This window comes from Klebsiella sp. 141161 (assembly GCF_050600815.1).
GTDB classification, from domain to species: Bacteria; Pseudomonadota; Gammaproteobacteria; order Enterobacterales; family Enterobacteriaceae; genus Klebsiella; species Klebsiella aerogenes.
Window position 1 is genome coordinate 1 of sequence record NZ_JAQIRN010000003.1, and the last position, 230,686, is coordinate 230,686.

General features: G+C 54.1%; 218 protein-coding genes, 3 tRNA genes, 1 other RNA gene and 1 pseudogene (1 of these 223 cut by a window edge). 128 read left to right on the forward strand and 95 right to left on the reverse strand.

What is annotated here, in order from left to right:
- The first annotated feature begins 11 nt into the window (after positions 1-11).
- A tRNA-Asp gene (locus PGR79_RS08320) sits at positions 12-88 on the forward strand.
- A 167-nt stretch (positions 89-255) separates the two neighbouring features.
- A complete protein-coding gene (dkgB, locus tag PGR79_RS08325) occupies positions 256-1,059 on the forward strand; it encodes a 2,5-didehydrogluconate reductase DkgB (RefSeq protein WP_049061038.1) in 804 nt (267 codons plus the stop codon).
- A 48-nt stretch (positions 1,060-1,107) separates the two neighbouring features.
- Here dkgB and yafC read toward each other — a convergent pair whose 3' ends face one another.
- The gene (yafC, locus tag PGR79_RS08330) at positions 1,108-2,010 is read right to left on the reverse strand and encodes a DNA-binding transcriptional regulator YafC (protein ID WP_123273271.1); all 903 of its coding nucleotides are present in this window, start codon (positions 2,008-2,010) and stop codon (positions 1,108-1,110) included.
- A 104-nt stretch (positions 2,011-2,114) separates the two neighbouring features.
- Between yafC and PGR79_RS08335 the strand changes: the two genes are divergently transcribed.
- From PGR79_RS08335 to PGR79_RS08345, 3 genes are all read left to right on the forward strand, one after another.
- Positions 2,115-3,305, forward strand: a complete 1,191-nt coding sequence (locus tag PGR79_RS08335; protein ID WP_430915541.1) for an MFS transporter — start codon at positions 2,115-2,117, stop codon at positions 3,303-3,305.
- A 103-nt stretch (positions 3,306-3,408) separates the two neighbouring features.
- Positions 3,409-4,206 carry an endonuclease/exonuclease/phosphatase family protein gene (locus tag PGR79_RS08340; RefSeq protein ID WP_430921720.1) on the forward strand — a complete coding sequence of 266 codons (798 nt, stop codon included), beginning with the start codon at positions 3,409-3,411 and terminating at the stop codon, positions 4,204-4,206.
- Positions 4,207-4,292: 86 nt separating this feature from the next.
- Positions 4,293-5,063, forward strand: coding sequence for a class I SAM-dependent methyltransferase (locus PGR79_RS08345; RefSeq protein WP_430921432.1), 771 nt, complete (start codon positions 4,293-4,295; stop codon positions 5,061-5,063).
- Between the two features lie 54 nt (positions 5,064-5,117).
- Here PGR79_RS08345 and mltD read toward each other — a convergent pair whose 3' ends face one another.
- Positions 5,118-6,485, reverse strand: coding sequence for a murein transglycosylase D (gene mltD, locus PGR79_RS08350; RefSeq protein ID WP_087859100.1), 1,368 nt, complete (start codon positions 6,483-6,485; stop codon positions 5,118-5,120).
- 71 nt (positions 6,486-6,556) lie between these two features.
- Complete coding sequence (gloB, locus tag PGR79_RS08355) at positions 6,557-7,312, reverse strand: hydroxyacylglutathione hydrolase (RefSeq protein WP_430919352.1); 756 nt, start codon at positions 7,310-7,312, stop codon at positions 6,557-6,559.
- Positions 7,313-7,345: 33 nt separating this feature from the next.
- Between gloB and PGR79_RS08360 the strand changes: the two genes are divergently transcribed.
- A complete protein-coding gene (locus PGR79_RS08360) occupies positions 7,346-8,068 on the forward strand; it encodes a class I SAM-dependent methyltransferase (protein ID WP_047047163.1) in 723 nt (240 codons plus the stop codon).
- Here the strand turns inward: PGR79_RS08360 and rnhA are convergent.
- Complete coding sequence (gene rnhA / locus PGR79_RS08365; protein WP_015368126.1) at positions 8,065-8,532, reverse strand: ribonuclease HI; 468 nt, start codon at positions 8,530-8,532, stop codon at positions 8,065-8,067. The genes PGR79_RS08360 and rnhA overlap by 4 nt on opposite strands.
- Positions 8,533-8,596: 64 nt before the next feature.
- Here rnhA and dnaQ point away from each other — a divergent pair, with 64 nt between their 5' ends.
- Positions 8,597-9,328, forward strand: coding sequence for a DNA polymerase III subunit epsilon (gene dnaQ / locus PGR79_RS08370; RefSeq protein WP_015368125.1), 732 nt, complete (start codon positions 8,597-8,599; stop codon positions 9,326-9,328).
- Positions 9,329-9,461: 133 nt separating this feature from the next.
- Positions 9,462-9,538: transfer RNA gene (locus tag PGR79_RS08375), tRNA-Asp, on the forward strand.
- Positions 9,539-9,598: 60 nt separating this feature from the next.
- On the opposite strand, the gene PGR79_RS08380 is transcribed toward PGR79_RS08375, so the two are convergent.
- The gene (locus tag PGR79_RS08380) at positions 9,599-10,480 is read right to left on the reverse strand and encodes a LysR family transcriptional regulator (RefSeq protein ID WP_430921722.1); all 882 of its coding nucleotides are present in this window, start codon (positions 10,478-10,480) and stop codon (positions 9,599-9,601) included.
- Positions 10,481-10,583: 103 nt separating this feature from the next.
- On the opposite strand from PGR79_RS08380, the gene eamB reads away from it, so the two are divergent.
- Complete coding sequence (gene eamB / locus PGR79_RS08385) at positions 10,584-11,174, forward strand: cysteine/O-acetylserine transporter (protein ID WP_430921434.1); 591 nt, start codon at positions 10,584-10,586, stop codon at positions 11,172-11,174.
- 30 nt (positions 11,175-11,204) lie between these two features.
- Here the strand turns inward: eamB and PGR79_RS08390 are convergent, their stop codons facing one another.
- The gene (locus tag PGR79_RS08390) at positions 11,205-11,975 is read right to left on the reverse strand and encodes an amidohydrolase (RefSeq protein ID WP_430915545.1); all 771 of its coding nucleotides are present in this window, start codon (positions 11,973-11,975) and stop codon (positions 11,205-11,207) included.
- Positions 11,976-12,144: 169 nt separating this feature from the next.
- The gene (gene fadE / locus PGR79_RS08395) at positions 12,145-14,589 is read right to left on the reverse strand and encodes an acyl-CoA dehydrogenase FadE (RefSeq protein ID WP_047047387.1); all 2,445 of its coding nucleotides are present in this window, start codon (positions 14,587-14,589) and stop codon (positions 12,145-12,147) included.
- A gap of 240 nt (positions 14,590-14,829) precedes the next feature.
- Between fadE and lpcA the strand changes: the two genes are divergently transcribed.
- A complete protein-coding gene (lpcA, locus tag PGR79_RS08400; RefSeq protein ID WP_004099149.1) occupies positions 14,830-15,411 on the forward strand; it encodes a D-sedoheptulose 7-phosphate isomerase in 582 nt (193 codons plus the stop codon).
- A 96-nt stretch (positions 15,412-15,507) separates the two neighbouring features.
- Positions 15,508-16,275: a class II glutamine amidotransferase gene (locus PGR79_RS08405; RefSeq protein ID WP_015368120.1), complete on the forward strand. Its 768-nt coding sequence runs from the start codon at positions 15,508-15,510 to the stop codon at positions 16,273-16,275.
- Here PGR79_RS08405 and dpaA read toward each other — a convergent pair.
- Positions 16,246-16,986: a peptidoglycan meso-diaminopimelic acid protein amidase gene (gene dpaA / locus PGR79_RS08410; RefSeq protein ID WP_113374924.1), complete on the reverse strand. Its 741-nt coding sequence runs from the start codon at positions 16,984-16,986 to the stop codon at positions 16,246-16,248. The two genes, PGR79_RS08405 and dpaA, sit on opposite strands and share 30 nt — an antisense overlap.
- A gap of 409 nt (positions 16,987-17,395) precedes the next feature.
- Between dpaA and PGR79_RS08415 the strand changes: the two genes are divergently transcribed.
- From PGR79_RS08415 to nqrM, 7 genes are read left to right on the forward strand one after another with little or no spacing between them, the layout of a single operon-like run.
- Positions 17,396-18,742: a Na(+)-translocating NADH-quinone reductase subunit A gene (locus PGR79_RS08415; RefSeq protein WP_213794308.1), complete on the forward strand. Its 1,347-nt coding sequence runs from the start codon at positions 17,396-17,398 to the stop codon at positions 18,740-18,742.
- Positions 18,743-18,745: 3 nt separating this feature from the next.
- Entirely contained in the window at positions 18,746-19,984 is a 1,239-nt protein-coding gene (locus tag PGR79_RS08420; RefSeq protein WP_430921437.1) for an NADH:ubiquinone reductase (Na(+)-transporting) subunit B, read from the forward strand.
- On the forward strand, positions 19,977-20,771 hold the full coding sequence (locus PGR79_RS08425) for a Na(+)-translocating NADH-quinone reductase subunit C (protein ID WP_430921439.1): 795 nt from the start codon (positions 19,977-19,979) through the stop codon (positions 20,769-20,771). The genes PGR79_RS08420 and PGR79_RS08425 overlap by 8 nt, the downstream gene beginning before the upstream one ends.
- A complete protein-coding gene (locus PGR79_RS08430) occupies positions 20,764-21,402 on the forward strand; it encodes an NADH:ubiquinone reductase (Na(+)-transporting) subunit D (protein WP_430921441.1) in 639 nt (212 codons plus the stop codon). Before PGR79_RS08425 ends, PGR79_RS08430 begins: the two co-directional genes overlap by 8 nt.
- 6 nt (positions 21,403-21,408) lie before the next feature.
- Complete coding sequence (gene nqrE, locus PGR79_RS08435) at positions 21,409-22,005, forward strand: NADH:ubiquinone reductase (Na(+)-transporting) subunit E (RefSeq protein ID WP_015368115.1); 597 nt, start codon at positions 21,409-21,411, stop codon at positions 22,003-22,005.
- 12 nt (positions 22,006-22,017) lie between these two features.
- The gene (gene nqrF, locus PGR79_RS08440) at positions 22,018-23,241 is read left to right on the forward strand and encodes an NADH:ubiquinone reductase (Na(+)-transporting) subunit F (RefSeq protein WP_087859105.1); all 1,224 of its coding nucleotides are present in this window, start codon (positions 22,018-22,020) and stop codon (positions 23,239-23,241) included.
- A 2-nt stretch (positions 23,242-23,243) separates the two neighbouring features.
- Positions 23,244-23,459: a (Na+)-NQR maturation NqrM gene (gene nqrM / locus PGR79_RS08445; protein WP_015368113.1), complete on the forward strand. Its 216-nt coding sequence runs from the start codon at positions 23,244-23,246 to the stop codon at positions 23,457-23,459.
- A gap of 55 nt (positions 23,460-23,514) precedes the next feature.
- Here nqrM and PGR79_RS08450 read toward each other — a convergent pair whose 3' ends face one another.
- Positions 23,515-24,375, reverse strand: a complete 861-nt coding sequence (locus tag PGR79_RS08450) for a glycerophosphodiester phosphodiesterase family protein (RefSeq protein ID WP_308958711.1) — start codon at positions 24,373-24,375, stop codon at positions 23,515-23,517.
- Positions 24,376-24,534: 159 nt separating this feature from the next.
- Between PGR79_RS08450 and dinB the strand changes: the two genes are divergently transcribed.
- On the forward strand, positions 24,535-25,590 hold the full coding sequence (dinB, locus tag PGR79_RS08455) for a DNA polymerase IV (protein WP_113374927.1): 1,056 nt from the start codon (positions 24,535-24,537) through the stop codon (positions 25,588-25,590).
- 2 nt (positions 25,591-25,592) lie between these two features.
- A complete protein-coding gene (locus PGR79_RS08460; RefSeq protein ID WP_430921444.1) occupies positions 25,593-26,054 on the forward strand; it encodes a GNAT family N-acetyltransferase in 462 nt (153 codons plus the stop codon).
- 248 nt (positions 26,055-26,302) lie between these two features.
- On the opposite strand, the gene pepD is transcribed toward PGR79_RS08460, so the two are convergent.
- On the reverse strand, positions 26,303-27,760 hold the full coding sequence (pepD, locus tag PGR79_RS08465) for a cytosol nonspecific dipeptidase (RefSeq protein WP_113374929.1): 1,458 nt from the start codon (positions 27,758-27,760) through the stop codon (positions 26,303-26,305).
- A gap of 257 nt (positions 27,761-28,017) precedes the next feature.
- On the opposite strand from pepD, the gene gpt reads away from it, so the two are divergent.
- The 4 genes from gpt (at position 28,018) to PGR79_RS08485 (ending at position 32,958) form a co-directional block, all read left to right on the forward strand.
- Positions 28,018-28,476, forward strand: a complete 459-nt coding sequence (gene gpt / locus PGR79_RS08470) for a xanthine phosphoribosyltransferase (RefSeq protein ID WP_002889733.1) — start codon at positions 28,018-28,020, stop codon at positions 28,474-28,476.
- A 107-nt stretch (positions 28,477-28,583) separates the two neighbouring features.
- On the forward strand, positions 28,584-29,828 hold the full coding sequence (gene frsA, locus PGR79_RS08475; protein WP_113374930.1) for an esterase FrsA: 1,245 nt from the start codon (positions 28,584-28,586) through the stop codon (positions 29,826-29,828).
- Positions 29,829-29,885: 57 nt separating this feature from the next.
- Positions 29,886-30,284: a sigma factor-binding protein Crl gene (gene crl / locus PGR79_RS08480; RefSeq protein WP_015368042.1), complete on the forward strand. Its 399-nt coding sequence runs from the start codon at positions 29,886-29,888 to the stop codon at positions 30,282-30,284.
- Positions 30,285-30,693: 409 nt separating this feature from the next.
- Positions 30,694-32,958, forward strand: a complete 2,265-nt coding sequence (locus PGR79_RS08485; RefSeq protein ID WP_113374931.1) for an FdhF/YdeP family oxidoreductase — start codon at positions 30,694-30,696, stop codon at positions 32,956-32,958.
- A 45-nt stretch (positions 32,959-33,003) separates the two neighbouring features.
- On the opposite strand, the gene PGR79_RS08490 is transcribed toward PGR79_RS08485, so the two are convergent.
- From PGR79_RS08490 to PGR79_RS08565, 16 genes are all read right to left on the reverse strand, one after another.
- Positions 33,004-33,507, reverse strand: a complete 504-nt coding sequence (locus tag PGR79_RS08490) for a serine acetyltransferase (RefSeq protein WP_113374932.1) — start codon at positions 33,505-33,507, stop codon at positions 33,004-33,006.
- An 11-nt stretch (positions 33,508-33,518) separates the two neighbouring features.
- Entirely contained in the window at positions 33,519-34,934 is a 1,416-nt protein-coding gene (locus PGR79_RS08495; protein ID WP_113374933.1) for a DUF4832 domain-containing protein, read from the reverse strand.
- 7 nt (positions 34,935-34,941) lie between these two features.
- Positions 34,942-35,355 carry a hypothetical protein gene (locus tag PGR79_RS08500; protein ID WP_015704480.1) on the reverse strand — a complete coding sequence of 138 codons (414 nt, stop codon included), beginning with the start codon at positions 35,353-35,355 and terminating at the stop codon, positions 34,942-34,944.
- Positions 35,356-35,366: 11 nt separating this feature from the next.
- Positions 35,367-36,467, reverse strand: a complete 1,101-nt coding sequence (locus PGR79_RS08505; protein ID WP_113374934.1) for a glycosyltransferase family 4 protein — start codon at positions 36,465-36,467, stop codon at positions 35,367-35,369.
- A complete protein-coding gene (locus PGR79_RS08510) occupies positions 36,464-37,678 on the reverse strand; it encodes a glycosyltransferase family 4 protein (RefSeq protein ID WP_113374935.1) in 1,215 nt (404 codons plus the stop codon). The genes PGR79_RS08505 and PGR79_RS08510 overlap by 4 nt, the downstream gene beginning before the upstream one ends.
- Entirely contained in the window at positions 37,659-38,684 is a 1,026-nt protein-coding gene (locus PGR79_RS08515; protein WP_430921447.1) for a glycosyltransferase, read from the reverse strand. The genes PGR79_RS08510 and PGR79_RS08515 overlap by 20 nt, the downstream gene beginning before the upstream one ends.
- Positions 38,677-40,059 (reverse strand): capsular biosynthesis protein, encoded by a 1,383-nt coding sequence (locus PGR79_RS08520; RefSeq protein ID WP_430921449.1) that lies wholly within the window; start codon positions 40,057-40,059, stop codon positions 38,677-38,679. The genes PGR79_RS08515 and PGR79_RS08520 overlap by 8 nt, the downstream gene beginning before the upstream one ends.
- A complete protein-coding gene (locus tag PGR79_RS08525) occupies positions 40,050-41,267 on the reverse strand; it encodes a lipopolysaccharide biosynthesis protein (protein ID WP_430921451.1) in 1,218 nt (405 codons plus the stop codon). The genes PGR79_RS08520 and PGR79_RS08525 overlap by 10 nt, the downstream gene beginning before the upstream one ends.
- A 5-nt stretch (positions 41,268-41,272) precedes the next feature.
- A complete protein-coding gene (locus PGR79_RS08530; RefSeq protein WP_430921453.1) occupies positions 41,273-43,360 on the reverse strand; it encodes a GumC family protein in 2,088 nt (695 codons plus the stop codon).
- 1 nt (position 43,361) lies between these two features.
- Positions 43,362-43,916, reverse strand: a complete 555-nt coding sequence (locus PGR79_RS08535) for a polysaccharide biosynthesis/export family protein (protein ID WP_015368052.1) — start codon at positions 43,914-43,916, stop codon at positions 43,362-43,364.
- Positions 43,913-45,199: an outer membrane beta-barrel protein gene (locus PGR79_RS08540; RefSeq protein ID WP_430921455.1), complete on the reverse strand. Its 1,287-nt coding sequence runs from the start codon at positions 45,197-45,199 to the stop codon at positions 43,913-43,915. Before PGR79_RS08540 ends, PGR79_RS08535 begins: the two co-directional genes overlap by 4 nt.
- A complete protein-coding gene (locus tag PGR79_RS08545; RefSeq protein WP_087859120.1) occupies positions 45,189-46,592 on the reverse strand; it encodes an undecaprenyl-phosphate glucose phosphotransferase in 1,404 nt (467 codons plus the stop codon). Before PGR79_RS08545 ends, PGR79_RS08540 begins: the two co-directional genes overlap by 11 nt.
- 371 nt (positions 46,593-46,963) lie before the next feature.
- Entirely contained in the window at positions 46,964-47,176 is a 213-nt protein-coding gene (locus PGR79_RS08550) for a DUF1471 domain-containing protein (protein ID WP_087859121.1), read from the reverse strand.
- Positions 47,177-47,333: 157 nt separating this feature from the next.
- A complete protein-coding gene (locus tag PGR79_RS08555; protein ID WP_430921457.1) occupies positions 47,334-47,750 on the reverse strand; it encodes an SRPBCC family protein in 417 nt (138 codons plus the stop codon).
- A gap of 32 nt (positions 47,751-47,782) precedes the next feature.
- Entirely contained in the window at positions 47,783-48,580 is a 798-nt protein-coding gene (locus tag PGR79_RS08560) for an SDR family NAD(P)-dependent oxidoreductase (protein WP_045391099.1), read from the reverse strand.
- Between the two features lie 44 nt (positions 48,581-48,624).
- Positions 48,625-49,635 (reverse strand): aldo/keto reductase, encoded by a 1,011-nt coding sequence (locus PGR79_RS08565; RefSeq protein ID WP_430921459.1) that lies wholly within the window; start codon positions 49,633-49,635, stop codon positions 48,625-48,627.
- Positions 49,636-49,784: 149 nt separating this feature from the next.
- Between PGR79_RS08565 and PGR79_RS08570 the strand changes: the two genes are divergently transcribed.
- Both PGR79_RS08570 and PGR79_RS08575 read left to right on the forward strand, forming a co-directional pair.
- Positions 49,785-50,678 carry a LysR substrate-binding domain-containing protein gene (locus PGR79_RS08570; RefSeq protein ID WP_015368059.1) on the forward strand — a complete coding sequence of 298 codons (894 nt, stop codon included), beginning with the start codon at positions 49,785-49,787 and terminating at the stop codon, positions 50,676-50,678.
- A gap of 108 nt (positions 50,679-50,786) precedes the next feature.
- Positions 50,787-51,155: a hypothetical protein gene (locus PGR79_RS08575; protein ID WP_228302482.1), complete on the forward strand. Its 369-nt coding sequence runs from the start codon at positions 50,787-50,789 to the stop codon at positions 51,153-51,155.
- Between the two features lies 1 nt (position 51,156).
- On the opposite strand, the gene csiR is transcribed toward PGR79_RS08575, so the two are convergent.
- The 12 genes from csiR to ampR form a co-directional block, all read right to left on the reverse strand.
- The gene (gene csiR / locus PGR79_RS08580; protein WP_087859126.1) at positions 51,157-51,849 is read right to left on the reverse strand and encodes a DNA-binding transcriptional regulator CsiR; all 693 of its coding nucleotides are present in this window, start codon (positions 51,847-51,849) and stop codon (positions 51,157-51,159) included.
- 45 nt (positions 51,850-51,894) lie between these two features.
- The gene (gene gabP / locus PGR79_RS08585) at positions 51,895-53,295 is read right to left on the reverse strand and encodes a GABA permease (RefSeq protein ID WP_015704496.1); all 1,401 of its coding nucleotides are present in this window, start codon (positions 53,293-53,295) and stop codon (positions 51,895-51,897) included.
- Positions 53,296-53,408: 113 nt separating this feature from the next.
- Positions 53,409-54,692 (reverse strand): 4-aminobutyrate--2-oxoglutarate transaminase, encoded by a 1,284-nt coding sequence (gabT, locus tag PGR79_RS08590; protein WP_430921461.1) that lies wholly within the window; start codon positions 54,690-54,692, stop codon positions 53,409-53,411.
- A gap of 14 nt (positions 54,693-54,706) precedes the next feature.
- Complete coding sequence (gabD, locus tag PGR79_RS08595; RefSeq protein WP_113374944.1) at positions 54,707-56,155, reverse strand: NADP-dependent succinate-semialdehyde dehydrogenase; 1,449 nt, start codon at positions 56,153-56,155, stop codon at positions 54,707-54,709.
- Positions 56,156-56,177: 22 nt separating this feature from the next.
- The gene (gene lhgO, locus PGR79_RS08600; RefSeq protein ID WP_015704497.1) at positions 56,178-57,446 is read right to left on the reverse strand and encodes an L-2-hydroxyglutarate oxidase; all 1,269 of its coding nucleotides are present in this window, start codon (positions 57,444-57,446) and stop codon (positions 56,178-56,180) included.
- Between the two features lie 27 nt (positions 57,447-57,473).
- A complete protein-coding gene (gene glaH, locus PGR79_RS08605) occupies positions 57,474-58,451 on the reverse strand; it encodes a glutarate dioxygenase GlaH (protein WP_213794293.1) in 978 nt (325 codons plus the stop codon).
- Positions 58,452-58,712: 261 nt separating this feature from the next.
- Positions 58,713-59,417 (reverse strand): EAL domain-containing protein, encoded by a 705-nt coding sequence (locus tag PGR79_RS08610; RefSeq protein WP_045391073.1) that lies wholly within the window; start codon positions 59,415-59,417, stop codon positions 58,713-58,715.
- 9 nt (positions 59,418-59,426) lie between these two features.
- A complete protein-coding gene (locus tag PGR79_RS08615; RefSeq protein ID WP_113374947.1) occupies positions 59,427-60,467 on the reverse strand; it encodes a fimbrial protein in 1,041 nt (346 codons plus the stop codon).
- Between the two features lie 19 nt (positions 60,468-60,486).
- Positions 60,487-63,012 carry a fimbria/pilus outer membrane usher protein gene (locus PGR79_RS08620; protein ID WP_087859130.1) on the reverse strand — a complete coding sequence of 842 codons (2,526 nt, stop codon included), beginning with the start codon at positions 63,010-63,012 and terminating at the stop codon, positions 60,487-60,489.
- A gap of 90 nt (positions 63,013-63,102) precedes the next feature.
- Positions 63,103-63,786, reverse strand: coding sequence for a fimbrial biogenesis chaperone (locus PGR79_RS08625; protein ID WP_045391067.1), 684 nt, complete (start codon positions 63,784-63,786; stop codon positions 63,103-63,105).
- Positions 63,787-63,855: 69 nt separating this feature from the next.
- On the reverse strand, positions 63,856-64,383 hold the full coding sequence (locus tag PGR79_RS08630) for a fimbrial protein (RefSeq protein ID WP_087859131.1): 528 nt from the start codon (positions 64,381-64,383) through the stop codon (positions 63,856-63,858).
- 445 nt (positions 64,384-64,828) lie between these two features.
- Complete coding sequence (gene ampR / locus PGR79_RS08635; protein ID WP_430921463.1) at positions 64,829-65,719, reverse strand: LysR family transcriptional regulator AmpR; 891 nt, start codon at positions 65,717-65,719, stop codon at positions 64,829-64,831.
- 142 nt (positions 65,720-65,861) lie between these two features.
- On the opposite strand from ampR, the gene ampC reads away from it, so the two are divergent.
- The 8 genes from ampC to PGR79_RS08675 all read left to right on the forward strand — a co-directional run bounded on the left by ampC (position 65,862) and on the right by PGR79_RS08675 (position 75,985).
- A complete protein-coding gene (gene ampC / locus PGR79_RS08640; protein WP_430921465.1) occupies positions 65,862-67,007 on the forward strand; it encodes a CMY2-MIR-ACT-EC family cephalosporin-hydrolyzing class C beta-lactamase in 1,146 nt (381 codons plus the stop codon).
- A 686-nt stretch (positions 67,008-67,693) separates the two neighbouring features.
- A complete protein-coding gene (locus PGR79_RS08645; protein ID WP_430921467.1) occupies positions 67,694-68,320 on the forward strand; it encodes a helix-turn-helix domain-containing protein in 627 nt (208 codons plus the stop codon).
- A 352-nt stretch (positions 68,321-68,672) separates the two neighbouring features.
- On the forward strand, positions 68,673-69,374 hold the full coding sequence (gene tssL, locus PGR79_RS08650) for a type VI secretion system protein TssL, short form (protein WP_430921470.1): 702 nt from the start codon (positions 68,673-68,675) through the stop codon (positions 69,372-69,374).
- 27 nt (positions 69,375-69,401) lie between these two features.
- Positions 69,402-71,786: a type VI secretion system Vgr family protein gene (locus tag PGR79_RS08655; protein ID WP_430921472.1), complete on the forward strand. Its 2,385-nt coding sequence runs from the start codon at positions 69,402-69,404 to the stop codon at positions 71,784-71,786.
- A gap of 9 nt (positions 71,787-71,795) precedes the next feature.
- The gene (locus PGR79_RS08660) at positions 71,796-72,572 is read left to right on the forward strand and encodes a DUF4123 domain-containing protein (RefSeq protein ID WP_316425244.1); all 777 of its coding nucleotides are present in this window, start codon (positions 71,796-71,798) and stop codon (positions 72,570-72,572) included.
- Between the two features lie 160 nt (positions 72,573-72,732).
- Entirely contained in the window at positions 72,733-73,239 is a 507-nt protein-coding gene (locus PGR79_RS08665) for a DUF3304 domain-containing protein (protein WP_430921474.1), read from the forward strand.
- Complete coding sequence (locus PGR79_RS08670; RefSeq protein ID WP_430921476.1) at positions 73,227-75,563, forward strand: T6SS phospholipase effector Tle1-like catalytic domain-containing protein; 2,337 nt, start codon at positions 73,227-73,229, stop codon at positions 75,561-75,563. Before PGR79_RS08665 ends, PGR79_RS08670 begins: the two co-directional genes overlap by 13 nt.
- A 26-nt stretch (positions 75,564-75,589) precedes the next feature.
- Entirely contained in the window at positions 75,590-75,985 is a 396-nt protein-coding gene (locus PGR79_RS08675; protein WP_430921478.1) for a type VI secretion system baseplate subunit TssG, read from the forward strand.
- A gap of 205 nt (positions 75,986-76,190) precedes the next feature.
- Here the strand turns inward: PGR79_RS08675 and PGR79_RS08680 are convergent.
- Both PGR79_RS08680 and PGR79_RS08685 read right to left on the reverse strand, forming a co-directional pair.
- A tRNA-Thr gene (locus tag PGR79_RS08680) sits at positions 76,191-76,266 on the reverse strand.
- A 114-nt stretch (positions 76,267-76,380) separates the two neighbouring features.
- Positions 76,381-76,455: pseudogene (locus tag PGR79_RS08685) on the reverse strand (hypothetical protein); the annotation flags it as partial.
- 193 nt (positions 76,456-76,648) lie between these two features.
- Here PGR79_RS08685 and PGR79_RS08690 point away from each other — a divergent pair.
- On the forward strand, positions 76,649-77,755 hold the full coding sequence (locus PGR79_RS08690; RefSeq protein ID WP_430921724.1) for a DUF6708 domain-containing protein: 1,107 nt from the start codon (positions 76,649-76,651) through the stop codon (positions 77,753-77,755).
- 103 nt (positions 77,756-77,858) lie between these two features.
- On the opposite strand, the gene proA is transcribed toward PGR79_RS08690, so the two are convergent.
- Together proA and proB are read right to left on the reverse strand one after the other, a co-directional pair.
- The gene (gene proA / locus PGR79_RS08695) at positions 77,859-79,112 is read right to left on the reverse strand and encodes a glutamate-5-semialdehyde dehydrogenase (protein ID WP_430921480.1); all 1,254 of its coding nucleotides are present in this window, start codon (positions 79,110-79,112) and stop codon (positions 77,859-77,861) included.
- Between the two features lie 10 nt (positions 79,113-79,122).
- On the reverse strand, positions 79,123-80,226 hold the full coding sequence (gene proB, locus PGR79_RS08700; protein WP_015368077.1) for a glutamate 5-kinase: 1,104 nt from the start codon (positions 80,224-80,226) through the stop codon (positions 79,123-79,125).
- Between the two features lie 289 nt (positions 80,227-80,515).
- Here proB and phoE point away from each other — a divergent pair, with 289 nt between their 5' ends.
- A complete protein-coding gene (gene phoE, locus PGR79_RS08705) occupies positions 80,516-81,568 on the forward strand; it encodes a phosphoporin PhoE (protein ID WP_015368078.1) in 1,053 nt (350 codons plus the stop codon).
- Between the two features lie 64 nt (positions 81,569-81,632).
- Here the strand turns inward: phoE and PGR79_RS08710 are convergent, their stop codons facing one another.
- Complete coding sequence (locus PGR79_RS08710) at positions 81,633-82,199, reverse strand: C40 family peptidase (protein ID WP_082208594.1); 567 nt, start codon at positions 82,197-82,199, stop codon at positions 81,633-81,635.
- Between the two features lie 226 nt (positions 82,200-82,425).
- A complete protein-coding gene (locus tag PGR79_RS08715; RefSeq protein ID WP_213317707.1) occupies positions 82,426-83,223 on the reverse strand; it encodes an AraC family transcriptional regulator in 798 nt (265 codons plus the stop codon).
- A gap of 101 nt (positions 83,224-83,324) precedes the next feature.
- Here PGR79_RS08715 and PGR79_RS08720 point away from each other — a divergent pair, with 101 nt between their 5' ends.
- The gene (locus PGR79_RS08720; protein ID WP_045361725.1) at positions 83,325-84,122 is read left to right on the forward strand and encodes a sulfite exporter TauE/SafE family protein; all 798 of its coding nucleotides are present in this window, start codon (positions 83,325-83,327) and stop codon (positions 84,120-84,122) included.
- Between the two features lie 80 nt (positions 84,123-84,202).
- Positions 84,203-84,868, forward strand: a complete 666-nt coding sequence (locus tag PGR79_RS08725) for an HAD family hydrolase (RefSeq protein ID WP_213317706.1) — start codon at positions 84,203-84,205, stop codon at positions 84,866-84,868.
- 57 nt (positions 84,869-84,925) lie between these two features.
- Here the strand turns inward: PGR79_RS08725 and phnE (PGR79_RS08730) are convergent, their stop codons facing one another.
- The 4 genes from phnE (PGR79_RS08730) to phnC form a co-directional block, all read right to left on the reverse strand.
- Positions 84,926-85,810, reverse strand: a complete 885-nt coding sequence (phnE, locus tag PGR79_RS08730; protein WP_213317705.1) for a phosphonate ABC transporter, permease protein PhnE — start codon at positions 85,808-85,810, stop codon at positions 84,926-84,928.
- Positions 85,807-86,679, reverse strand: coding sequence for a phosphonate ABC transporter, permease protein PhnE (gene phnE / locus PGR79_RS08735; RefSeq protein ID WP_046884032.1), 873 nt, complete (start codon positions 86,677-86,679; stop codon positions 85,807-85,809). The genes phnE (PGR79_RS08730) and phnE (PGR79_RS08735) overlap by 4 nt, the downstream gene beginning before the upstream one ends.
- Before the next feature lie 69 nt (positions 86,680-86,748).
- A complete protein-coding gene (gene phnD / locus PGR79_RS08740; protein ID WP_087859189.1) occupies positions 86,749-87,690 on the reverse strand; it encodes a phosphonate ABC transporter substrate-binding protein in 942 nt (313 codons plus the stop codon).
- A gap of 31 nt (positions 87,691-87,721) precedes the next feature.
- Positions 87,722-88,564 (reverse strand): phosphonate ABC transporter ATP-binding protein, encoded by an 843-nt coding sequence (gene phnC, locus PGR79_RS08745; protein WP_430921483.1) that lies wholly within the window; start codon positions 88,562-88,564, stop codon positions 87,722-87,724.
- A gap of 803 nt (positions 88,565-89,367) precedes the next feature.
- Between phnC and ecpR the strand changes: the two genes are divergently transcribed.
- Genes ecpR through PGR79_RS08775 form a run of 6 tightly spaced genes read left to right on the forward strand, consistent with a single transcriptional unit; the run spans position 89,368 to position 96,135 of the window.
- A complete protein-coding gene (ecpR, locus tag PGR79_RS08750; protein WP_047063962.1) occupies positions 89,368-89,910 on the forward strand; it encodes an ECP biosynthesis operon DNA-binding transcriptional regulator EcpR in 543 nt (180 codons plus the stop codon).
- Between the two features lie 60 nt (positions 89,911-89,970).
- A complete protein-coding gene (gene ecpA, locus PGR79_RS08755) occupies positions 89,971-90,558 on the forward strand; it encodes a common pilus major fimbrillin subunit EcpA (RefSeq protein ID WP_015704519.1) in 588 nt (195 codons plus the stop codon).
- Positions 90,559-90,615: 57 nt separating this feature from the next.
- A complete protein-coding gene (locus PGR79_RS08760; protein ID WP_316425263.1) occupies positions 90,616-91,284 on the forward strand; it encodes a hypothetical protein in 669 nt (222 codons plus the stop codon).
- A gap of 25 nt (positions 91,285-91,309) precedes the next feature.
- A complete protein-coding gene (locus tag PGR79_RS08765) occupies positions 91,310-93,835 on the forward strand; it encodes a CS1-pili formation C-terminal domain-containing protein (RefSeq protein WP_430921485.1) in 2,526 nt (841 codons plus the stop codon).
- A gap of 43 nt (positions 93,836-93,878) precedes the next feature.
- Positions 93,879-95,471 carry a fimbrial adhesin EcpD gene (gene ecpD / locus PGR79_RS08770; RefSeq protein WP_430917253.1) on the forward strand — a complete coding sequence of 531 codons (1,593 nt, stop codon included), beginning with the start codon at positions 93,879-93,881 and terminating at the stop codon, positions 95,469-95,471.
- Positions 95,440-96,135, forward strand: a complete 696-nt coding sequence (locus PGR79_RS08775; RefSeq protein WP_087859193.1) for a fimbria/pilus periplasmic chaperone — start codon at positions 95,440-95,442, stop codon at positions 96,133-96,135. The genes ecpD and PGR79_RS08775 overlap by 32 nt, the downstream gene beginning before the upstream one ends.
- A 17-nt stretch (positions 96,136-96,152) precedes the next feature.
- Here the strand turns inward: PGR79_RS08775 and PGR79_RS08780 are convergent, their stop codons facing one another.
- Together PGR79_RS08780 and PGR79_RS08785 are read right to left on the reverse strand one after the other, a co-directional pair.
- The gene (locus PGR79_RS08780; protein ID WP_308958681.1) at positions 96,153-97,334 is read right to left on the reverse strand and encodes an amidohydrolase; all 1,182 of its coding nucleotides are present in this window, start codon (positions 97,332-97,334) and stop codon (positions 96,153-96,155) included.
- A gap of 11 nt (positions 97,335-97,345) precedes the next feature.
- The gene (locus PGR79_RS08785) at positions 97,346-98,539 is read right to left on the reverse strand and encodes an MFS transporter (RefSeq protein ID WP_113373712.1); all 1,194 of its coding nucleotides are present in this window, start codon (positions 98,537-98,539) and stop codon (positions 97,346-97,348) included.
- Between the two features lie 134 nt (positions 98,540-98,673).
- On the opposite strand from PGR79_RS08785, the gene PGR79_RS08790 reads away from it, so the two are divergent.
- Positions 98,674-99,582, forward strand: coding sequence for a LysR substrate-binding domain-containing protein (locus tag PGR79_RS08790; RefSeq protein WP_213794280.1), 909 nt, complete (start codon positions 98,674-98,676; stop codon positions 99,580-99,582).
- On the opposite strand, the gene PGR79_RS08795 is transcribed toward PGR79_RS08790, so the two are convergent.
- From PGR79_RS08795 to PGR79_RS08810, 4 genes are read right to left on the reverse strand one after another with little or no spacing between them, the layout of a single operon-like run.
- On the reverse strand, positions 99,542-100,246 hold the full coding sequence (locus PGR79_RS08795) for an amino acid ABC transporter permease (RefSeq protein WP_213794279.1): 705 nt from the start codon (positions 100,244-100,246) through the stop codon (positions 99,542-99,544). The genes PGR79_RS08790 and PGR79_RS08795 overlap by 41 nt on opposite strands.
- Positions 100,236-100,988, reverse strand: coding sequence for an amino acid ABC transporter permease (locus PGR79_RS08800; RefSeq protein ID WP_316425269.1), 753 nt, complete (start codon positions 100,986-100,988; stop codon positions 100,236-100,238). The genes PGR79_RS08795 and PGR79_RS08800 overlap by 11 nt, the downstream gene beginning before the upstream one ends.
- On the reverse strand, positions 100,985-101,803 hold the full coding sequence (locus tag PGR79_RS08805) for an amino acid ABC transporter ATP-binding protein (RefSeq protein ID WP_015368099.1): 819 nt from the start codon (positions 101,801-101,803) through the stop codon (positions 100,985-100,987). The genes PGR79_RS08800 and PGR79_RS08805 overlap by 4 nt, the downstream gene beginning before the upstream one ends.
- A gap of 5 nt (positions 101,804-101,808) precedes the next feature.
- On the reverse strand, positions 101,809-102,618 hold the full coding sequence (locus PGR79_RS08810) for an ABC transporter substrate-binding protein (protein ID WP_372585012.1): 810 nt from the start codon (positions 102,616-102,618) through the stop codon (positions 101,809-101,811).
- 280 nt (positions 102,619-102,898) lie between these two features.
- Here PGR79_RS08810 and PGR79_RS08815 point away from each other — a divergent pair, with 280 nt between their 5' ends.
- From PGR79_RS08815 to tauD, 7 genes are all read left to right on the forward strand, one after another.
- Positions 102,899-103,075, forward strand: coding sequence for a hypothetical protein (locus tag PGR79_RS08815; RefSeq protein WP_015368101.1), 177 nt, complete (start codon positions 102,899-102,901; stop codon positions 103,073-103,075).
- Between the two features lie 230 nt (positions 103,076-103,305).
- Positions 103,306-104,715 carry an S-methylmethionine permease gene (gene mmuP, locus PGR79_RS08820; protein ID WP_213317079.1) on the forward strand — a complete coding sequence of 470 codons (1,410 nt, stop codon included), beginning with the start codon at positions 103,306-103,308 and terminating at the stop codon, positions 104,713-104,715.
- Positions 104,702-105,634, forward strand: coding sequence for a homocysteine S-methyltransferase (gene mmuM, locus PGR79_RS08825; protein ID WP_430921489.1), 933 nt, complete (start codon positions 104,702-104,704; stop codon positions 105,632-105,634). The genes mmuP and mmuM overlap by 14 nt, the downstream gene beginning before the upstream one ends.
- A 221-nt stretch (positions 105,635-105,855) precedes the next feature.
- Positions 105,856-106,818 carry a taurine ABC transporter substrate-binding protein gene (gene tauA / locus PGR79_RS08830; protein WP_047042419.1) on the forward strand — a complete coding sequence of 321 codons (963 nt, stop codon included), beginning with the start codon at positions 105,856-105,858 and terminating at the stop codon, positions 106,816-106,818.
- 12 nt (positions 106,819-106,830) lie between these two features.
- Positions 106,831-107,598, forward strand: a complete 768-nt coding sequence (tauB, locus tag PGR79_RS08835) for a taurine ABC transporter ATP-binding subunit (RefSeq protein ID WP_015368106.1) — start codon at positions 106,831-106,833, stop codon at positions 107,596-107,598.
- The gene (gene tauC, locus PGR79_RS08840; RefSeq protein WP_430916962.1) at positions 107,595-108,422 is read left to right on the forward strand and encodes a taurine ABC transporter permease TauC; all 828 of its coding nucleotides are present in this window, start codon (positions 107,595-107,597) and stop codon (positions 108,420-108,422) included. The genes tauB and tauC overlap by 4 nt, the downstream gene beginning before the upstream one ends.
- Positions 108,419-109,270: a taurine dioxygenase gene (tauD, locus tag PGR79_RS08845; protein WP_015704533.1), complete on the forward strand. Its 852-nt coding sequence runs from the start codon at positions 108,419-108,421 to the stop codon at positions 109,268-109,270. The genes tauC and tauD overlap by 4 nt, the downstream gene beginning before the upstream one ends.
- A 4-nt stretch (positions 109,271-109,274) precedes the next feature.
- On the opposite strand, the gene PGR79_RS08850 is transcribed toward tauD, so the two are convergent.
- From PGR79_RS08850 to ampH, 3 genes are all read right to left on the reverse strand, one after another.
- Positions 109,275-110,975, reverse strand: a complete 1,701-nt coding sequence (locus PGR79_RS08850) for a lysophospholipid acyltransferase family protein (protein WP_430921491.1) — start codon at positions 110,973-110,975, stop codon at positions 109,275-109,277.
- A 628-nt stretch (positions 110,976-111,603) separates the two neighbouring features.
- Positions 111,604-112,578, reverse strand: a complete 975-nt coding sequence (hemB, locus tag PGR79_RS08855) for a porphobilinogen synthase (RefSeq protein WP_015704537.1) — start codon at positions 112,576-112,578, stop codon at positions 111,604-111,606.
- 107 nt (positions 112,579-112,685) lie between these two features.
- Entirely contained in the window at positions 112,686-113,846 is a 1,161-nt protein-coding gene (ampH, locus tag PGR79_RS08860; RefSeq protein WP_020079517.1) for a D-alanyl-D-alanine-carboxypeptidase/endopeptidase AmpH, read from the reverse strand.
- A 221-nt stretch (positions 113,847-114,067) separates the two neighbouring features.
- Between ampH and PGR79_RS08865 the strand changes: the two genes are divergently transcribed.
- From PGR79_RS08865 to PGR79_RS08875, 3 genes are all read left to right on the forward strand, one after another.
- Positions 114,068-114,580: an isochorismatase family protein gene (locus PGR79_RS08865; protein ID WP_183269041.1), complete on the forward strand. Its 513-nt coding sequence runs from the start codon at positions 114,068-114,070 to the stop codon at positions 114,578-114,580.
- Positions 114,581-114,696: 116 nt separating this feature from the next.
- Positions 114,697-115,917 carry a peptide antibiotic transporter SbmA gene (gene sbmA, locus PGR79_RS08870; RefSeq protein ID WP_046884025.1) on the forward strand — a complete coding sequence of 407 codons (1,221 nt, stop codon included), beginning with the start codon at positions 114,697-114,699 and terminating at the stop codon, positions 115,915-115,917.
- Positions 115,918-115,935: 18 nt separating this feature from the next.
- Entirely contained in the window at positions 115,936-117,039 is a 1,104-nt protein-coding gene (locus tag PGR79_RS08875) for a DUF1615 domain-containing protein (RefSeq protein ID WP_271031988.1), read from the forward strand.
- On the opposite strand, the gene PGR79_RS08880 is transcribed toward PGR79_RS08875, so the two are convergent.
- On the reverse strand, positions 117,036-117,341 hold the full coding sequence (locus tag PGR79_RS08880; protein ID WP_015704540.1) for a DUF2755 family protein: 306 nt from the start codon (positions 117,339-117,341) through the stop codon (positions 117,036-117,038). The genes PGR79_RS08875 and PGR79_RS08880 overlap by 4 nt on opposite strands.
- Before the next feature lie 244 nt (positions 117,342-117,585).
- On the opposite strand from PGR79_RS08880, the gene PGR79_RS08885 reads away from it, so the two are divergent.
- Positions 117,586-117,789 carry a DUF2754 family protein gene (locus PGR79_RS08885; RefSeq protein ID WP_015368030.1) on the forward strand — a complete coding sequence of 68 codons (204 nt, stop codon included), beginning with the start codon at positions 117,586-117,588 and terminating at the stop codon, positions 117,787-117,789.
- 512 nt (positions 117,790-118,301) lie between these two features.
- Here PGR79_RS08885 and ddlA read toward each other — a convergent pair.
- Positions 118,302-119,399: a D-alanine--D-alanine ligase gene (gene ddlA / locus PGR79_RS08890; RefSeq protein ID WP_113373721.1), complete on the reverse strand. Its 1,098-nt coding sequence runs from the start codon at positions 119,397-119,399 to the stop codon at positions 118,302-118,304.
- Positions 119,400-119,701: 302 nt separating this feature from the next.
- Here ddlA and PGR79_RS08895 point away from each other — a divergent pair, with 302 nt between their 5' ends.
- The 4 genes from PGR79_RS08895 to PGR79_RS08910 all read left to right on the forward strand — a co-directional run bounded on the left by PGR79_RS08895 (position 119,702) and on the right by PGR79_RS08910 (position 123,391).
- The gene (locus PGR79_RS08895) at positions 119,702-120,901 is read left to right on the forward strand and encodes a multidrug efflux MFS transporter (protein ID WP_087860419.1); all 1,200 of its coding nucleotides are present in this window, start codon (positions 119,702-119,704) and stop codon (positions 120,899-120,901) included.
- Positions 120,902-121,211: 310 nt separating this feature from the next.
- Positions 121,212-121,472, forward strand: a complete 261-nt coding sequence (iraP, locus tag PGR79_RS08900; protein ID WP_015368026.1) for an anti-adapter protein IraP — start codon at positions 121,212-121,214, stop codon at positions 121,470-121,472.
- Between the two features lie 100 nt (positions 121,473-121,572).
- Entirely contained in the window at positions 121,573-122,988 is a 1,416-nt protein-coding gene (gene phoA, locus PGR79_RS08905; protein WP_087860418.1) for an alkaline phosphatase, read from the forward strand.
- Positions 122,989-123,079: 91 nt separating this feature from the next.
- Entirely contained in the window at positions 123,080-123,391 is a 312-nt protein-coding gene (locus tag PGR79_RS08910; RefSeq protein ID WP_045390969.1) for a PsiF family protein, read from the forward strand.
- A gap of 46 nt (positions 123,392-123,437) precedes the next feature.
- Here the strand turns inward: PGR79_RS08910 and proC are convergent, their stop codons facing one another.
- The gene (proC, locus tag PGR79_RS08915; protein ID WP_015368023.1) at positions 123,438-124,247 is read right to left on the reverse strand and encodes a pyrroline-5-carboxylate reductase; all 810 of its coding nucleotides are present in this window, start codon (positions 124,245-124,247) and stop codon (positions 123,438-123,440) included.
- Positions 124,248-124,362: 115 nt separating this feature from the next.
- Here proC and PGR79_RS08920 point away from each other — a divergent pair, with 115 nt between their 5' ends.
- Complete coding sequence (locus tag PGR79_RS08920; protein ID WP_015368022.1) at positions 124,363-124,821, forward strand: YaiI/YqxD family protein; 459 nt, start codon at positions 124,363-124,365, stop codon at positions 124,819-124,821.
- Here PGR79_RS08920 and PGR79_RS08925 read toward each other — a convergent pair.
- A complete protein-coding gene (locus PGR79_RS08925) occupies positions 124,818-125,525 on the reverse strand; it encodes a DUF2076 domain-containing protein (protein WP_047078667.1) in 708 nt (235 codons plus the stop codon). The genes PGR79_RS08920 and PGR79_RS08925 overlap by 4 nt on opposite strands.
- A gap of 334 nt (positions 125,526-125,859) precedes the next feature.
- On the opposite strand from PGR79_RS08925, the gene aroL reads away from it, so the two are divergent.
- The 4 genes from aroL to ppnP all read left to right on the forward strand — a co-directional run bounded on the left by aroL (position 125,860) and on the right by ppnP (position 127,948).
- Complete coding sequence (aroL, locus tag PGR79_RS08930) at positions 125,860-126,384, forward strand: shikimate kinase AroL (protein WP_032707531.1); 525 nt, start codon at positions 125,860-125,862, stop codon at positions 126,382-126,384.
- A 71-nt stretch (positions 126,385-126,455) separates the two neighbouring features.
- A complete protein-coding gene (locus tag PGR79_RS08935) occupies positions 126,456-126,647 on the forward strand; it encodes a YaiA family protein (RefSeq protein ID WP_015368019.1) in 192 nt (63 codons plus the stop codon).
- A 251-nt stretch (positions 126,648-126,898) separates the two neighbouring features.
- Positions 126,899-127,576 (forward strand): AroM family protein, encoded by a 678-nt coding sequence (locus PGR79_RS08940; RefSeq protein ID WP_015704547.1) that lies wholly within the window; start codon positions 126,899-126,901, stop codon positions 127,574-127,576.
- An 87-nt stretch (positions 127,577-127,663) separates the two neighbouring features.
- On the forward strand, positions 127,664-127,948 hold the full coding sequence (ppnP, locus tag PGR79_RS08945) for a pyrimidine/purine nucleoside phosphorylase (protein ID WP_015368017.1): 285 nt from the start codon (positions 127,664-127,666) through the stop codon (positions 127,946-127,948).
- Positions 127,949-128,002: 54 nt separating this feature from the next.
- Here ppnP and rdgC read toward each other — a convergent pair whose 3' ends face one another.
- Positions 128,003-128,914, reverse strand: coding sequence for a recombination-associated protein RdgC (gene rdgC, locus PGR79_RS08950; protein ID WP_047050739.1), 912 nt, complete (start codon positions 128,912-128,914; stop codon positions 128,003-128,005).
- Between the two features lie 91 nt (positions 128,915-129,005).
- Between rdgC and mak the strand changes: the two genes are divergently transcribed.
- Entirely contained in the window at positions 129,006-129,911 is a 906-nt protein-coding gene (mak, locus tag PGR79_RS08955) for a fructokinase (RefSeq protein WP_430921494.1), read from the forward strand.
- 36 nt (positions 129,912-129,947) lie between these two features.
- Here mak and sbcC read toward each other — a convergent pair whose 3' ends face one another.
- Positions 129,948-133,082: an exonuclease subunit SbcC gene (gene sbcC, locus PGR79_RS08960; protein WP_113373724.1), complete on the reverse strand. Its 3,135-nt coding sequence runs from the start codon at positions 133,080-133,082 to the stop codon at positions 129,948-129,950.
- Positions 133,079-134,281: an exonuclease subunit SbcD gene (gene sbcD / locus PGR79_RS08965; RefSeq protein WP_113373725.1), complete on the reverse strand. Its 1,203-nt coding sequence runs from the start codon at positions 134,279-134,281 to the stop codon at positions 133,079-133,081. The genes sbcC and sbcD overlap by 4 nt, the downstream gene beginning before the upstream one ends.
- A gap of 219 nt (positions 134,282-134,500) precedes the next feature.
- On the opposite strand from sbcD, the gene phoB reads away from it, so the two are divergent.
- From phoB to malZ, 5 genes are all read left to right on the forward strand, one after another.
- Positions 134,501-135,190, forward strand: a complete 690-nt coding sequence (gene phoB, locus PGR79_RS08970; protein ID WP_004099401.1) for a phosphate response regulator transcription factor PhoB — start codon at positions 134,501-134,503, stop codon at positions 135,188-135,190.
- A gap of 21 nt (positions 135,191-135,211) precedes the next feature.
- On the forward strand, positions 135,212-136,507 hold the full coding sequence (gene phoR / locus PGR79_RS08975) for a phosphate regulon sensor histidine kinase PhoR (protein ID WP_113373726.1): 1,296 nt from the start codon (positions 135,212-135,214) through the stop codon (positions 136,505-136,507).
- Positions 136,508-136,920: 413 nt separating this feature from the next.
- Positions 136,921-138,240, forward strand: a complete 1,320-nt coding sequence (brnQ, locus tag PGR79_RS08980) for a branched-chain amino acid transporter carrier protein BrnQ (protein WP_015368011.1) — start codon at positions 136,921-136,923, stop codon at positions 138,238-138,240.
- A gap of 123 nt (positions 138,241-138,363) precedes the next feature.
- Positions 138,364-139,737 carry a proline-specific permease ProY gene (gene proY / locus PGR79_RS08985; RefSeq protein ID WP_015368010.1) on the forward strand — a complete coding sequence of 458 codons (1,374 nt, stop codon included), beginning with the start codon at positions 138,364-138,366 and terminating at the stop codon, positions 139,735-139,737.
- A gap of 146 nt (positions 139,738-139,883) precedes the next feature.
- The gene (gene malZ / locus PGR79_RS08990; protein WP_162750173.1) at positions 139,884-141,701 is read left to right on the forward strand and encodes a maltodextrin glucosidase; all 1,818 of its coding nucleotides are present in this window, start codon (positions 139,884-139,886) and stop codon (positions 141,699-141,701) included.
- Here malZ and PGR79_RS08995 read toward each other — a convergent pair.
- Positions 141,698-142,600 (reverse strand): LysR family transcriptional regulator, encoded by a 903-nt coding sequence (locus tag PGR79_RS08995; RefSeq protein WP_047740004.1) that lies wholly within the window; start codon positions 142,598-142,600, stop codon positions 141,698-141,700. The two genes, malZ and PGR79_RS08995, sit on opposite strands and share 4 nt — an antisense overlap.
- Before the next feature lie 277 nt (positions 142,601-142,877).
- Between PGR79_RS08995 and PGR79_RS09000 the strand changes: the two genes are divergently transcribed.
- The 3 genes from PGR79_RS09000 (at position 142,878) to PGR79_RS09010 (ending at position 146,143) form a co-directional block, all read left to right on the forward strand.
- Entirely contained in the window at positions 142,878-143,519 is a 642-nt protein-coding gene (locus PGR79_RS09000; RefSeq protein WP_020079504.1) for a hydrolase, read from the forward strand.
- A gap of 184 nt (positions 143,520-143,703) precedes the next feature.
- Complete coding sequence (locus PGR79_RS09005; protein WP_087860410.1) at positions 143,704-144,249, forward strand: antibiotic biosynthesis monooxygenase; 546 nt, start codon at positions 143,704-143,706, stop codon at positions 144,247-144,249.
- A 25-nt stretch (positions 144,250-144,274) separates the two neighbouring features.
- On the forward strand, positions 144,275-146,143 hold the full coding sequence (locus PGR79_RS09010; protein ID WP_047740003.1) for an amidohydrolase: 1,869 nt from the start codon (positions 144,275-144,277) through the stop codon (positions 146,141-146,143).
- Between the two features lie 102 nt (positions 146,144-146,245).
- On the opposite strand, the gene PGR79_RS09015 is transcribed toward PGR79_RS09010, so the two are convergent.
- Together PGR79_RS09015 and acpH are read right to left on the reverse strand one after the other, a co-directional pair.
- Complete coding sequence (locus tag PGR79_RS09015) at positions 146,246-146,848, reverse strand: peroxiredoxin (RefSeq protein WP_015368004.1); 603 nt, start codon at positions 146,846-146,848, stop codon at positions 146,246-146,248.
- 169 nt (positions 146,849-147,017) lie between these two features.
- Positions 147,018-147,599: an ACP phosphodiesterase gene (gene acpH, locus PGR79_RS09020; protein WP_213317092.1), complete on the reverse strand. Its 582-nt coding sequence runs from the start codon at positions 147,597-147,599 to the stop codon at positions 147,018-147,020.
- Positions 147,600-147,749: 150 nt separating this feature from the next.
- Here acpH and queA point away from each other — a divergent pair, with 150 nt between their 5' ends.
- From queA to PGR79_RS09055, 7 genes are all read left to right on the forward strand, one after another.
- The gene (gene queA, locus PGR79_RS09025) at positions 147,750-148,814 is read left to right on the forward strand and encodes a tRNA preQ1(34) S-adenosylmethionine ribosyltransferase-isomerase QueA (protein WP_015368002.1); all 1,065 of its coding nucleotides are present in this window, start codon (positions 147,750-147,752) and stop codon (positions 148,812-148,814) included.
- Positions 148,815-148,922: 108 nt separating this feature from the next.
- Positions 148,923-150,050: a tRNA guanosine(34) transglycosylase Tgt gene (gene tgt, locus PGR79_RS09030; RefSeq protein WP_015368001.1), complete on the forward strand. Its 1,128-nt coding sequence runs from the start codon at positions 148,923-148,925 to the stop codon at positions 150,048-150,050.
- A 22-nt stretch (positions 150,051-150,072) separates the two neighbouring features.
- Positions 150,073-150,405: a preprotein translocase subunit YajC gene (gene yajC, locus PGR79_RS09035; RefSeq protein WP_087860408.1), complete on the forward strand. Its 333-nt coding sequence runs from the start codon at positions 150,073-150,075 to the stop codon at positions 150,403-150,405.
- Positions 150,406-150,431: 26 nt separating this feature from the next.
- Complete coding sequence (gene secD, locus PGR79_RS09040) at positions 150,432-152,279, forward strand: protein translocase subunit SecD (protein WP_015704558.1); 1,848 nt, start codon at positions 150,432-150,434, stop codon at positions 152,277-152,279.
- Between the two features lie 10 nt (positions 152,280-152,289).
- Complete coding sequence (gene secF / locus PGR79_RS09045) at positions 152,290-153,261, forward strand: protein translocase subunit SecF (protein ID WP_015367999.1); 972 nt, start codon at positions 152,290-152,292, stop codon at positions 153,259-153,261.
- Positions 153,262-153,833: 572 nt separating this feature from the next.
- On the forward strand, positions 153,834-154,199 hold the full coding sequence (locus tag PGR79_RS09050) for a VOC family protein (protein ID WP_015704559.1): 366 nt from the start codon (positions 153,834-153,836) through the stop codon (positions 154,197-154,199).
- A gap of 24 nt (positions 154,200-154,223) precedes the next feature.
- Positions 154,224-154,913: a helix-turn-helix transcriptional regulator gene (locus tag PGR79_RS09055; protein ID WP_430921498.1), complete on the forward strand. Its 690-nt coding sequence runs from the start codon at positions 154,224-154,226 to the stop codon at positions 154,911-154,913.
- A gap of 56 nt (positions 154,914-154,969) precedes the next feature.
- Here PGR79_RS09055 and PGR79_RS09060 read toward each other — a convergent pair whose 3' ends face one another.
- Both PGR79_RS09060 and PGR79_RS09065 read right to left on the reverse strand, forming a co-directional pair.
- The gene (locus tag PGR79_RS09060; protein WP_015367996.1) at positions 154,970-155,854 is read right to left on the reverse strand and encodes a nucleoside-specific channel-forming protein Tsx; all 885 of its coding nucleotides are present in this window, start codon (positions 155,852-155,854) and stop codon (positions 154,970-154,972) included.
- A 301-nt stretch (positions 155,855-156,155) separates the two neighbouring features.
- The gene (locus PGR79_RS09065) at positions 156,156-156,695 is read right to left on the reverse strand and encodes a DUF3251 domain-containing protein (protein WP_430921500.1); all 540 of its coding nucleotides are present in this window, start codon (positions 156,693-156,695) and stop codon (positions 156,156-156,158) included.
- A gap of 147 nt (positions 156,696-156,842) precedes the next feature.
- Here PGR79_RS09065 and nrdR point away from each other — a divergent pair, with 147 nt between their 5' ends.
- The 6 genes from nrdR (at position 156,843) to pgpA (ending at position 160,940) form a co-directional block, all read left to right on the forward strand.
- Positions 156,843-157,292 carry a transcriptional regulator NrdR gene (nrdR, locus tag PGR79_RS09070; RefSeq protein WP_002890417.1) on the forward strand — a complete coding sequence of 150 codons (450 nt, stop codon included), beginning with the start codon at positions 156,843-156,845 and terminating at the stop codon, positions 157,290-157,292.
- Positions 157,293-157,295: 3 nt separating this feature from the next.
- A complete protein-coding gene (gene ribD, locus PGR79_RS09075) occupies positions 157,296-158,399 on the forward strand; it encodes a bifunctional diaminohydroxyphosphoribosylaminopyrimidine deaminase/5-amino-6-(5-phosphoribosylamino)uracil reductase RibD (RefSeq protein ID WP_087860404.1) in 1,104 nt (367 codons plus the stop codon).
- An 86-nt stretch (positions 158,400-158,485) separates the two neighbouring features.
- A complete protein-coding gene (gene ribH / locus PGR79_RS09080; RefSeq protein WP_001021161.1) occupies positions 158,486-158,956 on the forward strand; it encodes a 6,7-dimethyl-8-ribityllumazine synthase in 471 nt (156 codons plus the stop codon).
- Between the two features lie 20 nt (positions 158,957-158,976).
- Positions 158,977-159,396 (forward strand): transcription antitermination factor NusB, encoded by a 420-nt coding sequence (gene nusB, locus PGR79_RS09085; protein ID WP_015367993.1) that lies wholly within the window; start codon positions 158,977-158,979, stop codon positions 159,394-159,396.
- 73 nt (positions 159,397-159,469) lie between these two features.
- Positions 159,470-160,447, forward strand: a complete 978-nt coding sequence (gene thiL / locus PGR79_RS09090; RefSeq protein WP_113373730.1) for a thiamine-phosphate kinase — start codon at positions 159,470-159,472, stop codon at positions 160,445-160,447.
- The gene (gene pgpA / locus PGR79_RS09095) at positions 160,428-160,940 is read left to right on the forward strand and encodes a phosphatidylglycerophosphatase A (protein ID WP_259678433.1); all 513 of its coding nucleotides are present in this window, start codon (positions 160,428-160,430) and stop codon (positions 160,938-160,940) included. Before thiL ends, pgpA begins: the two co-directional genes overlap by 20 nt.
- A 38-nt stretch (positions 160,941-160,978) precedes the next feature.
- Here the strand turns inward: pgpA and PGR79_RS09100 are convergent, their stop codons facing one another.
- The 4 genes from PGR79_RS09100 to xseB are packed head-to-tail and all read right to left on the reverse strand — an operon-like array spanning position 160,979 to position 165,036.
- Positions 160,979-161,953, reverse strand: a complete 975-nt coding sequence (locus PGR79_RS09100; RefSeq protein ID WP_430921502.1) for an aldo/keto reductase — start codon at positions 161,951-161,953, stop codon at positions 160,979-160,981.
- A gap of 59 nt (positions 161,954-162,012) precedes the next feature.
- Entirely contained in the window at positions 162,013-163,875 is a 1,863-nt protein-coding gene (gene dxs / locus PGR79_RS09105) for a 1-deoxy-D-xylulose-5-phosphate synthase (RefSeq protein ID WP_087860400.1), read from the reverse strand.
- An 18-nt stretch (positions 163,876-163,893) separates the two neighbouring features.
- Positions 163,894-164,793 (reverse strand): (2E,6E)-farnesyl diphosphate synthase, encoded by a 900-nt coding sequence (gene ispA / locus PGR79_RS09110; protein ID WP_087860399.1) that lies wholly within the window; start codon positions 164,791-164,793, stop codon positions 163,894-163,896.
- Positions 164,794-165,036 (reverse strand): exodeoxyribonuclease VII small subunit, encoded by a 243-nt coding sequence (gene xseB, locus PGR79_RS09115; RefSeq protein ID WP_015367987.1) that lies wholly within the window; start codon positions 165,034-165,036, stop codon positions 164,794-164,796.
- Positions 165,037-165,270: 234 nt separating this feature from the next.
- Between xseB and thiI the strand changes: the two genes are divergently transcribed.
- Positions 165,271-166,719: a tRNA uracil 4-sulfurtransferase ThiI gene (gene thiI / locus PGR79_RS09120; RefSeq protein WP_087860398.1), complete on the forward strand. Its 1,449-nt coding sequence runs from the start codon at positions 165,271-165,273 to the stop codon at positions 166,717-166,719.
- A gap of 57 nt (positions 166,720-166,776) precedes the next feature.
- Here thiI and PGR79_RS09125 read toward each other — a convergent pair whose 3' ends face one another.
- The 3 genes from PGR79_RS09125 to panE are packed head-to-tail and all read right to left on the reverse strand — an operon-like array spanning position 166,777 to position 168,771.
- Positions 166,777-167,253, reverse strand: a complete 477-nt coding sequence (locus tag PGR79_RS09125) for an SRPBCC family protein (RefSeq protein WP_430921504.1) — start codon at positions 167,251-167,253, stop codon at positions 166,777-166,779.
- Positions 167,254-167,303: 50 nt separating this feature from the next.
- On the reverse strand, positions 167,304-167,897 hold the full coding sequence (gene yajL / locus PGR79_RS09130) for a protein deglycase YajL (RefSeq protein ID WP_087860396.1): 594 nt from the start codon (positions 167,895-167,897) through the stop codon (positions 167,304-167,306).
- Entirely contained in the window at positions 167,860-168,771 is a 912-nt protein-coding gene (gene panE, locus PGR79_RS09135; RefSeq protein WP_430921506.1) for a 2-dehydropantoate 2-reductase, read from the reverse strand. Before panE ends, yajL begins: the two co-directional genes overlap by 38 nt.
- Positions 168,772-168,909: 138 nt before the next feature.
- Here panE and PGR79_RS09140 point away from each other — a divergent pair, with 138 nt between their 5' ends.
- The 18 genes from PGR79_RS09140 (at position 168,910) to PGR79_RS09225 (ending at position 189,331) form a co-directional block, all read left to right on the forward strand.
- Positions 168,910-169,401, forward strand: a complete 492-nt coding sequence (locus PGR79_RS09140) for a YajQ family cyclic di-GMP-binding protein (RefSeq protein ID WP_113373736.1) — start codon at positions 168,910-168,912, stop codon at positions 169,399-169,401.
- A gap of 745 nt (positions 169,402-170,146) precedes the next feature.
- Positions 170,147-172,807, forward strand: a complete 2,661-nt coding sequence (locus PGR79_RS09145; RefSeq protein WP_430921726.1) for a filamentous hemagglutinin N-terminal domain-containing protein — start codon at positions 170,147-170,149, stop codon at positions 172,805-172,807.
- Positions 172,808-172,865: 58 nt separating this feature from the next.
- Positions 172,866-174,512, forward strand: coding sequence for a ShlB/FhaC/HecB family hemolysin secretion/activation protein (locus tag PGR79_RS09150; RefSeq protein WP_430921509.1), 1,647 nt, complete (start codon positions 172,866-172,868; stop codon positions 174,510-174,512).
- An 18-nt stretch (positions 174,513-174,530) separates the two neighbouring features.
- On the forward strand, positions 174,531-174,899 hold the full coding sequence (gene acpS / locus PGR79_RS09155) for a holo-ACP synthase (RefSeq protein ID WP_087860391.1): 369 nt from the start codon (positions 174,531-174,533) through the stop codon (positions 174,897-174,899).
- 19 nt (positions 174,900-174,918) lie between these two features.
- Positions 174,919-175,674 carry an SDR family oxidoreductase gene (locus PGR79_RS09160; RefSeq protein ID WP_113373739.1) on the forward strand — a complete coding sequence of 252 codons (756 nt, stop codon included), beginning with the start codon at positions 174,919-174,921 and terminating at the stop codon, positions 175,672-175,674.
- A 3-nt stretch (positions 175,675-175,677) separates the two neighbouring features.
- Positions 175,678-176,226 carry a 3-hydroxyacyl-ACP dehydratase FabZ family protein gene (locus PGR79_RS09165; RefSeq protein ID WP_113373740.1) on the forward strand — a complete coding sequence of 183 codons (549 nt, stop codon included), beginning with the start codon at positions 175,678-175,680 and terminating at the stop codon, positions 176,224-176,226.
- A gap of 19 nt (positions 176,227-176,245) precedes the next feature.
- Entirely contained in the window at positions 176,246-176,527 is a 282-nt protein-coding gene (locus tag PGR79_RS09170) for an acyl carrier protein (protein ID WP_087860388.1), read from the forward strand.
- Between the two features lie 29 nt (positions 176,528-176,556).
- Positions 176,557-177,726 (forward strand): aminomethyltransferase family protein, encoded by a 1,170-nt coding sequence (locus tag PGR79_RS09175; RefSeq protein ID WP_113373741.1) that lies wholly within the window; start codon positions 176,557-176,559, stop codon positions 177,724-177,726.
- Between the two features lie 71 nt (positions 177,727-177,797).
- On the forward strand, positions 177,798-180,356 hold the full coding sequence (locus tag PGR79_RS09180) for a beta-ketoacyl-[acyl-carrier-protein] synthase family protein (RefSeq protein WP_113373742.1): 2,559 nt from the start codon (positions 177,798-177,800) through the stop codon (positions 180,354-180,356).
- A 4-nt stretch (positions 180,357-180,360) separates the two neighbouring features.
- Positions 180,361-181,581: a beta-ketoacyl-[acyl-carrier-protein] synthase family protein gene (locus PGR79_RS09185; RefSeq protein WP_113373743.1), complete on the forward strand. Its 1,221-nt coding sequence runs from the start codon at positions 180,361-180,363 to the stop codon at positions 181,579-181,581.
- Position 181,582: 1 nt separating this feature from the next.
- Complete coding sequence (locus PGR79_RS09190) at positions 181,583-182,545, forward strand: ATP-binding protein (protein ID WP_430921512.1); 963 nt, start codon at positions 181,583-181,585, stop codon at positions 182,543-182,545.
- 11 nt (positions 182,546-182,556) lie between these two features.
- The gene (locus PGR79_RS09195; RefSeq protein ID WP_087860385.1) at positions 182,557-183,273 is read left to right on the forward strand and encodes an ABC transporter ATP-binding protein; all 717 of its coding nucleotides are present in this window, start codon (positions 182,557-182,559) and stop codon (positions 183,271-183,273) included.
- Entirely contained in the window at positions 183,248-183,898 is a 651-nt protein-coding gene (locus PGR79_RS09200) for a hypothetical protein (protein ID WP_430921514.1), read from the forward strand. Before PGR79_RS09195 ends, PGR79_RS09200 begins: the two co-directional genes overlap by 26 nt.
- Positions 183,899-185,209: an ABC transporter permease gene (locus PGR79_RS09205; protein ID WP_113373744.1), complete on the forward strand. Its 1,311-nt coding sequence runs from the start codon at positions 183,899-183,901 to the stop codon at positions 185,207-185,209. It abuts the gene before it with no gap.
- Positions 185,210-185,217: 8 nt separating this feature from the next.
- Positions 185,218-186,006, forward strand: coding sequence for an outer membrane lipoprotein-sorting protein (locus tag PGR79_RS09210; protein ID WP_087860383.1), 789 nt, complete (start codon positions 185,218-185,220; stop codon positions 186,004-186,006).
- Positions 186,003-187,391, forward strand: a complete 1,389-nt coding sequence (locus tag PGR79_RS09215) for a hypothetical protein (RefSeq protein WP_430921516.1) — start codon at positions 186,003-186,005, stop codon at positions 187,389-187,391. Before PGR79_RS09210 ends, PGR79_RS09215 begins: the two co-directional genes overlap by 4 nt.
- A gap of 13 nt (positions 187,392-187,404) precedes the next feature.
- A complete protein-coding gene (locus tag PGR79_RS09220; protein WP_113373745.1) occupies positions 187,405-188,334 on the forward strand; it encodes an ACP S-malonyltransferase in 930 nt (309 codons plus the stop codon).
- A gap of 130 nt (positions 188,335-188,464) precedes the next feature.
- Positions 188,465-189,331 carry a hypothetical protein gene (locus PGR79_RS09225; protein WP_271032053.1) on the forward strand — a complete coding sequence of 289 codons (867 nt, stop codon included), beginning with the start codon at positions 188,465-188,467 and terminating at the stop codon, positions 189,329-189,331.
- 46 nt (positions 189,332-189,377) lie between these two features.
- Here the strand turns inward: PGR79_RS09225 and PGR79_RS09230 are convergent, their stop codons facing one another.
- From PGR79_RS09230 to PGR79_RS09275, 10 genes are all read right to left on the reverse strand, one after another.
- Entirely contained in the window at positions 189,378-189,704 is a 327-nt protein-coding gene (locus tag PGR79_RS09230) for a hypothetical protein (protein WP_087860380.1), read from the reverse strand.
- A 263-nt stretch (positions 189,705-189,967) separates the two neighbouring features.
- Positions 189,968-191,335: an MFS transporter gene (locus PGR79_RS09235; RefSeq protein ID WP_087860379.1), complete on the reverse strand. Its 1,368-nt coding sequence runs from the start codon at positions 191,333-191,335 to the stop codon at positions 189,968-189,970.
- Positions 191,336-191,536: 201 nt separating this feature from the next.
- Entirely contained in the window at positions 191,537-191,869 is a 333-nt protein-coding gene (locus PGR79_RS09240) for a hypothetical protein (protein ID WP_047739997.1), read from the reverse strand.
- Between the two features lie 260 nt (positions 191,870-192,129).
- Positions 192,130-193,017 carry a heme o synthase gene (gene cyoE, locus PGR79_RS09245; RefSeq protein WP_015367961.1) on the reverse strand — a complete coding sequence of 296 codons (888 nt, stop codon included), beginning with the start codon at positions 193,015-193,017 and terminating at the stop codon, positions 192,130-192,132.
- A gap of 11 nt (positions 193,018-193,028) precedes the next feature.
- Positions 193,029-193,358 carry a cytochrome o ubiquinol oxidase subunit IV gene (locus PGR79_RS09250; RefSeq protein WP_015704585.1) on the reverse strand — a complete coding sequence of 110 codons (330 nt, stop codon included), beginning with the start codon at positions 193,356-193,358 and terminating at the stop codon, positions 193,029-193,031.
- On the reverse strand, positions 193,358-193,969 hold the full coding sequence (locus tag PGR79_RS09255; protein ID WP_087860378.1) for a cytochrome o ubiquinol oxidase subunit III: 612 nt from the start codon (positions 193,967-193,969) through the stop codon (positions 193,358-193,360). Before PGR79_RS09255 ends, PGR79_RS09250 begins: the two co-directional genes overlap by 1 nt.
- The gene (gene cyoB, locus PGR79_RS09260) at positions 193,959-195,950 is read right to left on the reverse strand and encodes a cytochrome o ubiquinol oxidase subunit I (RefSeq protein WP_015704587.1); all 1,992 of its coding nucleotides are present in this window, start codon (positions 195,948-195,950) and stop codon (positions 193,959-193,961) included. The genes PGR79_RS09255 and cyoB overlap by 11 nt, the downstream gene beginning before the upstream one ends.
- Positions 195,951-195,969: 19 nt before the next feature.
- On the reverse strand, positions 195,970-196,914 hold the full coding sequence (gene cyoA / locus PGR79_RS09265; RefSeq protein ID WP_015704588.1) for a cytochrome o ubiquinol oxidase subunit II: 945 nt from the start codon (positions 196,912-196,914) through the stop codon (positions 195,970-195,972).
- A gap of 480 nt (positions 196,915-197,394) precedes the next feature.
- A complete protein-coding gene (ampG, locus tag PGR79_RS09270) occupies positions 197,395-198,870 on the reverse strand; it encodes a muropeptide MFS transporter AmpG (protein ID WP_087860377.1) in 1,476 nt (491 codons plus the stop codon).
- A 43-nt stretch (positions 198,871-198,913) separates the two neighbouring features.
- Entirely contained in the window at positions 198,914-199,492 is a 579-nt protein-coding gene (locus PGR79_RS09275) for a lipoprotein (protein WP_032705501.1), read from the reverse strand.
- Positions 199,493-199,862: 370 nt separating this feature from the next.
- Here PGR79_RS09275 and bolA point away from each other — a divergent pair, with 370 nt between their 5' ends.
- From bolA to PGR79_RS09320, 9 genes are all read left to right on the forward strand, one after another.
- Positions 199,863-200,180, forward strand: coding sequence for a transcriptional regulator BolA (bolA, locus tag PGR79_RS09280; protein WP_015367954.1), 318 nt, complete (start codon positions 199,863-199,865; stop codon positions 200,178-200,180).
- Positions 200,181-200,525: 345 nt separating this feature from the next.
- Complete coding sequence (gene tig, locus PGR79_RS09285; RefSeq protein ID WP_015367952.1) at positions 200,526-201,824, forward strand: trigger factor; 1,299 nt, start codon at positions 200,526-200,528, stop codon at positions 201,822-201,824.
- A gap of 311 nt (positions 201,825-202,135) precedes the next feature.
- Positions 202,136-202,759 carry an ATP-dependent Clp endopeptidase proteolytic subunit ClpP gene (gene clpP / locus PGR79_RS09290; RefSeq protein WP_003021624.1) on the forward strand — a complete coding sequence of 208 codons (624 nt, stop codon included), beginning with the start codon at positions 202,136-202,138 and terminating at the stop codon, positions 202,757-202,759.
- A gap of 134 nt (positions 202,760-202,893) precedes the next feature.
- A complete protein-coding gene (clpX, locus tag PGR79_RS09295; RefSeq protein ID WP_015704591.1) occupies positions 202,894-204,168 on the forward strand; it encodes an ATP-dependent protease ATP-binding subunit ClpX in 1,275 nt (424 codons plus the stop codon).
- A 183-nt stretch (positions 204,169-204,351) separates the two neighbouring features.
- Positions 204,352-206,706: an endopeptidase La gene (lon, locus tag PGR79_RS09300; protein ID WP_430921519.1), complete on the forward strand. Its 2,355-nt coding sequence runs from the start codon at positions 204,352-204,354 to the stop codon at positions 206,704-206,706.
- A gap of 206 nt (positions 206,707-206,912) precedes the next feature.
- Positions 206,913-207,185, forward strand: a complete 273-nt coding sequence (gene hupB, locus PGR79_RS09305; protein WP_430921521.1) for a nucleoid-associated protein HU-beta — start codon at positions 206,913-206,915, stop codon at positions 207,183-207,185.
- A gap of 214 nt (positions 207,186-207,399) precedes the next feature.
- Positions 207,400-209,274 carry a peptidylprolyl isomerase gene (gene ppiD, locus PGR79_RS09310; protein WP_087860375.1) on the forward strand — a complete coding sequence of 625 codons (1,875 nt, stop codon included), beginning with the start codon at positions 207,400-207,402 and terminating at the stop codon, positions 209,272-209,274.
- A gap of 148 nt (positions 209,275-209,422) precedes the next feature.
- Positions 209,423-209,788 (forward strand): helix-hairpin-helix domain-containing protein, encoded by a 366-nt coding sequence (locus PGR79_RS09315; RefSeq protein ID WP_430921523.1) that lies wholly within the window; start codon positions 209,423-209,425, stop codon positions 209,786-209,788.
- 110 nt (positions 209,789-209,898) lie between these two features.
- Positions 209,899-210,300, forward strand: coding sequence for a YbgC/FadM family acyl-CoA thioesterase (locus PGR79_RS09320; protein ID WP_020079469.1), 402 nt, complete (start codon positions 209,899-209,901; stop codon positions 210,298-210,300).
- 70 nt (positions 210,301-210,370) lie between these two features.
- Here PGR79_RS09320 and queC read toward each other — a convergent pair whose 3' ends face one another.
- Positions 210,371-211,081, reverse strand: a complete 711-nt coding sequence (queC, locus tag PGR79_RS09325; protein WP_430921525.1) for a 7-cyano-7-deazaguanine synthase QueC — start codon at positions 211,079-211,081, stop codon at positions 210,371-210,373.
- A gap of 66 nt (positions 211,082-211,147) precedes the next feature.
- Positions 211,148-212,848, reverse strand: coding sequence for an SgrR family transcriptional regulator (locus PGR79_RS09330; RefSeq protein ID WP_308959033.1), 1,701 nt, complete (start codon positions 212,846-212,848; stop codon positions 211,148-211,150).
- A 107-nt stretch (positions 212,849-212,955) separates the two neighbouring features.
- Between PGR79_RS09330 and cof the strand changes: the two genes are divergently transcribed.
- Positions 212,956-213,774: an HMP-PP phosphatase gene (gene cof, locus PGR79_RS09335; RefSeq protein ID WP_213317109.1), complete on the forward strand. Its 819-nt coding sequence runs from the start codon at positions 212,956-212,958 to the stop codon at positions 213,772-213,774.
- Positions 213,775-213,818: 44 nt separating this feature from the next.
- Here the strand turns inward: cof and PGR79_RS09340 are convergent, their stop codons facing one another.
- Positions 213,819-214,871, reverse strand: coding sequence for a PLP-dependent cysteine synthase family protein (locus PGR79_RS09340; protein ID WP_316424351.1), 1,053 nt, complete (start codon positions 214,869-214,871; stop codon positions 213,819-213,821).
- 115 nt (positions 214,872-214,986) lie between these two features.
- Between PGR79_RS09340 and PGR79_RS09345 the strand changes: the two genes are divergently transcribed.
- The 5 genes from PGR79_RS09345 to amtB all read left to right on the forward strand — a co-directional run bounded on the left by PGR79_RS09345 (position 214,987) and on the right by amtB (position 220,931).
- Positions 214,987-215,445 (forward strand): Lrp/AsnC family transcriptional regulator, encoded by a 459-nt coding sequence (locus PGR79_RS09345; protein ID WP_015367940.1) that lies wholly within the window; start codon positions 214,987-214,989, stop codon positions 215,443-215,445.
- A 43-nt stretch (positions 215,446-215,488) separates the two neighbouring features.
- A complete protein-coding gene (locus PGR79_RS09350; protein WP_087860370.1) occupies positions 215,489-217,258 on the forward strand; it encodes a SmdA family multidrug ABC transporter permease/ATP-binding protein in 1,770 nt (589 codons plus the stop codon).
- Positions 217,251-219,029 (forward strand): SmdB family multidrug efflux ABC transporter permease/ATP-binding protein, encoded by a 1,779-nt coding sequence (locus PGR79_RS09355; RefSeq protein WP_348854124.1) that lies wholly within the window; start codon positions 217,251-217,253, stop codon positions 219,027-219,029. Before PGR79_RS09350 ends, PGR79_RS09355 begins: the two co-directional genes overlap by 8 nt.
- Positions 219,030-219,270: 241 nt before the next feature.
- Positions 219,271-219,609: a P-II family nitrogen regulator gene (gene glnK / locus PGR79_RS09360; protein ID WP_015367937.1), complete on the forward strand. Its 339-nt coding sequence runs from the start codon at positions 219,271-219,273 to the stop codon at positions 219,607-219,609.
- Between the two features lie 32 nt (positions 219,610-219,641).
- Positions 219,642-220,931, forward strand: a complete 1,290-nt coding sequence (amtB, locus tag PGR79_RS09365) for an ammonium transporter AmtB (RefSeq protein ID WP_020079462.1) — start codon at positions 219,642-219,644, stop codon at positions 220,929-220,931.
- A 65-nt stretch (positions 220,932-220,996) separates the two neighbouring features.
- Here the strand turns inward: amtB and PGR79_RS09370 are convergent, their stop codons facing one another.
- Complete coding sequence (locus PGR79_RS09370; RefSeq protein WP_348854125.1) at positions 220,997-222,481, reverse strand: UbiD family decarboxylase; 1,485 nt, start codon at positions 222,479-222,481, stop codon at positions 220,997-220,999.
- Positions 222,482-222,600: 119 nt separating this feature from the next.
- On the opposite strand from PGR79_RS09370, the gene PGR79_RS09375 reads away from it, so the two are divergent.
- Positions 222,601-223,491 (forward strand): LysR substrate-binding domain-containing protein, encoded by an 891-nt coding sequence (locus PGR79_RS09375; protein ID WP_113373755.1) that lies wholly within the window; start codon positions 222,601-222,603, stop codon positions 223,489-223,491.
- 34 nt (positions 223,492-223,525) lie between these two features.
- On the opposite strand, the gene tesB is transcribed toward PGR79_RS09375, so the two are convergent.
- Positions 223,526-224,389 (reverse strand): acyl-CoA thioesterase II, encoded by an 864-nt coding sequence (gene tesB / locus PGR79_RS09380; protein ID WP_087860366.1) that lies wholly within the window; start codon positions 224,387-224,389, stop codon positions 223,526-223,528.
- Between the two features lie 220 nt (positions 224,390-224,609).
- On the opposite strand from tesB, the gene PGR79_RS09385 reads away from it, so the two are divergent.
- On the forward strand, positions 224,610-225,122 hold the full coding sequence (locus PGR79_RS09385; protein WP_020079459.1) for a YbaY family lipoprotein: 513 nt from the start codon (positions 224,610-224,612) through the stop codon (positions 225,120-225,122).
- Positions 225,123-225,160: 38 nt separating this feature from the next.
- Here PGR79_RS09385 and PGR79_RS09390 read toward each other — a convergent pair whose 3' ends face one another.
- A complete protein-coding gene (locus tag PGR79_RS09390) occupies positions 225,161-225,475 on the reverse strand; it encodes an MGMT family protein (RefSeq protein WP_113373756.1) in 315 nt (104 codons plus the stop codon).
- 60 nt (positions 225,476-225,535) lie between these two features.
- Positions 225,536-225,934, reverse strand: coding sequence for a hypothetical protein (locus tag PGR79_RS09395; RefSeq protein WP_032705506.1), 399 nt, complete (start codon positions 225,932-225,934; stop codon positions 225,536-225,538).
- 254 nt (positions 225,935-226,188) lie between these two features.
- Between PGR79_RS09395 and ffs the strand changes: the two genes are divergently transcribed.
- From ffs to PGR79_RS09410, 3 genes are all read left to right on the forward strand, one after another.
- An RNA gene (gene ffs, locus PGR79_RS09400) (signal recognition particle sRNA small type) lies at positions 226,189-226,285 on the forward strand.
- 313 nt (positions 226,286-226,598) lie between these two features.
- A complete protein-coding gene (locus PGR79_RS09405; RefSeq protein ID WP_015367929.1) occupies positions 226,599-226,856 on the forward strand; it encodes a hypothetical protein in 258 nt (85 codons plus the stop codon).
- Positions 226,853-227,068: a hypothetical protein gene (locus PGR79_RS09410; RefSeq protein WP_015367928.1), complete on the forward strand. Its 216-nt coding sequence runs from the start codon at positions 226,853-226,855 to the stop codon at positions 227,066-227,068. Before PGR79_RS09405 ends, PGR79_RS09410 begins: the two co-directional genes overlap by 4 nt.
- 132 nt (positions 227,069-227,200) lie before the next feature.
- On the opposite strand, the gene PGR79_RS09415 is transcribed toward PGR79_RS09410, so the two are convergent.
- The gene (locus PGR79_RS09415) at positions 227,201-228,628 is read right to left on the reverse strand and encodes a PLP-dependent aminotransferase family protein (RefSeq protein ID WP_113373757.1); all 1,428 of its coding nucleotides are present in this window, start codon (positions 228,626-228,628) and stop codon (positions 227,201-227,203) included.
- A gap of 87 nt (positions 228,629-228,715) precedes the next feature.
- Here PGR79_RS09415 and PGR79_RS09420 point away from each other — a divergent pair, with 87 nt between their 5' ends.
- The gene (locus PGR79_RS09420; protein WP_087860363.1) at positions 228,716-229,330 is read left to right on the forward strand and encodes a YczE/YyaS/YitT family protein; all 615 of its coding nucleotides are present in this window, start codon (positions 228,716-228,718) and stop codon (positions 229,328-229,330) included.
- An 88-nt stretch (positions 229,331-229,418) separates the two neighbouring features.
- The gene (locus tag PGR79_RS09425; RefSeq protein ID WP_015367925.1) at positions 229,419-229,772 is read left to right on the forward strand and encodes a DUF1428 domain-containing protein; all 354 of its coding nucleotides are present in this window, start codon (positions 229,419-229,421) and stop codon (positions 229,770-229,772) included.
- Positions 229,773-229,812: 40 nt separating this feature from the next.
- On the opposite strand, the gene PGR79_RS09430 is transcribed toward PGR79_RS09425, so the two are convergent.
- A protein-coding gene (locus PGR79_RS09430; RefSeq protein ID WP_087860361.1) for an EAL domain-containing protein crosses the window boundary here: on the reverse strand, positions 229,813-230,686 show its 3' portion. Its footprint extends 686 nt past the window's final position; the window shows 874 of its 1,560 coding nt (coding positions 687-1,560); the start codon falls outside the window, past its right edge — the gene reads right to left on this strand; its stop codon occupies positions 229,813-229,815.

Consider the following 230,686-nt stretch of genomic DNA (forward strand, 5'->3'; position numbering starts at 1 on the left):
AAAAATTCGGTGGAGCGGTAGTTCAGTCGGTTAGAATACCTGCCTGTCACGCAGGGGGTCGCGGGTTCGAGTCCCGTCCGTTCCGCCACTTATTTGAAGCCCTGAGCATCTGCTCAGGGCTTTTTTGTTTTCTCCATTCTAATTATTGCTAAATCAGCAAAAATCCTCTGCATTTATCGATCTTTTTCCCAGCCCGATCTTCAACCATAATGGCCTCAGTTAAGCGAAATGAATAATTAACGAGGAACATCTATCATGGCAATCCCTGCATTTGGTCTTGGCACTTTCCGTCTGCAAGACGACGTAGTCATCAACTCTGTAAAAATGGCGCTGGAGCTGGGCTATCGTACTATCGATACCGCACAGATCTATGAAAACGAAGCCGCTGTTGGTCAGGCTATCGCGGAAAGCGGCGTGCCGCGTGATGAACTGTTCATCACCACCAAAATCTGGATCGAAAACCTGAGTAAAGACAAGCTGATCGCCAGCCTGAAAGAGAGTCTTCAGAAGCTGCGTACCGATTATGTTGATCTGACGCTGATTCACTGGCCGTCGCCGAACGATGCGGTTGCTGTTGAAGAGTTTATGGCTGCGCTGATGGAAGCGAAGAAACTGGGTCTGACCCGTCAGATCGGTATCTCTAACTTCACTATTCCACTGATGGAGCGTGCGATTGCCGCCGTTGGCGCTGAAAATATCGCGACCAACCAGGTTGAACTGTCTCCGTACCTGCAGAACCGTAAAGTGGTGGATTGGGCGCGTGAACACGGTATCCACATCACCTCTTATATGACTCTGGCCTACGGTAAAGCGCTGAAAGATGAAGTGATTGCCCGTATCGCGGCGAAACATAATGCGACCCCGGCACAGGTAATCCTGGCGTGGGCGATGGGCGAAGGCTATGCGGTTATTCCATCTTCCACCAAGCGTGAAAACCTGGCGAGCAACCTGAAAGCGCTGGATCTGAAGCTGGATGATGAAGATCGTAAAGCGATTGCCGCGCTGGATTGCAACGACCGACTGGTAAGCCCGGAAGGTCTGGCGCCGAAGTGGGATTAATCCACTGATTCCGGCAGACGGTTGATGCCGCTGCCGGATGATAGTTTTTTACAGCTCCTTCGGGAGCTGTTTGACATGCTCACTCAGAAAGTCAATAAATGCCCTGATACGCGTGCTGACGGCTCTATCACTGTAGTACACCGCACTGAAAGGCATCTCCACCGGCAAGCGCTTGTCGGCAAGTAGCTCCACAAACTCCCCGCTGGCAATCTCTTTATCCACCATATAATCCGATAGACAGGCAATACCATTGCCGCCAAGACAGAGCTGTTTTAGCGTTTCGCCACTGTTAGAGGTAATTTCGCAACCCACTTCCAGTAATTGTCCATCGTTGGCGGCAATAGGCCAGGTATTCAACGAGACGGGTTCGGTGAATCCCAGACAGAGATGATCCGCAAGATCTTCCGCATTTACCGGCGTGCCGTAGCGGGTGATATAATCAGGCGAAGCGATGATCTTACGGTAACTATTGAATAGCGGACGGGCGCGCAGGCTGGAATCTGTGAGGGTACCCGCGCGGATCGCAACGTCGACTTTGCGTTCGATAAGATTAATGAAGGTTTCCGAGGAGACCAGCGAGAGCGTCATTTCCGGATAACGTTCACGAAATGGTTTTACCAGCGGCATTAAAAAATGCAGCATCACCGGCGTGGCGGCATCAACGCGGAGCAATCCGCGAGGGGTGGTACGCGTCTCCAGAAGCTCATTTTCGGCAGCCGCCATTTCCTGCAACACCACCTGCATGCGGCGGAAATAACGCTCACCTTCTTCTGTCAGGCTCAGCTGGCGCGTGGTCCGGTTTAACAAACTAACGCCTAGCTTTGATTCCAGCTTTTTGACTGCCCGGCTGACGGCAGAGTTTGCCTGTCCGAGCTGCTCGGCCGCCCGGCTAAAACTGCCGCTTTCCACTACGGCGACGAAGATAGCGATCTCTTCTGACGTGGCTCTCATTGTTGCACCTATAGCAAAATTCTATTGAGATTTTGATGGTTTTTGTTATTTAAACATCCCTTCATACTACGTGTCATCTTAATCCTGATGCTACGGAGTAAATTATGCCACTGGCGCTACTTGCATTAACCATCGGTGCCTTTGCTATTGGCACTACCGAATTTGTGATCGTCGGTCTGGTACCGACCATTGCCGAACAACTGGCTATTTCGCTGCCGTCTGCGGGCCTGCTGGTTTCCATCTACGCGCTAGGCGTGGCGGTTGGCGCGCCGGTGCTGACCGCGTTAACCGGGCGCATGCCGCGTAAGCAACTCCTGCTGGCGTTAATGGTGCTTTTTACCGCCGGTAACCTGCTAGCGTGGCAGGCTCCGGGTTATGGCACTTTGATTGTGGCCCGCCTGCTGACCGGCCTGGCGCACGGCGTATTCTTTTCTATCGGCTCGACGATTGCCACCAGCCTGGTGCCAAAAGAGAAAGCCGCCTCGGCCATTGCTATCATGTTCGGTGGCCTGACGGTCGCGCTGGTAACCGGGGTGCCGTTCGGGACATTCATCGGTCAGCATTTTGGCTGGCGTGAAACGTTCCTCGCGGTATCGATTCTGGGCGTCATTGCGCTTATCAGCAGCCTGATCCTGGTACCAAATAATATTCCGGGCCGCGCCGGAGCTAGCCTGCGCGATCAGATGAAAGTTTTGACTCATCCGCGCCTGTTGATGATCTACGCGATTACCGCGCTGGGCTATGGCGGCGTGTTTACGGCGTTTACTTTCCTTGCGCCGATGATGCAGGACCTGGCTGGCTTTAGCCCGTCTGCGGTCAGTTGGATCCTGCTGGGTTACGGTATCTCTGTCGCTATCGGTAACGTGTGGGGCGGTAAGCTCGCTGATAAACATGGCGCTGTCGCCGCGTTGAAGTTTATCTTCGCTGCGTTGGTGGTACTGTTGCTGGTCTTCCAGTTCACGGCTAATCTGCACTACGCCGCTCTGGCAACGGTACTGGTGATGGGGATTTTCGCCTTCGGCAACGTTCCGGGTCTGCAGGTCTATGTGGTACAAAAGGCTGAACAGTACACGCCGGGCGCCGTTGATGTTGCTTCTGGTTTGAACATCGCTGCCTTCAATATTGGTATTGCCCTCGGTTCGGTCATTGGTGGACAGACGGTCGAGCTGTATGGTCTGGCGCAGACGCCGTGGATTGGCGCGCTGATTGTGCTGGTTGCTTTGCTACTAGTCCTACTGAGCGGTCGTTTAGATAAATCTCCACGCCGTTCGGCAGCCGTTTCTCTCGAAGGATAAGGCTTTCTCGCAAATTGCATTGAAAGTGTATGGGAAAATCCCTATAACAGAAGAACCAGCCGCAGTCGGGCTGGTTTCCTGTTATCGAGGTTGAATGCCCAAATTGCGAAAGAATACCTATGCCATGCGCTATGTCGCCGGACAACCCGCGGAGAGAATCTTGCCTCCGGGGGCGTTTGCGGGCGTCAGTCCGGTTTATCCCGCCGGCGCGCCGTTAAGCAGCGATGAGAAAATTCGCGTGCTGGTGTGGAATATCTTTAAGCAGCAGCGTGCAGAATGGCAGTCAGTGCTCAAAAATTTCGGCAAAGACGCGCATCTGGTCCTGTTGCAGGAGGCGCAAACCACCCCAGAACTGGTCAGGTTCGCGACTTCAAACTATTTGGCTGCCGATCAGGTGCCGGCGCTGGTATTGCCGCAGCATCCTTCCGGCGTGATGACGCTGGCCTCCGCTCACCCCATCTATTGCTGTCCCTTGCGCGAGCGCGAACCTATTTTACGTTTGCCTAAATCGGCGTTAGTGACCGTTTATCCGCTGCCCGATGCACGGATGTTAATGGTGGTGAATATCCATGCGGTTAATTTTAGTCTTGGCGTCGATGTCTACAGTAAACAGCTGCTGCCAATTGGCGATCAGATTGCCCATCACAGCGGGCCGGTAATCATGGCTGGTGATTTCAACGCCTGGAGCCGCCCGCGGATGAATGCGTTGTACCGCTTTGCGCGTGAGATGTCGTTACGCGAGGTTCGTTTCTCTGACGATCAGCGCCGCCGCGCGTTTGGTCGCCCGCTCGATTTTGTGTTCTACCGTGGATTAAGCGTGCACGATGCTTCCGTGCTGGTGACCCGCGCCTCCGATCACAACCCGCTACTAGTCGAATTCAGTCCCGGCAAGCCTGATTAATTAAGGTATGTCAGGCCTGCCATCGGGCAGGTCTGCGTTCAGCACGATGCTGCCCTTTATTACTCAAACCACCGAAGGACAACACAATGACAACACGCTCTCATCATGACAACGTCGAAAAGCAGTTTGGCTCACAGGCAAGCGCCTATCTGACCAGCGCCGTGCACGCCTCCGGGCGCGATCTGCAGCGTCTGGCGGAACGGCTGGCGGATTTCCCGCAGGCAACGTTGCTGGATATGGGATGCGGGGCAGGGCACGCCAGCTTTACCGCTGCCGGCCAGGTAGCGCAGGTTACCGCGTATGATTTATCGAGCCAGATGCTGGAGGTTGTCGCTCAGGCGGCAAAAGACAAAGGCTTTACCAACATTGTGACTCAGCAGGGGTATGCTGAAACGCTGCCGTTCGCCGACGCCAGTTTTGATGTGGTGATTAGCCGCTACTCCGCTCACCATTGGCATGATGTCGGCCAGGCGCTGCGTGAGGTGAAACGCGTGCTGAAGCCGGGTGGGGTGATGATCATCATGGACGTGATGTCTCCGGGGCATCCGGTGCGTGATGTCTGGCTGCAAACCGTAGAAGCGCTGCGCGACACTTCGCACGTGCGTAACTACTCCAGCGGCGAGTGGCTGGCGCTGGCCAATGACGCAGGTCTGGCGATCAATCATTTATTGACCGATCGTCTGCCGCTGGAGTTCAGCTCCTGGGTCGCGCGAATGCGCACGCCTGAAGTGCTGGTGGAGGCGATTCGCTTATATCAGCAGAGCGCATCGGCGGAGGTTAAAGCCTACTTCGAATTACAGCAGGATGGATCGTTTACCAGCGATACCATCATGTTTGAAGCGCATAAAGCAGTGTAACGCTGGCAATAAAAAAGGCACCGGGGAAGCGGTGCCTTTCTCATTATCCTGGAATCAGGATTCAGGTCTGTCGTTGTTTTTCACAAACAACGTCAGCTGATCCCCTGGCTTCAGGTTATCGGTATCGCTGTTCCAGCGCATAACGTCGCGGATATTGACGCCGTGGCGTTTTGCGATGCTCGACAGCGAGTCGCCCTTACGAACACGATAGGTGATGCTATCGCTGTTGTTCGCCAGACGTTGCGCACTGCTGCCTGCGCCGACAACCAGATTTTGCCCGACTTTAAGCCCAGAACCGCGCAGGTTGTTCCACTGCTGTAGATCCCTGGTGGTAACGCCGAGACGCGAAGCAATCCCGGAAATTGTGTCGCCAGAACGTACTTTATAGCTACGGCTGGTCAGCGGCGTATTGTCAGCAAGCTGCGTCGGCTGTACGGCGGCAATGTCGCCAGAGGCCAGAGATTCACGCAGTTGCGCTGCGTGCTTCTGAGGCACCATGACGTACTTTGGCCCGCTAGCGCCAAGCGTGGACCCCTTGACGCCGGCGTTGAAGGTTTTCAGCTTGCTAACCGGCATTCCTGCCATGTCCGCGAGCTGAGAAATCTCAACCGGGCTATCGAGGCGAACGCGCGCCAACGCCCGGCTTTCATCAGCCGTGGGCAGCTTCACGCCGTAACGCTTGCTGTTTTTGAGAATATCGCTCAAAGCCAGCATTTTTGGTACGTAGACCTTGGTTTCATGCGGCAGCGAGAGCGACCAGAAATCGGTGGGTTTACCACGCGAACGGTTCGCCTTCACGGCCTTCATCACCCGGCCTTCGCCGCTGTTATAGGCTGCGACGGTCAGTAACCAGTCGCCGTCGAACATTTTGTTCAGACGTTGCATCATGTCCAGCGCCGCGGTAGTAGACGCGACGACATCACGACGCGCATCGTAACTGCGGGTCTGTTTTAAACCATAATTGCGCCCTGTGCTCGGAATGATCTGCCAAATGCCTGCGGCATTGGCGCCAGACGTTGCGTGTGGGTCAAAAGCGCTCTCCACTATGGGTAGTAATACCAGTTCCATTGGCATGTTACGTTTCTTAACTTGCCCGGCTATCCAGTACATATACGGTTCAGCCCGTAAAGTTACATCGTGGAGATAGCTCTTATTACGTAAGTACTTCTGTTTCTGTTCGCGAATCCGGGGGTTTTCCGGAATTCCCATCTTTAGCTCGTCGCTTATGGAAGTCCACAGATCCTGGTCTTGCGCGTAGAGGGTTCCATCATCTAACCATCGCGCCTGACTTGTGAACTTGCCTGCTTCCCCTTGACCAGCTGCAGAAAGGCTCTGTGCTCGCTGCTCTACGGTGCCGTCGTGCTTCGACGCCTGGCACCCTACCAGCAGGACAGAGGCGAGTAATATCGCTCGTGCCTTCATGTGTGTGTCAATAGTTGCTTAAAAGACGAGCAAGGATAACGGTGAAGGCCGAGGATGACAAGCGTTAAATCTCAGAAGTCATCTTTCTTTGACCTTAACCATGCAAATCTCTGCGCTGAGTGTTGCAAATTTGTTTCTTTGGATATTTCTTTAATTAAATCATTGTCATCCGTACGTAAAAATAAATTTATACGGCGTTCATTTTTCAGAGTAACGGGTAGTGTCTTTTGGTTTTTTGCGCGTAACTCATTAACTTTATGGTAGTAATCCTTTATATCCATATCATCTGGCAGGATACTCAATGCAAACTTCATGTTTGCTAAAGTGTACTCATGTGCGCAACAAATTAGTGTGTCATCGGGAAGGGCGTTTATTTTCATAAATGATTGATACATTTGGTCTGCTGTACCTTCGAACAATCTGCCACAGCCTCCGGAAAACATTGTATCGCCACAAAATAGATAAGGTTCGCTGTAGAAACAGATATGTCCTAATGTGTGACCGGGAGTGGAGAAAATAGAAAATTCGCGGCCCAAAACAGTAATGCTATCGCCATCAGATACAATATCCGTGCTTCCCTTATCCTGGGTTTCTGCCGGCCCGTAAACCACAAGTTGCGGGAACTTTTGCCGCAGTTCTTTCACGCCGCCAACATGATCGTGGTGGTGGTGGGTTAACAAAATCGCTTCTGGCTGCCAGCCGTTTTCTTCAATGGCCGCGAGTACCGGCGCGGCTTCGCCCGGGTCGACTATCACACAACGACGGTTATCGTCGCTAAGAACCCAGATGTAGTTGTCCTGAAATGCAGGAATACTGATAAGATTCATAAATTACCTCTCAAAGCGTTGCGGAAGGTTGCGATGAAGCCGGCAAGGATACCTCATACAATTACAGCTCCAGAGCATTGGTCCAGTATGCCGTGGGGTGAATACTATCGCGAGTCGCTGGAACGGCATATGAAACCGTGGCTGGCTAAATTATATGGCTTTCATCTACTTAAGATTGGCAATCTGAGCGCGGAAATCAATACCGAAGCCTGCGCGATCTCCCATCAGGTGAACGTTTCGCTGGGGGGAAGTCCTATCCAGGTCAAAGCCGACCCACTCTATCTTCCTTTCGCCGCCAAATCTGTGGATGCCTGTTTACTGGCGCATACTTTGCCATGGTGCAGCGATCCGCACCGGCTGTTGCGGGAAGCTGACCGCGTACTGATTGACGATGGCTGGATGATTTTGACCGCCTTTAATCCGATGAGCCTCGTCGGATTGCGCAAGGTGACGCCGATTCTGCGAAAAACTATCCCCTATAACAGCCGCATGTTTACCATGACGCGACAGCTTGACTGGCTGGCGCTGCTCAATTTTGAGGTGCTGCACTACGGTCGCTATCAGGTGCTGCCCTGGTCGAAGCAGGGGGGAAAAATGTTAAGTACTCATCTGCCGGCTTTGGGGTGTTTGCAGATGATCGTCGCGCGGAAAAGAACCATTCCGCTGACGCTAAATCCGATGAAGTCCGGGAAGGCGAAGACGCAGCTGCGTCCGGCCGTTGGCGCCACCAGGCAGTGGCGCGACGGGGGAAATTAGCTTTCCGGCTGGTAGCCGACGTCGTCCAGCGTGGGGTTAGACGCCGCAGCGCGCGCGAGTTCGTCACAGCGTTCGTTTTCCGGGTGCCCGGCATGGCCTTTGACCCATTCCCACTTAATTTGATGCTGGCCGAGAGCGGCATCAAGACGTTTCCACAGATCGACATTTTTAACCGGCTTTTTGTCCGCGGTTTTCCAGCCGCGTTTTTTCCAGTTATGGATCCACTGGGTTATCCCCTGGCGGACGTACTGGCTATCGGTGCTTAGCACCACTTCGCAATGCTCTTTAAGCGCTTCGAGAGCGACGATGGCAGCCATCAGTTCCATGCGGTTGTTAGTCGTCAGGCGGTAGCCCGCGCTGTAGGTTTTTTCATGCTGGCGATAGCGCATAATAGCGCCGTAGCCGCCAGGCCCTGGATTCCCCAGGCAAGAACCATCGGTGAAAATTTCTACCTGTTTGAGCATCTCTGGTAGACTTCCTGTAATTGAAATCGATATGTAAACGACAAGTCTGACATAAATGACCGCTATGAGCACTGCAATTACACGACAGATTGTTCTCGATACCGAAACCACCGGTATGAACCAGATCGGCGCCCACTATGAAGGGCATAAGATCATCGAGATCGGCGCCGTAGAGGTGATCAACCGTCGCCTCACCGGTAATAACTTCCATGTTTACCTGAAGCCCGACCGGCTGGTGGACCCTGAAGCCTTCGGCGTTCACGGTATTGCCGATGAATTCCTCATGGATAAGCCGACATTTGCCGACGTTGCCGATGAGTTCATGGAGTATATCCGCGGCGCGGAGCTGGTCATCCATAACGCATCGTTCGATATCGGCTTTATGGATTATGAATTCAAAAAGCTGAACCGCGGCATTGAGAAAACGGAGACCTTTTGTAAGGTCACCGATAGCCTGGCGCTGGCACGTAAGATGTTCCCCGGCAAGCGTAACAGCCTCGATGCGCTCTGTTCACGTTATGAGATAGACAACAGCAAGCGTACGCTGCATGGGGCGTTGCTCGATGCCCAGATACTGGCCGACGTCTATCTGATGATGACCGGCGGGCAGACCAGCATGGCGTTTTCGATGGAAGGGGAAGGCCAACAGCAGGCCGGCGATATTGGAATACAGCGCGTTGTCCGCGCCGCCAGTAAATTACGCGTGGTTTATGCCTCTGACAGCGAGCTGGCGGACCATGAATCGCGTCTCGATCTGGTGCAGAAGAAGGGCGGAAGCTGCCTGTGGCGCGCCTGATTAGCGGCAATATGCGCTAAAAATAGGCGGGCGGGCTAATTTTGCAGCAAACGATTCAAAAGTGAAGAAAAAGCGTTGACGACGATGTAGGGAAAACGTAATATTCGCCTCGTTCCCAACGGAACAACAACGCGGAGCGGTAGTTCAGTCGGTTAGAATACCTGCCTGTCACGCAGGGGGTCGCGGGTTCGAGTCCCGTCCGTTCCGCCACTATTCAGAAGGCCTGAATCAGCAATGATTCAGGCCTTCGTCGTTTGGGGGAATTATCATTTAATCCGCCCCTAACGCCTCCTCAACACACTGCATAAATACCCGCATTGCCGGGCTGACCACTTTACCGGCGTGATGGGCGCATATCGCGTTAATAGTGAGTGGAATATCGCTGAACGGGAGTTCAACCAGCGTTCCGCACTTAAGCTCTTCCTCAACGGCGAAACGCGGCAGATAGCTGACGCCAAGATTGCTCGCCACGCACTGCTTAATACTTTCGATACTCCAGAGCTCAATGGTATTTTCCAGGGTAATGGCGCGCTGGCGCAGCGTGCTTTCAAAAATCTGCCGAAATACGCACTGTGGCTCATTGATAACAAAACTCAGCGGAATATGTTGCCCGCAGCGGGTAAAATCGACCGCCGGATGCTGCGGCGAGGCGACCAGCGTCAGCGACTGCTGGCCAAAGCTTTTCATGGTTAACGCGTCATCGTTGCCAACCCGATAAAATACGCCTAAATCGGCGCTATCGTTGAGTAGCGCATCGCGGATGACATAACAGTTGAGCGACTGCAGCGATAAGCGTACCTGCGGGGCCCGTTGTTTAAAGCGCTGTAGCACCTGTGGCATTTTATAGGCCAGCAGGGTTTCCCCACAGGCAACGCGCAGCTCGCCAGCCGGTTCGCCATCCTCGCGAGCCGCCTCACGAATGGTTTCCATCACCCTCGCCAGTTCATGAACGTGCGGCAATACCTTTTTACCGGATTCGGTCAGACACATGCGGCGACCAATTTTTTCAAACAGCTGAACGGCAAGCTCTTGCTCAAGCTGTTGAATATGAAAGGTCACCGTGGATTGTGTACAGCATAGCTTTTGCGCCGCGCGTAAAAACGAGCCTTCTTCCACTACCGTCTTGAGAGTAATAAAACGCCGCAGATCCATTTCGCCACCAACTATCGAAAACATCGAATTCAGAATCAAAAAACATTCATTTTTTTAAATGAATGGCATCGGGTACTGTCTGCCAAAACGAAGGAGAAGACAAGTGACCCCAGCTTTGATTAGTGCTTTTTTGACTTATACCCTGATAACCGCGCTGACTCCCGGCCCCAATAATATTCTTGCCCTCAGCAGCGTCACCTCCCATGGCTTACGCCGCAGTCTGCGGGTGCTGGCGGGGATGAGCATTGGTTTTATTATCACTATGCTGATTTGCGCGGCTTTAACCTTTTCGCTGGTGGAACTCGACTCGCGATTTACCCGGATATTGGGATGGATTGGCGCGGCGTATATCCTGTGGCTGGCCTGGCAGATAGCCAAAAGCAAACCGGGGGCAGGCGCGCTGAGTACAGAGCCGGTGGGTTTCTGGGCGAGCCTGGGCCTGCAATTCGTCAACGTAAAAATTATTCTGTATGGCATCACCGCGCTCTCTACCTTTGTCCTGCCCGTTACCCGCGAGCCGGTTTGGCTCATCGGCGTGAGTCTGCTGCTGGCGGCGATTGGCGTGCTGGGAAATCTGTGCTGGGCGCTGGCGGGGCATCTCTTTCAGCGCCTGTTTTTGCTGTACGGGCGCCAACTAAACTGGGTGTTGGCAGCGTTATTGGTCTACTGCGCTCTGCGGATCGTGGTGGAATAAAAAGGGAGCGCGGCGGCTCCCGAAAGGTGATTAGCCGATCGTGAAGGGATCGGCATCCTGCCAGGCCGGAAATTTCTCGCGATACTCCTGCAGCGCGGCCAACGACAGATCGGCATCGAGCCGCGTCGCCTGATGCGGTTCGGCGGTGGCGATAATCTCTCCCTGCGGGCTAATGATACGGCTATCGCCCCGATAGTGGTGGCCGTTGCCATCGGTGCCGACGCGGTTGCAGCCGGCGACGTAGGCCTGGTTTTCAATGGCTCTGGCGACCAGCAGCGATTGCCAGTGTAGCGAACGCGGGGCAGGCCAGTTAGCAACATACAGCGCCAGGTCGTAATCGTTGTGGTTACGCGACCATACCGGGAAGCGCAGGTCATAGCACACCAGCGGCAGAATCCGCCAGCCGCGCCATTCAAAGACCACTCGTTCGGTTCCTGCCTCATAATGGTGATGTTCATCCGCCATGCGGAACAGGTGACGCTTATCGTAAAAATGCGTTTTACCGCCGGGCTCTACCAGCAGAAAGCGGTTCACCGGGCCGCGGTCGGTCTGCAATGCCGCGCTACCGGCAATCAGCGCGTTGGTCTGCTCCGCTTTCGCCTGCATCCACTCAACGACCTCTTCCTGCGGCATCGACTGCTTCGCCGCTTCCATGGCAAAACCAGTAGTAAACATCTCAGGCAGTACAATGATGTCGCGCCCGCTCACTTCTTCCAGCTGACGATCGAAATGGCGCAGGTTGGCGGGACCATCCATCCACACCAGCGGTTGCTGCAACAGCGTAATTTTCAAGCCAGGCACAGTGGTGAACTCCATTATAAAGAGGGCGTTTAGATAATTTTAATACCATATCAGCAGCGGGAGGCGGCATGGAATATTTTGTTAAAAAAATGCTACTTTGGCGGGGGAGTAACAAAAGAAAAGGCGGGGAAATTCCCCGCCTTCGTCGTGATGTGCAGTATTGCTTTTATTATGCCGCTTCAATCTTGCGGATTTTTTCCGGCAGCTTTACCGGTTTGGTCGCCAGTTCATCCGCCGCGAAATCATCAACGTTAATACTGCGCAGACGGCTGGTTTCTGCACGGGTCAGGATTGCGGCTTCCTCCTGATTAATTAACCCTTTGGCCAGCGCATTAGTGGCCAGCTCATCCAGGCGGGTGAACGGCAGATTTTTACCCAGCTCTTTGCAGATGCGTTGGTGGATTGGATCCGCCGCCATCACATCCAGCAGCGCCTCTTCCAGCAGGCCAACCGGGTTATGTTCGCTTGGCGTCAGGTACTGACCGCGACCGATACGAGAGCGGGTCGCGCTCGGAACCTGCAGGATTTTCGCCACTTTATGATCCAGCTTATCGGACGGCGCATCGTAGTGACGGCCGGTCGGGAAGATGGCGAGACGCAGCGCGCCTGCGACAAAGCGGTTCGGGAAGTTCTTCAGCAGGTCATCGATAGCCTGCTCCGCCTGATACAGCGCATCCTGCACGCCCCAATGGACCAGCGGCAGATCCGCTTCATTACGGCCTTCATCGTCATAACGTTTCAGCACCGCCGATGCCAGATAAAGCTGGCTCAGCACGTCGCCGAGACGCGCGGAGATACGTTCGCGACGCTTCAGGCTGCCGCCCAGCACCGCCATTGATACATCCGACAGCAGGGCCAGGTTGGCGCTCAGGCGGTTCATGTGCTGATAGTAGCGGCGCGTGGTGTCACGGGTCGGCGCGCTGCTGGTGCGGCCGCGAGTCAGGCCCAGCCAGAAGCTGCGTACTTTGTTGCTACCAACGTGGCCGATATGTTTAAACAGCAGCTTGTCGAAGGCGTTAACGTCATTGTTCTGCGCGGCGGCCATCTCATCCAGTACATACGGATGGCAGCGAATCGCCCCCTGACCAAAGATCATCATGCTGCGGGTGAGGATATTCGCCCCTTCAACGGTAATGGCGATCGGCGCGCCCTGATAAGCGCGGGCAAGGAAGTTGCCTTCGCCCAGCATGATGCCTTTACCGCCGGTAATATCCATAGCGTCAATGATTGAACGCTGGCCGCGGTGTGTACAATGATATTTAACGATTGCCGACAGCACCGCCGGTTTCTCGCCAAGCATAATCCCGTAGGTAATCAGCGAAGCGGCGGCGTCCATTACGTAGGCGTTACCTGCGATACGCGCCAGCGGCTCTTCGATCCCTTCCATTTTACCAATCGAGATTTTGAACTGACGGCGAATGTGGGCGTAGGCGCCCGTCGCCATGGCGACGGATTTCAGGCCGCCGGTGGCGTTGGACGGCAGAGTAATGCCGCGACCCACGGACAGGCACTCAACCAGCATACGCCAGCCCTGGCCGGCCATGCTCGGGCCGCCGATGATGTAATCGATCGGTACGAAAATATCTTTACCGCGAGTAGGGCCGTTCTGGAATGGCACGTTCAACGGGAAGTGACGACGGCCAATTTCCACGCCCGGCGTTGAGGTAGGGATCAACGCGCAGGTGATACCGAGCTCTTCCTCGCCGCCCAGCAGACGGTCCGGGTCAGAGAGTTTGAAAGCCAGGCCCAGCACGGTGGCGATCGGCGCGAGGGTGATATAGCGCTTGTTCCAGGTCAGGCGCATACCCAGCACCTGCTGACCCTGCCAGTCGCCCATACAGACTACGCCGGTATCCGGGATCGCGCCGGCGTCGGAGCCCGCTTCCGGGCTGGTCAACGCGAAGCATGGGATCTCCTGACCACGCGCCAGGCGCGGCAGGTAGTGATTTTTCTGCTCTTCGGTACCGTAATGTTGCAGCAGTTCGCCCGGCCCTAAGGAGTTAGGCACGCCGACGGTGATCGCCAGGATCCCGGAAACGCCGGACAGCTTTTGCAGCACGCGAGACTGGGCATAGGCGGAAAACTCCAGCCCGCCGTACTCTTTCTTAATGATCATCGCGAAGAAGCGATGCTCTTTCAGGTACGCCCACAGCTCCGGCGGCAGATCCGCCATCTCATGGGTAATTTCGAAGTCGTTCGCCATGCGGCAGGCTTCTTCTACCGGGCCGTCGATGAAAGCCTGCTCTTCGGCGGTGAGGCGCGGCTGCGGATAGTTATGCAGCTTGTGCCAGTCCGGGTTGCCGCGGAACAGATCGCCTTCCCACCAGGTGGTGCCGGCATCGATGGCTTCTTTTTCCGTACGCGACATCGGCGGCATTACTTTACGGAAAGCGCGGAATGCCGGGGCGGAGAAAAGGGATTTACGCATCGGCGCAAAGTTGAACGGCAGCAGGATAATCGCCAGCGGCAGCAGCAGCCAGATATTCCACAGCCCCGCCACGCTGAGCGCCGCGGTCCAGGCGAGCAAAATCACGCTGCTGAGAAGCAGGCTGACTCGGTGATAGAAGAGCACGCCGAGTAACACTACGGTTGCAACAATACTCAAAATCATCATAGAGAAATGCTCCCTTATCTTGTAGGAGGTCTGACCACTTGTGATGTATTGGTTGTAGTGGATGTAATTTGTTTTAGCAATGTGTTTACAAAATAATTACAACCTTGCTCACATTGTTGGCTGGAAAAGCGGCACGTAAAATCAAAAGGACGGGGGATAACGTCGCCTGCTGCTTCTCGCTTCGGCGGCTATCCGGTACACTGCCAGGGTTATTCCAACCAATACTGAAGGATTATCCTCATGTACCAGGATCTTATTCGTAACGAACTGAACGAAGCCGCGGAAACGCTGGCCAACTTTCTGCAGGACGAGGCCAACATTCATGCTATCCAACGCGCGGCGGTACTGCTGGCGGATAGCTTCAAAGCTGGCGGTAAAGTGCTTTCCTGCGGCAACGGCGGTTCTCATTGCGATGCGATGCATTTTGCGGAAGAGCTGACCGGGCGTTATCGCGAAAACCGCCCTGGTTATCCGGCGATCGCTATCTCTGATGTCAGCCATCTGTCCTGCGTGAGTAATGATTTTGGCTATGAATACGTCTTCTCCCGCTACGTTGAATCGGTTGGCCGCGCAGGCGATGTTCTGCTGGGGATCTCCACTTCCGGCAACTCCGGCAACGTGATCAAAGCGATTGAAGCCGCTCGTGCGCAGGGAATGAAAGTGATCACCCTGACCGGTAAAGACGGCGGCAAAATGGCGGGTTCCGCCGATGTTGAAATCCGCGTACCGCATTTCGGTTACGCCGATCGCATTCAGGAGATTCACATTAAGGTGATTCATATTCTGATTATGTTGATCGAAAAAGAGATGGTTAAAGCTTAACTTGCCATGATGACGGCGCCGTGGCTTCCATGTTGAGGAGCCGCGGCGACAAGGCTTTAGCGGCAGGATATTTTGTGCAGTGGTATGAGGTGATCTATGTGCGAATTGCTCGGGATGAGCGCCAATGTGCCGACCGATATCTGTTTTAGCTTCTCCGGGCTGGTTCAGCGCGGGGGCGGCACCGGGCCGCATAAAGACGGCTGGGGCATTACCTTTTACGAAGGGAAAGGGTGTCGCACATTTAAAGATCCGCAGCCGAGCTTTCAGTCGCCGATAGCCAAACTGGTACAGGATTATCCCATCAAATCCTGTTCCGTCATCGCCCATATCCGTCAGGCTAACCGCGGCGAGGTGGCGCTGGAAAACACCCATCCGTTTACTCGCGAGCTGTGGGGGCGCCACTGGACCTACGCCCATAACGGCCAGCTCAAAGGTTATAAATCGCTGAAGACGGGGAATTTCCGCCCGGTGGGCGAGACCGACAGCGAAACGGCTTTCTGCTGGCTGTTGCACCGTTTAACCGAGCGCTATCCGCGCACGCCGGGCAATATGGTCGGCGTGTTTAAATACATCGCGACGCTGGCGGGCGAAATGCGTGAGAAGGGCGTGTTTAATATGCTGTTATCGGACGGGCGCTATGTAATGGCGTACTGTTCAACCAACCTGTACTGGATCACCCGTCGGGCGCCGTTTGGCGTGGCGAAGCTGCTGGATCAGGATGTGGAAATTGATTTTCAACGTGAGACCACACCAAACGATGTGGTCTCCGTTATCGCCACTCAGCCGCTGACCGGCAATGAGGCCTGGAATAAAATCATGCCAGGCGAGTGGGCGTTATTTTGCCTCGGGGAGCGTATAGTTTGAGGCCAGCTGCGGCTGGATAACCTCGTGGCTGAGCGGCTTGCTGACGATATAGCGGCCATCCATCACCGAAACCACCGGCGGTTTGTGGGTCTGCTGGAAGTAGTCATAGCCTGGCTTCAGCTGCTTCCAGAAATCCGAATAGTACGAGAACTTATGCCGCGCCATGTTGGCGTCGGTCATCCGGAACGGATAGATGCTGACCTGCACGCTTGGCTGGCCAAATACCAGCGCGCCGGTGACAAACTGGAAGATCTCGTCAATGCCGGTGTCGGTCATCGCGTAGCAGCCGACGGAAACGCAGGCGCCGTGGATCATCAGGTATTTACCTTCATAGCCGTGCGCGCGATCGTAGGCATTCGGGAAGCCGATATTGATCGCTTTATAAAAGCGGCTGTCTGGTTTTAGCTGACTGCGCGAGACGTTATAAAATCCTTCCGGACTTTTAAAATCGCCCTGGCGTTGCTTCGGCCCGAGGCCGCCGGAGTAGTTACAGATCCGGTAGCTATCGAGAAGCTGGTAGGTTTCGCCCATTTTGACATAGAGATCGAGCATCCGCTCTTCTTTGAAGATCTCAATATAAACGGGGGAGCCCATTAACTGCTGTTTATATTCTTTGCTAACCGGCGTTGTCGGGCTGTTACTGCTGAGTAACCCAGCAAATGACACGCACGGCAACAGAAGCATCGCAATAAAGAATGCGATTTTGCGCATACTGCTTGTTCCTTGATAAAACAAAAAACCACATGCCAGGACGGCAAGAGATACCCGAAATCAGAGTTTTCTGGATTTAGAGCGCTCACATTAGCATCACGGCAGTTTTTCGCAAGCACGGTGTGGCTGCGTTTACAATTTAATGTTCCTTTATAGCGAATATTGCCGCAAAGCGCAGTGAGAACTTGGCGCAATAGCTCGCATTTTAGAAGCACTTATTGGCGCTTTTCCTACTTCTGCCACTCACAAAATGTTACACTCCCGCCGTTTATGACCAGGGTAAGAAAGGATGCTTCTCTCCCGTCTTGTGCCCCCGTGGCACCGCTATTCCTTTCTTATTCTGATATTCCATCAATAATGCTGGCCTCGGCTTGAGCCGGGGTTTAGGTTACGGATACCTGCTAACGATATGATTAAAATCACGAAAGGGCTGGATTTGCCCATAGCTGGCATGCCATTACAGCAGATCTCGTCCCGGCCTGCGGTGAAACGCGTCGCGCTGCTCGGCGAGGAGTACGTCGGCATGCGCCCCTCGATGGCGGTGAGCGAAGGCGATCGGGTGCAGAAAGGCCAGGTGCTGTTCGAAGACAAAAAGAACGCCGGGGTACGTTTTACCGCGCCAGCCAGCGGGGTAGTTAGCGCCATTCATCGCGGCGAGCGCCGGGTGCTGCAATCGGTGGTGATTGACGTCGACGGCAGTAATGATGCGGTGTCGTTTACCCGCTACGCATTAGAAGATCTTAACGATTTAGCGCGGGAAGCGGTGCAGCAACAGCTGCTGGACTCCGGGCAGTGGACGGCGTTTCGTACCCGTCCTTTCAGCAAAATTCCCGCGCCGGATAGCGTTCCGGCGGCTATTTTCGTCACCGCTATCGATACCAACCCGCTGGCGGCTGAACCGCAGCCGATTATCCTGGCCCAGCGTGAAGCCTTTGATGCCGGTCTGACGGTGCTGACGCACCTGACGGACGGTAAAGTCCACGTCTGTCAGGCCAGCGGCGGCAAGCTGGGCGGCCATCCCGCCGGGCAGGTGACATTCAACCAGTTTAGCGGCCCGCATCCGGCAGGTCTTGCCGGTACGCACATTCACTTCCTTGAGCCGGTCAGCCTGACCAAACAGGTCTGGCATCTCAACTATCAGGAGGTCATCGCCATCGGCAGACTGTTCCTCGACGGCGAGCTGTACAGCGAACGCGTCATTGCCCTTGGCGGCCCGCAGGTAAAACAGCCGCGATTGCTGCAAACCTGTCTCGGCGCCAGCCTCGATGAACTGCTGGCGGGCGAGCTGGTGGATGATGAAAACCGGGTAATTTCCGGTTCAGTCTTGAGCGGCACCCATGCCTGCGGCCCTCACGCTTTCCTCGGGCGCTACCATTTGCAGGTCAGCGTGGTACGAGAAGGCCGTGAAAAAGAGCTGTTTGGCTGGGTGATGCCGGGCAAAGAGAAGTTCTCGATTACCCGTACCACCCTTGGTCATTTCTTTAAGCGCAAGCGCTTTAATTTCTCCACTGATACTAACGGCGGTGAGCGGGCGATGGTGCCGATCGGCAACTATGAGCGGGTAATGCCGCTGGATATTCTGCCGACCATATTGCTGCGCGATCTGCTCGCCGGCGATAGCGATAGCGCCCAGGCGCTGGGCTGTCTGGAGCTGGATGAAGAAGATCTGGCGCTCTGCACCTACGTTTGTCCGGGCAAATATGAATACGGCCCGGCGCTGCGCAGCGTGTTAACCCAGATTGAGCAGGAAGGATAAGAGATGGGCTTAAAGCACCTGATTGAGAAACTTGAGCCGCATTTCACCCACGGCGGCAAGTTAGCAAAATATTACCCGCTGTATGAAGCGGCGGCGACAATCTTCTACACCCCGGGTTTAGTCACCCGCGGCGCCGCGCACGTACGTGACGCCATCGACCTCAAGCGGATGATGATCCTCGTCTGGTTTGCAGTGTTCCCGGCGATGTTCTGGGGCATGTACAACGTCGGCTTGCAGACAATTCCGGCGCTGCACAAGCTATACGGCGCCGAACAGCTGCAGCAGGTGATTGCCAACAACTGGCACTATAGCGTTGCCCAATGGTTAGGGGTGAGCTTCAGCGCCGATGCCGGGTGGCTCAGCATGATGACGCTGGGGGCGGTATTTTTCCTGCCTATCTACCTGACCGTATTCATCGTTGGCGGTTTTTGGGAAGTACTGTTCGCGATTGTGCGCAAACATGAGATCAACGAAGGCTTTTTCGTTACCTCGATTCTCTTCGCGCTGATTGTGCCGCCCACGATGCCGCTATGGCAGGCGGCGCTGGGGATCTCCTTCGGCGTGGTGATTGCCAAAGAAATTTTCGGCGGCACCGGGCGCAACTTCCTCAACCCGGCGCTGGCGGGGCGCGCGTTTCTGTTCTTTGCCTACCCGGCGCAGATTTCCGGCGACCTGGTATGGACGGCGGCGGACGGTTTTTCCGGCGCGACGCCGCTCTCCCAGTGGGCCAGCGGCGGCGGTGAAGCGCTGGTTAACGTCGCCACCGGCATCCCGGTGAGCTGGATGGACGCCTTCCTTGGCAATATTCCCGGCTCGATTGGCGAAGTGTCGACGCTGATGATCCTCATCGGCAGCGCGTTCATTATCTTTGCCCGTATCGCCTCCTGGCGCATCGTCGCCGGGGTGATGGTCGGCATGATCGCCACCGCCACGCTGTTTAACTTTATCGGTTCCGATACCAACCCCATGTTCTCGATGCCGTGGTACTGGCATCTGGTGCTCGGCGGTTTCGCCTTCGGCATGATGTTTATGGCGACTGACCCGGTATCGGCTTCCTTTACCGATAAAGGTAAATGGAGCTACGGCCTGCTGATTGGCGTGATGTGCGTACTGATTCGCGTCGTCAACCCGGCCTATCCGGAAGGGATGATGTTGGCGATTCTGTTCGCCAACCTCTTTGCGCCGCTGTTCGATTACCTGGTGGTGCAGGCCAATATCAAGCGGAGGAAGTCGCGTGGCTGAGAAGAAAAGTAACGATAGCATCGGCAAAACGCTGCTGGTGGTGCTGGTGCTTTGTCTGGTGTGCTCCATTGTGGTCGCCGGTTCCGCCGTGGGCCTCAAGTCGCGTCAGCAGGAACAACGCGCGCTGGATAAACAGCGCAATATCCTGGCCGTCGCCGGCCTGATGCAGCAGGGGATGGATGCTGACGCGGTGGCGGAAACCTTCGCCGCGCGCATTACCCCGCGGCTGGTCAATCTGGCGACCGGCGAACTGCTGGATAAAGACCCGGGCAAATTTAATCAGGCTCAGGCGCTGAAAGATCCGCAGCAGAGCATCGCGCTCGACGCCAGCCAGGATCCGGCCGGGATTAAACGCCGCAGCAACCTGGCGGAAATTTACCTGGTGCGTGACGCGCAGCAGCAGATCCAGGAAGTCGTGCTGCCTATCTATGGCAATGGCCTGTGGTCAATGATGTACGCCTTCGTGGCGCTGGACGTCGATGGGCGTACGGTGAAAGGCATTACTTACTACGACCAGGGCGAAACACCGGGGCTGGGCGGCGAGGTGGAAAATCCGAACTGGCGTCAGCAGTTTGTCGGTAAGCAGGTGCTGGATGACAACGGCATGCCGTTTCTGAAGGTGGTAAAAGGCGGCGCGCGCGCAGGCGATCTCCACGCGGTTGACGGTTTATCCGGCGCCACGCTGACATCAAACGGCGTGCAGCATAGCTTTGATTTCTGGATGGGCGAACTGGGCTTTGGTCCGTTCCTGAAAAAGGTTCGTGAGGGAGAGCTGAATAATGGCTGAACAGAGCGATATGAAAGAGGTGAAGCGCGTGCTGGTGGGGCCGCTTATCGCCAATAACCCCATCGCCCTGCAGGTGCTCGGCGTCTGCTCCGCGCTGGCGGTGACTACCAAACTGGAAACCGCCTTCGTGATGACCATTGCGGTGACGCTGGTGACGGCGTTTTCCAGCATGTTTATCTCTATGATTCGCCACCATATTCCCAATAGCGTACGTATCATCGTGCAGATGGCGATCATCGCCTCGTTGGTCATCGTGGTGGATCAGCTGCTGCGGGCTTTCGCCTATGAGACCTCTAAGCAGCTGTCGGTGTTCGTCGGGCTTATCATCACGAACTGTATCGTGATGGGGCGTGCCGAAGCTTATGCCATGAAATCGCCGCCGCTGGCCAGCTTTATGGATGGTATCGGTAACGGTCTCGGTTACGGCGCGATCCTGATTGTCGTCGGCTTCCTGCGCGAGCTTATCGGCAGCGGCAAGCTGTTCGGTATCACCGTACTGGAAACGGTGCAGAACGGCGGCTGGTATCAGCCGAACGGCCTGTTCCTGCTGGCGCCGAGCGCGTTCTTCATTATCGGTTTGCTGATTTGGGCCCTGCGTAGCTGGAAGCCTGAACAGCAGGAAAAGGAGTAACCGATTATGGCTCATTACATTAGCCTGTTTGTCCGCGCGGTGTTCGTTGAGAACATGGCGCTGGCCTTTTTCCTCGGGATGTGTACCTTCCTCGCGGTGTCGAAAAAGGTTTCCACCGCGTTTGGCCTCGGCGTTGCGGTCACGGTGGTGCTGGGTCTTGCCGTACCGATCAACAATCTGGTCTATAACCTGGTGCTGCGCGACGGCGCATTGATGGAAGGCGTAGACCTCAGCTTCCTTAACTTCATCACCTTTATTGGGGTGATTGCGGCGCTGGTGCAAATACTTGAGATGATTCTCGATAAGTACTTCCCGGCACTCTATAACGCGTTAGGGATCTTCCTGCCGCTTATCGCCGTTAACTGCGCTATTTTCGGCGGCGTGTCGTTTATGGTGCAGCGCGATTACAACTTCCCGGAATCTATTGTCTACGGCTTTGGTTCCGGCATTGGCTGGATGCTGGCGATTGTCGCGATGGCGGGGATCCGCGAAAAAATGAAGTACGCCAACGTGCCCGCCGGTCTGCGCGGGTTAGGGATCACCTTTATCACCACCGGACTGATGGCGCTCGGCTTTATGTCATTCTCCGGTGTGCAGCTATAAGGGCGGAAAAGTATGGAAATTATTCTTGGCGTGGTGATGTTCACGCTGATCGTGCTGGTCCTGTCGGGGCTTATCCTGGTGGCGCGCTCGAAGCTGGTGAACGCGGGCGACGTGGTTATTGAAATCAATAACGAAGCGGATAAACAGATCCGCACCCCGGCGGGTGACAAACTGCTGAACACGCTCTCCAGCAACGGTATCTTCGTCTCTTCCGCCTGCGGCGGCGGCGGCTCCTGCGGCCAGTGCCGGGTGACCATCAAAGAAGGCGGCGGCGATATTCTGCCGACCGAGCTTTCGCATATCACCAAACGCGAAGCCAAAGAAGGGTGCCGCCTGGCCTGCCAGGTGGCGGTGAAGCAGAATATGAAAATTGAGCTGCCGGAAGAGATTTTCGGCGTGAAAAAATGGGAGTGCGAGGTTATCTCTAACGATAACAAAGCGACCTTCATTAAAGAGCTCAAATTACGGGTGCCGGATGGTGAAGCGGTGCCGTTCCGCGCCGGCGGTTATATTCAGATCGAATGCCCGTCGCATAAAGTGGCCTATGCCGACTTTGATATTCCCGATGAATATCGCTCAGACTGGGACAAGTTCAACCTGTTCCGCTATGTCTCTGAGGTGAAAGAGCCGACCCTACGCGCCTACTCGATGGCTAACTACCCGGAAGAGGAGGGCATCATTATGCTCAACGTGCGTATCGCCACGCCGCCGCCGAAGGTACCGGATGCGCCGCCGGGGATTATGTCGTCCTATATCTGGTCGCTGAAGCCTGGCGATAAGGTGACGATTTCCGGGCCGTTTGGCGAGTTCTTTGCCAAAGAGACCGACGCCGAGATGGTGTTTATCGGCGGTGGCGCGGGAATGGCGCCGATGCGTTCGCACATCTTTGACCAGCTTAAGCGCCTGCACAGCAAGCGTAAAATCAGCTTCTGGTACGGGGCGCGTTCGCTGCGTGAAATGTTCTATGACGATGAGTTTGAACAGCTGGCGCGCGAAAACCCCAATTTTACCTTCCACGTCGCGCTCTCCGATCCGCTGCCGGAAGATAACTGGACCGGGCATACGGGCTTTATCCATAATGTTCTGTATGAAAACTATCTGCGCGACCATCCGGCGCCGGAAGATTGCGAGTTCTATATGTGCGGGCCGCCGGTGATGAACGCCGCGGTGATTAAAATGCTCAAAGACCTGGGCGTTGAAGATGAGAACATCATGCTCGACGACTTTGGAGGCTGATGATGTGGACGGTATTTGTCGCGACCTTTGTGATTTTTGCGCTGGTGATCCTTGGCATGTCCCTGGGCTACCTGGTGAAGCGTAAGAGTATTCAAGGCAGCTGCGGCGGGATCTCCTCGCTGGGGCTGGAGAAAGTCTGCGACTGTCCGGAACCGTGCGACGCGCGTAAGAAACGTCTCGCCCGCGAGGCGCAGCGCCAGCAGCAGCGCATTCTCTAATGCGCCGACGGCGCTACGCTTGCGTTTTCAGGCCGCTTTCGCGGCCTTTTTTATCTTACTGCCAGCTTTTCGCCTGCGCCGGAGAGTCCACCATCACGCCGTCGGCGCCCAGCTCTTTCGCCGTACGATAATCTTCCGCGCTATTGATACCGAAGAAAATGATGTGGGCCTTACCCTGCGAGCGGAAGCAATCCATCGCCTCTTTATCCCAGGTGAGCGTCGCCGGAGAAACGCCTTCACCGAGGGTAAACTTCTCGACTACCTCCACCTTGCGCTTCAGCTCCAGCCCGTACCACTTATCGCCATCGCGCTGGCTGTCTTGCTGACACTGGTGGCTGAGCGAAACGTTTGCAAGCCTGGTTCGGGTTTCGCTGCGGCTAACAAAGCGTGGGATTGGTTGCGGCAGAGCGGCGATATAGCGGTCTTCGGTGGAATAAACCCGCACCCGCTCGAGGCTATGGGTATTTTTTAACACCTCCAGCAGGCGTTCGCCCATCACCGCCGGATCGGCATCCGGTGATTTTATATCGATGTAGAAGAAGGTCTGCGGCCACTGCTGCAGCACGCTTTGTAAGGTCGGGATCGTGGCCTGCTTGCCGCGCCACGGATGGCTGTCATCGCCCCATTTCCAGCCGGCATCGACTTTTGCCAGCTCGGCGGCGGTTAAGCTTGAGACCTTGCCCTCGGCGTTGGTCAGGGCGGAGAGATCGCTTGAGCGATAGAGCACCGGTACGCCGTCGCGGCTTAGCTGTACCGTAATCCAGATGGCCTGCGCGTGGTTTTCCAGCGCCAGCTTGATGGCCGGTAGGGTGTTTTCCGGCGCATCGCCGGTGCCGCCGCGGTGGGCAATCAGCTGCGGGTTGGCGAAAGCGCTGCCGGTTGCCAGCAGGCAGAGTACCGTGAGTATTTTCTTCATGATTGTATCTTCCTGATTCATTATTTAAATGCATGAAAATAAACGTGATTTATTTCACTTTTATGTTGTAACAGCTTTTTTGGCGGTTGAATTAAAAAAAGAATAAAATTCGCACGTAGTTTTGCTATGCTGTATGGGTATACAGTGTTGGGCAAGGCGATGCGTAAAATTATCCATGTCGATATGGACTGCTTCTTCGCAGCGGTGGAAATGCGTGACAACCCGGCGTTGCGCGATATCCCCATTGCAATCGGCGGCAGTCGGGTACAACGTGGCGTGATTAGTACCGCGAACTATCCTGCGCGTAAGTTTGGCGTGCGCAGCGCGATGCCGACGGCGACGGCGCTTAAACTGTGTCCGCACCTCACGCTGCTGCCGGGGCGCTTTGATGCCTACAAAGAAGCCTCGAACCACATCCGCGAAATTTTCTCCCGCTATACCTCGTTAATCGAGCCGCTGTCGCTGGATGAAGCCTACCTTGACGTGAGCGACAGCGTACACTGCCACGGCTCTGCCACGCTGATGGCCCAGGAGATCCGCCAGACCATCGAGCGTGAACTGAATCTCACCGCTTCAGCGGGCGTGGCGCCGGTAAAATTCCTCGCTAAAATTGCCTCAGATATGAACAAGCCGAATGGCCAGTTCGTCATTGCCCCGCATCAGGTGGCGGAATTTGTGCGGTCTCTGCCGCTGGCGAAAATCCCAGGCGTCGGGAAGGTGTCGGCGGCGAAGCTGGAAAATATGGGGCTGCGTACCTGTGGCGACGTGCAGAACAGCGATCTGGCGATGCTGCTTAAACGCTTTGGTAAGTTTGGCCGTATCCTGTGGGAGCGCAGCCACGGCATTGACGAGCGCGAAATCCATAACGATCGTCAGCGTAAATCGGTCGGCGTCGAGCGCACTCTGGCGGAAGATATTCACGAGTGGTCAGACTGCGAAGCGATTATCGAAAATCTCTATCCCGAGCTCGAACGCCGTCTGGCGAAGGTAAAACCGGATCTACTGATCGCCCGGCAAGGTATCAAACTGAAGTTTAACGATTTTCAGCTCACCACTCAGGAGCACGTCTGGCCGCGGTTAAACAAAGAGGATTTAATCGCGATCGCACGCAACGCCTGGCTTGAACGTCGGGGCAGCCGCGGCGTGCGGCTGGTGGGGTTACACGTGACGCTGCTCGACCCACAACTCGAAAGACAACTGGTACTTGGACTATAACGATGTTAACGATCAGGTCGTATCTAGAAGATGATTTTCCGGCGCTGTGCGCCATTTTTTTGCGCGCGGTTAAAGAGACCGCCAGCCGGGATTATTCTCCCGCGCAAATTGCCGCCTGGGCGCAGGTTGATGAATCCCGCTGGCGGCAGAAACTTGCTCATTCGCAAGTGCTGGTGGCGGTTATTGATAATCAGCCGGTTGGATTTATCACTGCCGTTAATGATTATATCGACCTTTTATTCGTCTCGCCGGATTATACCTGCCGGGGAATAGGCCATGCGCTCATCGGGGCGGTCTGCGCCAGCCATCCGGGAAAGGTACTGTCGGTCGATGCGAGTATAACGGCACGATCCAGTTTTCTTCGTCAGGGATTCCGTGTCGTCGCTGAGCAGCGAGTAGAATCGCGTGGAGAGTGGTTCACCAACTATCGAATGGAAAAACGCGGTTCGGGGAAGGCTGAATAGATACTGTTATCGGTTTGCGATTTCTTTAGCTTGAGAAAAGCTTTTATCTTATAAAGCTGAGAGTCTGTTGTGGTCCAGTCGCCGCCAGGAATTTTCCCGGAGGCGGCGCGTTGCGCCTTATCCGGGCTACCAAACTGCACATTACTGTAGTCGGCGTAGGTCGGGTAAGGCGTTAGCCGCCACCCGACAATACAGGTCATAACCGGGCCGGAGAGACAACCGGCGGCATGGCGCCGCCGGTGTAGGGCTTACTTAGCCGGAATCGCTTTCAGCAGTTCGGTCAGCAGCGTCCAGTACTGGCCGACGCTCTCGATATGAACCTGCTCATCCGGGGAGTGCGGGCCGGTAATGGTTGGGCCGATGGAAACCATGTCCATGTCCGGATACGGTTTTTTGAACAGACCGCATTCCAGGCCAGCGTGGATAATCTGAATGTTCGGCGTCTTGTTGAACAGACGCTGATAGGTCTCGCGCACCAGGTGCATAACCGGGGAATTGGCATCCGGCTGCCAGCCTGGGTAAGCGCCTTTGGCTTCGGTTTTCGCCCCCGCCAGTTTGCCCAGCGAATCCAGCATGCTGACGACGTAGTCTTTACCGCTGTCGATCAGCGAGCGAATCAGGCAGTGGATCTGCACGTTGTCGTCGGTCATGGTCACGACGCCGACGTTCAGCGAGGTTTCAACCACGCCTTTGGCGACGTCAGAGTTGCGGATCACGCCGTTCGGCGTCGCGTTCAGCAGGCGCACGAAACCGTCGCGGGAAGCCTGAGTCAGCGCCGCTTTATCGTTCGCGACCGCTTCCAGCAGGACGACCAGATTCTTCTCTTTGGCCGCCAGTTCGTTTTTCAGGATCTCCTGGTAAGTATTCACCAGTGCTTTCAGCGCATCCGCTTTATCCGCGGCGACGGCGACGGTCGCGAAGGCTTCACGCGGGATGGCGTTACGCAGCGTACCGCCGTTGAAATCCACCAGACGCAGATCCAGTTCATCGGCATGGCCCGCCAGGAAGCGCGCCAGCAGCTTGTTAGCGTTGCCCAGACCGACGTGGATTTCACCGCCGGAGTGGCCGCCTTTTAAGCCTTTCAGGGTCAGTTTAAAGCTCTGGAAACCGGCAGGAATCGCTTCGCGAGTCAGCGCCAGGTTAGAGGTGAAATCGATACCGCCGGCGCAACCCATGTAGATTTCGCCTTCTTCTTCCGAATCGGTATTGATCAGGATATCCGCCTGCAGCCAGTTGGCCTGCAGACCGAACGCGCCATCCATGCCGGCTTCTTCGGTCATGGTCAGCAGCACTTCCAGCGGGCCGTGGGCAACGCTATCGTCGGCCAGCACCGCTAGCGCGGAGGCCATACCGATGCCGTTATCCGCGCCCAGGGTGGTGCCGCGCGCTTTAACCCACTCGCCGTCGATATACGGCTGAATCGGGTCTTTGGTGAAGTCGTGCACGGTATCGTTATTTTTCTGCGGCACCATATCGAGGTGCGCCTGCAGAACTACCGGCTTGCGGTTTTCCATACCGGCAGTCGCGCCTTTACGAATCAGAATGTTGCCAACCTGGTCGCGTTCCGCGTGTAAGCCTTTCTCTTTTGCCCAACCCATGATGTGCTCGGCGAGCTGTTCTTCGTGATAGGACGGGTGCGGGATGGAGCAAATTTTGGCAAAAATATCCCAAAGCGGTTGCGGGGATAATTGAGACAATTCAGACACGATGAGTCTCCTTACAGTCACCTGCAAAAGTCGTTTACAGGTCGAGGGTTAGCAATAAGATTCACTACAAGCTCGGGCTTGCGCGATGTGGTTGAGAATACCACTTTCCGCGCGCTCTGCTAGTGTAAAGCACGCAAAAAGCGTTGCTGGAGGCGCTTAATACTGGTTTTTAGTGCGTCAGGTCTCTATAATCTCGCGCAACCATTTTCCCCCTCGAACAATATTTAAGCCGTTATACACAGGCTGGGACAATTCACATGAGCGAAAAATACGTCGTCACCTGGGACATGTTGCAGATTCACGCCCGCAAACTGGCAAGCCGTCTGCTGCCGGTTGAACAATGGAAAGGCATCATTGCCGTTAGCCGTGGCGGTCTGGTACCGGGAGCTTTACTGGCGCGTGAACTGGGTATTCGTCATGTTGATACCGTATGTATCTCTAGCTACGATCACGACAACCAGCGCGAACTGAAAGTACTGAAGCGCGCTGAAGGCGATGGCGAAGGTTTCATCGTTATTGATGACCTGGTCGATACCGGCGGCACCGCTGTCGCTATCCGCGAAATGTATCCTAAAGCGCACTTTGTCACCATTTTCGCCAAGCCGGCGGGCCGTCCGCTGGTTGATGATTATGTGGTTGATATCCCGCAGGATACCTGGATTGAACAGCCGTGGGATATGGGCGTCGTCTTCGTACCGCCAATCGCTGGCCGTTAATTCCCGCCAATAGTGAATAATTACCACGCCCGGTTATGCCGGGCGTGGTTTTTTTTACCCTGACGCGGGTTACAATAGCGCAAGCAGCAACATGATGGAGGCGGCACATGTCACAGGCTAACCTTAGCGAAACGTTGTTTAAACCCCGATTCAAATACCCGGAAACCTCAACGCTGGTCCGTCGGTTTTCATCCGGCCAGCATCAGGACATGCAGACCGCGTTGAGCGGTAATCACGTCGATCACTGGTATCGCTTAATCAATCGCCTGATGTGGATCTGGCGCGGCGTCTCGCCGCAAGAGATATGGGATGTCCAGGCGCGCATCGTGATGAGCGATGCCGAGCGCTCCGACCCGGAACTCTACGATACGGTGATTGGCTATCGCGGCGGCAACTGGGTGTATGAGTGGACTAAACAAGCGATGATGTGGCAGCAAAAAGCGACTCAGGAAGCCGATCCTCTGCAGAGCGGTCGCCACTGGCTGCACGCCTCCAACCTCTATAGCATCGCCGCCTACCCGCATATTAAGGGCGATGGGCTAGCCGATCAGGCGCAGACGCTGGCCAATCGGGCCTATGAAGAGGCGGCGCAACGTCTGCCGGGCGAGCTGCGTGAACTGGAGTTCGCTATCCCCGGCGGCGCGCCGGTGACGGGCTTCCTGCATATGCCGAAAGGCGAAGGCCCGTTCCCGACGGTGCTGATGTGCGGCGGTCTGGATTCGCTGCAAACCGATTATTACAGCCTGTATGAGAAGTATTTTGCCCCGCTGGGTATCGCCATGCTGACGCTGGACATGCCGTCCATCGGTTTCTCAACCAAGTGGACGCTGAGCCAGGACACCAGCATGCTGCATCAGTACGTGCTGCAGCATCTGCAGAATGTCCCCTGGGTTGACCATACCCGGGTGGCGGCATTTGGTTTCCGCTTCGGCGCCAATATTGCGGTTCGTCTGGGGTATCTGGAATCGCAGCGGCTGAAGGCGGTGGCCTGTCTGGGGCCGGTGGTGCATAACCTGCTGGTGGATCCGCAGCTGATGGCGCGGGTGCCTGAGATGTTCCTCGATGTGCTGGCATCGCGTCTTGGCATGCACGATGCTTCCGACGAAGCGCTGCGCGTCGAGCTCAACCGTTATTCATTAAAAACTCAGGGCTTGCTGGGCCGCCGTTGCCCTACGCCGATGCTCTCCGGCTACTGGAAAGACGATCCCTTTAGCCCCGAAGAGGAGTCGCGGTTAATCACCTCGTCTTCGGCGGATGGCAAGCTGCTGGAGATACCGTTTAAGCCGGTTTACCGTAATTTCGATCACGCATTGCGTCAGATTGCCCGCTGGATCAATCATAGATTTGGTTAATATATTGCTAAATTTTATTGGTTTGGTAAAACAGTTGCATCACTAAAGGAGATCGCAATGACGTTACCGAGTGGACACCTGAAAAGTAAGCTGATTAAAAAATTCACGGCGCTAGGCCCCTATATCCGTGAAGGGCAGTGTGAAGAGAACCGCTTTTTTTTCGACTGCCTGGCAGTTTGCGTCAACGTTAAACCAGCGCCGGAGAAGCGGGAATTCTGGGGCTGGTGGATGGAAATGGAAGCACAGGAATCTCGTTTCACTTATAGCTACCAGTTCGGCCTGTTTGATAAAGAGGGTGACTGGCAAGCGGTCGACATCGACGATCCTGAAGTTCGTGAAAGACTCGAAAAAACGCTGCGTGAGTTCCACGAGCGCGCTGCGGCGCTGCTGGCAACGTTCAACCTGAAGCTCGAACCGGCTGACGATTTCAGCGAACCGGTTCGCCTGCGCGCGTAATTTCTCCCCGGTGCCTGTTACCGCAGGCACCCCCCGAAAAAATCGATACCAATTGTAAATAACCGACGCACCAATCCGCCTCTCGTTATACGAGGCGGCAATATAGTAGGTAGTTAAACGAAAATATTATTTACCCCTTCCTGGGGGGCTACTGCTGTGGTTTTACGTTCTGTTTACCATGTAATGATATTTGGGTGACATATTACAGCCTGAATCAATGCTTTAGATAAATATAACTATTTGTTTGTTAATGGTTAATTCGTGTTTGATTAATGCTGGGTGCTATTCGAATTATAATTCTACTTCTTTTTTATTATTTATCCGCTTACCGTTACTCCATGGTGGGAATGAGTACATCAAAAACGCTGTGTTAATAAAGAGCGATTGAAAATAACGCTGATGTATTCTGATGACTAATAATACCCGAGGCCTGAAACAATACGCCGGAGCCGCCGGCGGTTGGGGAGCCGTTAAAGCCTGTACCGCCCACGTTTTGGGGCAAAAAACGCCGCTGCGCGATACCATCGCACTATTTAAAATGAACCAGGTTAAAGGGTTTGACTGCCCTGGCTGCGCCTGGCCGGACCCGGAACACCGCTCGCCGATGGAGCTGTGCGAAAACGGCGTCAAGGCCGTGTCGTGGGAGACAACGGCAAAGAAAGCGACGCCTGAATTCTTTGCTCATCATACGCTTGCGGATCTGTGGCAGCGCAGTGATTATGAACTAGAAAATTACGGTCGTCTCACTCATCCGATGAAGTACGACATCATCAGCGATACCTATCAACCGGTCGCCTGGGAACAGGCATTTGCCGAAATCGGCGAGATCATGCGTGGTTTTGCGCCGGACGAGATGGAGTTTTATACCTCAGGGCGCACCTCCAACGAAGCGGCGTTTCTCTATCAACTGTATGCCCGGGAATATGGCAGCAACAATTTCCCTGACTGCTCCAACATGTGCCATAGTCCCACCGGAACGGGGCTTGGCTCGTCTATTGGTATTGGTAAAGGAACCGTTGAACTTAGCGATTTTGAGGCGGCCGATCTGGTGATTTGCGTGGGTCATAACCCCGGAACGAACCATCCGCGAATGCTCTCTACGCTACGGGAAGTAGCGCAGCGCGGTGGTAAAATCATCTCGGTTAACCCGCTACGCGAGCGTGGTCTGGAACGCTTTAGTTTTCCGCAGTCGCCGTCCGATATGTTGTTAGGTCAGCATACCGACCTTTCCAGCGACTATTTCCAGATCCGCGTCGGCGGCGATGCCTGGTTCTTCCGCGGAGCAATGAAAGCGCTGTTGGCCTTAGATGCGCAGCATCCGGTCATTCATCACGACTTTATTGCCGGGCACACTTCGGGCTATCCGGCGCTGTTGGCCGATCTTGAAGCGCTATCGTGGGACGATATCGAGCGTGGAGCAGGGGTTAAACGCGAAGTGGTCGAATACTTTGCCGGGATCTACAGCCGTCATCAGCGGGTGATCATTAGCTATGGTTTGGGTATCACTCAACATCGCAACGGCACGCAGAACGTACAACAACTGGTTAATCTACTGTTGATGCGCGGTAATATGGGGCGCAAAGGCGCGGGCATCTGTCCGTTGCGCGGTCACTCCAACGTGCAGGGCGACAGAAGCGTCGGCATTAACGAAGCCCCGAGTGAAGAGTTTAATCTGCGACTGGAGAGCTACTTTGGCATCAAGGCGCCGCGCCAGCATGGCCGTTCCTCGGTCGAAAGTATCAAAGCGATTGAAGATAAACGCGCGCGCGGCCTGATCTGCATGGGCGGTAATCTGGCGGTAGCGATGCCGGATCCGCTGCGTACATTCCCGGCCATGCGCCGCCTGGAACTACAGGTCCATATCGCCACCAAGCTGAATCGCTCGCATCTGTTGGCGGGCAAAGATACCTTTTTATTCCCGGCGCTTGGCCGCAGCGAACGCGATCTGCAAATCTCGGGCGTACAGTCGATCACCGTCGAAGATTCGATGAGCATGGTACATGCCTCTAGCGGTTCGCTGAAGCCTGCTTCTCCGCATTTGCTATCCGAACCGGCCATTGTCGCCGGACTGGCCCGCGCGACGCTGCCGGATAGCCCAGTCTCCTGGGAGCGGTTGACGGGTGATTACCGTCTGATCCGTGACGCGATTGAAGCGGTGATCCCGGAATTCCATCAGTTTAATGCGCGCATTGCCGCGCCGGGCGGCTTCCGCCTTGATAACCCGGCTTCGCGTGGCGAATATCGTACCGAATCGGGTAAAGCGACGTTCCATGTCTGCAATCTGACCGCCGTTGATGATGCGCTACCGGTGGATAGTCTGGTATTGACTACCATCCGCAGCCACGATCAATACAACACCACCATCTACGGCATGGATGACCGCTATCGCGGCGTAACCGGCCGCCGCGATATTATCTTCCTCAGTGAGGAAGAAGCGCGTAAGCGTCAGTTGAGGCAGGGGGATCGGGTCAATATCATGGCACTGGATGCGCGGGGCGAACCGGACGGTGAGAAAGTGCTGTTGAATCAGACGGTGTTTATCGTACCGATGGCGGCGGCCTCGGTTGCCGCTTATCTACCGGAGGCCAATATTCTGCTGTCGTTGGATGCGGTCGATAAAGAGAGCCTGACGCCGGCTTATAAGAGCGTACCGGTACTTATTCGCCGGGTCTGAGGAATAACGGAGCCAGGCTAAGGCTGGCTATCTCCGTTGCCGGTATTACGATTTCAACACTCGAAATGGCTGGCCGACCACTACCTGACCGGCGGCCAGATCTTTCGTCACCACGGTACCCGCGCCAATTTTAACATTATCACCCAACGTCACCGGGCCGATGACCACCACGTGGGCGCCGAATTCGACGTTATTGCCAATCACCGGGCTTGCCCCTTCGCGGCCTTCGCTATCCGTCAGGCTGCCGATGGTGGCTCCCTGACGCAGGGTACAGTTTTCACCGATGACGGTGCCGCGGTTGAGGACGATGCAGTGCGGATGATACAGCTTCAGCCCGTAGCCGATCCGCGTCTGCCACGGTAGTTCGACGCAAAACAGACACTCGTTAATCAGTTTATTGAGAATAACGAATGGAATGCCGAGCAGCTTGTAAAACGGGTTGCGGCTGCGATACAGCGTCGCGAGGCGATAGAGCAGAATCGCGATTTTCGCCTTCATACTGCCGGTATGTTTGATCTCGCGGCGGACCTGACTGATGGCATTAGGCATGAATTCTCCGTTTACTTAAGGGAAAAGGTGGTCAGTTGATACCAGCCGTCGGCGGTTTTGCCTTGGTTGGCCAGCAGCAGCCGCGGCTTGCCCTGGGCATCGGTAATGGCGGTCTGCAATGCGTAATCGCCTGCGGGCAGCGAGGCGGGTAGCGTGAGAGTGACAGTGCTTTGCATATCCCCCGGCAGCCAGCGGCGCACATCATCCTGGGTTTTTAACTGGGTAACCGTGGCGCCGGCGGCGTTGACCACGCGCCATTGTACCGGGTAGAACAGGTAGGCCGGAGCGACGCCATCATTACGCCAGGTGACATTGATCGCTAACGGCTTACCAGCCTTAACCGGCGTCTCGAAGGCGAGTTTGTTAACCCGGAAACGGTAGCCGATTCGCAGTAAGGCTTTATCGACAATATCGCGGTATTCCGCCGGAATCGGTCTTGATTTCAGGTTCAGGCTGCTGGCGTGTTGCTGCAGCGCCCAGTCGAAGGTAGCCTGCACCTCTTCACGCGTGTAGTGCTGCACGCTCTGCCATTCGCTCATATAGCCGCAGATCTCAAGGCTGACGGGCGCTCGTTTCCAGCTATCGACAAACCCCGGCGCGGCGGCCTGGGCGGCGGCCAGACGCTGCGGATAATCATCGCGCATATGGCTCCACTCGCTGGAGAAGTTATGCCAGTCGCCCCAGCAGTCCGCCCGCCAGCCCGCGCCGCGGCGGCTGGCCGAGGCTAGCGAATCGCCGCCGCTAATCAGCATGATTTTCGGCGTTTTCGGGAAGCTATCGAAATGCATATCAACATAGCGATTGAGCTGCTCCGGCGTGTATTTCTCCATTAACGGCGGAATGTCGCTAAAGTTGGAGTTGTGCCATTCGCCCCAGGATCCGACCATGCCGATATCGATAAAGGCCAGTTCCGGATTGCCGTCGTAGCGCTGACCAAGGGCATTCAGCAGTTTTTGCGCATAGGCGATAAACGTTGGATCGCTGAGATCCGGCACGAAGGTTTTGCCGTCGGCGACCCACTGTCCTTTGATCCCTTTAGCGATCAGCCAGTCGGGAATTTTTGAACCCGTTTGCGGCTCGTCGAGCGCCATTACCCGCAGGCCGACGTTCATGGCTGGCTGATGGCTGGCGGCGACGCTAAAAGCGTTATCGATCGGCGCGAAATTGTAGACCCCTTCCTGTGGTTCCAGCTCGCTCCAGTAGAAGCGATCGTACTCAAAACCGGTATCGGGATACTCGGCGCGGGTCGGTTTTTCACCATAGCCATCATGAAAGCTGGCGACGCCGATGCCCGGATTGGTGAGCAGACCGTCGAATGGGGGCGGGGTGATGACCGTGGTTTGCGCGCCAACGGATGCTGACGCCAGGGTGCTGGCCAGCAGCAGGGCGCGAAACAGGGGGGCTCTACGCAGAGATGATTTCGCCATACTCAATTCACTTTGTCATGTGGTCATGAAGATTAACAAACCACGTCCAGATACCGACATGGAAATTTTTAAATACATCAATGCCTAATGCTGATTTCAGCATATAGAGCGCCAGCAGGATCGACAGCAGGGCGAATACCACGCCAAGCGTAATCAGCAGCGTCGCGAAGATGCGTCCGAACAGAGTGCTTTCGCGCGAAACTTTGCGCAGATCGCGACCAAAAAGAAACACCACAAAATAGCGACGATGCAGGAACGGAAAGCTGTGGCGAAAATCGATGCGATGGCGTGACGCCAGGTTGGCGCGTACCAGCGCCTGCTCGATTCCCCGTTTCTGCTCCGCGGTTAATGAGGTTTCCACCTCCTGGTCAAGCGCGGCATAAAAGCGCTCGACTACCAGTTCAGCTGTAGATTTCGGCACGAGTAACCTGCTTACGTTAAGCGCTGATAGACTTGCGCGGTTTGCGCGGCAATTTCCGGCCAGCGGTACTTCGGCATAAACTCGCTGTAATCCGCTTTTTCACCTGCGACCCATTGCTGCAGTTTCTGCGTCAGGGCCGGAACGTTGCCGACCGGGAAGTAGTCTGCTGGCGGTAGGCCAATTTCAAGGTTGGCCGGAATGTCGCTGACTACCACCGGCAGCGACCACGACATGGCTTCCAGCAGCGCGATCGGCAATCCCTCATGATAAGAGGGCAGCACGAATAGCCCGGCCTGCGAGAACAGCGTATGCAGCGGCGCGCCGCTGATAAAGCCGGTAAGGATAACGTTTGGCGTGGCGGTCGCCTGTTGCTTCAGACGCTCGCTATATTCATCGGCGTGGTCGGCATCGCCAATGAGCACCAGCGGTACCGAACATCCGGCGGCGGCATAGGCGGCAACGAGATCGTGCAGTCCTTTCTCTTCGACAAAACGGGCCACGGCAACGATATACTGGCCCGGTTTTAGACCGTATTTATCGAGGATCTCCGCCTGCCGATCCGCAGGAGGCAGGTCGACCTGGCGCACGCCGTTGTAGATAACATGGGCGTTATGGCGGCCATGCTTGTGCTTAATCAGATTATTGATGACCTCGGAAATGACGATCACTTCATTGGCGTATTTCACCGCCCATTTTTCGCCAAGGCGCAGCATCTCTTTGGCCATCCGACCCCATTTCTGCCGATCGTAATCCGGGCCATGATGGGTAAAGACGACGCGTTTTCCCAGCAGACGCAGCAACGGCACCACCAGGCCGGGGCCGACGGCGTGAACGTGAACCACGTTGGAGCCGTCGAATAAGGTACTGAATGCCGCCAGCGTCGAGTGAATAATAGCCTCGAATTTACGGCTTTTCGGCGCCCACAGGCTCTTGAGTTTAACGCCCTGATATTCGCTGCGTCGGTAGTTCACATAGGGCGAGCGGGCGATCACGCAAACTTCCGCGCTGCCCTGGCGATAGATTTCCGGGTATAAATTCTGGCAGTGCGTTTCCACGCCGCCCTGCACATCGGGGATCCCGCGCGTGCCTAATACCGTGACGTTGATGGTCATTTTTTCTCCCCGACAAGTTGCTGATAAAGTGCCTGCAGCACCTGCATGTGGCGGGCGAGATCGTATTTTTCTTCCAGCCGCCGGCGGGCGTTAATTCCCATACTGCGGGCCAGTTCAGGGTCCGCAGCCAGTTTGTCCATCAGTTGCGCCAGCGCATCGCTATTGCCGGGCTCAACCAGATAGCCGTCGACGCCGTCACGGATCTGTTCCGGGATACCGCCAATATTGCCGCCGATCACCGGGCGGCCAAATGCCATGGCTTCGAGCACCGACATGGAGCAGTTTTCATAATATTCAGAGGGGACGACTACCGCGCGGGCCCCGCGAATGAGGTTATTCAGCTCCTCGCCGTGTTTCATATAGCCGAGGAACTGCGGGCCGCTGAAACGCGCGCGCAGGTCTGCGCCCAATGGGCCGTCGCCGACAATCTTAAGCGGCATCGCCTCCTGCATTTTTTGCTGCGCCTGCGCCAGCGTCGGTACACCTTTTTCCCGGCTCAGGCGGCCAATATAGAGAAAATAGTCGCCTGCGGTTTCGCCGGGCACGGTGTTGTTGGCATCAATACCGTTGACGATCACTTCAATGCGGGCGTCGGGCAGCTTACGCAGCAGGGTCTGGCGCATAAACTCGCTCGGGGCGATGATACAGTCGAGCATGGCGTAATTTTGGGCGAATTTCTGCCAGTAGGCTTCCAACGATAGCAGCAGGCTTTTGAAAGTATCGCCCTGCTGGCAGCGGTGACGAAAAGCGTTGATCACCGACCCGGTGAGACACTCTTCGCAGACATGACCATCGCGCAGCATGGTGTAGGAAGGGCAGACGATTTTGTAATCGTGGGCGGTGAGTACCGTTTTGCAGCCAAAGCGTTTCGCCACGCCGATAACGGCAGGCGTAAGTTGATGATAGATATTATGAAAATGAACAATATCCGGCCGCTCGCGCAACAAAAGCGTGTTGAGCTTCGCGCAGGCCTCGGCATTATAAATAAAGTCCACCCCGGCTTTGATTTTGCTCATCAGGCCGTGACTGTCGTGATAATCGACGTTATGGACGAAAAATTCCTCCCACGGCGACGGTTTATTTTCCGCGTGCTGCATGCTGAAGTCGACCACCTGGTAGCCGGCTTGCAGCATCGCGTCGCGCTCCTGAAAATAAACGGTTTCCGCGCCGCCTTTGATAAAGAAGAATTTGTTAACGAAGAGAATTTTCATTTTCAGTATCAATATGCTGTGGATTCGAGACGGTCACCGCCGGGCGTTTCATCGGATCGCGCACTGAATTAATCACCCCGCGCAGCAGCCCCGCTGAAAATAGCGATAAGTTAATCGCGCTCTGCACGCCATCGCGCAGCGATTTATTTTTAATGGCCTTCAGAGCGATAAACGCCAGCAGCGGCAGCAGGGCGATGGCGATAACCTTGCCATTGAAGGTCAGTAGACAAATCAGTAAAACCAGCAGATAGAGGGTGAAGATCAGCTCATTACGTACAATCCGCAGCGCCGCCGGGAAATGGGCTTTACCCCAGCAGTTACGGAGCAACTCGCCCGGCGCCCACAGAAAGCCGTTCTTCCAACGGTAGGCCAGCATTTTAAAGGTTGGCATGGTGTAAGAGGCGTGGCTAAAGTAGGGGGCCGCCAGGCGATGCAGCTTGTAACCTGCTGCCTGTAAACGAATACCCAGCTCCGCTTCTTCGTAGCCGTGCAGGTTGAGGTTGGTCAGATAGCCGATTTTCTCGATCGCTTCACGGCGATACAGGCCGCCGCCGCCCAGATGATCGGTGTCGCCCTGCGGATAGATCAGGTGCAGGCGCTGCTTGCGCGATTTGAACTCATAGTTAGAGGCATCATCCATCTCGACGCTGCCGGCGACTCCCGCGTACTCCGGATGTGTCTCCAGGAATTCGACCGCGGTATCCAGAAAGCCCGGCTCCAGCTCCATATCGCCATCCAGCAGCAGCAAATAATCGCCTTCGCTATACAGCCAGCCCAGCTGGTGGCCGATACCGCAGCAGCGGTCGGCGGCGTTATCCAGACACACCACCATCGCACCTTTCGCGATAGCCAGTTCGCGGGTGTTATCCGTTGATAAGCTGTCGGCGACGATGATTTGATGCGGGTACGGTTGCAGCTGTTTGCACACGCTATCGATGGTTTTTTCGATGCCCTGCGCTTCATTCAGAGTCTTGATGCTGACGGTAATTGATGGCGTTTTATTCATAGTGGGTACCGGAGTTAAGACGGACAGCGCGGTGGATGACAATCAGCGCCCCAAGGGATAACCATAATAAAAACTGTAGCATGGGAATGATCATCAGGATCTGGCTGTAGGGCAGGCTGAGCAGACAGCCAATGACAAAAACGTAGAACGCCGGCGCCGAGCTAAGGAGTTGCAGATCCTCAAGCTTGAGATCGTGGCGCGAAAAGGTCTCTTTCGGCCGCATGGCGACCAGTATTGAGGCGATGGTGCCAATGAACAGAATGATGCCGATAATCCCCACTTCCCAAAGCAGCATGCTTAAGGCGGTGGAATCGAGGATCAGGTGATACCAGGCGCCGATATATCCCGGCGAGACGGTACTGCCGCTGTTGGTGGCGTTAAGACCGTAACCAAACAGCATGCCGCCCGGGCCGAACAGTTCGTTATGCTGCAGCCAGAAGAAGAGGGTGGTAAAACGCCCCAGTTCGCCGCTTGGCATAATGTAGTTAGTATCAAAAATATAGCCCAGTGAATCGATAAATACCGATAGCGCGCTTTTGGTCGGGTCGCCGCCGAAGGCCGAGGAATAGTTGGAGGCCAACACGGTAATAGCGACAAAAATTAATAGCGCCATGCCGGCGGCGATGATCAGCAGCGATCGCAGGCTAACTTTACTCACGCCGCTTACGTAGCCGGGCAGGATCCATAGCAGGGCCAGCAGAAACGGCGATAGCAGAATGACGAATTTTACTTCCCCCACTACGCAGAGGAAGAAACCCAGCGCGATGTGGATCACCAGCGATTTAAATGTGCAGATGCCGTGCTTAAACTCCGACACTTTCATGAGCATGATCAGCAGACTGAACATCCCCATCGCCGCGGTGTTGCCGCCGCCCATCGGGTCGCCGCCGAAAGTGCCGACCACCGAGTCCCACTTCTCATCTTCGCCGCGAAACGCCACCCGTTTAGGCACCACGAAAATCACCTGATAGATAGCGACCGGGATCTGCACATAGTAGATCCAGTAGAAAAGCCGCGTCAGACGGTACAGCTGTGATTCACTAAACATGCCCAACAGCATGCAGAACATCAGCAGCGAGAGCGCCAGCTCGTTTTTAAAGCCGACGATGGCGGTGACGATCCCTGACTGCAGTACCGTTGAGACCAGCCCGAGTACGATAAAGGTCAGATACAGCGCCAGTATTAGCTTTTCCCGCCCGGTGAGCGCCAGCGGCTGCGGGCGGCTCTGCATCAGGAGCAGCACCGCCATCACCAGCACCAGAAAAAATGGCAGCCACAGCACGGCCGCGATACCGGTGAAATACTGGACCGTACCGCAGAACACCAGCGTCATCAGGGCATAGGCTTCGAGATAGCGGCCGGTGTTTAGCTGCATATTTTCTGCTCCTGCAGCGAAAGCGTTTTCGCCCGCTGATTCATTTTGAGCAAAATGAACAAGTAACGCGCGAAGGTCAGGAACGAGAAGGCCAGCAGGGCGATTTCATAACTGACGCCAAAGTACGGCAAGGCGATGAAGGCGATGACGATAATCAGCAACTGCTCAATCTGAATACGCAAAAAGTAGCGCCGGGAGCCGAAGATCAGTTCGATCACCGTCAGCGGGCTGACCGCCAGCGCGGCGAACAGATAAGGCAGCATGTAGCGCGAGGTGGGGATCGAATTCAGCCACTCCTCGCTAAAGCCAAGGCGCATCACCAGCGGATAGAAAATCCAGATACCAAGGATGCATACCGCGGCGGCGCCCAGCAGCAGCAGGCGAACCTTTTTATATTCCGGATAGTTAAAGGTGTGGTTGCGAAAATCCATCGACCATTTAGAAAAGATGGAGTTGCGCACGGCGTTACCGATAATCATCACCGGCGACAGGCAGAAACGGCTGACTACCGAAAAGTAGCCGGCGACCAGCGGCGAGAACCAGATGTTAATCAGCATGGTCGGCAGGTTATTACTGGCCATCGCCAGCACCTCGGCGCTGCCGACGCGGCTAATATGCTGCCAGTGCTCGCGTAAAAAACGCAGATTCGTGGCAATCGAAAAGTGGCGCAGCGTTAAGCTTTTGAAGTTAAACAGGCGAATCAGGCAGGCGATCAATAGCAGCAGGATCCCGACCATCCACGCCAGATAAAACAGCGTTGGGTTGGGCATCACCAGCAGCGCAATGGCCACCACCAGCGACACCGCAATGCGCTGGAAAGTCAGGAAAGGATAGTTGCCGCCGCGCAGGGAAAGGTTTTCCGCCACCAGTACCAGCGCATAGCCAAAGGTCAGCAAATAGAGAAACGCAATGTTAAGTTCGAAGATAAGCCCGGTAATGACCGCCCAGGGGAGGGCCATCAGCAGGCTCTGCAGCAGGCAGAACACCACGTTCTGCCCAAGCTCGTGATCCTCCTGACGGGGGATTAGCAACTGCGAGGCAAAGGTACAAACCTGCGCGCCGATCAGCACATTGCTGTAGATCATCGCGTAATGGCCGACCTCCGCCATCCCGTAGCGATGAGAGATAAGCCAGACCGAAAAGGCGCCGATCAGCTGTGAAAGCACCGATGAACTGGTGATGGATGAAATACTCTTAATCAGATTCATAGGCGCTATTTCGGAGCAATGAGTTCGCGCATCTGGCGCTCAAGCAGGCGTTTACCTTCCTGCGTTTCCAGATGTTCTTCGCGCACCTGGTTGAGCACGCTTGCCACCCGGCGATTGCCCGAACTCTGCAGACGTTGTTCCGCTTTGCGGATCCGCGGAGCCAGTTCACCGGCCTTAACCACCAGCAGAGTCATATCGCTTTGTGCTGCCAGCAGCAGACTATCCTGCGCCTGGTTGAGCGCCGGAGCGTCGATGATTAGCGTATCGTAAGTCTGATGCAACGTTGTCAGCAGCGCCGGCAGGCGTTCAGAGGTGAGCAACAGCAGCGAAGAGTCGTTGAGTTTGCCGCGTGGCATAAAGTCCAGTTGATCATCCAGTTTGACGACGGACTGCTCCGGCATGCACTCGCCGTTCAGCAATTGACTAAAGCCCTGTTTATGTTGCGGAAATTTGGCCGATAATCCCTGAGTGGCCAGGTAGTCGAGGTCAATCAGCAGCGTTTTACGCGATTTGCTGGCTGAGCAAGCCAGCAGTTCGGCAATAAACGAACTGCCGGAACGGGATTGCACCGAAGTCACCAGGATGGTGGCGGGTTTATCGCGCTGATTGAGCAACGCCAGCCGTAGGCTGTGGATCATATCGGCGTAGAGCACGTTATGGAAAATCTGCTGCGCATTTTCCAGATGCGTCAGGAGCGGAAATTCGCCGCTGGCCTCGAGGGCGGTTTTCGCTTTGAGCTCGCTGAGGCTATTCACCGTTTTATCCAGCGCGGTACTGACGATCAGGTACATGATATACAGCGCCAGCGCCATCATGGTAATCATCACGATTAACAGGCCGCGCTGGGGTTTAGACGGGCGGTCCGGCGGCACGGCGGCGTCGTAAATGACTTCATCCGGTACCGAGAAGGTCTCCGACAATTTCTGCTCGTTAGCGCGCTGGTACAGCGACTTATAAAGCTCTTCGGTTTTATTCAGCGCGGTGGTCATGGTGTTGTACTGGTCGCGCTTGGCGCCGAGCGCCTGGAAATCGGCCTTCTGATCGTTGAGCATTTTTTGGTAGTGCTGCTCATCGTCGAGGGCGATTTGATACTGCTGGCGCAGGCCGTTAAACAGCTCGCCCAGTACCTGGCCGAGCTGGGCATTCACCGCCTGTAGCTGCGCCTGGGCCTGCAGATATTTCGGATGCTGCGGGCCGTAGTGTTTGGCCGCTTCGGAAAGATTGCGCCGCGTCTGGATGAGCGCAATGCGTAAATCCTGCACCTGCGGATGACCGGAGATTTCCGGCAGCGAGATAATCTGTTCTACCGGTTTACCCTGCTGGCGACGGACCTTGTCCCATACCGTCTGCGCTTTCAGGCGGCGCTGGGTGGCGTCGGCCAGATGGTTAATCACAATCCCCAGCCGCTCGGTCTCATAACCATCCATGCTGCGGAAGGTTAGTAATCCGTTCTGCTTGAGGAAGTTATCGATGTCTGCCTTCTGCTGATCCATTTTGGTTTTCAGGTCGTCCATCATTTTTTCGTTCCAGCCCTGCGCCTGAAGCAAGGTATTTTGCTTCTGCTGCAGGCTGTAATCGATGAATGCCTGGGCGACGCCGTTGGCGATATCGGCGGCTTTCTGCGGTGATTTCGCTTCCATCGACACGGCAACCAGTTGGGTGGTGCGCACGCCGGAAATGGTCAGGCTTTTTTGCAGCGCCTGAATAGCATTATTAATACGCGCGGTTTCGTCGAGATTATCGCCGCCGTTAAATTCGCTATCCTGCTCCAGCTTTAATTTGCGCACCGCGGCATCGAGCACCACTCGTGACCCCATTAACGCGTACTTGGTCTCGTAGTAATCGCTGCGCGTGGAATCGTAGTTTTCCAGTCGCGGCAGAGGAGAGACGTCCTGCGACTGCGCTTTGAACAGTACGGTAGCGGTCGCCGTGTAGCTGGAAGACATAAAGCGCGTCAGAATAAATGACGCCACGGCGGCGACAATTACCACCGCCAGGCACCAGATAAGCTTGTGCTTAATTTTGTTGAAATAAGGCGTGAAGTCGATAAAGCCTTCTTTCTTTTTCGCGTTTTCGACCAGTGAAATTGCCATATCAGAAGAAACTCATGCCAATAATGATGGTATCTCCTGCCTGCACGGAGGAGTCGGCGGCGACATTTTCCAGCAGCCTTCCGCCGCGGGCCTGTCGAATTTGAATATCATGACGATCGGCGCGGTCGGTGAAACCGCCGGCCAGGGCGATGGCTTTTTCCGCCGTTAAACCCGGCTCCCAGGCATAACCATCCGGTTTTTTCACTTCGCCGAGCAGATAAACTTTGCGGTATTCGGCGATGCTCACCGTGACCATCGGCGCCTGTAGGTAGTTACCGCGCAGTTTATCGGCGATTTCATTACTCACCTGTTCAGGCGTTTTGCCTTTTAACAGCAGCGATCCGATATAGGGGTAATCAATGCTGCCGCTATTATCGATTTTTACCCGCATCGTCAGATCCTGCTCCCCGGAGACCGCAATATTGACTTCATCGCCCTGGTCCAAAAGGTAGACGGCGTCCGGCGGCGTTTTAATGGTCTGCGGCGGCGTCGAACAGCCCGCCAGCAGTAGCGCCAGCAGCGGAAGCATCACCAGTGTCCTGTTTAAAAAGGTCATAGTTGTACCTGCGTCATAAAAATAATGGCCGAATCGTCGTAGCCCAGGGTGCGGTCAACCGCATGCGAGTAGTCCGGGCCAATATAAAAAGTGTCCGTATCTTTATTTGAGTGCATGGTGTTCCATTGCAGCTTCAGCTTAAAGTTAACCGATGGTCGGAAATCATAGTTAAAGGTCAGCGACAGCAGATTAGACTTATCTTTGCGCTTATTACTCTGATGCTTATAGTCTTCAGTGATATATGAATAATCGACCAGAGTTGAGAAACGATCCACCAGCCAGTGATGTTCATAGCCGACGCCGAAATTTGACACCAGGATATAGCCGCCGGAGTCGGTGGGGTCCTTGATGCGCTGGGAACTGTGTAGGTTAACTTTCATTTGCTCCAGCGGTTTCCAGTCGGCGTTGATATCCCAGTTCAAGCCGTTAAAACCCTGTGAGTCCGGGTTATGGATAAAGTCTTTGTAGAGCCAGGCGACGTTACCGTTAATCTCCGTTTTACCCGACAGGCGATTCTTCATGCCGAACAGCAGGTAATACTCATTGCTGTCTTTTAACGGGTTCAGCTCGTAGCGGCGCTGGTTGGTGATAAAGCTATAGCGATAGCGCAGCGTTTTAGCTTTCTGGTCGAACAGTTCGGCCACCAGGCTGTTTTCATGCCACTCCTGATCGTGCATGTAATAGTTAAAGTCATCGCTGGCGTCTTTGATGCTGTCGAGGTCGCGAAAACGCAACTGTTTATGCAGTAGCGCGACTTCAACTTTACCGCGACCTTCCGGCGCGCCGTAGCTGTAACGAAGCTCGCTATTAAAGAAGCGGGTGCCGATCGGTTTGTTGATGCCAAACTCTTTAAACTGCTCGGGCAAAAAGCCTTCGGTGGTGTCGCGGCCGCGCTCTTCATGACCCAGCGTCTCATCGAGATCCAATGACAGCCCGTGCATGCTGCCAAATCGCCATTTGCCGTTAAACATAAAAAAATGGTTATTGCGATTATCCGCGCTATCGTTGCCATAGTTGCGGTAATCGCCGGAATACATCAACAGGTAGCGGTTTTCATAACGTTCGCCGATGGCTTTGACGATAGGTTTAATATTCTGGTAGCTGGAACCGATTTTATTTTGGTCGTAGCGCTGCCAGGTCACGTTGTCATCGTAACCGATGTCATAACCCAACTGGCTCTCGAAATCGATGCCGGCAACCCCGGTATGCGGTTTTGCCTGCAGGTCGGCGTGTGCGTAAGGCACAGACAGCAAACCGGCCAGAACGGCGAACCTAGAACGCATTTTTGCCAACAAAGCCCCGGAAGAAAGTCAAAAAGACGATTTTGAGATCGAGGAACAGCGACCAGGACTGGATGTAGGCCAGGTCGTACTGAATTCGCTTCTCCATTTTGTCCAGCGTATCGGTCTCGCCGCGGAAGCCGTTAATCTGCGCAAGCCCCGTGATCCCTGGTTTAACCTTATGGCGAATCATGTAGTTCTCCACCAGTACGCGATACTGCTCGTTATGCGCCACCGCGTGCGGGCGCGGACCGACGATCGACATCCGCCCCTGTAGCACGTTGAAAAACTGCGGCAGTTCATCCAGTGAGGTTTTACGCAAAAAAGCGCCGAATTTGGTGATGCGCGGATCGTTGCGGGTCGCCTGAGTGACCACGGCGCTATTTTCCATGACCCGCATGGTCCTGAATTTCCATACTTCTATTTGCTTGCCGTTGAGGCCATAACGATTCTGTTTAAATAAAATCGGCCCCGGCGAGGTGAGCTTGATACCAATCGCCACGAACAGCATCGCCGGCAGGCTAATTAAGGTAAAGAAAGAGCCGAGAATGATATCTTCAATACGCTTGATGATCGCCCCTTCGCCATCAAAAGGCGAAGTGAAGATACTGATAGTCTGCAGATTGCCGAACATGCGCAGCTGGGAAATATGCGAGCTGTAAGAGAATAGATCCGGTACCAGGAATACATCGACGGTTGTGTCAGAGAATTCATTAAGAAACTGCTTAATACGCTGCTGCGCAACCATGGGGAGCGCGATGTAAATTTCATCAACGCCGCCTGTTTTCGCCAGAGCCAGCAGATCGCGCGAGTTGCCTTTTCTTTCAATACTCATCAGTCGGCTATCGCGCTGGTTGTTGCGATCTTCAAAATAGCTGATGATGATGCCGCGCTGTGAGTACTCTTTTTGTAAAGCCTGCTCGATGGCCAGGCCCGCAGGCGTAATACCAAGAATCGCCACCCGTAACACCGAGTTAAACAGATAATGCGCGGTGATTGCCCGCACCACAAAGACAATTAAAAATATAAATATCGAACACTTAGCCAAACTGACGGCCAGCGGGATAAAATTAACTACAGATTGTGCGTTAATTAACCACTCGGCAACGACAAAAAATAAAAATGAAACAATACTACTTAGGCATACGCTTAATATAAGTGCGGCTGATTTTGTGAAATAGTGGCCTTTAAATTGTCCGGAATACAGTTGGAAATACTCATTAATTCTTATGAATACTAATGAATAGATAATGCCAACGAGCGCGGAAGCGGTAGAGGGTTCAGTGTAAAAATATTTTAAATAGATAAAAATCAAAATGTTGACGGTGAGGAAATCCAGTAGTTTTATCAACTTGCTATAACGGGAGTGATAAATTTTTATATTGTTATCTGCCATTTTTTGCTCGTTTAAAATGAGTTATTTAAACATCGTTATGCTATTTTTTTAAACTAACTGGAAAGCCTGATAATCATTCACATTTGCAATAAATGGTTATCAATCATCATTGTAGACTATGAGTTGGGTAGTGTCGACAAATCTCAGTTTAAAAATAAAACTGTTTTTTAATGTTCTTTATGCGAGTTATTTAAGCGGGAAAGAGGGGGATTAATACCGAAGTATTAATTGTTGTTGAGCGTAAACGTAGAGTGGAATTCAGGGTGAAGGACTAATTGCAGGTGAAACAACCGGAGTCTGGAGAGTGAGAATTCTTAGCCCCCGGCCAACTCAAGATGCTGAGTTGCCGGGGCTCTGAAGAGTACCCGACTTTACTTGTACAGCTCGGCGCTCATCGTCACCTTATTCCCCATATGGGCGCTGGTGATTTTATAATCACTCGCATTCAGTTCTTTCGCTTTTTTTGCAATCACCGCTTCAGCGGAGTCAAGCGTATTACCGGTCGCAGTGACGCTATGCGCGGAAGCGGTAAAGGCAAAAAGTGAAAGTGCGGCTGCGGAAAAAATAGTCGATACGGTTTTCATGTTCATAATCCTGGTAAGTTGTTTCGTTAACGTCGCCCGTTGCAACGTGATGGCGTAAAGGATATGCCCCGCCCGTTGTCTGAAAAAGACGGCAACGGGCAATAGACTTTTCTTCTTTTGTTCATAAAAGGAATGGCCTGGCCATTCCTGGCAACAATCAGGCGCTAAAGTTATTTTTCAATGCCTGCAGGCCGTCGCGATAGATACCGCTGAACAGCGCTTCGGCATCCGCGTCGCTGACGTTAACCGGCGTGAAGCTGCCGGACCACTCGACGCGGGTGATATTGCTATCGGCAGTGGCCACTACCGCGATCGTGGAGAGGTAATCCACAACCGGGAACGGCGCCTGGATTATCGAGTAGCTATAGCTGCGCTGGCGGTTATCAAACGCCTCCAGACGTTCAATGACCGTGCCGCCATCGGAAGTGGTCAGCGTACGCACGCGTCCTCCTTCGCTCACTACGCTTTTCGGGATGAACGGCAGCCAGTCGGGCAGCGAGTCAAAGCCGCCCATCAGTTGCCAGACCTGGTCGACAGAAGCCGGGATTTCGATAGATACAGTAGTACTAGCCATTTTATTTCTCTCTTTATGTCAGATAATTAGAATTACATTGCCAGGGTGTCGACGACGCCGCCATCGACGCGTAGCGCAGCGCCGGTAGTGGCCGACGAAAGCGGCGAGGCGAGATACACCGCCAGGTTCGCCACTTCGTCGACGTCCGCCGCCCGCTGGATAATCGAGCTTGGGCGCGCGGTCTTCACAAATTCATCAGCCTGTTCACGCGGGCTGCGGCCAGACTGCGCGGCGGCCTCCGCCAGCATCTCCTGCAAACCTTCGGTGAAGGTGGGGCCGGGCAGAATGGCGTTAACGGTGACGCCGGTACCGGCCAGACGTTTCGCCAGCCCGTGGGAGACCGCGAGATTGGCGCTTTTGGTCACGCCGTAGTTGATCATGTCGGCAGGAATCGCGACGCCGGATTCCGAGGAGACGAAAATAATGCGTCCCCAGCCGTTGTCGATCATCCCCCGGGCGTAGTGGCGCGACAGCCGCACGCCGGAAAGCACGTTGACGTTATAAAAGTGCATCCACTCGCTATCCGGTACGCTAAAGAAATCTTTATCGTTAAAGATGCCGAGGTTGTTAACCACCACATCAGCATGCGGCTCGGCGGCGAGCAGCGCGCTGACGCCTTCTTCAGTGCTGAGGTCGGCGACCACCCCGCGCAGCTGCGCATCCGGGAGTTCGGCATTAATCGCCGCCATGGCGGTATCAACACCGCGCCGTTGACGGCCGACGATGACCACGGTCGCGCCCGCCTGAGCAAGGCCTTTAGCGATGCCAAGCCCGATGCCGGAAGTGGAGCCGCTCACCACGGCGACTTTATGAGTTAGATCCAGTTTCATGGTGTCTCTCTTGTTTTAAGAGGGGCCCTGTGGCCCCGCTAAAATTAACGAATCGGCAGCGGCGCGTTATCCGCCACCAGATTCTGGCTGCGCATCTCTTCCCAGAAAGCGGCTGGGATGGTTGATTTCAGCGCGGCCAGATCTTCCGCCATACGGCCCGGACGGCTGGAGCCTGGGATCACGGCGGCCACCGCCGGATGAGCCAGGGCAAACTGCAGCGCCGCGGCTTTCACATCCACCTGATGACGGGCGGCAATGGCCTTGATCTGCGCCACCTGCTGGTGGATCGCCGCAGAGGCTTTCTGGTATTCGAAGTGTTCACCGCCGGCGAGAACGCCCGAGCTGTAAGGGCCGCCGACAACGATATCGACATTCTGTTCCAGCGCTTCCGGCATCAGGCGCTGCAGGGCGCGTTTGTGGTCCAGCAGCGAGTAGCGGCCAGCCAGCAGGAACGCATCCGGCTTCGGTTCGTCGAGCGCTAAGGTCAATTCACAAGGTTCGACGCGGTTCACGCCCAGCCCCCATGCCTTAATTACGCCTTCTTCACGCAGGCGGGTCAGCGCGCGGAAGGCGCCGGTACGGGCGATGTTGAACTGCTCCAGCCAGCTGTCGCCGTAGAAATCCTGCGCCGGATCGTGGATCCATACGATGTCGAGATGGTCGGTTTTCAGCCGTTTTAAACTGTCTTCAATAGAACGCAGGGTGGCGTCGGCTGAGTAATCGTTGAGGATTTTGTTTTTCAGGCCGTATTCGAAAAGACCACCTTTCTCACCGAAATCACGCGTAGCCGGGTCTTCCATTTCATCAAGCATGATGCGGCCGACTTTGCTGCTCAGAACGAACTGGTCGCGAGGGTATTGCGAGAGCGCTTCGCCCATCCGGATTTCAGAAAGACCGGACCCATACAGTGGCGCGGTATCGAAGTAACGAACGCCCAGATCCCAGGCGGCGGCGACGGTGGCGTGCGCCTCGTCTTCCGGGATGTTGCGGAACATGTTACCCAGCGGCGCGCCGCCTAAACCAATGTTGCTTGGTAGAATATGTTTGATGCTCATCTAAGATGTCCTCGATATTGGGTTCCCGTCTGGGAAGGGTTCTGTGCGGGCGATTTGTGCTGTCGCCCTGTGACGGAGATCACAATACCTTGCGGTGTTATGACTTGATAGGACATAATTCGTCTGACTTAAGTCCTTTGAGGTCTCACATGATTGATTTACGCCAGTTGAAGTACTTTGTGGTGGTAGCGGAAGAGGAGCATGTTGGCCGTGCCGCCGAACGCTTACATATTTCACAGTCGCCGCTCAGCCGCCAGATAGCCCAGCTGGAGGAGCGCCTAGGGCTGATGCTGTTTGAACGTAACCAGCAGCGTATTCGCCTGACGGCGGACGGGCAGACGTTTCTGGCCGAAACGCGCTCGTTGCTGACCCACGCCAACCGTCTCGAATCATTAGGTAAACGACTGGGGCGCGGCGAAGATGGCGGGTTGTGTATCGGTTATATCGAAAACGCCATGCACTCCGGCGTGCTTTCTACCGCGCTGCGCACCCTACGAACGTCTCGCCCGGACGTGCATATCGCGCTGTATAGCCAGCCGCCAGCCACGCAGATTGAGGGCCTGCGCCAGCGCAGTCTGGACTTCTCGCTGGTGGACATGCCGCCTTCGGCGGGCGAACAGGATCTGGAGTATACCCAGGTGCTTGATGATCGGATGCTGCTGGCTTTGCCGCAGAATCATCCGCTGGCCGCTGCGGAAAACTTGCAGCCGGCGCAGCTGGCCGATCAGCAGTGGATCGCGGTTATCCATAACGACGATGCCCATTCGCGCGATGATTTTGTCGCCGCCTGCGTGCGTGCGGGCTTTAATCCGGATATTCGTCTGGAAGCCGGAGAGCCATTAACGGCCCTGGGGCTGGTGGCTGCGGGACTGGGCGTGGCGCTGATCCAGCACAGCCTGCGGCATAACGCCCCTGAGGGGGTCGTGCTGCGGGAAATTCCGTGGATGAGCTATTCGACCCAGCTGTGGGCGGTATGGCACAAAGCTAACCAGCGCCCGCTGGTGATGCACTTTCGCGAAGTGCTACGCGGCGAGAATAATTAGGAATATTCCTGGAATAGGACGTGGCGGCACGAAAATCCGCCGCGCTCCCTGTCTGCGCAGCCAATTCATGTTACCGTCAAATATTGACCCTAAAATTATAAGACCTTCATGAAATTTTTATTATCTATCAGTTTATTAAGCTGCTTCCTTTCTCCGGCTTTCGCCGGCACAGCGGTAAAATTATCCTGCTCTTTACGCAAAAACGTGACCATCTCGCGTTTCCATTACCAGCTATCGACCATGAAGTGGGGCGACCATTTCCAGGTCGCTTCCGGCATGCGTCAGGCGCAGACCAAAAATCATATTCCCTATCGGGTAACCAGCTTTCGTAACGGCGACGATCTGGTCTTTTTCCCGGACAGTCAGGAGTACTTTTTCTTCTACTCGGGAATGGCGACGCCGGACCGCTGCGTGGTGGAGGAACACTACGAGTATCCGGTCACGCAGCTGCCGTATTATAAAAAGCCCGCCGCCTGAATCAGGTCTGCTGCGTCTGCAGTTTGCCGGCCATCGCCTGTTGGATAATCGGGATGGGGGTAAGTAAGTGCTCGCGCATGAGCGCGCTGGCTCGCTCGGCGTCGCGCGCCAGGATGGCTTCCAGCAGCGTCTGGTGCTGGACATGTTTATCTTCCAGCATTTCTACCGACAGCACGGTGGTGCGTAGCCAGATGAAGCGGTAGCGCGCCGCCAGATCGAACAGCCGTTCGCGCATCTGCAGTAAATACTGCGAACCACAGCCGGCGACAATGGCGGTATGAAACGCCTGATGGCGCTGATCCCATTCATCGAGTAAGCGCTCACTTGCTTCGCTGGATTCCAGCTTATTAAGCAGATGCGCGCGGGCCAGCAGCTCGGCTTCCCACTCATCGCCGCCGCGCTCAATGGCGAGGCGCACCAGCATGGCTTCCATATTGGCGCGGGCATCGAAGATATCGAGGAGTTCCGCCTCGGACATCGAGGCGACACGATAGCCTTTTTGGTTGACCACCGTCACCAGCCGCTCGGCCACCAGCTGCGAGAGCGCTTCCCGCAGCGGCCCGACGCCAAGCTCATAGCGCGACGTCAGCAGGCTCATACGCAGTTTTTCATCAGGCTGATAAACGCCGCGGATGATGTCGTTCTTCAACCAGCGGTATCCATCAATGGCCGTCGCTTGAGGAATGGCGGTCATAGTCTTGCTCCTGAACACATTTCCCGGCTTGCGCCGGGAACAGGGTTAACGCGTATTTTGTAGCGGCAGTTTTTGCCACAATAACAGCTTTTTCCAGCGCGACATAATCGGCACCGTGCAGATGATAGCGATCGCCAGCGCGCCGGTGGAAATGACCTCCAGCTGCTGCGCCGGACGGAACAGCATCACCACCAGTACGAAGGTGATAAAGGCGATAACCAGCCAGGTGAGCCACGGATAGAGCCACATCTTAAGGCGAATTTCACCGCCTTTCGCCAGCAGGATTTTGCGCATCCGCAACTGAGATACGGCAATGACCAGATAGACCAGCAGGGCGATGGCGCCGGAGCTATCGATGAGGAATTTAAAGACTTTCGCCGGGGCATAGTAGTTCACCACCACCGTTAAGAAGGCCGCGCCGGTGGAGAGCAGCACCGCCACATACGGCGTTTTACTGCGGTTGGTTTTGCCCATTATAGCTGGCGCATCGCCGCGGCGGCTCAGGGAATAGAGCATTCGCGAAGCGGTATACAGCGCCGAGTTCAGGCAACTGGTCACCGACAGCAGGATCACGCCGTCCATAATCAGCTTGGCGTAGGGGATATGCAGTAACTCCAGTACCGAACGGTATGAACCGACGTTCTTCAGCCCCGGCATGTTCCACGGGATCAGCGAGACGACCACGAAAATGGAGCACAGATAGAAGATAGAGATGCGCCAGATAACGGAATTTGTGGCGCGAACAATATGTTTATCCGGCGTATCCGATTCGGCGGCGGCAATGGTGACTATCTCCGCGCCCATAAATGAGAACATGGTAATGAGCATCGCGCTGAGCACCGCGCCGAAGCCGTTAGGCATAAAGCCGCCGTGATCCCACAGGCGCGAAATCCCGCTCACTTCGGCATAGGGATAGAAGCCGGTGATGGCCACCGCGCCCAGCACGATAAAGGCCAGAATGGCGATAACCTTACAGATAGCCAGCCAGAACTCGAATTCGCCGTAGTTCTTGACGCTCAGCAGATTACTGCCGGTGAGGGCGAGGGTGATGACCAGCGAGAATAGCCATACCGGTACGCCGGGGATCCATGAGTTGAGAATAATGGCGGCGATATTGGCTTCCAGGGGGATAACCAGGACCCAAAACCACCAGTACAGCCAGCCGATGGTATAACCCGCCCAGCGGCCGATCGCTTTGTCGGCGTAGGTCGAAAAGGAGCCCGTATCCGGGGTGGCGACGGCCATTTCGGCCAGCATACGCATAATCATCACCACCAATAGCCCGGCGAACAGGTAGGAGAGCAGCACCGCCGGGCCCGCTTCGGCAATGGCGACGCTGGAACCGACAAACAAACTTGCGCCGATAACGCCGGCAATAGATAACATGGTGACGTGGCGTGATTTCAGCCCGCCCCCTAAATCATGTGATTGCGACAGTTGCCCCATCATTAACCCCTTTTATTGTTTTTTGGCGCCGTTTGCCGGATGGCGGTTGCGCCCAATCCGGCCGACAGGCAACCGGACGGGGCGCGTGAGCGTCGCCATCCGGTGCAGGAGTGTTAGCCTTGTTTAGCTTCGTTAAAACAGTCGGCGATAATCTTCAGTCCCTGCGCGATCTGCGCATCTTCGATAGTCAGCGGCACCAGAATACGCAGCACGTTGTAGTACGGCCCGCAGGAGAGCAGGATCAGGCCTTTATCCCGCGCGCGGGCGACGATATCCGCCGTTAGTTTGGCGTTGGGTTTGCTGTGATCGCCCTCTTCAAAGAGTTCAATGGCGATCATCGCCCCCAGGCCGCGGACGTCGCCGATTTCGCGATGCGTTTCGGCGATATTGAGCAGGCCTTTACGCAGCTTGTCGCCGAGCTGATTGGCTTTTTCCAACAGGTTTTCCTGTTCGAAAACCTTGAGTACCGCCAGCGCGGCGGCGCAGGCAATCGGGTTGCCGGCATAGGTGCCGCCCAATCCGCCCGGTGCGATGGCGTCCATGACTTCCGCCCGTCCGGTGACGCCCGCCAGCGGGAAACCGCCGGCGATGGATTTGGCAAAGGTGGTGATATCCGGCGTCACGCCCATCTGCTCCATCGCGAACAGCGTGCCGGTACGGCCCGCGCCGCTCTGGACTTCATCGGCGATCAGCATGATGCCGTGCTCATCACACAGCGCGCGCAGGCGCTGCATAAAGGCCGGGGAGGCGGCGTAGAAACCGCCTTCGCCCTGGACGGGTTCAATGACGATAGCGGCGATATCTTCCGGCGCGGCGTCATTTTTGAAGATGCGATGGATGCTGGCGATCGCGTCATCATCGCTGATGCCGTGCAGCGCGCACGGATAGAGCGCGCGATAGACGTGGCCCGGCATTAGCCCCATGCCCGCGGAGTAAGGGTTCACTTTACCGGTTAACGACAGCGTGTAATGGGTGCGGCCATGATAGGCGCCGGTAAAGGCGATAGTGCCGCTACGCCCGGTCGCCGCGCGGGCGATTTTGACCGCGTTTTCCACCGCTTCCGAACCGGTGGTCACCAGCAGGGTTTTCTTGGCGAAATCGCCGGGCACTTTCTGGTTCATCATTTCGCACAGCTGCAGGTAGGGCTCGTAGGCCAGGACCTGGAAGCAGGTGTGGGTCAGCTTCTTCAACTGGCCTTCCACCGCGGCGATCACCTCAGGGTGCAGGTGGCCGGTGTTCAGCACCGCAATACCGCCGGCGAAATCGAGATATTCACGGCCTTCAACGTCCCATACCCGGCAGTTCTCCGCACGGTCGGCAAAGATAGGGTGAATTTGTCCGACGCCGCGCGGCACCGCGTCGCTACGGCGCTGCATTAACGCTTTATTGCTGGTCATGTCCTGCTCTCCTGTTAAAGGCCGATACACATATATTTGATTTCTAAATAATCTTCGATGCCGTACTTCGAACCTTCACGGCCCAGACCGGAGGCTTTAATGCCGCCGAACGGCGCGACTTCGTTGGAGATAATGCCGGTATTGATGCCAACGATGCCGTACTCCAGCGCTTCGCCGACGCGGAAGACGCGGCTCAGGTCGCGGGCGTAGAAATAGGCGGCGAGGCCGAATTCGGTATCGTTGGCCTGGGCAATCACATCGGCTTCATCTTTAAAGCGGAACAGCGGCGCCAGCGGGCCGAAGGTCTCTTCTTTCGCCACTTTGGCGCTGCTCGGGACGTTGACCAGAATGGTGGGCTGGAAGAAGTTGCCGCCCAGCGCGTGTGGTTTGCCGCCGGTGACGATGCGCGCGCCTTTCGCAAGGGCGTCGGCAATATGTTCTTCGACCTTAGCTACCGCTTTATCATCGATCAGCGGGCCGGTGGTGACGCCGTCCTGCAGGCCGTCGCCGATATGCAGTTTTTCCACCGCCTGCTGCAGTTTTTCAGCGAAACGGTCATAGACGCCGTCCTGCACATACAGTCGGTTGGCGCAGACGCAGGTCTGCCCGGCGTTGCGGAACTTCGACGCCAGCGCCCCTTCGACGGCTTTATCGAGGTCGGCGTCGTCAAAGACGATAAACGGCGCGTTGCCGCCGAGTTCTAACGACACTTTTTTGATGTCTTTCGCACACTGCTCCATCAGCTGGCGGCCAATTTCGGTCGAGCCGGTGAAGGAGAGCTTGCGTACCAGCGGGTTGCTGGTCAGTTCGTTGCCGACGGCCCCGGCGGAACCGGTGACCACGTTAAATACCCCGGCGGGAATACCGGCGCGATTCGCCAGTTCGGCCAGCGCCAGCGCGGAAAACGGCGTCTGGCTCGCCGGTTTCAGGACCATGGTACAGCCGGCGGCCAGCGCCGGGCCCGCTTTACGGGTGATCATCGCCGCCGGGAAGTTCCACGGGGTGATGGCGGCGGTAACGCCGATGGGCTGCTTGATGACAATCAGGCGCTTGTCGGCCTGATGACCGGGAATGGTATCGCCGTAAATGCGCTTACCTTCTTCGGCGAACCACTCAATAAAGGAGGCGGCGTAGCTGATTTCGCCTTTGGCTTCCGCCAGCGGTTTCCCCTGTTCGAGGGTCATCAGGCGGGCGAGATCGTCCTGGTTCTCCATCATCAGATCGAACCAGCGGCGCAGAAGCGTGGCGCGCTCTTTGGCGGTCAGGGCACGCCAGGCTGGCAGGGCGCGGTTGGCGGCTTCAATCGCTTCGCGGGTTTCGTCGGCGCCCATTTTCGGCACGCTACCCAGCTGCTGGCCGTTGGCGGGGTTGGTCACCGCAATCACGTCGCCGTTTTGCGCATCGCGCCACTGGCCATCAATTAGCGCCTGCTGGCGAAACAGAGTTGCATCTTTAAGTTGCATAATCGCTTCCTGTCTTAAGGGGTTAACGAGTAAAAGCGGCGTGTAGTGTCTCCACGCTACGTGCCGCACGCAGCGTGCGTCCGGGATTGCTCTGGCTTGCCAGCAGGGTTTGCACCTTGCTGACGATGTGCGCGCCGATCGGGATAGCCGACGTGGCCGCCGGCGACGGCGCGTTACAGGTGTGGATGGAACGCGCGGTAGTGACAAAGAGGAAATCGTCGATCAGCTTGCCCTGCGGCGATACCGCCTGTGCCCGCACGCCGGCAGGCCACGGGCGCAAATCGCTTAATGTCAGGCTGGGGCAGTATTTCTGCACCAGCCGCAGATAGCCGCTTCTGCACAGCGAATTCTTCATTTCGCCAAGCCCGGAGCGCAGGTTGTTTTGCAGTACCCGGCGAATGCCGGGCGAGGTCAGGATCTCAAGGGTATCGGTCAGCGAGATATCGCGCTTGCGATAGCCTTCGCGCTTCAGCGCCAGCACCGCGTTAGGGCCGACGGTAACGCTACCGTCGATCATACGGGTCAGGTGGACGCCGAGGAACGGCATCGCCGGATCGGGGATCGGATAGATCAGATGATTGACGATCTGGTTGTGCTGCGGCGCCAGTTGGAAATATTCGCCGCGGAACGGGCAGATGATAAAGCCGGGATCGACGCCGATCATTTTCACCAGCCGATCGGCCATCAGCCCGGAGCAGGTAATCAGCGTCGATGCCTCATATTCGCCGCCCTGGCGGGTGTGGACTACCACGCCGCTGGCGTGCTCTTTCAGGGCGCTGACTTCGGCGTCGTAGACGATCGTTCCACCTTTGGATTCGAAGATCTTCGCCATTGCCGCCGCTACTTCACGATAGCTGACAATGCCGCTCGAAGGAACGAAGATCCCGCCCAGTCCGCTGATGTTCGGCTCGCGTTCGCGCAGCTCGCTCGCGCTCAGCCATTCGCGTTGCAGCCCGTTAGCGGCTGTGCGATCCCACAGCGCGCGCATCCGCTCCATCTCCAGCGGCGAGGTGGCAACCAGCATCTTGCCGCAGACGTCGTAGCGAATTGCATTCTGCTCGCAAAAGGCTTTGGTGGCGCGGTTGCCGGCGAGGCAAAACTGCGCCTTAAGGCTGCCGGGGGTATAGTAAACCCCAGCGTGGATTACTCCGCTGTTGTGGCCAGTCTGATGGCAGGCCGGACCGGACTCTTTTTCCAGCAGGGCAATGCGGGCGTCCGGGTAAATCTCAATTAACTGCATGGCGGTCGACATGCCGATAATGCCGCCGCCGATAATCACGAAATCATACATCCGCTCAATTCCTTCGCCTAAGAACCCTTATTGATGAGTCTGGTAATGATTCGTGGAATACGCAAAGTAGCCGCGCTGGCGCATCAGTTCGCGACGCAGATCCGGATGCGGCGTAAAGCGGTCGCGACCGTGCAGCCAGAAAAGATTGTTTATCAACAGGAATTTACCCACCGGCACCGGTACGGAAAGAATGTTTTTACTGGTTTCCAGCGCGTCGGAAAGGCGGCTCAGCCAGGTGCCTTCTTCGAAATCTTTCGGCTGCACAAACTGGTCGATATAGCGCATTACCGGGCGACCCTGCTGGTCGACGTCGAAAACCGGATGGAAGACGTCTTTGCTGACGTTTTTGCTCGGCGGCGCGGCCCAGCGCATTGGACGGCGGGCCAGCGGATCGCGGAAGAATTCGTCGAGATGTTCCCAGTCATCGAGATGCAGCAGCAGTGAATTGCCGCCCTGCATATTCTGTTCATCGATCTTCATCATCAGCACGTAGTCGGTAATTTCTTCGACATAGGTACCGTCATTGTGCAGTTCCATCACGCGGTGCGGCTGGCGCAGGTAGCTATCTGAGTTATCGACGTTTTTCACCACGAAGCGGGCGTAATACTGGCCGCTCATGGCATCAAAGTTGGAACGGCCGATCAAATGCGCCACGGCGGTAGCCAGTTTGACCATTTCATCGGCCTGAGAGACGTTGTCAATGCCGATACCGTTGATCAGCAGAGCGCCCTCCGCGCGATTGAGCAGTGTGTTGATCAGCAGCGGCTGCAGCTGGTTGCCGCACAGATCGTCGAGGATCTTGCCGACCTGAAAGCGCAAAAAGGATTTGTATTCCAGCGCCTGCACTGGCCACTGCGCGACTTGTTGCAAAAATTGTGCGGTCGTTTCGGCGGTGAACGTTAGCTCCAGCAGACGCGGCGATTGCGCGGACGGAGCGAAGGAAAAACCGGTGTAGCTGCGGGCCAAATCATCAGCATGAGGTTTTACGGCGGTCAGTGCATTCATCAGAATCATTCCTCGGGTAGAGTCAGAGAGTCGGGGTGATGCTCATTTCGTAGCCATAAATTAAAAATATCTACATTTTTGAAAAATGCGTATGAAATAGCCATATTGTTTAATTTTTGTGATCGCCAGCAACAATAAGTTAACAATATGAAAGGCGAGGACAGACGAGGTGGGAAAAGAAAAATGCCTGAAAATTAATAAGTTGAAGATAGGACGGACAGCCCGGATAGCGGGGGAGTGGATATCCGGGGAAAAGCGGGGTTATTTTTCGACGCTGGCCACTAAGGCTTCAATGGTTTGTTCCCGCCAGAGGAGCCCCTGCAGGGCAAACCACGGCATGTTTTCCAGCCACTGAAGATGAGCTTCGGTTTCAATACCTTCGACGATCACCTGATACTGATTCGCCTGAAAATAGTGCAGGAGTGAGTCCATCAACTGCTGGCCGTTTTTCTTTTCCAGCAGGCTCCATAACAGGTTCTTGTCGGTCTTGATAAAACGAAAGGGTTGCGCCGTCAGGGCGGCGAACCCGGCGTAACCGGCGCCAAAATCATCCAGCCAGAAGGAGTATTTGTCCGTCAGGGCGTCGATGGTCGGGGTGCGTTTCACCAGCGTGTTGGAAAATTCATTAACCTCAAAATGCAGGCAGCCGATGGTTTTCACGCACTCGGCGATAAAATCATCATGCAGCATATGCAGCGTCGACTCGTCGACGTTGAGGGTAACCATGACTTCGTTGTGGCGGAACCACTGCTGATGCTGCCTGACCAGCTCAATCTGTTCGAGCAGGATGCGGGCGCGCAGTGATTCCGATGCCTCACTGAAAAACCGTTCTATTTCTTGCGGACTAGCAGGCTCGTGATGAGCAAACCGGGTCAAACATTCAACCGCAATCATTTTGCCTTCGCGGTTGAACATCGGCTGAAATACATAGCGTAACCCGGTCGGTTCGGTGTTGGTCAGCGGCATTTTGCTTCACTATTTAAAGGTAACGTCGATATTGGCCGTCGCATTAAAGGTGCCGATTTTTGGCTTAACGCTTAGCCATTTCAGGCTGGCCAGGAAGTTGCTTTCTACCACGCTGCCGTTAATCATGCCCAACTGCGTCGGGGTATTCATGGAAAGCCAGGTTGTCGGCGCATCGGCGCGCGAGAGCAGGATGCCAAAACCGCTATCGTTAGATGGCAGAATGGTATTGGTGTCCTGGGTCGGCTGCTGGGTGCTGAAGCTGGCCATTAAGGTCTGCCCCTGGCAATCCTGGCCAGCGCCGGTCAGGTCGGCACGGACGCTGAACGGAACCTGTTTCTCAATGGCGCCGACGACGGCATTGCGCGCCGGGATGCTGCCAAAGTTTACCGTTGAACCATTGTTCGCCGAGACGGTGATTTTCGGGTTGCAGGCGATAAAGCGGATGTTGCCAAGCCCGGTGACCCACGCGCGGAAGTTACTATTCGGGCGGCTGTTGAGGCCGCCAACGCCGTCAACCTGGAAGATAGCGTAGCGGTTGGTGTCGTTAATCACGCCGTTTGACGGCGGCGGATTGCCGGTGGCTTTAATATAAACCGAGTAGGTCACCGTGACGGTCTGCGGGGTTGCCGGAGACTGGCATGCACCGCCGGGACGGTTGCGGCGACAGAGTGTACCGGGACCGATATCCGTTTTCTGACCTTTTACCGGTTTAATATCGGTGCTGAGATAGGTGACGCCGACTTCCAGCGAGTTGTGGATATTCTGCATCCGGGTTTCCGGATCCCAGTACAGATACGCATTTTCGCCGTTGGGCATATGATCCGTATCGGTACAGGTGAAGGTGGAGGTAAACGTCGGCGAACGCCACAGCAGGGCGCCCGGCTTCAGGTTAGCGGTCGAAACGTTAATCTGATCGGTGAGCGCGATGGTCTGCGATACTTCGGTACCGTTCTTCTTACAGCTCAGCGCGAAGCTGCTAGTGGAGAACAGCGCGCTTGAGAGTACCAGCAGCGTCAGCCCGGTGCGGGATAAGAGGTTAAACTTCGACATAACTAATTGTCCTTTCATGTTATTTACAGGTCAGGGAGACGACCTGATAACCACCGGGTTGATCGGCTTGAATAGCAGGTAACTCTGGCACCGTCAGGCTGCAGGAGGCGTCGGCATCGTCGCCCCATTTCATCTGCAGACGGTCGCCGCTCTGAACGCCGGAAACGTACGCTTCACCGCGGGTACCGACTACGCCGACATGTTCGCCGTTCTGACCGAAGATATTGGCGCCAATCACCGGCACGCTGCCGTCCGCCAGTTTGGCGTGGATAAGCAGGCTCTGGCCGAGATGCGTTTCAAAGGTCACGCGGCCGATGGCGCGCTCGGTCGGCACGATATCTTTCGCCGCCAGCGGAATTTCCAGGCCGTTGCCGATATCCGAAGTACGCAGCGCGACGCGGTTGTGGCGATACGGCATCGCAGAAGTGAGCACCGCGTAGCCGAAGCGGTCAATCGCTACTCCAGGCTGGTTTTCCAGGCGCACGCCCTGCGCCCCTTTCGCTTTCACCACCACGAAGGTGTTCTGCAGCGGCTGCGACAGGGTGACGCCGCCAGAGTGCGCGACCACGCCGCCGGAGACGTTCAGCGAAGTCTGCTGATAGTTGTTGTTGTAGCTGTAGCCCAGATCGACGTTACCCATGCTGCCCAGATAACCCAGGTTGACCAGGCTGGTATCGCCGCCGTGCTGGGTGTGACCGCTCTGCACGAAGTAATTCATGCGGTTGTCATCAAGCAGCGTACCGCTCATCCCGGCGCTGTAGCCGCTACCGCTCTGCTTGCTGTTAGAGGCGTTAAAGTTAACCGTGCTTTCGTGGTCCGGGCCAAAGATGTTGATTGGTACCGAGACGTTCAGGTTAACGCTGTTGTCGCTATAGCCGTAGTTACTGCGGCTGTTCTGGTAAAACACGCCGACGCTGACGCGATTCCAGGTGGTGTTAAAACCGGTCTGGATGGTGCGGTCGTAAGCGGAAGTGTTCCAGTAGTTCTGACGAATAAAGGTCGCGTACAACGAAGCGCCGGCGATGTGCTGGTTGACCGTCATCTCGACGCGCTGGCGTTTGTTGTTGTACTGCTGCGAGTCGTAGTAACGACGGCGCTGGTTTTGCGTCGCCCAATCCGGTGCGCCGGTTTTATCGTCGCTCTGATCGTAATACTGGGTGTGGTAGAAACCGTTCTGCCAGTTGTTACGTTCAGCTACCGCATCGGAGAAGTCATAGAAGCCCGAAGTCGAATAACGGTAGCCGGCGATCTGTACGTCGGTACCGAGAGTGTTGAGCGATTTGGAATAGAGGAAGCGTACGCTGGCGCCGCGCTTGTTCTCGCCGGAAGCCAGATCGGTATCAGACCATGAGGCGTCAACGGAGGCCGCTCCGTACTCGCCCATGTTTTTACCCAACCCGACCACGCCGGAGCGATAGTGCTCGGCCATGATAATCCCGCCATATGGCGTATAGTCGGAGCCGGCGCCATGCGCGACGGTGCCCTGGATAAATTGCGGCTGATAATTATTGGTGCCGTCGTGGTATTTACCCGCGGTCACCTGATACTCCCAGATCCCGTCGCGCAGCATATTCGGCACGGAGGAGTAAGGCAGGGTGAAGCTATGGCGTGAGCCATCCGCCTCGATAACCGTTACGGCTAAGTCGCCGCTGAGGGTGCTTGGCGAAATATCGGTCAGCGCGAACGGTCCCGGCGGCACCACGGTGCTGTATACGGTATAGCCGTTCTGGCGCACTTCGACGCGGGCGTTGGTGTTGGCGACGCCGCGTACGACCGGCGCGTAGCCGCGACGGCTGTCCGGCAGCATTTCCGGAACGCTGGAAATCTGCGCGCCGCGGAACTGGAAGCTGTCGAACACGTTATTATTGGTGTTGCTTTGGCCAATCTGAATACGGCTGCGCCACGAGGCGATATCGGTTTCCGCCCAGGTGGAAATCGGGTTCCACTGCTCTTTTTGCCCGGTCTGTTTTGACAGGGAGGAGGTATTGCGAAAACGCCACGCGCCGACGTTAAGGCCGTTATTGAGGCTCAGGAAGTAGTAGTCGCTGTCCTGTTTGCCGCTGCCGCTGGAAAAACGGGAGTGGCTGCCGCTGAAAGCGTAGTTAACGAAACCGGCGTTAATACCGTCGTCATAGACCAGCGGCGAAATCTCGCCCTGTGGTCGCGCTTCGAGTTCAGTTTGCGGTACGGAGATGTTCAGCTCCTGCAGCGCGGCGTTCCAGCTCACGCTACTGCCTGGAATATTTTTTACCAGATCGTAGCAGGCGCTGCTGCCGGCGGTATCTGGCACCAGAACGCCGTATGAACGGTAGCTGTCGGCATCTAAACAGAAATAGCCCGGGGTGTTAGGCGTATCTTTTTTAAATTCTATTTCCCGGTGATCGACGCGATTTTTATTCAGGTAAATATCGAAGGCATATTTACCTGGTAAAATATCGTCGCCGGTAGAGAGGTTTTGCACCAGCGAGGCGTTATTCGCCCCGCGGATGAAAGAGGTATTGAATTGCTCTTCGGCATTGACAAATGGTGTCGCCAGTAATGACATTGTCGAGGCGTAAACAGCAAAGCGAACGTGCTGCGCCAGACATCCAGGGATCGTCCTTATTTTATTATGGCTAGCCATTGTATTGCTCTCTTACTGAATGCGGATATCTTTAATTTCCGTATGTCCGCCAAAATCATTGATAAAAGTGAATGACATCTGATCCGCTGCCGCCGCGCCGGCTGGCAATTTGATGTTCAGAGAGTCCATGGGGTTAACCATGTCAGCATTCACTTTCCAGGTCTTCGCGCCGCTCTTCAGCGTCAGTACGCCGAAAGTCACGTGCAGCGGACCTTTGTTAGTCACGACCAGCTCGTTACCCTGCTTGCGCCAGGTCAGGGCCTGGGCTTCCTTTTGCAAAGTGGTCTTCAGCGTGGTAGGGCGGTAGAACAGCTTCACGCGGGTGCGGATCGCAATCTGCAGTACGTTTTCTTGTTTCGCCGAAGGCGGAATTTCCTGCACGTTAATCCAGTACACGGATTCGCGGTCGGTCGGTAATCCGCTGCCGGAATAAACAAAGCGCAAAATAGCGTCTTTATTGCCCGCCAGTTTTAAAATCGGCGGAATAGCCTGCATCGGTAAATTGGTTGGCGTTGCGGTGGCGTCACCGGTATCAAGCCAGGTCTGAACCATCCATGTTTCATCGGTATCATTATGAATGGATAACGCCGCAGATTTTTCCCCGCCGTTATAAATAACCCGAGTCTGATCGACCTGAATACCCGCAAAAGTATCCAGCGAGACAAATAACAATAAAGCGGTTAATAACTTTTTCATTTCACGTTCCAAATAATGTTACCAGCCATCCATGGCCAAAACGTCTACCCTAAAACGGGATTATCCGTATTATTTGTATTCGATGGTGAAGGTGGCGTTTGCGTTAGCAGAACCAGCAGTCACATCCTTCAGGAAGGATTTGTAACGAGCTTTCAGGTTGAATACCGCAGTGCCGCTGTTGTCGTCAGACGCTGCAACGTTAACCCACGGGGAGTTGTCGTCTGCGCTCTGGTTGATTGGGACGATTTTTTCGTCGTTGGTCAGGATTTCGATACCTACGCCGCCAGCGTTATCAACGGACAGCAGGTTCGGGTTACCGGCAACGGTCGCACCGTCGAAGCGCAGGGAGTAATCACCGGCTTCACATTTTTCCAGGTTGATGGTGAACGCTTTAGAAGCGGTAACATCGCCAACAGCGTTGAACGCGGTAGTCGGGTATTTACCGATGAAAACGTCTTTGTTCTGGTCGGTAGAAGTCACAGTACAGGTTGACTGGATGATTTCACCGGTGAAGTTGACCTTGCCGTTAACTGCGTAAGCACTGGTGGCGGACGCGGACAGGATCAGTGCTACAACAGGCAGTAATTTCTTATTCATTTTAACTCCATGTACTTAAGGGGATAACCATAGTGGTAATCAAACACGGCAAGCGAATACCGTGCAGATGGGTATCCAGATAACCTATGTTGGCGTGTTGATCGCGATGAAATATACAGCAACAGTTTTCGCGTTTTGATTGCTTCGGTGACTTAATTACAGAAAATTAATAGACATAAACGATGCACTTGATCGGACTTATCTGATAACGGCAACGATAATAATTTTATGGTCAGCGGGTGGCTGGAGAGAGTTTTGCGGGGAAAGGAAATTAATTAACTTATTGTTTTTGGTTGGTTTTATTGTTTTTGTTTCTCAGGAGGTAAACGTTTATGCGCTGTGCCGGGCAAATTAAAAACGCTGATTTATCCATCGCTATGCATAATGTGTAAGCGTTATTTCCAAATGTTTCCTGTTACCTTCGGGAACGCCTACTGATGGCGGATTACTCCGCCGAATTAACCCCTTTTAAGGCCTCCGCCAGCCAGCGGGAAAAATGCAACATTGCCGGCGTTTCCGGACGCGATTGCAAACGCGTCAGCCAGTAGTTGCCGAGATCGATCTGAATCTTAAACGGCTGCACAATGCGTTTTTCTTCCAGCAGATGGCTGAACATTTTTACCGGGGCGATAGCCACGCCTAAGCCTGCCTGCGCCGCCTCCAGCATGGTCACGGATGAGTCGAAGACAATGACCCGATGAGTTGGCGAAGGCGGCAATTCTCCCGCTGCCTGCATCCACGCCGACCATTCGTCGCGGCGATAAGAGCGGAGAAGCGTGAACTGCAAAATATCCTTAGGTGTATTTAGCCGGGCAGCTAATGACGGGGCGCACAGCGCGGAGAGCGGGGCGGCGCACAGATACTGCGCGGCGGTATCATGCCAGGCGCCGCCGCCAAAACGAATCACATAATCCAGCCCCTCGGCGGCGGGATCGACGCGATTGTTATGGGTGGAGATCTGCAAATCGATATGCGGGCACTCGCGCCAGAAGGCTGGCAGCAGCGGGAACAGCACGCCCGTGGCGAAAGTGCCGACTACGCCGATCTTGAGCTTCTCCTGCGCCTGGTGACCGGTAAAACGGTCGAGCATCCCGGCAATCCTTTCAAACGACTCATTGAGTACCGGTAACAGGCCTTCTCCTTCGGTGGTGAGCTTGAGGCCGCGCGACACGCGAACGAACAGCTGACAGTTAAGATGTTCCTCCAGCGTCTTCACATGCTGGCTGATGGCGGAGTGGGTGACGTTAAGCTCAATCGCCGCGCGGGTAAAACTGAGATGCCGGGCGGCCGCTTCAAAGGCCCGTAGTGAATTGAGAGGAAGATAGCTGCGCGTCATAACATTATCCGTTAGAAAAACTAAAGCCTGCTGCTAAATTTAACAGTTTGTCAGCGCAGTGCAAAACACCGACACTGAGCGCGTCTGAAGGGCCCGGACGAGAGTGGATATTGAGCGAGAACCGATAATGGAAAAATACTTCATGATGAAAAAACCCCTTACAGGCGTACTGCTGCTGGGCGCCTCATTTTCGACGTTTGCCGCGCCGCAAACGGCGGAGCAGCTGCGCGAACTGGTCAATCAGACCATCACGCCGTTAATGAAAGAACAGGCGATACCGGGTATGGCGGTGGCGGTGATCTATCACGGCAAACCCTATTATTTCACCTGGGGCCAGGCCGATGTTGCCGGGCAGCGTCCGGTGACGCGACAGACGTTGTTTGAGCTGGGCTCTGTTAGTAAGACTTTCACCGGCGTGCTGGGTGGCGATGCGGTGGCGCGCGGCGAAATTAAGCTCAGCGATCCGGCGCAGAAGTACTGGCCGCAGCTCACCGGCAAGCAGTGGCAGGGGATTTCGCTGCTGCATCTCGCCACCTATACCGCAGGCGGTCTGCCGCTGCAGGTTCCGGACGAGGTGACGGATGAAGCGGCATTACTGCGTTACTATCAGAACTGGCAGCCGCAGTGGGCGCCGGGGAGTATGCGGCTGTACGCCAATGCCAGCATTGGCCTGTTTGGCGCGCTGGCGGTGAAACCTTCCGGTATGAGCTTTGAACAGGCGATGACTCAGCGCGTATTGCAGCCGTTAACACTGAGCCACACCTGGATTAACGTACCGCCCGCCCAGAGCAAAGATTACGCCTGGGGTTATCGCGACGGTAAAGCGGTACATGTTTCGCCGGGGCAACTGGACGCTGAGGCTTACGGCGTGAAGTCGAGCATTGAGGATATGGCGCACTGGGTGCTGGCGAATATGAACCACGAGGCGGTGCAGGATAAAAATCTGCGGCAGGGGATCCAGCTGGCGCAGTCGCGCTACTGGCGGGCTGGGGAGATGTATCAGGGGCTCGGCTGGGAGATGCTGAACTGGCCGGTGTCGGCCGAGGTGCTGATTAACGGCAGCGATAATAAGGTAGCGCTTGCCGCGACGCCGGTAACGGCAGTCAATCCGCCCGCGCCGCCGGTGAAAGCCTCCTGGGTACATAAAACCGGCTCCACCGGCGGATTCGGCAGCTACGTGGCCTTTATCCCGCAGAAGGATCTCGGTATCGTGATGCTGGCGAATAAAAGCTACCCCAACCCGGAGCGGGTGAAGGCGGCGTATCATATTCTTGAGGCGCTGCAGTAAGGACGGTGGCGCTGCGCTTAGTGGGGCCAAGGTGGCGCTAACTGGTAGATACTGTTATCGGTTTGCAACCTTTTAGCTTGAGAAAAGCGTTTATCTAGTTTCGCTCCAGAGTATCTTGCGCTCCCGGTTAATTTTTCTGCAACATGTTTTCCGTGGCGCAGGGAGCGCACAGGGGGCGGCCAGTCGCCGCCGCCCCCTGTACCCCCGGGCTCTGGCCGCCAAAATCGCCACTTCGTGGTTCCTTCGACTTATCCCTACAGGCTTCGGGTCGGGCCGAGGCAGCGTCCCTGCAAATCACGGCCCTCAGCCCGCATCCATGCGGGCTGTCCCGGCCTTCCGGTAACGTCTCAGCGATTTTGAGGCCACCAACACCGGCAGTTTCAGTCAGCATGGTGAATAAATTAAAGGCAGGCCGCGCGGACCGTAGGCCGGATAAGGCGCAGCCGCCATCCGGCGTACAGGCGGCTCCCTACCTGTGCCCATGCCCGGCGGCGCTGCTTGCGCGGGCCTACAGATTCAGTGCAATGGGTGGGCCCAGTGCCATAGGTAGCCCGGATAAGGCGCAGCGCGCCGCTATCCGGGAGAGGGCCCGCTTCATCATTGGCAAATTGCTCAATGCCGTTACTTGCGAATAGACGCAATCTGCTGAAAACTATCAGCGAGATGGTGAACCACAGGGAACGGCAATGGCTGGACGTATCGACTACCAGATTGAAAAATTTCAGTTCATCGAGCGCAACGAATCCCCGCGTATTACCCGCCAGTGGGCGGAAGTCATTGCTGAATGTCAGCAGGAAAAGGCAAACAGTGAAACGCGTTTGCGTACTGCGTTGCTGAATGTCGACTACGCCACCAGCTTCGAACTGCCGTTTCGTTTATTACTTATCCGCGCCCCGCAGCTGGTGGATCGCTTACGCCATGCGCTGTCGCTGAATCAGAAGAATGTGGTGATTAATGGTAAGAAGCGGGGCTGCGTTTACAGCCTGAAAGCCGATCTCAGCGCCGTTCCGGATGAGTTTCGTTATCGCTTTGTGAGCCGGATTATTCGCAGCGGGCCAGGGGCGGTCTCCGCCGCGTCCTATCAGCAGCTGGCAAAAGAGATAAAGGCGCCGCGCGAGCGGTTACGTTTGGCGCTGGAAAGCGGCTTGCAGGTCAATGCGCTGGATGGGCTGTTCTGGTTTGGCATCCAGCGAATCGCTGCGGATATTTCGGCGCTGCGTTCTGCGGGGATGGCGATTACGACTGCGGAAGTGGAGGTGGCGGATAGTCTGACCAGAACGACGCGAATGATTGCGGCGTATCGGGTGGAGTGATCGTTATTTTAGTCATTAGGTTAAACTCGTTTGCTAACAGATTATTTTGAGCGAGTTTTGCGTTTGACTTTTTATTAGGTTTTCTAAAATAGCCATATGGAATAGTTAGATGTTATATATAATTCTGATGAATTTGTTTAACTTTTAAATAAATTAAAGGGTTGATAATTTAATGCCCTGGTGAAATATTTTGTGTTCTTCTTTGATTTGCTGATATTCCTCGTGCAACAAGCTTTTAGAGTATAAGTTCGTTGTTTGGTTACATTTGGTAACATCCATTTTATTGCCCGCCTGATTTTGCGCCAATACCATCGCTAAACATAAGTTCCTCATTAATTATAGGCAGGGTGTCATGGCTTCTCTGGGAAAAAGAGAGAGCGGCAATCAAACAAAATCTATTACGACATCCTTTATTGATGAAATATTTCAGGATACATGGTTGCTCGCGTTGGCAATTCGTAATGTGCCTGCCGTTGTCGTTGATCAGACGCTTTATAAAACGTGCGAGAATATGATTGAGCAGGTTCAGAAAGCGTTGTTTGCAGCTGGTGCATCTGAGGGGCTTGCAAGTGAAATTAAGTTTGCTCACTGTGTTTTTCTGGATGAAGCGGTAATGACGCAGCCGGATATCGATGTTTCTCTTTGGTGGAAGAATACACCCCTTCAGGGGCGCTATCTTGGAAACTTAAATGGCGGTGAGTTCTTCTACGAACATATCAAGAACCTGCTGCACGAAGCCGTTCCCTCAGAAGCTGTTGTGGCCTGTTATCACCGAATGCTTTTGCTGGGCTATCAGGGGAAGTTTATCAGGGAAGGTGGAGAAGAAAATGAAGAACGACAATCTATGTTTAAGCAGCTGAGCGCGCTTTTGCCTGCAACAAAAGAAAAAATGAATTCTCCTGTCTTTATACGTAACTTTCGCCCGGATATTCATTTCTGGCGACGTTTCCCCTGGTTGATGAGAGGACTGGGCTTACTGCTTATTGTTGCCATTACCTGTGCAATGAGCGCCCATCTGCATTATTTGCTCGGACAATGGTTCACGCTGAGCTAATAACAATTGACCAGGGAGACGCAGGTCATGAATAAGAATAAATATATCCTCAAAGGAAACAAAATTCCGGTGTATAACCACTACCAGTTGAACATACCGGAGTTAAGCAAGCGACGCCCCGACATTCAACTGTCTGTCCTTCGCTTTAGCGGCGACGAAGCGTTAAATACCCCGTGGCGTTATTCCATTGAACTGACCTGTGAAGCCCCTGATATTCCTGCAGATGTGTTAATTAACACGACCGCAGAACTCCTTTTTTATCCTGATGGTAAACCATGGGAAGCGGTCGAACCCCGCGTCATGCGTGGTGTTATTACCGCTTTTCAGCAATGTGAACGAACTGCTGATATCACTCGTTATGTGGTTGTGCTGGAAGCCAGCCTGGCGTTATTACGTAATAGCCTGATATATGCGGTGTATCAACATAAAAGCGTCATTGGTGTCGTTGAAGATATCCTGAAGCGTTGGGGATATTCCAGCCTCGACTATCGCTATGCGCTGAAAACCCAGTATCCGGTGCGCGAATTCTATATCTCGTATGCAGAAAGCGATTTATCCTTTATTGAGCGTCATCTGGCGCATGTTGGCGTATTTTATTATTTCGTCTGGGATGAAGAGAATCATCGGGATGTGCTGGTTCTCGGAGACTACACGCATTCTTTCGCCGAAGAGAAGAATATGGCCTACCGTCATCCATCAGGGCTTTTCGATGGCGGTCTTGAATCCCTGTGGGAGATGACAATCAACCGCCGCTCGGTTGCCGGGCAGACGCGAGTGAACGATGAATATTATCGCGAAGCCCAAAGCGATCTGCAGGCGCATCTGGAAACCGATCTGGATATGCCTGCGCTCATTGGCGAAGAATACCGCTACGGCGAGAATTACAAAGAGCAGGGCAGGCAGGCAGCAGAACAGCCGGAGCAAGGCCGCTGGTTTGTTAAGCGTCGTCGTGAACGTCTGGTAACAGAACAGGTTGTCTTTGAAGGCAAATCAAACGGCATGACGATCCGTCCTGGGATGATTCTTCATCCACAGGGTAAAAGTTGGGAGGAAGCGCCGGACGGGCTATTAGTGGTATCGACCTCGTCACAGCGCGTCTCCCGCGATACCGCCTACATCATCAGCTTTACTGCCGTGCCCCATCGTCTGCACCTCTCATATCGTCCACCTTTGCTGGGCAGGCCGCACATTGCCGGTACGCTGCTCGCCAGAGTCACCAGTCCGGTTGAAAACGCGCAGTATGCTGAACTGGATGAAACCGGGCGCTACCGGGTGCGTTTCCAGTTCGATCTCAATACTACCTGGCGGTCTGGTTTTGAAAGCCTTCCGGTACGCCTTGCCAGGCCGTATGCGGGGAACGTTTACGGCTGGCATTTCCCGCTGATTGCCGGCACGGAGGTGATGATTGCCTTCACTAACGGCGATCCTGACAGGCCGTACATCCTCTGCGCTATGCATGATTCCCGACATGAAGATCACGTCAACCTCTATAACTATCAGCGTAACGTGTTAAGGACTCCTGCGAACAACAAACTGCGATTTGAGGATCGGCGCGGGGCTGAGCACGTTAAAATTTCGACAGAATATGGCGGCAAGAGCCAATTGACGCTCGGTCATATTGTTGACAGTTCGCGTAACAAACGCGGTGAGGGTTTTGAACTGCGAACCGACAGCACAGGAACTCTCCGGGCGGGTAAAGGGCTTTTCCTGACCGCAGATGCGCAGGCCACGGCAAGCGGACAGGTGCTGGAAATGTCTGCGGCAATCTGCCTGGTCAAAGGTGCGGTCAACCAGATGGCCGAGTGGCGTACCATCACCCAGTCGCATCACAACCTTCAGCCTGATACCACGCATCTGAAAAGCTATCTTGCCGCCGCCGATCAACTGAAATCTCCGGCCATGCTGCTGAGCGCCCCGCAAGGGATTGGGGTAGTTAGCCGGGAATCCGTTCTGATAAACAGCGCTCAGACGCTGCACCTGCAAAGCCAGGGGGAAGTCAATATTGCCAGCGGAGAGCGTATTTCCCTGAACGCCAGCCAGACCATTTCACTGCTCGCGCAGCAGGAAGGGCTGCGCATGGTGTCTGGCAAGGGGCCGCTGACCATCGAATCTCATGGCGATTTAATGGCGCTAACGGCCATGAAGGATGTCACCGTGCAGTCCACGCAGGGCGAGCTTCATTTCGCGGCGAAGAACGGCATTGTGCTGGGCTGCGGCGGTGGGTCGATTCGCATCTCCCCGCAGGGCTGTATCGAGATCCATACGCCGGGGACACTGAGCCTTAAAGGTCAGCACATCTGGGATGCGCCGGTGAGTGTCGGTACCCAACTGCCGGAACTCCCTAAGTCGGTATGTAAGGACTGCCTGAAGAAAGCGCAGGAAGAAGCCGTCGCATTTGCGCCGCGAGGATAAGGACATCTGATGACAACAACACCACTGATAACACCCAAAAAGCATATGCTTTGGATGCAGCAGGGTGAGTCTCTCTGTTCTGCTACCGGGCAGGACTATATTGATATTCTGATCGATCAGGCTGGAACCAACCAGCCGCTGCAAAATGCGCTACGCCAGTTATCTCCCGATCTGCGCTGGTTTGAGTTGTTCGAAGGAACCCCGGAGGGGGGAATGCTGGAATATTCGCCGGTCGTTATGCGGCTGTGTTTTGCGCTAACGAGCCACCGGATGTGGCTGGAGCAGTTACTGGAATACTTCTCTGGTACTCCGCGCCTGACGTTGCTGATATCTCCTCTGGCCTTTGATTTGCTCTGCCGCCATTTGCAGGCATTGTCGCAGGTACAGTGGGAAGAGCAGACCGGCTTACTGCGTTATTACGATAACCGCGTGTTCCCATCCTTACTTACTCACGTTCTTAACGCAGAACAACAGGCTGCATTTACGGATATCGCGCTGTTCTGGGGCTGGAGAGACCGAGACGGCGAGATCGTCTGGAAAACGGGAACATTTTCTCCTGCACGCGAACTGGCAAATAACCCTCAATTGGGGCGAGTTGGCGATGATCAGATAGATCTGATGGGCTGTATTAGTGATGCAGAAGCTTTATTGGCGAGGCGGTTATCTTCGCAAGGCGGGAAAGAGGAGCATTTTTCGTACTGCCTTTCCGTAGCTTTAAAGGCAAGCCAGCAAGGATATTTAGGTGATTTGGCATCCGATGCAGAATTAGAGGTGATAAATATATGAAGCGTTTATTACGCAGGTACCAAAAAATCGATAGAAACTGGCTTATGAATTCTTTTTCCCTGTTGGACACTATTTTTTGCAGTGATAGATGTCGTGTTGTTATCGATTGATTCGATTTGCAATGTAGGAAAACAACAAACGCTCAAGCCAGGGAGGAAGGGTGAGCAGAATAAAATGGATTATCCGGGGCATTGCTTTATTTGTGTCAGTGTTGTTATCGGGATGTTCGCACTCCCAGGCTGGCGAGTCGAGCGCAGGGAATATCGGCGGATACAACCATGTTGCCGGGCAGAACGTTAACTGGTTTTCAGTAAACGGCTACCATGCGACGCTAAATGGAAATGTGTGCTGCGTTATGATCCCGGACCAGTGGCGACCTGGGATGACTGCACATATTGAGTGGGAGGTTGATCCTAACCCAAAAGCTCATTTACCGCCTTTGGGAACAGATGCTTATAACAAGGCGTACCTACAGCATAAGGCCAAATACCTTCGCTATAGTGCTGATGTTCCCATTCCGCAATATAAGGAGAGTGCGGGCATTAACGTCCATTTTCTTCCTTGCCATCAGGTAAAAATTTATGCGGGTGTAGCCGGCTACGGTGCCTATTCCTACCCAATTAAAGAGCCGATGAATATGCAGGAGCCCGCAACATGTCAGAAATAAAAGCGTCTGCTTGGGTTCCTCCGTCATTCCCTTTGAGTGGGCGTTTACCTGGGGCGCAAAAAGACGTACTGGATAATTATCTAAAGCAGCGTAGAGAAGAAGATGAATACCTTAATGCCTTCAATGGGCAAACAGGACGGCGAAATGGGGCTGGCTTTACTTGTGCAAGAAGTCTGCATATCAGCTTCTTTTTTGATGGCACAGGTAATAACGATAATAACGATACGAATCGGGCTAACCCAACGCACCCCACTAATATAGCCAAGCTTTACCATGCAACATATGAGCGTGCTGAAAATGATGGGTATTTTAGATATTACATGTCTGGAGTGGGCACCGCCTTCCCTGAAATCGGTGAGATGGACTATAGCGATGCGGGATTGAAGTATGCTACCGGAGGTGAAAACCGGATTAACTGGGCATTGCTTCGACTCGCAGATGCGTTAATTGCAGGATTAACAAAGAACCAGCAACGTCTTGATGAATCACTGGCAAAGAGCAAGCTTGAAGGGATGGCTGCAGACTGGCCGCTAAGTGGCGAATCTAACCGCAAAGCGGCGTTTTACGAATTTCTGAATGCAGAAATGCGTGCCAAAGCCCAGGATGAAACCGCCAAACCCAAGATCCTCAAAATAAAGCTGTTTATCTATGGGTTTTCCCGCGGTGCAGCCGAAGCCCGAACTTTTGTTAACTGGCTGACCGAATTGTTTGAAACGCCGGAAGGGGCGGATAAACCTGAGCAGTCAATTCTGGGGATCCCTCTGAGCATTGAATTTTTTGGGCTCCTGGATACCGTACCTTCTGTTGGCGTAGCCCATATGGCTCCCATGTGCGACGGGCATATGGGATGGGCGGATGGCACGCAGCAGTTACCCGACGACGCACGTTTTCCTAACCTGATTAAGTGCTGCCGGCACTTTGTATCAGCCCATGAACAGCGCCTCTGTTTTCCTCTGGATTCCGTTCGCCGCCCAGAGGGTATCTATCCGCCAACCACGATGGAAGTGGTTTATCCCGGTGTGCATTCCGATATTGGCGGTGGCTACCCACCGGGCGAACAGGGAAAGGGAATGGCTGATGAAGCTGATCCCAATAACCCTGGAAAGGTTTTATCGCAGATCGTGTTGCATGATATTTATTCTGCAGCATTCAAGGCTGGAGCACCTTTAACGGTGCTGAAGGAAACAATTCCAGACTCATTGCTTCAGAAGACACCTTCACGAGTAATGGCAACTGATACCTATAAGCAATTCGCAGTAGATAAGGTACTCATCCAACGCTTCAACGCCTGGCGGCAGACCATCATTGCCGAAAAACCAGCGGATGCTAAAACCGATAGTGTCTACGGCTACCATCCGCATCGTCTCAGCCAGTCACTGGAAGATGCCGTTATCGAACAAATCGGTTGGATCACTGCCTGGCGTATTGGGCGTTATGCTTTCCGGAGCTATGCCACCCAGCCGTTTTATCTGGGGGCGCCCGAGCGTACCAAAGAGGAGCTGGAGCAAGATGAGAAAATGCGTGACGCTCGACAGAGCGAGATAGACAAAATCCGCAACGCAGCAAAACAAAACGCTAAATCAGCACCTTCTGCGTCGGCGAATCAGGCCGGCTGGCCTGCCTTTGAACCCACCATTGATAAGACGGAACTCCGCGAGGCAGCAGAAGAGTTTCGTAGCGACTACCTGGACGAATTTCGCCCGCAGAACGGGTGGGAGTTCGCTATCCACACGATCCCCAAATATGCCGTCTGGCTGATCAACACGGATGATGAGCAGGCCGAGTACGATCGGATCAAAGGCGATGGCGACCGTTTATACGGCAGATTATTTACGTCAAAACAGGGAGATGTCGTAACCGAGCCCGCGATGGCGCAGGTTGTTGCGCTGTTTGATGAGCAGATACATGATTCCCGCGCCTGGTTTATGTATTCCACTCTCGGCACTCGTGAACCCTGGGGAAGCTATTTCTTTTATCGTTCAATCTACTTTGGTCCCCAGAGCAATAAGGATCAGTATCTGCTCTCCGTCGCGGGGCAATTACTGGGGGTTGCCATTATTGCCGCTGGCGCGACCTATACCATCAAACACAAATCCCTTAAAGGCATCGGCGTTGCGGCAGGCGTTTACGGTATGGAGCGCATCATTATTAATAATGCGACAGGTAAACCGGTTCCTCTGCTTGATAACGCCGCAGAGCTCTTTAAACCCACGCGGGATCCGGGCTTGCTGGTGGCGCAGGCCAGCCGTCAGACCATCGCCACACGGCACCAAACCATGATGGCTTCGGCAATTGATATGCTCAGGCTCTCAGTACACGGGTAGAAGTCTTTCCACATCACCCGGTTGCCATGCCAGTTGATGAGCGCACACGCCTGACGCTGAAGAATCCTATGGCGCTGAGCGAGCGCCTCGTTATGGGGGATGAAGTGGAAACCCTTAACTACTGCATGCGCATTGAAATGTACACCGAGGATGCCAAAGAGGCCAAAGGCTGGTGGCCGCAAGGACAACTGCGCAAGGATGTGTTTGCGCTGCTGAAAGCATATCTGGGGTGTGACTACGATGCAGACATATATTTGACCGTTCCCACTCGCATTTTACCTCGTCCAGGGCTGGGGAAAGCGGGGCTTTTTATCGGGTACAACATCATGTCAGGCCTCAGAGATGATAACGAAGACGAGATGCCGCAGACGTTGCGCACGAAGGTGGGAAAACTGCGAGGAAAAGGTTTCGAGGAAGACTAATTGTGTTTGCGAAGCCGAGATACCGGGTTAGTGAGTGTTGACGGCACAGCTACTATAAATGTGATTATCGAGAACAAAAATACCGCAGACCCTGTCTGGCATGAGACGTGGTGGGAGTGGTTATCTGGAGAATTCTCCAGATGCCCATACGGCCTGGATCCGCATAAAAGACATAGGGTTTCATCGATGGGGATAGACGTTGAAATGGTGCCGATAATAGGAGTCGAACCTACGACCTTCGCATTACGAATGCGCTGCTCTACCAACTGAGCTATATCGGCCCTGAAAGGACGCGTTCACCTGCGTGAAGCACGGGGTAGAAGGTTAAAACTAAGTGGGTGATGCGTCAATGCCCTTTCGAATCAAACGGCTACTTTTGCATCACCCGCTTAGCGTTAAGCACGAATGGTATCGTCGCCGAAACCAATCCACTTATAGGTGGTCAGCGCTTCTAGGCCCATCGGTCCGCGGGGGAGATGGGGTCGGAACCGATAGAGGCAAAACGTCATTTCCTTATTCCAATAAATGCTATTTTTTTGTATTTTATTATTTTGTGATTTCTATTTGAATAATGTATTCACGCCATTTTTGTTTTTATTATTAATTTCATCATATTTATTCATCAGGCTGATTTGATTGGGAAGGGAGTGTCCTATAGTGTATATGATCGAATGGCAGATTTGGAGCTATGCAAAAAGCTCAATGCAGGAGAGAGTGTTGAGTGGTTCAATTTGGGAGGAACATGGTTACTCACGATTTACTAAGATTAAAGTTAGTGAATCTGTTGTCGACCATACAAAATCATGTAGCAAAAAGCCTAAACCATTAGGTCCATATTATGCTTATAATGATACATACTTAGAAATTCGTGGCGGCATGATGGAGGAAAGGCGCGGTCCTTTAAGTTTATTATCTTTGACTTTTTTATTTTCGGGTTGTGCTTCCGCTCAGTTGGCATATTTTTGTTTACAGGATGGTCAGATTCTTGCAAGTATTTTTGTAGTTTTATGTTCTTCAATTTTTTTGGCTTCTTTTTTTCTTGCCTATAAAATTGTGCGGCTTGAGATATTCACTCACCGGCATTTACGCGTTCGTTTTAATCGGATTACTCGGCAGGTTTATATTCAACGGCCTAAGTATTGTGGTGGTGTCGCCGTGTATCGCTGGGAGGATACTCAGCCAAGTGTCTCAGCAAAATCGAAAGTATTACCCGTTATGGGCTCAAGAAATCTATTGGTATGGGAACCAATTAACACTGGTTTACCCTATGTTGACTATATGGCTATTGGGAAACAGGCCACTACCGGGCAAGATATTAAGGATGAGTGGGAGTTTATTCGTCGTTATATGGAGAATGGGCCTGAAGGATTACCCAAACCTTCGATTACCTCACTGCTACCGTTACCCTGGCATGGCGTCAGCGTGCAGTTGGAGTCGATGCGGGGTTTTTTTTGGCCATTGCATGGTTTTTCCATATTAATGCTACCCCTGGCGGGACTGGCTGTGACATTGATGAGTTTACTTTATTTCCTGTCAGAGTTGTTTTGTTGGCAACCTCGCTGGCCTAAGGTGATTAGGGAAGCCGGTAAACAAGGGAAGCAAATACCTAAGCTGACAGCGCTTGATGATTTTCCAGCGGATATTCAGGAGAAATTGTTGCTCAATCGAGAGGAACTTGAATATGTTGATGACACGGCTCCGGTAGCGGTGAAAAAATCGACCAGAAGATGGTACCGTAAAAAGAAAAATATTCTCAAAGATAAAGGTTGAGTATTTTCGTATAAGCAGAGATCGGGTTCAGCATGAAACTAAGTGGGTGATGCGTCAATGCCCTTTCGAATCAAACGGCTACTTTTGCATCACCCGCTTAGCGTTAAGCACGAATGGTATCGTCGCCGAAACCAATCCACTTATAGGTAGTCAGCGCTTCAAGGCCCATCGGCCCGCGGGCGTGCAGCTTCTGGGTGCTGACCGCCACCTCCGCGCCGAGGCCGAACTGGCCGCCGTCGGTGAAGCGGGTAGAAGCGTTAACGTATACCGCCGACGAATCCACTTCATTAATAAAGCGATTCGCATGGCGCAGGGTACGCGTCAGAATGGCATCTGAATGCTGGGTACCGTGCGCGCGAATATGGGCAATCGCATCATCGAGATCGGCGACAACTTTCACGTTCAGATCCAGCGACAAATACTCGTCGTCGTACTGCTCCGCTTTCACCGGCTCCACTTTTGCCGGACCGTTCTGCAGAAGGGGCAGGGCGGCCGGGTCGGCATGCAGCGTCACGCCGCTCTCCGCCATCTGTTTGCTCAGCGCAGGCAGGAAGGTATCGGCGATATTGCGGTGTACCAGCAGCGTCTCGGCGGTATTGCAGGTGCTCGGACGTTGGGTCTTGGCGTTAACGATGATCTTCAACGCCGGTGCGATCTCTGCCGAATCGTCGACGAAAATATGACACACGCCGATACCGCCGGTGATCACCGGGATCGTGGATTGCTCGCGGCACAGCTTATGCAGGCCTGCGCCGCCGCGCGGGATCAGCATATCGATGTATTTATCCATCTTCAGCATTTCGCCGACCAGCGCGCGATCCGGGCTCTCGATTGCCTGCACCGCGGCAGCCGGCAGGCCGCACTCCTGCAGCGCCTGTTGAATCACTTTCACCGTCGCGGCGTTGGTGCGCCAGGTCTCTTTACCACCGCGCAGAATAGCCGCGTTGCCGGTCTTCAGGCACAGAGAGGCGACATCGACGGTCACGTTCGGCCGCGCTTCATAAATCACGCCGATCACTCCCAGCGGTACGCGGCGACGTTCGATACGCAGGCCGCTATCCAGCAGACCGCCGTCAATCACCTGGCCGACCGGATCCGCCAGGCTACACACCTGACGCACGTCATCGGCGATGCCGCGCAGGCGCGCTGGCGTCAACGCCAGGCGATCGAGCATCGCGTCGCTCAGGCCATTGGCGCGGGCGTCGCTGAGGTCCTCGGCGTTAGCGCGCAGGATCTCTTCGGTCTGCGCTTCCAGATAATCAGCAATCTTGTTGAGAACCTGATTTTTCTCGCGGCTGGAAAGCAGCGCGAGTTGGTAAGAGGCCGCTTTGGCCGCAATGCCCATTTGTTCCAGCATTTTCAGCTCCTTAACGGGTAATCATATCGTCGCGATGGACGGCCACCGGGCCGTATTCATAGCCGAGGATGGCATCGATTTGCTGCGAGTGCTGCCCGGCGATCAGGCGCAGGGCGTCGCTGTTATAGCGGCTTACGCCGTGAGCGATATCGCGCCCTTCGCTACTGCGGATTCGGATAACTTCGCCGCGGGAGAAATTCCCGCTGACGGTTTTGATGCCTTTTGGCAGCAATGAGCTTCCTCTTTCCAGAATAGCCTGGGTCGCCCCGGCATCGACGGTGATTTCACCGGCCGGCGGCGCGCCGAAGATCCAGCGTTTGCGGTTCTCCAGCGGTGATTCCTGAGCGTGGAAACAGGTGCCCACCGGCAGGCCTTCCATCGCGTGGCCGATAACGTCCGGGCGGTTGCCGGCGGCGATAATGGTATCGATGCCCGCGCGACAGGCGACGTCCGCAGCCTGCAGTTTGGTGCCCATGCCGCCGGTGCCGAGGCCGGAAACGCTATCGCCTGCGATGGCGCGCAGCGCGTCATCGATGCCGTAGACATCTTTAATAAGCTCGGCCTGCGGATTGCTGCGCGGGTCGGCGGTAAAGAGTCCCGGCTGATCGGTCAACAGCAGCAGTTTATCGGCGCCGGCGAGAATGGCCGCCAGGGCGGAAAGATTATCGTTGTCGCCGACTTTGATTTCAGCGGTGGCGACGGCGTCATTCTCATTAATGACCGGCACAATATTGTTATCCAGCAGCGCGCGCAGGGTATCGCGGGCGTTGAGGAACCGCTCGCGATCTTCCATATCGGCACGGGTCAGCAGCATCTGGCCGACATGAATGCCGTAAATAGAGAAAAGCTGTTCCCACAGTTGGATAAGACGGCTTTGGCCGACTGCCGCCAACAGCTGTTTTGAGGCAATGGTGGCGGGCAGTTCAGGGTAGCCGAGGTGTTCACGTCCGGCGGCGATGGCCCCGGAAGTCACAATCACAATGCGGTGCCCCATGGCATGCAGCTGCGCGCACTGGCGCACTAACTCAACGATATGGGCGCGGTTCAGGCGTCGGGATCCGCCCGTTAAAACACTGGTGCCCAGTTTTACCACCAGCGTCTGGCTATCACTCATGATTTTCTGCCGTTCAAAAGGAATATCGAGATCGAGCTGATGTTGTAACAGGAGTCAGGCCGCTTGCCAACTGCTGGCGTATTGGTCAAGCCATTTTATTGCGCGGATCGGGCATTCTGCGCAGGCAAGGTGACATATTTATGACGGAAATATTTAAACATTCTTTTTTATAAAAAGTTCCATTTCGTCATAAATATTTAACACTACAGCGTTAAAAAACCTCCAGTTTTTGACGGGGCCTTCGCCCGGAATTGATAAGCGCGTGTAAATAAATCACCAGGACCACATAATGAAAAAGCGTTCACTGGCATTAATGATGATGGGTTTTGTTGCTTCTTCGGCTTCACAGGCAGCGGAAGTATACAATAAAGACGGCAATAAACTGGACGTGTACGGCAAAGTGAAAGCCATGCACTACTTCAGCGATTATGACAGCAAGGATGGCGACCAGACCTACGTTCGCTTTGGTATCAAAGGCGAAACGCAGATCAACGATCAACTGACCGGTTATGGCCGCTGGGAATCCGAATTCTCCGGCAATAAAACTGAAAGCGATTCTTCGCAGAAAACCCGTCTGGCGTTTGCCGGCGTGAAGTTAAAAGAGTTTGGATCATTTGACTATGGTCGTAACCTCGGCGCGCTGTACGACGTTGAAGCCTGGACCGATATGTTCCCGGAGTTCGGCGGCGACTCTTCCGCGCAGACCGATAACTTCATGACCAAACGCGCCAGCGGCCTGGCGACCTACCGCAACACCGATTTCTTCGGCCTGGTGGATGGTCTGAATATGACCCTGCAATATCAGGGCAAAAACGAAGGCCGTGAAGCGAAAAAACAGAATGGCGACGGCTTCGGCACCTCTTTAAGCTATGATTTCGGCGGCAGTGATTTCGCCGTCAGCGCGGCTTATACCAGTTCTGACCGTACCAACGATCAGAACCTGCTGGCGCGCGGCCAGGGCTCCAAAGCGGAAGCCTGGGCTACCGGCCTGAAGTACGACGCCAACAATATCTACCTGGCGACAATGTACTCTGAGACCCGCAAAATGACCCCGATCAGCGGTGGTTTTGCGAATAAAGCGCAGAACTTTGAAGCGGTCGCCCAGTATCAGTTCGATTTCGGTCTGCGTCCGTCTCTGGGCTATGTACTGTCGAAAGGCAAAGATATTGAAGGTGTCGGCAGCGAAGATCTGGTCAACTATATTGACGTCGGCCTGACCTACTACTTCAACAAAAACATGAACGCCTTTGTGGATTACAAAATTAACCAGCTGAAGAGCGATAATAAGCTCGGTATTAACGATGATGACATCGTCGCGCTGGGGATGACCTATCAGTTCTGATAAAACTGAGCGCAAGAAAAATAAAAACCGCGGCCCTGAGCGCCGCGGTTTTTATTTGTCAGGATTAGCGGTTTTTCGCCAGATGCAGATTGTCGTTATTCATGGTGATCTGCGCGTTATATTCCTTCGGCAAGCGCCGCGCCTGATAAAATACGCGGTTCCAGTACGGATTATCCAGCGACGAACGCATGACGCCCTGGCTTGCGGAGGCGTGCAGGAAATTGTGGTCGGTATCGTAGAAACCGACGTGCATGCCGCCGTGAATGCGGAAGAAGACTAAATCGCCAGGCCGCAGCTGCTGCTTGCTAACGCGCACGCCCATATGCAGAAGATCGCCGGTGGTCACGCGGTCCATTGGCAGATTAAAGCGGTCCTTCAGCGTACGCCAGACAAAGCCGGAACAGTCGACGCCGCTCTGGTCGGTGCCGCCCCATTCGTAAGGGGTGCCGTCCCAGGTGTGCATCTGATCGTGCAGGGCGGCCAGCACCGGTATCAGATCGTCGGAGCCGCTGTCGATCGGCTCATAATGATGCTGCGCCACCGCCTTGGGCGGTTTTTTTGGGGAAGATGAACATCCTGCCAAAATCAATAAAGGAACAAGTAATAAAGCGTGGCTGAGTTTGGGCTTCATGTCGTTATTTTCATGTTAGGGATCGACCGTCGCCATTTATAGCGTATTCAGGGAAACGTCAGAATGATGAAACGCAAAATTTACGAAAACTTACGTACTGCAGGCATAAATTCGCCGGTACCGTAATAAGCACATTTTTCAGATAGTAAACGCGGTGATTTTATTTATTAATAAATGTTTACTATCTAAATCAAAATATAACAGGCCAGAATCAGGATGTTCTTATTTATCTGGCGTGAGAGACAGGCGTGCCTCCTTTAAGATGGCGGATAAAAGAGGCTGGCGCATAGCCCATCGCTTTGCGGAACATGGCGGTAAACGCCGCCGGATGTTCATAGCCAAGGCTTAATGCCACGTCGGTAATGCTTCGTCCTTCTCGCAGGGCGGTGAGAGCGTACATCAGGCAGGCTTTATGACGCCAGTCGCGAAACGCCATCCCGGTCCCCTGCAAAAAGCGGCGGTTGAAGGTGCGCAGGCTTTGACTCATCTTTTTGGCCCACAGCTCCGGTGTACTGTGAATCTCCGGCTGAAGGAGAAACGCGCTGCATAGTTCAGCCAGCCGCGGATGTTGCGGCAGCGGCGTAAACATCGGCAGCGGCGGGGCGCCCTGCAGTTCAAACAGCAATAGGGCGATAAGCGCCGCATCATGTCCGCTCTCTTCATACAACAGCGGCAACTGGCAGGCGGCCAATAGCAGTTGATGTAGCAGCGGCGAAACCTGCAATACTTCGCAGCGCACGCCGGCGCGCGGCGCGTCCTGCGGTTCGATATACAGACTATGGGTGCTCACGCCCGGCATCCAGACGCGATGCGGTTTATTAGCGGGTATCCATACGCCGCTGAACGGCGGCACCAGCCACTGGCCGTCATCGGTTTCGACTTTCATTAAGCCATTCACGGCATAGAGAAACTGCGCTCGCCGATGATGATGGCGCGGTAAAAGGGTGTCAGGCGGATAATCGCTACCCAGGCCCAATACCCGGCGCGGCAGATGATCGACATCATTAATCGCGATATTACGCATGCGTACACTCCTGGCTGAAAATCGTAATATATTGGCCTTTAATCGTAAGTCAGCCATTCCGCTATTCTATATCGTTACCTCCCTGAATGGAGGAACGGTAGATGATATTTGGGCTTTTTGTTTGCGGATTGTTGTCCGGGGTAACCACCTGGCTGTTTGGCTTCGGCGGCGGCTTTGTTACCGTGCCGCTGCTTTACCTGCTGCTGAGCCATCAGGGCGCAGTAGGCGGTCAGGCGATGCAAATAGCGGTAGCGACGTCGGCGCTGGTGATGCTGTGCACGTCGCTGTTGGCAAGCGGCCGCCATCTGCGCGCCGGAACGGTTCACTGGCGCTCCCTGCTGCCGATACTTGGCGGCATCGCCATCGGCGGTATTGCCGGCGCGGCGCTGGCGCTGAGGGTCAACGGCGAGTGGATCCGCTGGCTGTTCATTTTGTACCTGGCGGTGACCATCGTGGATTGCTACGTTCGCCCCGGCTTTATGGCGCCGTCGACGGCTTGCGCACCGTCGAGTGCAGGGCGCGAGACTATTCTTGGTGGCGGGATTGGCCTGATTGCCGCCTTCCTTGGCGTTGGCGGCAGCGTGATGACCGTACCGCTGATGCGCCGGCGTGGCGCGACGATGGCGCAGGCCGCGGCGATGGCCAATCTGTTGACGTTGCCGCTGGCGGCGACCGCCAGCCTGACGTGGCTGCTGATGGCGCCGATGGCGGCGCTGCCCTCCGGTTTCATCGGCAATATCTGGTGGCTGGCGGCCGGATTGCTGGTAGCCGGAAGCTGGCTGGGATTGCGGGGCGCATCGCGCTGGTTGGCAAAACTTCCCGATCGCTGGCACGTGCGGATCTACCCGCTACTATTGCTACTGGTGCTGCTGGCGATGGGCTTTGGCGGGGTGGGCTGAAACGCAGCCGGATCATGCTCCTGTCATCTTCTTTATACATGCTCTCGCAGGCTTATATTGCTGATTATGGAAAATGACCGATGTCTAATGCTGTGACGATTTTCGATCTGGATAACACCCTGATTAAAGGGGACAGTAGTACGCTGTGGAGCCAGTTTATGGTGCGCGAAGGCTTGGTGAGCGACCCGGAATATCTGGCGCGCGAGGCGCAGCTGATGGCGGATTACGACCGCGGGGAAATGAATATCGCCGATTATGTCGCGCTGATTCAGGCGCCGCTGATTGGTATCCCGCAGGGGCAGGTGGATACGCTGGTGGCGCGATTCGTGCGCGAAAAGGTGTTGCCGCGGGTCTACCCACAGGCATGGGACGTTATTCGTACCCTACAGGCGCGAAGGGAAAAAATGTTAGTGATCTCCGCCTCGGTAACGCTGCTGGTGCAGGCGATAGCCGCCGAGCTGGGAATTGAACAGGCGTTGGGTATTGATGTTGAAATGGCGGATGGCGGCTACAGCGGTGTGATTGCCGGTACCCCGAGCTATCAGCAGGGCAAAGTGACGCGCCTGGCGCAGTGGCGCGAGGCGCATCCTGACTATACTGGCGAAGTCACTTTTTATACCGATTCGATAAACGACCTGCCCCTGTGCCTGCATGCGGATCGCGTGCGGTTGGTCAACCCCTGTCCGCAGCTGCTGGCAGCCAACGCCCGGCACGGCTGGCCGGTGCTGGCGTGGCGGATCGAATAACGAGACGTTTTCCCTGGTTCGTAGCCCCGGTAAGCGTAGCGCCACCGGGGAGAGGGGTTATTGCTGACTTTGATACAACGGCACTACGCTGCCGCCGATATAACGGCGGCGCAGCCAGGCGGAGAGGGTGTCCATGACCATGACCACCGCGACCAGCAACAGGGTAATAAACATCACCACATCCCAGTTCCACAAACGCATATTTTCCGCGTAGATGAGGCCAATCCCGCCCGCGCCGACAAAACCTAACACCGCGGCGGAACGGGTGTTGGATTCAATCTGATATAAACTCAGCGCCAGGAAAGTCGGGAACGACTGGGTGAAAATGCCGAAGCGGTGTTTCTGCAGACCATTAGCGCCGACGGCGGTGAGGCCGCGGCCCGGCGAACGGTCTACCGCCTCGTGGCCTTCAGCATACAGGCGGCCCAGCAGGCCGGTATCCTGCATAATAATCGCCAGTACCCCCGCCAGCGGCCCGAGCCCTACGGCGCGCACGAAAATCAGACCCCAGATAGCCATATCGATACCGCGCAGCATGTCAAACAAGCGGCGCATCAACACGGCGATAATGCCGGGAATCACGCCGCGCATAATATTGCGCGCCGCCAGGAATGACAGCAACAGCGCGATGACCGTCGCGGTAATCGTCCCGGCGAAGACGATGGCAAGCGTAATGGCGATTTGCGTGAAGTAATAGGCAAACGGCCAGTTCCAGAAATCGTGCCAGACGAACATCCGCAGCAGATAGCGCCCCATCTGCTGTAGACCAGTCGCCAGTTGTTCGCTGCTGATACCGAACTGCATAAAGAACCAGACGTAATAAAGTACGCTCGCCAGCGCCAGCACGCCGACGTAGCGCAGATATCGCCCCTGAGTCTTATACAGCGCCTGATGCTGGCGGCGGCTGGCGGCGATATCCGGTTGATGTTGCCATTGGCTCATTTTTTCCCCTCCAGAACCCACTGGCGCAGGCGGCCGGAAAGCATATCCAGCAGCGACACCACAATAATGATCAGCAGCAGCGTCATGCTGACCTGATCGTAACGATCGAGCTTAATGTTGGTCATCAGTTCCTGGCCGATCCCGCCGGCGCCCACCAGACCAAGAATGGTGGATGAACGGAAGTTAATCTCAAGGCGCATGAAGCCGTAGGAGAGAAAAATCGGTTTCACCTGCGGCCACAGGGCAAAACGCACCTTCTGCAGCGCTGATGCCCCGCATGCCGCCAGCCCGCGCACCGGTTTATCCTGCGCGCTTTCCACCGCTTCATAGAACAGTTTGGTCAGGCTGCCGACCGTATGCAGCATCAGCGCCAGAAAACCGGGGATCGCGCCGATACCGAACGCCATGACGAAAATGACCGCCCAGGCCAGCTCTGGCATGGTGCGTAAAAAGGCCACCAGCACGCGAACGGCGAAGCGTAGCGGCGCCGGTGACCAGGCGTTATTGGCGGCGAGGAAAGCCAGTATCGTCGCTACCGCGACCGCCACCAGCGTGGAGGCCAGCGCCAGCTGCAGCGTCTCCCAAATCAGCGGCAGCTGAATCGGTAGGCGATAGCCCCAGTACGCCAGCGAGCCTTTGGTATGAGAATCGGCTAACAGGACGCCCGGATGCAGCGTCGGCAGCGTCTCGAACATATAATCGAGAAAGTTTGGCAACGAGCGCCAGATGGTGAACAGATTAAACTCGGCGGCGTGCCCGGCGGCAAAGTAGAGCGCCAGCAGCACCAGCGACCAGCCGAAGGTATCGCGCTTTTGCCGCGTCCTGACCTGCTGGTAATAACGTTCAAATTCGGTATGGGTATTATTCATGCGGCGAAAAGGTCTTTAACGTAGCGCCGCCGTCCGCATTGATCTGCGAACGGCGGCATCAGTACGGGATTAACGCGCGCTAACCAGTTCGCGTTTCATATCGATGATCTGCTGGAAATCGGCCACGCTGCCCGGGCCGATGTGCTGAGTACCGCCCATCGCTTTCACAAAACAGGCGTGATCGTCGGTATCCAGTTTTTTAAGCGCGGTGACGACTTTGGCTTTGAAGTCCGCCGGCAGCGCATTGCTAACGAGGATCGGGCCGTTCGGGATCAGCGGCGATTGCCAGATAATCCGGATTTGCTTCATCAGATCCGGATGATCCATGCGAATCAGGCGATTAAAAGCGCCTACGCTGTAGCCGCTGTTGTAGTCGCCGACCATTGAGGTCCAGGTGACCGCGCCGGCAAACTGGCCGTTCAGCACGCCGAGAATGTCCTGCTCGTGTCCGCCGGAGAAGGTGACGCTGGAGAAGAAGTTATTGTATTTGTTATCCGCGTCGCCGCCGAATTTCTGTTTAAAGGCGTGGTTTGGAATTAAATAACCGGAAGTGGAATCCGGGTCGGCGAAGCCAAAGGCTTTGCCTTTTAAATCGTCCAGCGTTTTATACGGGCTGTCAGCTTTGACGATGACCACCGAGTGGTAGCCGCGGGACTGATCTTTATCATCAACGGCGATACCGACAATATCGACGGCTTTCGGGTTATTGATATAGACCGAGGCATAAGAAGAAGGCGACATACTTAATACGACATCGACTTTACCACCCAGCAGTCCCTGAATGACGCCAGAATAATCGGATGAGTTACGTAATTTGGTATCGACCTTCAGCTCTTTATCAAGAAACTGTTTCACGCACTGGTTATCGCCAATTTGCTGCGTGGCGTTTTGACCGCCGAGGATCCCCAGATTTAATTCCTTCGGCTGTTCAGCGGCGCTCGCTTGCCACGTCAGTAACAGAGCTGCGAGTGCTGCGGATAAACGAACTGCGCCATTAATATGTTTGTTCATTATTTTGCCCGTGTGTTTTTACTAAAGGAAATTAATGCAATTGGCTAATTTCATCGCCGTACAACCGATGCAGGACACCCTGAGTCAGCTGTGCGGGATGATCGTCGAAAATGATGCGGCCTTTGGCGACGCCAATGACCCGGGTGCAGTACTCTTTGACCAGTTCGACCGAATGCAGGTTGACCATCACGCTAATCCCCTGGCCGCTGATTTCCCGCAATACGTTCATAATTCGCTGGGTGTTTTTGGGATCGAGCGAGGCGACGGGTTCATCCGCCAGCAGGATCCCGGGGTTTTGCATCAGCGCGCGGCAAATCGCCACGCGCTGCATCTGGCCGCCGGAGAGGTTTTCCGCCCGCTGTAGCGCGTGCGGCAACATGTTCATCCACTCGAGAAGAGAGATGGCGCGAGCCCGGTCGGCGTCGGGGAAAACCTTAAACAGCGACTTCAGAGTTGAGGTCTGACTCAGGCGGCCCAGAAGTACGTTAGTCAGCACATCAAGACGCGGCACAAGGCAGAAGTCCTGGAAAATCATGCCACACTCGCTGCGCCAGGCGTTGAGCGCGCGTCCTTTCAGGCGTGAAACATCATGCGGCATACCGACTTCCGGAAAGCTGAGAATTTCACCGCCGGTGGCGCTGTGAGTGCCGTTAAGGACATGCAGCAGCGTAGATTTCCCGGCTCCCGAGCGGCCAATCACTCCCACCAGCTCGCCGGCATGCAGGTCAAAACTGATGTTATCGAGGACGGTTTGCTGCGCATTATAAGATTTACTCAGGTTGCGCACGCTTAAGACTTTCCGCTGCCGGGTTGGGGTGATGGGCGTAATTAGCGAAAATTCGGTTTCCGCCACCGCGGCAAGAGAGCTGTTCATAAGAGTGTCCTGGTTCGTCATAAACTGGCCACTATTAATCGCGTTTTGTGTGAACTTTCGATGACGGTAAGGCGAACAAATAATGAAAGCGTGATGAAACGCTTATCTGCAAGGCAAGAGGAACATGTCAGCGGCAATCATTGCGTAATGGACTACACTAATGAAAATGAGAGTAAATAAGAAAGAAATATGAGAAGTAATCTCATTCTCTTAGATATCATTCTTTCATTGGATTAATAGTCCTCTGCAAGTGGTTTTTTTGTTTATGTTTAGGCTTTTTGTGCGGTGCTTAAAACCATTCATGCAGCTTATGATTGGGTGAATCGTCTTGTAAATAATGATTGTGTGGCATTATCCTCTTACTTTTGTGTGTTATTAAGATTTTTCGCAACGTCACTTATCTTGTCCATTAAGAATATTCCTAATGAATTAGGGTTATGATCCTGGATGATATAATAATCGATTCGGATTGTAGGAATTTTCGATCAATAACCACATGAAATTAAATGTTTTTTGTTTTTGAGCAAAAAATAGGATTTCGCCAAAAAGCAAAAAATTGACATAAATGAGAATTAGCTTCACATCCTGCTTGTTGACACTTAATCAGAAAAAACCTAAATTTGAATCCAACAAAAAATATAAATCGATAAATAATTTCGACATTATTAATTATTAAATAATGCCGCTGGTGTTTTATTATAACCAATTTAAACAGGGGTAATTTGCAGGTTTAATCTCTGCAGGCCTGGCTATCGGCGATGGGGTGAAAGGTAGTATTCCAGGATGAAGAGGATAAACAGTATATGGACGAACAATGCTCCCTTGATAAGTGTATTTGGCCAGCCCATGATACTTATTTTTTAAAAGGCTTATCGGAACTCATTTTAGATATCGAAGAACTTATTTATTTGTCACTGGATAAAATATGTAAGGATTTTTTGTTTATCAATCTGAGTACCAATGCATTAAATTACTTTATTCGCTATGACAACGACTGGTTAGCCAAGGCCAAGGGCAAACAAATCATTCTGATTGCCGCGAGAAAGTCAGAAGCGTTAGCCAATTATTGGTATTACAACGGTGATATTCGCGGCGTGGTGTATGTCGACCTCGCGCGCGATATAAGAAAAGATCTGGCCTATGTAATTAATGGCCGGTTTCTGCGTAAAGATATAAAGAAAGAAAAAATTACTGACCGGGAAATGACGGTGATCAGAATGACGGCCCAGGGAATGCATCCGAAATCTATCGCCAGAATTGAAAATTGCAGTGTGAAAACTATTTATACCCATCGGCGAAATGCTGAGGCCAAGCTGTATTCAAAAATTTATAAATTAGTTATGTAACGTTTATTTAGTGGTACACCGGGACGACTTGTCCTTAATTAAACTCAGGATGAAAAAGCTATGAAAAAAAAGGTTATTGCTATTGCTCTGGTAACGGCGTTTGCTGGAATGGGTGTTGCTCAGGCTGCTGATGTCACTGCTCAGGCCGTTGCTACCTGGTCTGCAACCGCGAAAAAAGACACTTCCAGCAAACTGGTTGTTACCCCGCTTGGCAGCCTGGCTTTCCAGTATGCCGAAGGGATTAAAGGCTTTAACTCACAAAAAGGTCTGTTTGATGTTGCGGTTGAAGGCGATACCACGGCGACTGCCTTCAAACTGACTTCACGTCTTATCACTAACACTCTGACTCAGCTGGATACCTCCGGCTCAACGCTGAGCGTGGGCGTGGATTATAACGGCGCCGCGGTAGAAAAGAGTGCTGACACCATCATGATCGACACCGCTAACGGCGTACTGGGCGGCAACCTCAGCGCGCTGTCTAACGGCTACAACACCGCAGGCCGCACCACCGCGCAGGACGGCTTTAACTTCTCCATCATCAGCGGTACCACCGACGGCACCACCGCGGTAACCGATTACAGCACGCTGCCGGAAGGGATCTGGAGCGGTGACGTGAGCGTGCAGTTCGACGCAACCTGGACCAGCTGATTTTCTCGTAGCACCGGGCAGGGGGAATACCCCTGCCTCTTCATGGACTGAACGCTTATGAAAAAACATCTCCTGGCCATTGCCCTGCTGCTTGGATTGGCTAACCCTGCGCGGGCGCTGGATGTCGGCGATATCTCTTCCTTTATGAACAGCGGCAGCAGCACGCTGAGTAAAGAGATTAAAAATACCACCGACAGCGGCCGCTTAATCAACATTCATCTGGAACGTCTCTCTTCACCGCTGGATGGCGGCAAAGTGATCCCGATGGATAAACAGGATGAAGTCCTGTTGACCCCCGCCAGCTTGTTATTGCCCGCAAAGGCCAGTGAAGTGGTGCGCTTTTTCTACAAAGGCCCGGCGGATGATAAAGAGCGCTACTACCGCATTGTCTGGTTCGATCAGGCCTTAAGCGATGCCCAGCGCAATGGCTCCCAGCGCAGCGCGGTGGCCACCGCTTCAGCCCGCATCGGCACCATTCTGGTGGTGGCGCCGCGTCAGGCTAATTTTCGCTACCAGTTTGCCGGCGACACGCTGACCAATACCGGTAACGCCACCCTGCGCATCATCGCCTACGGCCCGTGTCTGAAAATCGCTGATGGCAAAGAGTGCAAAGAAAACTATTACCTGATGCCGGGGAAATCGCGTCGCTTCACGCGCGTCAATATTGCTGACAAAAAAGGACGGGTCGCGCTCTGGCAGGGCGAGCAGTTTGTTCCCGTGAAATAGACATGTGTGCTGATGGATTAAGACTATGCCTTTACGACGGATCACCCCTGGACTGAACGCGCTGCTTGCCTCCGGCATGGTTCTTTTGCTGGCGCCTTATAGCGACAGCATGGCCGCCGAGCGCGTGCAGCAAATCGGCGGCGTGATTATCCCGCAGGCTTTCAGCCAGGCTTTGCAGGACGGCATGAGCATTCCTCTGTTTATTCATCTTGAAGGCAGCCGCGATAATCAGAACGATCAGCGTATCGGCGCCGCGTATATCTGGCTTGATGGCGACGTGCTGCGGGTTCGGCAAATCACCCTTGAAGAGGGCGATGACAACGCTCGCGTCAGCGACGAGACACGTCAACAGCTCAGCCGTTTATCCAATGAGGCTTTCAACGACGCGCTGAAGATCCCCTTAACCGATGCCGCGCAGCTACAACTTAGTCTGCGCCAGTTGCTGTTGCAACTGGTGGTGAAACGTGAGGCGCTGGGAACCGTGCTGCGGTCGCGCAGCGAGGATATTGGCCAGTCGAGCGTTAAAAGTTTCAGTAATAACCTTACCTACAACCTCGGGGTCTACAACAACCAGATGCGTAGCGGTGGCAGTAATACCTCCAGCTATCTGTCACTCAATAGCGTTAGCGCGCTGCGCGAGCATCACGTGGTGCTCGACGGCTCGCTGTACGGCATCGGCACCAGCCACCAGGACAACGAACTGTATAAAGCGATGTACGAGCGCGACTTCGCCGGGCACCGTTTTGCCGGCGGAATGCTGGATACCTGGAACTTACAATCGCTGGGGCCGATGACCGCGATTTCGGCCGGTAAAATCTACGGCGCGTCGTGGGGCAACCAGGCCAGCTCGACGGTATTTGACAACAGCCAGTCGGCGACGCCGGTGGTGGCATTCTTACCGGCGGCAGGCGAGGTCCACCTGATGCGCGACGGGCGCCTGTTAAGCGTGCAGAACTTCGTCATGGGTAATCATGAAGTTGATACCCGAGGCCTGCCGTACGGTATTTACGACGTTGACGTCGAAGTTATCGTCAACGGAAGAGTGGTCAGCAAACGCACCCAACGCGTCAACAAACTGTTCAGCCGTGGACGCGGCGCGGGCGCGCCGCTGGCCTGGCAAATCTGGGGCGGCAGTTTCCATATGGACCGCTGGTCGGAAAGCGGTAAAAAGACGCAGCCGGCGAAAGAGAGCTGGCTGGCGGGGGCATCGGCTTCCGGCTCGTTGAGCACGCTCAGTTGGGCGGCCACCGGCTACGGTTATGATAACAATGCCGTCGGCGAAACGCGCATCACGCTGCCGCTGACCGAGGCGGTGAATATCAACCTGCAAAACATGCTGGCCAGCGACAGCTCCTGGAGCAGCATCGGCAGCGTCAGCGCCACCTTACCCGGCGGCTTTAGCTCGCTGTGGATTAACCAGGAAAAGACCGTTATCGGCGATAAGCTGCGCCGCAGCGATGCCGACAACCGGGCGATCGGCGGCACGCTGAACCTGAACGCCCTGTGGTCAAAACTAGGCACTTTTAGCATCAGCTACAACGATGACCGCCGCTACAACAGTCATTACTACACGGCGGATTATTACCAGACGATTTATAGCGGCTCTTTTGGCTCGCTAGGCCTGCGCGCGGGCTTACAGCGCTATAACAACGGCGATAGCAACGCCAACACCGGGAAATATATCGCCCTCGATTTATCTCTGCCGCTGGGCAACTGGTTCAGCGCCGGGATGACCCATCAGAACGGCTATACCATGGCCAACATTTCGGCGCGTAAGCAGTTTAATGAAGGGGCGATTCGAACCGTCGGCGCCAATATTTCGCGGGCGATTTCCGGCGATACCGGCGACGACAAAACCTTAAGCGGCGGCGCTTATACGCAGTTTGAAACGCGCTATACCAACGGCACGTTGAACGTCAACAGCGGCGCCGACGGCTACGTGAACACCAACCTGACCGCCAGCGGCAGCGTCGGCTGGCAGGGGAAAAATATCGCCGCCAGCGGAAGAACCGACGGCAACGCCGGGGTGATCTTCAATACCGGGCTGGAAGACGACGGCAAGCTCAGCGCTAAGGTTAACGGGCGCATCGTGCAGCTCAGCGGTAAACGCAATTATCTGCCGCTGTCGCCGTACAGCCGCTATGAAGTCGAACTGCAGAACAGTAAAAACTCGATCGACAGCTACGACATTGTCAGCGGCCGTAAGAGCCACCTGACGCTTTATCCCGGTAACGTGGCGGTGATCGAGCCGGAAGTGAAGCAGATGGTCACCGTCTCCGGGCGCATCCGCGCCGAAGACGGCACGCTGCTGGCGAACGCGCGCATTAATAACCATATCGGGCGCACCCGTACCGATGAGAACGGTGAATTTGTCATGGATGTCGATAAAAAATATCCCACCATCGATTTTAGCTACGGCGGAAATAAAACCTGTGAAGTGGCGCTGGAGCTCAGCCAGGCGCGCGGCGCGGTGTGGGTAGGGGACGTGGTATGCAGCGGTCTCTCTTCATGGGCGGCGGTGCAGCAGACAGGAGAAGGTAATGAAAGCTAAGTGGCTACTCGCTTTGGCGACGCTGACGATTGCGCCGCTGGCGATGAACGCTAAGGCGGCGGTGACAAAATATTCTGAAGCCGCTGCTCCGGCGCGCGAATTTGTCTTTGTCGAGAACAACTCTGATGACAACTTCTTTGTCACCCCTGGCGGCGCGCTGGATCCCCGCCTGACCGGCTCAAACCGCTGGACCGGGTTAAAATCAACCGGTTCTGGCGATACCGCGTACCGTCAGGTCAGTCTGGGTTATATCGATGATGGTCACAACCATGGGATCTCCGCTAATTACCGGTTTGATATGTGGCTGGAGAATGCGCCGGTCTCTCACCCTTTACTGGGTTTACGGTGTATTAACTGGTACTCGGGATGCGATCTGGCAACCAGCCTGATTTTACCCCAGTCAACAGATGCTAATGGATTTTACGGCGTCTCAACGGGGAGCGGGACGAAATGGCGTCACGGGATGATGTCCGATGCCTTTTATCAATACCTGCAGCAGATGCCGATCGGCGGTAGTTTTACGATGACGATTAATTCCTGCCAGACATCGGTCGCTTACGATGCGAGCAAAGGCGAGCGTTGTAAAGATCAGGCGTCAGGTACCTGGTATATCCGCGACGTAACCCATACCAAAGCGGGGCACTTACGCCTGATAAACACCCACTCACTGGCGGAAGTGTTTATCAACAGCGACGGCGTGCCCACGCTGGGTGAAGGCAATGCCGATTGCCGTACACAAACGATTGGTTCTCGCTCCGGTTTAAGCTGCAAAATGGTTAACTATACGCTGCAAACTAATGGATTAAGCAACAGCTCGATTCACATTTTCCCGGCTATCAGTAACTCTGCGTTGGCATCGGCGGTAGGTAACTACGATATGCAGTTCAGTCTTGATGGTAACTCATGGAAACCAGTCAACGGCATTCTGCAGTATTACACTTTTAACGAGATGAAGAGCTCTGATTCTATCTATGTCTTTTTCTCCAGTAACTTTTTCAAGCAGATGGTGGCGTTGGGCATTAGCGACATTAACACCAAAGATCTGTTTAACTTCCGTTTTTATAACACCACTTCGCCGGAATCCGGCTGGTATGAATTCTCGACATCCAATAGCCTGATTATCAAACCGCGTGATTTCAGCATTAGCATTATCTCCGATGAGTACACCTCGGCGCCTACGCGTGAGGGTTACGTCGGCAGCGGCGAACCGGCGCTGGATTTCGGCTACATCGTCACCACCAGCGGCAAAACCGCCGCCGATGAGGTGTTGATTAAAGTGACCGGCCCGTCACAGGCGATTAGCGGGCGCTCGTATTGCCTGTTCAGCTCGGCGGACGGTACCGCGCAGGTGCCGTTTCCGGCGTCGCTCTCTTTCATTACCCAAAGCGGGGCGACGAAAAGTTACGACGCCGGCTGCGACGATAGCTGGCACGACATGACCGATGCGCTATGGCTGACCACGCCGTGGACTGATATTTCCGGCGATGTGGGGCAGATGGATAAAACAACGGTGCGCTTCTCGATTGCTATGGACGATCCTATCTCGCTGCGCACCATCACCGACAACGGCTGGTTTGGCGAGGTCAGCGCTTCAGGAGAGATTCATGTCCAGGCGACGTGGCGTAACATTAATTAAGCTGGCGCTGGCGAGCCTGTGGCTGCTGGCTACGCCGCTGGCGCAGGCGATTTCTGTCGGTAATCTGACCTTTTCGCTGGCCTCTGACGCTGAGTTTGCGGCGAAGAGAGTTATCAACAACAATAAAAGCGCGCGGCTATATCGGGTGTCGATCGTTGGCATCGACCGGCCCGGCGGCCGTGAGGTGCGCCTCCGTCCGGCGGACGGCGAACTGCTGTTCGCCCCGCGCCAACTGACGCTGCAGGCGGGCGAAAGCGAATATTTTAAGTTCTATTATCACGGGCCGAAGGATAACCGCGAACGCTACTATCGGGTCTCGTTTCGTGAAATTCCCACCCGCAACCTGGTGATGCGCGCCCCGGCGGGCGGGCAGATCAGCATGGAGCCGGTGGTGGTGATGGATACCATTCTGGTGGTGCGCCCGCGGCAGGTTCAGTTTAAATGGGCGTTCGATAAAGCAGCGGGAAGCGTCAGTAATACCGGCAATACCTGGTTTAAGCTGCTGATCAAACCGGGATGCGACACCACGGAAGAGGAGGGGGACGCCTGGTATCTGCGCCCCGGCGATGTCGTTCGCCAGTCGTCGCTGCGTAAGCCCGGCAACCACTACATCATCTATAACGAGAAATTTATTAAAATCAGCAATGATTGCCCGGTGAAATAGCCGGGCATTCGCCTGATTTATTCCTCGTTCAGCAACTGACTCACCAGCGCGATATGGGTCTTAATGCCGACCGCCAGCGCATCTTCGTCGATGCGAAAATGCGGGTTGTGCACGTTCCACGTCGCCCCTTTTTGCGGGTTGCCACAGCCGATAAACAGGAAGGTACCGGGGATTTTCTCCTGGTAGGAGGAGAAATCCTCGCTGCCGAATAGCGCCTTATCCTGCAGCTGCAGCGTGCCTGCCGGGAAATGGCGGGCTATGGCTTCGCGGGCGATATGATTGGTGGCGTCGTGGTTGTTGCCCACCGCATAGCCCTGCTGCCATTTGATTTCGTAGCTGGCGCCGTGGGCGGCGGTGATGCCGTCGATAATCCGCGCCATCAGCGGCGGTACCGCCTCGCGCACCTGCTGGCTATGGGTACGCAGCGTCCCGGCCAGGCGCGCGCTGTCGGGAATCACGTTATAGCTATCGCCGGCCTGAAAAGTGGCGATAGTTAGCACCGGCGCGTTGGACGGGTCGATATGGCGGGCGACGATCTGCTGCAGCGCGCCGACCACTTCCGCGCCGATGGTCACCGGATCGATACAGTGCTGCGGCATCGAGCCGTGGCCGCCTTTGCCGCGAATGGTGATATCAAAGTTATCGCTGGAAGCGACGTACACCCCCTCTTTCAGGGTTATCACGCCAACCGGGCTGGTGGGGAAAACATGCAGGCCGAAAATATGTTCAACGTCGTCAACCACGCCCAGCTCAACCAGCTCACGCGCGCCGCCCGGCGGCACCTCTTCCGCGGGCTGGAAGATGAATTTAATGCTGCCGTGCAGCTGTTCGCGAAGCTGGCACAAGACTTTCGCCGCCCCCATCAGCATCGCGGTATGCGCGTCGTGACCGCAGGCGTGCATCACGCCGGGCTTCGTTGAGCAGAATGCTTCACCACTCTCTTCCTGGAGCGGCAGGGCATCGATATCGGCACGCAGCGCCCACATGGGCCCAGGATGCGCGCCGCGCAGTACGGCAATCACGCTATTTTCCAGCGGGCGGCTGATCTCGAGGCCGGAAAATAGCGCCAGCTCGCGGGCGATGTAATCGGCGGTCGGCTTCTCGTTAAACGACAGATCCGGGTGGGCGTGGATATGCCGACGCCAGCGCAGCGCTTCCTCGGCCGCGGCGGAAATGAATTGTTCAGTAGCGTGATGCATCAGGGACTCCTTCAATCAATTACGGGCTGACTGACGACGGTTTTACGTTTCATGAGCGGTAGCACCGCCAGCGCGGAGCAAACCATCGCCAGTGAAAGAAACAGGAAAGCGCTGGCGTAGCCGTGGGTTTTCTCCACCAGATAGCCAATGACGATCGGTGAAACAAAGCCGCCGAGAGTACCGCCGGTATTAATCAGACCGATGGCCGAGCCCATCATATTTTCCGGCAGGCGCTTCATCGGCAGGGTAAAGGCGGTGACGAAGGTCGACATCAGGAAAATTTCGCCGATAAACAGCAGCAGGCTGGCGATAAGCGGCGTCCGGGCGTGGAAGATGGCGAAGATCGCCACGGCGCTGATTAGCGCGCTAATAGCAATCACCAGCGGTTCGCGATTAAGAAAATATTTACCCACCAGCCAGCCGGTACCGAGCGATGAGATCCAGATCCCAAGCCCCCCCGCGGCCACCACGTAGCCGGATGCAGACAGCGACATCCCCATACTCTGAACAAAAAACTTCGGCAGCCAGGCCATCAGGCCATAGCTGGGAATATTGACGCAAAAGATAGCCAGAAAGAGCAGGATAACCGTGGGGTTACGCCACAGGGCGGCGCCGGCGGCGCTCTGTTTCGCGACCATCGCCGTCGGTTGTCGGCGCGGCACGCGCAGGGCGATCAGCAGGGCGATAGCGCAGGCAACGATCCCCAGTACGGTGAACGACAGATGCCAGCCAAGCAGCGCCAGCGCGTTAACGGCGATAATCGGCCCAATGGTCATTGCCAGTCCCGCTGACGACAGCAATATCGATTGGGCGAAGGTACGTTGTTCAAGAGTGAAGTTGCTTACCACCGCCTTGGCGCAAGAGCAGGGATAGCCGGAGTGGCCGATGCCTGACAGAAAGCGGAACAGCAGCAGCAGGCCGAAGCTCGCTCCCAGCAGGCCAAAGCACAGCGCGAATAGCCCCAGCGCCGCCAGCGACAGCACCAGCATCGTTTTGTAGCCAATGCGATCGTTAAGCCAGCCCGCCGGCACCTGAAACAGCGAATAGGCGAGAAAAAAGATGCCGGTAATGTAGCCCAGCTGTTCGGCATTGAGGCCGAACTCCTTTTCGATAGGCAGCAGCGCGAAGCCGGTGACGGTTTTGTCGATGTAAACGACTACGTAGCCGATAAACAGTAAGAAGATCATCTGAGACTGACTTTTCATTTTTTTCCGCCCGGTGTCTCATGGTTGCATGTGTTGTCGTGGGGAATTCCCCCACTGCATCCTCAGGCTTTACCCGCGCGGCGGGAAGATATAATTTTTCTATAGGTGATGCTTTTTTCTGATAGGGGTGAGCGGTGAAATATCTTCCCAAATTGAACCAGCTGCAGGCGCTACGGCAGGTGGCGCGTAGCGGCAGCATCCGCTCGGCGGCGCGTGAACTGGGGCAATCGCAGCCGGCGCTGAGCCGGACATTACGTGAGCTGGAGCAAATCCTCGGCACGCAACTTTTTCTGCGCAGCAAAGAAGGCGTCGCCCTGACCGAAGCGGGAATCGCTTTCTTACAGCGCGCGGAGTGGGTGCTGGAGGAGCTGCGGCGCGCGGCGGATGAGGTGGAACAGATAAACCATGTCACCCACGGTCGGCTGACGGTCGGTTTTTCGTCGCTGATAGCCCTGACGGTGTTTCCGCAGGTGGCCGAAGGATTTAAGCAAGCGCTGCCGCAGGTACAGATGACGGTGAAAGAGGGGCAGCTTTCGTCGCTGCTGCCGGGCGTCCGCAGCGGAGAGATTGACCTGGCGATCGGTTCGGTCGACCCGATGCATCCGCCGGAAGGGGTGATGCTGGAACCGCTGTTTACCGCGCCGTTCTGCGTCATCGCGCGCAAGGGGCATCCGCTGGCCCAGGAGAGCGATCTGCTGGCGCTGCGTAAAGCCCGCTGGCTGCTGCCGGAGTCGCCGATGGGTTACTATCAGCAGCTACAAAACGAGCTGATTCACTTTTATCGCCAGGTGTCGATTACCCCGCTGCGCACCGACTCGGTGATTGTCGGCTTGCAGATGGTACTGGAATCCGATTATCTGACCATCGTCGCGCGCGCCATGAGCCAGCCGCTGCAGCTTGGCGATAAGCTGGTCACGCTGCCGGTATCCACGCTCCCGGCGGCGCAGTATTGCGCGGTATGGTCGCAAAAATCGGCGCTCACCGCCAATGCCCGGCTGTTTCTCAATCGACTGCGAAGCGCCTGTCAGCGCTACGCCTGGTAAAACGGCGGCTCGCCAGCTGGCTGAGGGCGCAGCACAGCAAATAGTAAACCGCGCCGGTAAAGACGAATATCGCCAGCGGATAGATTTGCACCCGGTTATTGACCTGCCCGGCGACGGTGGTGAGTTCCGGCACGTTGACGATAAACGCCAGCGAGGTGTCTTTCAGCAGGCCGATAAAAATGCCGACCAGCGACGGCTGGACGTTGCGCAGCGCCTGCGGCAGCAGGATTAAGCGTAGCGTCTGGCCGGGGGCGAATCCCTGCGTCAGCGCCGCTTCATGCTGGCCGCCGGGCAGGGCGCGCAGCCCCGCCAGCACCGAGTGCATCACCGAGGCGGCGGTGAACCACGCCAACGCCAGCGTGACCGTCACCGCGCCCGGCAGATCGCCGCCGGTCATCATCGGCAGCAGATACCATAGCCAAAAAATAACGAAGATCAGCGGGATACCGCGAATAATTTCCGCCCACAGGAACAGCAGACGACGGACCGCTCCGCCGTAGCGCCAGGCGGCGCAGGCCAGCAGGATCCCACCCGGTAGCGCCAGCGCGGTTGCGCCGATGGCCATCAGTAAGGTGAGCGCCACGCCGCCGGGTTGGCCTTCCGCCAGCCGTCCCCACAGCAGATAATCAAGGTTGTCGGCGATCACCGCGAGGTTAGCGTTCATGTTGTGCGCTCCGTGGCTGACGATATCCCGGACCGAAGCGCGTCAGCGCCAGCCCCATAGCGATACCCAGCGCCAGATACAGTGCGGTGCCGATAGCAAAGGCCTCCAGCGCGTGGGCGTTATAGCTTTCGATTTGCCGCACCTGATAGGTGAGTTCGGCAAAGCCGATACCGCTGGCCAGCGAAGAGAGTTTCATCAGGTTCAGGTACTGGCCGACAATCGGTTGCCAGGCGTTGGCCAGCCCCTGCGGTAGCAGAATAAAACGTAATTCCCCCCACGGGCTAAATCCCTGCGACAGCGCCGCTTCGCGCTGGCCGTGGCTCACGGCGCGCAACCCGGCGGCAATCTCCTCCACCAGAAATGCCGAGGTAAATACGCCGAGCCCCCACATTGAGCAGAGAAATTCCGGCGTCAGCCACCAGACGTCGCCCGGTAGAATCGACCAGCTATGGGAGTCGTTGATAAAATCGCGCGCCGCCAGCGGCAGCAGGTTCCAGGCGGCGAAGTACCAGAACAGCAGTTGAACCAGCAGCGGCGTATTGCGAAACAGCGATACCCACGCCGCCACCAGCCAGCGGCCGGGGCGTCCGCCGCCGAGACGCAGGGCCAGCAGCAGCACCGCCAGCGCGGTGGCCAGCAGTATCCCGGCCACGCTGACCCAGACGGTAGTGAGAAAACCGGAGATAATCCACTGTAGCGGCTGGCCGCTAAGTACGCCATGCCAGTCGAGAGTTGCCATCACTCAATGCTCTCCTGATGCAGCGGGTCGAGCACCTTCTGCAGAAAACGGCGGGTACGCGCATGCTGCGGGCGGGCGAAAAATTCCGCCGGCGGCGCGGTTTCGAGGATTTCGCCACCGTCGATAAACACCACCCGGTCGGCGATTTCGCGGGCAAACTGCATCTCGTGAGTGACCACCACCATGGTGATGCCGCTGTGGGCCAGGGCTTTCATCACCTGCAGCACTTCGCCGATCATCTCCGGATCCAGCGCCGAGGTCGGTTCATCGAACAGGATGATTTGCGGCGAGGAGGCAAGGGCGCGGGCGATGGCGACGCGCTGCTGCTGGCCGCCGGAGAGCTGAGCGGGCATCTGCCGCGCTTTATCCGTGAGACCGACCTGGGTGAGTAATTCCAGCGCCCGCTTTTGGGCGGCATCGTGTTGCCAGCCGTGCACGCGCTCCAGCGCGAGGGTAATATTCTCCTGCGCCGTCAGGTGAGCGTAGAGATTGAACTGCTGAAAAACGAAGCCGACCCGGCTGCGCAATTGGCGCAGCGCGCTGCCGGTCAGGCGGCGGGTCGGTTTGCCATCGATGAGGATCTCGCCGCCGCTTAACGATTCAAGCTGGTTGATCAGGCGGATCAGCGTTGATTTACCCGATCCTGATGGCCCGAGGATCGCCACCACTTCGCCGGGATTGACCGTTAAATTAACGCCGTTAAGTACCTGATGATCGCCGTAGCGTTTAACCACGTCGCGAAAGGTAATACTGGCCTGCTGCAGATGCGAGAAATCCGCGGCTGAAGCCGCGGAGCGTGAAAATAAGGCGGAAAACATCAGGGTTATTTCGCTTCTATGGTAAAGGCGCGCGGCTGCGGAGAGGCGGTGCCAGGGCCAAACCAGGTGTCGTAGATTTTCGCCGCCTGGCCGGATTTTTCCAGCTTAACCAGCTCGTCGTTTACCGCTTTCAGCAGCGCCGGTTCGCCTTTTTTCACGCCGACGCCAATCTCTTCTTTGCTCAGCAGGTCCGGCAGAATTTTAAAGTTGGCTTTATCCGGCGCGCCCGCCAGTAGCCCGGCGAGAATGGTGCTGTCCTGGGTTATCGCCTGCACGTTACCGTTTCGCAGGGCGGTCAGCGCCAATGGAATATCGTCATAGGAGAGTACCCGCGACTGCGGGAAGCGCTGGTGCAGCGCCTGTTCGCCGGTGGTACCTTTTACCGCGCCGATGCGCGCTTTGCTGTAGTCATCCAGTTTATCCGGCGACTTAGCCGGAACCAGGAACTGCTGGCCGGTTACAAAGTAGGGCGTTGAGAAATCAATTACCTGCGCGCGCTCCGGGGTAATGGTGATATCGGCGACGATCAGGTCGGCCTTACCGGACTGCAACAGCGGAATACGGTTAGCCGGGTTAGTGGCCACCAGCTCAAGCTTGACGCCAAGAGATTTTGCCAGAGCTTGCGCGAAATCGACGTCGTAACCCACCAGCTGATGGGTTTTAGCATCCACGGAACCAAACGGCGGGTTGGCGTCGAAGGTGGCGACCTTCACCACCCCGGCGGCTTTGATATCGGCTAACTGGTCGGCCTGCGCCTGGGCGGCCAGCAGCAGCGCGCCCAGCGCAAAAGCGATTTTGGTATAAGTTTTATGCATCATCATTCCCCTGAATCCCTGTTTTGTTTTGTGTTTATCACGCTCCCACAAAAGCGCCTCGTCCGGCAAAGAAGAAAAAATTCTTATCTATAACCAAAATCTCTTAATAAAAATGGGGGTATTGCTGTTAACCAAATCGCTTTTACAGGAAGGGGTTAGTCACCGAAGCGCAGCGGCGAATATGCATCTTCCAGGATTACAAATTCGGAATTGATATTTCCCGCCCGTCGGCGATTGTGGTTGAAATAACAACAACGCAAACCCGACCGATGGAGGAGAAATGAAAGTAGCGCTGTGGCAACGGATTACCGGCTGGCTGGCTTTTTTATCTAACGGAGAAGCCGGGCAGCAAGATGGTCAACGGATGATGGAGGCGATCTTGCCGGTCGCCAGCCTGTATGGCGTGGATCTCGGCAACGTGGAAACCCGGTGGTTTCGCCATGACAAAACATACTGAGCGGCGCTGGACGCGCGAAGCCTACTGGAACGAGGTGTGCTCTGTGTAGCCGAAGGCTGCTTGCGGTTGCGGTAAAAAGGAGAGGCTCCGCAGCCCAAGCAGCTTTAAACCCAGGCTCCTACTCCTGTTCTCCCTGTTTTTTTCCCTTCTCCGTTTTGCAATTTCCCCACCGTCACGGTATAAATGACCTTCATTTGGATGTTTAGACGTCCATACATAAAGAAGGCAATATGCAAACAACATCACAACAACAAGGTGGGCAACTTAAGCGCACCATGAAAACGCGCCACCTGATTATGCTCTCGCTGGGCGGCGTCATTGGCACAGGGTTATTTTTCAATACCGGCTATATTATCTCGACCACCGGCGCGGCGGGCACGCTGCTGGCGTATCTGATCGGCGCGCTGGTGGTCTGGCTGGTGATGCAGTGTCTTGGCGAACTGTCGGTGGCGATGCCGGAAACCGGCGCCTTTCACGTGTATGCCGCGCGTTATCTTGGCCCGGCGACCGGCTATACCGTGGCGTGGCTCTACTGGCTGACCTGGACCGTGGCGCTCGGCTCGAGCTTTACCGCCGCCGGATTCTGTATGCAGTACTGGTTCCCGCAGGTGCCGGTGTGGGTCTGGTGCGTGATTTTCTGCGCGGTGATTTTCGCCCTGAATGTTATCTCTACCCGCTTCTTTGCCGAAGGCGAATTCTGGTTCTCGCTGGTCAAAGTGATCACCATCATTGCTTTTATTATTCTCGGCGGCGCGGCCATCTTCGGCTTTATTCCGCTGACTGACGGTTCACCGGCGCCGGGGCTGCATAACATCACCGCCGAAGGCTGGTTCCCTCATGGCGGCCTGCCGATCCTGATGACCATGGTGGCGGTGAACTTCGCTTTCTCGGGCACCGAACTTATCGGCATCGCCGCCGGCGAGACGCAAAACCCGCATCAGGTGATACCGGTCGCGATCCGCACCACTATTGCCCGGCTGATTATTTTCTTTATCGGCACCGTTTTCGTGCTCGCGGCGCTGATCCCGATGCAGCAGGCGGGGGTGGAAAAAAGTCCGTTCGTACTGGTGTTTGAAAAGGTCGGTATTCCTTATGCGGCGGATATTTTTAACTTCGTGATCCTGACCGCGATTTTGTCGGCGGCCAACTCCGGCCTGTATGCCTCCGGACGGATGCTGTGGTCGCTATCAAATGAGAAGACGTTGCCAGCCTGCTTTGCCAAAGTGAATAAACGCGGCGTGCCGCTAACCGCGCTGTCGGTGAGCATGCTGGGCGGCGTGCTGGCGCTATTTTCCAGCGTAGTCGCGCCGGATACGGTGTTTGTTGCGCTGTCGGCGATTTCCGGTTTTGCGGTGGTCGCGGTATGGCTGAGCATCTGCGCGTCGCATTTTGTCTTCCGCCGCCGCCATCTGCAGCAGGGCAAAGCGTTAAGCGAGCTGCACTATCGCGCGCCGTGGTATCCGCTGGTGCCGGCGCTGGGTTTTGTACTTTGCCTGGTGGCCTGCGTGGGGCTGGCCTTTGACCCAAGCCAGAGTATTGCGCTGTGGTGCGGGATCCCGTTCGTCGCGCTATGTTATGGCGCTTACTATCTGACTCGTACACGGAAATTAACTCAGGAGCCGCAACATGCCGCAGAATAATCCGCTAACCGCCATCCTTGAAACGCAACCGTTCGTGCTGCTGGATGGCGCGATGGCGACGGAACTGGAAGCGCGCGGCTGCAATCTGGCCGATAGTTTATGGTCGGCGAAGGTACTGCTGGAGAACCCGCAGCTGATCCGCGATGTGCATCTCGACTATTTCCGCGCTGGCGCACAGGTGGCGATCACCGCCAGCTATCAGGCAACGCCGGCAGGCTTTGCCGCCCGCGGGCTGGATGAGGCGCAGTCGAAGGCGCTGATTGGTAAAAGCGTCGAGCTGGCGCGTAAAGCCCGCGAGGCGTATCTGGCGGAAAACCCGCAGGCGGGAACGCTGCTGGTGGCCGGGTCGGTCGGGCCATATGGCGCTTATCTGGCGGATGGCTCTGAGTATCGCGGCGATTATCAGCGCAGCGCAGAGGCGTTTCAGACGTTCCACCGTCCGCGCGTCGAAGCGCTGCTGGATGCCGGGGCGGATCTACTGGCCTGTGAAACGTTGCCGTCGTTTGCCGAAATCACGGCGCTGGCGGCGCTGCTGCGTGACTACCCGCGCGCCAGCGCCTGGTTCTCGTTGACCCTGCGCGATGCCGAACATCTCAGTGACGGCACGCCGCTGCGCGAGGTTGTTGCGGTATTGGCCGATAATCCTCAGGTGCTGGCGCTGGGGATTAACTGTATCGCGCTGGAAAATACCACCGCCGCGCTGCAGCATCTGCACAGCCTGACGTCGCTGCCGCTGGTGGTCTATCCTAACTCCGGCGAGCACTATGATGCGCTGACCAAGACCTGGCATCATCACGGCGAAGCCTGCGCGACGCTTGCGGCCTATCTGCCGCAGTGGCTGGCGGCTGGCGCCAGGCTGATTGGCGGCTGCTGTCGCACCACGCCGCAGGATATCGCCGCGCTGGCGGCGGGCCGCTAACACCTGTATTTCTTTCCCCCCGGATGGCGGCGCTCCGCGCCTGATCCGGGCTACCAGTACCGCGAGCCGGGGGGACCCATTTCTTTAATCCCTGTTTTTAACTATCTAATCCCGATTTTCTTCTAAAAACGATTCGCTATTAGGCAGAATTTTTAATTACTTCATCTCCACGCTGATGCCGGAAATACTGCACCCATAACAACTAAGGGGAAGCAGACACTATGGCATTCACATCGCGAATTACTCTTCTGGCGGCGCTGGCTTTCGCTGCCTTCCAGGCTCAGGCGGTTAACGTCACCGTCGCCTATCAAACCTCCGCTGAACCGGCGAAAGTCGCCCAGGCGGACAACACCTTCGCCAAAGCCAGCGGCGCTACCGTTGACTGGCGTAAATTCGACAGCGGCTCCAGCATCGTACGCGCGCTGGCCTCAGGCGATGTGCAAATCGGCAACCTCGGTTCCAGCCCGCTGGCGGTGGCCGCCACTCAGCAGGTACCGATTGAAGTGTTCCTGCTGGCCTCAAAGCTTGGGAATTCCGAAGCGCTGGTGGTGAAGAAAGATATCACTAAGCCGGAAGATCTGATTGGCAAACGCATTGCGGTACCGTTTATTTCGACCACCCACTACAGCCTGCTTTCCGCGCTGAAACATTGGGGAATCAAACCGGGCCAGGTACAGATTATCAACCTGCAGCCGCCGGCGATTATTGCCGCCTGGCAGCGCGGCGATATCGATGGCGCTTACGTGTGGGCGCCAGCCGTTAACGAACTGGAAAAAGAGGGTAAGGTGCTGACCGACTCCGCGCAGGTGGGACAATGGGGCGCGCCGACGCTGGATGTCTGGGTCGTGCGTAAAGACTTTGCCGAGCAGCATCCGGAAATCGTGAAAGCTTTTGCTAAAAGCGCCATCGACGCGCAGCAGCCCTATATCGCCAACCCGGATGCGTGGCTGAAGCAGCCGGAAAATCTCAGCAAGCTGTCGCGACTGAGCGGCGTGCCGGAGGCGGATGTACCTGTGTTAGTCAAAGGCAATACCTATCTTACCGCCGCCCAGCAGGCGCAGGAGCTTAACGGCCCGGTGAACCAGGCGATTATCGATACCGCGAAATTCCTCAAAGAGCAGGGCAAAGTGCCGGCCGCAGGAACCGATTATAGCCAGTTCGTTACCGACCGTTTCGTGAAATAAAAGGAGGCTCCGATGCTGCAAATCTCGCATCTCTCCGCTGATTATGGCGGTAAACCAGCGCTGGCGGATATCAACCTGACGCTGGACAGCGGCGAACTGCTGGTGGTGCTGGGCCCCTCCGGCTGCGGCAAAACCACGCTGCTGAACCTGATTGCCGGATTCGTGCCTTACCAGCACGGCAGCATCACTCTCGAAGGCCGCCGCATCGACGGGCCGGGCGCCGATCGCGGCGTGGTGTTTCAAAATGAAGGTCTGCTGCCGTGGCGCAACGTGCTGGATAACGTCGCGCTGGGATTACAGCTGGCGGGAGTTGAAAAGACCCGACGCCGGGAGATCGCCGCGCAGATGTTAAAAAAAGTCGGCCTGCAGGGGGCGGAAAAACGCTTTATCTGGCAGCTTTCCGGCGGCCAGCGTCAGCGCGTCGGTATTGCGCGCGCGCTGGCGGCGGATCCGCAGCTTTTGCTGCTGGATGAGCCCTTCGGCGCGCTGGATGCCTTTACTCGCGAGCAAATGCAAACCCTGCTGCTGCGCCTGTGGCATGAAACCGGCAAGCAGGTGCTGTTGATTACCCACGATATCGAAGAAGCGGTATTTATGGCCAGCGAGCTGGTGCTGCTGTCGCCGGGGCCAGGGCGGGTGCAGGAACGCCTGCCGCTGGAGTTTGGCCGCCGTTTTGTCGCCGGTGAATCCTGCCGTAGCATTAAATCGGATCCGCAATTTATCGCCCAGCGCGAATATGTGCTTAGCCGGGTGTTCGAACAACGGGAGGCTTTCTCATGAGCGTGGTCCTCAATGATAAACCGCGCCAGCGCGCGCTGAAGTGGCGCTGGCCGCTATCACGGCAGTTGACCCTTAGCGTAGCGACGCTGGCGGTGTTGCTGGCTATCTGGTGGGCGGTGACCGCGTTGCAGCTGATTAGCCCGCTGTTTTTACCCTCGCCGTGGCAGGTATTGCAGAAGCTACTCACCATTGCCGGGCCGCAAGGCTTTATGGACGCGACCCTGTGGCAGCATTTGGCGGCGAGCCTGACGCGTATCGCCATCGCGCTGGTACTGGCGGCGATCGTCGGCGTGCCGGTGGGGATCGCTATGGGATTGAGCCAAACGGTACGCGGGATCCTCGACCCGCTGATCGAACTGTATCGTCCGGTACCGCCGCTGGCGTGGCTGCCGCTGGTGATCATCTGGTTCGGCATTGGCGAAACGCCGAAAATCTTACTGATCTATCTGGCGATTTTTGCCCCGGTAGTGATGTCAACGCTGGCGGGGGTAAAAAGCGCGCAGCAGGTCCGCGTTCGCGCCGCGCAGTCTTTAGGGGCCAGTCGCGCTCAGGTGCTGTGGCTGGTGATCCTACCGGGCGCGCTGCCGGAAATTCTCACCGGCCTGCGCATTGGCCTTGGCGTCGGTTGGTCGACGCTGGTGGCGGCGGAGCTGATTGCCGCCACTCGCGGCTTAGGTTTTATGGTGCAATCCGCCGGTGAATTCCTGGCGACCGATGTGGTGTTAGCCGGGATCGCGGTGATTGCGATAATCGCATTTGTTCTGGAACTGGGACTGCGCGCGTTGCAGCGCCGCCTGACGCCCTGGCATGGAGAAGTACAATGAGTGAACGTCTGAGCATTACCCCGTTGGGACCGTATATTGGCGCGCAGGTGGCCGGAGCCGATTTGACCCGTCCGTTAAGCGACAATCAGTTTGAGCAGCTATACCACGCGGTGCTGCGCCATCAGGTGGTGTTCCTGCGCGAGCAAAATATCACCCCGCAACAGCAGCGCGATCTGGCGTTACGTTTTGGCGATTTGCATATTCATCCGGTCTATCCGCATGCGCCGGGCGTTGACGAAATTATCGTGCTGGATACCCATAACGATAATCCGCCGGACAACGATAACTGGCATACCGACGTGACCTTTATCGACACGCCGCCGGCAGGGGCGATTCTGGCGGCGAAGGAGTTACCTTCTACCGGCGGCGATACCCTGTGGACCAGCGGTATTGCCGCCTGGGAGGCGCTCTCTGAACCGTTTCGCCAACTGTTGAGCGGGTTACGCGCGGAGCACGATTTCCGCAAATCGTTCCAGGAGTACAAGTACAACAAGACGGAAGCGGAGCATCAGCGCTGGCGTGAGGCGGTGGCGAAGAACCCGCCGCTGTTGCACCCGGTGGTACGTACCCATCCGGTAACCGGTAAGCAGGCGCTGTTCGTCAATGAAGGGTTTACCACCCGCATTGTGGATGTCAGCGAGAAAGAGAGCGAGGCGCTGCTGAATTTCCTGTTTGCTCACGTCACTAAACCGGAATTCCAGGTGCGCTGGCGCTGGCAGCCGAACGACGTGGCGATTTGGGATAACCGGGTGACGCAGCATTACGCTAACGCCGACTATCTGCCGCAGCGGCGCATCATGCACCGCGCGACAATTCTTGGCGATAAGCCGTTCTACCGGGCGGGATAAACGGCTAGAGATGCGCGCCGATGTAGCGCTGGTAGCGGTTGGCTTTCAGGTAGGTTAAATCCACCAGTACCAGCCCATCGACGCAGTGATTAAAGTCCGGATCGCTGCCGAAATCGATAAACTGCACGCCGCCCGGCTCGCACACTTCCGAGTACTGTTTATACAGCGGCGGGATGCCGCAGCCGAGGTTACCGAGCAGCGACTTCAGCCGCGTCAGGTCTTCGGTGTAATCCTTGCCGCCAAACTGCGCCAGCACGTCGGGTAGCGAAGCTGGGTAGGGGCGGCGGGATTTGGCCAGCGGATGCGTCGCCGGAAACCATAAGCGGTAGAAGGCGACCAGCAAATCGCGGGCATCGGGCGGCAAACCGCCGGAAATCGAGACCGGTCCAAAAAGATAGCGATAGTGCGGATTACGCGCCAGCCAGGCGCCGATGCCTGACCAGAGATAATCCAGTCCGCGGCGCCCCCAGTAGCGCGGCTGAATGAAGCTGCGCCCCAGTTCAATCCCGTGCTGCAGAATATCGTCCATCCGCGCGTCGTAGTGGAACAGGCTGTAGCTGTAGATGCCCTCCAGTCCCCGTTTTTCCAGTTGCATGGCGGTAGGCATAAAACGGTAGGCGCCGACGATCTCCAGATCTTCTTCATCCCATAAAATCAGGTGCAGGTAGTCATCATCGTAGCTATCGATATCGCGGCGTTTGCCGCTGCCTTCGCCGACCGCCCGGAAGGCTATCTCCCGCAGACGGCCCAGTTCGCGTAGCAGCGGCGCCTCTTCCTGACCGTTGCGCTGCCATAGATAAATCAGCTTACCGTCCGCGGTTTTGCCCAGACATTCGGTTTTTGCCAGCTCGCGTTTGAGCAGCGCACGGTCTTCCGGGCGGGCGATCGCGCTTTCGCTTTTAAACAGGCCGGGTTGTCCTTTACCGAGGCGCTCGACGTGGCGGTAGCAGCGGTCCGCCAGTTCGCGGGCGGAAAGCGGCGGCTGATGCCACGATGACCACGCGATTTGCTGGCCAATGCGTAACGGCAAGCTGCTATCGCGGCGGCGAAACATCTGCTGCATTAACAGCAGCAGCGGCAGATTCTCGGAGAGCAGGGCGCTGGCGTAGAACAGCGGGCTGTTGTGGGCGCGGATCCAGGCCGGCAGCAGCGGCGCGCGGTATTTCGCCGCCAGCTTGATGAAGCCGGGATGCCATTTTTTATCACGGATGCCGCGGCGGGTCAGACGCGAGACTTCCCCCGCCGGGAAGAAGATCAGCACGCCGCCCTGCTGAAGCTGTTGGTCCATCTGCTGCAGCGCTGCTTTGGCGGTACGGCCGTTGATATTATCCACCGGAATAAACAGCGAGCTCAGCGGTTCAAGATGGGTCAGCATGCGGTTAGTGACGACTTTGACATCGCGCCGTACGCGGGAGACCGCATAGAGCAGAGCGAGTCCATCGAGCGTTCCGGTCGGATGGTTGGCGATAATCACCAGCGGGCCATGTTCGGGGATTTGTTCAAGGTCATGCGCTGGGATAGCGCAGCGGATATTGAGATGTTCGAGGACCTGTTCGACCGTATCCAGTCCTTTCAGGTGACGATGGCGGGCGGCAAATTGCTGGAACTCTTCTTCATGCAGAAGCTTTTTCAACACTTTTTTCTGCCAGGGGGCGGGCCTCGCCTGAGGCCACAGGTCATCGAGAACGTTGTCGAGACTAAACATAGTGACTCCTCCTCTGTCCTGCCCAGACAGTAGAAGGCGCAGATGTCGTTCAGATTACAATTCGGTGAAGATTCGGTCTCAGCAGGCGAGGTTTCCCGGATAGCGGCGCGATGCGCCTTATCCGGGCGACCCGCAGCGCCGTTTTTTTGTCGGGTGGCGGCTACGCCTTACCCGACCTACAGTCCGTGCCATTGCGCGCTGCAGAGCTCTACCGTTGTATCCATGGCTACTGAAACTGCCGGTGTTGGTGGCCTCAAAATCGCTGAGACGTTCCCGGCAGGCCGGGGCAGCCCGCATGGATGCGGGCTGAGGGCCGTGATTTGCAGGGACGCTGCCTCGGCCCGACCCGAAGCCTGTAGGGATAAGTCGAAGGAACCACGAAGTGGCGATTTTGGCGGCCAGAGCCCGGGGGTACAGGGGGCGGCGGCGACTGGCCGCCCCCTGTGCGCTCCCTATGCCATGAGAGACATAACGCAGAAGACATTTCGGGAGCGCAATGTGCCCGGAAACAGCATAGAACAACTGTTTCTCCAGGAATGAAACAGTTGCAAACTGATAATAATATCTACGATTTGGCATTTGGTTGGTAGCCCCGGTAAGCGTTAGCGCCACCGGGGAGAGGGAAGGTTTAACGCAGGATTTTTTTCTCGGCCAGATCGAGGGCGAAATAGCTGAAGATCAGGTCCGCGCCTGCGCGTTTAATTGCGCCAAGGCTTTCCAGCACCACTTTCTCTTCGTCGATAGCGCCAGCCTGCGCGGCAAATTTGATCATCGCGTACTCGCCGCTGACCTGATAAGCGCCGAGCGGCAGGTCGGTGCGCTCGCGGATATCACGCAGGATATCCAGATAGGCGCCAGCCGGTTTCACCATCAGGCAGTCCGCGCCCTGCGCTTCATCGAGCAGCGACTCGCGGATTGCCTCGCGACGGTTCATCGGGCTCATCTGGTAGGTTTTACGATCGCCTTTCAGCGCGGTACCGGCGGCTTCACGGAACGGGCCGTAGAACGATGAGGCGAATTTGGTCGAGTAGGACATAATTGCGGTATTGGTAAAGCCTGCGGCATCCAGCGAACGGCGGATCGCCTGTACCTGGCCGTCCATCGCGGCGGATGGCGCGATGAAATCAGCGCCGGCGGCCGCGGCGACCACCGCCTGCTTACCGAGGTTTTCCAGGGTCGCATCGTTATCGACGCCGTGCTCGCACAGCACGCCGCAGTGGCCGTGCGAGGTATATTCGCAGAAGCAGGTATCGGACATGACGATCATTTCCGGCACCGCCTGTTTGGCGATACGGGTCATGCGCGCCACCAGACCGTTTTCATTCCAGGTATCGCTACCGGTCGCGTCGGTATGATGGGAGATGCCAAAGGTCATCACTGAACGAATACCGGCGTTGGCGATGCGCTCAATTTCGCGCGCCAGATGTTTTTCCGGAATACGCATGACGCCAGGCATCGCTTCGATGGCTTTGTAATCGTCAATTTCTTCTTCAACAAAGATCGGCAACACCAGGTCGTTCAAACTCAGTGTTGTCTCTTCAAACATGGCGCGCAGCGAGGCGGATTGACGCAGGCGGCGTGGGCGAGTGATTAAATCTGTCATGGTTTGCCTGATTTTGTGAAATGAAAGAAGGTAGTGTACCGCAAACGACAGCGGGATGTTTCGCCAAAACGATCCTTAACAATCAGTGGCAAAACATCCCGCAACGATTACTGGCTGGCGGTTTCCATATTCGGCTGCACGCCGCTTAAGGCGCTGACGAGGTCGTTGACGCCGTCGCTCATGGCGCTGAAGCGGGTCAACGCGGAACGGGTCACCACCACGAAGACCCCGACGTTAGCCTGCGGGTTCATCGCCATATAGGTAATAAATCCGCCGCCGCCGCCGGTTTTCTGAATAATACCCGGATGGCCGTTTTTCGGCTTCATGTAAACCCAGCCCAGACCCAGCGCATCGGCTTTACCCGGGACATCCATGCCAATCACTCTGGTGAGCTGGGTACGTTGATAAATCAGCGTCTGCATGCGATCGGCCTGCTGGCCGCGGGTATAGAAATCTGAAGAGAGGAACTGCTGCATCCAGCGCATCATATCGCCCGGCGTCGAATACACGCCGCCGCTGCCGATGGCCGCGAGGGTGTTATTACACGGGCTGGCGCCTTTCTCCGCCACCATCAGGCGCTGACACTGGTCCGGCGATGGCGTAAAGGTGGTGTCCTTCATGCCGAGCGGGCGGGTGATTTGTTCTTCAAACAGCTGCGGGTAAGGCTTACCGGCGGCGGTCGATAGCGCATCGGCTAGCAGGTCGAAGGCCAGGTTGGAATAGGCCGCCTGCGAACCCGGCGTGGTTTTAAGCGTTGCCGTCGACAGCCAGTTCCAGCGCTGCTGGCGGGTCGGCCAGACGAAAACCGGGCGATGCGCCGCGCCGCCCGGCTGCTCGCGCGGCAGGGCGCTGGTGTGGGTCGCGAGATTGACCAGCGTAATCGGTACACCCTGGTAGGTTGGCACGCGCGCGCCAGGCGGGGCGTATTTACTCAGCGGATCGTCAAGCTTAACCACTCCCTGATCGAGCAGTTTCACCAACATTTCACTGGTCATCAGCTTACTCAGAGAGGCGATACGGATAACGGAATCCAATTGTGGATGCTGATTATTACCCGGACGGGTTTCGCCGAAGCTGCGGAATACGCGCTGGTTGCCGTCAATAACCACCATCGCCATGCCGGTGGCGCCGCTGCCGTAATAAATATGTTCGGCGAAGCGGTCGACCACATCAGAAGTAAATACCGGATCAACGCTCGGCTGAACCGCCTGGGCTGAGGTCCACGACGCCGCGCACAGCGCAGCAAAAATGAGCAAACTACGTTTCAACGGAGGCATCCATCGTTTATTAGGGGAATATACACCGTATTTATACTACGAAGTCGCGGCGAGCAAAGTGGGAATAACGACAATATTTCACAGAAAAGCGTAACGGTGCGTAAAAATGACTTTTTTCCGCTTTCAGATATCTGCTTTTCCGCCTGACGCGTATGATTAAGCTCTTATTCATCTTATAAAAGAGAGTGGTGATGGCATCTCAACGGGTTCTGATGGTAGTGGATATGCAAAACGGCGTATTCGAGACGCCGCGTATCGATCGCGAACGCTGCGTGGCGCAAATCAATCGCCTGATTCACGCCGCCGATAGCGTTATTTTCATTCAGCACGCTGAAGCGGGCGGCCTGGAAGAGGGAAGCGAGGGGTTTGCGCTGCTGCCTGAACTGGCGCAACCCGCCGGGGCGCGCTACGTCACCAAAACGGCCTGTGATGCATTTTATAAAACCGATCTTGAACAGGTGCTGCGGGAGAGCGGAACTCACGATTTTGTTATTTGCGGCTGCGCGACCGATTATTGCGTCGATACCACCATCAAAAACGGCGCCAGCCGCGGCTATGCCATCACCATCGCCGAAGATGCCCATACCACCGCTAACCGCGCCGCCGCTGAAGCCAAAACGCTGATCGCTCACTATAACGAGGTGTGGCGGACCTTCATCCTCCCTGGTAATCCTTTACGCGTGAAACCCGTAGAAACAATTCTTGCCGAATGGCAGACGAACTAAGTCGCTGATATCCGGTCTCATCATGGGTCCGCTTTACTTCGCCGCCGCGCGTTGCGGCGGGCGTACGTGTGGTACACAGCAAAAACAGAACGATAAGAAGTTAGCAGGAGAGTACGATGTTTAAAGCTTTTTTCCCCAAACCGGGGCCGTTTTTTATTTCTGCCTTTATCTGGTCGCTGCTGGCGGTGATCTTTTGGCAGGCGGGCGGCGGCGACTGGCTGCTGCGGATAACCGGCGCATCGCAGGATGTCGCCATCAGCGCGGCGCGGTTCTGGTCGCTCAACTATCTGGTGTTTTACGCGTATTACCTGTTCTGCGTCGGCGCCTTCGCGCTGTTCTGGTTTATCTATAGCCCGCATCGCTGGCAATACTGGTCGATTCTCGGCACCTCGTTGATTATTTTTGTCACCTGGTTTTTGGTGGAAGTTGGGGTGGCGATCAACGCCTGGTATGCGCCGTTCTATGATTTGATTCAGAGCGCGCTGGCCACGCCCCATAAGGTCAGCATCAATCAGTTCTACCACGAGATTGGTATTTTTCTCGGTATCGCGCTGATTGCGGTGGTGATTGGCGTGCTGAATAACTTCTTCGTCAGCCACTATGTGTTCCGCTGGCGTACCGCGATGAACGAACACTATATGGAACACTGGCAGCATCTGCGCCATATTGAAGGTGCAGCTCAGCGTGTGCAGGAAGACACCATGCGTTTCGCCGCGACGCTTGAAGACATGGGCGTAAGCTTTATTAATGCGGTCATGACGCTGATTGCCTTCCTGCCGGTGCTGGTTTCGCTGTCGGCGCATGTGCCGGACCTGCCGATCGTTGGTCATTTACCGTATGGACTGGTGATCGCCGCTATTGTGTGGTCGCTGATGGGAACCGGGCTGCTGGCGGTGGTCGGGATCAAGCTGCCGGGCCTGCAATTTAAAAACCAGCGGGTAGAAGCCGCCTATCGTAAAGAGCTGGTGTATGGCGAGGACGACGCCAACCGCGCCACGCCGCCGACCGTGCGCGAGCTGTTCAGCGCGGTGCGCCACAACTACTTCCGTCTCTATTTCCACTATATGTATTTCAATATCGCCCGTATTCTTTACCTGCAGGTGGATAACGTTTTCGGCTTGTTCCTGCTGTTTCCGTCGATTGTCGCCGGTACGATTACGCTCGGCCTGATGACCCAGATCACCAACGTGTTCGGCCAGGTACGCGGCTCGTTCCAGTATCTGATTAGTTCGTGGACCACGCTGGTGGAACTGATGTCCATCTATAAACGTCTGCGCAGCTTTGAGCGCGAACTGGATAACAAAGGGCTGCAGGAAGTCTCTTCAACCGTTAATTAATAAATGCAAGGAAGGTTTATGGCGCAGGTTTCTCGCAGTGTTTCACTCTCTTTAACGCTGCTGGCCGGGTTGGTGCTGAGCGCCTGTACCAGCCAGCAGGCGCCTAAGTTGAAAGAAGGCGAGAAGCCGGTGGATGTCGCCGCCGTGGTGCGGCAAAAAATGCCCGCTAGCGTCAAAGACCGCGAGGCCTGGGCGCAGGCGATTGCCAAAACCTTTGACAGCCAGAAGCTGGCGCCGACGGAAGAAAACGTCTGTTCGGTGCTGGCGGTCGCCCAGCAGGAATCAAATTATCAGGCCGATCCGGCGGTGCCGGGGCTAAGCAAAATAGCCTGGCAGGAAATTGACCGCCGGGCGGAGAAAATGCATATCCCGGTATTTCTGGTGCATACCGCGCTGAAAATCACCTCGCCGAACGGTAAAAGTTACAGCGAGCGCCTCGATAACGTCAAAACGGAAAAACAGCTGAGCGCGATTTTTGATGACTTCATTGGCATGGTGCCGATGGGCCAGAAGCTGTTCGGCTCCCTCAATCCGGTGCATACCGGCGGGCCGATGCAGGTAAGCATCGCCTTTGCCCAGCAGCATACCGACGGTTACCCATGGAAAATGGACGGCACCGTGCGCCAGGAAGTCTTCAGCCTGCGCGGCGGGTTGTGGTTTGGCACTTATCACCTGCTGAACTACCCGGCCAACTACAGCGTGCCGCTGTACCGCTTTGCTGATTTCAATGCCGGTTGGTATGCCAGCCGTAACGCCGCCTTCCAGAATGCGGTGGTTAAAGCCACCGGCGTTAAGCTGGCGCTGGATGGCGATCTTATTCGCTATGACAGCGATGAACCCGGAACGACTGAGCTGGCGGTGCGCCGTTTAGCCGGGCAGTTGGGGATGAGCGATGGCGATATCCATCGTCAACTGAAGAAAGGGGATAGCCTGGCGTTTGAAGAGAGCGATTTGTATAAGAAAATATTCAAAATTGCCGAGAAAAAGGCCGGGAAAACTCTTCCGCGCGAGATGTTGCCAGGGATCCAGCTTGAGAGCCCGAAAATCACCCGCAATCTTACTACCGCGTGGTTTGCTAAGCGGGTCGACGATCGCCGCGCCAGCTGTATGGCGCGTCGTTAACGGTTATGGTACCAGCGCAGGATAAGCCCCAGCGCGCCGACCAGCAGGCTACCAAACAGGAACGGAATTAAACCGAACAGGGTACCGACGCCGAGCCCGATTTCAATACGCGGGCGGTTGGTATCCTGAATCTGAATGAGATGTTCGAATACGCCAGGCGCGTGTACCAGCATGCTCAGCATTTGCGCGCCGGCCCAGATGCACAGCAGAACAAAAAGCGCGTAGGCAATGTTACCGCTGGTGATCGATACCTTCTTTTTGTTGCTCCCCATCAGCGTCTTTGAAAACGTAAATTCAGCCATATAAACCTCCGCAACACCTGTTCCGCTGGTTTTTCCCCCAGCTCTATAGACAGGAATTCTGGCAGCGCCGGTCGTTTCCCTGTATCAGATTGCTGGTAATTTCTGCCAGGAATAATCCTGTTTTGACAAAACTGTCGGCGGGCCCGCATTGCCCCAAAAGGGAGAGCGGCTTCGCATTGTGCGAACAATCTTGTTGGCGCGGCGGGCGGCTATGCGATGATGTTTTTTTTCTGCAGGAGTCGTTATGAAGCTGACCGACAAAATCCGCCGTGACTGGCACTACTACGCGTTTGCGCTGGGGTTAATTTTTATTCTCAATGGCGTGGTAGGGCTGTTGGGGTTTGACGCGCAGGGCTGGCAATCTTATGCCGTTGGTCTGGCGACGTGGGTCGTGAGCTTTTGGCTGGCGGGATTTGTTATTCGCCGCCGTCCGGCAGAAGAGGCGTAATATCCCCGGCAAGACGTGGTAGTTATTATTATCGGTTTGCGATCGTTTCGACCTGGAAAAACGGTTGTTCTGTGCTGTTTCCAGGCACATTGCGCTCCCGATAATTCTTCTGCGTTATGTCTCTCATGGCGCAGGGAGCGCACAGAGGGCGGCCAGTCGCCGCCGCCATCCGGCGCGAAAGTGGCTTTTTACCCGCGGTTATTGCCCGGCGGCGCTACGCTTGCGCGGGCCTACAGATCACATGCCGGCGTAGATACTGTTATCGGTTTGCGACTTTTTAAGGGTTTTTCCCGGACGCGGCGCGTTGCGCCTTCTCCGGGCTACCAAATCGCAAAGCGCTGTAGCAGCGCCACCGGGGGGGGAGAGCACCAGTAGTGTCAGCCAGCGTGGTGAAGAAATTAACAGCAGGCCGCACGGACCGTAGGTCGGATAAGGCGTTAGCCGCCATCCGACAAAATAACGGCACCGCGGTAGCCCGGGTAAGGCGGTACGCCGCTACCCGGGAAAGAGGCTTAGTTCATTGAGGTTTTCAGCGCGCGGTCGGCAGCGTGGCGCTCCAGCGCCAGCTCGATCAGGCGGCTTATCAGGCTGGTGTAATCCAGGCCGCTGGCCTGCCACAGCTTCGGATACATACTGATGTTGGTAAAGCCCGGTAGCGTGTTGATTTCGTTGATCACCACCTCGTTATCTTCCGTCAGGAAGACGTCAACGCGTGCCATCCCGCTGCAGCCGAGCGTTTGATAAGCGCGGACGGCGATATCGCGGATTTTGTCGTTGATCTCCGGGGCGATAGCTGCCGGAACCACCACCTGCGCGCCTTTATCATCAATATACTTGGTATCGTAGGCATAGAATTCGCTATTGAGTACGATCTCCCCGCAGGTGCTGGCCTCGGGATAATCATTGCCCAGCACGGCACATTCGATTTCACGGCCCTTAATCCCTTGTTCAACCACCACTTTATGGTCGAATTCAAAGGCTAACGCGATGGCCTGCAGATACTCTTCTTCGCTCTTCACTTTGCTGACGCCGACGGAAGAACCCTGGTTCGCGGGCTTCACAAACAGCGGTAGCCCCAGCTTCGCTTTGATATCGGCAAAGCTGAACTGCTGGCGGTTGGCGCGAGTCAGGGTGATGAACGGCGCAATCGACAGACCGGCATCGCGTAGCAGGCGTTTAGTGACGTCTTTGTCCATGCAGGCGGCGGAGCCCAGCACATCGGATCCGACGAACGGCAAATTCGCCATCCGCAGCATTCCCTGCAGCGAGCCATCTTCGCCAAGGGTGCCGTGAACAATCGGGAAGATGACGTCGATGGCCGCCAGCGGCTGGCCGCTATCGGCGTTGATCAACTGATGGGCATCGCGACCGGGAATTTGCGCCAGCGTCACGTCCGATGGGCGCAGCGCGATATGGGCGGGATCCTGCGGGTTCAGCAGATAGTTGCTGGCATCGTTGATATGCCAAAGCCCCTGTTTATCGATTCCCAGCAGCACAACATCAAAGCGCGTTTTATCAATTGCTTCGACGATATTTTTGGCTGACTGCAGCGACACTTCATGTTCTGCCGACTTACCGCCAAAAACGATCCCAACCCTCATTTTAGCCATTTCAACTTCCATCCTGATTACATCAAAACACATAACATAGCATGTGTTTTAGCGAGATGGCTGCCTGAATCTTTACCCTTTGCCGCAGAGGGTTAAATGCTGCGCATTCGCCGCTATGCGCCGGTGTGCGTCAGCACATCGCACTGACGAAAATGCGGTTATCTTCGATTATGTTTGTCTACTCCGCGGTCAGGGCGATAAAACACCAAACTCGCGGCATGCGCATCTCTGGTACTACGTGCGAAGACGGAAATTGCTAAGCTAGGTAATAATTAACGAAACACTAATGAATACGCGTAGTTATGGAATCCTGGAAGGTTAATCTCATTTCTGTCTGGTTCGGCTGCTTTTTCACCGGACTCGCCATCAGTCAAATTCTGCCCTTCTTACCGCTGTATGTCTCTCAGTTGGGCGTTACCTCACACGAGGCGCTGTCGATGTGGTCGGGCTTGACCTTTAGCGTCACGTTCCTGGTGTCGGCGATTGTCTCGCCGATGTGGGGGAGCCTGGCAGACCGCAAAGGGCGCAAACTGATGCTGCTGCGCGCCTCCCTTGGCATGGCGATAGCCATTTTACTGCAGGCTTTTGCGACCAACGTTTGGCAGCTATTTATTTTGCGGGCGGTAATGGGGCTGACCTCAGGCTATATACCCAACGCCATGGCGCTGGTGGCCTCGCAGGTGCCGCGTGAACGCAGCGGTTGGGCGCTGAGTACCCTCTCGACAGCGCAGATAAGCGGCGTGATCGGCGGCCCGCTGCTCGGCGGTTTTCTTGCCGACCACGTCGGCCTGCGGGCGGTGTTTTTCATTACCGCGATTTTACTGACGGTCAGCTTCCTTGTGACGTTATTTCTGATTAAAGAAGGCGCCCGGCCGCAAATAAGCAAAGCCGAGCGTCTGAGCGGCAAAGCGGTCTTTGCTACGCTAACGCATCCGGGGTTGGTAATTAGCCTGTTTTTCACAACCTTGGTTATCCAGTTGTGTAACGGCTCTATCGGGCCGATTCTGGCGTTATTTATCAAGTCGATGGCGCCAGACAGCAACAATATCGCGTTTCTGGCGGGGATGATTGCCGCCGTACCGGGCATTTCGGCGTTGATTTCCGCACCTCGGCTGGGAAAACTCGGCGATCGCATCGGGACGTCGCGTATTCTGCTGGCGACGTTATGCTGCGCGGTGGTGATGTTCTTCGCAATGTCGTTCGTGACCTCGCCGCTGCAGCTCGGAGTATTGCGCTTCCTGCTGGGCTTTGCCGACGGAGCGATGCTACCGGCGGTCCAGACGCTGCTCTTGAAATACTGCAGCGATAACGTCACCGGGCGTATTTTCGGTTATAACCAGTCATTTATGTATCTGGGTAATGTCGCCGGGCCGCTCATTGGCGCTTCGGTCTCGGCAATGGCGGGTTTCCGCTGGGTGTTTATTGCCACTGCGTTGATTGTCCTGATTAATATCTGGCAACTGGCGATTATGTTACGCCGTAGCCGCCGCGCGGCCGTTTAAATAAAAATATTGGGCGCTCATAAGGGCGCCTTATATTAATCAGCTGATATAGCTATTAACCATTACCTTTAGTTATCCTTAAATAGTGCGACGCATATTCCATTTTATTATTTACTATTAAATTTGGTTATAGAATTATCTTTTGGCTATTAATAATAGGGGCTTTACCTTTGTTGCCTGGCGGTAATAAAAACGTTTCGCTGAATATTATTGCAGGAATAACCCTATTATTTGAAAATAATTCTGGTATCGATATGCCGATGTATGACATAACTAGGCCATTATGGATGTTGCTTAAGGATAATGCGTAATGAAAAATCTCATTGCCGAGCTGTTGGTCAATCTGGCGCAAAAAGAAGAAGAGGCAAAAGAACTGACGGTACAGGTTGAGGCGCTGGAAATTGTCGTCACCGCGCTGCTGCGCCATATGGCTGAGGATGCGCAGCAACGTTTGATTCAGGATATCGAAACCGCAATGGAGCAGGTAAAGCCCGGGCCGCTGGTGGACGACCGTGACACCCAGCTTCTGCAGCAATATATAAAAAAGCTGCTCCGGCATCCTCGTAACTAATCATGTGACCAGTAAGGATGCTGTCATTTTTCTGTCACACCACTTTTATAAAGTCTCCCTCGTTTTGTTTTTTAAGTATTTTTTACATGGAGACGACAAAGTGAAATTATCTGCCCTCTTTATTGCCCTGTTACCGCTGCTGGCTCCCCCGGTTATTCATGCGCAAACCACTTCTTCGCCGGTGTTGGAAAATCGCGCGGCGCAGGGCGATATCACGACCCCAGGCGGCGCGCGCCGTTTAACGGGCGATCAGACCGAAGCGCTGCGCGCTTCGTTAATCAATAAACCGGCGAAAAATATTATTTTGCTCATTGGCGATGGTATGGGCGATTCAGAAATTACCGCCGCACGAAATTATGCCGAAGGCGCCGGCGGTTTCTTTAAAGGTATTGATGCCCTGCCGCTGACGGGCCAATATACCCATTATTCTCTGGATAAAAAAACCGGCAAACCGGATTACGTGACGGATTCCGCCGCTTCGGCAACCGCGTGGACCACCGGCGTTAAAAGCTATAACGGCGCGCTGGGCGTTGATATCCACGAAAAAGATCATCAGACCATCCTTGAGCTGGCGAAAGCCGCGGGTTTTGCCACCGGCAATGTCTCGACGGCTGAATTGCAGGATGCGACGCCGGCGGCGCAGGTTGCCCATGTGACCTCGCGTAAATGCTATGGTCCCAGCGTGACCAGCGAAAAATGCGCCAGCAACGCGCTGGAAAAAGGCGGTAAGGGCTCTATCACCGAACAACTGCTGAATGCCCGTCCGGATGTCTCTTTAGGCGGCGGGGCGAAGACCTTTGCTGAAACGGCGACCGCGGGGGAGTGGCAGGGGAAAACCCTGCATGAGCAGGCGGTCGCTCGCGGCTATCAGATTGTGACCGACGCCGCTTCACTCGCCGCTATCAGCGAAGCAAATCAGGGTAAACCGCTGCTCGGTCTGTTCTCCGATGGCAATATGCCGGTGCGGTGGGAAGGCCCGAAAGCCTCTTATCACGGCAATATCGACAAACCGCCGGTAACCTGTACGCCAAACCCGAAACGCGATGCTTCCGTACCGACGCTGGCGCAGATGACCGAAAAAGCGATTGATCTCCTGAGCCGCAACGAGAAAGGTTTCTTCCTGCAGGTTGAGGGAGCGTCTATCGATAAACAGGACCATGCCGCAAACCCTTGCGGCCAGATTGGCGAAACCGTCGACCTCGATGAAGCGGTACAGAAAGCGCTGGAATTTGCCAAAAAAGAGGGCAATACCCTGGTTATCGTCACCGCCGATCACGCCCACTCCAGCCAGATTATCCCGGCCGACACGAAAGCGCCGGGCCTGACCCAGGCGCTGACCACTAAAGATGGCGCGGTGATGGTGATGAGCTATGGCAACTCTGAAGAAGAGTCAATGGAGCACACCGGTACCCAACTGCGCATTGCCGCATACGGACCGCATGCGGGCAACGTGGTGGGGCTCACCGATCAAACCGATCTGTTTTACACCATGAAAGACGCGCTGGGCCTGAAATAACCCGCCGCCGGTAATGAATTTGCGTTACCGGCTGGTTTTTTTGCTGATAGCGACCAGACTTACAGAGATCCACTAACAGAGGGATGGTGTGATGAAAATAACATTTCTGGTAACCCTACTTTTTGGTTTGGTCTTTGTTGCCGCGGTGAGTGCCGCAGATAAAACGTTAACGCCTCAGCAGCAGAAAATGAGCGTATGTAATACCGAAGCGGCGTCAAAGTCGCTGAAAGGTGATGAACGTAAAACCTTTATGAGCAATTGCCTGAAGAAAGATGCGCCAGCGGCCGGCAAGACGCTGACGCCTCAACAGCAGAAGATGAGCGCTTGTAGTAAAGAAGCGTCGTCGAAATCGCTGAAGGGTGACGATCGTAATAAGTTTATGAGTACCTGCCTGAAGAAATAAGATGACGGGTGGGGCGGCGCCTCACCCGTAGTCTCTTTAAGGCTTATCAGGAACGGCTCAGTTGCTCTGATTTTTCCATACATTTTGCCATTGCTTCGATAACGGCTGAACGGAAACCTTTTTCTTCCAGTACGCGAACCGCTTCAATGGTGGTGCCGCCCGGCGAGCAGACCATATCTTTCAGCGCGCCCGGATGTTCGCCGCTTTCCAGTACCATCTTCGCTGACCCCATGACCGCCTGCGCGGCGAATTTGTAGGCCTGCGCGCGCGGCATACCGCCGAGAACGGCGGCATCGGCCATGGCTTCGATAAACATAAAGACGTAAGCCGGCGCGGAACCGCTGACGCCAACCACCGGGTGAATCATTGGTTCGGCGATGGTTTCCGCCTGGCCGAAGCAGCGGAAAATGGTTAACACCTCGGCGATCTCTTCCGCGCTGACCAGCGCGTTTGGCGTTACGGAGGTCATCCCGGCGTTCACCAGCGACGGCGTGTTCGGCATGGCGCGAATAATTTTGCGATCGTGGCCCAGCGCCCGCGCTAGCTGATCCAGCGTGACGCCTGCGGCTATCGAAACCACCAGCGAATCTTTGTTCAGACTGGATGCGATATCGCTTAATACCTTGGTCATGATCCCCGGCTTCACCGCGCCGAAGACGATATCGGCGACCTGAGCGACTTCCTGTGCGCTTTCCGCCGCATTAATACCGTATTGGTCATGCAGGGCGGCAACTTTGTCCGGCGATGGGGTATAGACCCAGATTTGCGCCGGTTGCACTTGTCCGCTGGCGATCAGGCCGCCGAGAATGGCTTTACCCATGTTGCCGCAGCCGATAAAGCCAATTTTCTTATCCATTACCTTTCCCCTCTGCATTTTTCGTTACGATCCCACTAGCTTATCATCCTGGCGCTTTTCTGGGGGAGAAAAGCAGGCGACAATGTCGCAACCTTTGCCAACGACAGGAGCCGAAATGGCGATTTGGGTAGATGCGGACGCGTGTCCGAATGTCATTAAAGAAATTTTGTTCCGCGCCGCCGAACGCACGCAGACGCCGTTGACGCTGGTCGCCAACCAGTCGCTGCGGGTTCCGCCGTCGCGCTACGTCCGCGCGCTGCGGGTGGCACAGGGTTTTGATGTTGCCGATAACGAGATTGTCCGTCTCTGTGAACCGGGCGATTTGGTGATCACCGCCGACATCCCGCTGGCGGCGGAAGTGCTGGCGAAAGGGGGAGCGGCGCTGAATCCGCGGGGCGAGCGCTACAGTGAAGCGACCATTCGCGAGCGCCTGACGATGCGTGATTTTATGGAGACGATGCGGGCCAGCGGCGTACAGACCGGCGGCCCGGATAGTTTATCGCAGCGCGATCGGCAGTTATTCGCCGCCGAGCTGGAAAAGTGGCTGCTTGCGGTTAAACGTCAGCAGGATTAAACCCAGCTGTCGTCATCGCTACCGAAATCATCGTCATTGCCGAAGCCGGCGTCGAAATCGGAGTCAAGGGTGTTGTTGTCCGCCAGGAAAGGATCGTCCTGCTGGCGGAACGGATCCTCGGCGGCGTTATTATCCAGCGCCGGGCTGACGTCTTGTTGCTGCTGCGGCTGCTGTTCATCGATGATGTTCACAATCTCCTGAGGATGTGAACCACTGAACATATTGGTCAGCATATTGCCCAGCACCACGCCGCCTGCCACCCCGGCCGCGGTTTGTAGCGCGCCCGCCATAAAGCCGCCGCCGCTGCGCCCGGCCGCCTGCGGGGCATAGTTTTGCTGCGGCGCATACTGCGGTTGCGCGTTATTGGCCTGCGGGCGGCCATATTGCTCGGCCCCGGGAATCGGATCGGAGCCGCGGGACTGGCCGCCGCCGAACAGGCCCGACAGGAAGCCGCCGCTGCTCGGTTTTGCCGCCTGCAGCTGGCTAACCTGCGCCTCCAGCGCCTGAATGCGGTCGTTAAGCTGTTTGATAGCCGCTTCCTGAATCAGGATAGTTTGCGCCATATAGTACGGGGCCGCCGGCTGCTGGGTTACGTGCTGGGCAATCCGCTCCTCGGCGCTGGCGTCGCGCGATGCGCTGTGCGTCTCGGCCTCTTTTAAACGGGAAAACAGGCCATCAATAAGGCGTTGTTCTTCAGATTGCATGATACATTCCTCTGTCACACGGGTCATTTACCGTCAGAGTGCGACGGTCGGCCGGTGTTGTAAATATGTTGCAGCGTAAAGCTGTGCAGAAATGTGTTACCGTTTACGGCAAACGATGGATAAAAAATAATCCTTCGACTTTAAGTAAAGCTGGCATAACACTAAATGCAATGATAAGTTTACATGCGGAATCCATTCAAACTCTATGGTAAATAGGGTTCCCTAAAAAATGTAACGATTATTTTACGGTTATCGTGGCAGGCATTTGCAGGTATCATGGCGTACTTTTCGCCTTTATTTCTCCGCGACACGCGGAACCAGGGGGTCTTCGGTAATGACACAACCAATTTTTCTCATCGGGCCGCGAGGCTGCGGTAAAACGACGATCGGCCATGCCCTGGCGCGCGCGCTGCATTTCCAGTTTTCCGATACCGATCATCGTTTACAGGCTCATGAGAAACGCACGGTAGCGGAAATCGTGCAGAAAGAGGGCTGGGAGCGCTTTCGTGAACTGGAGACGCTGTCGCTGAAGGCCGTTACGCTGCCGGATACGGTGATTGCGACCGGCGGAGGGATTATTCTTGCTGAACGCAATCGTCTGTTTATGCGTGAAAACGGCATCGTGATCTATCTGCAGGCTTCTGTTAACGCCTTGATTGAGCGTCTGGAAGCATACCCACAGGCGGAACAGCGTCCAACGCTGACCGGTAAGCCCGTTCGCGAGGAAGTCGGCGAAGTGTTGGCGCAGCGGGAAGCCCTGTACCGCGAAACCGCCCATCATACCGTAGACGCCACCGCGACGCCGGATGCGGTGGTTGAACAGATTATGACCATGCTGTGCGATGTGACAGTAAGTTAGGATTTTACCTGGGTCAGGGGGGAAAGCGGAGCCTATACTTAATTGTTCTGACAGCCGAAAAAGGAAGAACAATGCCAAACAGACCCCCTTATCCGAGACAAGCACGCGTTGTCGCCGTCGAAAAAGGCGCCGCGGGTCAGACGGTCACCTGGTATCAGCTGCGAGCGGATTACCCGACACCCGATTCGCTAATCAGCGAACATCCCTCCGAGCAGGAAGCGTTAGACGCCAAACGGCGTTACGAAGATCCCGAGAAAACCTAATCCCCCGGCCCGGTTTGCGTCATGAAGATGGCAATACCGGGCCCAGCTCACATTTTTAATTCATCAATGGTACTAATGAATACCTAACATACGGATTTTTCAGGAGCGACTCTGAAACTTCTGGAATCTTTACATTCCGCAGCGGCGCTGAGCTGCTACGCTTCTCGACGGTTGATTTTTACTCACCAGGGGGGCGGATGTCGTGTGTGAAAAGCCTGTGTTGAAGCAGTGGTAGTGAAAAGGTACATGATATGAGTGCAACGATGGCAATTTTGACCATTGGCGTAGCGCCGGTGGCGGAAGTTTTGCCGCTGTTAACCGAACATATCAGGGAAGAGCAGATCACCCATATTAGCCTGTTAGGTAAAATGACGCGTGAAGACGTTATGGAAGATTATGCCGTGGAATCCGGCGACCAGGGGCTGCTGACCTTACTCAATGACAACCAACTGGTGGAAGTCTCCCGCCAAAAGGTGGAGCGCGATCTGCGCTGCGTTATCGAGATGCTGGATCGGCAGGAATATGATGTCATTCTTCTTCTCAGTTCCGAACAGTTGAGCGGCCTGGCGACGCACAACGCTATCCTTCTTGAGCCTGAACGGATTATTCCGCCGCTGGTGGCCTCGATCGTCGATGGCCATCAGGTGGGCGTGATTGTACCCGTTGAAGAAGTCTTGCCTCTACAGCGGCAAAAGTGGCTCACTTTAGAAAATACGCCTTACTATGCGCTGGCGAACCCGATGGGCGGCAGCGACAGCGATCTGCTGGATGCAGGAAGAGGTTTAGTCGAACAGGGGGCGGATGTACTGGTGCTCGACTGTCTTGGCTATCATCAGCATCATCGCGACGTATTACAAAAAGCGCTGGATGTCCCGGTATTATTGTCAAATGTGCTGGTTTCGCGACTGGCGGCAGAACTATTAGTTTAACCCGACGTTATCGATTAATTTTGCGTGACAGGGGCAAGGAGCGCCCCCTATATTGAAGCTTCAACCAACGATGATAAGGTCTTGTTTATGCTTCAAAGCAATGAGTATTTTTCAGGGAAAGTGAAATCTATCGGCTTCACCAGCAGCAGTACCGGCCGCGCCAGCGTTGGGGTGATGGCAGAGGGTGAATACGCCTTTGGCACCGCCCAGCCGGAAGAGATGACCGTGGTCAGCGGTGCGCTGAACGTGCTGTTGCCGGGTGAAACTGAATGGAAAGTTTACGCGGCAGGCGAAGTGTTTAACGTGCCGGGTAATAGCGAATTCCACCTGCAGGTGGCGGAACCGACTTCCTACCTGTGCCGTTATCTGTAATTTAAGCGCCTTCCTGCCGCGTCCACTTTCCGGGCCCGGCAGGAAGGTGGCGCGTTAGCGCTGGGCTTCGCCGCCCAGGCCTTCCACCAGATTTTGAATCAATGCCGCCAGCTCGCCGGTCATTAAAATAAAGTCGGCGTCAAAACGCTGCGCAAAATCTTCGCGGTCAATATCTTCATTCTGGTCACGTAATTCGTCGCAGAACTTCAGACGTTTAATCGATGCGTCGTCGCAGATCACAAACTGGATACGCTGCTGCCAGTCGAGCGCCAGTTTGGTGACCACTTTACCCGCTTCGATATGTACGGCGATCTCATCACTCACCAGATCTTGTTTCTTCGCGCGGATCACGCCACCATCTTCCAGCATCGCTTTCAATTCGGCTTCGTCAAGCAGCTGGAAGCCCTGAGCCACGCTACCGGAGCGCACCCATTCGGTCAGCGTCAGCTCGATCGGGTTTTCCAGCGTCAGCGGCACCACCGGCAGCGAGCCCAGCGTTTTACGCAGCAGCGCCAGCGTATCTTCCGCTTTCTTCGCGCTGGCGCAGTCCACCATGATCAGGCCGTTGACGGTATCGATCCACATCATCGTTTGGCTGAAGCGGCTAAAGGCGCGCGGCAGCAGCGAGTGCAGAACTTCATCTTTCAGCGAATCTTTTTCCGTTTTCTTCAGCTTGCGGCCCTGATCGGCTTCGAGCTTGAGGATCTTCGCTTCCAGCGCCTGTTTGATCACCGGCGACGGCAGGATCTTTTCTTCTTTACGGGCGCAGATAACGATCTGGCCGTTTGCCGTATGCGTCAGCGCGTCGCTGTGCGATCCCATCGGCGATACCCAACCGGTTTTCGCCATATCCTGGCTGCCACAAGGGGTAAATGTCAGCTCGGCCAGCTGTTTTTCCATCTCTTCGGCGCGCAATTCGATATCGCGGCTCAGACGGTAAACCATTAAATTTTTGAACCACAGCATGATAATTTCCACGGCTTTGTCGTTAAATCAGGCGGGCATGATAGCGAATTGTCGCTATGCTTGCATTGTTAATCGGGGTGAGGAGCAGACTGTGCGTATTGGTATTGATTTAGGTGGAACAAAAACAGAAGTCATCGCCCTGAGTGAGCAGGGCCAGCAGTTATTTCGCCACCGCTTGCCAACCCCGCGGGAGGATTATCGCCAGACCATCGAGACCATTGCCTCGCTGGTGGAGATGGCCGAGCAGGCGACCGGGCAGCGCGGCACCGTCGGTATGGGCATCCCCGGCTCGATTTCGCCGTATAGCGGGGTGGTGAAAAACGCCAACTCGACCTGGCTGAACGGACAACCCTTCGATAAAGACCTCAGCCAGCGCCTCAATCGTGAGGTCCGGCTTGCCAACGATGCTAACTGCCTGGCGGTTTCGGAAGCAGTTGATGGCGCGGCCGCGGGGGCGCAAACCGTGTTTGCGGTCATTATCGGTACCGGCTGCGGCGCGGGGGTGGCGTTGAACGGGCGCGCGCATATCGGCGGCAATGGCACTGCCGGCGAATGGGGACACAACCCGCTGCCGTGGATGGATGAAGATGAGCTGATCTACCGCCAACAGGTCCCTTGTTACTGCGGCAAGCAGGGGTGTATTGAAACCTTTATTTCCGGCACCGGCTTCGCCACCGACTATCAGCGGCTGAGCGGAAAACCGTTAACCGGCAGCGAGATTATGCGCCTGGTGGGGGAAGGTGACGAAAAGGCCGAACTGGCGCTTAGCCGCTACGAGCAGCGGCTGGCGAAATCGCTGGCGCATGTGGTGAATATCCTCGACCCGGATGTCATTGTGTTAGGCGGCGGGATGAGCAATGTCGAACGCCTGTATCAAACGGTACCGGGGCTGGTGAAGCAGTGGGTGTTCGGTGGAGAATGCGAAACGCCGATCCGCCGGGCGATGCACGGCGATTCCAGCGGCGTACGCGGCGCGGCATGGCTGTGGCCGCTGTGATCTCATTCCCTCTCCCCAGTGGGAGAGGGGAAGACTTCACTCTACCGCAAACGCTTTCTCCAACCGACTGTATCCCAGACCGTTTATTTTTTTCACTTTAATCTGCACCGGGATACGCTCTTTCATCGCCTCGACGTGGCTAATCACGCCGATAACTTTGCCGCTGGCGTTAAGCGCGTCGAGCGCATCCAGCGCGGTATCCAGTGTTTCGCTATCCAGGGTGCCGAATCCTTCATCAAGGAATAGCGAATCAATCCGCGTCTTATGGCTCACCAGGTCAGATAGCGCCAGCGCCAGCGCGAGGCTCACAAGGAAGCTTTCGCCGCCGGAAAGCGTGCGGGTATCGCGCACCGCGTCGGCCTGCCAGGTGTCCACCACTTCCAGCTCTAACGCCTCGCTGGCTTTGCGTTGCAACAAATAGCGGCCATGCAGGCGGTTGAGCTGCTGGTTAGCCAGCCACACCAGGTTATCCAGCGTCAGCCCCTGGGCGAATTTACGGAACTTATCGCCTTCTTTTGAACCGATGAGCGCATTCAGCCAGGCCCAGTCTTCGACCTGCTGCGCGGCTTGTTCCATCTGCTGACGTAATGATTGCTGGCGCTGTTGGTTATCGCTGTTTTGCTTCAACTGCTGGCGGATCTCCCCCTGACGGGCGCTGTTTTCCCGCAACTGGCGTGCCAGCTGCTCCAGCCTATTCTCTAGCTGCTCCAGCGGCTGGTTAATATCAATATCGCCGGGCGGCTGTTGCTGATGGCGTTCAAGCGACGTCTGCGCCCGCAGGGCCAGCGTTTGATTGTGCTGAACGTCTTTTTCCAGCGTCTGCTTGAGTTGTTCCAGCCGCTGGCGGGTTGCCTCGTCAAGCAGAGCGGCAAGAAATGCAGCCCGATCGACAAACGGGCTGGCGGCCAGCGCGGCGGTAAACTGCTTTTCGCTTTCCTTCACCAGCGCCTGCTGCTGGCTTTCCTGCTGGCTCAGCGTTTGCCACTGACTCTGTAGCGCCAGGCAATCATCGTGCACCTGCCGCCAGCCCTCCAGTGGCACGGGATCCGCGGTTTCCGTTGACTCAGGCAGGGTTTCCAGCAGCGGCGTTAACTGCTGGCGCTGTTCCTGCAGGGCGGCGGCTTCATTTTGTTTCGCCTGCCAGCCGCGGGTTTCGGCTTCACGCTGGGCCAGCCAGCCGTCAGCCTCCGCGGCAGGCGGCAGTTCCAGCGAATACACAGCAAGCTCTGCATGCAGCGCGCTACGGCGTTGTTCGAGATCCTGCTGTAACTGCTGCAGCTGCTGCTGGCTCTCCTGCTGTTGCGCCTGCCAGGCCAGACGTTGTTGATGCTGATACAGCTGCTGTTCATGCTGCTGTTGGCTATCAAGCCAACCGGCAATATCATCCTGCGGCGTCAGCGTAATCGCCAATTCCGCGAGGGTGTCTTGCCATTGAGAGGTAAGCGCTTGCTCCTGCTGCAGAAGCGATGTTTTCTCGTCAGCGTCTTTTTGCTGTTGTTTAAGCTGCGCTTCAAGCTGGCCGCGCAGCTGCGCGCCTTCTTCCGCCAGCTGCCGCACTTCACGCTCCAGCGCGTCGCGGCGAGTCTGGTTGATGCCGGGCACCAGCGCCTGGTATTCCGCGACCGCCGGATGATGCTCGGAACCGCACAGTGGACAAGGCGCGCCTGGCTGCAGGCGGGCGCGCTCGGCTTCCAGCCCGGCGATACGCGCTTCCAGTTCGCAGATGGCTTTTACATCGCTAAATTGTTGGTTTTTTTCCTTCCACGCCTGACGCCGCTGTTGTAGCGCGGCTTCAAGCTTCTCTTTTTCCTGCTGCGATGCGTTTTCCGCGCTCTGCAGCTGCTGCAAACGCAGGTACAGCGGTTGCAGCTGGCGATGGAGGGTTGAGAGCCGTTGGCGCAGCGGGCGGGCGGCGGCATGCTGTGCCAGCTCGCGGCTGACCTGCTGCGCATCGAGGGTTAGCGCGGTGGCCGGCAATTCGCCGAGCTTGCGGCTGGCATCCTGCAGGCGCTGTTGTAGCGTCAACTGTTGCTGAGCGTCGCGGTTAAGCTGCTGGAAGGTGGCTTTCCAGCCCGCCAGCGCCGTGCTCCACTGCTGGAATCGCTCGTGCGCTTTAAGCCACTCATTCAACGATTGCTGGCTGGTTTCAAGTTGAGCCAGCCGTTGTTGGGCAGCCTGGCGGATCCCGGCGCGACGGCGCAGGCTGTCCTGTAAGCGAGTATTTACTTCCTCAACCTGACGGCGGGTTTGCGCCAGCGCGGTACTGTGTTCCTGGAGCCGCGACCATATTGGGCGCAGTTGCTCTGCCGGCTGCGCGGCTTGGAGCGCAGCCAGCTGCGGTGCGGCGGCTTCCTGCGCCAGTAACGCCTGCTGTAAAGCGGCCTGCGCCTGGGTGGCTTCCGCGTTTAGCTCCTGACGGCGGCGCAGCCACTGTAGGCCATTTTGCTGACGGGTTTGTTCGGCAAGCTGCTGCTGTTCTTCAGCAGTAAGTACTTGCAAACTTTGTTGTAGTGCCTGCTCTTGCTCATCATTTAACAGTACGACGCCGGAAGCCTGCGCCTGCAGCTTTTCCAGCTCAATGCGGGCGAGTTTATGTTTTTCAAAGACCTGCGCGGAAATTTGCCCGTAAATTTCCGTTCCGGTGAGCTCTTCCAGCAGCTCGGCGCGCTCTTTCGGTTTGGCATTGAGGAAAGCGGCGAATTGCCCCTGCGAAAGCAGCATTGAACGGGTAAAGCGCCCATAGTCGAGGCCGGTGATCGATGCCGTCAGCTCCAGTTTGTCTTTGACCTTGTCGGCAAGAATTTTACCGTCGTCGCAGCGCGCCAGCTCAACGCGCGGCGCCTGCAGATTGCCATCCGGCTGGTTGCGGGCGCGGTTCTGACTCCAGAAGGCGCGATAGGCGGTGCCCCGTACCTCAAATTCAACCTCCGCCAGGCACTCGGCGGTGTCGCGGGTCATCAGATCGTTTTGCGATTGCGATACGCTGCTCAGGCGCGGCGTTTCGTGGTACAGCGCGAGGCAGATGGCATCTAACAGGGTGGTTTTCCCGGCGCCGGTCGGCCCGGTAATCGCGAATAACCCATTGCTGGCGAATGGTTCTGCGGTAAAGTCGATTTTCCATTCGCCCTTCAGCGAGTTGAGGTTTTTCAGGCGTAGGCTCAGGATTTTCACAGGTGTTCCTCACCGTTCAGGCTATGCAGCGTTTCCGTAAACAGTTGCTCCAGCCGCTGTTGCTGCGGAGCATCAAGGGTTTCCAGCGCCAGGCGGCGGGCAAACACCTCCTCAACCTGCAGTTCGCTCAGCGTTTCTCGCTGAACGCCGGCCAGAATGCGTTCACGCTGGGCGCGACTGCGGCGCACCAGCAGCACTTCCACCGGCAGCGATTCGGTCTGCTGCTGAATTTTTCTTTGGATATCGTGCAGGTATTCATCACTGGTGATTTCGATATCCAGCCAGACCGGCGGCTGCTGCGCGCTATCCTGCCACTGCTGAAGCTGTTCGCTGATGCTGGCGAAATCACCTTTCAATACCGCCAGCGGCTGGGTGATCGGCACCGGCAGCGGCGTCACCTCGCTGAGCTTGCCCTCGCTGAATGAGACCAGATTAACGCTTTTGCTTTTTCCGGTTTCATCAAAGCTCAGCGGCAGCGGCGAACCGCTGTAACGAATATGCTCGCAGCCGCCAACCACCTGGGCGCGATGAATATGGCCGAGCGCGATGTAATCGGCGGGCGGGAAGCGGTTGGCCGGGAAGGCGTCGAGGGTGCCGATATAGATTTCACGGACCGCGTCGCTTTTGCTGGCGCCGACGGTGGTCAGGTGGCCGCTGGCAATGATCGGTAATACGCGTTCGCCGCGCAGATCGCAGGCCTGCTGATATTGCTGCTGATAATAGTCGCTGATGGCGGTCAGTAACTGCTGCTGTTTTTCACCGCTGGAGTGGCCAGCCTGGCTGACCACCAGTTCGCGCGGGCGCAAAAACGGCACCGGGCAGAAGACCGCGCCGGGCGTGCCGTCGCGCCGCGGTAAGATAAAGGGCGCGTGGCCGGCGTTGGCGACCACGGTGGTTTTCAGAAAGGCGAGAATTTCGCGCGACTCGTTTAACGTCGCCACCGAATCGTGGTTGCCCGCCAGCACCACCAACTGGCAGCCGGTTTGCTGCAGTTGAACGACAAAACGGTTATACAGTTCGCGGGCGTAGCTCGGCGGAGAGCCGGTATCAAAAATATCGCCAGCGACGATAATGGCATCCACCTCGTGTTCCTGCGCGCGCGCCAGCAGCCAGTCGAGAAAGGCGGCGTGTTCGTCCGCGCGGCTTTTGCTGTAGAAGTTCTGGCCGAGATGCCAGTCGGAGGTATGAAGGATGCGCATAAAAATTCCGTTGCGATAAAAGCCAGGCGGCCATTATAACGTCGATCCCGCCGCCCGTATTCCTTTTGCCATATTACGGCGAGACTGGATGTGTTAAGTGCGTGTCATCATTCAAAATCCGTATTCATCAGACGGTCATTTTTTCATAAATCTGTCACAAATCTGACGCATAATGGCCGCGCACTTCTATACTGATGGCTAAAAAACACAGGGTAAATAATGGCGAGAAGAATTCTGGTCGTTGAAGATGAAGCTCCAATCCGCGAAATGGTCTGCTTTGTTCTGGAGCAAAACGGCTTTCAGCCCGTCGAGGCGGAAGATTTTGACAGTGCGGTGAATCAACTCAATGAACCCTGGCCCGATTTGATTCTCCTTGACTGGATGTTGCCGGGCGGATCGGGGCTACAGTTTATTAAACAACTTAAGCGCGAAGCGATGACCCGCGATATTCCGGTGGTGATGCTGACGGCGCGCGGCGAAGAAGAAGATCGCGTTCGCGGTCTGGAAACCGGTGCGGATGATTACATTACCAAACCGTTTTCGCCGAAGGAGCTGGTGGCGCGAATTAAGGCGGTGATGCGGCGTATTTCGCCAATGGCGGTCGAAGAGGTGATTGAGATGCAGGGGCTGAGCCTGGATCCCTCCTCGCATCGCGTCATGACCGGTGAAAACCCGCTGGATATGGGGCCGACCGAGTTTAAATTATTACACTTCTTTATGACCCACCCGGAACGCGTATACAGCCGTGAGCAGCTGCTGAATCACGTTTGGGGAACCAACGTTTACGTTGAAGACCGGACGGTGGATGTGCATATTCGCCGCCTGCGCAAAGCGCTGGAACATAGCGGCCATGACCGGATGGTACAGACGGTTCGCGGCACGGGATATCGTTTCTCCGCCCGTTTCTGAATTTTGACAGGAGTGTGACCCGTGCTGGAACGGCTGTCATGGAAAAGGCTGGCGCTTGAGCTTTTCTTATGTTGTATCCCGGCCCTGATCCTCGGGGCATTTTTCGGTCATCTGCCGTGGTTTTTACTGGCGGCGGTGACCGGGTTGCTTATTTGGCATTTCTGGAATTTGTTACGTCTGTCATGGTGGCTGTGGGTCGATCGCAGTATGACGCCGCCGCCGGGAAGCGGCAGTTGGGAACCGCTGCTGTATGGTCTGCATCAAATGCAGATGCGTAATAAAAAACGTCGCCGCGAGCTGGGAAGCCTCATCAAGCGCTTTCGCAGCGGGGCGGAATCCTTACCCGATGCGGTGGTGCTCACCACCGAAGAGGGCGCCATCTTTTGGTGTAATGGCCTGGCGCAACAAATCCTTAATCTACGCTGGCCGGACGATAGTGGGCAGAATATCCTCAACCTGCTGCGCTACCCTGAATTTGCTAACTATCTGAAAAACCGTGATTTCACTAAGCCCATTAATCTGGTGCTCAATAACGCCCGCCATCTGGAAATTCGCGTGATGCCTTATAGCGATAAACAGTGGTTGATGGTGGCGCGCGATGTCACGCAAATGCACCAGCTGGAAGGCGCGCGGCGCAACTTTTTCGCCAACGTCAGCCACGAGCTGCGCACGCCGCTCACCGTACTGCAGGGTTATCTCGAGATGATGCAGGAGCAGGTGCTGGAAGGGCCGACGCGAGAAAAAGCGCTGCATACCATGCGTGAGCAAACGCAGCGGATGGAAGGGTTGGTGAAGCAGTTGCTGACGCTCTCGCGTATTGAAGCCGCGCCGGTGCTGGCGATGAATGATAAAATCGACGTCCCGATGATGCTGCGGGTGGTTGAGCGCGAGGCGCAAACCCTTAGCCAGGGTAAGCATCAGCTGCACTTTAGCGTCGACGAAACGCTCCAGGTGATGGGCAACGAAGAGCAGTTGCGCAGCGCGATTTCTAATCTGGTGTACAACGCCGTTAACCATACGCCTGCGGGAACTGAGATTCACGTCAGCTGGCAGCGGGCGCCACACGGCGCGCTGTTTAGCGTTGAGGACAACGGCCCTGGTATCGCGCCTGAACATTTACCCCGGCTGACCGAGCGGTTCTACCGCGTCGACAAGGCGCGCTCCCGGCAAACCGGCGGCAGCGGTTTAGGGTTGGCTATTGTGAAACATGCGGTTAGCCATCATGAAAGCCGGCTGGAAATCGAAAGTACGGTCGGGAAGGGAACGCGCTTTAGCTTCCTGCTGCCGGAACGTTTAATTGCCAAAAATGGCGCCTGAGGCGGCGTCTGTCAGCTTTCCTTGCCAATGACCAGCTTCGGCTGGTCATTTTCATTTGCAGTCAACTTTTCGTTGCGTATTAAACGAACGCCTGGTTATTTATTGTTCGCATGATTAGCCACGCGTTTTGCGTCGTTATGGTCAATTAATCCAGGTTCAAAATCATAGTTAGCATAATCATCTGGTTTTACGATCCCACCTTGCTTTAAAACGTTATAAGCGTTTAAATTGCCCCCTATGCAGTCCCGGTAAGACTGCTTTTGCGTGGTAATTCAAAAAACAATTCTTTTCCACGCCGCTTCGAGAGCATATCTCGCTGAGTTTACAGGCAATGGCCGCTGTATCATCCCGAAAGGAAGGCACGGTATTTTTCCGTTTTTTACAACACCACATCCACAGGCAGTAATGAATTTATGACCCATCAGTTAAAATCTCGCGACATCATCGCGCTGGGCTTTATGACCTTCGCGCTGTTCGTTGGCGCAGGCAACATTATCTTCCCTCCGATGGTTGGCTTACAGGCCGGCGAACACGTCTGGACCGCAGCCATTGGCTTCCTGATTACCGCCGTGGGTTTGCCGGTGCTAACGGTAGTCGCGCTGGCGAAAGTCGGCGGCGGCGTTGAGCGTCTGAGCTCGCCAATCGGCAAAGTTGCGGGCATTCTGCTGGCCGTGGTGTGCTACCTGGCGGTTGGGCCGCTGTTCGCGACCCCGCGTACCGCCACCGTTTCATTTGAAGTGGGGATTGCTCCGCTGACCGGCGACGGCGCGCTGCCGCTGCTTATCTATAGCGTTATCTATTTCGCGCTGGTGATTCTGGTTTCCCTCTATCCGGGCAAACTGCTGGATACCGTCGGCAACTTCCTGGCGCCGCTGAAAATTATCGCCCTGGTCGTGCTCGCGGTGGCCGCGGTAATCTGGCCGGCTGGCCCGATTAGCGACGCGATGGAAGCCTATCGTACCGCGCCGTTCTCTAATGGTTTCGTTAATGGCTATCTGACCATGGACACGCTGGGAGCGATGGTCTTCGGTATCGTTATCGTTAATGCCGCGCGTTCCCGCGGCGTTAGCGAAGCCCGATTGCTGACTCGCTACACCGTCTGGGCTGGTCTGATGGCCGGCGTGGGCCTGACGCTGCTGTACCTGGCGCTGTTCCGCCTGGGTTCCGATAGCGCGACGCTGGTCGATCAGTCGGCAAACGGCGCGGCTATTCTGCACTCCTACGTGCAGCATACCTTCGGCGGCGCGGGCAGCTTCCTGCTGGCGGCATTGATATTTATCGCCTGTCTGGTCACCGCGGTTGGCCTGACCTGCGCCTGCGCTGAGTTCTTCGCGCAGTATCTGCCGCTGTCGTATCGTTCGCTGGTGTTTATTCTCGGCCTGTTCTCCATGGCGGTTTCTAACCTGGGGCTCAGCCATCTGATTCAGATCTCGATTCCGGTGTTAACCGCTATTTATCCGCCGTGTATCGCACTGGTGGTATTAAGCTTTACCCGCGGTTGGTGGCATAATTCCTCCCGCGTTATCGCGCCGGCAATGTTTATCAGCCTGATGTTTGGTATCATTGACGGTGTTAAAGCATCGGCGTTCGCAGATATCCTGCCGCAATGGACCGCGAGCCTGCCGCTGGCAGCGCAAGGTCTGGCATGGTTGCTGCCAACCGCGGTGATGGCTGTGCTGGCCGCGATCATCGATCGCGCAGCGGGTAGCCCGGTGGTCTCAAAAGCCCACTAACCGACGCTTTACGCAGGTGTTTAACCACGGGACTTAAGGTCCCGTGGTTTTTTGTTTTTTTGGTCATTCCCTTTTGCGTTTTGCCCCCGCAAAGCACAAACGAGAAAAACGGCATGGAACACGATGGAAAGTAGTAACAAGCTTAAGCGCGGGCTAAGTACCCGGCACATTCGCTTTATGGCCCTTGGTTCCGCTATTGGTACCGGCCTGTTCTATGGTTCGGCAGACGCCATTAAAATGGCGGGGCCGAGCGTATTGTTGGCATACATTATCGGCGGCGTGGCGGCGTATATCATCATGCGCGCGCTGGGCGAAATGTCGGTGCATAACCCTTCCGCCAGCTCTTTCTCGCGTTATGCGCAGGAGAACCTCGGCGGGCTGGCCGGCTATATCACCGGCTGGACCTATTGTTTTGAAATCCTGATCGTCGCGATTGCCGACGTGACCGCCTTCGGTATCTATATGGGCGTCTGGTTCCCGGCGGTGCCGCACTGGATATGGGTACTGAGCGTGGTGCTGATTATCTGCGCCGTCAATCTGATGAGCGTGAAGGTGTTCGGCGAACTGGAGTTCTGGTTCTCATTCTTTAAAGTCGCCACGATTATCATCATGATCCTTGCCGGTTTCGGCATCATCATCTGGGGTATCGGCAACGGCGGTCAGCCAACCGGTATTCATAACTTATGGAGCAACGGCGGCTTCTTCAGTAACGGCTGGCTGGGAATGGTGATGTCGCTGCAGATGGTGATGTTCGCTTACGGCGGGATTGAGATTATCGGTATCACCGCCGGTGAAGCGAAGGATCCGGAAAAATCCATTCCGCGGGCGATTAATTCGGTGCCGATGCGTATCCTGGTGTTCTACGTGGGGACGCTGTTCGTCATTATGTCTATCTATCCTTGGAACCTGGTGGGCACAAACGGCAGCCCGTTCGTGTTGACCTTCCAGCATATGGGAATTACCTTTGCCGCCGGCATCCTGAACTTCGTGGTGTTAACCGCGTCGCTATCGGCGATTAACAGCGACGTATTTGGCGTTGGCCGTATGCTGCACGGAATGGCCGAACAGGGGAGCGCGCCGAAGGTGTTCGCCAAAACGTCGCGTCGCGGTACGCCCTGGGTGACGGTGCTGGTGATGACCGTGGCGCTGCTGTTTGCGGTCTATCTCAACTACATCATGCCGGAAAACGTCTTCCTGGTGATTGCCTCGCTGGCGACCTTCGCCACCGTGTGGGTGTGGATTATGATCCTGTTGTCGCAAATCGCTTTCCGTCGTCGCCTGTCGCCGGAAGAGGTGAAAGCGCTGAAGTTTAAGGTGCCGGGCGGCGTAGCTACTACCGTGGTCGGCCTGCTGTTCCTGGTCTTTATCATCGCGCTTATCGGCTACCATCCGGATACCCGCATTTCGCTGTACGTCGGCTTTGCGTGGATCGTGCTGCTGCTGGTTGGCTGGAAAATTAAGACCCGCCGCGATCGCCAGTTAGCCCAGGCGCAGTAATTCTCCGCTCTTCCGGGTCCGGCTTAGCCGCGGCCCGGAAAATCACATCCTCCTCCGTTCTCCTCCCCCAATTATTCTATTGATGATGAGTTATACGCCTGTTCACTGTGGCAAGGTGTGGCCATTACGCAAAAAGAGGAATGATGATGTTGAAGGCCTGGCACCTGCCGGTTGCTCCTTTTATTAAAGAGCAGCAGGAACGACTCGTTATCACATTGTGGCTAAGCGGCGAAACAATGCCGCAGCGAATTACGCTGCGCGCGGAAGAAGACAATGAAGAGCTGTCGTTGCCCATGCAGCGCCTGCGCCAATCCCCACACGCCGATGTCGTCGCCTGGCGTGGAGAGATAAACCTGATGAACGGCCAGCCGCGCCGTCGCTATAGCTTTAAGCTGCTGTGGGCTGACCGCCAGCTGTGGTTTACGCCGCAGGGTTTCCAGCGTTTTCCGCCCGCGCGGCTGGAACAGTTTGCGGTTGATGTGCCAGATAGCGGCCCGCAGTGGGTCGCCGATCAGGTCTTTTATCAAATCTTTCCCGACCGTTTTGCCCGTAGCGAGGCGCGAGAAGCCGGGCAGGACCTGGTTTATTACCATCATGCCGCAGGCCAGAATATTGTGCTAAAAGCGTGGGACGAGCCGTTGACCGGCGAAGCGGGCGGTTCGACCTTTTATGGCGGCGACCTCGACGGTATTAGCGAGAAACTTCCCTATCTGAAGCAGCTTGGCGTGACCGCGCTGTATCTTAACCCGGTATTCGTCGCGCCCAGCGTACATAAATACGATACCGCTGATTACCGCCGTGTCGATCCGCAGTTCGGCGGCGATGCCGCGCTGTTGCGTCTGCGCCACAATACGCAGCGTGAAGGGATGCGCCTAATCCTCGACGGCGTGTTTAACCATACCGGTGATTCGCACCCGTGGTTCGATCGCCACCAGCAGGCGAGCAATGGCGCCTGCCATCAGCCGGATTCACCCTGGCGTGAGTGGTTTAATTTTTCGCAGGAAGGGGTGGCGCATAACTGGCTGGGTTACGCCAGTCTGCCAAAACTTGACTACCGTTCATCGAGCCTGGTTAACGAAATCTATGCGGGCGAAGACAGCGTGGTGCGGCACTGGTTAAAAGCGCCGTGGAGTATGGATGGCTGGCGGCTGGACGTGGTGCATATGCTGGGCGAAGATGGCGGGGCGCGTAATAACCTGCGCCATATTGCCGGTATCACCCAGGCGGCGAAGCGGGAGCAGCCGGAGGCTTTTGTATTCGGCGAGCATTTTGGCGACGCGCGTCAGTGGCTGCAGGCTGATGCCGAAGACGCGGCGATGAACTATCGCGGTTTTACCTTCCCGCTGTGGGGGTTCCTCGCTAATACCGATATTTCCTACGATCCGCAGCACATCGATGCGCAAACCTGTATGGCGTGGATGGACAACTATCGCGCCGGGCTGTCGCATCAGCAGCAATTGCGGATGTTTAACCAACTGGATAGCCACGATACCGCGCGTTTCAAATCCTTGCTGGGTAAAGATGTGGCGCGACTGCCGCTGGCGGTGGTCTGGCTGTTCTGCTGGCCGGGCGTTCCGTGTATTTACTATGGTGATGAAGTCGGCGTCGATGGCAACAACGATCCCTTCTGCCGTAAACCCTTCCCATGGGATCCGGCACTGCAGGATGAAACCTTGTTGGCGTTATATAAGCGTATGGCCACCTTGCGTAAGGGGCATCAGGCGCTGCGCTACGGCGGCTGCCAGGTCATCTATGCGGAAGATAACGTGGTGGTCTTTGTTCGCGTTTACAAACAGCAGCGGGTGCTGGTGGCGATAAACCGCGGTCATGCCTGCGAGGTGGTAATCGACGCATCGCCTTTGCTGGAGGGGAAAACGTGGCAGCGAAAAGAAGGCGCGGGCGACATGCACGATGATGTGCTGAGTTTGCCCGCGATTTCCGCAAGCGTCTGGTGTAGCCGTTAACGGTAGAGCTGGCTCAGACAGCTATCTTCGAGAATAGCCTCTCGCCACCAGCGCTGAGCCAGACCGTTATTGCCGCTACGCCAGGCCATATAGGTTATATCTTTCTCACGGCTCGAAATCACCGGTTTCTCCAGCAACTCACCGCTCTCCAGCCACGGGCGGGCGATGTGGCGGGGCAGGAATCCGCATCCCAAACCGGCGCGCAGGAGCGCGACTTTGGTGGCGAAATCATCTACCCGGATTTGCTCCTGCTCATCGAGCAGGTTGCTGTTCAGTGGATGACAGTAGCGGGCGCTATCGCTAATAACCACCGCGCGATGCAGGCTGAGTTGTTTGTTGGTCAGCGGCTGGGTCGTTGCCGCCAGCGGGTGGCCGGGCGCGACAACGAACACGTTGTCCATCGCGCCGAGCATTTTCCATGACCATTCCGCGGAGGTCGGCGGTTCGTTAATCGCCCCAAGAATAATATCCGCGCCGTTGTGAGTCAGCTCTTCCCAAGAGCCCGCCAGAGTATGGTGGGTAAAGTTGAGCCGGGTTTGCGGATATTGCGCGTAAAACTTTTCAATCAGCGGCAATAGGGCCTGGAAAGGAAAAGAGTCGTCCAGCGCAATCGCCAGATCCCGCTCCCAGCCGGAACTCAGTAGCTGCGCCTGTTTTTCCAGATCGTTGGCGGCATTGAGCAGCAGGCGCCCCTTTTCCAGCATCATTTTACCGGTATCGGTAAATTTCGCCCGGTGCCCGGAACGATCCAGCAGACTGATGTTCAGATCGTTTTCCAGTTTTTGGATCATATAGCTCAGCGCGGCGGGGGTTTTAAATAGCGACTCGGCCGCCAGCGCGAACGAGCCATGTCTATCCAGAGCATCAAGAATCAAAAGTACATCAAGGTTTAAACGCATTAGTTTCGATCCGTCAGTCTAATAATAACGTTGTTTTACCGAAGGGCCATGTTCAATTCCAGTGAATAAATTAGAACAGTTTCCCGTAATTTTTTGATTAGCTTTATTTAAATATTCAAACGGCCATTATTTTTACTCAAGTGAATTAAAACGGAAAGAATTCTTTAATAACTCGTTAGAAATTACTGACTATACTCATCATGCGTTATTGGCCACAATCAGCACAGCACAACGGCAGTGTATTATCTTCCTAACTAATTGATTAATAGGATGTGTTATGTCTATTCGTGAACTGATTGATCCGTCTAATTCCACCCTTATTTTTATTGACCACCAGCCGCAAATGGCTTTTGGCGTGGCCAATATCGATCGCCAGACGCTGAAAAATAACACCGTCGCGTTGGCCAAAGCGGGCAAGATTTTTAACGTTCCTGTTATTTATACCTCTGTCGAAACCAAAAGCTTCAGCGGCTATATCTGGCCGGAACTGCTGGCGGTTCATCCTGAAGTGAAACCAATTGAACGTACTTCTATGAACTCATGGGAAGACGCCGGTTTTGTTAATGCGGTGAAAGCCACTGGACGTAAAAAACTGATTATTTCCGCGCTGTGGACCGAAGTGTGCCTGACCTTCCCGGCGCTGATGGCGCTGGAAGAAGGTTATGAAGTGTACGTGGTCACCGATACCTCCGGCGGTACCTCCGTTGACGCTCACGAGCGCGCCATCGACCGTATGGTGCAGGCCGGCGCGGTACCGGTGACCTGGCAGCAGGTTCTGTTGGAGTACCAGCGCGACTGGTCACGTAAAGAGACTTACGATGCGGTGATGGATCTGGTTCGCGAACATAGCGGCGCCTACGGTATGGGCGTGGATTATGCTTATACCATGGTGCACGGCGCGCCGGAACGTAAAGCCTAAAACACTTCATCCTGCAAGCTGCCTCTTTGTTGGCTTCGCTTGCCCGCCCCGGTCACTGGCTGATGTCAGTGCTCGAGGGCGGGCAATCTTGCCGCCTCAATGCGGCATGAATGATTTTGTGTATTGTCATTTATGGCTGATGGCGGGAGAAATCCCGTCATTCCCCTGAAGCAAGGAACTCTTAATGGCGCAACAGAAATCAGTGACGCTGGTCATCAGTCATCATCTCGATCCACAAAACGGCCAGCGCTATGAAGCATGGTTGGGGAAAATCATGCCGGTTGCGGCGGAGTTTCCCGGCCATCTTGGCGCCAACGTGATCCGTCCGGCGGCTGGGCAAAATCTCTGGAGCGTGATTATTCGCTTCGACACCATAGAACATCTCTATGCCTGGACGCAGTCGGAAACCCGTCGCGAGTTAGTCGCGGAAATCGCGCCGTTTCTCAATGATGGCGATCGTACCGAAATCCGCACCGAACCGGCGTTCTGGTTTACCCCACCTGCGGCTAATGTTCGCCAGCCGCTGCGCTGGAAACAGTTTCTGATAACCCTGCTGGTCATCTTCCCAAGTACCAACCTGGTGCCGTGGCTGACCGGCATGGCGCTGCCGGAGTTACGGGGAAGCTTGTTACTGCATCTGATAAACGATGCCCTGGTGGTTGCGTTGGTGGTCTGGTTGTGGATGCCTATCGTGACCCGTCTGTTTGCCGGCTGGTTGAAAAAAAACTAGCTCAACCAGCTTAAAGGAGTGCGTTATGTCGCAAACTGCCACACTGATTCTGACCCACGGTCAGATTCATACGCTCGATCGCGCGAACCCACTGGCGGAAGCCGTGGCCATCGCCGATGGAAAAATTCTCGCGACCGGAAGCCACGATCGAATCATGACGTTCGCCGCCGAGGGGACGCAAATTGTCGATCTTAAAGGCCATACGGTGATCCCGGGTCTTAACGACTCCCACCTGCACCTGATTCGCGGCGGCCTGAACTATAACCTCGAGCTGCGCTGGGAAGGCGTGCCCTCGCTGGCGGATGCGCTGCGTATGCTAAAAGATCAGGCCGATCGTACGCCGTCGCCGCAGTGGGTGAGGGTGGTCGGCGGCTGGAGCGAATTCCAGTTTGCCGAACGCCGCATGCCGACGCTGGAAGAGCTGAATGAAGCGGCGCCTGACACGCCGGTATTCGTGCTGCATCTGTACGATCGCGCGCTGCTTAACCGCGCGGCGCTGAAAGCCGTTGGCTATACCAAAGAGACGCCGGACCCGGCGGGCGGCGAGATCGTTCGCGATAACAACGGCAACCCGACCGGGATGCTGATCGCCAAACCGAATGCCATGATCCTGTATGCCACGCTGGCCAAAGGACCGAAGCTGCCGCTCGATCTCCAGGTTAACTCCACGCGCCAGTTTATGCGCGAACTGAACCGTTTAGGATTAACCAGCGCTATCGATGCCGGCGGTGGTTTCCAGAACTACCCGGAAGATTACGAAATTATCGAGCAACTGCACGCCAAAGAGCAGATGACCGTGCGTATCGCCTACAACCTCTTTACCCAGAGGCCGAAGCAGGAGCTGGAAGATTTCGAGCGCTGGACCGACATGCTGAAGCCGGGGCAGGGCACCGATTTCTACCGTGCCAACGGCGCTGGTGAAATGCTGGTCTTCTCGGCGGCGGATTTTGAAGACTTCCTGCAGCCGCGGCCGGATCTGCCGCAAGGCATGGAGGATGAGCTGGAGCGGGTGGTTCGTCATCTGGTAGAACACCGCTGGCCGTTCCGTCTGCATGCCACCTACGATGAGTCGATTAGCCGAATGCTGGATGTGTTCGAGAAGGTGAACCGCGATATTCCATTTAACGGCCTGCACTGGTTCTTTGACCACGCCGAAACCATCACCGAACGTAATATTGAACGCGTGAAGGCGTTAGGCGGCGGCATCGCGGTACAGCACCGGATGGCCTTCCAGGGGGAATATTTCGTCGATCGTTACGGCAAAGAGGCGGTGAAACATACGCCGCCGGTGGCGAAAATGCTGGAACTGGACGTGCCGGTAGGGTTGGGGACCGATGCGACCCGCGTCGCCAGTTATAACCCATGGACCGCGCTGTACTGGCTGGTTTCCGGGCGTACCGTCGGCGGCATGGCGATGTACGACGATAACAACCGTCTGCCGCGCGACGTCGCCCTTGAGCTATGGACCGCCGGTAGCGCGTGGTTCTCCAGCGAGCAGGGTAAAAAAGGACGCATTGAGAAAGGGCAACTGGCTGACCTGGTGGTGCTGTCAAAAGACTACTTCAGCGTTGCCGAAGAAGAAATTAAGGGCATAGAGTCAGTGCTGACGGTAGTGGATGGCAAGGTAGTGTACGCGGCCGGTCATTTCTCGCCGCTGGCGCCGCCGCCAATTCCGGTATTGCCGGAGTGGTCGCCGGTGGTAAAAGTGCCAGGGCATTATCGCTCGGCGCCGCCTGCGGCCGCGAAGATTGGCGCGGTAGTGCAGATGCACCAGTGCTGCGGCAGCTGCGGCGTGCACGGACATCAGCATGATATTGCGCGCAAGTCGTCGATTCCGGTGGCGGATGAGCAGGCTTTCTGGGGCGTATTAGGCTGTTCTTGCTTCGCGTTCTGATACTTTTGCCCGGTGGCGCCGCGCTTACCGGGACTACAGCGAATATAACAGGTACAAAAAAGGCTCGCATTGGCGAGCCTTTTTATGGAAACGTCTAGCCGATTACAGGCTGGATACGTTTTCGGTCAGGTATTTAGCTACGCCTTCCGGAGATGCGGCCATACCTTCTTTTCCTTTTTCCCACTGAGCCGGGCAAACTTCACCGTGCTCTTCGTGGAACTGCAGCGCGTCAACCATACGCAGCATTTCGTCGATGTTACGGCCCAGCGGCAGGTCGTTAACAACCTGGTGGCGAACGATGCCGTTAGCGTCGATCAGGAAGGAACCGCGCAGCGCAACGCCTTCGTCCGGATGCTCGATGCCGTAAGCTTTCTGAATTTCACGTTTGATGTCGGCAACCATCGCGTATTTAACCGGGCCAATACCGCCCTGGTCTACCGGGGTGTTACGCCATGCGTTGTGAACGAACTCGGAGTCAAAGGAAACGCCAACCACTTCTACGCCGCGTTTCTGGAATTCTTCGTAGCGCTTGTCGAAAGCGATCAGTTCAGACGGGCAAACGAAAGTGAAGTCCATTGGCCAGAAGAACAGGACGGTAGCTTTACCGTTGGTGTGCTGTTTGAAGTTGAATTTCTCAACGATTTCGCCGTTACCTAATACTGCTGCAGCGGTAAAGTCCGGAGCCTGACGAGTAACCAGAACCATATGATTCTCCTGTTATTACTAAGGTTAATTGGAACGCAACGCGGGCCAGTATAGGCAGAGGCGGGCAGGAACTCAATGCGGCGCTGACAATCGATGAGATAGGTTTTGCCTATTGATAATTATTCAATAGCGCTTTCAGAATAATCGTTTTGTGAGAAAGCGCAAGGTTTTACAGCGTTCTCTTTTTCGCCTGGTCCATCATTCGCGGATAAAAACGCCAGAATTGCTGCTCCAGTTGTCCATAGTGGTTATCAAGGTCGTACCATGAATCACGCAGCGCATCGAGGCGCGGGCGGCGGCTGGCCATACCGTTCAGGACGCGCTGAATGAATTCCATATCCTGATAACGTTCCAGCCAGCGTTCGGACCACATATATTCGTTGAGATTAACAAAGCGCGGCGGCGAATCCGGCAGAATTTGCGCCACCTGCGCGTGGGCGTAGCGGACGAACTCGTTTAGCGGCAGATCCGGCGACAGCTGCGCCCAGTGATGCGACAGGAAATGGTCCCACATCACGTCGAGGGAAATTGGCGCGACGCGGCGGGTCTCGGGGCGAAACCATTCGCGCGCCGTTTTGACTTCCGCCAGATTGTCGGTCATTACATCTATACGCCGATGCATATAAATGCCGTCAACCACATCCGCAGGATACTCGCCCTGCGGGTTACCGCGGACAAAATCGGCCAGCAGGTTGCCCGGCAGCGAGCTATCCGCAAGGTGGGCGAGATGTAAATGCGCGAGAAAATTCATATCGACTTCAATCCTTCACACGGCTATGCCGTTCTTGCTGGTTAATCATGGTATTCCGCTATTATATCCAGCGTTGAATAGGGTAACGGTTGCAGGAAGACCCGCCCGGCACTAGACTACTCGCCTCTTTATTTAGTCTGAGTCATCGTCATGCGCGTTACCGATTTTTCCTTTGAATTACCTGAATCCCTGATTGCTCACTATCCGCAGCCGGAGCGCAGTAGCTGCCGCTTGCTGTCGCTGGACGGGCCGACGGGCGCGCTGACGCACGGTACTTTCACCGATCTGCTCGATAAGCTCAACCCTGGCGATCTGCTGGTCTTTAACAACACCCGGGTGATCCCGGCGCGTCTGTTTGGGCGTAAAGCCAGCGGCGGCAAGATTGAAGTGCTGGTTGAGCGCATGCTGGATGATAAACGTATTCTGGCACATATTCGCGCCTCTAAAGCGCCGAAGCCGGGGGCGGAGCTGCTGTTAGGCGATGACGAAAGCATTAACGCCACGATGCTGGCGCGCCACGGCGCGCTGTTTGAAGTTGAATTCAACGATGAGCGCCCGGTGCTCGATATCCTGAACAGCATCGGTCATATGCCGCTGCCGCCGTATATCGACCGCCCGGACGAAGACGCGGATCGCGAGCTGTACCAGACGGTTTACGGCACCAAGCCGGGCGCGGTCGCCGCGCCGACCGCCGGCCTGCATTTTGACGATCCGCTGCTGGAAAAGCTGCGCGCGAAAGGTATTGAGATGGCGTTTGTGACGCTGCACGTTGGCGCAGGAACCTTCCAGCCGGTGCGCGTTGACAGCATCGAAGAGCACATCATGCACTCTGAATATGCGGAAGTGCCGCAGGATGTGGTCGATGCGGTTCTGGCGGCGAAAGCGCGCGGTAACCGCGTCATCGCCGTCGGCACCACTTCCGTGCGTTCGCTGGAAAGCGCGGCGCAGGCGGCGAAAAATGGCCTGATTGAGCCGTTCTTTGCCGATACGCAGATCTTTATCTATCCGGGATATCAGTACAAAGTCATCGATGCGCTGGTGACTAACTTCCATCTCCCTGAATCCACACTGATTATGTTGGTCTCCGCTTTCGCTGGCTATCAGCACACCATGAACGCCTATAAGGCTGCGGTAGAACAAAAATATCGCTTTTTTAGCTACGGTGACGCGATGTTTATCACGTACAATCCGCAGGCTATTTCTGAGCGTCCCTAAAAAGGCCGGCACGCTGGCTTTCTGACGCCTTGACGCATTTTTTAGCCACGGAATCATTCCGTGGCGAGTATTTAAACGTCGGACTGTTTTTCTGACGCAGGAGCAATAATGAAATTTGAACTTGATACCACCGATGGCCGCGCGCGTCGCGGCCGTTTGGTGTTTGATCGCGGCGTGGTTGAAACGCCAGCCTTTATGCCCGTTGGTACCTACGGCACCGTCAAAGGGATGACGCCGGAAGAAGTTGAAGCCACCGGCGCGCAAATCATCCTCGGCAACACCTTCCACCTCTGGCTGCGCCCGGGCCAGGAAATCATGAAGCTGCACGGCGACCTGCATGATTTCATGCAGTGGAAAGGGCCGATCCTCACCGATTCCGGCGGTTTCCAGGTCTTCAGCCTTGGCGATATCCGTAAGATCACCGAACAGGGCGTGCACTTCCGCAATCCGATCAACGGCGATCCGATTTTCCTCGATCCGGAAAAATCGATGGAGATTCAGTACGATCTCGGTTCCGATATCGTGATGATTTTCGACGAATGTACGCCGTACCCGGCAGACTGGGATTACGCTAAGCGTTCGATGGAGATGTCTCTGCGCTGGGCGAAGCGCAGCCGTGACCGTTTCGATGGTCTCGGCAACAAAAACGCGCTCTTTGGCATCATTCAGGGCAGCGTTTACGAAGATTTACGAGATATCTCGGTGAAAGGTCTGGTAGAGATTGGCTTTGATGGCTACGCTGTCGGCGGTTTGGCTGTCGGCGAGCCGAAGGAAGACATGCACCGTATCCTGGAGCACGTTTGCCCGCAGATCCCGGCAGATAAACCGCGATACCTGATGGGCGTCGGGAAACCGGAAGACCTGGTGGAAGGGGTACGTCGCGGCATCGATATGTTTGACTGCGTTATGCCGACGCGCAACGCGCGTAACGGCCATCTCTTCGTGACCGATGGCGTAGTGAAAATCCGCAACGCGAAGCATAAAAGCGATACATCGCCGCTGGATGCTGAGTGCGATTGCTATACGTGTCGCAATTATTCACGTGCTTACTTGCATCATCTTGATCGTTGCAACGAAATATTGGGCGCGCGCCTCAATACCATTCATAACCTGCGCTACTATCAGCGTTTAATGGCTGGTTTACGCAAGGCTATCGAAGAGGGTAAATTAGAGAGCTTCGTGACCGATTTTTACCAACGTCAGGGGCGTTCCGTTCCTCCTTTGAACGTTGATTAATTTTAATAATGAGGGAATTTCAATGAGCTTTTTTATTTCTGATGCGGTAGCAGCAACCGGCGCGCCGGCGCAGGGCAGCCCAATGTCTCTGATTCTGATGCTGGTGGTGTTCGGTCTGATTTTTTACTTCATGATCCTGCGCCCACAGCAGAAACGTACTAAAGAGCACAAGAATCTGATGAGCTCTATCGCCAAAGGTGATGAAGTCCTGACAAACGGCGGTCTGGTTGGTCGCGTGACTAAAGTCGCGGAAAACGGCTACATCGCTATCGCGCTGAACGATACCACCGAAGTGGTTATCAAACGTGACTTCGTAGCTGCCGTTCTGCCGAAAGGCACCATGAAGGCGCTGTAATTACCATTTTCCCTAAGGGAACTGCCGTGTTAAACCGTTATCCTTTGTGGAAGTACGTTATGCTGGTCGTCGTGATTATCGTCGGCCTGATTTACGCGCTTCCCAACCTGTATGGTGAGGATCCGGCTGTTCAAATCACTGGCGCGCGCGGCGTCGCCGCCAGTGAGCAAACGCTGATCCAGGTCCAGAAAACTTTACAAGAAGAAAAAATCACCGCGAAGTCTGTGGCACTGGAAGAGGGCGCAATTCTTGCGCGCTTCGACACCACCGACACTCAGCTGCGAGCGCGCGAAGCGCTGGTTAATCTGCTGGGTGACAAATACGTCGTGGCGCTAAACCTTGCTCCTGCTACCCCGCGCTGGCTGGCGGCGATGTATGCCGAGCCGATGAAGCTGGGTCTTGACCTGCGCGGCGGCGTGCACTTCCTGATGGAAGTGGACATGGACACCGCATTAGGCAAACTGCAGGAACAAAACATCGATAGCCTGCGCAGCGAGCTGCGTGACAAAGGCATTCCATACTCCACCGTGCGTAAGGAAGACAACTACGGTCTGAGCATCGTCTTCCGCGACAGCGCGGCGCGCGACCAGGCTATCTCTTATCTCAGCCCGCGCCATCGCGATCTGGTTATTTCAAGCCAGGGTAACAATGCGCTGAAAGCGGTGATGACCGACGAACGTCTTAAAGAAGCCCGTGAATACGCCGTTCAGCAGAACATCAACATTCTGCGTAACCGTGTAAACCAGCTCGGCGTGGCCGAACCGCTGGTTCAGCGTCAGGGTTCCGACCGTATCGTGGTTGAACTGCCGGGTATCCAGGATACCGCGCGTGCGAAGGAAATCCTTGGCGCGACCGCGACGCTGGAATTCCGTCTGGTGAACACCAACGTCGATCAGTCCGCAGCCGCTTCTGGCCGCGTACCGGGCGATTCGGAAGTGAAAGACACCCGTGAAGGCCGTCCGGTGGTGCTGTATAAGCGCGTGATCCTGACCGGCGACCATATCACCGACTCCACTTCCAGCATGGACGAGTACAACCAGCCGCAGGTTAACATCTCGCTCGATAGCGCAGGTGGCAACATCATGTCTAACTTCACCAAGGACAATATCGGTAAACCGATGGCGACCCTGTTCGTGGAGTACAAAGACAGCGGTAAGAAAGATGCCAACGGTCGCGCTATCCTTGCGAAAGAGGAAGAGGTGATTAACATCGCCAATATCCAGTCTCGCCTTGGCAATAGCTTCCGTATCACCGGTATCAGCAACCCGACCGAAGCGCGTCAGCTTTCTCTGCTGCTGCGTGCGGGCGCCCTGATTGCGCCGATTCAGATTGTTGAAGAGCGTACTATCGGCCCGACTCTGGGTATGCAGAACATCAAGCAGGGCCTGGAAGCGTGTCTGGCCGGTCTGGTGGTCTCTATCCTGTTTATGATCTTCTTCTATAAGAAGTTCGGCCTGATTGCGACCTCTGCGCTGATTGCTAACCTGGTGCTGATTGTCGGCATTATGTCCCTGATTCCTGGGGCAACGCTGACCATGCCGGGGATCGCGGGTATCGTCTTAACCCTTGCGGTGGCGGTCGATGCTAACGTACTGATTAACGAGCGTATCAAAGAAGAGCTGAGCAACGGACGTACCGTTCAGCAGGCGATTGACGAAGGTTATAAGGGCGCATTTAGCTCTATCTTCGACGCCAACGTGACGACGCTAATTAAGGTTATCATCCTGTACGCGGTCGGTACCGGTGCCATTAAAGGGTTTGCGATTACTACCGGTATCGGTATCGCGACCTCAATGTTTACCGCTATCGTCGGCACCCGTGCCATCGTGAACCTGCTGTACGGCGGCAAGCGCGTGAAAAAGCTGTCTATCTGAGGAGTGCGTTGTGGCACAGGAATATACTGTTGAACAATTGAACCACGGTCGTAAAGTCTGGGACTTTATGCGCTGGGACTACTGGGCCTTCGGCATTTCAGGTTTTCTGCTGATTGTGTCGATCGCCATCATTGGCGTTCGCGGGTTTAACTGGGGGCTCGATTTCACCGGCGGTACGGTGATTGAAATTACCCTCGAAAAACCGGTTGATATGGACCAGCTGCGCGATTCGCTGCAGAAAGCGGGCTTTGAGGAGCCGCAGCTGCAGAACTTCGGCAGCAGCCGCGACATCATGGTGCGTATGCCGCCGGTACACGATGCCAACGGCAGCCAGGAGCTGGGCAGCAAAGTCGTTAACGTGATTAACGAATCGACCAGCCAAAGCGCGACGGTGAAACGTATTGAGTTCGTTGGCCCGAGCGTGGGCGCGGACCTTGCGCAAACTGGCGCTCTGGCGCTGATTGCGGCGCTGGTGTGTATCCTTATCTATGTCGGCTTCCGCTTTGAATGGCGACTGGCGGCTGGGGTCGTTATCGCACTGGCGCACGACGTGGTGATTACCATGGGCGTGCTGTCGTTGTTCCATATCGAGATTGACCTGACCATCGTCGCATCATTGATGTCGGTCATCGGTTACTCGTTGAACGATAGTATCGTGGTATCGGACCGTATCCGTGAAAACTTCCGTAAGATCCGTCGCGGTACGCCGTACGAAATCTTTAACGTGTCGTTGACCCAGACGCTGCACCGTACCTTGATCACCTCCGGTACCACCCTGATGGTGATCCTGATGCTGTTCCTCTTCGGCGGCCCGATTCTGGAAGGCTTCTCGCTGACCATGCTGATCGGTGTATCCATCGGTACGGCTTCTTCTATCTACGTCGCGTCCGCGCTGGCGTTGAAACTGGGCATGAAGCGCGAGCATCTGATCCAGCAGAAGGTCGAAAAAGAAGGGGCGGATCAGCCGTCTATTCTGCCGTAATCGGTTCAGTTGAGATAAAGCAATCCCGGCCTTGTGGCCGGGATTTTTTTTGCCAAAATTATCCGGCCTAGGCTACAAGTGCGGAAAAATCGCCTCTTTAGCCCTCATTTCTCCAGAAAACCTCGCTTCTACCTTCATCTTCAGCATAAAACAAACTTAGTAAACCTTCGCCAGGCAGCTCGCTACCTGCAACATTTATCTCTGCAAATCACGGCCCTCAGCCCGCATCTATGCGGGCTGCTCCGACCTTCCGGGAACGTCTCAGCGATTTTGAGGCCACCAACACCGGCAGTTTCAGCCAGCATGGTGAATAAATTAACGGCAGGCCGCACGGACCGTAGGCCGGATAAGGCGCAGCTGCCATCCGGCGCAAAAGCGGCTCCTTATCCGCGGATATTGCCCGGCGGCGCTGCGCTTGCAATAACCCTTCAAACAGGGATATCTGCGCAGGTTGAGTATACCCACAACCTGATATGCCAAATTCTGAAAACCGTTTAGCACACTGCTGACAGTATGCTGTCAGGAGCCCTCTCGTACACTGCTTCTGAACTCACTAACGAGCAGGAGGAAGTATGAACAACGTGATTAACTGGTTTGAAATTCCGGTCGCAGATATGGATCGCGCCGTCGCGTTTTATGAGCCGGTAATGCAGGTGACGTTACGTCGTGAAACCATGGATTGCGCGGACCTGGCCGTCTTCCCACATCAGGACCCGGCCCCCGGCGGCGCGTTGGCTAAATTTGACGGTATCGCGCCATCGCCGCAGGGCGCTATTATTTATCTGCATACCGACAACCTTGCCGCGACGCTGGATCGTATCGCCTCGGCGGGAGGAGCGTGCGTATTTGGCCCGCTGGCGCTGCCGAATGATATTGGCACCATCGCCCTGTTTACCGACAGCGAAGGCAACCGTGTAGGTTTGCATCAACCGGTTTAACCTGACTATTTAGCGAAACGAGAAATGACCCGACGCGCCGACCGTTTATTTCAGATAGTGCAGATCCTGCGCGGCAGGCGGCTAACTACTGCCGCGCTGCTGGCGGAACGGTTGGGCGTGTCGGAGCGTACCGTCTATCGCGATATCCGCGACCTCTCGCTCTCAGGCGTCCCGGTTGAGGGGGAGGCCGGGAGCGGTTATCGTCTGCTGGCGGGTTACGACCTGCCGCCACTCATGTTGACCACCAAAGAATCCGAAGCGCTCATTGCGGCGATTCGACTACTGAAGACCTGGGGCGGCGATGCGCTTTCGCAGTCGCTGGAGTCAGCCCAGGAAAAAATGCTGGCGATTTTGCCGGAAGAGAGGCGGCGCAAAGCGGAGCAGACCCGGCTGTTTGCCCCCGACCTTGGCGCGCATCGTTATGCTAAAACCCATTTTGACGTTATCCATCAGGCTGTATCCAATCAGCAGGTATTACAGCTTCACTACCAGGATGAATCCGGTCAGGTGACGCGGCGTGAAGTGCTGCCGCTGGGGCTGTTTTTCTGGGGGGAGCGCTGGCTGCTGGTGGCCTGGTGCGAACTGCGCAGTGATTATCGTAACTTTCGAATCGATCGTTGTCTGGAGGTAAGGGCGACCGAGCGTCGTTTCAGCGAGTGCGCCGACCGTTCATTGAGTGATTTCTTACGCAAGGTGAGATGTGAGGGGCGATAAAAAAACGCCCGGTTGGCGTAAACGCGTACCGGGCGCTCTGTTACAGGAAAAGGCGCTTAGAAGTTGTAACCTACAACGAAGTAACCACCCCAGCCGGTAGAGCGTACGCTGAAATCGCCATCGCCGAAGTTCAGTTTAGCATCATCAGCCCACTGGCCGCCGTTATGGAAGTAACGCGCGACGATAGAGTAGTGCCAGTGCGCGTAGTTCAGCGCCAGGATGTGGCTGGACGCGATAGAGTTGCTGGTACGCGCGTGCTTACCGTTCATATCGTAGAAGTTGTCGTCGCCAAGGTCAGAACCCCAGTCGAAGTTGGTGAAGCCGATATAGCTCAGCGAACCGCCCCACAGGTCGGTCAGCGGAACGAAGTATTTCACCTTGAAGCGGTAGCCGTCCCACTCGTTTTCGTTGGAGGCGCCGTAGTTCTGCCACTGGTATTTAGCATAGATGTTCAGCGACAGGCTCATCGGCAGACCGGTATCGATATCGGTACCCAGACCCATATACCAGGTGCTTTGCTCCTGAGAGTCGTTGCGGCCCATATCGTAGATATAGTTGTTCGCGAAGTACCACTCTTTGAACGGCCCGAAGCTCAGATCGGTGTTGGTCAGCTTGTCGATAGAGAAACGCGGTTCGATCTCCATAAACAGCGGGGAGCCTTTGTTCCAGATACCTTTCGCCGTGCTGTTGCCGCCGAAGAAGACCGGCGCATCGATATAGCCGTAGAAATCAAACCAATCTTTTTTAGCAAACGCTTCGTATTCCAGATAGGTATCGTTACGGATCTGCGGTCCAAAACGAGTGTGGTAGCTACCGACTACGTTCACACTCTGGTGCCACCAATCAGACAGGTACTGCGGTTTTTCAGTTTCTGCCGCGCCAGCGGTGAAAGAAGCGGAAAGCGCCACAACAGCGCTCGCTGCCAGTAATGTTTTTTTCATGTTGATGCCACTGTTTAAATTAAGCCAAAAGGCGTTAAGAAAATTGCCGAAGCGTTGCTAAATATTTCGTCTTTCTGTGGGGGTCTATTATAGAAATCATTGCTCACAAAAATACGTGTTGTTTCACATAACCAGAACATGCGTAATCGATTGCGTTCACGATTCTATGCATTTCTTGACAAAATGCTACTGAAAATCGCCTTCAGGAGCGATTTCTAATGAACTCTTATGAAAAGTTGTAAATGGATAACTTCGATAGATGAAAAGTGGGGCGCCGGGCCGTTTTGCCCGGCGTGAGCGCTTACTGCGCGCTGACAGGTTGGATATCGTGGATACGAATAAAGCCGACTTTATCAGGCGTCACATTCAGGCGCAGCGGGATATCGACATCGCTGGGCGCCAGGATGCTGGCCGGGGCGCTAATCAGCTGCTCCTGGACGTTGACTTCCTGATAGCTGTGGGTGGTACCGGTGATCTGCCCGGAAGCGACGGTCGCGGTGAAGGCCGGGAGCGGATCGTTAGACTCGCCCTGGATACGTAAGGTCAGGCGCGAACCGTCGCCATCGGCCGTAATACTGCCCACTGACATGCGCAGGGTGCCGATCTGGCTCTCCAGCCGCGCCGGCGTTTTAGCATCCGGTAGCAGGTAGACGCCGCTGGTGGATTTAGCATTCAGTGCGTTTTGCTGAGTGATTTTTATCGTTTGCTGATTCAGCTGGGTCATCTCTTTGCTCAGCGTACTGACGCTCTCGTTCATCTGACGAACTTCGCTTTGCTGGGCGCAGGCGGTAAGGGTGAACAGGCTGCCGATGATAGCCAGTTGTAGGTAACGTCTTGTCATGGTCAGGATTCCGTTTACAGAGGATGATTAATGGTAGCTAAACTGAATTGGCCTACCATAGATCCTTTGTCTCAAAAGCTCTTTCTTTGTAGTCCGCTGACTTCAGGGTAAACTACCCTTCAGATTAACTACCTGTCAGGACGCGCCATGCATTGCCCTTTCTGTTTCGCCGTGGATACCAAAGTCATCGATTCTCGCCTGGTCGGCGAAGGCTCCTCCGTGCGTCGTCGTCGGCAGTGTCTGGTCTGCAATGAACGCTTTACCACTTTTGAAGTGGCGGAACTGGTAATGCCGCGGGTGGTAAAAAGCAACGACGTGCGCGAACCTTTCAACGAAGACAAGCTGCGTAGCGGGATGTTGAAAGCGCTGGAAAAGCGACCGGTCAGCGCCGATGACGTTGAAATGGCGGTAAATCACATCAAAACCCATCTGCGCGGCACCGGTGAACGTGAAGTCGCGAGTAAAATGATCGGTAATCTGGTGATGGAACAGCTGAAGAAGCTCGACAAGGTCGCCTATATTCGCTTCGCTTCCGTCTATCGCAGTTTCGAAGATATTAAAGAGTTCGGCGAAGAAATCGCCCGTTTACAGGACTAAGCCATGCAGGACGAAATGTACATGGCGCGAGCGCTGAAGCTTGCCGCGCGCGGACGCTTTACTACCCATCCTAATCCCAACGTCGGCTGCGTGATTGTAAAAGACGGCGAGATCGTCGGCGAGGGCTTCCACTATCGGGCCGGCGAGCCGCACGCCGAAGTGCACGCGCTGCGTATGGCCGGCGAGAAAGCCAAAGGCGCGACCGCCTACGTCACCCTCGAGCCCTGCAGCCACCATGGCCGCACGCCGCCGTGCTGCGATGCGCTGATCGCCGCGGGCGTTGCTCGCGTGGTAGCGGCAATGCAGGACCCGAATCCGCAGGTGGCCGGTCGCGGCCTGTATCGCCTGCAGCAGGCAGGTATTGACGTCAGCCATGGGCTGATGATGAATGAAGCGGAAGCGCTGAATAAAGGTTTTCTGAAGCGGATGCGCACCGGTTTTCCGTGGATCCAACTGAAGATGGGCGCTTCGCTTGATGGCCGTACGGCGATGGCCAGCGGCGAAAGCCAGTGGATCACCTCGCCACAGGCGCGACGCGACGTGCAGCGCCTGCGCGCGCAGAGCCACGCTATTCTGACCAGCAGCGCGACCGTGCTGGCGGACGATCCGGCGTTGACCGTGCGCTGGCAAGAGCTGAGCGCCGATACGCAGGCGCTCTATCCGCAGGAAAATCTGCGTCAGCCGCTGCGTATCGTCATCGATAGCCAAAACCGCGTCACGCCTGAGCATCGAATTGTTCATCAGCAAGGTGAAACCCTGTTTGCCCGCACCCATGCCGATGAACGTACCTGGCCTGACAACGTGCGTACCTTGCTGGTGCCGGAACATAACGGCCATCTCGACCTCGTGCTGCTAATGATGCAGCTCGGTAAACAGCAGGTGAACAGCATTTGGGTGGAAGCGGGGCCGACGCTGGCCGGCGCTTTGCTACAGGCCGGGCTGGTGGATGAGCTTATCGTCTATATTGCGCCTAAACTGTTAGGCAGTGACGCGCGCGGTTTATGCGCGCTGCCGGGGCTTGAGAAACTGAGCCAGGCCCCCCATTTCAAATTCAACGAGATACGTCAGGTCGGGCCCGATGTCTGCCTGCATTTAACGACTGCGTGATGTATTCCTAATATTAGGAAGCAGCGCCCAGAATATTATGATAAAATCCGCCCCCCTTGCGGGGCACATGAACCCGAAGGAAGAGTATGAACATTATTGAAGCTAACGTTGCTACCCCGGACGCTCGCGTCGCCATCACCATTGCGCGTTTCAACAACTTTATCAATGACAGCCTGCTGGAAGGCGCGATTGACGCCCTCAAGCGCATTGGTCAGGTAAAAGATGAAAACATCACCGTTGTTTGGGTTCCAGGCGCGTATGAGCTGCCGCTGGCGGCTGGCGCACTGGCAAAAACCGGTAAATATGACGCGGTGATCGCGCTGGGTACGGTGATTCGCGGCGGTACCGCCCACTTTGAATATGTGGCTGGCGGTGCAAGCAATGGCCTGGCGCACGTCGCTCAGGACAGTGAAATCCCGGTAGCCTTCGGTGTTCTGACTACTGAAAGTATTGAACAAGCCATCGAACGCGCTGGCACCAAAGCCGGTAACAAAGGCGCAGAAGCCGCGCTGACCGCGCTGGAAATGATTAACGTATTGAAAGCCATCAAGGCCTGATTTTTTGTAAGGGGAATTCCGTGAAACCTGCTGCTCGTCGCCGCGCCCGTGAGTGTGCCGTCCAGGCGCTCTACTCCTGGCAGTTGTCCCAGAACGACATCGCTGATGTTGAATACCAGTTCCTGGCGGAACAGGATGTAAAAGATGTAGACGTTCTGTATTTCCGTGAACTGCTGTCCGGAGTGGCGACTAACAGCGCGTATCTCGACGGTCTGATGAAGCCATACCTGTCGCGCCAGCTGGAAGAGCTGGGTCAGGTAGAAAAAGCGGTACTGCGTATTGCGCTGTTTGAGCTGTCGAAGCGTGATGACGTGCCGTATAAAGTGGCTATCAACGAAGCTATCGAGCTGGCGAAAACCTTCGGCGCTGAAGATAGCCACAAGTTTGTCAACGGCGTGCTGGATAAAGCGGCCCCGGTAATCCGTCCCCGCAAAAAGTAAACTGCAGGCCGGGCTTTGTAGGATCAGATCCTGCGAACCCGGCCTTATTCTTTTCTTTGCTGAGGCATAACGTATGGCATGCGGCGAATTTTCCCTGATTGCCCGTTATTTTGATCGCGTTAAAAGCGCCCGCCTTGATGTTGAAACCGGCATCGGCGATGACTGCGCGCTCCTGAATATCCCCGAGAAAAAAACGCTGGCAATCAGCACCGACACCCTGGTGGCGGGCAACCACTTTTTAGCCGACATCGACCCTGCCGACCTGGCCTATAAAGCGCTGGCGGTGAACCTGAGCGATTTGGCGGCGATGGGCGCGGAACCGGCGTGGTTGACGCTGGCGCTCACTTTGCCGGAAGCAGACGAAGCGTGGCTTGAAGCCTTTAGCGACAGTCTGTTTGTCCAGCTTAACTATTACGATATGCAGCTAATCGGCGGCGACACCACTCGTGGGCCGCTATCGATGACGCTGGGTATCCACGGCTTTGTACCGCCGGGCCGCGCGATGAAGCGTTCCGGTGCCAAGCCAGGCGACTGGATTTATGTCACCGGCACGCCCGGTGATAGCGCCGCCGGGCTGGCGCTTTTACAGGACCGGTTAATGGTTGATTCGCCAGCGGATGCCGATTACCTGCTGGCGCGCCATTTGCGTCCGATGCCCCGCGTACTGCAGGGCCAGGCGCTGCGCGATCTGGCCAATTCAGCGATCGATCTTTCTGACGGTCTGATTTCTGACCTTGGTCATATCCTGAAGGCCAGCGCCTGCGGCGCGCGTATCGATCTCGATGCGATGCCGTATTCCGATGCCATGCTGCGCCAGGTTGATCCTGAGCAGGCGCTGCGCTGGGCGCTCGCCGGCGGCGAAGATTATGAATTGTGCTTTACCGTACCCGAGCTAAACCGCGGGGCGTTGGATGTTGCGATTGGTCAGCTTGGCGCGCGTTTTACCTGTATCGGCCAGATCGTGGCGGAAGCAGATGGACTGCAGTTTACCCGTGAGGGTAAGCCGATTAAATTGGATTTAAAGGGGTACGATCATTTTGGCACGCAGTAGAGACGAGGCGAAAAGCCGCCTTAATATGCGCAATCCCTGGCACCTGCTGGCGACCGGGTTCGGTAGCGGGCTGAGTCCGGTGGTTCCGGGAACGATGGGGTCGCTGGCGGCGATTCCGTTCTGGTATCTGATGACCTTTCTCCCCTGGCAGCTCTATTCGCTGGTGGTGATGATGAGCATCTGTATCGGCGTCTATCTTTGTCACCGTACGGCCAAAGATATGGGCACCCATGACCACGGCAGCATCGTTTGGGATGAGTTTGTCGGGATGTGGATCACCCTGATGGCGTTACCGACGATGGACTGGCAGTGGGTGGCAGCCGGTTTCGTTATTTTCCGTATCTTCGATATGTGGAAGCCATGGCCAATTCGTTGGTTCGACCGCAACATCCATGGCGGAATGGGGATCATGGTCGACGATATCGTCGCCGGGGTGATCTCCGCCGGCGTACTTTATCTGATAGGCCACCACTGGCCGATAGGTCTAATTTAAATCTGCACCCCGGCACGGCCGGGGTTTAAATTGCGGCGTTACTTGAAGCCGACGATTGGGTGGGGCCGATAGGGGGCTTCCAGCTTATCGATCTGTTCCGGCGTCAGAGTTAAATCGACGGCATGCAGGAGCTCATCCAGCTGTTCCTGACGCGAGGCGCCAATAATCGGCGCAGCCACGCCGGGCTTGCTTAAGAGCCAGGCCAGCGCCACCTGTGCGCGGTTGGCATCTAATTCTTCAGTCACTTCCTCCAGCTTCTGCGCTATCTGCTCATCATTGGCGTCGGTGGCGCTATACAGCGATTTACCGAACTCATCAGAGACGAGGCGTGCAGTCGTTTCTCCCCATGGCCGCGTCAAACGGCCGCGCGCCAGCGGGCTCCACGGCATGACCGCAATCCCTTTGCGCTGGCATAGCGGCAACATCTCGTTTTCTTCTTCGCGATAAATCAGGTTGTAGTGATCCTGCATGGTGACGAAGCGCGCCCAATTGTTCTGTTCCTGCAGAGCGAGCGCCTGGGCGAACTGTCGGGCATGCATAGATGATGCGCCGATATAGCGCGCTTTCCCGGCGCGAACGACATCGCTGAGCGCCTCCAGCGTTTCTTCGATGGGCGTGGCGTAATCCCAGCGGTGGATCTGCAACAGGTCGACATAGTCCATTCCCAGACGGCGCAGGCTATCGTCGATGGATCGCATGATTTGCGCGCGTGACAGCCCCTGCGGCAGATCGCCGACCTGATGATAAACTTTGGTGGCGACGATCACCGAATCGCGGCGAGCGTACTCCCGCAGCGCGCGGCCAAGTATCTCTTCGCTGCTGCCATCGGAATAGTTGTTCGAGGTATCAAAGAAGTTAATTCCACCTTCCAGCGCACGTTTAATCAGCGGACGGCTGCTCTCTTCAGGGAGCGTCCAGGCGTGATTGCCGCGGTCAGGCTCGCCGAAGGTCATGCAGCCGAGACAGAGTCGGGAAACGCGAAGATGGGTATCGCCAAGAGGGATGTAGTGCATAAGACGCTCCTGCTACTTTAAAGGGAATCCTTTAAGCATAGCAGGAGCGGTATGGGCAATTATGCCAACCAGTCGCGGATTTTGGCTTCGATACCGGCGGCATCCAGGCCGAGGTCGGCGCGAACTTCTTCTTGAGTCCCCTGCGGGATAAAGAAGTCCGGCAGGCCGATGTTCAGCACCGGTACCGCGCGACGGTGGGCCATCAACAGCTCGTTGACGCCGCTGCCAGCGCCGCCCATGACGGCGTTCTCTTCAAGCGTGACCAGCACCTCGTGATCGGCGGCAAGCTGCAGGATCAGCGCCTCATCAAGCGGTTTCACAAAACGCATATCGACCAGCGTCGCATTGAGTTTTTCCGCAACCTGAGCGGCTTCCGGCAGTAAAGTCCCGAAGTTAAGAATTGCCAGCTTCTCGCCGTTACGTTTCACCACGCCTTTCCCGATCGGCAGCGACGCCAGTGGTGCCAGTTCCGCGCCAGTACCTGTGCCTCGCGGATAGCGTACTGCGCTAGGGCCGTCGTTATAGTGGTATCCGGTGTAGAGCATCTGGCGACATTCATTCTCGTCGCTCGGGGTCATGATCACCATTTCCGGAATGCAGCGCAGGAAGGAGAGATCGAATGCCCCCTGGTGCGTCTGACCGTCGGCGCCGACGATGCCCGCGCGATCGATTGCAAACAGTACCGGCAGCTTTTGAATGGCGACATCATGGATCACCTGATCGTAAGCGCGCTGCAGGAAGGTTGAGTAAATCGCCACGATCGGCTTATAGCCGCCAATCGCCATCCCGGCGGCAAAGGTGACTGCGTGCTGTTCGGCAATGGCGACATCAAAATATTGATCGGGGAATTTCTTCGAGAACTCGACCATGCCCGAACCTTCACGCATCGCCGGGGTGACGGCCATCAGTTTGTCATCCTTCGCCGCGGTTTCGCACAGCCAGTCGCCAAAGATTTTCGAATAGGTTGGCAGGCCGCCGCTGCTTTTTGGCAGCACGCCGCTGGTGTGATCGAATTTCGGTACCGCGTGGAAGGTGATGGGATCTTTTTCAGCCGGTTCATATCCACGGCCTTTTTTGGTCATGATGTGCAAGAACTGCGGTCCTTTCAGATCGCGCATATTCTTCAGCGTATTGACCAGACCCAGTACATCGTGGCCATCTACCGGACCGATGTAGTTAAAGCCCATCTCTTCAAACAGCGTGCCGGGCACCACCATACCTTTAATATGCTCTTCGGTACGCTTAAGCAGTTCTTTAATCGGCGGTACGCCGGAGAAGACTTTTTTGCCGCCTTCACGTAGCGAAGAGTATAGCTTGCCGGACAGCAGCTGCGCCAGATGGTTGTTCAACGCGCCGACATTCTCTGAGATCGACATTTCATTGTCGTTCAACACGACCAGCATGTCTGGTTTGATATCGCCCGCATGGTTCATCGCCTCAAATGCCATCCCGGCGGTGATAGCTCCATCGCCAATGACGCAAACGGTGCGCCGCTGCTTGCCTTCTTTTTCGGCGGCAATAGCGACCCCAATACCCGCGGAGATAGAGGTAGAGGAGTGACCGACGCTCAGTACGTCATATTCGCTTTCGCCGCGCCACGGGAACGGATGCAACCCGCCTTTCTGGCGAATAGTGCCGATTTTATCGCGACGGCCGGTGAGAATTTTGTGCGGGTAAGCCTGATGGCCGACGTCCCAGATTAAGCGGTCGAAAGGCGTATTGTAGACATAGTGCAGCGCCACGGTCAGTTCAACCGTGCCAAGGCCAGAGGCAAAATGGCCGCTTGAGCGGCTCACGCTGTCCAGAAGATAACGGCGCAGCTCATCGCAAAGCTTAGGCAGGCTATCTTTTGGCAGCAGGCGCAACTCCTGGGTGGAATCTACCAGCGCCAGGGTTGGGTATTTGGCAATATCAAAACTCATCAGAGACTCATTTATTGTTTATTTATCGCGCTGAATAATGTAATTCGCGAGCGCTTCCAGTGCCGTGGTATCCAGCGATTGCGCTGCCAGCTCATCTAAAGCCTGGCGGGCATCGGCAATCAGATCGCGCGCTTTCTGCTGGGCTTGCTCAAGACCCAAAAGCGCCGGATAGGTACTTTTGCCTAACTGTTGGTCGGCACCCTGACGTTTGCCAAGAGTCGCAGTATCACCTACCACATCGAGAATGTCATCCTGCACCTGGAAGGCGAGGCCGATATTCTCAGCGAAGCGATCGAGCGCTGGCAGCGCCTGACGGCCACGCTCGCCGGCGCTCAGCGCGCCAAGACGAACCGCCGCGCGGATAAGCGCTCCGGTCTTATGGCGATGGATTCGCTCCAGCGCCTGTAGATTGACCTGTTCGCCTTCCGCCTCGAGATCCAGCGCCTGACCGCCGCACATTCCGGCGACGCCGCTGGCCTGGGCTAGTTCGGAAACCATCGCCAGACGGTCACGATCCGGCACTTCCGGCATCGGCGTATCACTCAGTATAGAAAATGCCAGCGTTTGCAGGGCGTCGCCGGCAAGAATTGCGTTCGCTTCGCCAAACTTGATGTGGCACGTGGGTTGACCGCGGCGCAGATCGTCGTCGTCCATCGCCGGCAGATCGTCATGCATCAGCGAGTAGGCATGAATACATTCGACGGCGGCGGCTGGGGCATCCAGCGTAGAACGGCTAACGCCGAACATCTCGCCGGTGGCGTAAACCAGGAAAGGGCGCAGGCGTTTACCGCCTAATAATGCGCCATAGTGCATTGCTTCAACCAGCGGAGTGTTCTGAAACGGCAGCGGAGAGATAAAACGGCGCAGCGCGTCATTGGCCTGGGAGACACAGGCCTGTAATTGTTGCGGGAAGTCCATTTATTCAGCGTCCGGCGTAAAGGGAGTCAACGGCGCATCTTCGCTATCGGCCAGCAGGATTTGGACACGCTGTTCGGCCTGTTGCAGTTTCGTCTGCCCCTGGCGCGCGAGCTGCACGCCGCGTTCAAATTCGCTGAGCGCTTCTTCCAGCGGTAGTGAGCCGCTTTCCAGACGATTAACGATCTGCTCGAGTTCGCCTAAAGCGCTCTCAAAGCTGGCCGGGGCCTCATTTTTCTTTGGCATAGTGAATATAGACTCTTGTTATGTCTCGATGGCTATCAGTATGGTAACGGAGTCGGGCGGTTAAGCAAACTCGCGGCATTCACCCTACGGATACATTTTTGCGAAAATGCGCAATGCCAGGCGAAAAGCGAACAATGATGGTATACTCCGCGCCCTGGATGCAGACGCTGTGTTGCGCCTGTACAATTTTTTTGCTTAAAGCCCCGTCGGGCTTGCCAACGAACTAATGTCGCTATGAAGTTTATCATTAAATTGTTCCCGGAAATCACCATCAAAAGCCAATCTGTGCGGTTGCGCTTTATTAAAATTTTAACCGGGAACATTCGTAACGTTCTCAAAAACTATGATGAGACGCTCGCCGTCGTTCGTCATTGGGATCATATCGAAGTTCGCGCGAAAGACGAAAACCAGCGACCGGCTATTCGCGACGCGTTGACCCGTATCCCGGGCATTCACCATATTCTGGAAGTGGAAGACGTTCCTTTCACCTCGCTGCACAATATTTTTGAGCAGACATTACCGCTGTGGCGCGAGCAGCTCGAAGGCAAAAGCTTCTGCGTACGTGTGAAGCGCCGTGGTAAACATGAATTCACCTCAATTGAGGTTGAGCGCTACGTTGGCGGCGGCCTGAACCAGCATATCGAATCGGCGCGCGTGAAGCTCACCGACCCGGACGTGACGGTTAATCTGGAGATCGAAAACGATCGTCTGTTGCTGGTGAAAGGGCGCTATGAAGGTATTGGCGGCTTCCCTATCGGTACTCAGGAAGATGTGCTGTCGCTCATCTCCGGCGGCTTCGACTCCGGCGTCTCCAGCTATATGCTGATGCGTCGCGGCTGTCGCGTACACTACTGCTTCTTCAACCTCGGCGGCGCCGCGCATGAAATCGGTGTTCGCCAGGTGGCGCACTATTTGTGGAACCGCTTCGGCAGCTCTCATCGTGTTCGCTTCGTGGCAATCAATTTTGAGCCGGTGGTTGGCGAAATCCTTGAAAAAGTCGATGATGGCCAGATGGGTGTGGTGCTCAAACGTATGATGGTGCGTGCGGCATCGAAAGTGGCTGAGCGTTATGGCGTGCAGGCGCTGGTGACCGGCGAAGCGCTGGGCCAGGTATCCAGTCAGACGCTGACCAACCTGCGTCTTATCGACAATGTCTCCGACACGCTGATCCTGCGTCCGCTGATTTCGCATGATAAAGAACACATCATCAATCTTGCACGCGAAATCGGCACGGAAGACTTTGCCCGCACCATGCCGGAATACTGCGGCGTTATCTCGAAGAGCCCAACCGTGAAAGCGGTAAAAGCGAAGATCGAAGCGGAAGAAGAAAACTTCGATTTTAGCATTCTGGATAAAGTGGTTGAGGAAGCGAATAACATCGACATTCGCGACATCGCTCAGCAAACGCAGCAGGACGTGGTGGAAGTCGAAACCGTCAGCGGCTTCAGCGCGAACGACGTGATTCTCGATATTCGTTCTGTCGATGAGCAGGATGATAAGCCATTGAAAGTGGAAGGCGTCGATGTTGTTTCGCTGCCGTTCTATAAACTGAGCACCCAATTTGGCAATCTCGATCAGAGTAAAACCTGGCTGTTGTGGTGTGAACGCGGCGTGATGAGCCGTCTGCAGGCGCTATACCTGCGCGAGCAGGGCTTTACTAACGTGAAAGTGTATCGTCCGTAATTCGCCTGTACTTATGAAAAAGCCTTCCCTAAGGGAAGGCTTTTTTACATCTGGGGGTTAGCGTAGCGTCATCGCCAGTGCATTCAACTGATCGATAACGATATTCCAGCCTTCAAAAAATCCCATCTTTTCATGCTGCTCTCGGGTTTCCGCGTCCGCATGCAGTACCGTTGCCGTATAGCGACAACCGTCGTTTTCATCCGCAAAGGTAATAATAGCCGTCATGGCAAAAGGGGTAATGGCCGGGCGAAAGTTCTCGGTTAGCATTGAGGTCATAACTATTTTTTGCTGCGGAATGACTTCAAGAAAACAGCCGGGGTTATCGCTACGTTCACCGTCAGGGCCGTGCATCACGGTGTGGAAAGCCCCGCCAGGACGCAAATCAAAAGCCAGGACGTCGGTATACCATGGCTTAGGACACCACCAGGTTTTGAGTAAAGCCGGGTCGGCCCACGCGCGCCAGAGGGCTGTCGTGGGGGCGCTGAGTAGGCGGCTGATGACGAGGTCACGAGAATCGGTTGCGCTACGGGACATGCTACGGCTCCTCAATAAGGGGGAAACCAGCCCGCTGCGCGGACCGGCTATCAGGATTCGTAGTAATTATAGATGCCAGCAGCCATGACCAACTGCGAAGCAACTTCATGCGCTTTTTCACGGCCAACCAGCAGGTCAATCATTTTGAGAGCGAAATCAATGGATGTTCCTGGACCCTGACTGGTCAACAAATTAACCCTTGGATCCCAAACGACGCGCTTATCCTGCCACTGTTCGGCGGGGATTTGCTCTTTTAGCGCCGGGAAACCGGTAATGTTGCCGATAGGAAACAGATTATGTGGCACCAGAACGGTCGCTGGCGCGGCACAGATTGCCGCCACGATGCGCCCGGATAAATGAAATTGTCTTACGGTTTCTACCAGTAAAGGGCTGTCGCGAAAGCACTCGGCGCCTTTAATTCCGCCAGGCAAAACGATGATATCAAAATCGCCATCGGCGACTTCGACCAGCGGCGCATCCGCGACGAGCTTCACGCCTCGCGAGCAGACAATGGTCAGATTGCCATCACTGGCGACGCTGGCGGTGGTCACTTTCACGCCGCCGCGCGCTAATAAATCGATAGTGGTGACCGCTTCGGTCTCTTCGCTACCAGGGGCGAGGCAAATCAGTGCCGACGCGTTCATAAATATTCTCCTTTCGCTTTACCTGTTCAAATAAACGGGCATTTTCCGGCACAGGCAGGCCGTGGGCGCGTGCGCGATTAAGCAGAAAACCAGTGATATAGTCGATTTCCGTATGCCGCTGCGCGCGGATGTCCTGCAACATCGATGAAATATTATCTGCAGTACTTTCAATGACCTGATTCACATACAATAACAGGTTTTCCGCCGATGTATGAATTCCTTCGCGCTCCATCACCGCTGCGACTTCCTGACAAATGGCATTGATCTCATGCGGGAAATCACGCAGATCGCCATTTCGGCAATCTTTCAGCGCGGTCAGGGGGTTAATGACGCAGTTGACGGCCAGCTTACTCCATAATGCCGGATGAATGTTGTCGTGCCAGGCGACATCCGGCAGTACATTTTGCAGGATGTCAGCGAGGCCGCTGTAATCCTGGCTATAGCTTTTAGCAGGCCCGATATGGGTAGTCCCCTGCGCGACATGAATGATGACATTGCCATCGCGGCGGGCGGCGTGGGTGGTGGACGCCAGCAACAGAGGTTGCTTGATGCTTTTTAATTCATTCAAGGTGCCCATGCCGTTATGAATAAGCAAAATAGGGGCTGAAGCCGGTAATATAGCGGCCAGATTTTTCACCGCCTGCGAAACCTGCCATGCCTTTAACGTCACCAGTAGCAAATCGCTGGTGGCGAGAAAATCAGGATCGCTAGCGGTCATTGATTCATTGAAATTACTACCGTCAGTCTCAATAAGATTAACGCTACAAAATGGTTGCGGGACGCGTAACCAGCCCTGGACCTCATGTCCGTTTTTATACAGCGCGGTTAACCATAATTGTCCCAGTGCACCGCATCCCAGTACGGTTACTTTCATTATTCCTCCTCACCTGCGACTTCCCAGGCGCTTGTAGCTAAAGTATAGCGTTATCAGCTAAGCTTCCGGGATAACAAGTTGAGTTATGCCGCGTTGTGGGTATTATGCAACGCAAAAGAAACGGAAGGAGAGGAAAAGATGCCATCTTTCGATATTGTCTCTGAAGTCGATCTTCAGGAAGCGCGTAATGCGGTCGAAAACGCAAGCCGCGAAGTCGAGTCACGATTTGATTTTCGTAACGTTGAAGCCACCTTTGAGCTGAACGAAACCAGTAAAACCATCAAGGTACTGAGCGAGTCTGATTTCCAGGTCAATCAGCTGTTGGATATTCTTCGCGGCAAGCTACTCAAGCGCGGCATTGAGGGGAGTTCGCTCGATGTGCCGGAAGCCTTTGTACATAGCGGGAAAACCTGGTTTGTCGAAGCTAAGCTGAAGCAGGGCATTGAAAGTGCGATTCAGAAGAAAATCGTCAAACTGATTAAAGACAGCAAACTCAAAGTACAGACGCAGATCCAGGGCGAAGAAATTCGCGTCACTGGTAAATCTCGTGACGATTTGCAGTCGGTTATGGCCTTAGTGCGCGGTGGCGACCTTGGCCAGCCATTCCAGTTCAAGAACTTCCGCGATTAACACGCAAAGCCTGATGTCGATGCCGGAGAAGATTTAAGCCGTTCTCCGGCAACTAAAAATCTTACTACTTAACTCTTCTGACCTGTTTTTTAATCCTTCCTCAAGGCGTTCAGCATATTTGTTTCATTATCAACGCCAGGTTAAATTTTCTGATTATTTTCTCAAATTAAAATTCATGAATATGAATTCATGCTGATCGGTTCAAACTTGAGAATGAATAATACCCGCGAGAAGTGGGCATGCAGTATTGATCTCAATCATGAAGTAAAGGAAGTTGCTTCTGTATGGAACGAATTCACTTTTTATTCATTATTTTAATCGGGGAAACTGTAACGGAGTAAGGATATGGGGTTGTGTATGTCATTGTTTACTGTGTGTCGCTAAAACATATTTCGACTTGGTTTAGCAGGCGAGATGAGAAATGATGAGCTACCAGCGTTGAAACGAATTATTACGCTCGATGCGTGGACAGGGAATGTCTCATATTTTGTATGAATTGAATCAGCTTTCTTTGTTCCAGGTAAGTATATGCATTCGGCGTAGGTGGGCGCAGAAATACATTTTTATGTATTTAAAATTAATTTGTTGAATAGAGCTGCATATAACATTTGATGAGTTTACGTGCTTTTCACAGGGATTTTGTACGCATGACGCGTACTTAAAATAGTCAGAGTGAGTAACGCTGCATAAGTGCAGGTTATTCATTATGGCTGCACTCAATCAATACTATCTTAGAAAGGTTCATATGAAATACCACGAAAACAAAAAAAGGTCAGTGAAATTAAACCCCATTGCAGCGTCATTATTACTGCTGATGCCCGTAATGGCGCAAGCGGAAATTTCTATTAAAAATGGCAGCGTTACTGAAGCTTCCAATGGGGTGCCGATTGTTAATATCGCGAAACCGAATAGCAATGGCCTTTCGCATAACGTATACGACACGCTGAATGTTGGCGCTGAAGGCGTCATTTTTAATAACGCGACAAGCGCAGCACAGTCCGTACTGGCCGGACAGATTGCAGCCAACCCGAACCTTACGGACGGCAGCGCAATGGTTATTCTTAATGAGGTGACTTCAACGAATGCCAGTACCATTAATGGCATGATGGAAGTTGCCGGTGATTCCGCTCACTTGATCATTGCCAACCCTAATGGCATCACGACTCAGGGAGGCGGGTTCATCAACGCTGAAAAAGGGACATTAACCACGGGTACGCCAAAGATAGGTGACGATGGGTTATTAAATGGCTATTCGGTTAATGGCGGAACGATTACTGTAAGTGGATTTCAGAGCGAATCACCAACCGAAATCCTGGCGCGTAGTATCGTTGTGAATGGCGCGCTTTCTGCCAGTGAGCTTAAGATCGTCGCGGGGAGTAATGCGGTCAACGCCGACGGTGTAGTCACCGACTCCGTAACGCCTACCGGTAACGCAAGTACCTATGGTGTGGATGTTTCTAAGCTCGGTGGTATGTATGCGAATAAAATTAGCCTTGTCAGCACTGAAAGCGGCGTAGGCGTACGTAATCTGGGAACGATTTCTGCCGGGGATAGCGGTATTAAGATTACCAGTAACGGTAAACTGCTTAACAACAATGCGGTTATTCAATCCAGCGGCGATATCACCCTGAACACCAACGGTGTTTTAGAAAATAGCGCAGGGAAAATCAACAGCGATAAAATGATCGCTATTGATACTGCGGGTAATAAAGTTAGTAATATCAACGGTGGCAATATTTTAGCAACCACTAATAACTATATTACCAGCGGTAAATTCGATAATAGCAATGGTAAACTGGCTGCCGGACAAACGCTGGCTGTCAATACCAGTGGTAATACTTTTACCAATACCGGCAAAGCTAAAACGGCGGGTATTGAGGCGGGTGTCGTTGCAATCGAATCAGGTGATTTTAATAATAACGACGGTCAGATTCATGCTGGCTATGTCGGCCTGAAAAATACATCGTTAACCAATAATGGCGGCACTATTGATTCAACGGGCAATGTCGAAGTTGAAAGTACTGGAAACATTGAAAACGTAACTGGTTTGATCCGCTCCAGTGCTGGTGCTGTAAAATTAACGACAACTAAAGCAGTTAAAAACAACGACAACAAATCGGCCGATACCACGGGCGGTGAATCCTTGGGCATCGTCTCAGGTAACGGCATCGAGATTGCTGCTGACTACTTATTCAACTGGGCTGGCGAAATTGCCTCAGATGGTGATGTGAGCATCCAAACCACCAGTGATATTGATAACTATATGGGTAAAATTGAAAGCAGTAAGACTGTTTCAATTACTGGTCGCGACATAAATACCAGCCAATCCGGTATTAACGGCGGAGATGGTGTAAATATCGATCTCGATAATTACTACAGCCGATTGGGAGTGATAACTTCAGTAAACGGTGATGTTACTATCAAAGCCAACACCGTGAGCACAGATAGTTCAGTCATTAAAGCAAAAAATATCAGTATTGAGTCCGGAGCTGATATCGATGCTAAGTATACTATGATGGTTGCTGATCAAAAACTAGCGCTTAATGCGGCAGGCAAAATCACCAGCACCGATAGCGACAAGTTTGGCTTCTATGTCGGCCAATACTTCGGTTATGGAAACCAACAAGGTGGTTTAATTGGCGGCGAGGGTGTTGATATTACGGCGAAAAGCCTGAATAACGAATCAGGTCGTATCATTGCGCAAACCGGTGATGTAAATATTAATCTGACTGGCGATCTCGCAAGTAACAAAGGGCAGATTGTTGCTAATTCAGGGAAGATGACGATTGCTGCGAAGAAAGTGGCTGCTGATTACGCAACAATTTATAGTTCAGGAAATATGCAGATTGACGCAACTGCGATATCATCAAAAGCAAGTGGTTCTGTTGCTAAAAATACCGCTACCGGCATCATCTCTTCAGATAGTGATATTTTAATTAATATTACTGGTGACTATAATAACACTGGATGGGTGAATGCTGCAGGCAATCTGACAGTAAATACTTCCGGTTACCTGACAAATAATCACGCCTTTAATGCAGGTGGGGATTTAAATCTGACTGGCAAAACTATTACTAATAACAGCGACATTGCAGCGGGTAATACGCTTAATATCACCACTGCTAATGATTTGACTAATAATCTCGGCGCGAATATTACAGCTAAGACTACTAATGTCACCGCTAAAAATATCTCAAACTGGTCAAACCTGGTTGCTGATAGCCAGTTGAATGTCACTGCAAGTAATAACATCTACAACTATGGCAATCTTTATACAGCGGGTAAGGCGGTAATCAATGCTAAGAAAATCGTCAACACCGGTTTCTGGGCTGTATTAGGTGGGGCTCAAGGATTTGAGACTACAGCCAATGTTGTAAACGTATTTGGTACCGTTGTCGGTAAATAAATTAGGTAGTGGGTGAAAGCAGTAAGGGATTACTGCTTTCACATTATCAGGATATGAAATGGATATTCGATACACCTTTATCATTGCTTCTCTTTTTTTAGCCACGCTACCCGTGACCGCCGCTGATGTTCAGTTAGGGCGACTTATAAAAGAACAGCAAAGTAACGATAATGCGTCCTTACAAGACAGAAAAATAGAGCAGAAAGATGTGTATTCTGATGCCACGACAAAGAAGCGCACTGATAGCACATTCCCGCAAGAAACACCTTGTTTTCAGATCAATGAATTGATTCTTAATAATGACTTTTTAGATAACAATGGATTAAAGGAAATAAAAAATAAGGTGATTGGTAAATGCCTGGGAATGAATGGGCTCAAAAAGGCTGCTGTGTTGTTCCAGGATTATTATATAAATGCCGGGTATATAACCACGAGAGTTGAAATTCCCTCACAGGATTTGTCAACGAAAAAATTAAATCTGACGGTAGTTCCAGGAAGAATTTCCGAGATTGTTGTGGCTGATAATGATGTAAGCAGCTGGATTTTACCGTTTTCAGATGGCGATATACTAAACATCAGAGATTTAGAGCAAGGGCTGGAAAATATCCAGAGAACCCCTGAGGTGGATGTCAAGATAAACATCCTACCAGGCGCTGAAAATGGTACAAGCAAAGTGCTAATAAATCCCCAGCGTAAAAAAAAGTGGAGCTTAAGGGCTTCTTATAATAATTTCGGGGATAAGAGTACTGGTAGTGAACTTATAGGTGGGACAAGTTATTTATATAATGTTACAGGCTTGAGTGACCTTTTTTATCTGGCAGGAACAGGTAGCCACACTGGTGGTTATAAGAACGTGAGTACTTATTATAGTGTGCCATTCGGATATTCTGAATTCAGTCTTTATTATAGTAAAAGTAAATCCCATCAAGGTATAGATATCGGTGCATATACTTTTGATTATGTTGGAGAGACGGAATACTTCAGTCTCAAGGGCAATAGAATGCTATACCGCAATGTGAACTCAAAATTGTCTACCAGTGCTGAACTGATCAGACGTAAATATGACTACACATTGGGCGGGACAGAACTGGTACTGCAAAAACGTGATATGGGTAATGTACGGTTAGGTTTAAATTATAAGAGAAACTTTACCGGAGCTGCGCTGGACTCAACGCTGAGCTGGCAGCGGTTTACCAAAGCTTTTGGCGGTACCGACACGCCTGATATGCGCACTGGCACTGTTAGTAAGAAAAGTCAGATTGTGAACCTTAATGTGAATTACGTGAAATGGTTAACAATGCTGCCAACTAATGCCTATTATGAACTTAATTTTGGCGCTCAATACTCACCAGATAATTTGACGTTACAAGATCAATTCACGATAGGCGATCGTTGGAGTGTACGTGGCTTTCAAAACAGTGATGGTATCTATGGCAATAAAGGCTTCTTTTTACAAAACACGCTAAATGTTGTTACAGGATATAAAGGTCTCATACCTTATATCGGCGCTGATTACGGTCAAATAATTGGTGAGTTACCTTCACAAAATCTTAGCGGCAAGAAATTAATAGGTGGTATTTTAGGTGTCAAAGGGAGTGTCAGAGCTTTGGAGTATGATGGTTCGATATCAGCGCCCTTTATCTATCCCCATAATTTGGATGTCGATAAATATAAAATTAATTTCAATCTTGCGTACCAGATTTAATTCATCGGGAACTCTGTAATGCGTATTGGTACAGATATTGTTGAAGTGGCAAGAATAGAAAAAGCTATTGCTAATGATAAGTCAGGATTTCTTCATCGAGTATTTACGGATAATGAAATAAAAGATATTGGTATTACTACCATTAATTACGAGCGAGTATCAGGCTTTTGGGCTGCTAAGGAGTCGCTGGTAAAAGCTATTGGGTATGGATTTAGTCACGGAATTCGTTTCCATGACATCGAGGTTGTCCATGACGAAAATGGAAAACCTGAGTTTCTATTATCAGGGAGGGTAAAGTACATACTTAACGAACAAAATATTATGAATATATCATTAAGTATTTCTCACTGCCGGACATATGCGATAGCCGCAACCATAATCTATTAATTAAAGGCATTTATGTAAAATGTATAGGTATAGCGATCTTGTAAGTAAAAAAGTGCTGATTACTGGTGCCAGCGGCGATATAGGTCTTGCAATTTGTGGGAAATTTCTTGAGCAAAAATGCACGGTTTATGCGTTATATAAATCAAATGTCGAGCCCTTGCTTTCTCTGAAAGAACATCATGCTAATGGTGATTTACTTAATATTTTTCCGTGTGATCTCACAAGCCAGGAAGAAGTCATTGCGTTGTGTAAGCAGTTGGCCATCGAAGCCGGAAGACTGGACGTGCTGGTGAATAACACGGGCATTGTCAAGGATAGCCTTTTTGCATCAATTACCTTTGATGATTTTTATTCGGTTATCAACATTAATTTACTTAGCCTGTTCCGCTTAACGAAAGAAGCATTAATGTTATTACGTTCCGCAGAAAGCCCTGTGGTTATCAATGTCGCATCTGTGGCTGCTCTTGTACCAAGCGTTGGTCAGGCAAACTATAGCGCATCAAAAGGTGCAATATTAAGTTTCACCAGGACTCTTGCAGCTGAGCTGGCGCCTCGGGGCGTACGCGTTAATGCGGTTGCGCCGGGGATGATTGAATCCAAAATGGCGAAGAAGGTTCCACGTACAGTTGTTCGTGAAGTGACTAATTCAATTCCCTTAAAACGACTCGGGAAATGTGACGAAGTAGCCAACGTCATTGTTTATTTAAGCTCTACGGCATCCAGCTACATCATAGGGCAAACCATCGTGGTCGATGGTGGCATGGTAATGCGGTGATTTATGTCTAAGTATTCGATACCGCCAAAAATTTTTCTTGCCATGGGCGGCTGGCGTCAACCTCTACTCATGGTAGATAAAATAGTCGATTATAAATATGGAGAGAATGGCTTCATCAAAGTTATAAAACATGTAACTTATAATGATCCTTATCTGCTTGGGCATTTTCCAGAAGACCCCATTATGCCGGGGGCTATCATTTCTGAAATATTTGGCCAGGCAAGCGAGTATTATTCTTTCCTCACTGATATCTGTGACATTTATCAACATCACACGGGAGAAGAACTCAGGACATTGCGTGACATCCATGCTTATATCAAGCATCCGGATATGTTGAACATAATACATACAAGGCGTGCTGAGGTACGAGGTGTATTAGCCTCACAGAACCTGAAGTTTAAAGAAGCGGCTTACCCGGGAGATACGATTGAAGTGGTAAGTAAACTCTCATTTTCTGATGAACGCGGGTTTAAACATTATTTAGTTACAGCCAACGTTGGCAAAAGAGTCATTAGTCAGGGCGTCATTATTAACTTTAGAGAAACCATTTAGTTTTCCAAGGAGATTCGGTGTGACAAACATCCATGATGAAATCAATGAAAGAAAAAAAATAATCGTTACGATTAAAAGCGAAATTATTCAACGTCTAAATGTTCAGCGTGAGGCTCATCAAATAGATGATGACACGCCGTTGTTTGGTAACGGATTGAAACTTGACTCTGTAGATGCAACGGAAATTATCGTTATGCTTGATAAAACCTTCAACATCCAGGTATCGGAAGGCGATGATCCCGCTTATATGCGAAGTATAAATAATCTGGCATCTTTCATACTAAAGAAAAAAGCATCCTGAATTGAAACAGTTACATTGAAGGGCATTCTATGAAGTTACTTTCTGACCTCCATTTTAAAAACAATGCGGTTATGGGCATCTATAATCATCAATGCGTACCATCTTCATATCATGATGTTTTTGAAGAATATAAAGCCGTTCGTGAAAATGTCTTGTTGGTAGATTATTCTCATATGTCCATTACCAGCGTGATGGGTGAAGATGCATGGGCGCTTGTGAACTATATGGTCTCTGCTGATGTATCAATCATTCGTGATGAACAGGGTATTTATTCTTTGCTGCTCAACGCAGATGGAACCATCCGCGGTGATGCTTATATTCTGTGTGCCGCTGAAGGTTATTATATTTTATCCGAGAATCTCACCGCGAAAGAAGTTGTAGATATCCTGAATGAAACCCTTATAAAGGCCGATGATTTAGATATCCAGGAAATTCCTGAGATAAAATCGATGGAAGAAGATGACTGGGGCGTCATTATGCTGGAAGGGCCGTATGCCTGGGAGGTAATGGCTGAGGTTTATGGTTTTGATATCATTGGCTTGCCTTATTATGAATATATGAACACCGATGATGGGCTAATGATTTTTCGTTGTGGAAAACATGGCGAATTCGCATATCAATTGATTGGCGCACAAGCAACGCTTGTCACGATGTGGATGAAATTACAAGAAATAGGCGCCAGATATTCGCTGAAAACCGGTGGCTTAGATTTTCAACGTTTGGTGAGGATTGAAAATACAGGATGGGATGAAAGTATTTATCCTCGCTATTCCAGTAATCCTGTTGAACTACAAATGCAGTGGGCTATCCAGTATGACAAAGAGGACTTCATTGGTAAGAATGCAGTAGTGGAGTTATCGCGAAATGGCGCAAAACGTAAGCTTGTTGGGATCTCCCCCTGCGATGAATGTAGCCGGATCGACTCAGATGATCTGGTGATAGTTAATGGATGTCAGGTTGGAGTTATTGTCAATGCAGCATATTCTCCGGCAAGGCAAGCATGGATTGCGCTGGCCCTTATTGATGAGGGTTATGCGTTAGCTGATATTGCAGGTTTTAGCCTTAAAACCGCAAATGGCGAAATCACCGCAAAAACACAAAATTTACCATTTATTTATAATTTGAGCTTATTGGTTAACCCAACAACACATAGCTATGTTGATGCGTCGAAAGCAAAGAGCGCGCTTGTCACGGTATAACATTTAGCGACGACAATATTGTATCCAGCATCGGTCGGTAGAGAATAAAAATCGGGATAGAAAATAAAATTATGGAAACGAGCAGAAAAAGAGTGGTTATTACCGGCATGGGGATTTTGTCGTCTCTGGCTGACAATATAACAGACTTCAGGCAAGCACTGCTGGAGAAAAAAAATGGCATCGCTGATAGTGCGCGTTTCTCTAAATGGTTTGCGAACGCTCGTGCGGCTGAAATGCTGCATCAAATTCATTGCCCCGAATTATCAAAAGAGGTTATCTCATCGCTAGATAATGCTGCGCTTTGGGCCTACAAAGTTGGCAAGGAAGCGCTCGAGCAGGCAGGACTGGCGACCAATCGACCGTGCCTGGAACAGATGGGGCTGATTGTTGGCGTTTCTTCGGCGGGTACTGAAGCTTTCCTTCCGCTATTTGAGCAGCGTATTCAGGACTTTTCGTTACGTAAGGCTCTTTTTTCAGGCAGCTTTTCATCGTGTTGTTCCAGCGCCTCTACCTTATTGGGTTTGAAGGGGGGAGTGGAACTCGTCGCAACAGCTTGTACGGCGAGCCCGAACGCCGTCGGCATGGCTTTTGATTACATTCAAAATGGCAAAAGCAAGGCTATGCTGGCTATTGGAACGGAACCCATTTATTTACCAACCTTTGCTGGTTTTTATGCTCTGAATGTTATGCACCCGCAATCGTGTTCGCCATTTTCGGGACATTCAGGGATGTCTATTGGCGAAGGAGCAGGGGCAATAGTACTGGAAGAGTATGAGCATGCCGTCGCACGCGGCGCGACGATTCTCGGAGAAATTCTCTCTTACGCCACCTCGTGTGATGCATATCATGAAACGGGACCCGATCCGCGCGCCAGCGGCGCAGTGCAGGTTATGCAAAAAGCTATGGCGAATGCAGGTCTCAAACCGGAGCAAATTGATTACGTTAATGCGCATGGTACGGGGACGCAAGCTAATGACCAAATAGAAACTCTGGCGATGAAGAAAGTTTTCTCTGGCGCCGAACATATATTGATCAGCTCAACTAAATCCTATTTTGGTCACAATATTGGCGCCGCCGGTATTGTCGAGCTCATTGCATGCTTAGTCACCCTTCCGCAGAAGCATGTTCTGCCAACGTTGAATTTTTCGCAGCCGCGCCCTAACTGCGATCTGGACTACGTTGCGAATGAATTTCGACACAAAGATATCAACATCTTTATGAAGAATAACTACGCATTCGGCGGTAATAATTGCTGCATGATTGTCAGTACGAAACCATGTTCAGTTCCTCTTACCACCTATGATGCTAAACGTGTTGCCATAACTGGGATAGGTGCCGTATCGGCTATTGGACATACTCTTAATGAAATTCTTCGCTATATCCATGAAGGCGACAAAACGGTGGAGTTGAGCGGCGTAGTCTTTCCTGATGACACTCTCGATGAGGCTAAAGCGCTGTTGGACGTTGTGGCAAAAACCCATCAATTTGCGGAAATATTTGGCGCAGAATATCAAGACGCGGCCTATCAACAACCGGAGTCAGAAAAGCACTTTAAAACTTATCAGGTGAAAGACCTCGAACCACGTAAACATCTACGCCGCTATGACCCGCGCAAAGCAACACGCGGCGGTACGTTTGCGCTGATGGCACTTTCAGAAGCGCTGAATTTGGCGAAACGTAAGATTAAACGCGATGGCGATGATCTGGGAATGGTTCTGGGGATGGCCCGTGGACCGCAAGAAACTACCTATAAGTACTTACAAAGTTTAAAACCTGACCCGCGCAAAGTACGCACATCAGAGTTCCCTGGTTCACTGATGAACTCGATGACGACGTTTTGTGGGATTTCAGAAGGTATAAAAGGATATACGACAACATTAGCGACCGGTGAAAATGCGGCACTTGGCGCATTGACCTATGGCTACGAAATTGTTCGTCAGCAACTACAGCCGCAGGTCATTGTTGGTGGAGCTGATGAACACTTTCCGTCGATGTCTCTGTATATGGATGCGGTGACCAATAAGATTCATATGACGTCGAATGCCGCTGATTATCAGATATATGCCAAAGAAGCGCATGGATATGTTCCGGGTGAGGGTGCTTGTATGCTGTTATTGGAAGACGCGCTTGCCGCTGCTTCCCGTGGCGCTGAAGTACTGGGGGAAATTGCGGGTTACGGTAAGTCATGCAGTAATACCTACTTTGATGCAACGCAAATTGAAGAAAAATCTATCGCGATGTCTCTGGCGATCGCGCGCGCGCTTGCAGACGCGGGTATTACCGCAAAGGAAATTGATCTAGTCTGTGGAACCAGTAATGGTAGCGAAGTGAGCTCAATAATAGAAATTAATGCGATTTATAATTCTTTCCATTGCCATAATCCACATGTGCCAGTAGTGAATTATAACGCATTCTTTGGCTTTGTTGCTTCATCTGCAGGGCTTTTAAATCTTGCGGTGATTCTTGATTGTATTCAAAGACAATCCGTTCCTGCTATTCCTTATACACAAACTTTTGCCGATAAAAGAATTAATTTTGTCAATGAAACGCGAGAAATAACTATCAAATATGTTCTTTTGATTGGCGCTACCGAAGGTGGGAATTATTACGCTATCGTCATTAAAGGATAATAAGGTGAGTGGGAGAGCTATTATTTCTGGCTTCAGTGTATGCTTGCCTTATGCTGAGAATAGTTCGCTGTTAATTCGAAATCTGCAGCAAGGCAAACGGGTGCATTTGTCGCCATGGTTTATATCAGATAACCAAGCTAGAGAATGTGGATTTGCGGGGAATATATTCATTGCGAAACTACAACGAGAAAACGATAGCGCTTTTGAACTGGTATACAAACTTATCGATGACGCCTTGCTTCAGGCTGGTCTTAGTAATGACAGTCTGAAAGGTAATAGGGTTAGAGTATACATTACCGGAATAGGTCCTCGTGTTGATGTCATGGATTACAGGAACTTCTATAATTACAATGACATGGAAGATGTTTCGGTAACATCCTCCATTAAAAACCTTTCTGTGAAAAATATGTCGCAGGATAATGTTTCCTATACGATTGGACAGAGGTATGAACTGCACTATTTGCCACCAAATATGAATTGTACAAGTAACTCGTCACTGACGGCGATTCATTTGGTTACCAGGGCAATAGAGAGTGGGGGAATCGATCTAGGGCTTATCATTAATATCTCAAAAATCAAATATCAGGATCTCGGATTTCTGGCAAGTCAGGGGATGTTAGATAGTGAAATTGTCCAACCCTTCGGCGTAAATAGCAATGGTGTGCATTTTGCTGAAGGCTATAGCGTTATGTTACTGGAAAGTCATCAGCACCGAATGGCGCGCGGAAAAAGTCCGGGCGTGTGTATTACTTCGGCATACAAGCAAATCAATGCTGGTCGCAGTAATGACTCTTCCTGGCAAAGTACCAGTATTTTCAAGTTGATTAATTCACTATTAAATGATGTCGGGGTGAGAAAAGAAGACCTTTGTGGATTTATTCCCCATGGTAATGGAACCTCATCCAGTGATAAAGTTGAAGCAAAAGCGATCGCTATGTTTGCTGGTGAAACCCCGCTTCCCATATTGGCCTATAAGGGGCAGATTGGTTATACCGCAACGGGATCTGGACTAATAGACTTGATTATTGGCTATCATTTACTCATCACGAGTGAGTTAATTTTTCCTGTTATTAATGATGAAATCATAGATGACGTCGCTCACCATATCTCTGTAGAGGGAGGGGTGAGAAAACATGAGAAAAAACATCTTCTGAAGACCGGACTAGGCGTCGATGGCTCAGTTGTCGCTTTATTAATGACTAACTTGAATAAGCACTGTGGCTAATATGAATAGTAAAATGTATTTGTCTTCATATTCATTTATTGAACCTGAAGAACCGTTTTATTTATATTACCCAAACTGGTTAAATGTTTGGGAATCACATTCATTCAATACAGCGTTGAAGGCCACGGGAGCAAATGGTTGGCGATTTAAACGCTTTGGCACACGAGCCGAAATATATAATCGTGAAATCACAAGGCGGCCAGATCATATACCTTATATTAATGCTATGGAAAGGGTGTCGGATGATGCATTACATAGTTTGTCAGCAAAAGAGCGAATGTTGCTTTTGAAATCACGCACCGCCTTTATCTATATTGATTCATGGGGCGAATCAGGCGTTTTTGAATACAATATAAGTAGCCTTAATTTATCAACTATTGATACTTTACCTAAGAATATAATTAAGAAGTTCTCTATTAATAATGTGACTTGTAAAATACGAGGTGAAAACTATTCTCTATTCCAGGCAATGGCATTAGCTCAAGATTATCTTGCTTGGGATGTATTTGATTTTGTAGTGATCTGCGGAGGTTACCGTGCGGTGCCCTTGTTGGCGTTTACGGCAGAAAGCCTTCGCCATTGTGAAACAAAAAAACCGCATAAGTATGTTCCAGGTGTAAATTTTTCTATTGAAAGAGTGGGGTGCTTTATATTTAGTAGAAGGGAAAGTCATTTGCGAGTGAACTGTGGCCCATATATACCTAATAGGCCAGGTAGCTTGTTTGTATCGCAATCAGAAAACAATAATGATATTGACTTTATTGCCTATGCCGGTGGTATCAATAAATCAAAGCCACCCTCTAACAACGGAATCGATCTCATTACTCGTTATGGTTGTAGTGGCTGCATGACCCCCGCCTTGAGCTGGCAATACATTACACAACATGCTTTGCATAATGGTTGTCTTCGAACCGTTATCCCCGGGGTCGCCGGTGGCTATGCTTACTTTGACACCTGGTACTAATAGAAGGCTATATGCGCAGTAATATAACAGAACTACCCGATATATCTCTGTACGGCATACATAAATATTATGGATCTCAGGATAATATGACTCCTGCACTGAATGATATCAATCTTGATGTTGTAAAAGGTGAGTTCCTGGCATTATGTGGCCCTTCAGGTAGCGGTAAAAGTACTCTGCTTAATATACTTTCAGGTATTGATAAACCTACGACGGGCCATGTTTTTTTTCTTGGAAAAAATCTAAATGCGTTGTCTGAAAAGAATTTGGCGTCCCTACGCAGTCGTCATTTAGGGTTTATTTTTCAGTTTTTCAATTTAATTCCGGTGCTGAGCGTATTTGATAATGTTTTTTATCCTCTAATGCTAAATGGACATTTCAGTGCAAAAGAGGCGAGAGCGCGGAGTTTACATTTTCTCGATAGTGTTGATTTAGCCCATTTAGTGGAGAGAAAACCAGGCCAATTATCAGGTGGCCAACAGCAACGTGTCGCGATTGCAAGAGCGTTAGCACATAGCCCTGAAATCATTGTTGCGGATGAACCTACCGGAAATTTGGATCTGGCTACTGGCGATGCGATTCTCGACCTCCTGTTAGATATTAATCGGCGAACGGAAACGACGTTTATTATCTCCACACATTCGACTCAGCTACAAGAACGAGCGCGTCGGAGAGTGGAAATTAAAGATGGAGCAATAATATATGATTCAGCGAAGCAATCTTTGTAGAGTTTTGCTTCTGTGTTTAACCGCGGTTACATTTTCAGCATTCGCTGAATCGGTAGCCACACCTGTGGCCAATCGTGTGTTACAGGATGGGTTTCCACATGAGCCAGCGTCATTAGCATCGATCACTACACATTTGTTTAAAGAATATGAACGCACTAATAACGTTGGTGTGCTGATTTTTTATTCATGGGGGATGCTACGGCAAGCCGCTCATTATCAGAATGTTAATGATTTGATTCACGCTTCTGAATATGCAAAGACGGGATTTTTCTATCTGGATGAGTCGGTCGATACCCATGAAGATAATTTGCTGATCAGATACTTACGTGCGCGTGTTGATGCGTGGCTTCCGGCTAATTTGGGGCGCTGCGTGATTACGATTGAAGATACCGACTCGCTGATGAGGAATAAAGATAAATTCAGCACCGAGATTGTTAGAAAGATAAACGAGATGCGTTTACGAGCGCTCCACCAGTGCCATAACAAACAACAAGAAGAACAACTCCTTCAGCAGCTGAGAAGCGTGGGCCAAAACCTTAAAATCGATTATGAAAATAACAATCCACCCCCTTGGGAAATGGCTGAAGTTTTACAGGTTATTGTTCCGGTTATTAAAGGTGATTAAATGTCAAGGGATGTGATATTCATTAATGGTATTGTAGTGTTGCTATTGCTTTTTGTGATTTATAATATCATTTTCAACTATGGTGATGCTAAATTTTCATTCTTGAATTTACTACGACATCAGCGTAGAACACTGTCTACGGTTTTTGCAATTATTTTAGGCGGTGGTGCGATATTTTTATATGGCGGTTTTATCAAATACTCTTTTTGGATACTCAAAGAGCAGACGATACGAACGAATATTGGCCATGTGCAAATTTATAATAAATCCTACTTTGAAACAGCCAATAAGAATAAGAGCCTTATTGCTGACTATGGTGCACTAAAACATAAGATATTGCAAAACAACTATTTTTCTAATGTTATCTCGACAATTTCCGGCCAGCTTGAGTTTAGCGGGATTATCTCTCACTACGAAAGCGAAACATCAAATTATTTTTCAGCACAAGGCGTTGAGCCATTACCAGCCCTAAAGTTAGGAGCATTTGATAAGATAGTTTATGGAAGCGATCTGTCTCGCGTAAAACATAATGAAATTACGATAGGAAGCGGTCTGGCGAAAACTCTTGATAGCCATTATGGTGACTGGCTTGATATCCTGGCGGTTAATGTGTCAGGAGGACAGGGCGCGATTTCAGTAAAGCTTCGTGGTATTTTTGAGTCGGGGATTAAGGATTATGATGATGTTGTATTAAAGATACCTCTTGGTACTGCGCAGCGAATCATGGGAACCAATGGTGTCAGTAAAATAGTTATTTTATTAAAACATGATGATGTCGCGCCATTTATTATTCAAATGCGAGAGTTTATTGCTCAACAGGATTTACCTCTTATTGTTAAGGACTGGAAGGAAAGTTCTATTTTTTACCAGCAAGTTGAAGGCATGCTATCTGGTATCTATTTTTTTATCAAAGTTATCGTGGCACTTATCGTGGTATTCATGATCGGTAATTCAATGACCATGAATATCGTTGAACGGACTAAAGAGATCACCACACTACGAGCCATCGGCTTACAGTCCAGCCGTGTGACGCTTTTATTTTGGTTGGAAGGTGTATATATAGGTATTTTAGGTGCATTAGGTAGTCTTGCTTTTGGCTATGCCATTGCATCAATTATTAATATTTCCGGTATTGCGATGCCGCCTTCACCTGGCCAGTCTGTTGGATATACTGCATTTATTATAACCAATGATGCAGAGTTAATTTGGTTTACCTTAACGTTGCCAATTTTAACATCAGCCGTGGCTTCCATCATTCCTGCATATCGTGCATCGCGGCTTAATATTACTGATGCATTTAAATCTTCATAGAGGCTAGTATGAAAATTGGTGTGTGGTATTTATGCTCTTTGGTAGTATTACTGTATTCATCTGCGGCGCAAGCGACGAAAGTTGACCAGCAGGCTTTGGAAATTATTCGCAAGGCTGATGAGGTTCGTTCTCCAAATGAACCTTTCCGCTATGAAGTAACCGTGTTGGAGTTCAAAGAGGGAATGCAGGAACCCGAAAATAAGCAATCCCTCGATATTTCGATGCGTTTTATTAAGCCCGAAAGCGGTAAGAAAGCTGACGCTCGTTCACTTATACGCTTTATCTATCCTCCGCGAGATAAAGGTAAAGTTATGTTATCTGATTGGTATGATTTATGGTTTTATACACCGGAACTTCGCAGGCCAGTTCCCATTTCGCGTTCACAACGATTAATAGGCCAGATCTCTAATGGCGATGTTATCGTAACGAACTTCGAATATGCCTATGATTCTACGCTCGAGGGCGAGGAACCTTGCGGTGATAAAGTCTGCTATCGCTTATCTCTTACCCGTAAATCGGAGGCCATTACTTATCCAAAAGTGATTTACCTGGTAGAAAAAAATGCAGAGTACCGACCATTTAAGGCATCGTATTACTCACTTGATAATCAATTACTCAAAAGTGTTTTGTATAAAAACTATCAAATGGTATTAGGAAAGAACCGGCCAACAGAAATTATTGTGCAGAATGCTCGCAACGAAAAGGGATATTCTGTCATGAAGTATAGCAACGTTCGTCTCGAATCCTTACCGGAATTTCACTTCACGAAGGAGTATATTCAGAGGGAAGCAAAGTGAAATTGCTTCTGGCTGCATTACTATTAATTCTAACGTTCATACCATTGTTGGTAATGGCTGACTGTCTTTCCGCGGATGAGATACAGCGTAATGGCCAGTTGGTTTTGACGGAGCAAATATCCTTTACGCATAGAAATGAGTCTTTATGGCGTATCAGTGGATCTAATCCTTATACGACTGATAATGCCTACAATAATATTTCAATCAATGCTTCTAGCACTTGCGACATTATTGATGATATGTTGGTTCTGGATCTTTCATTGTATGGCTTAGGATATCAACCAATGAAAGGTGTCGGGCTATTCGAAGAAGACGATAGTCGCACTAAAAGCTTAATCGATAGGTTAAAACTGAACGCAACGTTATCCGAAAGCGTCAGTCTTGAAGGCGGAAAGCTTAGACCGGATCCCGGCGCTTTTCATTTGAGGTCGCCTGCCGCATTGCTGACAACTTATTATGCCGGATTTAAACCTACCCGAATTTACGACCCGGCGTTTAACTCCTCCTATCATGAGCCGTTTTGGGGAGGGCGAGTTTCAGCTGAGTTTCGTGATTATGCATTCTCGCTTACCATCATGCCCAAATTAGTGAGTATTGATAAATATTATGAGTCATCCAGTAACTGGACGGCCAATCAACGGGGCAACAGTAGTGAGTATTATTTATTAACTTACACCGATTATCGTCTTGTTAATCATCGACTGGCAGCAGATATGATGCTTGGCGATTCTCCTTCATTGGCTCTGGCAGATAGCTACAATCTAACTCCGCAGTTTGTTGTCAACGTCGAGGCGGCTTTACACAAAACGCAACAATGGCGTCATTTTTCCCGTGAAAAACGAGATGAGATATTATCTGGGCAATATCCTTCAGCGCTTTATACCCAGAATGATAAAACAAACTATGAATTGGCCGTTGGCGGCCAGTATACCACTGACCTTTTTAGCGTATTGGGTATCGAATACTATTATCAGAGTGAAGGGTACTCGAAATCGGCATGGCGGGAGCAAACTGATTTTATTAGGCTGTTAAGTAAGAAAACCGGTATTACCGGATTAGATAAAGTATTTGATGATTATAAGTATCTAATGGGGTCAGAAATAAGTAATACAGGAAACAAAGGAGTGTTACAAGGGCGACATTATATTAATTCATGGTTAAGTTTACAGAATGCAGATCATTCAACCCTTCAACCCTATCTGGTGATGAACGTAGTCGATGGTAGTTCCTTAATTGGAACACATTACATTAAGCCGCTAAAAGGGTTGGGCGAAAGGGTAGAAATTTATACGGGGTTTTATAGCGCATTAGGTCGTCGTGATTCAGAGTTCGCCCTTTTTGGCGAGACCCTCGGAGTCTATGTCGGATTTAAATACTATTTATAAGGACATATTGTCTATGACAACGTTATCAAAGCAACCGACGGTACTTCTTTTCGCCGGTCAGGGAAACCCTACGGTAGGAATGGGGGCAGATTTATGGGATCTAAACGCAACCACCAGGCGAATCTGGGACTGCGCCAGCGATGTAACAGGGCTGGATCTTCGGCGGTTATGTCAGAAAGGGCCGATGAATCGTCTGGTGAAAACGACGACGCAACAGGCAGCGGTGACGGCTATCAATGTCACGCTCTATAGTCTGTATGCTGAGCAATTCTCTGACGCTAACATTATTGGCTCGTGTGGGCATAGCGTGGGTGAATATAGCGCGCTTTATGCGGCCGGCGCTTTAACGCTGGAGAATGTGTTCAAGTTAATCCTGGCGCGCTCAACTATCATGGATAATTTAAGCAAAATTCGTAAAGGTACAATGCTGGCCGTGAGAGGCGCCGATTTTAAAACGGTAAGCCAGTTAATTAACGACTCCGGGAGTCCGGTTGTCGTGAGTTGTGATAACAGCCTCTATCAGCAGGTGGTTGGCGGTACGCTGCCAGATTTAAGTGAATTCACCGGGGTACTGATGGGAGCAGGCCTGGAGACGGTAAAGTTGAGCGTAAGCGGAGCCTGGCATACGCCTCTGATGGCTGAGGGAGTTCAACCCATGCGGGATGCGCTGAAGATGGTGGAAATTGTACGGCCAAATTATCCTGTACTGATGAATGTCACCGGACGGGAAGAATCTAACCCGCAGCAAATTAGAGAGAACCTTTCTTTGCATTTGACCCACCGGGTACAGTGGACTGCCTCTATGACTGCCTTTCTACAACATATCCCCCTCGTCAGGTTCGTTGAAATCAGTAATAAAGCTTATCTTGGACAATTGTTAAATGACTTCGACGACTTCTCTGCAGAGAATTTTATTCATTGTCGAAAAATGTTGTTGGCGTAACGAGGCTATCATGATACCGGATTATCTAACTTTTATTCGACGTCAGGATCGGTCGCTTCTGCCCTATTTGTACTTTATTTGTACACTGCTGATTGCCTTCTACGTTAAAAACAGAGGGTATCTGTTGACCGTGGAAGATGCATTTCCCGTAAGCGCCATTTTTTCGTTAACTATGTTTAGCTTTGTTTATGAGCTTAAAGGTTATTGGTCATACAAATATGCGATAAAAAATATTAACTTTTCATGGTTTCAAGGGAAAAAGTATTCGCAATTTGAGGTAATACTATGGCATCCGCTCGTTGCTACAGCTTGCTGTTTACTGGGGTGCTATCTGGTTGTTAGAGGATTTCTACTCTTTTTTTCAAGCATTGCCGCGATGGCCTGTATTGTCATCTTTGTGCCGATAATGGTCTATATGATGTGCTGGTTCGCCAGGAATTGTTACGTCAAGCAGTTACAGCAGGCAACTGTGCATACGCTTAAATACCGTAATCTCCACCACTATGCTTGTTTGAACGTTACCGTCACGTTTCTAACCAGTTTTTGGGTTGTCAGTCCGTTGGTAGCGGATGAGGATTTTTCCTTATCAAATGGTTTTTTTTCAGCAAAGTTGATAGTCGCTATGTTGATTCTGTGTTCAGCGATACTGGTGGTCAATTTAATTTTTGCTCATCCCTCCAGACGCTATACTTTTTTAGGACGGCTTTTTCAGAAAGAGTTTGATGTGAATCTGGCGAAAACTATTCCACTTACCCTGATTTATAGGAAACCGCTGTGGTTACGGTTAGTTATTCTCTTTATTCTTCAACTGTTATGGATCCTCACTTTAAGCCTGTTACTGAAATTATTAGGGTGGGAAATGTATTTTTATGCATATTTCATATTATGTATGATACCTGCGATAGGATATTTTTATTTACATGTTTACTGGCGATGGCATGATGATTACATGACGGCATGTGATATGTATCTCAGATGTGGTGAAAATAATAATTAACATCAAAAAATATGGCCAGTCAGTTTTCTGACTGGCCATATGCTATTTAGCTCTGCAGGGCATCAACAACACCACCCCAGTCAGTAGCAGCATTATAAACAAAGTTTGACCAAACCCCTGATTCAGCATACAGCAGGGAGTTGATATGGTCGGTTATAATGCTTCCCAGGCTAGATGGCGAACCGCCAAGAATATTGGAAACCAAATCAATAGTGGTTTCCAGTGCGGAGGAGGCCAGAATCATACCAGCATTAATACCTGCTGCTACCAGGCCCAGCGCTGATTGAATGGTGAAATCAACCAAAGCGCAAGGCAGGTCGATAATGCCTGCACCAGAGACATATTCCATTTCGTTTGCGGTTAATTCTTTCATTTTTAATTCCATCCTAGATTAATGAATTGTTAATGATGTGCCTATGCACACCGGGCAATATACTAATCAGAGGGTTTTTTATATAATAGTGAATATTTAAATGATCTATTAGTTTTAATGTGAATTAAACTTCACAAAACAGAATTAGAAAAGTGCGGGGGCTTATTACGTCAATTCATGTTTGATAACAGAAGATACCCGAAGGTATCTTCTGTGTGGCCGAGCGTTCAACTTATTGTTTAGAGCGTAGAAATGGGGGGCGATTACGAAGTTGCGATAATAGCCTGTTCAACCTCAAAGCGGTTGGTTACTTTGCTGTCAATTTTTATGTAGGCTGAACGTTCTTCAGCGACAATCATGACCTGCTCAACGCCAGGTTTCGACAACAGACGGCGCTGTAGTTCATCATTAATGATGACATCGTCCGGGATCTCAACTCGGAGACTGCTCACGTAAGGTGGTTCGCTCATGGTACTGGCAACCAGCAGCCATAACATTGCGAGTAGGGCCCCAAGCAGGAACACCGTTTGTGAATCAAAGAAACCATCGACCCAGCCGCCGAGGGCGCCACCGATGGCCACGCCGATAAACTGGCTGGTAGAGTAAATACCCATTGCCGTGCCTTTATACCCTGCTGGCGATTCCTTGCTAATTAATGAAGGCAATAATGCTTCCAGGAGATTAAAGGCGAGAAAGAACAGCTGCACCCCTGCGACTAACTCCCAGAAATAGCCACCTGCGCCCCAGAGTACGATTTCAGCGATGAGGAGTAGGGCGACGCAGAACAGGAACACTCGTTTCATCTTGCGCTTCACTTCCGCATAGATGATGAATGGCACCACGGCGACAAAGGAAATGACCATGGTCACCAGGTAAATTTTCCAGTGCTCGGCGGCCGGGAAACCTGCGGCCTCCAGTTGTCCTGGCAGCGCAACAAAAGTCGACATTAGCATGATGTGCAGACACATAATGCCGAAGTTCAGCTTGAGGAGTTTAGGTTCAGCAAGCACTTTGCTAAAGCAGCCCTTTACCATGCCAGATTCACGGTTCAGTACATGATTGTGGCTATTTGGTACTACCCATAGAGTCAGCAAAATACCGAGGCTGGCCAGAATAGCGATCATCCAGAATAGCGCATGCAATCCTAACTGGTGAGTGACAATAGGGCCGAGCACCATGGCGATAGCAAAGGTCACGCCAAAACTGACGCCAATGAAGGCCATGGCTTTGGTACGGTTCTGTTCGCGGGTTAAATCAGAAAGTAGTGCCATGACGGCGGCGGCGATAGCGCCAGAGCCCTGCAGCGCGCGGCCAAGAATAATGCCCCAGATGGAATCGGTCAGCGCGGCGATGATGCTGCCGATAACAAATATCAGCAAACCACCAATAATTAACGGTTTACGGCCAATGCGGTCAGACAGGAGGCCGAACGGGATCTGGAAGACGGCCTGGGCGAGCCCGTAAATACCAATAGCCAAACCAATCAGCGCTTCGCTAGCCCCCTGCAGCGCCATGCCATATGTGGTCAAAACGGGCAGGACCATAAACATGCCGAGCATGCGCAGTGAAAACACGGTCCCTAAACCCCAGGTTGCGCGCAGTTCTCCTGGCGTCATTTTGTTATCGTTCATTACCACCTCAATATAAAAACTGTGACTAGTGTAGTGGGGGGATAAGGACGCGTAAATAAATGTTTGTTTAGCAGATATTACGACTGTGTTGCGTAATAGAAGAAGGGATGAGAACCCGAGGCTAAAATGGTGAAGCGCTAAATAAAAGCGTTAAAACAACAGAAAGGGCAGAAATGAAACCTGCCCTTATCATTATACCGATTAGGACGCAGCCTGATCCAGGAAGCTGTTCCAGTCGGTTGCGGCGTTATTCACGAAAGTATTCCAGCTGTTTCCAGCAGTGGAAACGAAGTTTGCCCAGTTTTCCTGACCGGTGCTGACTACGCTTTCCCAGTTTGCTTGTCCAAGGAGAAATTTACCAAATTCAATTGCGCTATCGCCAACGAAAGAGGCGAAAGCCAGACCGGAGGTCAGCGCAAATGAGGTAAATCCTGCTGCAGAATTAGCGACAAAGCTGGCGAAGCCAGTTGCAGCGCTCACCAGGTTGAAACCACCTGAGACAGATTCCATTTCGTTGAATGTTAATTCTTTCATTGTTATTCCTTGCTATTAAAAATCCATATTTTTTGTAGACGTTTGCCTACCGTGCAAGGCTAGCACCATCTCCGCTAATGGCGCGAGATGGGCGGCGGTTAGCGATGCTCAATTTTTTCCTCAATTTTTAGCTGCGTGATGAGTGAAGAAAATGAAGTAGAAAAGTGAGGGGAGGGCGGTATTAATGAAGTAATCCGATGTTGGCGCATAAAAAAGCCCCCGACTAGCGGAGGCTCTTTTCATTTCACATTAGCGTAATCTTATCTGACGTAAGCCAGCAGATTATGTGAATCCGGCACCATGAAATCGACAGACATCATGACTGACAGCGCGGTGATGGCGACGATGGAAAAGACGAACAGCTTACGTGCCCAGACTTTATCATCCGCCACTTTATACCCGCGCAGCGCCATGCCAAGCCACCAGACGCTTACGGCGGCAGCGACGACCAGATATTTGTATCCGGCATAACCACCAAGGGAAAGCATCAGCGTTGCCACGGCAAAGGCCACGATGTACAGCGTGATATGGTTTTTCGCGACGGAGATACCTTTCACTACCGGCAGAACCGGAATATTCGCCGCCTGATAATCCTTGAAACGGAAGATCGCGATGGCGTAAGAGTGAGGCATCTGCCACAGGCTAAAGATCGCCAGCAGAATCGCCGCGCCGCTGTCAAAATCACCGGTTACCGCGCAGTAGCCAATCACCGGCGGCGCAGCGCCGGAGAGTGAGCCAATCAGCGTGCCGTAGACGGAGTGGCGTTTCATGTACAGGCTGTAGATGCCGACATAAACCACAAACCCCATCACGCCAAGCCAGCAGGCCAGCGGGTTGGCGCCGAACCACAACAGCATGAAGCCAGCAATACCCAGCAAGGTGGCGTATACCAGCGATGATTCTGGCGAGATCAGCCCTTTGACCAGCACCCGGTTTTTCGTCCGTTCCATCTTACGATCGATATCACGGTCGATGTAGTTGTTGAAAACACAACCCGAGGCGACCACCAGGGATACTCCGAGGAGCGTCCAGACGAACAGCGGATAGTCGATGTGGCCTTTGGAGGCCAGCAGGAAACCGCCGATCACGGAGATCAGGTTGCCAAAAATGATGCCTGGTTTCGTTACTTGCAGGTATTGCTTAAACATACTCGCCGCTCTTAGTGCATCATCATGTTGTAGTTGAGGTTCCACATAATCCAGATGGAGCCGACAACTACGATAGCAATGATGATTACGGTGAAGATAAACGCGGTCAGGTTCCAACCTTCGTCTGATTTACTGTTCATGTGCAGGAAGTACACCAGGTGTACCAGAATCTGCACCACAGCCGTGACCAGGATGGTTCCCAGAATCGCTGCATGCGAGGCAGAGCCACTCATAACCATTGCAAACGGGATAGCCGTCAGAATGATCGACAGGATGAACCCTGTCATGTAGCTCTTCACGCTGCCGTGAGAAGCGCCGCTATGATCGGTAGAATGACTCATTACATCGCCCCCATCAGATAAACAACAGAGAACACGCAGATCCACACCACATCCAGGAAGTGCCAGAACAGGCTCAGGCACATAATACGGGTACGGTTAGTGTTGGTCAGGCCGCGACGCGATACCTGAACCATCAGCACCGCCATCCACAGCAGACCGGAGGTGACGTGCAGACCGTGGGTACCAACCAGCGCGAAGAACGCTGACAGGAAGCCGCTACGATCCGGACCCATACCTTCAACAATCAGGTGATGGAATTCATAGATTTCCATACCAACGAACCCTGCACCGAAGAGGAAGGTCAGGGCGAGCCAGGAAACGACCTGGCTCTTGTTGTTTTTGTACATGGCGATAGCCGCCATGCCATAGGTGATGGAGCTGAATAACAGCAGTGCGGTTTCAACCAGAACGAACGGCAGTTCAAAGATATCTTTACCCGCCGGGCCGCCAGCCGTGCCGTTCACCAGAACGGCATAGGTTGCGAACAGCGTAGCGAAGATAATGCAGTCGCTCATCAGGTAGATCCAGAAACCGAAGACTTTCATCGGTCCTGTATCATGGTGCCCGTGTTCATGCGCGTGGGCATTGTGCGCAAGAGTATCAGTTGCCATTTTTCAGCCCTGCTTTGTTAATCTCATCGAAATGCTGATTTTCCAGTTTTTCGACTTCCGCAACCGGTACGTAGTAATCCACGTCCTCGTCAAAGCTCTTGATAATCCAGGTCACTACGATGCCGGCGAAACCAACAATCGCCATCCACCAGATATGCCAGATCATCGCGAAGCCAAACACCGTTGCGAATGCAGCAATGATGATGCCCGCGCCGCTGTTTTTCGGCATATGAATTTCTTCATAATGCGCAGGTTGCTTGTACGCTTCGCCTTTTTCTTTCATTTCCCAGAACGCGTCACGTTCGTGAACGTTAGGAACGACTGCGAAGTTATAGAACGGCGGTGGAGAAGAGGTTGCCCACTCCAGAGTACGGCCGCCCCATGGGTCGCCGGTCAGGTCACGGTTCTGATCGCGATCGCGGATAGAAACGTAGAACTGAATCAGCTGGCACAGGATACCGCAAGCGATCAGCGCCGCGCCGCATGCTGCAACTACCAGCATGGAGTGGAACTGCGGATCGATGTCCTGGCTCAGGCGACGGGTCATCCCCATGAAGCCCAGCACGTACAGCGGCATAAATGCTACGAAGAAGCCGATGATCCAGAACCAGAATGCGCGTTTACCCCAGGTTTCGTTCAGGGTGAAACCAAAGGCTTTCGGCCACCAGTAGGTCAGACCTGCGAAGCAACCGAATACCACGCCGCCGATGATGACGTTATGGAAGTGCGCAATCAGGAACAGACTGTTGTGCAGTACGAAGTCTGCGCCCGGTACCGCCAGCAGAACGCCGGTCATCCCACCAACGGAGAAGGTAACGATGAAGCCGATAGTCCACATCATCGCCGAGTTGAAGACGATGCGGCCCTGGTACATGGTGAACAGCCAGTTGAAGATCTTAACCCCGGTCGGGATCGCGATAATCATAGTGGTAATACCGAAGAAGGCGTTTACGTTCGCGCCGGCACCCATGGTGAAGAAGTGGTGCAGCCAAACGATGAACGACAGAACGGTAATACAGACGGTTGCCCACACCAGCGAGGTGTAACCAAACAGACGTTTACGCGAGAAGGTTGCTGCGACTTCGGAGAAGACCCCGAATACCGGCAGAACCAGAATGTACACTTCCGGGTGACCCCAGGCCCAAATCAGGTTGATGTACATCATCATGTTGCCACCCATATCGTTGGTAAAGAAATGGGTGCCCAGGTAGCGGTCCAGGGTCAGCAGCGCGACGGTGACGGTCAGAATTGGGAAGGAGGCGATAATCAGGATGTTGGCGCACAGAGATGCCCAGGAGAATACCGGCATCTTGAACATGGTCATGCCAGGGGCACGCATCTTGATAATGGTCACAAAGAAGTTGATACCGGTCAGGGTAGTACCGATACCGGAGAGCTGCAGCGCCCAAATCCAGTAATCGACCCCTACGCCAGGACTGTACTCAATTCCCGAAAGCGGCGGATACGCCAGCCAACCGGTCTGTGCGAACTCACCGACGCCCAGAGACAGGTTAACCAGAATCACGCCCACAACCGTGAACCAGAAGCTCAGGTTGTTGAGGAACGGGAACGCAACGTCACGCGCGCCGAGCTGAAGCGGAACCACCAGGTTCATCAGGCCGATAACGAATGGCATTGCCACGAAGAAGATCATGATAACGCCGTGGGCGGTAAAGATCTGATCGTAGTGATGAGGCGGCAGGAATCCTGCTTCCCCGGCTGAAGCCAGCACCTGCTGGCTACGCATCATAACGGCGTCGGCAAAGCCACGCAGCAGCATGACGATTGCCACGATAACGTACATGATACCGAGACGTTTGTGGTCGACGGACGTCAGCCACTCGTTCCATAGGTAGGACCACTTACCGAAGTAAGTGATCGCTGCCAGTATCGCCAGTCCCCCGACGATGATTGCAGCAACCGTTACCACGATAATAGGTTCGTGGTAGGGCACTGCATCCAGTGTAAGTTTTCCGAACATCGTTTTCTTCCTCGGCCCCTTAGTGAGCGGTTTCCGCGTGGCTCATGTCCATGCCTTCCATCCCTTCGTGCGCAGCGTGCTCGCCTTCAGGTTTAGACATGTTCATGCTCTCGTGAGACATGAATTTGTTAACAACGTCTTTGAACAAATCCGGTTTCACGTTAGAGAAGTATTCCACTTTGTTGTTTTCGCTAGGCACAGCCACTTTGTCGAATGCAGCCATGGAGTCCATGGAGTTCGGGGACTGTTTCGCTTTTGCTACCCACTGATCGAAGGTTGCACGATCCGGGGTGGCGATAGCCTTGAACTTCATACCAGAGAAGCCCGGGCCACTATAGCTTGCGGAGATACCGTCATAAGTGCCTGCTTCATCAGCGATGAGGTGCAGCTGAGTCTGCATCCCGGCCATCGCATAAATCTGGCTACCTAAGCGCGGAATAAAGAACGAGTTCATCACGGAGTTGGAAGTGACTTTAAAGTGCACCGGTACGTTCGCCGGGAAGGCGATTTCGTTGACGGTAGCGATACCCTGTTCCGGGTAAATAAAGAACCATTTCCAGTCCATCGATACAACTTCGATGGTGATTGCTTTCTCGTCGTGGACAAGCGGTTTGCTTGGCTCCAGAGCGTGAGTGGTTTTCCAGGTCAGAACGGCCAGGAACAAGATGATCAGAATAGGAACCGTCCAGACCACAGCTTCAACTTTGTTGGAGTGTGACCAGTTCGGGCTATACTTCGCATCTTTATTGCTCGCGCGATACTTCCAGGCAAATCCTACTGCCATTAAGACGGCGGGAATAACGACAATCATCATCAGGCCGAATGCCGTCAGAATCAAAGAGCGTTGCTCCAGTCCAATCTGTCCTTTTGGGTCAAGGAGCGCAGAATCACAACCACTGAGTAATACAGTACCTGCGATTAATGACATCCATCCCAAACTTTTATTGTATTTCCTGAGTCTCATTGAACGACCTCAATTCCACGGGATCTGGTGGCGTTTAAAGTGTATGGGCATTTTACGGTAAGGTTGCATTACTGTAAACACGATTGGATCTGTGTCAGTTCTGTGTTAGCGGGTTCTGCTTGGATTGTCACATATGTTACGGAATGTGACGTAATTGCTTGCAAAGCCTGATTTACGCTGGATCTATAACGAAAGGGATAAGAAAGGGAATGCTTATGGAGTTACGAGTATAAACATCGTAAAAATAACACAAATAATTAACAATTAATTATCAAATAAAAGACATAAAGAAAACGTTAAAATAAAGTAACGCTGCTGAATCGGTTAAATTAATTAAAGAATCGCGTAAAAATTGTCAATAATTTCCAGAAATCTAAAACGCACAAAACAACAAATCAGCTCCCAGGGAAAATAAAATCGCTAATAAGCCGTTATAATTACCTCGGGTAATTAAAACGGCTATTAACGGTTTGGCGAAAATTAAATCAGCTGCGTTTTGCGTAGCGCCATATAGTCCAGAACAGCGCCGAGCAAAATACCACCGATAGCGGTCAGTGCGGCGACTTCCAGTAGGCCTGGCAGGAAGGAGAAAGAGGTGTAATCCAGCGCGTTCATCGCCAACAGCAGCAGCCATATCGCCAGCATCAAACAACCTACCGCCAGGATAACCAGCGCCAGGGCGTAAGTCTGAGGGTATTGCGTGCGCGGCAAGAAGCTTTCCGTTCGTTGAGTATATTCCAGCGTACGCCGACACAGAAGCAGGAGCAAAATCCCCGGCACGGCGGCAACGACGGAGAAAAGATAAAACGTCGGCCAGCCGTTCGCTTCGACAAACCAGCCGGCAATCGGCCCAACGTAAACGCGACCTACCGCCGACAGCGCCGACAGCAGCGCAAACTGAGTGGCGGAAAACGACTTGTTACACAGCGTCATTAACAGGGCGACAAACGCCGCGGTGCCCATCCCGCCGCACAGGTTTTCAAAAAATACCGCCGCCGCCATCGAATAAAGGTGTTTATCGGTGACCGAGAGGATCCAGTATCCGGCGTTGGAGGCCCCCTGCAGCAGGCCAAAAATTAGCAGGGCGCGGAACAGCGTCAGGCGCTGCATCAGCACACCGCCGTAGAGGGCGCCGACAATGGTGGCGAACAGGCCCAACGTTTTATTCACCATCCCGACTTCACCGGCATCAAAACCAACGCCGCGAATCAGGAAAGTGGTGGTCAGGCTCATGGCGAAGGCATCACCAAGCTTATAAAGGACAATTAACAGCAGGATAAGCCAGGCGTTGTTGCGGCCGAAGAAGTCGCGCAGCGGCGCGGCAACGGCCTGCTCAAGAGATTTCGGTACCGGAATGACGTCGCTGGGCTCCGGCGCCAGCAGCGTGGCGATAATGCACGGAATAAGCAGGGCGGCCATTAGCCAGTACATCCCCTGCCAGCCCAGCCAACGGTCGGCCAACCAGAGCGCTAACCCTCCGGATACCAGCATCCCCAGGCGATAGCCGAGCACGCTTATCGCCGCACCGGCGCCGCGCTCTTCCGCCGGGAGGACGTCGGTTTTCCAGGCATCAAAGACGATATCCTGCGACGCGGAGCAAAAGGCGATAACTACAGCCAGCGCCGCCATCCAGCGCAACTGCGTTGAAGGTTCAAGAAAGCCCATCGCGGCGATGGCGACGAGTAGCGCAAGCTGAGTCGTCAGCAGCCAGCCGCGGCGGCGGCCTAAAAACGGCGGCGTGTAGCGGTCCATTAATGGCGACCACAAAAATTTAAACACGTAGGCCTGACCGACGAGAGAGAAGAAGCCGATAGTTTTTAAATCGATATTTTCAACGGTCATCCACGCTTGCAGCGTGCCGGAAGTCAGTGCGAGAGGTAAACCAGAAGCAAAGCCGAGGATCAGCAAAATAGCTGATTTGGGCTGCTGAAAAATACGCAAGTAGTGATTGGACATGGCATATAGAGCAGGCCCGGAGTGAACCGGGCCTGCTATTTTATTAACGAGCGTTTTGTTTGATGAAGTCGTGAATGCTGGTGTCCTGCGCCATGTCGGCGATGGTATCGGTCAGCACGCTATTAACCGCGTTAGCAATGTTCTCGTTGGAAGCCTGGAAAGCGCCCTCAACGGAGTAGCTGGCGCGGTAGTTCTTAGTCATCTTGTTGCCGTTAGCGGCGGTGGCGACGATGGCGATATCCGCTTTGGTGGCGATGTTGTAACGCACGTTGCCCTGTGAGACGTCAGCATACAGTTTGTTAACAATGATCTGCAGGTCGACGGCGCCGTTCGGGCCAATCATGTAGCCGCGCGACGTCATTTGCTTCTCAAGCACTTCCTGCAGCAGGAAGCGCAGGTCGCGAGAGGCGGTCAGGGTCACCAACTGGTTGTTGCGGGTGACTTTCGCCAGCGCCTGATCGGTACGCTGGTCCGCGCCGTTAATGCTGACGGTAACGCCCATCAGGCTCGGATCCTGCTGCGGCAGGGTGATTTTCGGTGATACTTCAATGGTCGTCGGTGGAGTGGCGCATCCTGCCAGTACAAACATCGCGACCAACGGGAATAGAATTTTCTTCAGCATGTTCAGGGTCTCAACGCACGGTGTTGTTATACCCGTCATAATTCAGGTTTCAGGCGCTACGGGGTTATCGTGGGCGCTTTTTTCTGCAACTCGAAGTAGTTAGGGTGTTTAAGGAAAATTCCCGCCATCATAACATCGCCAACGGTGAGGGGAAGTGGCTACGAGTGGAAAATCATCGTGTTGTGCGTTTTATGACCTCGTCCCATTTCCGGTGGCGATTTGGCCTGGAGATATCAGTAAACCTGATACTTTTGCGTGAAAATATCAGAGGAATGCTAATTTTTTGTTGTTTTCTGCCAATGGAAGCGGTAAAAGCGGCTAACATTTAAAGGGAAAGGCGGCATCTCAGCGTTGTCGGAGGAGAAAATTCATGATGATACGTGAGCAGATCGAAGCAAAACTTAGAGCAGCGTTCGACCCGATGTATCTGGAAGTCGTGGATGAAAGCTATCGGCACAACGTCCCTGCGGGCTCTGAAAGTCATTTTAAAGTGGTGTTGGTGAGCGACCGCTTCACCGGCGAACGTTTCCTTAATCGTCATCGTATGATTTACGGTACGTTGACCGAGGAGCTGTCAAGCACCGTGCACGCGCTGGCGCTGCATACCTATACGATTAAAGAGTGGGAAGGGCTACAGGATACCGTCTTTGCCTCTCCGCCCTGCCGCGGAGCGGGGAGCATCGCGTAAAAATCACATTTGCAACCGCTGGCGCTTTTCCAGTATGTTGCGTGAAGATTTAGCAAAAACGGCCTGCGGGCCGTTTTCTTTTGCCTGGAAAATGCGCAAAGTTCGCGCTTTTGCAGGCAAATTTGAGCGGGAAATGTGAAAAACCCCGCAGCAGTGGGTGACAACCGTTCTCGACTCACAAAAGTGATGCCGCTATAATGCCGCGTCTTATATATGAATGTCTTCGGGATGATTCTGACGACAGGGAATGTGTTTCTGATTTGAAGAGGGCATCCCGGTTCTGCGAAGCCACCTACACGCGCTTCCAGAGTTGACCGAGCACTGTGATTTTTTTGAGGTAACAAGATGCAAGTTTCAGTTGAAACCACTCAGGGCCTTGGGCGCCGTGTAACGATTACTATCGCCGCTGACAGCATCGAGAATGCTGTCAAAAGCGAGCTGGTCAACGTAGCGAAAAAAGTTCGCATTGACGGCTTCCGTAAAGGCAAAGTGCCGATGAATGTTGTTGCTCAGCGTTATGGCGCTTCCGTTCGCCAGGACGTGCTGGGCGACCTGATGAGCCGTCATTTCGTTGACGCGATCATCAAAGAGAAAATTAATCCGGCCGGCGCGCCGAACTACGTTCCGGGCGAATACAAGCTGGGCGAAGACTTCACCTACGCGGTAGAGTTCGAAGTGTATCCGGAAGTTGAACTGAAAGGTCTGGACGCAATCGAAGTTGAAAAACCGGTTGTTGAAGTCACCGACGCTGACGTTGACGGCATGCTGGACACTCTGCGTAAGCAGCAGGCGAACTGGAAAGAAAAAGAAGGCGCCGTTGACGCTGAAGATCGCGTTACCATCGACTTCACCGGTTCTGTAGACGGCGAAGAGTTCGAAGGCGGTAAAGCGTCTGACTTCGTACTGGCGATGGGTCAGGGTCGTATGATCCCGGGCTTCGAAGACGGTATCAAAGGCCACAAAGCTGGCGAAGAGTTCACCATCGACGTGACCTTCCCGGAAGAGTACCACGCTGAAAACCTGAAAGGTAAAGCCGCTAAGTTCGTTATCAACCTGAAAAAAGTTGAAGAACGCGAACTGCCGGAACTGACTGCTGAATTCATCAAACGTTTCGGCGTTGAAGATGGTTCCGTAGAAGGTCTGCGCGCTGAAGTGCGTAAAAACATGGAACGCGAGCTGAAAGGCGCCGTGCGTAACCGCGTTAAATCTCAGGCTATCGAAGGCCTGGTGAAAGCGAACGACATCGACGTTCCGGCTGCTCTGATCGACAGCGAAATCGACGTACTGCGTCGTCAGGCTGCTCAGCGTTTCGGCGGTAACGAGAAACAGGCTCTGGAACTGCCTCGCGAACTGTTCGAAGAGCAGGCTAAACGTCGCGTAGTTGTTGGCCTGCTGCTGGGCGAAGTGATTCGCACCAACGAGCTGAAAGCTGACGAAGAGCGCGTGAAAGGCCTGATCGAAGAGATGGCTTCCGCGTACGAAGATCCGTCAGAAGTGGTTGAGTTCTACAGCAAAAACAAAGAGCTGATGGACAACATGCGCAACGTGGCGCTGGAAGAGCAGGCTGTTGAAGCCGTGCTGGCGAAAGCTAAAGTGTCTGAAAAAGCCACTTCCTTCAACGAACTGATGAACCAGCAGGCGTAATTTCGCCCGGCTGTTTAAAGTTCGCGCAAAAACCCGTTGCCGAAAGGCTGCGGGTTTTTTTATTGCAATGATAGGCTTAGGATGAGTGCTAAAACACATTTTCAGTGATAGCGTTACTCCAAAAGGTTGTTATGCTTGAATTATGGCTGCGCCATCCCCATAACCGGGGGACGTATCTGCATCCGCAGCGTCAGAAATAATGACCAGCTCAACGTATCAGTGCCCTGCGGATAGAAACTCTGGCTGATAATCCGTCCATAAGGTTACAATCAGTGCAGCAGGTTTTTTCAAAATTAATCCAGGAGACGGAAATGTCATACAGTGGCGAACGAGATAACTTTGCACCCCATATGGCCCTGGTGCCGATGGTCATTGAACAGACCTCACGCGGTGAACGTTCTTTTGATATCTATTCCCGTCTGCTCAAGGAACGCGTTATTTTCCTGACCGGCCAGGTGGAAGACCACATGGCTAATCTGATCGTGGCGCAGATGCTGTTTCTGGAAGCGGAAAATCCAGAAAAAGATATTTACCTGTACATTAACTCTCCGGGCGGCGTGATCACCGCCGGGATGTCAATTTACGACACCATGCAGTTCATCAAGCCGGATGTCAGCACTATCTGTATGGGGCAGGCGGCTTCAATGGGCGCCTTCCTGCTGACCGCCGGGGCGAAAGGTAAGCGTTTCTGCCTGCCGAACTCCCGCGTGATGATTCACCAGCCGCTGGGCGGCTATCAGGGCCAGGCGACGGATATCGAAATCCATGCCCGTGAAATTCTGAAAGTGAAAGGGCGCATGAATGAACTGATGGCGCATCATACGGGTCAATCCCTTGAGCAGATCGAGCGCGATACCGAGCGTGACCGCTTCCTGTCGGCGTCGGAAGCGGTGGAATACGGCCTGGTTGATTCCATCTTGACCCATCGTAATTGATGCCCGTGGCGTAAGGGTGCCGCTATACTTGTTTTAACTACTGGGCGGCACAACGCGTGATCGCGACTTGCGCCTGAGAATGGCATTTGCGTCGTCATCTGCGGCACAAAGAACTTAAGAAGAGGTTTGGACTCATGACAGATAAACGCAAAGATGGTTCGGGCAAACTGTTGTACTGCTCTTTTTGCGGCAAAAGCCAGCATGAAGTGCGTAAGCTGATCGCCGGGCCATCCGTGTATATCTGCGACGAATGCGTTGACTTATGTAACGACATCATTCGCGAAGAGATTAAAGAAGTCGCTCCGCACCGCGAGCGCAGCGCGCTGCCGACGCCGCACGAAATTCGCCACCATCTGGACGATTATGTTATCGGCCAGGAACAGGCGAAAAAAGTGCTGGCCGTGGCGGTATACAACCACTACAAACGTCTGCGCAACGGCGACACCAGCAATGGCGTAGAACTGGGTAAAAGCAACATTCTGCTGATCGGGCCGACCGGCTCCGGTAAAACGCTGTTGGCTGAAACGCTGGCGCGTCTGTTGGATGTTCCGTTTACTATGGCCGATGCCACCACGCTGACCGAAGCGGGTTACGTGGGTGAAGACGTGGAAAACATCATTCAGAAGCTGCTGCAGAAATGCGATTACGATGTGCAGAAAGCGCAGCGCGGCATCGTGTACATCGATGAAATCGACAAAATTTCCCGTAAATCGGATAACCCGTCGATTACCCGCGATGTGTCCGGCGAGGGCGTTCAGCAGGCGCTGCTGAAGCTAATCGAAGGCACCGTAGCCGCTGTTCCGCCACAGGGCGGGCGTAAACATCCGCAGCAGGAGTTCTTGCAGGTCGATACCTCCAAGATTCTGTTTATCTGCGGCGGCGCGTTCGCAGGCCTGGACAAAGTGATTTCCCATCGTGTAGAAACCGGCTCCGGCATTGGTTTTGGCGCGACGGTTAAAGCGAAATCCGACAAAGCCAGCGAAGGCGAGCTGCTGGCGCAGGTCGAGCCGGAAGATCTGATCAAGTTTGGTCTGATCCCGGAATTTATCGGCCGTCTGCCGGTTGTCGCGACGCTGAATGAACTGAGTGAAGAAGCGCTGATTCAGATCCTGAAAGAGCCGAAAAACGCCCTGACTAAACAGTATCAGGCGCTGTTTGGCCTCGAAGGCGCAGAGCTGGAATTCCGTGATGAAGCGCTGGATGCGATAGCCAAGAAAGCGATGGCGCGTAAAACCGGCGCCCGTGGTCTGCGTTCAATCGTTGAAGCCGCGCTGCTCGACACCATGTACGATCTGCCGTCCATGGAAGATGTCGAAAAAGTGGTGATTGACGAGTCGGTGATCGAAGGTCAGAGCAAGCCGCTGCTGATCTACGGCAAGCCGGAAGCGCAGCAGGCATCTGGCGAATAATTCGCCAATCGACACAAGCAGTTAAGCAAAAAGGGGGGATTTTATCCCCCCTTTTATTTTTCCTGTGTTCCCGCCGTTGAATGTATGGAATACATCCCCATATACTGGATTACATATTAACGGCGACGCGTTAATGAAGGCGTCGTCGGCTACCTGGCGGACTTTAAACTAAGAGAGAGCTCTATGAATCCTGAGCGTTCTGAACGCATTGAAATCCCCGTATTGCCGTTGCGCGATGTGGTGGTTTATCCGCACATGGTCATACCCCTGTTTGTAGGGCGGGAAAAATCTATCCGTTGTCTGGAAGCGGCCATGGACCATGATAAAAAAATCATGCTGGTCGCGCAGAAAGAAGCGTCGACGGATGAGCCGGGTGTAAACGATCTTTTCACCGTCGGGACCGTGGCGTCAATTTTGCAAATGCTGAAGCTGCCGGACGGCACTGTGAAAGTGCTGGTGGAAGGCTTGCAGCGTGCGCGTATTACTGCGCTGTCTGATAACGGCGAGCACTTCTCCGCCAAAGCAGAGTACCTTGCTTCTCCGGTCATTGAAGAGCGTGAGCAGGAAGTGCTGGTGCGTACGGCTATCAGCCAGTTTGAAGGCTACATCAAGCTGAACAAAAAAATCCCACCGGAAGTGTTGACGTCGCTCAATAGCATCGACGATCCCGCGCGTCTGGCGGATACCATCGCTGCGCATATGCCGCTTAAGCTGGCGGACAAACAGTCCGTGCTGGAGATGTCCGACGTGAATGAACGTCTGGAATATCTGATGGCGATGATGGAATCTGAAATCGATCTGCTGCAGGTTGAGAAACGCATTCGCAACCGCGTGAAAAAGCAGATGGAAAAATCTCAGCGTGAGTACTATCTGAATGAGCAAATGAAAGCCATCCAGAAAGAGCTCGGCGAGATGGATGACGCCCCGGACGAAAACGAAGCGCTGAAGCGTAAGATCGACGCGGCGAAAATGCCGAAAGAGGCGAAAGAAAAAACTGAAGCGGAACTGCAAAAGCTGAAGATGATGTCCCCGATGTCGGCGGAAGCCACCGTCGTGCGCGGCTACATCGACTGGATGGTGCAGGTGCCGTGGAATGCCCGCAGCAAGGTCAAAAAAGATCTGCGTCAGGCGCAAGAGATCCTCGATACCGACCACTATGGTCTGGAGCGAGTCAAGGACCGCATCCTTGAGTACCTTGCGGTGCAGAGCCGCGTTAACAAGCTGAAAGGGCCGATCCTGTGCCTGGTTGGGCCGCCGGGGGTGGGTAAAACCTCGCTGGGTCAATCGATTGCCAAAGCCACCGGGCGTAAATACGTACGCATGGCGCTGGGCGGCGTGCGTGATGAAGCGGAAATCCGCGGTCACCGCCGTACCTACATTGGCTCAATGCCGGGTAAACTGATCCAGAAAATGGCGAAAGTGGGGGTGAAAAACCCACTGTTCCTGCTGGATGAAATCGACAAAATGTCCTCCGACATGCGCGGTGATCCGGCTTCAGCACTGCTGGAGGTACTGGATCCGGAACAGAACGTGGCCTTTAACGACCACTATCTGGAAGTGGACTACGATCTCAGCGACGTGATGTTCGTGGCGACCTCCAACTCCATGAATATCCCTGCGCCGCTGCTGGACCGTATGGAAGTGATTCGTCTCTCCGGTTATACCGAAGATGAAAAACTGAACATTGCTAAGCGTCACCTGCTGCCGAAGCAGATCGAACGCAATGCGCTGAAAAAGGGCGAGCTGACGGTCGACGATAGCGCCATTATCGGCATTATTCGTTACTACACTCGTGAAGCGGGCGTTCGTAGCCTGGAGCGTGAAATCTCCAAGCTGTGCCGTAAAGCCGTTAAGCAGTTGTTGCTTGATAAATCGCTGAAACATATCGAGATTAACGGTGAAAACCTGCACGATTATCTCGGCGTACAGCGCTTTGACTACGGCCGTGCGGATAGCGAAAACCGCGTAGGTCAGGTCACCGGTCTGGCGTGGACGGAAGTGGGCGGCGATTTGCTGACCATCGAAACCGCCTGCGTTCCGGGTAAAGGCAAGTTGACCTATACCGGTTCGCTGGGCGAAGTCATGCAGGAGTCGATTCAGGCTGCGCTGACCGTGGTTCGCGCGCGTGCTGAGAAGCTCGGTATTAACCCGGACTTCTACGAAAAACGCGATATTCACGTGCACGTACCGGAAGGGGCTACACCGAAAGATGGCCCGAGCGCCGGTACGGCGATGTGCACCGCGTTGGTTTCCTGCCTGACCGGTAACCCGGTACGCGCCGATGTGGCGATGACAGGGGAAATCACCCTGCGCGGTCAGGTGCTGCCAATCGGCGGCCTGAAGGAAAAACTGCTGGCTGCGCATCGTGGGGGCATTAAGACTGTTCTGATTCCTTACGAAAACAAGCGTGACCTTGAAGAAATTCCGGAAAACGTTATCGCCGATTTGGATATCCACCCGGTACAGCGAATCGAGGAAGTTCTGACACTTGCTCTGCAAAATGAACTGTTTGGCATGCAGGTCGTAAGCGCAAAATAGTGATATCGCGCAAATAGCGTTAAGAAAAGTGGGGCTGGTGAGTAAATTCGTACTTGCCAGCCTTTTTTTGTGTAGCTAACTTAGATCGCTGGCAGGGGTCATCGACAACTCTGTTGTAAGGGCATGACAGTCCTGATATAACTGCTGCGCGGTCGCGCCATGAAGGATTCTGGTGCGATATAAATTATAAAGAGAGGAAGAGAACAGTGAATAAATCTCAACTGATTGACAAAATTGCTGCGGGTGCGGACATTTCTAACGCTGCAGCTGGACGTGCGTTAGATGCTTTGATCGCTTCTGTTACTGAATCTCTGCAAGCTGGGGATGATGTTGCGCTGGTAGGGTTCGGTACTTTTGCTGTTAAAGAGCGTGCTGCCCGTACTGGTCGCAACCCGCAAACAGGTAAAGAAATTACCATTGCTGCCGCTAAAGTACCGGGCTTCCGTGCAGGTAAAGCGCTGAAAGACGCGGTAAACTAATCGGCACTCCCGTCAGGGAATGTGACGAAGTACAAGGGCGCATCGCGAGATGTGCCTTTTTTATTTGTCCAGAACGCGACTTTATGTGTGTTTATGCGCACTTGTGGGCTGACAATTGCCCCGTTTTCTTGTCAAAATACGTCCTCACGCGCGGCAGGCATCACGTGCTATGCTGCGCGAGCTAAAGTCATCTACAGCGGAGCGTTGTTACACCATGATGGACAACCTACGCACGGCCGCCAACAGCGTCGTGCTCAAGATTATTTTCGGTATCATTATTGTCTCGTTCATTTTGACCGGGGTGAGTGGTTACCTGATTGGCGGCGGCAACAACTATGCCGCAAAAGTGAATGGTCAGGAGATTGGCCGGGCGCAGTTTGAAAATGCCGTTGCCAGCGAGCGTAACCGCATGCAGCAGCAGTTAGGCGATCAGTTCTCTGAGCTGGCGGCCAACGAAAACTACATGAAGACCATGCGTCAGCAGGTGCTGAACCGCCTGATCGATGAATCGCTGCTGGACCAGTATGCTCGTGAGCTGGGCCTGAGCATCAGCGACGACCAGGTGAAACAGGCCATCTTCCAGACCCAGGCCTTCCAGTCGAACGGCAAGTTTGATAACGAACGCTTCAGCGGCATCGTGAATCAAATGGGTATGACTACCGATCAATACGCGCAAGCGCTGCGTAACCAGTTGACGACGCAACAGCTGATCAATGCGGTAGCCGGTACCGATTTCATGCTGCCGGGCGAGTCTGACCAACTGGCGGCGCTGGTCTCCCAGCAGCGTGTGGTGCGTGAAGCAACTATCGACGTTAACGCGCTGGCGGCGAAACAGACCGTTAGTGATGAAGAGATTAACGCTTTCTGGCAGCAGAACCAGGCCCGTTTTATGGCGCCTGAGCAGTTCCGCGTGAGCTACATCAAGATGGATGCCGCCAGCATGCAGGAAAACGCCTCTGACGAAGAAATCCAGTCATGGTACGACCAGCATAAAGATCAGTTCACTCAGCCGCAGCGTAATCGCTACAGCGTGATTCAGACTAAAACTGAAGCTGATGCGAAAGCGGTACTGGCCGAACTGCAAAAAGGCGCCGATTTCGCCACGCTGGCAAAAGAGAAATCCACCGACATCATCTCTGCGCGTAACGGCGGTGATATGGGCTGGATGGAAGAAGCTTCCACCGTACCTGAGCTCAAAGATGCCGGCCTGAAAGACAAAGGTCAGCTTTCCGGGGTGATCAAATCTTCCGTAGGCTTCTTGGTGGCGCGTCTTGACGATGTTCAGCCGGCACAGGTAAAACCGCTGGCCGACGTGCGTAACGACATCGCGGCAAAAGTGAAACAGGAAAAAGCACTGGATGCATACTACGCGCTACAGCAGAAGGTCAGCGACGCGGCCAGCAATGATAACGAATCCCTGGCGGGGGCGGCGCAGGTCGCCGGCCTGAAAGTGGTTGAGACCGGCTGGTTTGGTCGTGACAGCCTGCCGGAAGAGCTGAACTTCAAGCCGGTTGCCGATGCTATCTTTAATGGTGGTCTGGTGGGTGAAAACGGCGCGCCGGGCAATAACTCCGACATCATTACCGTTGACGGCGATCGGGCTTTCGTTCTGCGTATCAGCGAGCACAAAGCGGAAAGCGTTAAGCCGCTGGCGGAAGTGAAAGCGCAGGTGACCGATATCGTTAAGCGCAATAAAGCGGAACAGCAGGCGAAACTGGATGCCGATAAGCTGTTGGCCGACCTGAAAGCGGGCAAGGGCGATGACGCGATGAAAGCCGCAGGGCTGAGCTTCGGCGCCGCGCAGACCCTGTCCCGTACCGGCCAGGATCCGCTGAGCCAGGCGGCCTTCTCTCTGCCGCTGCCGCAGAAAGATAAAGCGAGCTACGGCGTGGGCAGCGATGCCAAAGGCAACGTAGTATTGCTGGCGCTGGATGAAGTGAAAGCGGGTTCTATGCCAGAAGAGCAGAAGAAAGCGATGGTGCAGGGTATTACCCAGAATAATGCGCAAATCGCATTCGAAGCGCTGATGAGCAATCTGCGTAAAGAAGCCAAAATCAAGCTCGGCGACCTCGTCGACCAGCAGCAATAATTTCGCGCTGCCTCGCAAAACGAGGTAACGTGATGCAACACTCAAAGGCCGCTTTCGCGGCCTTATCCATTTCCGCAATCTGCCTTTTGTACTCCTTTTTCGCAGCCGCTATCGTGACCTTGCTGTCAACAAACAAGGAGATAACAGCATGAACAGAGGAATGAAAATGGTTATTGTCGCCGTATTGCTGGCTTGTACGGTGGGTTTTCAGGGGGCGCTGGCGGCACCGGCGAGCGGTAAGGCGGTATCGGCAAAAGAGACTATTCAGACTCCGCAAACGAAAATGCCGGCGGAAGCGAAAACGACGGATAACGTCGGCGCGCGGGCCAGCATTAATACAGCCAGCGCGGAGGAGCTAGCACAGGCCATGAATGGCGTTGGGCTCAAGAAAGCGCAGGCAATCGTCAGCTACCGCGAAGAGTACGGACCGTTTAAGACTCTCGACGATCTTAAACAGGTTCCGGGGATGGGGAGTTCACTGGTAGAGAGAAATCTGTCACATCTGACGCTCTAATTTCACCCGCTGCTTTGCACAGTGGCAAATCTTTGCCATGCTAAAGAGGTTACATCATCTGGTGTGACCTCTTACCTGATTAACAACAATAATAGTAAGGCATGTGCGCTATGCAGACTCAAATTAAAGTTCGCGGTTATCACCTGGATGTTTACCAGCACGTTAACAATGCTCGTTATCTGGAGTTTCTTGAAGAAGCGCGCTGGGATGGGCTGGAGAGTAGTCCGGCGTTTCACTGGATGACCAGCCATAACATTGCTTTTGTGGTGGTCAACATCAATATCAATTATCGTCGCCCGGCGGTACTCGGGGATGTGCTTACCGTCACCAGTAAACTTGAGCAGTTGAACGGTAAAAGCGGCACCCTAAGTCAGGTGGTGACCCTTAATCCTAACGGTGAAGTGGTGGCCGATGCGTTGATTACCTTTGTCTGCATTGATCTGAAAACGCAGAAGGCGCAGCCGCTGGAAGGGGAGTTGCGCGAAAAGCTCGACCAGATGAATTTACGCTAACAATAGTCGGACCGAGGAGAGCTGTGAACCCGTAGCCCCGGTAAGCGAAGCGCCACCGGGGACGTTGAACTTAAGCTTCGTTCCCCTGGCCCAGACCGGTTTTTTGCTTCATGACCGCCATCACGCCGGCCTTATCGCCCAGATACTGATTCAGGCCGTTGGCGCGCAGGTTGCAGGCCGCGCAATGGCCACAGCCGTCGCCCTTGATGCCGTTATAGCAGGTGAGCGTTTCGCGGCGAACCAGATCCAACTGGCCCCAATAATCGGCCAGCGCCCAGGTCTCGGCTTTGTTGAGCCACATCAGCGGCGTTTCAAAGCGAATGTCTTTCGCCATGCCAAGGCTAACCGCATGGTGCAGCGCTTTAACAAATTCGTCGCGGCAGTCCGGGTAACCAGAGAAGTCGGTCTCGCAAACGCCGGTAATAATTGCTTCGGCCTTAACCTGATAGGCGTAGATCGCCGTCAGGGTTAAAAACAGAATATTGCGACCTGGAACGAAGGTATTCGGAATACCATCGGCATCCGGCTCGTAATCCGGTACCGGGATGCTATCGCGCGTCAGGCTGCTCACCGCCAGTTCGTTAAGCAGGGTAACGTCCAGCACTTTATGCGCCACCGCGCCCAGTTTTAGCGCCAGCTCGCGAGCCACGTCAATCTCGGCGCGGTGGCGTTGGCCATAATCAAAAGTGACGCAATGCACTTCATCATACTGTTCCAGTGCCTGCACCAGGCAGGTTGTTGAGTCTTGTCCTCCGCTGAAGACAACTACGGCGCGTTTCATGGCAATTCCTGACTAAATAAGTGAGAGCCATATGGTACCGTCAGACGCTCGCGGCGACCAGCTCTCTCACGTCGACGATGCCGGTAGCCAGGCGCTGGTAAAGTCGAACCAACCTCTGGCATTAAGGCGCAGGCCGTTAACCCCCGGCGGCGCGCTGATGCGGTAATTGTATTTGAATAACGGCGTCATGATGGCGTCATCCATCAGCGTATTGAAGACGTTGCGCAGGGCATCGTTGCGGCTACGCGCTTCGGGCTGCGCCTGCACGGCATCTAACGTAGCCTGCAGGTGCGCATATTGCGCCCCGCTCAGCAAATGGGGCCACAGCGTGTCGCAGCGCAGCCACTGTTCAAGGGTATATTCCGGCGCTTCGCCAATCAGCCGGTCGCCCATCATCATATCGGCCTGCGCCAGATATCGGCAGCCGTCCCAATTTTTGGCGTCGTGAAAAATGAGCGTCAGTTCGCAGCCGAGAGTGGCGAGGCGCTGTTTGAGCTGCTCAGCCATAGTGTGTAATTCGACCGGCAAATGATAGAGCAGGGTGAGCTGGGGCGGCAGCGGCACCTCATGGTTTTCCGGGCCCTGAGGAATGGACCAGCCGGGCAGCACCTCATGGCTCGGCGTGATCAGATCTTCATCCAGCGGTAGCGTTTCCAGCAACGACGAGCGGTGGATAATCGAAATCAGCCGCTGGGCCTGCGCTTTACTGAGACGTGGACTCTGACGCAGGGTCAAATAGCAGAAGCCGAGGCTGATGCTATTGCTCACCTGGCGCAAATTATTGAGCTCTTCTGGATCGCCGATGGTGATCTGTACTGGATGGCGACAGCTGGTGCCGAGATCGCTTTCGAATAGCTGCGGCGTGATCCAATATTCTACCGCCTGGATCAGCGGATGCTGTAAATGGTAGCGGGGATGGTTCTCCAGCCGGACCAGATCCGGGCCAAAAAGCTTTATTCGGAACGGACCGCTACCGAGCGCCGGATCGTCAGGATGCGCCAGCACGCTGCAGTAGCTGGCTAAACGGAACGGTAGCCAGTAGTCCGGGCGATGCAGCGTAATCGTCAAACATTGGGCGTGGGTGACATCGATGCGGCTAATGCTGGCAAAAAGGGTGCGGAGAGCCGGCAGTTCCAGTAGCAACAGTAGTCTTTGCCGCAGCTGTGAGGTTTCCACGGTATCGCCGTTATGCCAGCACAGGGTAGAGCGGATATAAAAGTGCCAGCGCAGTCCATCGGGTGATACCTGCCAGTGGTGCGCCAGATCGCCCACCGGCGTACTGTCGCTATCGTCAAAACGCGTCAGGCCGGAATAGATCTGCCCGGCCAAATGTTGTTCCGCACGCCCGGGGAGAAAACCGGGGCGCAGCGGTTCCAGTGGACGATAGTAGGGAATACGCAGCGTCGGGGTATTGTTTTGCCACTGTCCGCCGAGGAAGGGGTGCAACAACGCTTTCAGCTCAACCGGCGCCAGCTGCGCCAGCTCCAGCGCGTTTTGCTGCTGACCCTTATTTAGCGCCTGTTCCATCATTTCGTTACGCAGGCTTTCCGGGGTCTTGTGGAAACTGAGTTGCCCGCGCTTACCGCGCCCGGAGCTGGCCTGCCAGCTTAACCAACCGGCCTCCTGAGCCTGACGCAGCAGCGTACGGATATGACGCTCGCTGCAAAAGCAGCGTTCAGCCAACTCGCCCACGGTCACCTGCTGCGGTGCGCCGGACGACGGCAGCCATAGCCGCTGGTACTGATTTAATCGGTTTAATAATCTCATTTGCCGAAAACCCGGAACAATAAAAAATATCTATTCACTATTACTTCCGTATATCTCAGGCGATACTGCAACACAAGCGAAACCCATCACACATCGGGGAAAATACCATGGCAAAATTAGCGGCATTTGATATGGACGGCACCCTGCTGATGCCGGACCATCGTCTCGGAGAACAGACTCTGACGGCGCTGAGACGGCTGCGTGAACGCGATATCGCCCTGACCTTTGCCACCGGTCGCCATGCTCTGGAAATGCACCATGTGATCGGCGAGTTTTCCCTTGATGCTTTTCTGATTACCGGTAACGGCACGCGCATCCATTCACTGGAAGGTGAAGAGCTGTATCGCCAGGATCTAAATCCGGAAGTGGCGGAAGAGGTGCTGCACAGCGTGTGGGATACTCAGGCGAGTATGCACGTTTTCAATGATGGCGGCTGGTTTACCGGCCAGGCAAGGCCGGAACTACTCCGAGCTCACGCCTTCAGCGGCTTTCATTATCAACTGCGCGATCCGAAACGGATGCCGGCGCATCACGTCACCAAGATCTGTTTCTGCGGCGATCATGACGATCTGCGCCGTCTGCGGATCCAGCTAAATGAAGCGCTAGGCGATCGCGCGTTTCTTTGTTTCTCGGCGATGGATTGTCTGGAGGTGCTGCCGGTCGGCTGTAATAAAGGGGCCGCGCTGGCGGTGCTGAGCCAGCACTTAGGTTTTACGTTGCAGGATTGCATGGCATTTGGTGATGCAATGAACGATCGCGAGATGCTTGGTAGCGTAGGGCGAGGGTTCATTATGGGCAACGCGATGCCGCAGCTCAAAGCTGAACTGCCGCATCTACCGATCATCGGAGACTGCCGTCATCAGGCTGTTTCCCATTTTTTAACACATTGGCTGGATAATCCTGATCTTCCTTATTCCCCCGAATAGAGAGACCCTACCAGCAAGCCGGATAGCGTTCTATCCGGCTTTTTTTATTGTGCGCCGCTCAGTTGCATAATCTGCGTCTGCCATGGGGTAATATCGCCGATATTCGCCGCGACCCACTGCGGGCTGTAATAGCTTTCGAGGTAACGTTCGCCGCTGTCGCACAACAGGGTAACGATGGAACCCTTGCGTCCTTCATCGCGCATCCGTGCGGCCAGCTGCAGTACGCCCCACATATTGGTACCGGTGGAGGCGCCGACTTTTCTTCCAAGCTGCGTTTCCAGCCACAAGGCGGTAGCGACGCTGGCGGCATCCGGAACGCGCAGCATCTCATCGACGACGTCGGGAATAAACGATGGCTCGACGCGCGGACGGCCAATCCCTTCGATCTTGCTGCCGACCGGGCTGCGCAGGCTGGCGTCGCGGCTTTGCCAGTAATCAAGGAATACCGAATTCTGCGGGTCGACGACCATCAGTTGCGTCTCGTAACCCTGGCAGCGAATATAGCGGCCGATGGTCGCAGAAGTACCGCCGGTACCGGCGCTCATGACGATCCACGACGGCTGCGGATACGGCTCATGGGTCATCTGGCGGAAAATGCTGTCGGCGATATTGTTATTGCCGCGCCAGTCGGTGGCGCGCTCGGCGAAGGTGAACTGATCCATATAGTGGCCATTCAACTCGCGCGCCAGCATTTCAGAAGCGGCGTAGATTTCGCAGGCGTTGTCGACGAAATGACAGCGTCCGCCATAAAATTCAATCTGTTCGATTTTACGTTTCGCCGTGCAGGAGGGCATCACGGCAATAAACGGCAGGCCCAGCAGGCGAGCAAAGTAGGCTTCTGAGACCGCCGTCGAACCCGAAGACGATTCGATAATCGTGGTGCCTTCTTTGATCCATCCGTTGCACAGGCCATAGAGAAACAGCGAGCGCGCCAGACGGTGCTTAAGGCTACCGGTTGGATGCGTACTTTCATCCTTCAGATAAATAGGGATCCCCGGAAAACCAGGCAGCGCCAGGCGGATCAGGTGTGTATCGGCGGAACGCTGATAGTCGGCGTTAATTTCACTAATGGCATGTTTTACCCAGGCGCTGTTCATCTCGGATTCCTGTTTGTCATTTTGTGCCCAGCTTAGCGGATTGTGCGGGAAAAATTGTTGCTATTTGGCCTTTCAATTACAATTACGGGAGTAAATTATTCTCTCTGGTGGCCTTATGCTAGATAAAATTGACCGTAAGCTGCTCTCATTGCTGCAAACTGACTGCACCCTCTCTTTGCAGGCGCTGGCGGATGCCGTTAATCTGACCACCACGCCCTGCTGGAAACGGCTCAAGCGTCTTGAGGACGAAGGCATCCTGCGCGAGCGCGTGGCCATCCTGGATGCGGAAAAGCTGGGGCTCGGGTTAACCGCCTTTGTGTTGATAAAAACCCAGCACCACAGCAGTGACTGGTACTGCCGTTTTGTCAGCGAAGTGTCGCAAATGGCGGAAGTGCTGGGTTTCTGGCGTATGGCTGGAGAGTACGACTACCTGCTAAGGGTGCAGGTCGCGGATATGAAGCGCTATGACGACTTTTATAAACGTCTGGTGAACAGCGTGCCGGGGCTGTCGGATGTCACTTCGAGTTTTGCCATGGAACAGATAAAATACACCACGGCCTTGCCTATTGATTAACGGCTTTTTGCCGCCACGAATTATACATTCAGGATTTTACCGTTTGCGATTATTTGCTCAACTTAGCTGGTACTTTCGCCGGGAGTGGCGCCGCTATCTCGGCGCCGTCGCTCTGCTTGCCGTTATTGCCGTACTCCAGCTAATCCCGCCGAAAGTGGTGGGGATTGTGGTCGATGGCGTGACTAAAGAACATTACACCGCAGAGCAGGTGTGGATGTGGATCGGCGCGCTGGTGGTTATCGCGGTGATGATTTATCTACTGCGCTATGTCTGGCGCGTGCTGCTCTTCGGCGCCTCTTATCAATTGGCCGTTGAACTGCGTGAAGACTTCTACCGCCAGCTCAGCCGCCAACATCCGGCCTTTTATCTGCGTCACCGTACCGGCGATCTCATTGCCCGCGCGACTAACGATGTTGACCGCGTCGTCTTCGCCGCCGGCGAGGGCGTCCTGACGCTTGTGGATTCACTGGTGATGGGCTGTGCGGTACTGATTGTGATGTCGACGCAAATCAGCTGGCAGTTAACGCTGCTGGCGCTGGTGCCGATGCCGTTTATGGCGCTGGCGATCAAACGCAATGGCGATGCCCTGCATGAGCGTTTCCGCGTGGCGCAGGCGGCTTTTTCCAGCCTCAACGATCGCACGCAGGAAAGCCTGACCAGCATACGGATGATTAAAGCGTTCGGCCTTGAGGACCGCCAGTCGGCGCAGTTTGCCGCCGATGCGGCGGATACCGGAGCGAAGAACATGCGGGTCGCGCGTATTGATGCCCGTTTCGACCCGACAATCTATATTGCCATTGGCGCGGCCAACCTGCTGGCAATCGGCGGCGGCAGCTGGCTGGTGTTGCAGGGCGAGCTGACCCTTGGTCAGTTAACCAGTTTTGTCATGTACCTCGGGCTGATGATTTGGCCAATGCTGGCGCTGGCGTGGATGTTTAACATCGTTGAGCGAGGTAGCGCCGCCTATGGACGTATTCGTTCGATGCTGGAAGAAGCGCCGGTGGTCAACGATGGTAGCGAAACGGTGCCGGAGGGGCGCGGTTCGCTAAACGTGGCGGTGCGCGAATTTATCTATCCGCAGGCGACGAAAGCGTCGCTGGAGAAGGTTAACTTCACCCTGCAGCCGGGGCAAATGCTCGGTATCTGCGGCCCGACGGGAGCCGGGAAAAGTACCATTCTATCCCTTATTCAGCGCCATTTTGATGTTACCGAGGGTGAGATCCGTTTCCATGATATTCCGCTGTCTCGCCTGCAGCTTGATAGCTGGCGCGGGCGGCTGGCGGTGGTCAATCAAACCCCATTCCTGTTCTCCGATACCGTGGCCAATAACATTGCCTTGGGTAAACCGGACGCGACGCGGGAACAAATCGAGCACGTCGCGCGGCTGGCCAGCGTTCATGATGATATTCTGCGCCTGCCGCAGGGCTATGAAACGGAAGTCGGCGAGCGCGGCGTCATGCTCTCAGGCGGTCAGAAACAACGTATTTCTATTGCCCGAGCGCTGCTGCTGGAGGCGGAAATCCTGATCCTTGATGACGCGCTGTCGGCGGTTGATGGGCGGACGGAGCATGATATTTTGCATAACCTGCGGCAGTGGGGGGAAGGGCGGACGGTGATTATCAGCGCCCACCGCCTTTCAGCATTAACGGAAGCCAGTGAAATTTTGGTTCTGCAACACGGCCATATTGCCCAGCGCGGACGCCATGAGCAGCTTGCCGCCCAGTCGGGATGGTATCGCGACATGTACCGCTATCAGCAACTGGAAGCGGCGCTCGACGATGCGCCGCAGGATGAGGAGGCGACAGATGCGTAATTTCGCCGATCTCTGGCCGACCCTGAAACGTCTGCTGGCCTACGGTTCGCCGTGGCGTAAGCCGCTTATCATTGCGGTTATCATGATGTGGATAGCGGCGGCGGCGGAAGTCAGCGGCCCGCTGCTGATAAGCTATTTCATTGATAACATGGTGGCGAAACAGTCGCTACCGGTGAAGCTGGTCAGCGGCCTGGCGGCGGCCTATATCTGCCTGCAGATCCTTGCCGCTACGCTGCACTATAACCAGGCGCTGCTGTTTAACCGGGCGGCGGTCGGCGTGGTGCAGCAGTTGCGCAGCGATGTGATGGATGCCGCGCTGCGTCAGCCGTTAAGCGAGTTTGATACGCAACCCGTCGGCCAGTTGATATCACGCGTTACCAACGATACCGAAGTGATCCGCGACCTGTACGTGACGGTCGTGGCGACGGTGCTGCGTAGCGCGGCGCTGATTGGCGCGATGCTGGTGGCGATGTTTAGTCTCGACTGGCGAATGGCGCTGGTGGCGGTGGCTATCTTCCCGGCGGTGCTGATCGTGATGGCTATCTATCAGCGTTACAGCACGCCGATCGTGCGTCGCATGCGCGCATGGCTTGCCGATATCAATGATGGCTTCAACGAAGTGATCAACGGTATGGGCGTTATTCAGCAATTCCGCCAGCAGGCGCGATTCGGCGAGCGAATGCGTGAAGCCAGTTACGGCCACTATCTGGCGCGCATGCAGACGCTGCGTCTGGATGGTTTCCTGCTGCGCCCGCTGTTAAGTCTGTTTTCATCGCTGATCCTCTGCGGCCTGCTGATGCTGTTTGGTTTTAGCACTTCCGGAAGTATCGAAGTCGGCGTGTTATATGCCTTTATTAGCTACCTCGGGCGGCTTAACGAACCGCTGATCGAACTCACCACTCAGCAGTCGATGCTGCAGCAAGCGGTGGTGGCGGGCGAACGCGTGTTTGAGCTGATGGACCGTCCACGCCAGAGCTGGGGTAACGATAGCGCGCCGTTACGCAGCGGCGCGGTGGCGATTGATAACGTCTCTTTTGCCTATCGCGACGATCGGCTGGTGCTGCAGGATATCAATCTGGATATTCCTTCGCGCGGTTTTGTGGCGCTGGTTGGCCATACCGGTAGCGGCAAGAGCACGCTGGCCAGCCTGATGATGGGCTACTACCCGTTGACTAAAGGCGAAATTCGCCTCGATGGTCGCCCGCTATCGTCGTTAAGCCACAGCGCTTTACGTCGGGGCGTCGCGATGGTGCAACAGGATCCGGTGGTATTAGCCGATACCTTCTATGCCAACGTGACGCTGGGCCGCGATATCAGCGAGCAGCAGGTCTGGGAAGCGCTGGAAGCGGTGCAGCTCGCTGACCTTGCCCGTGAAATGAGCGACGGGATTTATACCCAACTGGGCGAGCAGGGCAATAACCTATCGGTGGGACAGAAACAGCTGTTGGCGCTGGCCCGTGTGCTGGTCGAGACGCCGCAGGTGCTGATCCTCGATGAAGCGACAGCGAACATCGACTCCGGTACCGAGCAGGCTATCCAGCAGGCGCTGGCGAAAGTGCGCGAGCACACCACGCTGGTGGTCATCGCCCACCGTCTGTCGACTATCGTCGAGGCTGATACAATCCTGGTGTTGCATCGTGGCCAGGCCGTCGAACGCGGGAACCATCAGCAATTGCTGGCGGCGAAGGGCCGCTACTGGCAGATGTACCAGCTACAGCTGGCTGGCGAAGAGCTAGCCGCCAGCGTTGAGGAGGAGTCACTGAGCGCCTGATGCACCATCAGCAGGCATGGGGGCAGGGGTGACGTGAAGTGGTGCAACTTGCTCACTGAGTGTGCACCGAATTGGTGCGTTTTTGCGCATTAGCGGCCATTTGCCGTCTTGCCAGTAACATCCTCGCGTTTTTTTCTCCATAAACGGGCCGATTCACGGCCCGTTTTCATTTTTGGCATATCCCTTGCTTTATCTCCTGTGTTAGCTGCGGCCACTATCAAATACTGACTGGAGGGGATTTATGAAGCTGGTTACCGTGGTAATCAAACCATTCAAACTGGAAGACGTTCGCGAAGCGTTGTCCTCCATCGGCATTCAGGGCCTGACGGTCACGGAAGTGAAAGGCTTCGGCCGCCAGAAAGGCCACGCCGAGCTCTATCGCGGCGCCGAATACAGCGTCAATTTCCTGCCAAAAGTAAAAATTGATATTGCGATTGCCGACGATCAGCTGGATGAGGTTGTCGAGGTGATAGGCAAGGCCGCCTGGACCGGAAAAATTGGCGACGGCAAAATTTTTGTCGCCGAACTGCAGCGCGTGATTCGTATTCGTACCGGCGAATCCGACGAAGCGGCACTGTAATTGCCTGACCACACAGCGATGGGGATGAAGAGATGATGAGAACGACGATGAAAACGGCTCTGGGAGCGCTGGCGCTGCTTCCGGGACTGGCGCTGGCGGCCGAACCGGCGGTGGCGGATAAAGCCGACAACGCTTTTATGATGATTTGCACCGCGCTGGTGCTGTTTATGACAATCCCCGGCATTGCGTTGTTCTACGGCGGCCTGATTCGCGGTAAAAACGTGCTCTCAATGCTCACTCAGGTCATTGTGACTTTTGGCCTGGTTTGCGTGCTGTGGGTTATCTATGGCTATACGCTTGCCTTCGGTAGCGGCGGTAGCTTCTTCGGCAGTTTCGACTGGGTGATGCTGAAGAATATTGAACTGAAAGCGCTGATGGGCTCGTTCTATCAATATATTCACGTCGCTTTCCAGGGCTCTTTCGCCTGTATCACCGTAGGCCTGATCGTCGGCGCGCTGGCGGAACGTATTCGTTTCTCCGCGGTACTGATTTTCGTGGTGGTATGGTTAACGCTTTCCTACGTACCGATTGCGCATATGGTGTGGGGCGGCGGTTTGCTGGCGACCCATGGCGCGCTGGACTTCGCCGGTGGTACCGTCGTACACATCAACGCCGCGGTGGCGGGGCTGGTGGGCGCGTATATGATGGGCAAACGCGTGGGCTTTGGCAAAGAAGCGTTTAAACCGCATAACCTGCCGATGGTCTTTACCGGTACGGCGATTCTGTATGTCGGCTGGTTCGGCTTTAACGCCGGTTCCGCAAGCGCGGCTAACGAAATTGCCGCCCTGGCCTTCGTTAATACCGTCGTGGCGACCGCTGGCGCGATTCTGGCCTGGACCTTCGGCGAATGGGCCACCCGCGGCAAACCCTCGCTGCTGGGCGCCTGCTCCGGCGCGATTGCCGGTCTGGTCGGCATTACTCCGGCGTGCGGTTATGTTGGCGTTGGCGGTTCGCTGATTATCGGTATCATCGCCGGACTGGCTGGGCTGTGGGGCGTCACGGTGCTGAAGCGCTGGCTGCGCGTCGATGACCCATGCGATGTGTTTGGCGTTCACGGCGTGTGCGGTATCATCGGTTGTATCCTGACCGGCATCTTCGCCTCTACCACCCTTGGTGGCGTCGGCTATGCGGAAGGCGTAACGATGGGGCATCAGTTGCTGGTACAGCTGGAAAGTATCGGTATTACCGTGGTGTGGTCCGCCGTCGTCGCCTGGATCGGCTTCAAAGTGGCGGCGATGACCGTCGGCCTGCGGGTACCGGAAGAGCAGGAGCGCGAAGGGCTGGACGTCAACAGCCACGGCGAAAACGCCTACAACGCCTGATGTATTGAGCAATCTCCATAAGCGTCAAAGCCTCCCGCATGGGAGGCTTTTTCTTTGCGTGGAATTTATTTCTTACTGAAGCCAGGGATAAAGCGGTCAACATCCACTTCCATAAACTGGCTGCGCTGGAAGTGGGCTTTCATATTCCACGGGACGGTGCAGTCGAAAATGGTTTTACAGGCAATACCGTTATCGCGAATCGATGGGCTGAAGGCCGGGTCGGATGACGGATCCAGCGGATGGCAGCGCACGCCGGGGATAAACACGGTGCTGACATCGCCCTGATAGCGGGTGGTCATCGCCCACATCACGTCGTTGATGTCGAAAACGTCGACGTCTTCATCGACCAGCATCACGTGCTTCAGCTCCGAGAAAGCGGAAAACGCCAATAGCGCGGCCTGGCGCTGACGGCCCTCATCGCTGGGGGTGCGTTTCTTCACCTGCAGCACGGCGAGATATTTACCGGTGCCCGGAGAGGGGCAGTGGACGTTTTGCACAAAGCCTGGAAGTGCGCGCTCTACCATTTGCAGAATGCTGGCTTCGGTCGGGATCCCGGCAAGATTGGTATGCTCATCGCTCGGCCCGATACAGGTTTGCAGAATCGGGTGGCGGCGGTGGGTAATCGCTTTGACTTTAATCACCGGCACTTCCGCCTGAGCGCTACCGGTGTAGCCTGGGAACTCCGGCATCGCTTTCCCGCTGTTGGTATTCTGATCTTCGCGTACCCGCACGCCCGGCAGTAGTTCACCTTCAATAACGATTTCGGCATTGGCGATGGCGCGGGCGTTGACGCTCACGCATTCGCTGAGCTCGACGGCCTGATTACGCAGAGCGCCGGCGATGGAGAGCTCATCAAACCCGAGAGGAGTGGTCGGCGGCTCAAAGCAGGCGCCAATTTCAATCGCCGGATCCACACCGATGCTAATCGAGATAGGCAACGCTTTCCCGGCCGCCTCGGCTTTTTGCCGGAAAGTATCGAGATGACGTCCTGGTACGAAATACATCGAGATTTCGTCTTTGCTCTGTACGCACAGGCGGTGGATGGTGACGTCATGATCGCCGGTTTCCGGATCCGCGGCGTAGCACATGCCGAGGGTAAAGTAGGGGCCGGCGTCTTCCGGGGTGTTGGTCGGCGCCGGCAAAATTTTGAGAATATCGAAATCAGGATCGCTTGCCAGATGTACCACCTCCTGGCAGGCCGCCTGGTCGCGAGGGATGGTGATTGGGGCGATAGGATTCGCCACGGAGTCTTTGAGCATAAACGCCAGATTTTCCGGCGTGGTGCCAAACAGACGAGCGACACGCTGGCGTGAACACAGCAGGCCAATAAGCACTCTGACATCATCGTAGCCTTTGACCTTATTAAAGATCATCGCCGGGCCAATGCGGGTCGGGCGCTGTACGGTTCCGTGGGCGCCGACATAGCGGTACACCCCGGAGAGCTCGGCAATGGGGTCAACGGGTTCGTCGGTGTAGATAAGTTCATCATCGTACTGGCTTAGTAGCGCCAAAGCAGAACGCAGATCGGTTACTTTTTGTTGTTCAGACATCATACTTCCTTCAGGTTTCTGGCAATGGCTATTCATTCTCACCAGATACCGATAAGAGTCCAATCACATTTCCCCTTATTTTAATAAGAGATTATTATCAGTGTTTTCGGGAGGACGTGATGGATTATCGACAACTACAGGCATTTACGGTGCTGGCGGAAGAGTTGCACTTTGGCCGGGCGGCGCAGCGTCTGCATATCACGCAACCGGCGCTGACGCAGCAGATTAAAAGTTTTGAGAACGCGCTGGAATTGCGGCTATTTACCCGCGATCGACGCAACGTCGCGCTGACCGCCGAGGGGCAATTTTTGCTGGCCGAGGCGCGGATGATCCTCGGCCACTGCGATAAATTTCGCGAGAATGCGCGCAGTTTGCGGCAGGGGCGCAAAGGGCAGTTGAAAATTGGCTACGTTGGCTCTGCTATTTTCGACCCGGCGTTGAGCGTGTTAATTGGAAATTATCGTCAACGTAAACCCGAAGCCGATCTGCTGATTGAAGAGCATAACGTTAACGACCTGATAACCGGGCTCTTAAGCGAAACGGTCGATCTGGCGTTTATCCGCTCGCCAGGCGCGCAATATGATGAACTGGAGTCGCTGGATATTGCGACCCGGCCGCTGGTAGCGGTGGTGCCTCGCCATCATGCGCTCGCCAGCCGGCGCGCTATTCCACTTGCGGCGCTGGCGGAAGAGACGTTTTTCATTCAGCAGGATCCCAGCGGCGTCGGATTGGGGTGGTCAGCCATCAGCGCCTGTCGGCAGGCGGGTTTTACGCCCCGTAAGATTCAGTACACGCGCGATGTCTCCACGGCGATTGGCCAGGTATCGATGGGGATGGGGGTGACGTTGGTGCCCGAGACGCAAAGCGCCATGCTGGTGTCGGAAGTCAGTTATTGCCTGCTGGAAGAGACCTTTGCCGTAACGACGCTCACGTTGTGCTGGCGGCGGCAGAGTCGCAACGGACTTTTGGGGGATTTTATTGCCGATGTTCGCGAACTGCTTGGCCATTAGGGGGCGAGCGGGCCCGCCGTGGGCCCGTTGCGAATTAGTTATTGCGGTTACGCATGACACCTTCCTGCACCGTCGAGGCGACCAGAATACCGTCCTGGGTATAGAATTCGCCGCGAACAAAGCCACGGGCGCTGGAGGCGGAAGTGCTTTCGACGCTGTACAGCAGCCATTCGTTGATGTTAAACGGGCGGTGGAACCACATTGAGTGGTCGATGGTGGCGACCTGCATACCAGGCTCAAGGAAGCCGACGCCGTGTGGCTGCAGCGCCACCGGCAGGAAATTAAAATCAGACGCGTAGCCCAGCAGCGACTGATGGACGCGAATATCATCCGGTACTACGCCGTTGGCGCGGATCCACACCTGGCGGGTGGGTTCGGCAACGTGGCCTTTTAGCGGGTTATGGAACTCAACCGGGCGAATTTCCAGCGGTTTGTCGCTGAGAAACTTCTCTTTCGCCTGTGGCGGCAGCAGATGCGCCAGCTTACGAGCGATATCGGTTTCAGAGGGCAGGCCTTCCGGTGAAGGCGCTGACGGCATTGCTTTTTGATGTTCGTAGCCCGGTTCCGGTGCCTGGAACGAGGCGGTCATGTAAAAGATGGGTTTACCGTGCTGGATAGCCGCCACCCGGCGAGCGCTGAAGCTGTTGCCGTCTCGTAGTACTTCAACATCATAAACGATAGGTTTCTGGCTATCGCCAGGACGCAGGAAGTAACTATGAAAGGAATGAATCAGGCGGCCCTCAGGCACGGTTTCTTTAGCGGCATACAGCGCCTGACCGACCACCTGGCCGCCGAAGACCTGACGTAAGCCGAGATCTTCGCTCTGCCCGCGAAACAGCCCTTCTTCAATTTTTTCCAGATTTAATAATGCCAGCAGATTGGTTAGAGCCTGACTCATAGATACCCTCAATTATTGATAGCGGCGCTGACGCAGCGCATATTGAGGGCAAGTATAACCTGGAATCTCAAGTGGTCCGATGGGTGTAATAATCTGAATAAATGCCCCTTTCCGGGAATTATTCTGAGATCTGTGCCACACTTATTCACGATACTAATGTCTTAGCCATCGTGATGGCAGGACGTACTCCTGTGACTAAAGGGATGAAAAGGAGAACATAATGAAATTTGCCTATATGTTAAGTGCTATCGCCGTTGCTGCGGCCTTATCCGCCTGTGCGAATAACCCGAACAGCAACGCCGCTCATCAGACGACGGCACCCGATCCTTACGGCATTGCCTCACTGAGCTCCTCGCAGCAACAGCCTAATGTTTCCGGGACTATCAATATTCGCCAACGCGTAGCGTTACCGCCGGATGCGGTACTGACCGTGACGTTGTCCGATGCGTCGCTCGCCGATGCGCCAGCCCGCGTATTGTCGCAAAAAGCGGTCCGCACAGAAGGTAAGCAGGCGCCGTTCAACTTTGTTCTGCCGTATAACCAGGCGGATATCAAACCGAACGCGCGGATCCTGCTGAGTTCGGCGATCACCGTAAATGGCCAACTGATGTTTATTACCGATACCGTACAGACCGTGATTACCCAGGGCGGTAATCGTGCCGATCTGGTGCTGGTGCCGGTGCAGCATGCGCCAGTGCCGGTGGCTAACGATATGGCGCCGATGGCGCAATAAACGTCTTCATGCCCCTGTTCAGGGGCATTTTTTTGCCCTTAATATACCCAGCGATAGCGTTGCAGGTCGATATGACCGCCGCCGGAGACCTGGACGCCTTCCGCCAGCAGCGCCTGGCGTTGGCGCTGAAGGTCGGGGCCGGTCAGAGAAATATCGCCGTGGCGATTCACCACCCGGTGCCATGGCAGGGTTGAGCCTTCCGGTAGGCGCTTTAACACGCCGCCCACCTGACGCGCCGCGCGCGGTGAACCCGCCAGCAGAGCGACATCGCCATAGGTGGTGACATACCCCTCTGGAATTGAGGCGACTATCTGCCAGACCCGCTGGGGAAAGCTGTCGTGGGCGTCCTCCATCATCACTCCTTCGCGTGAGAAAAGCCCAGAATAAGCGCTAGCCCGCGTGCTGTACAGCCGTCAAAGGACGGTGAATTCCAGCGCCAGCCCGAGGATCTGCATACCGTGAATATTGTCATGCGGGCTGGTAGCGATCAGGCTTTCAAGAAATTTCAGCCGCTGTGATTGCGCATTGATAATCAGTTTGCCGCGCAGCGTCGGGTATTTGAGTGATGAAATGGGATAAACCACCTTGCCTTTGACCTCAACGGGCAGCTTACGCAGCTCGACGTGTTGCAACACGCCCACCGTGGAAAAGAGCAGGGCGACGGGGGTCACTGATAACAACGGGGCGGGACTGACGCTGACGAAATCCAGCAGCAGCTCGGGGCGTAGAAAATTCATGCCGTGAAAGGGTACGGTTACGCCATCAATGGCGGGCATGGGCAAGGTGGTGGTGGGGCGTGGCGATTGAGTCATGCGATTACCGTAGCGGCTACACGTTGAAAAGATACAGGACGAATAAGTATGGCGGGTTGCGGTAAAGTGTGCCGCGATGGGGCTCGCAATCTTTTTCATTGCTGGGACGTATGGCCTTGTGAAGGCACTATTTGCTGTGAAATCCAACGTTTTGCGTAATAAACCAGCAGCTGGACGCGAGTGGCTTGCAATTCAGGAGTGCTATAGGGATAATGCGCCAGCGCGTTGGTTATCAACGCTCTCAATGGGGGCTCTGTTGGTTCTCCCGCAACGCTACTCTGTTTACCAGGTCAGGTCCGGAAGGAAGCAGCCAGAGCAGACGACGTGTGTGCCGGGATGTAGCTGGCAGGGCCCCCACCCAATTCTGGCGGTCCTGATTTAATTTCCCTTCATTTGATGTGCTTTTATTCTCTGCTACCATTATAGGCAGCTTCACCTCATTTATTGTTTTACGTGATTAAAACGACTCTTTTTCATTCCTTAATTTTGCATTGTCATAAATGTGAAATAATAATGACATACTAATGTCATCTTCATGTCATATATAATGGGCAAATTATTTCCTGGAATTACCAGATATTATTAAGGATAAATAATATCTCTGGATCAAGATGTTAACTTCGTGTATTAATTATGATGATTTTATTGCACGGGAAGCGTGATCATGACCACAGTAGTTCTGAATGTGAAAATTGACGCAGAGTTAAAAGATAAACTGCGTCATTATGCGGAAGTGAATAACGAGAATTTAGGCACGGCTACGGAGAAGCTGCTGCAATTGGCGCTTGCGGCCATTGATTCAGCAGACGAGGCGGGGGTTTCGCATGAGGATATTGATAACCAGCATACCGAAGAGGAAGCGTCGCCGTTAACCCCTAAAGAAATCAAAGCATTACGAAAACTTCTGAAGAAGAAAAGATGAAACAACAATTCTCTACAGCCAGCAGTTACAGTGAAGCCTGTGACCTGCTACGTTCCGGGTACGTTAAGCACGTGCGCCTGAACTGGAATATCGGTAGTGATGAGTTTTTTCGCATTGCTTCCGACTGGTGTGAAACCGGCGCAAAAATTAAAAAAGATGACGATGGCTTTATTATTTCGCTAAAAGGTTTTCCTATTCCGCGCCAGCATTAATGAAATTACTACACCGTTGTCATCGTAATGACATGCGGCGTGGGCAAGATGGAACTGCAATTTTATAAAACATCTCATATTCATCATGGATGGTGGTTTTTGACGGGCTGATCGCAGCCCGTCGATATTTTATTATATAATTTTACGTGTTCTCACCATTTCTTTCTGTTGCGTAAGAGTCTGCCACAGCGGTTGTAAAATGCTGAAGGCGTTGCACAATTCCGTATCTGGTAGCGTGAAAGGCAAACGTAAATAACGGTCGAAGGCACCTTCCAGACCGAATCGCGTACCGGTGCCGATATGAATGCCGGCATTCTCAGCGCGCACCGAGAACTGCGTTGCCAACATCTCCGGCAGCTCCACCCAAAACGATAGCCCGCCCTCGGGGACGGAAAAGCGCCAGCGGGGAAAATATTCCGCCATCAACGCAGCGCACATATCACGACGCGCGGCCAGCATTGCCCGCCGTTGCGGCAACAGTGTTTGTTCGTTCTCCAGTAGCCAACAACAAGCCAGCTGTTCCAGCAGCGGCGAACCGAGATCGAGCGTATCCCGCGCCTGGATGAGCGAGGCAATAGTCCTCGCCGGGGCGCGGATCCAGCCAATTCGCAGTCCTCCCCAGAACGTTTTACCCGCTGAACCAATAGTGATTATTGGCGCTTCCGGATTGAAAGCCGCCAGCGGCGCCGGCGGCGGGGCGTTGTACCATAAATCGACCATCGTTTCGTCGGCGACCAGCGTCGTTCGCGTGCTGGCGGCCAAATCGGCGACGCGCTGCCGGGTTTCGCTATCCATGCAGCGACCGGTGGGATTATGAAAATCCGGCATCATAAAGGCCAGCCGCGGCGAAGTTTGCGCAATGGTCGCCGCCAGGCCGTCGCAGTCCCAGCCCTTTTCCGGTAACGCGACGCCTACCGGTCGGCAGGAGGCGCCGCGAATAGCGTTAATCGCCATCGGGTAAGAGGGCGCGTCAACCACCACCCGGTCGCCAGGCCCGGTTAACAAACGCAGTACCAGGGCAAATCCGCTCAGCGCGCCATTCACAATCATCACTTCATCCGCCTGCGTCGGCAGGCCGCGTTCGCTATAGCGGCGGGCAATGACTGCGCGCAAATCGACTAACCCCTGCTGATCGTACCCGGTATAGGACAAATACTGCGGCATCAGCGTCAGCGCGTGGCTGTAGGCTTGATGAATCTCCGGTCCGGCGCTGAGGGCGGCGGTGGCGAGATTGACCGATGGCGCCGAAAGCGTCTGCTCGCCGGGAAGTAGCGGACCGGCAGGTAGCGCAATGCGCGAACCACTCCCCTGGCGACTTTGCAGATAGCCTTCTTCTCGCAATAACCCCAGCGCGCTGGCGATAGTGGTGCGGCTAACATTTAGCGCCGTCGCCAGTTCTCGTTCGCCGGGCAGACGGGTCTCCAGCGCCAGCCGTCCATCGAGGATCAACAGACGCAGCGCTTCCGCCAACTGCCGCCACAGCGGCGCGCGCGAGGAAGGGGACTGCCAGTTGCCGAGCAGGCGTACCAGTGATTGTGTTCCAAAACGACGTACTGACATAGCGATCCACTTTTAAAAAACTGGCCATTAATTACCAATCCATTTTTGCTGATGATGGGGGTATTCGCAATACATACTGAGGTGTTTATGGTCCGTCGCTTGCTACAACTTTATATTGGTCTGGTTCTCTATGGCGTGTCGACGGCGTTATTCGTCCATGCCAACCTCGGGGCCGATCCGTGGGATGTGTTTCATCTGGGGGTGGCGAAACAGCTTAATATCAGTTTCGGCACGGTGATTATTGTGACCGGCGCCGCGGTGCTGCTGCTGTGGATCCCGCTGCGTCAGATGCCGGGTCTCGGTACCATTAGCAATGTCATCGTGCTTGGCCTTGCTGCCGATGCCACACTCGCGGTACTTCCGCCGCTGGAATCGCTGCCCGCGCGTAGTCTGCTGCTAGCCGGCGCGGTAGTGATGAATGCGATAGCAACCGGGATGTATATCGGCGCCGGTTTTGGTCCCGGGCCGCGTGATGGCCTGATGACCGGATTGCATGCGCGAACCGGCTGGTCTTTGCGTGGTATCCGTACCGCCATCGAAGTCTCGGTACTGCTAATTGGCTGGCTGCTGGGCGGCAAAGTAGGGGTCGGTACCGTGGTTTACGCCTTTGCTATCGGCCCGCTGATCCAGCTGTTTTTACCCTGGTTCCGTCAACCGCGGCCAGTCAGCGCGGCGGTGAAAAGCCGGGAGCTGGCGTCCTGAAATCGCCGTTCGCGATAGCAGCGACTAAACTTATCACTCAGACGCCGACGGATATGCCGCCGGCGCTGTTCACTTCGGAGACTCACTCATGAAGTATGTTGATGGTTTTGTCGTTGCCGTCCCTGCGGAAAATAAGGAGGCGTACCGCGAACTGGCAGCAAAATCGGCGCCGCTATTTAAAGAGTTTGGCGCCACGCGCGTGGTGGAGTGTTGGTCGGATGATGTCCCGGAAGGGAAGCTGACGGATTTCCGCATGTCGGTTAAAGCGCAGGCGGATGAGGAAGTGGTTTTCAGTTGGATCGAGTACCCGTCTAAGGAGATCAGGGATGCGGCCAATGCGAAAATGATGAGCGACCCGCGGATCAAAGCGCTTAGCGATAGCTTGCCTTTTGACGGCAAGCGTATGATCTTCGGTGGGTTTGCGCCGATTCTTGACGAGTAAATCCGGCGGCGCGACTGGTTGCCAGCGCGCCGCACATGAATTAATGCGCTTTAATATTATGTTCCGCCCACTGAACAAATTCCTCTTTCGGTAGCGCCTTACAATACAGCCAGCCTTGCGCGTAATTGACGCCATGCGCGCGCAGCCAGTCGCGCTGAGCGGGCGTTTCCACCCCTTCGGCGACAATCGCCAGATTCAGCGCCTTCGCCATCTCAATGATATGCGGCGTCAGCGGCTTATATTCCAGCGTATCGACAAATGACTTGTCGATCTTCAGCGTATCCACATCCAGCGTCTGCAGGTAGCTGAGGCTGGAATAGCCGGTGCCGAAATCATCGATCGAGATCCGGTGTCCCGCCTGGCGATAGCCAATAATTACCGGCAGGGTGGTTTGCGGATCGACAAAACCGCGTTCGGTAAGCTCAAGAGGAATCTGTTCCGCATTGACTCCCCAGCGCGCCAGCTGCTCCTTGAGTAGCGTGGGTAACGTAGGCGAGCGCAGGTCATCAACCGACAGATTTATGGAGACATGCATCTGCGGATGTTGGCGCAGCCAGGGGCCGAGGTCGGCGAAGATTTTGCGCACAATATCTTCGGTCAACCGGGTGATAAGCCCGGTTTGCTCAGCCAGTGGGATAAAGATATCGGGTGATAAAAAAGTGCCATCCGGCTGCTGCCAGCGGGCCAGCGCTTCTGCGCCGGCGATTTTGCCATCTTCCAGCGAGACTATCGGCTGATAGTAAACCTGGATGGCATCGGATTGCAGCGCATCCAGCATGCCATAACGTGGCGAACGTAATCTGCGCAGCAGGCGTAGAAGTAAAAAAGAGGTCAACAGGCTGGTAAAGAGCCCTATCGGCAGCCATAACAGCAGCTGCTGGCGAAGGCGCGCATCCAGGGGCTGCGTGGACGAC

Bases quoted from the DNA above. Each gene is read 5' to 3' on its own strand.
- dkgB (WP_049061038.1), top strand. From the start codon at position 256: ATGGCAATCCCTGCATTTGGTCTTGGCACTTTCCGTCTGCAAGACGAC.
- yafC (WP_123273271.1), bottom strand. From the start codon at position 2,010: ATGAGAGCCACGTCAGAAGAGATCGCTATCTTCGTCGCCGTAGTGGAA.
- PGR79_RS08335 (WP_430915541.1), top strand. From the start codon at position 2,115: ATGCCACTGGCGCTACTTGCATTAACCATCGGTGCCTTTGCTATTGGC.
- PGR79_RS08345 (WP_430921432.1), top strand. From the start codon at position 4,293: ATGACAACACGCTCTCATCATGACAACGTCGAAAAGCAGTTTGGCTCA.
- mltD (WP_087859100.1), bottom strand. From the start codon at position 6,485: ATGAAGGCACGAGCGATATTACTCGCCTCTGTCCTGCTGGTAGGGTGC.
- gloB (WP_430919352.1), bottom strand. From the start codon at position 7,312: ATGAATCTTATCAGTATTCCTGCATTTCAGGACAACTACATCTGGGTT.
- PGR79_RS08360 (WP_047047163.1), top strand. From the start codon at position 7,346: ATGAAGCCGGCAAGGATACCTCATACAATTACAGCTCCAGAGCATTGG.
- rnhA (WP_015368126.1), bottom strand. From the start codon at position 8,532: ATGCTCAAACAGGTAGAAATTTTCACCGATGGTTCTTGCCTGGGGAAT.
- dnaQ (WP_015368125.1), top strand. From the start codon at position 8,597: ATGAGCACTGCAATTACACGACAGATTGTTCTCGATACCGAAACCACC.
- PGR79_RS08380 (WP_430921722.1), bottom strand. From the start codon at position 10,480: ATGGATCTGCGGCGTTTTATTACTCTCAAGACGGTAGTGGAAGAAGGC.
- fadE (WP_047047387.1), bottom strand. From the start codon at position 14,589: ATGATGATTTTGAGTATTGTTGCAACCGTAGTGTTACTCGGCGTGCTC.
- lpcA (WP_004099149.1), top strand. From the start codon at position 14,830: ATGTACCAGGATCTTATTCGTAACGAACTGAACGAAGCCGCGGAAACG.
- PGR79_RS08405 (WP_015368120.1), top strand. From the start codon at position 15,508: ATGTGCGAATTGCTCGGGATGAGCGCCAATGTGCCGACCGATATCTGT.
- dpaA (WP_113374924.1), bottom strand. From the start codon at position 16,986: ATGCGCAAAATCGCATTCTTTATTGCGATGCTTCTGTTGCCGTGCGTG.
- PGR79_RS08415 (WP_213794308.1), top strand. From the start codon at position 17,396: ATGATTAAAATCACGAAAGGGCTGGATTTGCCCATAGCTGGCATGCCA.
- PGR79_RS08420 (WP_430921437.1), top strand. From the start codon at position 18,746: ATGGGCTTAAAGCACCTGATTGAGAAACTTGAGCCGCATTTCACCCAC.
- PGR79_RS08430 (WP_430921441.1), top strand. From the start codon at position 20,764: ATGGCTGAACAGAGCGATATGAAAGAGGTGAAGCGCGTGCTGGTGGGG.
- nqrE (WP_015368115.1), top strand. From the start codon at position 21,409: ATGGCTCATTACATTAGCCTGTTTGTCCGCGCGGTGTTCGTTGAGAAC.
- nqrF (WP_087859105.1), top strand. From the start codon at position 22,018: ATGGAAATTATTCTTGGCGTGGTGATGTTCACGCTGATCGTGCTGGTC.
- nqrM (WP_015368113.1), top strand. From the start codon at position 23,244: ATGTGGACGGTATTTGTCGCGACCTTTGTGATTTTTGCGCTGGTGATC.
- PGR79_RS08450 (WP_308958711.1), bottom strand. From the start codon at position 24,375: ATGAAGAAAATACTCACGGTACTCTGCCTGCTGGCAACCGGCAGCGCT.
- dinB (WP_113374927.1), top strand. From the start codon at position 24,535: ATGCGTAAAATTATCCATGTCGATATGGACTGCTTCTTCGCAGCGGTG.
- PGR79_RS08460 (WP_430921444.1), top strand. From the start codon at position 25,593: ATGTTAACGATCAGGTCGTATCTAGAAGATGATTTTCCGGCGCTGTGC.
- gpt (WP_002889733.1), top strand. From the start codon at position 28,018: ATGAGCGAAAAATACGTCGTCACCTGGGACATGTTGCAGATTCACGCC.
- frsA (WP_113374930.1), top strand. From the start codon at position 28,584: ATGTCACAGGCTAACCTTAGCGAAACGTTGTTTAAACCCCGATTCAAA.
- crl (WP_015368042.1), top strand. From the start codon at position 29,886: ATGACGTTACCGAGTGGACACCTGAAAAGTAAGCTGATTAAAAAATTC.
- PGR79_RS08485 (WP_113374931.1), top strand. From the start codon at position 30,694: ATGACTAATAATACCCGAGGCCTGAAACAATACGCCGGAGCCGCCGGC.
- PGR79_RS08490 (WP_113374932.1), bottom strand. From the start codon at position 33,507: ATGCCTAATGCCATCAGTCAGGTCCGCCGCGAGATCAAACATACCGGC.
- PGR79_RS08495 (WP_113374933.1), bottom strand. From the start codon at position 34,934: ATGGCGAAATCATCTCTGCGTAGAGCCCCCCTGTTTCGCGCCCTGCTG.
- PGR79_RS08505 (WP_113374934.1), bottom strand. From the start codon at position 36,467: ATGACCATCAACGTCACGGTATTAGGCACGCGCGGGATCCCCGATGTG.
- PGR79_RS08510 (WP_113374935.1), bottom strand. From the start codon at position 37,678: ATGAAAATTCTCTTCGTTAACAAATTCTTCTTTATCAAAGGCGGCGCG.
- PGR79_RS08515 (WP_430921447.1), bottom strand. From the start codon at position 38,684: ATGAATAAAACGCCATCAATTACCGTCAGCATCAAGACTCTGAATGAA.
- PGR79_RS08520 (WP_430921449.1), bottom strand. From the start codon at position 40,059: ATGCAGCTAAACACCGGCCGCTATCTCGAAGCCTATGCCCTGATGACG.
- PGR79_RS08525 (WP_430921451.1), bottom strand. From the start codon at position 41,267: ATGAATCTGATTAAGAGTATTTCATCCATCACCAGTTCATCGGTGCTT.
- PGR79_RS08530 (WP_430921453.1), bottom strand. From the start codon at position 43,360: ATGGCAATTTCACTGGTCGAAAACGCGAAAAAGAAAGAAGGCTTTATC.
- PGR79_RS08535 (WP_015368052.1), bottom strand. From the start codon at position 43,916: ATGACCTTTTTAAACAGGACACTGGTGATGCTTCCGCTGCTGGCGCTA.
- PGR79_RS08540 (WP_430921455.1), bottom strand. From the start codon at position 45,199: ATGCGTTCTAGGTTCGCCGTTCTGGCCGGTTTGCTGTCTGTGCCTTAC.
- PGR79_RS08545 (WP_087859120.1), bottom strand. From the start codon at position 46,592: ATGGCAGATAACAATATAAAAATTTATCACTCCCGTTATAGCAAGTTG.
- PGR79_RS08550 (WP_087859121.1), bottom strand. From the start codon at position 47,176: ATGAAAACCGTATCGACTATTTTTTCCGCAGCCGCACTTTCACTTTTT.
- PGR79_RS08555 (WP_430921457.1), bottom strand. From the start codon at position 47,750: ATGGCTAGTACTACTGTATCTATCGAAATCCCGGCTTCTGTCGACCAG.
- PGR79_RS08560 (WP_045391099.1), bottom strand. From the start codon at position 48,580: ATGAAACTGGATCTAACTCATAAAGTCGCCGTGGTGAGCGGCTCCACT.
- PGR79_RS08565 (WP_430921459.1), bottom strand. From the start codon at position 49,635: ATGAGCATCAAACATATTCTACCAAGCAACATTGGTTTAGGCGGCGCG.
- PGR79_RS08570 (WP_015368059.1), top strand. From the start codon at position 49,785: ATGATTGATTTACGCCAGTTGAAGTACTTTGTGGTGGTAGCGGAAGAG.
- PGR79_RS08575 (WP_228302482.1), top strand. From the start codon at position 50,787: ATGAAATTTTTATTATCTATCAGTTTATTAAGCTGCTTCCTTTCTCCG.
- csiR (WP_087859126.1), bottom strand. From the start codon at position 51,849: ATGACCGCCATTCCTCAAGCGACGGCCATTGATGGATACCGCTGGTTG.
- gabP (WP_015704496.1), bottom strand. From the start codon at position 53,295: ATGGGGCAACTGTCGCAATCACATGATTTAGGGGGCGGGCTGAAATCA.
- gabT (WP_430921461.1), bottom strand. From the start codon at position 54,692: ATGACCAGCAATAAAGCGTTAATGCAGCGCCGTAGCGACGCGGTGCCG.
- gabD (WP_113374944.1), bottom strand. From the start codon at position 56,155: ATGCAACTTAAAGATGCAACTCTGTTTCGCCAGCAGGCGCTAATTGAT.
- lhgO (WP_015704497.1), bottom strand. From the start codon at position 57,446: ATGTATGATTTCGTGATTATCGGCGGCGGCATTATCGGCATGTCGACC.
- glaH (WP_213794293.1), bottom strand. From the start codon at position 58,451: ATGAATGCACTGACCGCCGTAAAACCTCATGCTGATGATTTGGCCCGC.
- PGR79_RS08610 (WP_045391073.1), bottom strand. From the start codon at position 59,417: ATGCCGCTGACCAACACCGAACCGACCGGGTTACGCTATGTATTTCAG.
- PGR79_RS08615 (WP_113374947.1), bottom strand. From the start codon at position 60,467: ATGTCGAAGTTTAACCTCTTATCCCGCACCGGGCTGACGCTGCTGGTA.
- PGR79_RS08620 (WP_087859130.1), bottom strand. From the start codon at position 63,012: ATGTCATTACTGGCGACACCATTTGTCAATGCCGAAGAGCAATTCAAT.
- PGR79_RS08625 (WP_045391067.1), bottom strand. From the start codon at position 63,786: ATGAAAAAGTTATTAACCGCTTTATTGTTATTTGTCTCGCTGGATACT.
- PGR79_RS08630 (WP_087859131.1), bottom strand. From the start codon at position 64,383: ATGAATAAGAAATTACTGCCTGTTGTAGCACTGATCCTGTCCGCGTCC.
- ampR (WP_430921463.1), bottom strand. From the start codon at position 65,719: ATGACGCGCAGCTATCTTCCTCTCAATTCACTACGGGCCTTTGAAGCG.
- ampC (WP_430921465.1), top strand. From the start codon at position 65,862: ATGATGAAAAAACCCCTTACAGGCGTACTGCTGCTGGGCGCCTCATTT.
- PGR79_RS08645 (WP_430921467.1), top strand. From the start codon at position 67,694: ATGGCTGGACGTATCGACTACCAGATTGAAAAATTTCAGTTCATCGAG.
- tssL (WP_430921470.1), top strand. From the start codon at position 68,673: ATGGCTTCTCTGGGAAAAAGAGAGAGCGGCAATCAAACAAAATCTATT.
- PGR79_RS08655 (WP_430921472.1), top strand. From the start codon at position 69,402: ATGAATAAGAATAAATATATCCTCAAAGGAAACAAAATTCCGGTGTAT.
- PGR79_RS08660 (WP_316425244.1), top strand. From the start codon at position 71,796: ATGACAACAACACCACTGATAACACCCAAAAAGCATATGCTTTGGATG.
- PGR79_RS08670 (WP_430921476.1), top strand. From the start codon at position 73,227: ATGTCAGAAATAAAAGCGTCTGCTTGGGTTCCTCCGTCATTCCCTTTG.
- PGR79_RS08675 (WP_430921478.1), top strand. From the start codon at position 75,590: ATGCCAGTTGATGAGCGCACACGCCTGACGCTGAAGAATCCTATGGCG.
- PGR79_RS08690 (WP_430921724.1), top strand. From the start codon at position 76,649: ATGATCGAATGGCAGATTTGGAGCTATGCAAAAAGCTCAATGCAGGAG.
- proA (WP_430921480.1), bottom strand. From the start codon at position 79,112: ATGCTGGAACAAATGGGCATTGCGGCCAAAGCGGCCTCTTACCAACTC.
- proB (WP_015368077.1), bottom strand. From the start codon at position 80,226: ATGAGTGATAGCCAGACGCTGGTGGTAAAACTGGGCACCAGTGTTTTA.
- phoE (WP_015368078.1), top strand. From the start codon at position 80,516: ATGAAAAAGCGTTCACTGGCATTAATGATGATGGGTTTTGTTGCTTCT.
- PGR79_RS08710 (WP_082208594.1), bottom strand. From the start codon at position 82,199: ATGAAGCCCAAACTCAGCCACGCTTTATTACTTGTTCCTTTATTGATT.
- PGR79_RS08715 (WP_213317707.1), bottom strand. From the start codon at position 83,223: ATGCGTAATATCGCGATTAATGATGTCGATCATCTGCCGCGCCGGGTA.
- PGR79_RS08720 (WP_045361725.1), top strand. From the start codon at position 83,325: ATGATATTTGGGCTTTTTGTTTGCGGATTGTTGTCCGGGGTAACCACC.
- PGR79_RS08725 (WP_213317706.1), top strand. From the start codon at position 84,203: ATGTCTAATGCTGTGACGATTTTCGATCTGGATAACACCCTGATTAAA.
- phnE (WP_213317705.1), bottom strand. From the start codon at position 85,810: ATGAGCCAATGGCAACATCAACCGGATATCGCCGCCAGCCGCCGCCAG.
- phnE (WP_046884032.1), bottom strand. From the start codon at position 86,679: ATGAATAATACCCATACCGAATTTGAACGTTATTACCAGCAGGTCAGG.
- phnD (WP_087859189.1), bottom strand. From the start codon at position 87,690: ATGAACAAACATATTAATGGCGCAGTTCGTTTATCCGCAGCACTCGCA.
- phnC (WP_430921483.1), bottom strand. From the start codon at position 88,564: ATGAACAGCTCTCTTGCCGCGGTGGCGGAAACCGAATTTTCGCTAATT.
- ecpR (WP_047063962.1), top strand. From the start codon at position 89,368: ATGGACGAACAATGCTCCCTTGATAAGTGTATTTGGCCAGCCCATGAT.
- ecpA (WP_015704519.1), top strand. From the start codon at position 89,971: ATGAAAAAAAAGGTTATTGCTATTGCTCTGGTAACGGCGTTTGCTGGA.
- PGR79_RS08760 (WP_316425263.1), top strand. From the start codon at position 90,616: ATGAAAAAACATCTCCTGGCCATTGCCCTGCTGCTTGGATTGGCTAAC.
- PGR79_RS08765 (WP_430921485.1), top strand. From the start codon at position 91,310: ATGCCTTTACGACGGATCACCCCTGGACTGAACGCGCTGCTTGCCTCC.
- ecpD (WP_430917253.1), top strand. From the start codon at position 93,879: ATGAACGCTAAGGCGGCGGTGACAAAATATTCTGAAGCCGCTGCTCCG.
- PGR79_RS08775 (WP_087859193.1), top strand. From the start codon at position 95,440: ATGTCCAGGCGACGTGGCGTAACATTAATTAAGCTGGCGCTGGCGAGC.
- PGR79_RS08780 (WP_308958681.1), bottom strand. From the start codon at position 97,334: ATGCATCACGCTACTGAACAATTCATTTCCGCCGCGGCCGAGGAAGCG.
- PGR79_RS08785 (WP_113373712.1), bottom strand. From the start codon at position 98,539: ATGAAAAGTCAGTCTCAGATGATCTTCTTACTGTTTATCGGCTACGTA.
- PGR79_RS08795 (WP_213794279.1), bottom strand. From the start codon at position 100,246: ATGAACGCTAACCTCGCGGTGATCGCCGACAACCTTGATTATCTGCTG.
- PGR79_RS08805 (WP_015368099.1), bottom strand. From the start codon at position 101,803: ATGTTTTCCGCCTTATTTTCACGCTCCGCGGCTTCAGCCGCGGATTTC.
- PGR79_RS08810 (WP_372585012.1), bottom strand. From the start codon at position 102,618: ATGCATAAAACTTATACCAAAATCGCTTTTGCGCTGGGCGCGCTGCTG.
- PGR79_RS08815 (WP_015368101.1), top strand. From the start codon at position 102,899: ATGAAAGTAGCGCTGTGGCAACGGATTACCGGCTGGCTGGCTTTTTTA.
- mmuP (WP_213317079.1), top strand. From the start codon at position 103,306: ATGCAAACAACATCACAACAACAAGGTGGGCAACTTAAGCGCACCATG.
- mmuM (WP_430921489.1), top strand. From the start codon at position 104,702: ATGCCGCAGAATAATCCGCTAACCGCCATCCTTGAAACGCAACCGTTC.
- tauA (WP_047042419.1), top strand. From the start codon at position 105,856: ATGGCATTCACATCGCGAATTACTCTTCTGGCGGCGCTGGCTTTCGCT.
- tauB (WP_015368106.1), top strand. From the start codon at position 106,831: ATGCTGCAAATCTCGCATCTCTCCGCTGATTATGGCGGTAAACCAGCG.
- tauC (WP_430916962.1), top strand. From the start codon at position 107,595: ATGAGCGTGGTCCTCAATGATAAACCGCGCCAGCGCGCGCTGAAGTGG.
- tauD (WP_015704533.1), top strand. From the start codon at position 108,419: ATGAGTGAACGTCTGAGCATTACCCCGTTGGGACCGTATATTGGCGCG.
- PGR79_RS08850 (WP_430921491.1), bottom strand. From the start codon at position 110,975: ATGTTTAGTCTCGACAACGTTCTCGATGACCTGTGGCCTCAGGCGAGG.
- hemB (WP_015704537.1), bottom strand. From the start codon at position 112,578: ATGACAGATTTAATCACTCGCCCACGCCGCCTGCGTCAATCCGCCTCG.
- PGR79_RS08865 (WP_183269041.1), top strand. From the start codon at position 114,068: ATGGTAGTGGATATGCAAAACGGCGTATTCGAGACGCCGCGTATCGAT.
- sbmA (WP_046884025.1), top strand. From the start codon at position 114,697: ATGTTTAAAGCTTTTTTCCCCAAACCGGGGCCGTTTTTTATTTCTGCC.
- PGR79_RS08875 (WP_271031988.1), top strand. From the start codon at position 115,936: ATGGCGCAGGTTTCTCGCAGTGTTTCACTCTCTTTAACGCTGCTGGCC.
- PGR79_RS08880 (WP_015704540.1), bottom strand. From the start codon at position 117,341: ATGGCTGAATTTACGTTTTCAAAGACGCTGATGGGGAGCAACAAAAAG.
- PGR79_RS08885 (WP_015368030.1), top strand. From the start codon at position 117,586: ATGAAGCTGACCGACAAAATCCGCCGTGACTGGCACTACTACGCGTTT.
- ddlA (WP_113373721.1), bottom strand. From the start codon at position 119,399: ATGGCTAAAATGAGGGTTGGGATCGTTTTTGGCGGTAAGTCGGCAGAA.
- PGR79_RS08895 (WP_087860419.1), top strand. From the start codon at position 119,702: ATGGAATCCTGGAAGGTTAATCTCATTTCTGTCTGGTTCGGCTGCTTT.
- iraP (WP_015368026.1), top strand. From the start codon at position 121,212: ATGAAAAATCTCATTGCCGAGCTGTTGGTCAATCTGGCGCAAAAAGAA.
- PGR79_RS08910 (WP_045390969.1), top strand. From the start codon at position 123,080: ATGAAAATAACATTTCTGGTAACCCTACTTTTTGGTTTGGTCTTTGTT.
- proC (WP_015368023.1), bottom strand. From the start codon at position 124,247: ATGGATAAGAAAATTGGCTTTATCGGCTGCGGCAACATGGGTAAAGCC.
- PGR79_RS08920 (WP_015368022.1), top strand. From the start codon at position 124,363: ATGGCGATTTGGGTAGATGCGGACGCGTGTCCGAATGTCATTAAAGAA.
- PGR79_RS08925 (WP_047078667.1), bottom strand. From the start codon at position 125,525: ATGCAATCTGAAGAACAACGCCTTATTGATGGCCTGTTTTCCCGTTTA.
- aroL (WP_032707531.1), top strand. From the start codon at position 125,860: ATGACACAACCAATTTTTCTCATCGGGCCGCGAGGCTGCGGTAAAACG.
- PGR79_RS08935 (WP_015368019.1), top strand. From the start codon at position 126,456: ATGCCAAACAGACCCCCTTATCCGAGACAAGCACGCGTTGTCGCCGTC.
- PGR79_RS08940 (WP_015704547.1), top strand. From the start codon at position 126,899: ATGAGTGCAACGATGGCAATTTTGACCATTGGCGTAGCGCCGGTGGCG.
- ppnP (WP_015368017.1), top strand. From the start codon at position 127,664: ATGCTTCAAAGCAATGAGTATTTTTCAGGGAAAGTGAAATCTATCGGC.
- rdgC (WP_047050739.1), bottom strand. From the start codon at position 128,914: ATGCTGTGGTTCAAAAATTTAATGGTTTACCGTCTGAGCCGCGATATC.
- sbcD (WP_113373725.1), bottom strand. From the start codon at position 134,281: ATGCGCATCCTTCATACCTCCGACTGGCATCTCGGCCAGAACTTCTAC.
- phoB (WP_004099401.1), top strand. From the start codon at position 134,501: ATGGCGAGAAGAATTCTGGTCGTTGAAGATGAAGCTCCAATCCGCGAA.
- brnQ (WP_015368011.1), top strand. From the start codon at position 136,921: ATGACCCATCAGTTAAAATCTCGCGACATCATCGCGCTGGGCTTTATG.
- proY (WP_015368010.1), top strand. From the start codon at position 138,364: ATGGAAAGTAGTAACAAGCTTAAGCGCGGGCTAAGTACCCGGCACATT.
- malZ (WP_162750173.1), top strand. From the start codon at position 139,884: ATGTTGAAGGCCTGGCACCTGCCGGTTGCTCCTTTTATTAAAGAGCAG.
- PGR79_RS08995 (WP_047740004.1), bottom strand. From the start codon at position 142,600: ATGCGTTTAAACCTTGATGTACTTTTGATTCTTGATGCTCTGGATAGA.
- PGR79_RS09000 (WP_020079504.1), top strand. From the start codon at position 142,878: ATGTCTATTCGTGAACTGATTGATCCGTCTAATTCCACCCTTATTTTT.
- PGR79_RS09005 (WP_087860410.1), top strand. From the start codon at position 143,704: ATGGCGCAACAGAAATCAGTGACGCTGGTCATCAGTCATCATCTCGAT.
- PGR79_RS09010 (WP_047740003.1), top strand. From the start codon at position 144,275: ATGTCGCAAACTGCCACACTGATTCTGACCCACGGTCAGATTCATACG.
- PGR79_RS09015 (WP_015368004.1), bottom strand. From the start codon at position 146,848: ATGGTTCTGGTTACTCGTCAGGCTCCGGACTTTACCGCTGCAGCAGTA.
- acpH (WP_213317092.1), bottom strand. From the start codon at position 147,599: ATGAATTTTCTCGCGCATTTACATCTCGCCCACCTTGCGGATAGCTCG.
- queA (WP_015368002.1), top strand. From the start codon at position 147,750: ATGCGCGTTACCGATTTTTCCTTTGAATTACCTGAATCCCTGATTGCT.
- tgt (WP_015368001.1), top strand. From the start codon at position 148,923: ATGAAATTTGAACTTGATACCACCGATGGCCGCGCGCGTCGCGGCCGT.
- yajC (WP_087860408.1), top strand. From the start codon at position 150,073: ATGAGCTTTTTTATTTCTGATGCGGTAGCAGCAACCGGCGCGCCGGCG.
- PGR79_RS09050 (WP_015704559.1), top strand. From the start codon at position 153,834: ATGAACAACGTGATTAACTGGTTTGAAATTCCGGTCGCAGATATGGAT.
- PGR79_RS09055 (WP_430921498.1), top strand. From the start codon at position 154,224: ATGACCCGACGCGCCGACCGTTTATTTCAGATAGTGCAGATCCTGCGC.
- PGR79_RS09060 (WP_015367996.1), bottom strand. From the start codon at position 155,854: ATGAAAAAAACATTACTGGCAGCGAGCGCTGTTGTGGCGCTTTCCGCT.
- PGR79_RS09065 (WP_430921500.1), bottom strand. From the start codon at position 156,695: ATGACAAGACGTTACCTACAACTGGCTATCATCGGCAGCCTGTTCACC.
- nrdR (WP_002890417.1), top strand. From the start codon at position 156,843: ATGCATTGCCCTTTCTGTTTCGCCGTGGATACCAAAGTCATCGATTCT.
- ribD (WP_087860404.1), top strand. From the start codon at position 157,296: ATGCAGGACGAAATGTACATGGCGCGAGCGCTGAAGCTTGCCGCGCGC.
- ribH (WP_001021161.1), top strand. From the start codon at position 158,486: ATGAACATTATTGAAGCTAACGTTGCTACCCCGGACGCTCGCGTCGCC.
- thiL (WP_113373730.1), top strand. From the start codon at position 159,470: ATGGCATGCGGCGAATTTTCCCTGATTGCCCGTTATTTTGATCGCGTT.
- PGR79_RS09100 (WP_430921502.1), bottom strand. From the start codon at position 161,953: ATGCACTACATCCCTCTTGGCGATACCCATCTTCGCGTTTCCCGACTC.
- dxs (WP_087860400.1), bottom strand. From the start codon at position 163,875: ATGAGTTTTGATATTGCCAAATACCCAACCCTGGCGCTGGTAGATTCC.
- ispA (WP_087860399.1), bottom strand. From the start codon at position 164,793: ATGGACTTCCCGCAACAATTACAGGCCTGTGTCTCCCAGGCCAATGAC.
- xseB (WP_015367987.1), bottom strand. From the start codon at position 165,036: ATGCCAAAGAAAAATGAGGCCCCGGCCAGCTTTGAGAGCGCTTTAGGC.
- thiI (WP_087860398.1), top strand. From the start codon at position 165,271: ATGAAGTTTATCATTAAATTGTTCCCGGAAATCACCATCAAAAGCCAA.
- PGR79_RS09125 (WP_430921504.1), bottom strand. From the start codon at position 167,253: ATGTCCCGTAGCGCAACCGATTCTCGTGACCTCGTCATCAGCCGCCTA.
- yajL (WP_087860396.1), bottom strand. From the start codon at position 167,897: ATGAACGCGTCGGCACTGATTTGCCTCGCCCCTGGTAGCGAAGAGACC.
- panE (WP_430921506.1), bottom strand. From the start codon at position 168,771: ATGAAAGTAACCGTACTGGGATGCGGTGCACTGGGACAATTATGGTTA.
- PGR79_RS09140 (WP_113373736.1), top strand. From the start codon at position 168,910: ATGCCATCTTTCGATATTGTCTCTGAAGTCGATCTTCAGGAAGCGCGT.
- PGR79_RS09145 (WP_430921726.1), top strand. From the start codon at position 170,147: ATGAAATACCACGAAAACAAAAAAAGGTCAGTGAAATTAAACCCCATT.
- PGR79_RS09150 (WP_430921509.1), top strand. From the start codon at position 172,866: ATGGATATTCGATACACCTTTATCATTGCTTCTCTTTTTTTAGCCACG.
- acpS (WP_087860391.1), top strand. From the start codon at position 174,531: ATGCGTATTGGTACAGATATTGTTGAAGTGGCAAGAATAGAAAAAGCT.
- PGR79_RS09160 (WP_113373739.1), top strand. From the start codon at position 174,919: ATGTATAGGTATAGCGATCTTGTAAGTAAAAAAGTGCTGATTACTGGT.
- PGR79_RS09165 (WP_113373740.1), top strand. From the start codon at position 175,678: ATGTCTAAGTATTCGATACCGCCAAAAATTTTTCTTGCCATGGGCGGC.
- PGR79_RS09175 (WP_113373741.1), top strand. From the start codon at position 176,557: ATGAAGTTACTTTCTGACCTCCATTTTAAAAACAATGCGGTTATGGGC.
- PGR79_RS09180 (WP_113373742.1), top strand. From the start codon at position 177,798: ATGGAAACGAGCAGAAAAAGAGTGGTTATTACCGGCATGGGGATTTTG.
- PGR79_RS09190 (WP_430921512.1), top strand. From the start codon at position 181,583: ATGAATAGTAAAATGTATTTGTCTTCATATTCATTTATTGAACCTGAA.
- PGR79_RS09195 (WP_087860385.1), top strand. From the start codon at position 182,557: ATGCGCAGTAATATAACAGAACTACCCGATATATCTCTGTACGGCATA.
- PGR79_RS09200 (WP_430921514.1), top strand. From the start codon at position 183,248: ATGATTCAGCGAAGCAATCTTTGTAGAGTTTTGCTTCTGTGTTTAACC.
- PGR79_RS09205 (WP_113373744.1), top strand. From the start codon at position 183,899: ATGTCAAGGGATGTGATATTCATTAATGGTATTGTAGTGTTGCTATTG.
- PGR79_RS09210 (WP_087860383.1), top strand. From the start codon at position 185,218: ATGAAAATTGGTGTGTGGTATTTATGCTCTTTGGTAGTATTACTGTAT.
- PGR79_RS09220 (WP_113373745.1), top strand. From the start codon at position 187,405: ATGACAACGTTATCAAAGCAACCGACGGTACTTCTTTTCGCCGGTCAG.
- PGR79_RS09230 (WP_087860380.1), bottom strand. From the start codon at position 189,704: ATGAAAGAATTAACCGCAAACGAAATGGAATATGTCTCTGGTGCAGGC.
- PGR79_RS09235 (WP_087860379.1), bottom strand. From the start codon at position 191,335: ATGAACGATAACAAAATGACGCCAGGAGAACTGCGCGCAACCTGGGGT.
- PGR79_RS09240 (WP_047739997.1), bottom strand. From the start codon at position 191,869: ATGAAAGAATTAACATTCAACGAAATGGAATCTGTCTCAGGTGGTTTC.
- cyoE (WP_015367961.1), bottom strand. From the start codon at position 193,017: ATGTTTAAGCAATACCTGCAAGTAACGAAACCAGGCATCATTTTTGGC.
- PGR79_RS09250 (WP_015704585.1), bottom strand. From the start codon at position 193,358: ATGAGTCATTCTACCGATCATAGCGGCGCTTCTCACGGCAGCGTGAAG.
- PGR79_RS09255 (WP_087860378.1), bottom strand. From the start codon at position 193,969: ATGGCAACTGATACTCTTGCGCACAATGCCCACGCGCATGAACACGGG.
- cyoB (WP_015704587.1), bottom strand. From the start codon at position 195,950: ATGTTCGGAAAACTTACACTGGATGCAGTGCCCTACCACGAACCTATT.
- cyoA (WP_015704588.1), bottom strand. From the start codon at position 196,914: ATGAGACTCAGGAAATACAATAAAAGTTTGGGATGGATGTCATTAATC.
- ampG (WP_087860377.1), bottom strand. From the start codon at position 198,870: ATGTCCAATCACTACTTGCGTATTTTTCAGCAGCCCAAATCAGCTATT.
- PGR79_RS09275 (WP_032705501.1), bottom strand. From the start codon at position 199,492: ATGCTGAAGAAAATTCTATTCCCGTTGGTCGCGATGTTTGTACTGGCA.
- bolA (WP_015367954.1), top strand. From the start codon at position 199,863: ATGATGATACGTGAGCAGATCGAAGCAAAACTTAGAGCAGCGTTCGAC.
- tig (WP_015367952.1), top strand. From the start codon at position 200,526: ATGCAAGTTTCAGTTGAAACCACTCAGGGCCTTGGGCGCCGTGTAACG.
- clpP (WP_003021624.1), top strand. From the start codon at position 202,136: ATGTCATACAGTGGCGAACGAGATAACTTTGCACCCCATATGGCCCTG.
- clpX (WP_015704591.1), top strand. From the start codon at position 202,894: ATGACAGATAAACGCAAAGATGGTTCGGGCAAACTGTTGTACTGCTCT.
- lon (WP_430921519.1), top strand. From the start codon at position 204,352: ATGAATCCTGAGCGTTCTGAACGCATTGAAATCCCCGTATTGCCGTTG.
- ppiD (WP_087860375.1), top strand. From the start codon at position 207,400: ATGATGGACAACCTACGCACGGCCGCCAACAGCGTCGTGCTCAAGATT.
- PGR79_RS09315 (WP_430921523.1), top strand. From the start codon at position 209,423: ATGAACAGAGGAATGAAAATGGTTATTGTCGCCGTATTGCTGGCTTGT.
- PGR79_RS09320 (WP_020079469.1), top strand. From the start codon at position 209,899: ATGCAGACTCAAATTAAAGTTCGCGGTTATCACCTGGATGTTTACCAG.
- queC (WP_430921525.1), bottom strand. From the start codon at position 211,081: ATGAAACGCGCCGTAGTTGTCTTCAGCGGAGGACAAGACTCAACAACC.
- PGR79_RS09330 (WP_308959033.1), bottom strand. From the start codon at position 212,848: ATGAGATTATTAAACCGATTAAATCAGTACCAGCGGCTATGGCTGCCG.
- cof (WP_213317109.1), top strand. From the start codon at position 212,956: ATGGCAAAATTAGCGGCATTTGATATGGACGGCACCCTGCTGATGCCG.
- PGR79_RS09340 (WP_316424351.1), bottom strand. From the start codon at position 214,871: ATGAACAGCGCCTGGGTAAAACATGCCATTAGTGAAATTAACGCCGAC.
- PGR79_RS09345 (WP_015367940.1), top strand. From the start codon at position 214,987: ATGCTAGATAAAATTGACCGTAAGCTGCTCTCATTGCTGCAAACTGAC.
- PGR79_RS09355 (WP_348854124.1), top strand. From the start codon at position 217,251: ATGCGTAATTTCGCCGATCTCTGGCCGACCCTGAAACGTCTGCTGGCC.
- glnK (WP_015367937.1), top strand. From the start codon at position 219,271: ATGAAGCTGGTTACCGTGGTAATCAAACCATTCAAACTGGAAGACGTT.
- amtB (WP_020079462.1), top strand. From the start codon at position 219,642: ATGATGAGAACGACGATGAAAACGGCTCTGGGAGCGCTGGCGCTGCTT.
- PGR79_RS09370 (WP_348854125.1), bottom strand. From the start codon at position 222,481: ATGTCTGAACAACAAAAAGTAACCGATCTGCGTTCTGCTTTGGCGCTA.
- PGR79_RS09375 (WP_113373755.1), top strand. From the start codon at position 222,601: ATGGATTATCGACAACTACAGGCATTTACGGTGCTGGCGGAAGAGTTG.
- tesB (WP_087860366.1), bottom strand. From the start codon at position 224,389: ATGAGTCAGGCTCTAACCAATCTGCTGGCATTATTAAATCTGGAAAAA.
- PGR79_RS09385 (WP_020079459.1), top strand. From the start codon at position 224,610: ATGAAATTTGCCTATATGTTAAGTGCTATCGCCGTTGCTGCGGCCTTA.
- PGR79_RS09390 (WP_113373756.1), bottom strand. From the start codon at position 225,475: ATGGAGGACGCCCACGACAGCTTTCCCCAGCGGGTCTGGCAGATAGTC.
- PGR79_RS09395 (WP_032705506.1), bottom strand. From the start codon at position 225,934: ATGACTCAATCGCCACGCCCCACCACCACCTTGCCCATGCCCGCCATT.
- PGR79_RS09405 (WP_015367929.1), top strand. From the start codon at position 226,599: ATGACCACAGTAGTTCTGAATGTGAAAATTGACGCAGAGTTAAAAGAT.
- PGR79_RS09410 (WP_015367928.1), top strand. From the start codon at position 226,853: ATGAAACAACAATTCTCTACAGCCAGCAGTTACAGTGAAGCCTGTGAC.
- PGR79_RS09415 (WP_113373757.1), bottom strand. From the start codon at position 228,628: ATGTCAGTACGTCGTTTTGGAACACAATCACTGGTACGCCTGCTCGGC.
- PGR79_RS09420 (WP_087860363.1), top strand. From the start codon at position 228,716: ATGGTCCGTCGCTTGCTACAACTTTATATTGGTCTGGTTCTCTATGGC.
- PGR79_RS09425 (WP_015367925.1), top strand. From the start codon at position 229,419: ATGAAGTATGTTGATGGTTTTGTCGTTGCCGTCCCTGCGGAAAATAAG.